At 71.8% G+C, this 202,272-nt stretch carries 180 protein-coding genes, 3 tRNA genes and 3 pseudogenes; 107 read left to right on the forward strand and 79 right to left on the reverse strand.

The window, feature by feature from the left end; translation table 11 throughout:
* Window positions 1–125: pseudogene (locus tag QUG98_RS09690) on the forward strand (IS481 family transposase); the annotation flags it as partial.
* 18 nt (window positions 126–143) lie between these two features.
* Here QUG98_RS09690 and QUG98_RS09695 read toward each other — a convergent pair.
* The 5 genes from QUG98_RS09695 to QUG98_RS09715 all read right to left on the reverse strand — a co-directional run bounded on the left by QUG98_RS09695 (window position 144) and on the right by QUG98_RS09715 (window position 5,699).
* Complete coding sequence (locus QUG98_RS09695) at window positions 144–764, reverse strand: response regulator transcription factor (protein WP_289470335.1); 621 nt, start codon at window positions 762–764, stop codon at window positions 144–146.
* Window positions 761–1,789, reverse strand: a complete 1,029-nt coding sequence (locus QUG98_RS09700) for a sensor histidine kinase (RefSeq protein ID WP_289470336.1) — start codon at window positions 1,787–1,789, stop codon at window positions 761–763. The genes QUG98_RS09695 and QUG98_RS09700 overlap by 4 nt, the downstream gene beginning before the upstream one ends.
* Window positions 1,790–2,005: 216 nt before the next feature.
* A tRNA-Pro gene (locus QUG98_RS09705) sits at window positions 2,006–2,079 on the reverse strand.
* A 105-nt stretch (window positions 2,080–2,184) separates the two neighbouring features.
* Window positions 2,185–3,141, reverse strand: a complete 957-nt coding sequence (locus tag QUG98_RS09710; protein WP_289470337.1) for a metallophosphoesterase — start codon at window positions 3,139–3,141, stop codon at window positions 2,185–2,187.
* Complete coding sequence (locus QUG98_RS09715; protein ID WP_289470338.1) at window positions 3,138–5,699, reverse strand: transglycosylase domain-containing protein; 2,562 nt, start codon at window positions 5,697–5,699, stop codon at window positions 3,138–3,140. Before QUG98_RS09715 ends, QUG98_RS09710 begins: the two co-directional genes overlap by 4 nt.
* A 50-nt stretch (window positions 5,700–5,749) precedes the next feature.
* Between QUG98_RS09715 and sp36 the strand changes: the two genes are divergently transcribed.
* Entirely contained in the window at window positions 5,750–5,908 is a 159-nt protein-coding gene (sp36, locus tag QUG98_RS09720) for a Sp36 family protein (protein ID WP_111227112.1), read from the forward strand.
* Window positions 5,905–6,366: a RidA family protein gene (locus QUG98_RS09725; protein ID WP_289470339.1), complete on the forward strand. Its 462-nt coding sequence runs from the start codon at window positions 5,905–5,907 to the stop codon at window positions 6,364–6,366. Before sp36 ends, QUG98_RS09725 begins: the two co-directional genes overlap by 4 nt.
* 74 nt (window positions 6,367–6,440) lie before the next feature.
* On the opposite strand, the gene acs is transcribed toward QUG98_RS09725, so the two are convergent.
* Window positions 6,441–8,393: an acetate--CoA ligase gene (gene acs, locus QUG98_RS09730; RefSeq protein ID WP_289470340.1), complete on the reverse strand. Its 1,953-nt coding sequence runs from the start codon at window positions 8,391–8,393 to the stop codon at window positions 6,441–6,443.
* Window positions 8,394–8,945: 552 nt separating this feature from the next.
* On the opposite strand from acs, the gene QUG98_RS09735 reads away from it, so the two are divergent.
* Window positions 8,946–9,284 carry a hypothetical protein gene (locus QUG98_RS09735; protein WP_289470342.1) on the forward strand — a complete coding sequence of 113 codons (339 nt, stop codon included), beginning with the start codon at window positions 8,946–8,948 and terminating at the stop codon, window positions 9,282–9,284.
* A gap of 54 nt (window positions 9,285–9,338) precedes the next feature.
* Here QUG98_RS09735 and QUG98_RS09740 read toward each other — a convergent pair whose 3' ends face one another.
* Window positions 9,339–10,397: a hypothetical protein gene (locus tag QUG98_RS09740; RefSeq protein WP_289470343.1), complete on the reverse strand. Its 1,059-nt coding sequence runs from the start codon at window positions 10,395–10,397 to the stop codon at window positions 9,339–9,341.
* On the reverse strand, window positions 10,394–10,846 hold the full coding sequence (locus QUG98_RS09745) for a hypothetical protein (protein ID WP_289470344.1): 453 nt from the start codon (window positions 10,844–10,846) through the stop codon (window positions 10,394–10,396). The genes QUG98_RS09740 and QUG98_RS09745 overlap by 4 nt, the downstream gene beginning before the upstream one ends.
* Before the next feature lie 577 nt (window positions 10,847–11,423).
* On the opposite strand from QUG98_RS09745, the gene QUG98_RS09750 reads away from it, so the two are divergent.
* Window positions 11,424–11,612: a hypothetical protein gene (locus QUG98_RS09750; protein ID WP_289470345.1), complete on the forward strand. Its 189-nt coding sequence runs from the start codon at window positions 11,424–11,426 to the stop codon at window positions 11,610–11,612.
* Between the two features lie 54 nt (window positions 11,613–11,666).
* Window positions 11,667–12,923 carry a hypothetical protein gene (locus tag QUG98_RS09755; RefSeq protein ID WP_289470346.1) on the forward strand — a complete coding sequence of 419 codons (1,257 nt, stop codon included), beginning with the start codon at window positions 11,667–11,669 and terminating at the stop codon, window positions 12,921–12,923.
* 94 nt (window positions 12,924–13,017) lie between these two features.
* Here QUG98_RS09755 and QUG98_RS09760 read toward each other — a convergent pair whose 3' ends face one another.
* Both QUG98_RS09760 and QUG98_RS09765 read right to left on the reverse strand, forming a co-directional pair.
* Window positions 13,018–14,316, reverse strand: coding sequence for an AAA family ATPase (locus QUG98_RS09760; RefSeq protein ID WP_289470347.1), 1,299 nt, complete (start codon window positions 14,314–14,316; stop codon window positions 13,018–13,020).
* Window positions 14,317–14,757: 441 nt separating this feature from the next.
* Window positions 14,758–15,018 carry a MerR family transcriptional regulator gene (locus tag QUG98_RS09765; protein ID WP_289470348.1) on the reverse strand — a complete coding sequence of 87 codons (261 nt, stop codon included), beginning with the start codon at window positions 15,016–15,018 and terminating at the stop codon, window positions 14,758–14,760.
* Window positions 15,019–15,481: 463 nt separating this feature from the next.
* On the opposite strand from QUG98_RS09765, the gene QUG98_RS09770 reads away from it, so the two are divergent.
* Window positions 15,482–16,237, forward strand: a complete 756-nt coding sequence (locus QUG98_RS09770) for a DUF5343 domain-containing protein (RefSeq protein ID WP_289470349.1) — start codon at window positions 15,482–15,484, stop codon at window positions 16,235–16,237.
* A 163-nt stretch (window positions 16,238–16,400) separates the two neighbouring features.
* A complete protein-coding gene (locus QUG98_RS09775) occupies window positions 16,401–17,282 on the forward strand; it encodes a DUF8370 family protein (protein WP_289470350.1) in 882 nt (293 codons plus the stop codon).
* 48 nt (window positions 17,283–17,330) lie between these two features.
* On the opposite strand, the gene QUG98_RS09780 is transcribed toward QUG98_RS09775, so the two are convergent.
* On the reverse strand, window positions 17,331–18,818 hold the full coding sequence (locus QUG98_RS09780) for a recombinase family protein (protein WP_289470351.1): 1,488 nt from the start codon (window positions 18,816–18,818) through the stop codon (window positions 17,331–17,333).
* A 35-nt stretch (window positions 18,819–18,853) separates the two neighbouring features.
* Between QUG98_RS09780 and QUG98_RS09785 the strand changes: the two are divergent.
* From QUG98_RS09785 to QUG98_RS09825, 9 genes and pseudogenes are all read left to right on the forward strand, one after another.
* Window positions 18,854–19,582 (forward strand): annotated as a pseudogene (locus QUG98_RS09785) (TadA family conjugal transfer-associated ATPase); the annotation flags it as partial.
* A gap of 29 nt (window positions 19,583–19,611) precedes the next feature.
* Window positions 19,612–20,442 carry a type II secretion system F family protein gene (locus QUG98_RS09790; protein WP_289470352.1) on the forward strand — a complete coding sequence of 277 codons (831 nt, stop codon included), beginning with the start codon at window positions 19,612–19,614 and terminating at the stop codon, window positions 20,440–20,442.
* An 82-nt stretch (window positions 20,443–20,524) separates the two neighbouring features.
* Window positions 20,525–20,812, forward strand: a complete 288-nt coding sequence (locus QUG98_RS09795) for a DUF4244 domain-containing protein (protein WP_289470353.1) — start codon at window positions 20,525–20,527, stop codon at window positions 20,810–20,812.
* On the forward strand, window positions 20,809–21,150 hold the full coding sequence (locus QUG98_RS09800; RefSeq protein WP_289470354.1) for a hypothetical protein: 342 nt from the start codon (window positions 20,809–20,811) through the stop codon (window positions 21,148–21,150). The genes QUG98_RS09795 and QUG98_RS09800 overlap by 4 nt, the downstream gene beginning before the upstream one ends.
* A 503-nt stretch (window positions 21,151–21,653) precedes the next feature.
* Window positions 21,654–24,455, forward strand: coding sequence for a type I DNA topoisomerase (gene topA / locus QUG98_RS09805; RefSeq protein WP_289470497.1), 2,802 nt, complete (start codon window positions 21,654–21,656; stop codon window positions 24,453–24,455).
* The gene (gene tmk / locus QUG98_RS09810) at window positions 24,452–25,099 is read left to right on the forward strand and encodes a dTMP kinase (protein WP_289470355.1); all 648 of its coding nucleotides are present in this window, start codon (window positions 24,452–24,454) and stop codon (window positions 25,097–25,099) included. Before topA ends, tmk begins: the two co-directional genes overlap by 4 nt.
* A 25-nt stretch (window positions 25,100–25,124) precedes the next feature.
* Window positions 25,125–26,267 carry a DNA polymerase III subunit delta' gene (locus QUG98_RS09815; RefSeq protein WP_289470356.1) on the forward strand — a complete coding sequence of 381 codons (1,143 nt, stop codon included), beginning with the start codon at window positions 25,125–25,127 and terminating at the stop codon, window positions 26,265–26,267.
* 162 nt (window positions 26,268–26,429) lie between these two features.
* Window positions 26,430–27,065 (forward strand): TetR/AcrR family transcriptional regulator, encoded by a 636-nt coding sequence (locus QUG98_RS09820; RefSeq protein ID WP_289470357.1) that lies wholly within the window; start codon window positions 26,430–26,432, stop codon window positions 27,063–27,065.
* Window positions 27,066–27,109: 44 nt separating this feature from the next.
* Window positions 27,110–27,182 (forward strand) — tRNA-Thr (locus tag QUG98_RS09825).
* A 120-nt stretch (window positions 27,183–27,302) separates the two neighbouring features.
* Here the strand turns inward: QUG98_RS09825 and QUG98_RS09830 are convergent.
* A complete protein-coding gene (locus QUG98_RS09830; RefSeq protein ID WP_289470358.1) occupies window positions 27,303–28,961 on the reverse strand; it encodes an HAD family acid phosphatase in 1,659 nt (552 codons plus the stop codon).
* Between the two features lie 170 nt (window positions 28,962–29,131).
* Here QUG98_RS09830 and QUG98_RS09835 point away from each other — a divergent pair, with 170 nt between their 5' ends.
* From QUG98_RS09835 to QUG98_RS09850, 4 genes are all read left to right on the forward strand, one after another.
* Complete coding sequence (locus QUG98_RS09835) at window positions 29,132–30,139, forward strand: Gfo/Idh/MocA family protein (protein ID WP_289470359.1); 1,008 nt, start codon at window positions 29,132–29,134, stop codon at window positions 30,137–30,139.
* 140 nt (window positions 30,140–30,279) lie between these two features.
* A complete protein-coding gene (dacB, locus tag QUG98_RS09840; RefSeq protein WP_289470360.1) occupies window positions 30,280–31,773 on the forward strand; it encodes a D-alanyl-D-alanine carboxypeptidase/D-alanyl-D-alanine endopeptidase in 1,494 nt (497 codons plus the stop codon).
* A gap of 58 nt (window positions 31,774–31,831) precedes the next feature.
* Window positions 31,832–32,452 carry an isochorismatase family protein gene (locus QUG98_RS09845; protein WP_289470361.1) on the forward strand — a complete coding sequence of 207 codons (621 nt, stop codon included), beginning with the start codon at window positions 31,832–31,834 and terminating at the stop codon, window positions 32,450–32,452.
* Between the two features lie 113 nt (window positions 32,453–32,565).
* A complete protein-coding gene (locus QUG98_RS09850) occupies window positions 32,566–33,987 on the forward strand; it encodes an NAD-dependent succinate-semialdehyde dehydrogenase (protein WP_289470498.1) in 1,422 nt (473 codons plus the stop codon).
* A 27-nt stretch (window positions 33,988–34,014) separates the two neighbouring features.
* On the opposite strand, the gene QUG98_RS09855 is transcribed toward QUG98_RS09850, so the two are convergent.
* The 9 genes and pseudogenes from QUG98_RS09855 to QUG98_RS09895 form a co-directional block, all read right to left on the reverse strand.
* Entirely contained in the window at window positions 34,015–35,886 is a 1,872-nt protein-coding gene (locus QUG98_RS09855; RefSeq protein ID WP_289470362.1) for an ABC transporter ATP-binding protein, read from the reverse strand.
* A 251-nt stretch (window positions 35,887–36,137) separates the two neighbouring features.
* Entirely contained in the window at window positions 36,138–37,559 is a 1,422-nt protein-coding gene (locus QUG98_RS09860) for an MFS transporter (RefSeq protein WP_137767721.1), read from the reverse strand.
* 249 nt (window positions 37,560–37,808) lie between these two features.
* A pseudogene (gene ribA / locus QUG98_RS09865) lies at window positions 37,809–38,450 on the reverse strand (GTP cyclohydrolase II); the annotation flags it as partial.
* Window positions 38,451–38,461: 11 nt separating this feature from the next.
* Window positions 38,462–39,565, reverse strand: a complete 1,104-nt coding sequence (ribD, locus tag QUG98_RS09870) for a bifunctional diaminohydroxyphosphoribosylaminopyrimidine deaminase/5-amino-6-(5-phosphoribosylamino)uracil reductase RibD (RefSeq protein ID WP_289470499.1) — start codon at window positions 39,563–39,565, stop codon at window positions 38,462–38,464.
* Window positions 39,566–39,622: 57 nt separating this feature from the next.
* Window positions 39,623–40,219, reverse strand: coding sequence for a GNAT family N-acetyltransferase (locus QUG98_RS09875; RefSeq protein ID WP_289470363.1), 597 nt, complete (start codon window positions 40,217–40,219; stop codon window positions 39,623–39,625).
* Between the two features lie 11 nt (window positions 40,220–40,230).
* A complete protein-coding gene (trpS, locus tag QUG98_RS09880; protein ID WP_289470364.1) occupies window positions 40,231–41,241 on the reverse strand; it encodes a tryptophan--tRNA ligase in 1,011 nt (336 codons plus the stop codon).
* Window positions 41,242–41,276: 35 nt separating this feature from the next.
* Entirely contained in the window at window positions 41,277–42,119 is an 843-nt protein-coding gene (locus QUG98_RS09885; protein WP_289470365.1) for an exodeoxyribonuclease III, read from the reverse strand.
* Window positions 42,120–42,259: 140 nt separating this feature from the next.
* Window positions 42,260–42,532 carry an HPr family phosphocarrier protein gene (locus QUG98_RS09890; protein WP_111227093.1) on the reverse strand — a complete coding sequence of 91 codons (273 nt, stop codon included), beginning with the start codon at window positions 42,530–42,532 and terminating at the stop codon, window positions 42,260–42,262.
* A 75-nt stretch (window positions 42,533–42,607) separates the two neighbouring features.
* Complete coding sequence (locus QUG98_RS09895) at window positions 42,608–43,378, reverse strand: DeoR/GlpR family DNA-binding transcription regulator (protein WP_058728882.1); 771 nt, start codon at window positions 43,376–43,378, stop codon at window positions 42,608–42,610.
* Window positions 43,379–43,640: 262 nt separating this feature from the next.
* Between QUG98_RS09895 and ptsP the strand changes: the two genes are divergently transcribed.
* The 4 genes from ptsP (at window position 43,641) to QUG98_RS09915 (ending at window position 48,608) form a co-directional block, all read left to right on the forward strand.
* Complete coding sequence (gene ptsP, locus QUG98_RS09900; protein ID WP_289470367.1) at window positions 43,641–45,296, forward strand: phosphoenolpyruvate--protein phosphotransferase; 1,656 nt, start codon at window positions 43,641–43,643, stop codon at window positions 45,294–45,296.
* A 93-nt stretch (window positions 45,297–45,389) separates the two neighbouring features.
* Window positions 45,390–46,943 (forward strand): PTS mannitol transporter subunit IIBC, encoded by a 1,554-nt coding sequence (locus QUG98_RS09905; protein WP_289470368.1) that lies wholly within the window; start codon window positions 45,390–45,392, stop codon window positions 46,941–46,943.
* A 76-nt stretch (window positions 46,944–47,019) separates the two neighbouring features.
* Complete coding sequence (locus tag QUG98_RS09910; protein WP_022907882.1) at window positions 47,020–47,457, forward strand: PTS mannitol transporter subunit IIA; 438 nt, start codon at window positions 47,020–47,022, stop codon at window positions 47,455–47,457.
* Window positions 47,454–48,608 (forward strand): mannitol-1-phosphate 5-dehydrogenase, encoded by a 1,155-nt coding sequence (locus tag QUG98_RS09915; protein ID WP_289470369.1) that lies wholly within the window; start codon window positions 47,454–47,456, stop codon window positions 48,606–48,608. The genes QUG98_RS09910 and QUG98_RS09915 overlap by 4 nt, the downstream gene beginning before the upstream one ends.
* 137 nt (window positions 48,609–48,745) lie before the next feature.
* Here the strand turns inward: QUG98_RS09915 and QUG98_RS09920 are convergent, their stop codons facing one another.
* From QUG98_RS09920 to QUG98_RS09955, 8 genes are read right to left on the reverse strand one after another with little or no spacing between them, the layout of a single operon-like run.
* Window positions 48,746–49,354 (reverse strand): hypothetical protein, encoded by a 609-nt coding sequence (locus QUG98_RS09920; RefSeq protein ID WP_289470370.1) that lies wholly within the window; start codon window positions 49,352–49,354, stop codon window positions 48,746–48,748.
* Window positions 49,351–49,698 (reverse strand): hypothetical protein, encoded by a 348-nt coding sequence (locus QUG98_RS09925; protein WP_289470371.1) that lies wholly within the window; start codon window positions 49,696–49,698, stop codon window positions 49,351–49,353. The genes QUG98_RS09920 and QUG98_RS09925 overlap by 4 nt, the downstream gene beginning before the upstream one ends.
* On the reverse strand, window positions 49,688–53,734 hold the full coding sequence (gene eccCa, locus QUG98_RS09930; protein ID WP_289470372.1) for a type VII secretion protein EccCa: 4,047 nt from the start codon (window positions 53,732–53,734) through the stop codon (window positions 49,688–49,690). Before eccCa ends, QUG98_RS09925 begins: the two co-directional genes overlap by 11 nt.
* Entirely contained in the window at window positions 53,731–54,573 is an 843-nt protein-coding gene (locus QUG98_RS09935; protein WP_289470373.1) for a hypothetical protein, read from the reverse strand. The genes eccCa and QUG98_RS09935 overlap by 4 nt, the downstream gene beginning before the upstream one ends.
* 2 nt (window positions 54,574–54,575) lie before the next feature.
* Window positions 54,576–55,949, reverse strand: coding sequence for an EsaB/YukD family protein (locus QUG98_RS09940; protein WP_289470374.1), 1,374 nt, complete (start codon window positions 55,947–55,949; stop codon window positions 54,576–54,578).
* Window positions 55,946–56,203 carry a hypothetical protein gene (locus QUG98_RS09945; protein WP_289470375.1) on the reverse strand — a complete coding sequence of 86 codons (258 nt, stop codon included), beginning with the start codon at window positions 56,201–56,203 and terminating at the stop codon, window positions 55,946–55,948. The genes QUG98_RS09940 and QUG98_RS09945 overlap by 4 nt, the downstream gene beginning before the upstream one ends.
* Window positions 56,187–57,305 (reverse strand): DUF6177 family protein, encoded by a 1,119-nt coding sequence (locus tag QUG98_RS09950; RefSeq protein WP_289470376.1) that lies wholly within the window; start codon window positions 57,303–57,305, stop codon window positions 56,187–56,189. Before QUG98_RS09950 ends, QUG98_RS09945 begins: the two co-directional genes overlap by 17 nt.
* Window positions 57,302–58,399, reverse strand: coding sequence for an FHA domain-containing protein (locus tag QUG98_RS09955; protein WP_289470377.1), 1,098 nt, complete (start codon window positions 58,397–58,399; stop codon window positions 57,302–57,304). The genes QUG98_RS09950 and QUG98_RS09955 overlap by 4 nt, the downstream gene beginning before the upstream one ends.
* A 129-nt stretch (window positions 58,400–58,528) precedes the next feature.
* On the opposite strand from QUG98_RS09955, the gene QUG98_RS09960 reads away from it, so the two are divergent.
* From QUG98_RS09960 to QUG98_RS09990, 7 genes are read left to right on the forward strand one after another with little or no spacing between them, the layout of a single operon-like run.
* Window positions 58,529–58,864: a WXG100 family type VII secretion target gene (locus QUG98_RS09960; protein WP_079236509.1), complete on the forward strand. Its 336-nt coding sequence runs from the start codon at window positions 58,529–58,531 to the stop codon at window positions 58,862–58,864.
* A gap of 29 nt (window positions 58,865–58,893) precedes the next feature.
* A complete protein-coding gene (locus tag QUG98_RS09965) occupies window positions 58,894–59,211 on the forward strand; it encodes a pore-forming ESAT-6 family protein (protein WP_111227082.1) in 318 nt (105 codons plus the stop codon).
* 1 nt (window position 59,212) lies between these two features.
* Window positions 59,213–59,596 (forward strand): DUF6507 family protein, encoded by a 384-nt coding sequence (locus tag QUG98_RS09970; protein ID WP_289470378.1) that lies wholly within the window; start codon window positions 59,213–59,215, stop codon window positions 59,594–59,596.
* Window positions 59,593–61,935, forward strand: coding sequence for a TNT domain-containing protein (locus tag QUG98_RS09975; protein WP_289470380.1), 2,343 nt, complete (start codon window positions 59,593–59,595; stop codon window positions 61,933–61,935). The genes QUG98_RS09970 and QUG98_RS09975 overlap by 4 nt, the downstream gene beginning before the upstream one ends.
* Complete coding sequence (locus QUG98_RS09980; protein WP_289470381.1) at window positions 61,932–62,399, forward strand: hypothetical protein; 468 nt, start codon at window positions 61,932–61,934, stop codon at window positions 62,397–62,399. The genes QUG98_RS09975 and QUG98_RS09980 overlap by 4 nt, the downstream gene beginning before the upstream one ends.
* Before the next feature lie 37 nt (window positions 62,400–62,436).
* On the forward strand, window positions 62,437–62,712 hold the full coding sequence (locus QUG98_RS09985; RefSeq protein WP_289470382.1) for a hypothetical protein: 276 nt from the start codon (window positions 62,437–62,439) through the stop codon (window positions 62,710–62,712).
* Between the two features lie 27 nt (window positions 62,713–62,739).
* A complete protein-coding gene (locus tag QUG98_RS09990; RefSeq protein WP_289470383.1) occupies window positions 62,740–62,979 on the forward strand; it encodes a hypothetical protein in 240 nt (79 codons plus the stop codon).
* Between the two features lie 33 nt (window positions 62,980–63,012).
* On the opposite strand, the gene QUG98_RS09995 is transcribed toward QUG98_RS09990, so the two are convergent.
* Entirely contained in the window at window positions 63,013–63,666 is a 654-nt protein-coding gene (locus tag QUG98_RS09995; RefSeq protein WP_289470500.1) for a TNT domain-containing protein, read from the reverse strand.
* Window positions 63,667–63,973: 307 nt separating this feature from the next.
* The gene (locus tag QUG98_RS10000; protein ID WP_289470384.1) at window positions 63,974–64,261 is read right to left on the reverse strand and encodes a hypothetical protein; all 288 of its coding nucleotides are present in this window, start codon (window positions 64,259–64,261) and stop codon (window positions 63,974–63,976) included.
* 413 nt (window positions 64,262–64,674) lie between these two features.
* Between QUG98_RS10000 and QUG98_RS10005 the strand changes: the two genes are divergently transcribed.
* From QUG98_RS10005 to QUG98_RS10020, 4 genes are all read left to right on the forward strand, one after another.
* Complete coding sequence (locus tag QUG98_RS10005) at window positions 64,675–65,163, forward strand: glycohydrolase toxin TNT-related protein (RefSeq protein ID WP_289470385.1); 489 nt, start codon at window positions 64,675–64,677, stop codon at window positions 65,161–65,163.
* A gap of 30 nt (window positions 65,164–65,193) precedes the next feature.
* Window positions 65,194–65,448 carry a hypothetical protein gene (locus QUG98_RS10010; RefSeq protein WP_289470386.1) on the forward strand — a complete coding sequence of 85 codons (255 nt, stop codon included), beginning with the start codon at window positions 65,194–65,196 and terminating at the stop codon, window positions 65,446–65,448.
* Window positions 65,449–65,575: 127 nt separating this feature from the next.
* Complete coding sequence (locus QUG98_RS10015) at window positions 65,576–66,022, forward strand: hypothetical protein (RefSeq protein ID WP_289470387.1); 447 nt, start codon at window positions 65,576–65,578, stop codon at window positions 66,020–66,022.
* A gap of 767 nt (window positions 66,023–66,789) precedes the next feature.
* A complete protein-coding gene (locus QUG98_RS10020; protein WP_289470389.1) occupies window positions 66,790–67,515 on the forward strand; it encodes a hypothetical protein in 726 nt (241 codons plus the stop codon).
* A 718-nt stretch (window positions 67,516–68,233) separates the two neighbouring features.
* Here QUG98_RS10020 and QUG98_RS10025 read toward each other — a convergent pair.
* A complete protein-coding gene (locus QUG98_RS10025; protein ID WP_289470390.1) occupies window positions 68,234–69,655 on the reverse strand; it encodes a hypothetical protein in 1,422 nt (473 codons plus the stop codon).
* A 57-nt stretch (window positions 69,656–69,712) separates the two neighbouring features.
* Between QUG98_RS10025 and QUG98_RS10030 the strand changes: the two genes are divergently transcribed.
* The 5 genes from QUG98_RS10030 to QUG98_RS10050 all read left to right on the forward strand — a co-directional run bounded on the left by QUG98_RS10030 (window position 69,713) and on the right by QUG98_RS10050 (window position 72,637).
* Window positions 69,713–70,039 carry a hypothetical protein gene (locus QUG98_RS10030; RefSeq protein ID WP_289470391.1) on the forward strand — a complete coding sequence of 109 codons (327 nt, stop codon included), beginning with the start codon at window positions 69,713–69,715 and terminating at the stop codon, window positions 70,037–70,039.
* 19 nt (window positions 70,040–70,058) lie between these two features.
* On the forward strand, window positions 70,059–70,991 hold the full coding sequence (locus QUG98_RS10035; protein ID WP_289470392.1) for an NADP-dependent oxidoreductase: 933 nt from the start codon (window positions 70,059–70,061) through the stop codon (window positions 70,989–70,991).
* A gap of 60 nt (window positions 70,992–71,051) precedes the next feature.
* Window positions 71,052–71,588, forward strand: a complete 537-nt coding sequence (locus QUG98_RS10040; RefSeq protein ID WP_434533433.1) for a DUF805 domain-containing protein — start codon at window positions 71,052–71,054, stop codon at window positions 71,586–71,588.
* On the forward strand, window positions 71,585–72,235 hold the full coding sequence (locus tag QUG98_RS10045) for a DUF805 domain-containing protein (protein ID WP_289470393.1): 651 nt from the start codon (window positions 71,585–71,587) through the stop codon (window positions 72,233–72,235). The genes QUG98_RS10040 and QUG98_RS10045 overlap by 4 nt, the downstream gene beginning before the upstream one ends.
* 129 nt (window positions 72,236–72,364) lie before the next feature.
* Window positions 72,365–72,637, forward strand: a complete 273-nt coding sequence (locus QUG98_RS10050; protein WP_289470394.1) for a DUF4190 domain-containing protein — start codon at window positions 72,365–72,367, stop codon at window positions 72,635–72,637.
* 99 nt (window positions 72,638–72,736) lie between these two features.
* Here QUG98_RS10050 and QUG98_RS10055 read toward each other — a convergent pair whose 3' ends face one another.
* The 6 genes from QUG98_RS10055 to QUG98_RS10080 form a co-directional block, all read right to left on the reverse strand.
* Window positions 72,737–73,381 (reverse strand): TNT domain-containing protein, encoded by a 645-nt coding sequence (locus QUG98_RS10055; protein WP_289470395.1) that lies wholly within the window; start codon window positions 73,379–73,381, stop codon window positions 72,737–72,739.
* 82 nt (window positions 73,382–73,463) lie between these two features.
* Window positions 73,464–74,237 carry a succinate dehydrogenase iron-sulfur subunit gene (locus tag QUG98_RS10060; protein ID WP_058728874.1) on the reverse strand — a complete coding sequence of 258 codons (774 nt, stop codon included), beginning with the start codon at window positions 74,235–74,237 and terminating at the stop codon, window positions 73,464–73,466.
* Complete coding sequence (sdhA, locus tag QUG98_RS10065; protein WP_289470396.1) at window positions 74,237–76,030, reverse strand: succinate dehydrogenase flavoprotein subunit; 1,794 nt, start codon at window positions 76,028–76,030, stop codon at window positions 74,237–74,239. Before sdhA ends, QUG98_RS10060 begins: the two co-directional genes overlap by 1 nt.
* A 96-nt stretch (window positions 76,031–76,126) precedes the next feature.
* Window positions 76,127–76,573: a succinate dehydrogenase, hydrophobic membrane anchor protein gene (gene sdhD / locus QUG98_RS10070; protein ID WP_137767709.1), complete on the reverse strand. Its 447-nt coding sequence runs from the start codon at window positions 76,571–76,573 to the stop codon at window positions 76,127–76,129.
* A gap of 18 nt (window positions 76,574–76,591) precedes the next feature.
* Window positions 76,592–77,041 carry a succinate dehydrogenase, cytochrome b556 subunit gene (gene sdhC, locus QUG98_RS10075; protein ID WP_289470397.1) on the reverse strand — a complete coding sequence of 150 codons (450 nt, stop codon included), beginning with the start codon at window positions 77,039–77,041 and terminating at the stop codon, window positions 76,592–76,594.
* A gap of 78 nt (window positions 77,042–77,119) precedes the next feature.
* A complete protein-coding gene (locus tag QUG98_RS10080) occupies window positions 77,120–78,358 on the reverse strand; it encodes a glycosyltransferase family 4 protein (protein ID WP_289470398.1) in 1,239 nt (412 codons plus the stop codon).
* Between the two features lie 226 nt (window positions 78,359–78,584).
* Between QUG98_RS10080 and QUG98_RS10085 the strand changes: the two genes are divergently transcribed.
* The 13 genes from QUG98_RS10085 to QUG98_RS10145 all read left to right on the forward strand — a co-directional run bounded on the left by QUG98_RS10085 (window position 78,585) and on the right by QUG98_RS10145 (window position 92,937).
* Complete coding sequence (locus QUG98_RS10085) at window positions 78,585–79,700, forward strand: mannose-1-phosphate guanylyltransferase (RefSeq protein ID WP_289470399.1); 1,116 nt, start codon at window positions 78,585–78,587, stop codon at window positions 79,698–79,700.
* A 292-nt stretch (window positions 79,701–79,992) separates the two neighbouring features.
* Window positions 79,993–81,066, forward strand: a complete 1,074-nt coding sequence (locus QUG98_RS10090; protein WP_289470400.1) for a BMP family lipoprotein — start codon at window positions 79,993–79,995, stop codon at window positions 81,064–81,066.
* 122 nt (window positions 81,067–81,188) lie between these two features.
* A complete protein-coding gene (locus QUG98_RS10095) occupies window positions 81,189–82,709 on the forward strand; it encodes an ABC transporter ATP-binding protein (RefSeq protein ID WP_289470401.1) in 1,521 nt (506 codons plus the stop codon).
* Window positions 82,706–84,046, forward strand: a complete 1,341-nt coding sequence (locus QUG98_RS10100) for an ABC transporter permease (protein ID WP_289470402.1) — start codon at window positions 82,706–82,708, stop codon at window positions 84,044–84,046. The genes QUG98_RS10095 and QUG98_RS10100 overlap by 4 nt, the downstream gene beginning before the upstream one ends.
* Window positions 84,043–85,329, forward strand: coding sequence for an ABC transporter permease (locus QUG98_RS10105; protein ID WP_289470403.1), 1,287 nt, complete (start codon window positions 84,043–84,045; stop codon window positions 85,327–85,329). Before QUG98_RS10100 ends, QUG98_RS10105 begins: the two co-directional genes overlap by 4 nt.
* 169 nt (window positions 85,330–85,498) lie before the next feature.
* Entirely contained in the window at window positions 85,499–85,897 is a 399-nt protein-coding gene (locus tag QUG98_RS10110; RefSeq protein ID WP_058728885.1) for a cytidine deaminase, read from the forward strand.
* Between the two features lie 4 nt (window positions 85,898–85,901).
* On the forward strand, window positions 85,902–87,191 hold the full coding sequence (locus QUG98_RS10115) for a thymidine phosphorylase (RefSeq protein WP_289470404.1): 1,290 nt from the start codon (window positions 85,902–85,904) through the stop codon (window positions 87,189–87,191).
* 134 nt (window positions 87,192–87,325) lie between these two features.
* Window positions 87,326–88,438 carry an adenosine deaminase gene (locus QUG98_RS10120; protein WP_289470405.1) on the forward strand — a complete coding sequence of 371 codons (1,113 nt, stop codon included), beginning with the start codon at window positions 87,326–87,328 and terminating at the stop codon, window positions 88,436–88,438.
* 2 nt (window positions 88,439–88,440) lie between these two features.
* Window positions 88,441–88,887 carry a PTS sugar transporter subunit IIA gene (locus QUG98_RS10125; RefSeq protein WP_289470406.1) on the forward strand — a complete coding sequence of 149 codons (447 nt, stop codon included), beginning with the start codon at window positions 88,441–88,443 and terminating at the stop codon, window positions 88,885–88,887.
* Window positions 88,884–89,162, forward strand: coding sequence for a PTS sugar transporter subunit IIB (locus QUG98_RS10130; protein WP_289470407.1), 279 nt, complete (start codon window positions 88,884–88,886; stop codon window positions 89,160–89,162). The genes QUG98_RS10125 and QUG98_RS10130 overlap by 4 nt, the downstream gene beginning before the upstream one ends.
* Window positions 89,163–89,194: 32 nt before the next feature.
* Window positions 89,195–90,022: a purine-nucleoside phosphorylase gene (locus QUG98_RS10135; protein ID WP_289470408.1), complete on the forward strand. Its 828-nt coding sequence runs from the start codon at window positions 89,195–89,197 to the stop codon at window positions 90,020–90,022.
* Window positions 90,023–90,087: 65 nt separating this feature from the next.
* Window positions 90,088–91,779, forward strand: coding sequence for a phospho-sugar mutase (locus tag QUG98_RS10140; RefSeq protein ID WP_434533435.1), 1,692 nt, complete (start codon window positions 90,088–90,090; stop codon window positions 91,777–91,779).
* A gap of 390 nt (window positions 91,780–92,169) precedes the next feature.
* Window positions 92,170–92,937, forward strand: a complete 768-nt coding sequence (locus QUG98_RS10145) for a hypothetical protein (protein ID WP_289470409.1) — start codon at window positions 92,170–92,172, stop codon at window positions 92,935–92,937.
* Window positions 92,938–93,030: 93 nt separating this feature from the next.
* Here the strand turns inward: QUG98_RS10145 and QUG98_RS10150 are convergent, their stop codons facing one another.
* A complete protein-coding gene (locus QUG98_RS10150) occupies window positions 93,031–94,809 on the reverse strand; it encodes an acetyl/propionyl/methylcrotonyl-CoA carboxylase subunit alpha (RefSeq protein WP_289470410.1) in 1,779 nt (592 codons plus the stop codon).
* A 79-nt stretch (window positions 94,810–94,888) separates the two neighbouring features.
* Window positions 94,889–95,698 carry a Maf family protein gene (locus QUG98_RS10155; RefSeq protein WP_289470411.1) on the reverse strand — a complete coding sequence of 270 codons (810 nt, stop codon included), beginning with the start codon at window positions 95,696–95,698 and terminating at the stop codon, window positions 94,889–94,891.
* A 14-nt stretch (window positions 95,699–95,712) separates the two neighbouring features.
* On the opposite strand from QUG98_RS10155, the gene QUG98_RS10160 reads away from it, so the two are divergent.
* The 4 genes from QUG98_RS10160 (at window position 95,713) to QUG98_RS10175 (ending at window position 100,202) form a co-directional block, all read left to right on the forward strand.
* Window positions 95,713–96,972 (forward strand): class I SAM-dependent RNA methyltransferase, encoded by a 1,260-nt coding sequence (locus tag QUG98_RS10160; protein ID WP_289470412.1) that lies wholly within the window; start codon window positions 95,713–95,715, stop codon window positions 96,970–96,972.
* Window positions 96,973–97,135: 163 nt separating this feature from the next.
* Window positions 97,136–97,852 carry a response regulator transcription factor gene (locus QUG98_RS10165; RefSeq protein ID WP_058728855.1) on the forward strand — a complete coding sequence of 239 codons (717 nt, stop codon included), beginning with the start codon at window positions 97,136–97,138 and terminating at the stop codon, window positions 97,850–97,852.
* A 5-nt stretch (window positions 97,853–97,857) separates the two neighbouring features.
* A complete protein-coding gene (locus QUG98_RS10170; protein ID WP_289470413.1) occupies window positions 97,858–99,159 on the forward strand; it encodes a sensor histidine kinase in 1,302 nt (433 codons plus the stop codon).
* Window positions 99,156–100,202, forward strand: a complete 1,047-nt coding sequence (locus tag QUG98_RS10175; RefSeq protein ID WP_289470414.1) for a DUF8320 family protein — start codon at window positions 99,156–99,158, stop codon at window positions 100,200–100,202. Before QUG98_RS10170 ends, QUG98_RS10175 begins: the two co-directional genes overlap by 4 nt.
* Window positions 100,203–100,651: 449 nt before the next feature.
* On the opposite strand, the gene QUG98_RS10180 is transcribed toward QUG98_RS10175, so the two are convergent.
* Complete coding sequence (locus QUG98_RS10180) at window positions 100,652–100,951, reverse strand: acyl-CoA carboxylase subunit epsilon (RefSeq protein WP_289470415.1); 300 nt, start codon at window positions 100,949–100,951, stop codon at window positions 100,652–100,654.
* Entirely contained in the window at window positions 100,951–102,546 is a 1,596-nt protein-coding gene (locus QUG98_RS10185; RefSeq protein WP_058750667.1) for an acyl-CoA carboxylase subunit beta, read from the reverse strand. Before QUG98_RS10185 ends, QUG98_RS10180 begins: the two co-directional genes overlap by 1 nt.
* Window positions 102,547–102,620: 74 nt before the next feature.
* Between QUG98_RS10185 and QUG98_RS10190 the strand changes: the two genes are divergently transcribed.
* From QUG98_RS10190 to QUG98_RS10200, 3 genes are all read left to right on the forward strand, one after another.
* The gene (locus tag QUG98_RS10190) at window positions 102,621–103,487 is read left to right on the forward strand and encodes a biotin--[acetyl-CoA-carboxylase] ligase (RefSeq protein ID WP_289470416.1); all 867 of its coding nucleotides are present in this window, start codon (window positions 102,621–102,623) and stop codon (window positions 103,485–103,487) included.
* 4 nt (window positions 103,488–103,491) lie between these two features.
* Window positions 103,492–104,010 (forward strand): PH domain-containing protein, encoded by a 519-nt coding sequence (locus QUG98_RS10195; RefSeq protein WP_289470417.1) that lies wholly within the window; start codon window positions 103,492–103,494, stop codon window positions 104,008–104,010.
* Window positions 104,011–104,082: 72 nt separating this feature from the next.
* The gene (locus tag QUG98_RS10200) at window positions 104,083–105,390 is read left to right on the forward strand and encodes a UDP-glucose dehydrogenase family protein (RefSeq protein WP_289470418.1); all 1,308 of its coding nucleotides are present in this window, start codon (window positions 104,083–104,085) and stop codon (window positions 105,388–105,390) included.
* A 153-nt stretch (window positions 105,391–105,543) separates the two neighbouring features.
* Here the strand turns inward: QUG98_RS10200 and QUG98_RS10205 are convergent, their stop codons facing one another.
* Together QUG98_RS10205 and QUG98_RS10210 are read right to left on the reverse strand one after the other, a co-directional pair.
* Window positions 105,544–106,797, reverse strand: a complete 1,254-nt coding sequence (locus QUG98_RS10205; RefSeq protein WP_289470419.1) for a glycosyltransferase — start codon at window positions 106,795–106,797, stop codon at window positions 105,544–105,546.
* 46 nt (window positions 106,798–106,843) lie between these two features.
* Complete coding sequence (locus QUG98_RS10210; protein ID WP_289470420.1) at window positions 106,844–107,329, reverse strand: GtrA family protein; 486 nt, start codon at window positions 107,327–107,329, stop codon at window positions 106,844–106,846.
* 133 nt (window positions 107,330–107,462) lie between these two features.
* Between QUG98_RS10210 and QUG98_RS10215 the strand changes: the two genes are divergently transcribed.
* Window positions 107,463–108,599, forward strand: coding sequence for a 5-(carboxyamino)imidazole ribonucleotide synthase (locus QUG98_RS10215; protein ID WP_289470421.1), 1,137 nt, complete (start codon window positions 107,463–107,465; stop codon window positions 108,597–108,599).
* A gap of 199 nt (window positions 108,600–108,798) precedes the next feature.
* A complete protein-coding gene (purE, locus tag QUG98_RS10220; RefSeq protein WP_289470422.1) occupies window positions 108,799–109,308 on the forward strand; it encodes a 5-(carboxyamino)imidazole ribonucleotide mutase in 510 nt (169 codons plus the stop codon).
* 57 nt (window positions 109,309–109,365) lie between these two features.
* On the opposite strand, the gene QUG98_RS10225 is transcribed toward purE, so the two are convergent.
* From QUG98_RS10225 to QUG98_RS10260, 8 genes are all read right to left on the reverse strand, one after another.
* Entirely contained in the window at window positions 109,366–110,010 is a 645-nt protein-coding gene (locus QUG98_RS10225; RefSeq protein ID WP_289470423.1) for a hypothetical protein, read from the reverse strand.
* Between the two features lie 104 nt (window positions 110,011–110,114).
* A complete protein-coding gene (locus QUG98_RS10230; protein ID WP_289470424.1) occupies window positions 110,115–111,257 on the reverse strand; it encodes a glycosyltransferase family 4 protein in 1,143 nt (380 codons plus the stop codon).
* Window positions 111,258–111,312: 55 nt separating this feature from the next.
* Entirely contained in the window at window positions 111,313–112,251 is a 939-nt protein-coding gene (locus QUG98_RS10235; protein WP_289470425.1) for a lysylphosphatidylglycerol synthase transmembrane domain-containing protein, read from the reverse strand.
* A 49-nt stretch (window positions 112,252–112,300) separates the two neighbouring features.
* Window positions 112,301–113,152 (reverse strand): dTDP-4-dehydrorhamnose reductase, encoded by an 852-nt coding sequence (gene rfbD, locus QUG98_RS10240; RefSeq protein WP_289470426.1) that lies wholly within the window; start codon window positions 113,150–113,152, stop codon window positions 112,301–112,303.
* The gene (gene rfbB, locus QUG98_RS10245; protein ID WP_289470427.1) at window positions 113,149–114,135 is read right to left on the reverse strand and encodes a dTDP-glucose 4,6-dehydratase; all 987 of its coding nucleotides are present in this window, start codon (window positions 114,133–114,135) and stop codon (window positions 113,149–113,151) included. Before rfbB ends, rfbD begins: the two co-directional genes overlap by 4 nt.
* An 11-nt stretch (window positions 114,136–114,146) precedes the next feature.
* Entirely contained in the window at window positions 114,147–115,727 is a 1,581-nt protein-coding gene (locus tag QUG98_RS10250; RefSeq protein WP_289470428.1) for a hypothetical protein, read from the reverse strand.
* The gene (locus QUG98_RS10255; protein ID WP_289470429.1) at window positions 115,724–117,253 is read right to left on the reverse strand and encodes a phospholipid carrier-dependent glycosyltransferase; all 1,530 of its coding nucleotides are present in this window, start codon (window positions 117,251–117,253) and stop codon (window positions 115,724–115,726) included. The genes QUG98_RS10250 and QUG98_RS10255 overlap by 4 nt, the downstream gene beginning before the upstream one ends.
* 4 nt (window positions 117,254–117,257) lie before the next feature.
* Window positions 117,258–118,199 (reverse strand): glycosyltransferase family 2 protein, encoded by a 942-nt coding sequence (locus QUG98_RS10260; RefSeq protein WP_289470430.1) that lies wholly within the window; start codon window positions 118,197–118,199, stop codon window positions 117,258–117,260.
* 135 nt (window positions 118,200–118,334) lie between these two features.
* Between QUG98_RS10260 and QUG98_RS10265 the strand changes: the two genes are divergently transcribed.
* Complete coding sequence (locus tag QUG98_RS10265; protein ID WP_289470431.1) at window positions 118,335–118,952, forward strand: dTDP-4-dehydrorhamnose 3,5-epimerase family protein; 618 nt, start codon at window positions 118,335–118,337, stop codon at window positions 118,950–118,952.
* Complete coding sequence (rfbA, locus tag QUG98_RS10270; RefSeq protein WP_289470432.1) at window positions 118,949–119,812, forward strand: glucose-1-phosphate thymidylyltransferase RfbA; 864 nt, start codon at window positions 118,949–118,951, stop codon at window positions 119,810–119,812. Before QUG98_RS10265 ends, rfbA begins: the two co-directional genes overlap by 4 nt.
* 169 nt (window positions 119,813–119,981) lie before the next feature.
* Here the strand turns inward: rfbA and QUG98_RS10275 are convergent, their stop codons facing one another.
* Together QUG98_RS10275 and QUG98_RS10280 are read right to left on the reverse strand one after the other, a co-directional pair.
* Window positions 119,982–120,833: a glycosyltransferase gene (locus QUG98_RS10275; protein ID WP_289470433.1), complete on the reverse strand. Its 852-nt coding sequence runs from the start codon at window positions 120,831–120,833 to the stop codon at window positions 119,982–119,984.
* On the reverse strand, window positions 120,830–121,951 hold the full coding sequence (locus QUG98_RS10280) for a glycosyltransferase family 4 protein (protein WP_289470434.1): 1,122 nt from the start codon (window positions 121,949–121,951) through the stop codon (window positions 120,830–120,832). The genes QUG98_RS10275 and QUG98_RS10280 overlap by 4 nt, the downstream gene beginning before the upstream one ends.
* A gap of 76 nt (window positions 121,952–122,027) precedes the next feature.
* On the opposite strand from QUG98_RS10280, the gene QUG98_RS10285 reads away from it, so the two are divergent.
* Window positions 122,028–123,419, forward strand: coding sequence for a glycosyltransferase family 4 protein (locus QUG98_RS10285; protein ID WP_289470435.1), 1,392 nt, complete (start codon window positions 122,028–122,030; stop codon window positions 123,417–123,419).
* A 58-nt stretch (window positions 123,420–123,477) separates the two neighbouring features.
* Here the strand turns inward: QUG98_RS10285 and QUG98_RS10290 are convergent, their stop codons facing one another.
* The 3 genes from QUG98_RS10290 to QUG98_RS10300 are packed head-to-tail and all read right to left on the reverse strand — an operon-like array spanning window position 123,478 to window position 126,554.
* Window positions 123,478–124,419, reverse strand: a complete 942-nt coding sequence (locus QUG98_RS10290; RefSeq protein WP_289470436.1) for a glycosyltransferase family 2 protein — start codon at window positions 124,417–124,419, stop codon at window positions 123,478–123,480.
* 5 nt (window positions 124,420–124,424) lie between these two features.
* Complete coding sequence (locus QUG98_RS10295; protein ID WP_289470437.1) at window positions 124,425–125,639, reverse strand: ABC transporter ATP-binding protein; 1,215 nt, start codon at window positions 125,637–125,639, stop codon at window positions 124,425–124,427.
* A gap of 3 nt (window positions 125,640–125,642) precedes the next feature.
* The gene (locus QUG98_RS10300) at window positions 125,643–126,554 is read right to left on the reverse strand and encodes an ABC transporter permease (protein ID WP_289470438.1); all 912 of its coding nucleotides are present in this window, start codon (window positions 126,552–126,554) and stop codon (window positions 125,643–125,645) included.
* 99 nt (window positions 126,555–126,653) lie between these two features.
* Between QUG98_RS10300 and QUG98_RS10305 the strand changes: the two genes are divergently transcribed.
* From QUG98_RS10305 to QUG98_RS10315, 3 genes are all read left to right on the forward strand, one after another.
* Entirely contained in the window at window positions 126,654–128,738 is a 2,085-nt protein-coding gene (locus QUG98_RS10305; RefSeq protein ID WP_289470439.1) for a glycoside hydrolase family 99-like domain-containing protein, read from the forward strand.
* 47 nt (window positions 128,739–128,785) lie between these two features.
* Window positions 128,786–131,848, forward strand: coding sequence for a rhamnosyltransferase WsaF family glycosyltransferase (locus tag QUG98_RS10310; RefSeq protein WP_289470440.1), 3,063 nt, complete (start codon window positions 128,786–128,788; stop codon window positions 131,846–131,848).
* 270 nt (window positions 131,849–132,118) lie between these two features.
* Window positions 132,119–134,857 (forward strand): hypothetical protein, encoded by a 2,739-nt coding sequence (locus QUG98_RS10315; RefSeq protein WP_289470441.1) that lies wholly within the window; start codon window positions 132,119–132,121, stop codon window positions 134,855–134,857.
* Window positions 134,858–135,264: 407 nt separating this feature from the next.
* Here QUG98_RS10315 and QUG98_RS10320 read toward each other — a convergent pair whose 3' ends face one another.
* On the reverse strand, window positions 135,265–136,911 hold the full coding sequence (locus QUG98_RS10320; RefSeq protein WP_289470442.1) for a DUF2142 domain-containing protein: 1,647 nt from the start codon (window positions 136,909–136,911) through the stop codon (window positions 135,265–135,267).
* Window positions 136,912–137,097: 186 nt separating this feature from the next.
* Between QUG98_RS10320 and QUG98_RS10325 the strand changes: the two genes are divergently transcribed.
* Window positions 137,098–138,372, forward strand: coding sequence for a lipopolysaccharide biosynthesis protein (locus tag QUG98_RS10325; RefSeq protein ID WP_289470443.1), 1,275 nt, complete (start codon window positions 137,098–137,100; stop codon window positions 138,370–138,372).
* On the opposite strand, the gene QUG98_RS10330 is transcribed toward QUG98_RS10325, so the two are convergent.
* The 4 genes from QUG98_RS10330 to QUG98_RS10345 form a co-directional block, all read right to left on the reverse strand.
* Window positions 138,342–139,361, reverse strand: coding sequence for a glycosyltransferase family 2 protein (locus tag QUG98_RS10330; RefSeq protein WP_289470444.1), 1,020 nt, complete (start codon window positions 139,359–139,361; stop codon window positions 138,342–138,344). The genes QUG98_RS10325 and QUG98_RS10330 overlap by 31 nt on opposite strands.
* The gene (locus QUG98_RS10335) at window positions 139,358–139,795 is read right to left on the reverse strand and encodes a DUF2304 domain-containing protein (RefSeq protein WP_289470445.1); all 438 of its coding nucleotides are present in this window, start codon (window positions 139,793–139,795) and stop codon (window positions 139,358–139,360) included. Before QUG98_RS10335 ends, QUG98_RS10330 begins: the two co-directional genes overlap by 4 nt.
* Window positions 139,792–140,529, reverse strand: coding sequence for a glycosyltransferase family 2 protein (locus QUG98_RS10340; RefSeq protein WP_289470446.1), 738 nt, complete (start codon window positions 140,527–140,529; stop codon window positions 139,792–139,794). The genes QUG98_RS10335 and QUG98_RS10340 overlap by 4 nt, the downstream gene beginning before the upstream one ends.
* A 107-nt stretch (window positions 140,530–140,636) precedes the next feature.
* The gene (locus QUG98_RS10345) at window positions 140,637–141,944 is read right to left on the reverse strand and encodes an exopolysaccharide production protein (protein WP_289470447.1); all 1,308 of its coding nucleotides are present in this window, start codon (window positions 141,942–141,944) and stop codon (window positions 140,637–140,639) included.
* 93 nt (window positions 141,945–142,037) lie between these two features.
* Between QUG98_RS10345 and QUG98_RS10350 the strand changes: the two genes are divergently transcribed.
* Window positions 142,038–143,495, forward strand: coding sequence for a hypothetical protein (locus QUG98_RS10350; protein WP_289470448.1), 1,458 nt, complete (start codon window positions 142,038–142,040; stop codon window positions 143,493–143,495).
* 46 nt (window positions 143,496–143,541) lie between these two features.
* On the opposite strand, the gene QUG98_RS10355 is transcribed toward QUG98_RS10350, so the two are convergent.
* Window positions 143,542–144,921, reverse strand: coding sequence for an O-antigen ligase family protein (locus QUG98_RS10355; RefSeq protein WP_289470449.1), 1,380 nt, complete (start codon window positions 144,919–144,921; stop codon window positions 143,542–143,544).
* Between the two features lie 20 nt (window positions 144,922–144,941).
* Window positions 144,942–147,035: an acyltransferase family protein gene (locus QUG98_RS10360; RefSeq protein WP_289470450.1), complete on the reverse strand. Its 2,094-nt coding sequence runs from the start codon at window positions 147,033–147,035 to the stop codon at window positions 144,942–144,944.
* A 108-nt stretch (window positions 147,036–147,143) separates the two neighbouring features.
* On the opposite strand from QUG98_RS10360, the gene manA reads away from it, so the two are divergent.
* The 5 genes from manA to QUG98_RS10385 all read left to right on the forward strand — a co-directional run bounded on the left by manA (window position 147,144) and on the right by QUG98_RS10385 (window position 154,321).
* Complete coding sequence (gene manA / locus QUG98_RS10365) at window positions 147,144–148,352, forward strand: mannose-6-phosphate isomerase, class I (protein ID WP_289470451.1); 1,209 nt, start codon at window positions 147,144–147,146, stop codon at window positions 148,350–148,352.
* Between the two features lie 54 nt (window positions 148,353–148,406).
* The gene (gene galE, locus QUG98_RS10370) at window positions 148,407–149,369 is read left to right on the forward strand and encodes a UDP-glucose 4-epimerase GalE (RefSeq protein WP_289470452.1); all 963 of its coding nucleotides are present in this window, start codon (window positions 148,407–148,409) and stop codon (window positions 149,367–149,369) included.
* A gap of 190 nt (window positions 149,370–149,559) precedes the next feature.
* Window positions 149,560–149,898 (forward strand): WhiB family transcriptional regulator, encoded by a 339-nt coding sequence (locus tag QUG98_RS10375; protein WP_434533434.1) that lies wholly within the window; start codon window positions 149,560–149,562, stop codon window positions 149,896–149,898.
* A gap of 143 nt (window positions 149,899–150,041) precedes the next feature.
* Window positions 150,042–152,921, forward strand: coding sequence for a glycosyltransferase (locus QUG98_RS10380; protein WP_289470455.1), 2,880 nt, complete (start codon window positions 150,042–150,044; stop codon window positions 152,919–152,921).
* On the forward strand, window positions 152,918–154,321 hold the full coding sequence (locus tag QUG98_RS10385; RefSeq protein ID WP_289470456.1) for a DUF5719 family protein: 1,404 nt from the start codon (window positions 152,918–152,920) through the stop codon (window positions 154,319–154,321). The genes QUG98_RS10380 and QUG98_RS10385 overlap by 4 nt, the downstream gene beginning before the upstream one ends.
* A 10-nt stretch (window positions 154,322–154,331) precedes the next feature.
* On the opposite strand, the gene QUG98_RS10390 is transcribed toward QUG98_RS10385, so the two are convergent.
* On the reverse strand, window positions 154,332–154,772 hold the full coding sequence (locus QUG98_RS10390; RefSeq protein WP_289470458.1) for a metallopeptidase family protein: 441 nt from the start codon (window positions 154,770–154,772) through the stop codon (window positions 154,332–154,334).
* Window positions 154,773–154,863: 91 nt separating this feature from the next.
* Here QUG98_RS10390 and QUG98_RS10395 point away from each other — a divergent pair, with 91 nt between their 5' ends.
* Both QUG98_RS10395 and ahcY read left to right on the forward strand, forming a co-directional pair.
* Window positions 154,864–155,088, forward strand: a complete 225-nt coding sequence (locus tag QUG98_RS10395; protein WP_058729601.1) for a DUF3499 family protein — start codon at window positions 154,864–154,866, stop codon at window positions 155,086–155,088.
* 125 nt (window positions 155,089–155,213) lie between these two features.
* A complete protein-coding gene (ahcY, locus tag QUG98_RS10400; RefSeq protein ID WP_289470459.1) occupies window positions 155,214–156,692 on the forward strand; it encodes an adenosylhomocysteinase in 1,479 nt (492 codons plus the stop codon).
* A gap of 182 nt (window positions 156,693–156,874) precedes the next feature.
* Here ahcY and QUG98_RS10405 read toward each other — a convergent pair whose 3' ends face one another.
* Window positions 156,875–157,744 carry an RDD family protein gene (locus QUG98_RS10405; protein WP_289470460.1) on the reverse strand — a complete coding sequence of 290 codons (870 nt, stop codon included), beginning with the start codon at window positions 157,742–157,744 and terminating at the stop codon, window positions 156,875–156,877.
* Window positions 157,745–157,805: 61 nt separating this feature from the next.
* On the opposite strand from QUG98_RS10405, the gene QUG98_RS10410 reads away from it, so the two are divergent.
* Window positions 157,806–158,801, forward strand: a complete 996-nt coding sequence (locus QUG98_RS10410; protein WP_289470461.1) for a stage II sporulation protein M — start codon at window positions 157,806–157,808, stop codon at window positions 158,799–158,801.
* A 15-nt stretch (window positions 158,802–158,816) separates the two neighbouring features.
* On the opposite strand, the gene QUG98_RS10415 is transcribed toward QUG98_RS10410, so the two are convergent.
* Genes QUG98_RS10415 through QUG98_RS10435 form a run of 5 tightly spaced genes read right to left on the reverse strand, consistent with a single transcriptional unit; the run spans window position 158,817 to window position 164,371 of the window.
* Window positions 158,817–160,175 carry a DUF58 domain-containing protein gene (locus QUG98_RS10415; protein ID WP_289470462.1) on the reverse strand — a complete coding sequence of 453 codons (1,359 nt, stop codon included), beginning with the start codon at window positions 160,173–160,175 and terminating at the stop codon, window positions 158,817–158,819.
* Window positions 160,175–161,227 (reverse strand): AAA family ATPase, encoded by a 1,053-nt coding sequence (locus QUG98_RS10420; RefSeq protein ID WP_289470463.1) that lies wholly within the window; start codon window positions 161,225–161,227, stop codon window positions 160,175–160,177. The genes QUG98_RS10415 and QUG98_RS10420 overlap by 1 nt, the downstream gene beginning before the upstream one ends.
* Window positions 161,224–162,480: a DUF4350 domain-containing protein gene (locus tag QUG98_RS10425; protein ID WP_289470464.1), complete on the reverse strand. Its 1,257-nt coding sequence runs from the start codon at window positions 162,478–162,480 to the stop codon at window positions 161,224–161,226. The genes QUG98_RS10420 and QUG98_RS10425 overlap by 4 nt, the downstream gene beginning before the upstream one ends.
* Window positions 162,477–163,145 (reverse strand): DUF4129 domain-containing protein, encoded by a 669-nt coding sequence (locus tag QUG98_RS10430; protein WP_289470465.1) that lies wholly within the window; start codon window positions 163,143–163,145, stop codon window positions 162,477–162,479. Before QUG98_RS10430 ends, QUG98_RS10425 begins: the two co-directional genes overlap by 4 nt.
* Entirely contained in the window at window positions 163,109–164,371 is a 1,263-nt protein-coding gene (locus QUG98_RS10435; RefSeq protein WP_289470466.1) for a glycerophosphoryl diester phosphodiesterase membrane domain-containing protein, read from the reverse strand. The genes QUG98_RS10430 and QUG98_RS10435 overlap by 37 nt, the downstream gene beginning before the upstream one ends.
* Before the next feature lie 395 nt (window positions 164,372–164,766).
* On the opposite strand from QUG98_RS10435, the gene mtrA reads away from it, so the two are divergent.
* The 6 genes from mtrA (at window position 164,767) to secA (ending at window position 173,663) form a co-directional block, all read left to right on the forward strand.
* Window positions 164,767–165,441 (forward strand): MtrAB system response regulator MtrA, encoded by a 675-nt coding sequence (mtrA, locus tag QUG98_RS10440; protein WP_058730147.1) that lies wholly within the window; start codon window positions 164,767–164,769, stop codon window positions 165,439–165,441.
* A 14-nt stretch (window positions 165,442–165,455) separates the two neighbouring features.
* Complete coding sequence (gene mtrB, locus QUG98_RS10445; RefSeq protein ID WP_289470467.1) at window positions 165,456–167,270, forward strand: MtrAB system histidine kinase MtrB; 1,815 nt, start codon at window positions 165,456–165,458, stop codon at window positions 167,268–167,270.
* On the forward strand, window positions 167,270–168,949 hold the full coding sequence (locus QUG98_RS10450) for an LpqB family beta-propeller domain-containing protein (RefSeq protein ID WP_289470468.1): 1,680 nt from the start codon (window positions 167,270–167,272) through the stop codon (window positions 168,947–168,949). Before mtrB ends, QUG98_RS10450 begins: the two co-directional genes overlap by 1 nt.
* A 96-nt stretch (window positions 168,950–169,045) precedes the next feature.
* Window positions 169,046–169,795: a ComF family protein gene (locus tag QUG98_RS10455; RefSeq protein WP_289470469.1), complete on the forward strand. Its 750-nt coding sequence runs from the start codon at window positions 169,046–169,048 to the stop codon at window positions 169,793–169,795.
* Between the two features lie 196 nt (window positions 169,796–169,991).
* On the forward strand, window positions 169,992–170,729 hold the full coding sequence (hpf, locus tag QUG98_RS10460; protein WP_289470470.1) for a ribosome hibernation-promoting factor, HPF/YfiA family: 738 nt from the start codon (window positions 169,992–169,994) through the stop codon (window positions 170,727–170,729).
* Between the two features lie 147 nt (window positions 170,730–170,876).
* Window positions 170,877–173,663 (forward strand): preprotein translocase subunit SecA, encoded by a 2,787-nt coding sequence (gene secA, locus QUG98_RS10465; RefSeq protein ID WP_289470471.1) that lies wholly within the window; start codon window positions 170,877–170,879, stop codon window positions 173,661–173,663.
* A gap of 87 nt (window positions 173,664–173,750) precedes the next feature.
* Here the strand turns inward: secA and QUG98_RS10470 are convergent, their stop codons facing one another.
* Window positions 173,751–174,248, reverse strand: coding sequence for an Rv3235 family protein (locus QUG98_RS10470; protein ID WP_289470472.1), 498 nt, complete (start codon window positions 174,246–174,248; stop codon window positions 173,751–173,753).
* Between the two features lie 109 nt (window positions 174,249–174,357).
* Here QUG98_RS10470 and QUG98_RS10475 point away from each other — a divergent pair, with 109 nt between their 5' ends.
* On the forward strand, window positions 174,358–175,863 hold the full coding sequence (locus QUG98_RS10475) for a sensor histidine kinase (protein ID WP_289470473.1): 1,506 nt from the start codon (window positions 174,358–174,360) through the stop codon (window positions 175,861–175,863).
* Window positions 175,864–176,038: 175 nt separating this feature from the next.
* On the opposite strand, the gene QUG98_RS10480 is transcribed toward QUG98_RS10475, so the two are convergent.
* Window positions 176,039–176,287 (reverse strand): WhiB family transcriptional regulator, encoded by a 249-nt coding sequence (locus QUG98_RS10480; RefSeq protein WP_022904217.1) that lies wholly within the window; start codon window positions 176,285–176,287, stop codon window positions 176,039–176,041.
* A 257-nt stretch (window positions 176,288–176,544) separates the two neighbouring features.
* Between QUG98_RS10480 and QUG98_RS10485 the strand changes: the two genes are divergently transcribed.
* Window positions 176,545–176,976, forward strand: a complete 432-nt coding sequence (locus tag QUG98_RS10485) for a hypothetical protein (protein WP_058730028.1) — start codon at window positions 176,545–176,547, stop codon at window positions 176,974–176,976.
* A gap of 73 nt (window positions 176,977–177,049) precedes the next feature.
* Here QUG98_RS10485 and bcp read toward each other — a convergent pair whose 3' ends face one another.
* Window positions 177,050–177,520 carry a thioredoxin-dependent thiol peroxidase gene (gene bcp, locus QUG98_RS10490; RefSeq protein WP_289470474.1) on the reverse strand — a complete coding sequence of 157 codons (471 nt, stop codon included), beginning with the start codon at window positions 177,518–177,520 and terminating at the stop codon, window positions 177,050–177,052.
* 113 nt (window positions 177,521–177,633) lie between these two features.
* On the opposite strand from bcp, the gene QUG98_RS10495 reads away from it, so the two are divergent.
* Window positions 177,634–177,709, forward strand: a tRNA-Lys gene (locus QUG98_RS10495).
* A gap of 163 nt (window positions 177,710–177,872) precedes the next feature.
* On the opposite strand, the gene QUG98_RS10500 is transcribed toward QUG98_RS10495, so the two are convergent.
* The gene (locus tag QUG98_RS10500) at window positions 177,873–178,523 is read right to left on the reverse strand and encodes an IMPACT family protein (protein ID WP_289470475.1); all 651 of its coding nucleotides are present in this window, start codon (window positions 178,521–178,523) and stop codon (window positions 177,873–177,875) included.
* Between the two features lie 83 nt (window positions 178,524–178,606).
* Between QUG98_RS10500 and QUG98_RS10505 the strand changes: the two genes are divergently transcribed.
* From QUG98_RS10505 to QUG98_RS10520, 4 genes are all read left to right on the forward strand, one after another.
* Entirely contained in the window at window positions 178,607–179,047 is a 441-nt protein-coding gene (locus QUG98_RS10505) for a hypothetical protein (RefSeq protein ID WP_289470476.1), read from the forward strand.
* A complete protein-coding gene (locus QUG98_RS10510; RefSeq protein WP_289470478.1) occupies window positions 179,044–179,505 on the forward strand; it encodes an ImmA/IrrE family metallo-endopeptidase in 462 nt (153 codons plus the stop codon). The genes QUG98_RS10505 and QUG98_RS10510 overlap by 4 nt, the downstream gene beginning before the upstream one ends.
* Window positions 179,502–180,452 (forward strand): hypothetical protein, encoded by a 951-nt coding sequence (locus QUG98_RS10515; protein WP_289470480.1) that lies wholly within the window; start codon window positions 179,502–179,504, stop codon window positions 180,450–180,452. The genes QUG98_RS10510 and QUG98_RS10515 overlap by 4 nt, the downstream gene beginning before the upstream one ends.
* A gap of 224 nt (window positions 180,453–180,676) precedes the next feature.
* Entirely contained in the window at window positions 180,677–180,889 is a 213-nt protein-coding gene (locus QUG98_RS10520; protein ID WP_289470481.1) for an SCO4848 family membrane protein, read from the forward strand.
* A gap of 346 nt (window positions 180,890–181,235) precedes the next feature.
* Here QUG98_RS10520 and QUG98_RS10525 read toward each other — a convergent pair whose 3' ends face one another.
* Both QUG98_RS10525 and QUG98_RS10530 read right to left on the reverse strand, forming a co-directional pair.
* Window positions 181,236–181,541 (reverse strand): hypothetical protein, encoded by a 306-nt coding sequence (locus tag QUG98_RS10525; protein ID WP_289470482.1) that lies wholly within the window; start codon window positions 181,539–181,541, stop codon window positions 181,236–181,238.
* A 47-nt stretch (window positions 181,542–181,588) separates the two neighbouring features.
* Window positions 181,589–183,136 carry an amino acid permease gene (locus tag QUG98_RS10530; RefSeq protein ID WP_289470483.1) on the reverse strand — a complete coding sequence of 516 codons (1,548 nt, stop codon included), beginning with the start codon at window positions 183,134–183,136 and terminating at the stop codon, window positions 181,589–181,591.
* A gap of 115 nt (window positions 183,137–183,251) precedes the next feature.
* Here QUG98_RS10530 and QUG98_RS10535 point away from each other — a divergent pair, with 115 nt between their 5' ends.
* The gene (locus QUG98_RS10535; protein ID WP_289470484.1) at window positions 183,252–184,430 is read left to right on the forward strand and encodes a mechanosensitive ion channel family protein; all 1,179 of its coding nucleotides are present in this window, start codon (window positions 183,252–183,254) and stop codon (window positions 184,428–184,430) included.
* A 123-nt stretch (window positions 184,431–184,553) separates the two neighbouring features.
* On the opposite strand, the gene QUG98_RS10540 is transcribed toward QUG98_RS10535, so the two are convergent.
* The gene (locus QUG98_RS10540; RefSeq protein ID WP_224441288.1) at window positions 184,554–184,745 is read right to left on the reverse strand and encodes a hypothetical protein; all 192 of its coding nucleotides are present in this window, start codon (window positions 184,743–184,745) and stop codon (window positions 184,554–184,556) included.
* A gap of 93 nt (window positions 184,746–184,838) precedes the next feature.
* Between QUG98_RS10540 and QUG98_RS10545 the strand changes: the two genes are divergently transcribed.
* Window positions 184,839–185,990, forward strand: coding sequence for an SLC13 family permease (locus QUG98_RS10545; protein ID WP_289470485.1), 1,152 nt, complete (start codon window positions 184,839–184,841; stop codon window positions 185,988–185,990).
* Between the two features lie 115 nt (window positions 185,991–186,105).
* On the opposite strand, the gene QUG98_RS10550 is transcribed toward QUG98_RS10545, so the two are convergent.
* The gene (locus tag QUG98_RS10550) at window positions 186,106–187,080 is read right to left on the reverse strand and encodes a magnesium transporter CorA family protein (protein WP_289470486.1); all 975 of its coding nucleotides are present in this window, start codon (window positions 187,078–187,080) and stop codon (window positions 186,106–186,108) included.
* A 107-nt stretch (window positions 187,081–187,187) separates the two neighbouring features.
* Between QUG98_RS10550 and otsA the strand changes: the two genes are divergently transcribed.
* The 13 genes from otsA to QUG98_RS10615 all read left to right on the forward strand — a co-directional run bounded on the left by otsA (window position 187,188) and on the right by QUG98_RS10615 (window position 202,027).
* Window positions 187,188–188,777, forward strand: a complete 1,590-nt coding sequence (gene otsA, locus QUG98_RS10555; protein WP_289470487.1) for an alpha,alpha-trehalose-phosphate synthase (UDP-forming) — start codon at window positions 187,188–187,190, stop codon at window positions 188,775–188,777.
* Complete coding sequence (gene otsB / locus QUG98_RS10560) at window positions 188,770–189,552, forward strand: trehalose-phosphatase (protein WP_289470488.1); 783 nt, start codon at window positions 188,770–188,772, stop codon at window positions 189,550–189,552. Before otsA ends, otsB begins: the two co-directional genes overlap by 8 nt.
* 143 nt (window positions 189,553–189,695) lie before the next feature.
* On the forward strand, window positions 189,696–191,390 hold the full coding sequence (ilvD, locus tag QUG98_RS10565; RefSeq protein ID WP_289470489.1) for a dihydroxy-acid dehydratase: 1,695 nt from the start codon (window positions 189,696–189,698) through the stop codon (window positions 191,388–191,390).
* 45 nt (window positions 191,391–191,435) lie between these two features.
* Window positions 191,436–193,256 (forward strand): acetolactate synthase large subunit, encoded by a 1,821-nt coding sequence (locus QUG98_RS10570; protein ID WP_289470490.1) that lies wholly within the window; start codon window positions 191,436–191,438, stop codon window positions 193,254–193,256.
* The gene (ilvN, locus tag QUG98_RS10575; RefSeq protein ID WP_058728994.1) at window positions 193,253–193,753 is read left to right on the forward strand and encodes an acetolactate synthase small subunit; all 501 of its coding nucleotides are present in this window, start codon (window positions 193,253–193,255) and stop codon (window positions 193,751–193,753) included. Before QUG98_RS10570 ends, ilvN begins: the two co-directional genes overlap by 4 nt.
* Window positions 193,754–193,849: 96 nt before the next feature.
* Window positions 193,850–194,875, forward strand: coding sequence for a ketol-acid reductoisomerase (ilvC, locus tag QUG98_RS10580; RefSeq protein WP_058728995.1), 1,026 nt, complete (start codon window positions 193,850–193,852; stop codon window positions 194,873–194,875).
* Window positions 194,876–195,124: 249 nt separating this feature from the next.
* Window positions 195,125–196,315, forward strand: coding sequence for a mannitol-1-phosphate 5-dehydrogenase (locus tag QUG98_RS10585; RefSeq protein ID WP_289470491.1), 1,191 nt, complete (start codon window positions 195,125–195,127; stop codon window positions 196,313–196,315).
* A gap of 50 nt (window positions 196,316–196,365) precedes the next feature.
* Window positions 196,366–196,809, forward strand: coding sequence for a hypothetical protein (locus QUG98_RS10590; RefSeq protein ID WP_289470492.1), 444 nt, complete (start codon window positions 196,366–196,368; stop codon window positions 196,807–196,809).
* Window positions 196,806–197,186 (forward strand): hypothetical protein, encoded by a 381-nt coding sequence (locus tag QUG98_RS10595; protein ID WP_289470493.1) that lies wholly within the window; start codon window positions 196,806–196,808, stop codon window positions 197,184–197,186. Before QUG98_RS10590 ends, QUG98_RS10595 begins: the two co-directional genes overlap by 4 nt.
* A 207-nt stretch (window positions 197,187–197,393) precedes the next feature.
* The gene (serA, locus tag QUG98_RS10600; protein ID WP_289470494.1) at window positions 197,394–198,983 is read left to right on the forward strand and encodes a phosphoglycerate dehydrogenase; all 1,590 of its coding nucleotides are present in this window, start codon (window positions 197,394–197,396) and stop codon (window positions 198,981–198,983) included.
* An 11-nt stretch (window positions 198,984–198,994) separates the two neighbouring features.
* Window positions 198,995–200,062, forward strand: coding sequence for a 3-isopropylmalate dehydrogenase (locus tag QUG98_RS10605; RefSeq protein ID WP_289470495.1), 1,068 nt, complete (start codon window positions 198,995–198,997; stop codon window positions 200,060–200,062).
* Between the two features lie 15 nt (window positions 200,063–200,077).
* Window positions 200,078–201,232, forward strand: coding sequence for a branched-chain amino acid aminotransferase (locus QUG98_RS10610; protein ID WP_289470496.1), 1,155 nt, complete (start codon window positions 200,078–200,080; stop codon window positions 201,230–201,232).
* Between the two features lie 24 nt (window positions 201,233–201,256).
* Window positions 201,257–202,027 (forward strand): fumarylacetoacetate hydrolase family protein, encoded by a 771-nt coding sequence (locus tag QUG98_RS10615; RefSeq protein WP_058729002.1) that lies wholly within the window; start codon window positions 201,257–201,259, stop codon window positions 202,025–202,027.
* Window positions 202,028–202,272 lie beyond the last annotated feature (245 nt).

Below are 202,272 nucleotides of genomic sequence, written 5' to 3' on the forward strand. Positions count from 1 at the left end.
CAGAGACCGAACGCCGACAAGCGCTCCCGGGCTGGCTCCACTTCTACAATCACCACAGGACTCACTCCGCCATCGGAGCACCACCCATCAGCAGACTCAACAACCTGCCTGAACATCACAGCTAGCGGGGGTGCCCGCTGCGGTCAGGCGAGCAGGCCGAGGCGCTTCGCGGCGGTGATCGCAGCGACGCGTGTGCCGACGTCGAGCTTGCGGTAGACGTTGTAGACGTGCCGTTTGACCGTGCCGACGGCCAGCCCGAGCTCGGCGGCGATCTCGGCGTTCGACCGTGCGGCGGCGACGAGCTGGAGCACCTCGAGCTCGCGGTCGCTGAGCGGCGACCCGGCACGCGCGTCGGTGACGAGGTCGACCGGGAAGGTCACCGGCGACGCACCCGCGCGGGCCGCGCGCACGATCCGGTCGACGAGTTCGCGGCTCGGGACGTCCTTCGTCACGAAGTCCACCGCGCCGGCGTCGAGCAGGGCACGGCGGAGGACCGCGTCGCGGTGCATCGTCAGCACCACCACGCTGATGTGCGGGTGCGTCCGGCGGACGGTCGCGATGGTCGTCCGCGCCGGCGGCCCGTCGAGCTCGACGTCGAGCAGGAGCACGTCGATCGCCGCCGCTTCGGGGGAGTCGAGCACATCGGACGGACGCTCCCCGTGCGCGACCACGCGGATCGTCGGCACGGCGGACAGGATCGTCGCGAGCCCCTCACGGAAGAGCCGGTGGTCGTCGACCAGCGCGACGTGCGTGACGGCGGTCACAGGGCGCCCCTCGGGACGGACAGGCGGACGGTGGTGCCCGCGCCGGGCGCACTCTCGACGTCGAGGCGGGCGCCGAGCACACCCGCGCGCTCCCGCATGGTCCGCTGACCGAGCCGGCCCTCCGGGACGGCGCCCGGCGTGAAACCGGGTCCGTCGTCCCGCACCGTCACGACGACCGTCGCCGGGGACCAGGCGAACTCCACCGTCGCCGCGGACCCGGGTGCGTGCTTCCGTCGGTTGGTGAGCGCTTCGAGCAGGATCGTCAACGCCTCCTCGGCCTTCCAGTTCGGCAGCGTGCCGGCGACCCCCGTCGTCGTGATCGCGAGTCGGTCGTCCCCGGGGAACAGGTCGTCGACGTGGCGGCGGAGGGCGTCGTCGAGCCGGTCGTCACCGACCCGGGCGTGCAGGGACAGGGCGAGGTCCTGCACGTCGGTCAACGCCCCGCGCAGCAGCCGCGCGGCGGCCTCGAGCTGCGCGGTCCGCTCGCCGTCGGCGGGGTCGGTCAGCAGGACCAGGTCGAGCCGCTGCAGACCGGCGAGGACCCCGTGCGCGACGCGGTCGTGCAGGTCCCTGGCGATCTGCTCGCGCGAGTCGAGGTTGGTCGTGGTCACGCGCTGCCGCAGCGCCTCGGTGTACGCGATCGCCCCGGCGGGGAAACGACTCCAGACGCCGGCGTGCAGCGCGCGCGAGGCGCGCAGGACCTCGGCGGTGGTGCGGGCGTCGACCTCGTCCACGAAGACCGGCAGGTAGGCGTCGAACAGCATCTCGGCCGCGAGCATGGCACCGGCCGGGTGCTGGGCGTGCTCGGCGTGCAGTGCGCCGGTCGCGAGGTGCGCTGGGTCCAGGTAGCGGTCGCTCACGATGCTCGCCGTGCCCCCGCCGGACGCGTAGCGCTCGTGGGCCTCGCTGATCATGGACGTCACGTTGTCGAGGAGGCTCTCCGCGAGGACCGGGTCGTCGGCGAGTTCGGGGAAGCGGGCGCCGATCTCCGCGAGGACGGCGGCGAGTGGAGCGGGGATCGTCATGACGGTTGCGAGCGTAGCGGGGGAGTCGGCCTCGACGAGCGCTCCCGTCGGCCGCTGTGTCCGAAGGCACAGGGACCAGGCGGTCCGTGCCTGCGACCGGCTCGTGGACCCGACCGGCTCGTGGACCCGACCGGGAACCGGCTCTGCCTGCATGAAGCAGCAAGGCCCTGATCCGACTGGATCAGGGCCTTGCTGTTCTACTGTCTCAACACAGTGTCGGGGTGACAGGATTTGAACCTGCGACCTCCTCGTCCCGAACGAGGCGCGCTACCAAGCTGCGCCACACCCCGCGGTGTGGTTGCTCCGAACCGGAGCGACCAGGAAAGTCTACCGGACGTTCGAGGGTGCTCACGACCATCTGCGGAACACCCGGGCGCGTCGTGGCGCTGGTCCGCTCAGGAGGTCTTCGCGGTGAGGGTCACGACGACGGCCTCGGGGCGGCAGGAGAACCGCACGGGCGCGTAGATCGACGTGCCGATGCCCGCCGAGACCTCGAGCCACGACCAGTGCCCGCGGTGCTGCCACCTGTGCAGCCCGCTCACGTACTGGCGCGGCAGGTCCGAGTTCGTCACGAGCGCGCCGACCCCCGGGACCTGCACCTGACCACCGTGGGTGTGCCCGGCGAAGACGATGTCGGCACCCTGGTCGACGAAGGCGTCGAGGACGCGACGGTACGGGGCGTGCGTGATGCCGATCGCGACGGGGGAGGGGCCGTCCTCGTCCTCGGTCCACGGCACGGCGCTGCGCATCTCGTCGACGTTCGTGGGCAGCAGGTCGAGGCGGTCCCAGTCGCGGTGCGCATCCGACGTGCCGAAGAGCTCGAACCGGGATCCCCGGAGTTCGATCGCGTGCGCCTGGTCGTTGACGTCGAGCCACCCGAGGGACTCGAAGAACGCCGTCTGCCGGTCGACGTCGAGCTCGACCGGACGCCGCCCGGTGTGGTGGCTGCTCGGACCGGTGAAGTACTTGAACGGGTTGCGTGGTGCGGGGCCGTAGAAGTCGTTCGACCCGTGTGCGAACGCCCCCGGGACACCGCGGAACGGCTCGAGCGCGTACTCGACCGCTGCGTTGGCGGTCGGGTGCCCGAGGTTGTCGCCGGTGTTCACGACGAAGTCCGGTTCGACCAGGCTGAGGTCACGCAGCCACTGCTGCTTGTCGGCCTGCCAGGGGGCCATGTGGATGTCTGAGAGGTGCAGGACGGTCACGTCCCGCGAGCCCTCCGGCAGCACCGGCACGGTCTCCCAGCGGATGCCGAAGCGGCGACGCTCGACGAGGGAACCCCACGCCGCCGTCGCCGCTCCGACGGCCGCGCCCGCTGCGATCACTCCCAGCGCGGCGCGACCGCGGCTCACCTGCAGTCCTTCGGGGCGTTGCCGTCCTTGTCGCCGAACAGCTGCACCGTGACGGTCGCGTCCTTGCCGACCGCGGTGCCCTCACCGGGGTCGACCGAGGCGACCGTGCACTGGTTGCCGCCGTCGCCCTTGGCGAAGGCGCCGGCCAGCGCGACGTTCGTGATCCCCGCTCCCTGCAGGGCGCTGCGGGCGTCACCGACGCTCTTGCCCGTGATCTGCGGGATCGTCGTCTGGCTGCCGTCGGTCGTGTACACCGTCACGCTCGACCCGGTCGACAGGAGTGAACCGGCCGCCGGGGACGTCGACGACACGGTGCCGGGGGTGCCGCCACCGGCCTGCGCGCCGCCGTCGACGTAGGTGAAGCCGGCACCGGCGAGGGTGGCGCGCGCGTCGTCGGCGGTCTTGCCGCTGACATCGGGCACGGCGACGCTGTTCCCGCGCAGGGCGGTCTGCGACGGCGTCGGGAACGGATCGGCCGGGTGCAGCTGGTTGATCGGGATCATCGCCTGCTGCCAGACGTGTGCACGCTGCATCGCGTAGGTGCCGTAGCCCGCGCCGCTGCTGTACTTCCGCAGGCTGGTCTTCGCGCCGTCGGTGTTGCCCTGCCAGTAGGCGGTCGCGACCGTCGAGCTCGCACCGACGAGCCAGATCTGCTCGGCGTTGTCCGTCGTGCCCGTCTTGGCGAACAGCTGCGTGCCGTCCGGGGTCTGCGCGCCGACGGCGGTACCGGACTGGATGGTGCCGCGCAGTGCGAAGGCAGCGGTCGCGGCGACGCTCGGGTCGAGGACCTGCTTGCACTGCTTGGGCTGGCCGCCGAGCTGCTTGCCGGCCGCGTCGGTGATCTGGTCGATCGCGATCGGGGAGCAGTACGTGCCGTTGTTCGCGATCGTCGCGTAGGCCGAGGCCATCGTGAGCGGCGCGATGTTGTTCGTGCCGAGGATCGACGACGGGTACGCGTTCAGCTCCGTCTTCTCGTCGGCGGAGTGCACGCCGAGGTCCTGGGCGGTCTGGCGGATGTCGCAGAGGTCGAGCTTCGCGGCCATCGACGCGAACGCGGCGTTCACGGAGAGCGCCGTCGCCCGGGCGACGGTGAACTGCCCGTTCTCACCCGCGGAGTCGTTCTTGGGCGCCCACGGCGACGTGATCGTCGAGCCGCACTGGGTCCACCGCGACGTGTTGTGCGGGGTGCCGTTGACGCTCTCGTTCAGACCGTGTCCGGCCTTCAGCCAGTCGAGCAGGGTGAACACCTTGTACGTCGAGCCGACCTGGAAGCCGATGGAGCCGCCGTACTCCTTGTCGACGCTGTAGTTGATGGACGTCGCGGTCGGGGGCGACTGCAGGGACTGGTCGTAGTCCTTGTTCTGCGCCATGGTGAGGATGCGCCCGGTCGAGGCCTCGACCGAGTTGAGCGCGCTGCCGAGCTGCAGGCGGGACTCGGTGTTCGGGTCGTACTTGGTCAGCAGGGCCTTCTGCTGCGCGGTCAGGTCGATGTCGAGCGTCGTCTGGATCTTGTACCCACCGTTGCGCCACGCCTGGTCACGCTCCTTCTGGGTGCCGCCGAGCTGCGACATCTTCTTGACGACCTTCACCGCGTAGTCGCAGAAGAACTGCGCGCCGTTGCCGGCCGCCGACTGGCAGCCCTGGCTGGGTTCGGTCAGGTGCACGTAGTCCGCGGGGTTCGACGCGATCGCCTGGTCGAACTCCTCCTTCGTCAGGTGCTTCTGCGCGTACATCGACTTGAGGATGACGTCACGGCGGGCCTTGTTCGCCTCGTAGTTCTCCGGCTTCGCCAGGTTGCGCGTGTTCGGCGACTGCACGATCGCCAGGATCGACGCGGCCTCGGCCGGGGTGAGGTCGGTGGCCGACTTGTTGAAGTAGTGCTGCGCAGCGGCCTGCACGCCGTACGTCTGGTCGCCGAAGTAGGCGATGTTCAGGTACCCGGTGAGGATCTCCTTGTGCGAGTACTTCTTCGCCAGGCCGATGGCGAGCTTCATCTCCTCGAGCTTGCGGGGGATGGTCTGCTCGACGGCGTCGTTGTACGCCTTCTCGCGCTCTTCCTCGGTCGGGAGCTCGAGGGCCTGCTGCATCTTGATGTTGCGCACGAGCTGCATCGTCAGGGTCGACCCACCGCCGGACTCACCGAGCCCGCCCGCGATGCTGCCGACGCCCGCACGGACGAGCGAGGTCATGTCGACGCCACCGTGGTCCCAGAAGCGCTTGTCCTCGCCGTCGATCGCGGCGTTCTTCAGCTGGTCGCTGATCTGGTCGTACTGGAGTTCCTCGCGGTTCTGGTCGTAGACCGTCGCGAGCTTGATCGGCTGCCCGTTGCTGTACGCGTAGATCTCGTTGCGCTGCGGGAGGTCACCGATCTCGATGTACTCCGGCAGGGACTCGAACACGCCGATGGTCGAGGTCGTCGTGACACCGGCGACGGCGATCGCCGGGGTGACCCCGATCGTCACCAGCAGGCCGGCGAGCGCGCTGAAGCCGACGAAACCGACGAAGGCGCCGATCGCGGAGACGGGCTTGGTCCGCGGGGCAGACTTCTGGGCAGACATAGGATGCAGCCTAAACGACGCCCACGACTGAAAGGCTGGCAAGGAACCGCATGACTCGCTGGGAGTACTTCACCACGCCGCTGATGATCCACAACACCGCCGCCATCCTCAACGCCCACGGGGACGAGGGGTGGGAGCTGGTCCAGGTCGTCACCGGTCCCGAGGGCGGGCTCGTCGCCTACCTGAAGCGCCCGAAGGCCGACGCGTGACCGTCGCCGACCGGCTCGCCGAGCTCGGGCTGACCATCCCCGCGGTCGCCGCCCCCGTCGCCGCCTACGTGCCCGCCGTCGTCACCGGGCAGTACGTGTACACGGCCGGGCAGCTGCCCTTCGTCGACGGTGCGCTGCCGGTCACGGGCAAGGTCGGGGCCGGGGTCGACGCCGAGACCGCCACCGCCGAGGCGCGCGTCGCCGCGCTGAACGCCCTCGCGGCCGTGCAGTCCGTGGCCGGTTCCCTCGACCGCGTCGCCCGGGTCGTCAAGGTGACGGTGTTCGTCGCCTCGGACCCGTCCTTCACCGGCCAGCCGGCCGTCGCCAACGGGGCGTCGACCCTGGTCGGCGAGGTCTTCGGGGAAGCCGGGGTCCACGCGCGCAGCGCGGTGGGCGTAGCCGTGCTGCCGATGGACGCGCCGGTCGAGGTCGAGCTGGTGGTGGAGCTGACCGACTGACGGACCGTCAGCGACGCACGTGACGCGAGCCGCGCCTCCCGACCGGACGGGAGGCGCGGCTCGCGTCGTTCCTGCTACATGAGGTCAGCGATGGTCGCCATGATCGTCGGGTCGGCCAGTGTGGTCGTGTCACCGATGCGACGGCCCTCGGCCGCGTCGCGGAGCAGACGGCGCATGATCTTGCCCGAGCGCGTCTTCGGCAGCTCCGGCACGACGACGACCTGCCGTGGCTTCGCGATCGCGCCGATGCGGACGCCGACCCAGTCGCGGAGCTCCTTCGAGACCGACGCGCGGTCGACGCCCTCGGCCGCCTCGGCGGTGAGGATGACGAACGCGACGACCGCCTGACCGGTCGTCTCGTCGGCGGCGCCGACGACGGCCGCTTCGGCAACGCCCTCGTGCCCGACCAGGGCGGACTCGATCTCCGCGGTGGAGAGCCGGTGGCCGGAGACGTTCATGACGTCGTCGACGCGGCCCTGCACCCAGATGTCGCCCTGCCCGTCGAGCCGCGCGCCGTCACCGGCGAAGTAGCGGCCGGGGAAGCGGCTCCAGTACGTCTCGACGAACCGCTCGGGGTCGTTCCAGATGCCGCGGGCCATCGACGGCCACGGCTCCGTGATCGTCAGGTAGCCGCTCTCGCCGGGGTCGGCGCGGTGGCCCTCCTCGTCGACGATCTCGGCGACGATGCCCGGCAGCGGGGTCTGCGCGGCGCCGGGCTTGAGCCTGGTGACCCCGGGCAGTGCCGAGATCATGATCGCGCCGGTCTCGGTCTGCCACCAGGTGTCGACGATCGGCGTCCGGTCGTGGCCGATGACCTGCCGGTACCACTGCCACGCCTCGGGGTTGATCGGCTCGCCGACGCTGCCGAGCAGGCGGAGGCTCTCGAGGCTCCGCGCCTCCGGGATCTGCCGTCCGGCCTTCATCGCCGCGCGGACGGCGGTCGGCGCGGTGTAGAGGACGGTGACGCCGTAGCGGTCGACGATGTCCCACCAGCGGCCGGGCTTCGGCTCGTCGGGGGTGCCCTCGTAGAGCACCTGGGTCACCCCGTTGGCGAGCGGGCCGTAGACGACGTACGAGTGCCCGGTGATCCACCCGATGTCGGCGGTGCACCAGTAGACGTCCTTCTCCGGGTGCATGTCGAACACGTTCCGGTGCGTGTAGGCGGCCTGCGTCAGGTACCCGCCGGACGTGTGCACGATGCCCTTCGGCTTCCCGGTCGTGCCCGAGGTGTACAGGATGAACAGGGGGGTCTCGGCGGGGAACGCCTGCGCCTCGTGCTCGGGTGCCGCCTTCGCCAGTTCGTCGTGCCACCACAGGTCGCGGTCGTTCCAGGCGATGTCGTTGCCGCCGCGCTTGACGACGAGCACGTGCTCGACGGTGTCCGTCCCCTCGCCGGTCAGGGCCTCGTCGACGGCGGGCTTGAGCGGCGAGACCGCTCCGCGTCGCCACCCGCCGTCCGCGGTGACGACGAGCTTCGCGCCGGCGTCCTCGATCCGGGCGCGGAGGCTCTCGGCGCTGAAGCCGCCGAACACGACCGAGTGCACGGCGCCGATGCGGGCGACGGCGAGCATCGTGACGACGGCCTCGGGGACGAGGGGCATGTAGACGACGACGCGGTCGCCCTGCCCCACCCCGAGGTCGGTGAGCATGTTCGCGGCACGCTGCACCTCGGCGGTGAGTTCCGCGTACGTGATCCGGCGGGTGTCACCCGGGGCGCCCTCGAAGTGGAGCGCGACCCGATCGCCGTTGCCCGCACGGACGTGCCGGTCGAGGCAGTTCTCGGCGACGTTGAGCTCACCGTCGTCGAACCACTTCGCGAACGGCGCCCCCGACCAGTCGAGCGTCCTGGTGAAGGGCGTGCGCCAGTCGAGCAGCGACCGGGCCTGGTCCGCCCAGAACGCCTCGCGGTCGGCGGTGGCGGCCTCGTGCAGGTCCTCGTGCGCGACGGCGTCCGCGACGAAGTCCGCCGGGGGAGCGAACGTCGGGCCGTCCTCGTGGCGTTCGTCGGCCTGTGTCGGTGTGGACATCGGTGTCCTCTCGCATCGTTGCGGCTGGGGTGCAGTCGGAGACTACCCCCGGAGGGCAGCGCGACGAGGCGGTGCTGCGGGGCCGCGTTGCAGATTCCGGCCAGGGGTTGCCGAGCAGGGGTCGTCATGGGGTACAGTGGTTCCTGCCGGATTCGTTTCCGGTGGCACCGGGCCGGATTCCCCCCAATCCACCGATGTCAAGGCGGCACCAGTTCCCCCCAACAGGTGCCGCCTCTTCTTTTTGTCCGACGCCTGTCGTGCAGTGCCCTCGCGACCGAGGCGTCGATCCGCATCCTGGTGCCGAAGAGTGGACAGAGCTGTCCATGCCCTCGTTGCAGGTCCGTGCCGGGCACGACCTGCCCGGTGAGCGCGGTCGAGGTCGATCGTCCGCACCGTCCCGGCTGCTTCCCCGAGGTCGAGACCGGAGACCGAACGGGGTACGGCTTTGCGTGACGGGGTACAACACAGTGCGTCCGAGGGTTGTGCAGCACGGTGTCCACAGGACATACCGATCCCTGCGCCGCGCGCTGTCCTCGGACCTAGCGTCGACGCATGCACCGCCACCGCGCCGACACCACCCGGGACGACCACGACGCCGCTGGGACGGTGGGCTCCGGTGGGCACGTCGGGTCGCCGTTCCTGCCCGGGGCCGAGCGCGCCCGGCGGCGCAGGACGTTCGACCCGGTGGTGTTCGAGGAACTCGCGGCACTCGTCTCCGACGCTGCCACGACCGACGTGCTCGTCGTCGGCGGTCAGGGCACCTGGGTCGACCGGGGACGGGGACTCGAACGCGCGCGGCCGGAACTCCCGGAGCGACGCGCCCGAGCGCTCGCCGCCGAGCTGGTCGCGCTCGGCGGGCGGCACGTGGACGAGTCGAAACCAACTTTTTGACAGATTTCTGACCTGGGAGTTTCACTTTTTCGCCTGGCGGAGAGGTGCTCCTGCCTAGCGAGCTCCGATCGCGCTCCGCAGCCCTTCGGCAAGCTCCCCTAGACCGGATACGTGCGCCCAGGGTGTCACGTTCGGAGGAGTGCCGGCAGGCAGGGCGCACCAGGCGCGGAGGTGGCTCACCTGCACCGTCGTTCGGCCGAACTCTGCGACTTTGTCCTCGGCAAGCTCCGGGGGAGTGATCTCGAGGAACGCGAAGAGCGCCTTCTCCATCCCGGTCGGTCCGATCCCCGGACCTACGGACGCGACAGCACGGGCGCACGTCGGGCAGAGGTAGCCGTAGATGTCGTGGGGGAGACGCTGGCCGCCCAGTAGCCCAGGGTCAGCCCCGCGAAGCGGCCCCCAGACGAACGACGCCTGGTTTCGCATCGCAGTGGCCGTCCCAACTCCACAGAGCAGGCAGCCGCGAAGCGCGGTGCGGAACTCGTTCCCCTCGGGCGGCGGGACCATCCGCGGGCCGTCCGTGAGGTCAGCCAACATCTCGCCGTAGGCGTCTCGGAACCGGTCGACGAGTTCTTCGGAGAGGTGCCGCCATCGGATCCGAGTGGGCTGTGTCGCGTCGTGCCGGATGACCGGCGTCACCAGCGACGACCACCGAGCCGCGCCTCCGAGGGGACGGAAGTGTGCCATCGCGACTCTGACGCTCTTCTGCCCTCCCTTCACGATCGATCGCCAGTCCATGCCGACCACGTCGGGCACGAGCAGCATGGCCTCGAAGGCGAGCGTCGCGTACCAGCGGTCACCGAGCGAGCGCGAGAGCGACGGGTACTCGTCCACCAGGTTGGCCGCCGCCCTGTTACGTGCTCGGCATCGCGAGCACTGCGACAGCTGGATCTCGAACGGCAGGATCTCCTCAGTACGGATCACGGGTTCGGATGAGCGGACAGGAAGCACTCGCTCCCGCTCCGTCGCCGTCACGGTCTCGATGGGTCCCTCTCCGGCGGCGACGAGCACGCCGCAGTCCCGGCATGGCAGTCCCGGCTCGGTGTCAGGGCTGGTCGTGCTGCCGGTGGTCAGGAATCGCTTCCACTCGTCCGGCGTGAGGCTCGGGCTCATCGGCGCTTCCGATCGATCGTCGGGCGCTGCCTCCGGCTGTCTCGTACGCGCTGAGCGAGAGCGTCGGCGCGGCGCTGGATTGCCAAGCCAGCGGCGGCGTCCGGCTTCTTGACCCGCTGCGTCGGTGCCACTTCAAACCGGGTGGGCTCGATGATCGATCCGAAAGCGTCGGGGTGCTCGGGCTTTCCGTGGCCGTGCGAATGCTTCCCGCAGTTGCACGCGAAGGTCTGCGACACGTTGCCACGCTCCTCCACACGGATCCCGTAGCGGTACCGCTTCGGAGCGGGGGCTATCGCATCGACGACGGCAAAGGTTCGCTCCCGCGCTCGCCGATTGTGCTCCCGCTCCACGTCGACCTCTCGGCTCTGCTCGGTGTCCTTCTCGGCTCGCTGCGCGGCCATCACGTCTGCGTGGGTGATCTGAACGAACCGAGGCTGCTGGGGGATCATCGGGCGCTCCGAACGGGGTGGCGGTTGGGGTGGCGGCGGTCCGGCTCGGTCCTCGTCTCGGGCAGCGCGAGAGGCGGGATCGGAACCCCGCGCGGCACCTGTGGCGGGACCGACAGGGCCAGGCCCTTCTCGTAGCGGTACCGGCAGAAGCCGTTGATGCTGGGCAAGCAGTACACGCCCGGTGCGGCAGCGCACTGCGGGCACGGAAGCGACAACGCCTTCTCGATCCGCTGTCGACCGCGGGCGAGGCTGCCTTGCGTCCTCAGCGCATCCTGATGGGCGAGCGCATCGCGAGCGGACTCGGTCTTGGTAGGGGGCATGGATCGGCCTTCGATCTCAGGCCCGGCCCTACTGCCAGCGGCGTCCTTTGGCGTCGGAGAGGTCCCGGCGCTCGATACACACCGTACTACTGTTGCAGGCACGGTTTCGACCTATAGTAGTCAGTGATTGGCGACGTTCGCTCTGGGTGCCCGACTACATGCGGAACGCGGCCGCGAGCACTGTGCAACTGGGAACGACCACGGTGCTCGGGTCGGGCTCCCTGACCGAGCGTCGACTTTCCGACGAAGGAGCAGCCATGAGCGAGCAGCAGAAGACCACCCAGGCGATGACGGCACGCACCCAGACGTTCTCGTACAAGCCGTCTCAGACGACGGAGGCGGCGCGATCCCTCGCTGAGGTGGACCGCATCAGGGATCCCGAGAGGCGCTACGAGGCATTCGCTCGTCACATGGCGCAGTTCCCGCCGACAATCGCGTCCTACTGAGACTCGCGGTGCAGTAGCGACTGGTGTGTCTGACGTTCTCGGTACAGTCAAGCCATGCCCGACGCTCCCCATCCGCGCATCCTTTTCGAGGCAGTGCCGGACGATTTGTACCGGGAGCTCGAAGTGCTCGCCGGAACAGCCTTCCGCATCACCGCCAGCACTCTTCCTTGGGAGATTCACGATTCCGATTGGGACTTGCTCGTCTCGTTCGCGGACGTTCCGTATCGTGGAAGGGCCATCCACAGCCTGACCTTCGGTGCGCTCGGGTTTCGAGCGTTCAGACAGAACGGCGTCGAGCGGAGAACGGATCGGGAGGTCCCGTCGTTTGCCCGCGAGACGAGGGTTCCCGAGGGGATCGAGGGCGAGCAGCGTCGTTTGCTGGAACGTTCGGTCGTGGCGAATGATCCAGGGCCGGGGATCAGGAAGGGGCTTCGCAACCTTCCGCCACGCTTCACCAAGCTAGTCACCGCCGGTGAGGAACACGTTGCCTGGGCAGCCCTCTTTCACTACTCGACCGACCTTATGTGGGCTTTGCCCGCAGAGACGACGCACCACGTTGAGTGGCTGGCGCTCGTCCTGCGCCTTCTGCACGATGTGGAACCCGGCCGTTTCCCGTCGGAGCCGGACTGGCGATCGCGGGACGATTGGGCGACGCCGGAGGTACTCTCCACACGTGCAGAAGTGCGCGCTCTCCGCATCGAGAAAGAGCGGGTGATCGCCGACTTTGACCAACGAGACGCGGGCTACCTGGCCAAACTCGAGGTTCAACAAGCAGATGCGGCGTCGGGCGCGCTGAGACTGCTGACCGGCCAGGGTGAAGACCTGGTTGCCGCCGTGGCGATTGCGCTCGAAAGCTTCGGTTTCGACGTGGCTGACATGGATGACCACCACGACGAGAAGACTGGAGCGAAGCTAGAAGATCTACGCGTGAGCTTCGCTACCGACGTCGGCGTGATGTGGACCGCGCTCGTGGAAGTGAAGGGATACGGCAAGGGCGCGAAGGTCAACGACGTGGGCCAAGTGGTGGCTCGACCGGCCCTCGTCTTCTTCAAGGAAACGGGTCAGGAGCCGGAGGGGCTTTGGCATATCGCTAACTCCTTCCGAGAGCAAGACCCTTCGACCCGTCCGAAGGCTCTGGCAGGGTCAGCCGATCTCACGGTCCTCGCAGCGAGCGGCGGTTGCTTCATCGACACCCGCGACCTGTTTCGTGCCTGGCGCGACGTGACGCAGGGCATTGCGACGGCGGCTGTGGTCCGAGCGAGTCTCGTCGCGGCGAAGGAGCGCTGGGAGTGGCCCGGGGCGTCTGCCTGACGTGTCCGGTGTCCCGTGTCCCTAGTGGGGGAGTGTCCTAGGACACTCACCCCCCCACTAGGACACGGGACACGGGACACTGGACACAGTGAGATCAGCGGTGATCGGACAGGAACCAGCGAGAGCCCCTGCCTTCGGTGATGGAAAAGATCAGGCCTGCCTCCACGAGCCGATCCCGCGCTTCACGCCGCAGTGCGCCCTCGCGTCCGTAGCCGGTCACCTCGGTTCCTGTCAGGCCCGTTCTTCCTGCCTCCGCCAGACGTGCGAGTACGTCTTGGTCCATCGCTTGGTTCTCGTCGCTGGTTGCGGTCGGGTTTCCGCTGGCACCGCTCGAGGTCGTCCGGTCGGCGGCCTTGGTTTCTCGCGGCACGAGTCGCATCATCCCGTCATCACCCATCGTCATGCGGTGATTGAGCACGACCGGGTCGCCCATCCGTGGCGCCGTGTAGAACTCTCGGCCTGTGGAGGCAAAGACAGGGAACGAGGATGCGCCGAAGTACCAGATTCCGTCCCACTCGCCCATCGATTCGACGCCATTCATCGGTGTCGGTGCCCGGCCGGCGCCGACAGCCGACATAGGCGAGTGCAGAACCCCAAGGCCGTTCGGGATGCCAGCCTCTTGCAGTAGGCGTCGGAAGCCGGACGTCCACACTCCGTAGCCACTGGTGTTCGAGCCCAGCATTGCCGTGACCCCGTCCGCAATAACAGTCAGCGGCGGCTGGCGCCGAGCAGCGAAACTGATCAGCCGTTCCTCCCAAAGCCGCCTCTTGGCTTTATCGGTGAGGTCGAACGAGACGGCCCCTCCGTTCCTCGGTAGATGCTCCACGATGAGGACTCCCTGTTGCTCCCACTCGACTACTGCGGGGTCGTGGTAGCAAGGCACACCATCTCGATAGCCGAAGGCCAGACCGGCGCGCAGCAGTTCCTCGTGCACCGCGCTCGGGTGGGTTTCTGAGTTGATGAGCCACACGTCTCTACCGCGTTCCTCGGCTGTGACTTCGGCGGGCTCGAAGACGCCGAGAAACTCTCTGCTGCGGATGATGAGGGCCGCGCACAGTTGGCAGACGAACGTCGTCTTACCGACACCCTTCGGTCCAGAGAGCGCCGGGATTCGGCCATGGTTCAAGAGCCCGGCGATGTAGGGCCGTGTGGGCGGTTCCTGGGTTGGATCGAAGATCGGCAGCGCCTTCTTGGAGCCGGTGACGCGTTCTCGCCACTCATCCTCGCGGTTCTTCGGCACGAGCTCGTCGCCCAGACGAAGTGGACCACGGAAGAGGGCTTCCTCCACCGATTGCGACTGCAGCGGAGTGAAGTTGTCCCGCCAGTCCGGTCCCCACGCCTCGGACGGGATCTCGGTCCAGCCGGACAGTCTCAACGCTGGGTACTCGTGCACCCAAATCGATGCTTGCTTGCGTGGGCTCATCCGTCTAACCGCTTTCTCAGGTCCCTCAGTGCAGCGCGCGCTTCGTCCTGGATGGCCTTCGATTGCTCAGGGCTGACGAGCGATTGCGGCCTCGGTTCTCGAACAGACTGCAAGCGTCGTGACCAGGACGTAGAGCGGCATTGCACGGAGCAGAACTTGCCGCCCTTGACCCAGGGGCGGAACCGGCGTCCGCACTCATCACAGTTCTTCGGGGCGCCCTTGCGGGATGGGCTGTTCGGGCTCTTGATCGGCGGCTGGCTGTCGCTCATCGGGTACCTCCCGAGGGGGCACCGAGCGTGAGCAGCGTGGCGATGCGCGCGACCTGGGCGTCGGTGAGAGGCGGGAGAGCGCGCGCACGAGCGCGGGCGGCTTCCCGCCGGTCCCGAGCGTCGAGCTCTGCGGCGAGGCCGGTCACTTCGCGTCCTCCGTGACAGCCTCGCGGACGATCGGCAGCGGAACGATCTTCGCGTCGGCTCCGTAGCGCGAGCGGCGTCCGTCGCGCATGTGCGGGTTGTCTGGCAGCACGTGCTCGACCTCGTCGAGGTCGACGAAGATCGAGCCGCTGCCGTCGGCATAGCCGTGGATGAAGCCTTTGCCGATCCAGTTGGCGATCGTCCTGGGGTGGACGTTGAAGTGCTTGGCCGCTGAGGCCTCTGTCACGTACTGGGACATGGTGGATGCGTTCCTAGAGCTGGAATCAACATCCGTTCTGTCCACTGGGCGGCCAAGGTGGTGCCAGCAGAGTCCACGCTCCCGAGCCACTGAACGGATGACCTAGCTCTCGGGGGAGGAGCGAAGCGAGCCGAGTGGGCCGTCTTTCGCTAGTTCCATTTTCCCACGCAATCCGCGTGCAGCCAAGCGGAAGTTCGACGTTTCTCGACCCGCTCAGCGCCGATCTGGCCGGATTTACGGTCGTTCCCCTACCCGGAGTTCGGATCGGCGCTGATCGACTCGCCAAACGTCGAATTTCCGCGTGCCTGCTCAGCTGCCCCGATGGAACCGAGGGCTCATCACGTACAGTAGGTCGAAAGTCGTGTACCGAACGTGTGTTCGAATAAACGTGCGAACCGTAGACATGCTGTACCGAAGGCGTTTCATCCTGTACACTCGGTACAGGCTTCGAAGGGAGGCAACAGTGATCGAACGAGGTGGGATCGCGCCGTACGCGCCGGCGTCCGCGGTCATGGCAGTGATCGATGCGAAGCGCCGTAACCCTGCCCTGGGTGGCTTCAGCGCGCAGGAGCTCGCGACCCTTGACATCCGCGAGAGCCTTGTGCCCCGCACGATGCAGGCGCTCAAGTTGCTCGAGCTCTTGGACGATGAAGACCGTACGACCGAGGTGTTCGACGAGTTGGTCTCCTCGTCCCGTCCGGACTTCTCGTCCAGGCTTGGGGCGCTGCTTCGGCGTGTCTACGCGCCGGTCTTCGAAGTCGTCGATCCCGTACTTGCGTCACAGGACGATCTTCTCGATGTCTTCCGCCAGTTCAGGCCTCCCAGCCAGCGGCCCCGCATGGTCACGCTGTTCATCCATCTCTTGCGAGTGGCCCGGATGAGCCCTTCCGAGGAGGCCCGGTCTGCAGTGCGCGAGTACGTCCTGCGTCCCGACGGGGCGGTCGAGACAACCTCGTCGCCGAAAGAGATGACCTACGCCAGTGACACTGACGTCGCTCGACGTCGTGCGCGGCAGGCGTGGGGGACCGCCGTTGCCAGTCCGCAATCCGGCGGACTTTCACGGCATCGCCTGAAGCTCGCATCTGGAGGCTCCGTCGACATTGGTCTCAACGTCGACCTCTTCAGTCTCTCGAAGGAAGACCGCGACTTCGTGATGGATCTGGTTGACCGCGTCACGAACTACAAGCCGAAGCGCATCGAGGGTGACCCAATGCACTAGGCGAAAGACTTCTGGTCCGCCGACGCTGCAACGACGGAGGACCAGGAACCGGCACGAGGGCACGGTTGGTGACTGATGAGTCTCCAGCAGTGTAGCGAATCATGATTGCGGCGCAACCGGCGTCTCACGCTTCCCCTCGGGCCACCGAACAGGAAGCGAGATCGTGAATCTCCTCAGCAACTACTACGGGATCAAGGGGCCGCTGCCCTTCATCGACGTCGACCTCGACGACGACAACCGGCTCTACGTGGACCCGCACGTCATCCGGCTCCTGGGTTCGCCGCTGCCGTTCGCGACGAACGCAGTGAACTGCCTGGACACCTTCTTCGACGCCGTCACGAATCGGATCATCCTCGGGACGCGGGCGGCGCTCGCGGAAGGTGAGGAACTCCTGCAGAAGTTCTCCGAGCCGCGGGAGACGCGCCTCGGGATGGCGAAGGTGGGGTTCCACGGGCACGGCGGTGCCGACAAGGTCGGCACGGACATCTGGAACGCGCTCCTCGGAGACGTCCGGGTGCTCATCACGGTGGGTGTCTTCAAGCAGATCGAACACATCCCCCTCTTCGTCGAAGGTGTCGACAACGACATCACGTCGGACCTCACGACGCGGATCATCTACGGCCCGCTGGCTGACTTCACGTCCGACATGATCGCGAAGTACCCGCAGTTCCGTTCGGTCGGGGAGGGCGTCCAGACGTTCACCCGGCAGGTCTGGGACCCGGCTACGTCGATGTGGGACACCGCCAACGTGGAGCTGCCCGTCGTCAACGGCGAACCCCTCCTGCTCGTTCCGAGTGGATGGGCACGTGAGCGCATCCTGATGCGCGCGCGTCGGTTCTGGAGCACCATCGTCTTGTCCTACGCCCAGTTCGAGACGATGGTGTACGCCAACGGGAAGCCGGTCAAGACGCCGAAGAAGGTCCTGAAGAAGCAGAAGGGCCTCGAACCGGGTCGCGACACCAACATCCGTGTCACGAACCGGGCTCTGAAGTCTCAGCAGGACCTCGTGGACGCATTCACCGCGTTCGTCGACGGCAAGTTCTAGTCAGGGTCAGTCAGCAGGGCGTCTCGAGTCTCGACGGCGCCCTGCTGGCTAGCTTGCACGAGTGATTTGAAGCCGTTCCGCGCTCCACTTTGACCCGCGCGAGAGAGCGGGTAGCACCTCGACGCGAAGCGTCGAGGCGAGAACAGCCCGCTGAACGTCGATCGGGGCGTCGAGGAACGCCTGGCCGGGGTCTGGGGCGCGGAGCACGGATGACGACGCTGACCGGCTCAGGCCCTTCGCGAGCCTCGCGTCCACCTTGGCGAGCTCCGCCTCGACCGTTGCCGTCGCCTTTGCGAGCTGCGGCCCGGTGATGTTTCCGAGCGCGTAGTCCGACTCAAACGCTTCGAGCCTCGCGGCCAGTGCCGAGCGCTGCTCGCGGTCGGCGGCAAGGTCGGGCGTTCCCGGGCTCATCGCGGCGACGATTCGAGGGTCACGCACGAGTTCGGCGATCATGCCGCGCACGTACTCGTCCGTCTGCTTCTGGCCGATCGTGAGGTGTGCTGACTCGCTGCACCGGTACAGGTAGCGACGTTGGTACTGCCGTGCATAGGTGCCTCCATGCGGTGTCGCACGCAGCGTGGCACCACAGGGGCGCTCTTGCCCGCTCTCGTCGACGATCGGCACCCCGCACCGGTAGATGCCTGACCCGAGCCACTTCGTCTCGTTAGAGGGCGTCGTGCGGCGCGAAGGGTCTGTCACGAGTGCCACAAGCGCGCGCCACTCGTCCTCGGAGACGATTGCGGGCCAAGAGGCGGGTCCCAGCACCTGGAACTCGTACGACTGCCCGGTCTTGCCGGGGAGACCTCGTGCCAGCAGGCCGGCGTTCCGAGGACGGATCAGCATGTCCCGCAGTGCGCCGTACTTCCACGTGGCGGAGCGTCCAGAAGTCTGAACGCCGCGCTCGTTGAGTTCACGTGTCAGCGCGGCAAGGGTTCGTCCTGCGAGCACGCCCTTCGTGGCGTCCCGGATGATCTGGGCCTCGGACTCCCGGACGGTCACCCCGTCCTTCTCGAAGCCGAACGGTCGGATGCCACCGCGGTACTTGCCGCTTGCGGCTGCTTGCTGCTTGGCGCGCTGAACTCGCTCCCGGCTGTGGTCGACCTCGTGCTGAGCCGCGGCCCCGAGCATGCGCGCCACCATGCGTCCCGCAGGGGTAGCGAGGTCGTACGAGCCCGCCTGAACGGTCTGGATCTCGAGGCTGTGCGCTTCGGCCACGGTGATGAACTCCTCGAGTTCTGCAGCCCGGCGGTGGAGCCGGTCGGGGTGCCAGGCGACGATGCCTCGGACCTTCCCAGTCCTCACCGCTTCCAGCATCGCGCGATACTCCGGGCGCACCTTGCGACGGTCGTAGGCGCTTATGTCGTTGTCCACGAAGACCGCCACCACGTCCCATCCGAGGCGTTCTGCGAGAGCCCTGCAGTCTGCCTCCTGGCGGTCCACGCCGAGTCCTGCTCCGGCCTTGTCTCGGCTGATCCGGGCGTAGATTGCGGCCGGGAGCGCTTCGTCTGCGCTCCCGACCGGCTGCGGCTTGTCCATAGTGTCAATTTTACGGTTTCGACGAGGCGACGCCGTGCGCGGACGTGCGGCTCGGCGACGGGGTCCGCGTGCACGTCGTCCTCGCGCCGGTGTCGGTCGGCGGCACTGCGCTGTCCGTCCGGCTGCCACGACCGGAGCGCCCGACGCTCGCCGGCCTCGAGCGACTCGGCACGTTCCGCTCCGTGCGCCGTGCCGTGCTCGAGGACGCGGTCGCCCGACGTCGCAACGTGCTCGTGACGGGGGCGACCGGCAGCGGGAAGACGACCGTGCTCGCGGCGATGCTCGGCGCGGTGCCCCACGACGAGCGGATCGTCACGGTCGAGGACACCGCGGAACTCCGGATCGAACACCCGCACGTCGTCGGACTCGAGGCGCGACAGGCCTCCGCCGAGGCGACCGGGGCGATCGGCCTCGACCGCCTCGTGCGTGAGGCCCTGCGGATGCGACCGGACCGCCTGGTGGTGGGAGAGTGTCGCGGCGCCGAGGTCCGCGAGCTCCTCGGAGCACTGAACACCGGGCACGACGGCGGGGCCGGCACGCTGCACGCCAACGGACTCGCCGATGTCGGAGCCCGGCTCGAGGCACTCGGCGCGCTGGCGGGGCTGGGGCCGCAGGCGCTCGCCAGACAGGTCGTCAGCGCCGTCGACCTCGTCGTGCACCTCGAGCGGCGGTCGTCGTGGCGCGGTGTCGCAGCGGTCGGGACCTGCGTGCTCGGACGGGACGGGCGGCTCGAGGTCCTGCCCGCCGACACAGCGGAGTCGTGACTCGACGCCGAGCGCCGACGAGCAGGACCGTGCCGGACGCGGCCGGAGCGGCACGGGTCCTCGACCGCGTGGCGGTGCTCGTCGCCGCCGGGGTGCCGCCGCCGCGGGCCTGGGGGCTGGTGGGCGGCGTGCCCAGGGTGGACGATCCCGCCTGGCACGACGTCCTCGTGGTCCTCCGCGTCGCAGAACGGACCGGGGCCCCCTCGGCCGGCGCGCTCCGAGCGCTCGCCGCGGCCATGCGGCGGAGCGCCGCGGCCGACCGCGCGGTCCGGGTCGCCCTCGCCGGGCCGCGCACGAGCGCGCGGGTGGTCCTGGCGCTGCCCCTCCTCGGGCTCGGCCTGGGATCGGTGTGGGGTGCCGGCGCGCTCCAGGTGCTCCTCGCCCGGCCGGTCGGGTGGGCGTGCTGTGCGACGGCCGCCCTGCTGGTGCTCGTCGGCCGGCGCTGGAGTCACCGGATGATCGCCGTCGCCACACCCGACGGGCACGTCCCGGGGATCCTGCTCGACGCCTGGGCGGTGGCCCTGGGCTCCGGTGGGTCGTGGCGGTCGGCAGAGCGGGCCGTGCAGGAGACGCTCCAGGAGCTCGACCACCGGGCGACCGCGGACGACGCGGCCCGGATCCGGCTGGACGAGGTCCTCGCCCTGAGCCGACGTGCGGGCGTGCCTGCCGCGGCGCTGCTCCGCGCCGCCGCCGAAGACCTCCGGGACGACGCAGCGGCGGCCGGGCTCGCGGCTGCGGAACGCCTGGCGGTCCGGCTCGTGCTGCCGCTGGGCGTGTGCGTCCTGCCGGCGTTCGTCCTGGTCGGGGTCGTGCCGGTCGTGGCCGGGGTCCTCTCCTCCACCGCGGGTGGTCTCCGCTGAACCGTCCACAGTCCGTCCGCTCCGGCGCCGCCGAGCGCTCCCGGTACCCGACGGTGGATGCACCACAGAGGAAGGGGAACCCATGACCGACACGACCCCACGGACGCCGACGGCGACGCCGGCGGACACGACACCCCGGGACCCACGAGGCAGCACGCGCCGCCCCGTCGGGGAACCGCTCGGTACGCACCGACCGCGGTCACGGCGTCTCCGGGACCGGCTCCGCGACGACCGCGGTTCGGCGACCGCCGAGTACGCCGTCGTCATCCTGGCCGCGGTCGCCTTCGCCGGCGTGCTCGTCGCCGTCATGCGATCGGGTGAGGTGCAGCAGATCCTGACCGACCTCGTCCGCGGAGCGCTGGTCCCGTGACCGCACGGCGAGCACCGGTCGACGAACGCGGCAGCGTCACCGTCGAGTTCGCCGTCGCACTCCCGCTCGTCGCCCTCGTCCTGGTGTCACTGGTCGCAGGGGTGGTGCTGGTCGACCGCGTCGGACGACTCCAGGCGGTCGCCGGAGCGGCGTCGCGAGCTCTCGGACGCGACGACGAGTCCGCCGCGGACGCAGCGCTCGCAGCCGCGGCCGGTGCGACCTCGCGCGTGCGGCACGAGGACGGCCTGGTGTGCGTGGAGGTGCACGGCGCGTCGACCGGTCCGTTCGCACTCGTGCCGCTCCACGCGACCGGCTGCGCGGCGGAAGGGGGACGCTGATGCGGTCGGACGGCCTCTCGGGTGACGACCTCCCGGGTGGGCGGTTGGGGGAACGATCCCCGGCGGACCGGGGTTCCGCGACCGTCGCCCTGGTCGCCGTGCTGGCGCTGGCCCTGCTCGTCGGGACCGCGGCGCTCGCCGGTGCCCGGACCCGGGTGCTCCTCGAACGGACGCACGCCGCCGCCGACGCCGCCGCCCTCGCCGCCGCTGCCGCACTCGTGCACCGCGTCCCCGGACCGCCCTGCGCCGTCGCCGCTCGCGTCGCCACGGCGAACGGGGCGGCACTGGACGCGTGCGCCACGGCCGCCGCCACCGCCCGGGTCCGGACGGTGGCGGGCTCCGGCGGGTCCGCCGCGGACGCCGTCGCCGTCGCGGGTCCCGCGTGCGGCCTGCCCGAACTGTGTGTGTATGGTGTGCACGTCGGCCCCCGGTCACCGTTGTCCCGGTCGACCCGGACACCGTTGCGGTCCTGGGCCGGCGCGCACCATCGATCAAGGAGTCACGTGCCAGGCACGAAGAAGCTCGTGATCGTCGAGAGCCCCGCGAAGGCGAAGACGATCGCGCAATACCTCGGCGACGGATACGAGGTCCAGGCGTCAGTCGGACACATCCGCGACCTCGTCGAGCCCAAGAACCTGCCGGCTGAGCTGAAGAAGGGCTCGCTCGGGAAGTTCTCGGTCGACGTCGACAACGGCTTCGAGCCCTACTACGTCGTCTCCGACGCGAAGAAGAAGACCGTGACCGAGCTCAAGCGCGCCCTGAAGGACGCCGACGAGCTCTACCTCGCAACTGATGAGGACCGCGAGGGTGAGGCCATCGCGTGGCACCTGCTCCAGGTCCTCAAGCCGAAGGTGCCGGTCAAGCGCATGGTGTTCCACGAGATCACGAAGGAGGCCATCCAGCGCGCGCAGGAGGCCACCCGTGAGCTCGACACCGCCCTGGTCGACGCGCAGGAGACCCGCCGCATCCTCGACCGCCTCTACGGGTACGAGGTCTCACCGGTGCTCTGGCGCAAGGTCGGGCCCGGGCTGTCCGCGGGTCGCGTGCAGTCGGCTGCGACGCGACTCGTCGTCGACCGGGAGCGCGAGCGCCTGGCGTTCGTGTCCGCCAACTACTGGGACCTGACGGCTCGGTTCGAGAAGGTCGGCGACACCGCCTTCACCGCCCGCCTCGCCCGGCTGCAGGGGACGCGGGTCGCCTCCGGCCGCGACTTCGACGACCGTGGTGCGCTGAAGGGCGAGGCCGTCCGCCTCGACGAGGCCTCGGCCGCCGCGCTCACCACCGTGCTCGAGGGCGCCGGCGACGCGGTCGTCCGCAGCGTCGAGTCGAAGCCGTACACACGTCGACCGGCTGCGCCGTTCACGACGTCGACGCTGCAGCAGGAGGCCGCGCGCAAGCTCCGGTTCTCCGCTCGGCAGACGATGAGCGTCGCGCAGGGGCTGTACGAGAACGGCCACATCACCTACATGCGTACGGACTCCTCGTCGCTGTCGCAGCAGGCGGTCACCGCTGCACGCAAGCAGGCGTCGGCGCTGTACGGACCGGAGACGATCCCCGACAAGCCGCGCAGCTACGCGGGGAAGAGCAAGAACGCCCAGGAAGCGCACGAGGCCATCCGCCCCGCCGGCGACACGTTCCGGACCCCTTCCGAGATGGACGGCGTGCTCCGGGGCAACGACTGGAAGCTCTACGACCTCATCTGGAAGCGCACGGTCGCCTCGCAGATGGCCGACGCCAAGGGGTCGACCGCCTCGGTCGTCCTCGGTGTCACCTCGAGCGACAGCGTCGCCGGCGTCGCCTCGACCGCGAACGGCACGGACGCCGAGTTCACCGCGTCCGGCACCGTCATCACCTTCCGCGGGTTCCTCAACGCCTACGAGGAAGGTCGCGACGAGGACCGGCACAGCGGCGGCGAGAACGGCGATGCCAAGCTCCCGCAGATGGCCGAGGGCGACCACCTCGGCGTCAGCGAGGTCGAGGCCAAGGGGCACGACACCTCGGCTCCGCCGCGCTACACCGAGGCCAGCCTGGTGAAGACGCTCGAGGAGCTCGGCATCGGTCGTCCGTCGACCTACGCCGCGATCATCTCGACGATCATGGACCGCGGCTACGTCACGCAGCGCGGGAGCGCCCTCGTGCCGAACTGGATCGCGTTCAGCGTGGTCCGACTCCTCGAGGACCACTTCGGCGACCTGGTGCAGTACGACTTCACCGCGGGCATGGAAGAGGACCTCGACCGCATCGCCAGCGGTGACGCCGACCGCATCGACTGGCTCAAGGGCTTCTACTTCGGTGGCGGCGACCACCGCGGCCTCCGCACGGTCATCGACAACCTCGGCGAGATCGACGCGCGCGACATCAACTCGGTCGAGCTCGCCCCGGGTCTGACCCTGCGCATCGGACGCTACGGCCCCTACATCGAGGTGCCGAGCGACGACCCGGAGAAGCCGCGTCGGGTGAACGTGCCCGAGGACCTGGCACCCGACGAGCTCACCGCCGAGAAGGCGCGCGAACTCGTCGAGGCCCCGGTCGTCGGCGACCGCGTCGTCGGCATCAACCCCGAGACGGGGAAGGAGGTGCTGGCGAAGGACGGCCGGTTCGGGCCGTACGTCACCGAGCGCACTCCCGAGCCGGAGCCCACCGTCGACCCGGCCACCGGCGAGGTCACGGAACCGGCCGCCGCCGGAGCGGACGCCTCCACCGCGCAGGCTGCGTCCGCGGCAGCGGAAGCGGCGACGACCACCGCGAAGGGTGCGAAGGCCCCGGCGAAGAAGACGACGAAGAAGGCCGCGGCGCCGAAGGAGCGCACCGCGTCGCTGTTCAAGTCGATGGACCCGCAGACGGTGGACCTCGAGACCGCGCTCAAGCTCCTCGACCTGCCCCGCGTCGTCGGCAAGGACCCGGAGTCCGGCGACGACATCACGGCGCAGAACGGGCGCTACGGTCCGTACATCAAGAAGGGGACGGACACGCGGACCCTGCCGAGCGAGGACGCGATCTTCGAGGTCGACCTGCCCGGCGCGTTGGAGTTGTTCGCACAGCCGAAGTACGGCGGCCGGCGTGCAGCCACCGCCGCGCTCAAGGAGTTCGAGGCGGACCCGGTGTCCGGCAAGCCGATCAAGGTGAAGGACGGGCGCTTCGGCCCCTACGTCACGGACGGCGAGACGAACGCAACCATCCCGCGCGGCGAGGACGTCGAGACCGTCGACCACGCCCGCGCCGTGCAGCTGCTCGCGGACAAGCGTGCCAAGGGACCGGTGAAGAAGAAGGCGCCGGCGCGGAAGACCGCCGCCAAGAAGAAGTGACCGGGCGGTTCATCACCCTCGAGGGTGGCGACGGCGCGGGCAAGACGACCCAGGCCGAACTCCTCACGGCATGGCTCGAGGAGCACGGTCGCACCGTCGTCCGCACGCGGGAGCCGGGTGGCACGGAGCTCGGGCAGCGCATCCGCGAGATGGTGCTGCACGAGCGGGGTCACATCGCACCGCGCGCCGAGGCACTGCTCTACGCAGCCGACCGCGCGCACCACGTCGAGACGGTCGTCCGACCCGCGCTCGCCCGGGGCGCGATCGTCCTGCAGGATCGTTACATCGACTCGTCGGTGGCGTACCAGGGCGTCGCACGCGGGCTCGGTGCCGACCGCATCCGCTCGGTCTCGGACTGGGCCGCAGACGGACTCGTGCCGGACCTGACGGTGCTGCTCGACCTCGACGTGACGGTGGGGCGCAGTCGCGTCGCAGCCGCGCGGGGCGACGTCTTCGATCGCCTCGAGTCCGAGGCGTCGACGTTCCACGAGACGGTCCGACGCGCGTTCCTCGACGCCGCCGCCGCAGAACCGGAACGCTTCCTCGTCGTGGACGCCGAGCAGCCGACACCGGCCGTGCAGCGTGCGGTCCGTTCAGCGGTCGGTGCCCTCGTCGGGATCACGGGCGAAGGCGGTCCCGCGTGACGGTGGCTGCTGGCAGGATGACCGCGTGAGCGTGTGGGACGGCCTGACCGGACAGGACGACGCGGTCGCGGCCCTGCGCAGCGCGGCCGAGTCGCCCGACGGCACGGGCGGGATGACGCACTCGTGGCTCATCACCGGGCCGCCCGGGTCCGGGCGGTCGAACGTCGCCGCAGCCTTCGCCGCCGCCCTGGTCGGCGCGGGCACGGACGACGACCACGCCCTGCAGCAGATCACCGCCCGCACCCACCCGGACGTGTCGGTGCTCACCACGCAGCGCGTCATCATCACGATCGACGAGATCCGCCAGCTGGTGACGTCGTCGTACTACTCACCGTCCGTGGGGCGGTACCGCGTCGTCATCATCGAGGACGCGGACCGCATGACGGAGCGCACCTCGAACCTGCTGCTCAAGGCGCTCGAGGAGCCGCCGGAGCGGACCGTGTGGATCCTGTGCGCTCCGAGCGAGGCGGACCTGCTGCCGACGATCCGCTCCCGCGTCCGCTCGGTGCGGCTGCGGGTGCCCGACGTCGCCGCCGTCGCCGAGCTCATCGTCGCCCGCACCGGGGTCGACCGAGCCCTCGCCACCGATGCTGCACGGCAGGCACAGAGCCACATCGGCATGGCACAGCGGCTGGCGACGAGCGAGGACGCCCGTGCTCGTCGACGTCGCACCCTCGAGACCGTGCTCGGCGTGCGCTCGGTCGGTGACGCCGTCATGGCCGCGGCCGAACTCCTGTCGGTCGCGGACGAGGACGCCAAGGCGATCACCCAGCAGCGCGACGGCGAGGAACGCGACGCCGCGCTGCGGTCCCTCGGAGTGGAACCGGGTGGGACGGTCCCGCCGGCGCTGCGGTCGCAGCTGCGTGCCCTGGAGGAGGACCAGAAGCGCCGGGCGACGCGGAGCCTCCGTGACGGCCTCGACCGGATCCTCGTCGACGTCTCGTCGCTGTACCGTGACCTCCTGCTGCTCGGCCTCGGCGCTCCCGCCGAGCCGGTGAACCTGGCGATGCGCGATCAGCTGGACCGCGCGCTCGAGGTCGTGCCGCCGGCGTCGGCGCTGGAGGTCCTCGACGCGATCGCCCTGGCACGCGAGCGGATCGCGGCGAACGTCGCGGCGCTGCTCGCGCTCGAGGCACTGCTCGTGACGATCGCCCGCGCGTCCCGCTAGCGGGAGTCGGCGGGCGCGAGCCGGTGCGGGCAGGCTGGTCCGGCATCCGCCGAGCCGGCGGGGCGGACGTGCTCCGCGCCTCCAGGCCGGGTCAGCGACCGTCCACCGGACCCTGCGCAACCCTGCAGCCGGACGCCCCGACGAGCGTGAGAAGATCGCGACATGCCCGAAGCAGCACCCGGACTGCGTGAGCGCAAGCGCCGCGCCACCCGACTCGCGATCCAGCAGGCCGCCCTGCGGATCGCACTCGACTCCGGCTGGTCAGCCGTCACGGTCGACGAGGTCGCCCGCCGCGCCGACGTGTCCCCGCGCACGTTCTTCAACTACTTCCCGAGCAAGGAGCAGGCACTCCTCGGCGACGACCCGACCCTGCCGACGGGCCCGGCGCTCGACACCTTCCGCGCCGGGGGTCCGACCGGCGAGCTGCTCGCCGACCTCGGAACCCTGCTCGTGCACACGACGAGCGAGCTGGTCGAGGAACGCGGACTGCTCGCGGAGCGGCAGCGGGTGCTCCGCGCCGCGCCCGAGTTGTTCACGCGACGGATGGCGTCGATGAAGGAGTTCCAGGCCGAGATCGAGGAGGCCGTGACCGCTCGGCTCACGACCTCCGAGCCGGACCTCGCGGCCGACCCGGACGCGCTGCGGCGGCGGGCCCGCCTCGCCTCGGTGGTGGCGCTCGCAGCGCTCCGACACGCCTGGTGGGAGTGGTCCGACAGCGCCTCCGAGACGGAGCTCTCCGAGGAGCTGCAGCGGTCGTTCGACGAGCTCGGCGCGCTCGTTTCGCGTTCGCTCGTCTGAACCTGTATAGTCATTGCTCGTGCCGCTCCGGGAACGGAGCGTCCGCCGCCTTAGCTCAGTCGGCAGAGCGATTCACTCGTAATGAATAGGTCGTCGGTTCGATTCCGACAGGCGGCTCGACACCGGAACCCCCGGTCGGACAGTGTCCGACCGGGGGTTCCGTCGTTGCCGACCGCCCGGTCCCGAGTGCAGCCCGGGCCGCCCCGTCCCGAGTGCAGCCCGGACCGTCGTCGTCGCCTAGGGCAGGTAGTACGTCGGGTTCGGCAGCTTGACGCTCCGGTCCGCCGAACCACCGATCAGGTCGCTGTACTGGTCGCCGAGGTTCGCGACGACGTCGTACCCACCACCGGCAGGGGACTCGATGTGCGCCCGGGTCTGCGCCTTGTACTCGATCGTCGTGCACTTCGCGGCGGCGCACGTGACGTACGACGGCTGCTGCGAGGTGCCGGTCCCGGTCCACTTCGTGTAGTACGTCCGGTTCCCATCGGTCGTCGCGGCGAACTCCGGGTAGCCGACCGTGTGCAGGTTCGCGATGGTCGCGTCCTGCTGCGCCTCGTTCCGACCGGTCACGCCGATGACGGTGCAGCCCGCCTGCTGTGCGGCGGCGACCAGCGTGGGCATGCCGGGCGTCGCGGGGAACCGCTGGTCCTGGACCCACGCGTCCTGCAGCGTCGGGTCGAACACGAAGTGCATGGCGGCGACCTCCATGTCGTAGGTCCAGAGCGTCGTGTCGTCGGCGTCCAGGACGATCGCCGGGTTGCGGCGCTGGCTCCGGGCGACGGCGCACTGTCGGGCGATCGCCGGTGCCTGGCGCGCGACGAGCTGCGCGGTCTCCCGGATGTAGGGGGAGTCGGTGCGGTTCGCGAGGCCGGTCCCGGGGTCGCCGTAGTAGATCGCGATGGTCTTCTTGACCGAGTCGATGTTCGGGATGCCCTCGCCGCCCTGGGTGGCGCCGGAGGAGCCGTCGGCAGCCATCGTGAACCGCGTCCGCGGGGTGAGGCGCGGCTCGCGGACCCCGGGCAGGTCTGCAGAGGGGAGGAAGTAGGTGGGGTTCGGCAGCTTCAGCGTCCGGTCGGCGTACCCGCCCTGCAGGTCGCTCCACTGGTCGCCGACGTTCAGCGCGATGTCGTAGCCGAGGTCCTGTTCGATGTGCTTCCGGGTGAGCGCCTTGTACTCGACGGTCGAGCACTTCGCGGCCGCGCAGGTGATGTACGACGGCTGCTGCGATGCGCCGGTGCCGGTCCACTTCGTGAAGAAGCGGTCCTCGGAGAAGGCGGTGTAGCCGACCTTCGCCAGGTTCTGCACGGTCGCGGTCTTCTGGTCGTCGTTGCGGCCGGTCAGCCCGAAGACGGTGAAGCCCATCGCCTGCGCGCGGTCCACGAAGTCGACCATGGACGGGGTCGCCGGGAACCGCTGGTCCTGCACCCACTCGTCCTGGCGTGCGGGGTCGAAGACGAAGTGCATGTCCGCGACCTCCATGTCGTAGGTCCAGAGCGTCGTGTCGTCGGTGTCGAGGACGATCGCCGGCCGCTGCCCGTGCCGGACCGCCCGGTCGTGGATGCCCTGCAGCTGCCGCGTTTCCCGGTCGACGATCGACCGCATCTCCCGGATGTAGGGGGAGTCGGTCCGGTTCGCGAGGCCGGTGCCCGGGTCGCCGTAGTAGGTCGCGACGGTCTTCTTGACCGAGTCGATGTTCGGGATGCCCTCGCCCCCCTCCGTGGCGCCGGAGGAGCCGTCCGCCGCCATGGTGAAGTGCGTCCTCGGCGCGAGCGACGAGTCGGGGCCGTGGGCGGGTGGTGCCCAGCCGTGTGCGTCGGCCGGCGCGGCGGTGAGGACGGTGGAGACGACGAGGAGTGCCGCGCTCGTGGCGACGGCGGTGCGGAGGGATCGGCGCATGGAGACCTGGTGACCTTCGGCTCGGAGACGCCCCCGATCGGGGGACAGCAGCACGCTAGCTGTCGGTCAGCCGAGCGGTCCATGTGGGTCCGTACAGGTGCTCGCTGCTCCGACGGACAGTTGCGCGCTGGTGGACAGGGCGCACGGCGGCCCGCTGGTAGACAGGGCGCATGACGGTTCGCTGGGGAGTCATCGGCACGGGCGGCATCGCCCACTCGTTCGTGGCGGACTGCACCGCTGCCGGCATCGACTTCGTCGCCGTCGGCAGCCGCTCCCGAACGTCCGCCGAGGCGTTCGCCGCCGAGCACGGCATCCCCCGCGCGCACGGCTCCTACGCGGAACTCGTCGGCGATCCCGACGTCGACGCGGTGTACGTCGCGACGCCCCACTCCCGCCACGCGGAGGACGCGCTGCTCGCGATCGCCGCGGGCAAGCACGTCCTGGTCGAGAAGGCCTTCACGATCACCGCGGCCGAGGCCCGCCGCGTGGTCGACGCCGCCCGACGCGCCGACGTGGCGGTGTCCGAAGCCATGTGGACACGGTTCCTGCCGCAGATGCGGATGATCCGGGAACTCGTCGCCGAGGGACGCGTCGGCCGCCCGCGCCTGGTCGAGGCCACCCACCACCAGGCCCTGCCGACCGACCCGCACCACCGGCTGAACGACCCGGCGCTCGGCGGCGGCGCGATCCTCGACCTCGGCGTCTACCCGATCTCGTTCGCCGTGGACGTGCTCGGCGTCCCCACCGCGGTCACGGCAGCGGGGACGCTGAGCGACCAGGGCGTCGACACGCAGATGGGCGTGGTGCTCACGCACGACGGCGGCACCCAGTCGACGCTCCACTTCGGCCTCGACCTGCGGAGCCCGAACACGGCGTCGATCATCGGCGAGGACGGTCGGATCGACCTCGACGACACCTGGTACACGCCGACGACCTGGCGGCTCCGCGACCGTGACGGCACGGTGGTCGAGGAGTACGACTCGCGCGAGGAGCTCACCGGGTACGCGCACGAGGCCCGTGCGTTCGAGGCGATGGTCACGTCCGGCACCCACGAGGGCGGGGTGATGGACCCCGAGGAGACGGTCGCGATCATGGCGGTGATGGACGAGGCCCGTCGCCAGGTCGGCGTCCGCTACGCGGCCGACACGGCGGAGTCGGGCACCCCCGCGGCAGACTGACCCCCGCGGCGGGCTGACCCCGGCGGCAGCCCGACCCCGGCGGCGGGCCGATCCCGGCGCAGACCGACCCCGGCGAGCGGTCACACCGATCGCGGATCCGGCCTGGAGGCTCCTCCCGCGGTTCCGTAGGATCGGTCACGATGTCCGACCAGCAGCCCTCGTCGAAGTCCGTCCCGACACGTGTCCGCGATGTGGTCGCCGCCCTGCGCCGCTCGGTGGCCCGGCGACCGGTCCCGTGGATCGCCGGCGGTCTCGTCGGTGTGCTCCTGCTCGGCTCCGGCGCCTCGGTCGCGGTCGCCGCGGCGACCATGCCCGACCGCCGGTCCGCAGGAACACCGTCGTCGGCGTCCGCTGCACCGTCGGGGACGCCGCGTGCCTCCGCGACGCCGAGTCCGACGCCGACCGTCGATGCGCGAGCCGTGCCCGATGCCCCCGCGGGGCCGTCGGCCCTGCGCACCTGCACCATCGACGCGGCGGCCTCGGCCGCCGGGCTCGGCTCGTTCGAGGGCTTCGTGATGAACGCCGCGACGGGCGAGACGCTGTTCTCGCGGAACGGCGACACGGCGGCGCAGACCGGCAGTGTGATGAAGACGCTGACGAGTGCCACGGCGCTCGCGGTCCTCGGCGGTGACCACCGCATCCCCACCACGGTGACACGGGAGGGCGACGGCACCGTCGCGCTCGTCGGGCACGGCGACGCGACGCTCTCGGCCGGCAACGGCACGGTCTACCCGGGGGCACCGACCCTCGCGCAGCTCGCGCAGCAGGTGAAGTCGGCGCTCGGCGACGCCCCGGTGACGACGATCGTCGCGGACGACAGCTACTGGTCCGACGCCGACGCGTGGGACCCGACCTGGCCGGAGAGCGAACGCACGATCGGGTACCAGCCGCGGGTCACCGCGCTCATGGTCGACGGTGACCGGGCGAACCCGGCGGCGGCGACCTCACCCCGTTCGACCGATCCGGTCGGTCGGGCCGGCGCGGCGTTCCGCACGGCACTCGCGAACGCGGGCGTCGTGGGTGCCGGGAGCGCGCAGGTGGTGGAGCGTGCGACCACGAGCACGGACCAGATCGCCTCGGTCTCCTCGCAGCCGGTGTCCACGCTGATCGGGCAGATGATCCCGAACTCCGACAACACCCTGGCCGAGATGCTCGCCCGCGTCTCGTCGAAGGAGTCCGGCGCGGGCGGCTCGGCGGCGTCGCTGACGGGCGTCTACCAGAAGGCCCTCGCCGGGTACGGCCTCGACCCCGCCGGCATCACGATCAAGGACGGCTCGGGGGAGAGCGCCTCGAACGCGGTGTCGCCGTCCTTCGTCGCCCACCTGATGGTCGCGGTCGCCGCTGGGCAGAAGGGCCTCGGGGTGCTGTCGGAGTCGCTGCCGGTCGCCGGTGTCTCCGGCACCCTGGCGAGCCGGTTCACGGGTGCGAACGCGGTCGCGCGTGGCAAGGTGCACGCGAAGACCGGGTGGATCGACAGCGCGAACACGCTCGGCGGGTACATCGACGCGGCGGACGGCACGCGCCTGACCTTCGCGTTCTACGCGATCGGGTCCTCGCGCGCGGCAGCGCTGCCGGCACTCGACGCCGTGACCGCGGCGACCTACCGGTGCGGCGGGAGCCTGACCTCGTCCTGACCGCCTGCGACCCGCCGTCCCTCACGCGGTGCGGAGCCGCCGGGTGCAGGATGGATCCATGGCCAGGGCACTGCTCGTCGTCGACGTCCAGAACGACTTCACGGAGGGCGGTGCGCTCGGTGTGACCGGGGGCGCAGCCGTCGCGGAGCGGATCAGTGCCTTCACCGGGCGGCACGGGGACGAGTACGACCTCATCGTCGGCTCCCGCGACTGGCACCACGGCGACGACGACAACGGCGGCCACTTCGCCGGACCCGAGGGGCCCGACTTCGTGGACACGTGGCCGGTGCACTGCGTCGGCGGTACCCCGGGCGCCGACTACCACCCGGACCTCGACACGAGCGTGATCGACGTGCACGTGTTCAAGGGTCGGGGTCGCCCGGACTACTCGGCGTTCCAGGCGAGCACCGAGGACGGCACCGCGCTGCCCGACCTGCTCGCGGAGCGCCGGGTGACGACGGTCGACATCGTCGGGATCGCCACCGACCACTGCGTGCGCGCCACGGCGCTCGACGCGCGGGCCGCCGGGTACGACGTCGCCGTGTACGAGGACCTCGTCGCGGGCGTCGACCCGGAGCGCAGCGAACGTGCCCTGGACGAGATCAGTGCGGTCGGCGGGCACGTCGACCGCAGCGACATGGACGAGGGGCTCGCGAACCCCGGAGGAGCAGTACTGTGACCACCACCCCCACGACCACCGGCTCGACCGCGACCGGCACGTCCTCGACCGGCCCGACCACGACCGTCGCCGACGAACACGTCTCCGTCGCCGACGTCCCCACCGGCCTCTTCATCGCCGGTGCCTGGCGTCCCGCGAGCGGTGGTGCGACCTTCCCGGTCCGCGACCCGAGCACCGGCGAGGTCCTCGCCGAGGTCGCCGACGCCACGCCCGAGGACGGCATCGCGGCACTCGACGCCGCCGTGGCCGCGCAGGAGGGCTGGGCGTCGACGCCACCGCGGACCCGCTCGGACATCCTGCGCCGTGCGTTCGACCTGGCGCACGAGCACGAGGACGACCTCGCGGCCCTGATGACGCTCGAGATGGGCAAGCCCCTCGCCGAGTCCCGCGGCGAGGTCGCGTACGGCAGCGAGTTCCTGCGGTGGTTCTCGGAGGAGGCCGTGCGCATCTCCGGCGACTACCGCACCAACCCGGAGGGCACCGGCCGGGGCATCGTGCTCCGCCGCCCGGTCGGTCCGGTCTACGCGATCACGCCGTGGAACTTCCCGCTCGCGATGGCGACCCGCAAGATCGGCCCCGCGCTCGCGGCGGGCTGCACCGTGGTGCTGAAGCCGGCCGACCTGACCCCGCTCACGACGCTCTTCCTGGTCGAGCTGTTCCGCCGCGCCGGGCTGCCGGACGGGGTGCTCAACGTGGTGCCGTCGCGCGACGCGAAGGCGCTGTCCGAGCCGATCATCGCCGACCGCCGACTCCGGAAGCTCACCTTCACGGGGTCGACGCCCGTCGGCTCGGCGCTGCTCAAGCAGGCGGCCGACAACGTCCTCAAGACGAGCATGGAGCTCGGTGGGAACGCACCGCTCCTCGTGTTCGACGACGCCGACCTCGACGAGGCCGTCGCCGCCGCGATGCAGGCCAAGTTCCGCAACGTCGGCGAGGCCTGCACCGCGGCGAACCGCTTCTTCGTGCAGGAGGGCATCGCGGACGCCTTCACCGCGGCGCTCAGCGCGAAGGTCGAGGAACTGCGCATCGGCCGTGGCACCGAGGACGGGACGACCATCGGCCCGCTCATCGACGACCGTGCCGTGGACAAGGCCGCCGGGCTCGTGGACGACGCCGTGCAGCGCGGTGCGCGTCTGGTGACGGGCGGCGAGCGGGTCGACCGTCCGGGGACCTTCTACACGCCGACGGTGCTCGACCAGGTCCAGCCGGGCTCGGACATCCTCACCACGGAGATCTTCGGACCGGTCGTGTCGATCACGCGGTTCACCACCGAGGAGGAGGGCATCCGCCTGGCGAACGACACTGAGTACGGGCTGGTGGCCTACGCGTTCACGACCGACTTCCGTCGGGGCCAGCGGCTCGCCGAGCGCCTGGAGACGGGGATGCTCGGCCTGAACACCGGCGTCGTGTCGAACGCGGCGTTCCCGTTCGGTGGCGTGAAGTCGTCGGGGCTCGGCCGCGAGGGCTCCCACGAGGGCCTCGAGGAGTACCTGGAGTCGGTCTACGTCCTGACCCCGGACCCCTTCGCCGCCTGACCCCCGCACGTTCGGCGAGCCGGCGCGTCAGACCAGCAGCTGGTGCTTCGCCAGGTCGCGGTAGAGCGGGGTGGACTGCACGAGCTCGGAGTGCGTGCCCGTGCCGACGACCCGGCCGTGCTCGAGCACGACGATGACGTCCGAGTCGACGACGGTGGACAGTCGGTGCGCGATGACGAGCAGCGTGCGGTCGGCCGCGACGGCGTCGATCGCCAGGCGCATCTTCTGCTCGTTCACGCCGTCGAGCGACGAGGTCGACTCGTCGAGCAGCAGGATCGGGGGAGCGGCGAGCAGCGCCCGGGCGATCGCGAGCCGCTGCCGCTCGCCCCCGGAGAGCATGACGCCGTCCTCACCGACCTGCGCGTCGAGGCCGCGGGGGTCGCGGTGCAGCACGTCGCCCAGGTTGACGGCCTCGAGCACCCGGACGCACGCCGCCTCGGAGGCGTCGGGGGATCCGAGCAGCAGGTTCGCCCGGATGGTGCCGGCCAGCACGGGGGCGTCCTGCTCGACGTACCCGATCTGCGCGCGGAGCTCGGCGCGGTCGAGCCCGCGGACGTCGACGCCGCCGAGCCGGATCACGCCCGACGTCGGGTCGTAGAAGCGCTCGATGAGCGCCAGCGTGGTGGACTTGCCGGCACCGGAGGGGCCGACCAGCGCGACCCGCGAGCCGCGCGGCACCCGGAACGACACGTCGTCCAGCACCACGTCGTCGGCCGGGGCTGCCTCGTCGACTGCACCCGGGCCTCCAGACCGGGCCTCGCCTGCGGACGTGGCAGCGTCGGCTGACGGAGCGGCGCCGTCCGGACCGCTCGCGTCCGCGGCACGTGCGTACCGGAACGTGACGTGCTCGAACGCGATCGCGTCGTCCGTCTCGGTCGCTGCGGCGACCCGGACGGCGCCGTCGTCCTGGTCCTCGGTCGGCAGGTGCAGGATCTCCTCGATGCGACCGAGGGCGCCGAGCGCCTGCGCGACGGCGACGGCGGCACCGAGCGCCTGACCGAGCGGCATGACCATCATGAACAGCAGCAGGATGAAGGTGATGAGCGTGGCGATGGTGATCTGCCCTCCGGCGACCTGCGCCCCGCCGACGCCGAGCACGGCGATGAACGCGACCTGCATGACGATGCTGGCGACGGGGACGACGAACGCCGACATCTTCGCGATGTCGAGGCCGCGGCGGTAGGCCTCGGTGGCGTGGCCGTCGACCTCGGCGACCTCGCGGTCGGTGGCCCCGGCGGCGCGGATCGTGCGAACGGCGCCGATGCCCCGCTCGACCGCGGCGGTCAGGTCGCCGACCTTCTCCTGCGCGCGCTTCGACGCGACGCGGATGCGGCGGCTGAGCCCGCCGACGACGACGATCGCGACGAGCACGATGACGACGGTGATGCCGAGGAGCAGGGGATCGATGACCGCCATCGCGATGATCGCGCCGACGAAGGTGAGCGCACCGCCGATCGACTCGATCAACCCCTGCGTGAGCACGGCGCGCAGGAGCGTGGTGTCGCTGCCGACGCGGGACACCAGGTCGCCCGTGCGGCGGGTGTCGAACTCGGAGATCGGCAGGTTGAGGATCCGGGCGATGAGCTTGCGGCGGGTGGAGAGCACCACGCCCTCGCCGGCGCGCTGGAGCAGGAAGTGCTGGATGCCGTTCAGCAGTCCGGACACGATGACGAGTGCCACGAGTACCCACACCAGCAGCGACAGGGTCTGGCCCCGCTGCACCGCGGTGACGACCTGGTTCACGAGCAGCGGCTGCGCGAGCGAGGCGCCGGCTCCGAGGACGCTCAGCACGATGATCACGGCCATCGCGGGCTTGTTCTCGAACAGGTAGGTCAGCAGGCGACCGAAGCTCGCGCGGGGACCCTCGGACGGCTTGCGGCGTGCGGAGAAGAGGCTCATCGTTCCTGGTTCCTGCCGCCCGTGCTGGGTGTGCTGGCGGCCGTCGTCCATCTTCGCACCGTCGCGTGGGAGCGGCGTGCGCGTGGGGCGCGGGCGTTGCGTGCGGGGCGGGACCGTTGTCGTACGACACGCCCGCTGTCGTACGACGACGCATCGGTCGTTCCGCAGCGGCGGCACACGGACGGGAGGCGCGGTGCCGGTCCGGCACCGCGCCTCCCGTCCCGTGGGGTGGTCGCGTCAGCGTGCGCGGGTCACGCCCGCACGTCCGCCGGCGCCGCGTCGGGCGAGCCGGCCGCGTCGGCCTCGTCGAGCCCGGCACCCTTCGTCTCGCGGACGAAGAACAGCGCGACGACGGTCACGACGGCGGCGAGCGTCAGGTAGAGCCCGACCCACACGATCGTGCCGTCCGGCTGCCACAGCGCCAGGGCGATCGTCGGCGCGAGCGACGCCCCGAGGATCGACGCCACGTTGTACGCGATCGCGGACCCGGTGTAGCGGACGTTCGTCGGGAAGAGCTCCGGCAGCAGCGCCCCCATCGGGCCGAACGTCAGGCCCATGAGCGACAGGCCCACGATGAGGAAGGTCACGACGGTGATCGGCCCGGTCGACGCCGCGAACCAGAACTGGAACGTCAGGCCGAACAGGGCGATGCCGATCGTGGTGGGGATGAGCGTGCGACGACGGCCGTACTTGTCGGCGAGCCACCCGGCGACCGGCGTGAAGATGCCGAAGAACACCACGCCGATCATGAGCAGCGTGAGGAACTCGCCGCGGCTGTAGCCCAGGCCGACCTTCGGCACGAGCGGTCCGGCCTCGGCGGCGGTGGTGCCGTAGGACAGCGTGAACGTCGTCATGAAGTAGAAGAGCACGTACGTGGCGACCATGCCGAAGGTGCCGATGATGAGCGCCTTCCACGAGGTGCGGAACACACGACCGAGCGGCACCTTGGCGACCGAACCGGACTCCTGCACGCCGCGGAACACGGTCGACTCGACGAGCTTGAACCGCACGTAGAGCCCGACGATCACGAGCACGGCGGAGAGCAGGAACGGGATGCGCCAGCCCCACGCCTGGAAGTCGGCGTTCGGGGTGCCGTCCGCGCCGGCGGGCATCGCGGCGTTGATCGCGATGAACAGGCCGTTCGCGAGCAGGAAGCCGATCGGGGCGCCGAGCTGCGGCATCGACCCGAACACGCCGCGCTTGCCCTTCGGGGCGTTCTCCGTTGCGAGCAGCGCCGCGCCGGACCACTCGCCGCCGAGGCCGACGCCCTGGGCGAACCGCATCACGGCGAGCAGGACCGGCGCCCAGATGCCGATCGACGCGAACGTCGGCAGGCAGCCGATCAGGAAGGTCGCCGTCCCCATCACGAGCAGCGAGGCGACGAGGGTGGCCTTCCGACCGACGCGGTCGCCGAAGTGGCCGAAGACGATCGATCCGACCGGACGGGCGAAGAACGCGAGGGCGAACGTGACGAAGGACGACAGCTGCGAGGCCGTCGGGTCCTCGTTCGGGAAGAACAGGGTCGGGAAGACGAGGACGGCGGCGGTCGCGTAGACGTAGAAGTCGTAGAACTCGATCGAGGTGCCGACGAGGCTGGCGATGATCACGCGGGAGCGTGGGTTGCCGGCGGGCTTCGTGTCGGTCGTGGCGGCGGGTGCCGGGGCGGCGGTCATGTACGGGGACTCCGAGGGGAGCGTTCACGGGGAACGCGGCGGTGTTCCGAAGCTGCGGACACCGGTCGGTCGCGCTTGGTGGCGCGGGCTCGGACCGGGTGCGTTCGGTGGGTGGTGGACCGCTCGTGACGGAACCCTCAGCTTACGACACCCGTCGCCCAGCGGGAAATCGGCGGGGAGGCACGTGGCCGCGTGCACCCGCGGCTCGGTGTCCGCCGGCTGGTCGCCGCCGGCGGCTGGTCGCCGCCGTCAGTTGGCTGCGCCGGCCTCGAGGTGCGCGGGCAGCTGGTGCCCCATGCGGTCGCGCTTCGTGTCGAGGTAGCCCGCGTTCTGCGCGACGACGCCGACCACGAGCGGCACGAGCGACGACACCGTGATGCCGTGCTCCTCGAGCTGCCGACGCTTCTCGGGGTTGTTCGACAGCAGGCGGACGCGGGAGATGCCGAGGTCGGCGAGGATGCCCGCCGCCCCGCCGTACTCGCGCGAGTCGGCCGGCAGCCCGAGTGCCAGGTTGGCGTCGAGCGTGTCGAGCCCGTCCTCCTGCAGGCGGTAGGCCTTGAGCTTGTTGATTAGCCCGATGCCACGGCCCTCCTGCCCGCGCAGGTAGACGACGACCCCGCCCTCCGCAGCGATGGTGTCGAGCGCGGCGTCGAGCTGCGGTCCGCACTCGCACTTCAGCGACCCGAACGCCTCGCCGGTCAGGCATTCGGAGTGCACCCGCACCAGGGCGTCGTCCCCGGGCATCGAGCCGTCGGGCAGGGTCGCGATGATCGCGACGTGCTCGGCGCTCGTGACGAGGTCGCGGTAGGCGCGCATCTCGAAGGTGCCGTGGGTGGTCGGGACGGTGGTCGCGACCTCGAACTGCACCGGGCTGCCCGGGGTGGGGGAGGTGAGTGCGTCGGTCATGGGGTGCTCCGGTCGTTCTGTGCCTGGTCGGCGGTGCCTGCTGCGGCCACGGTCGGCGTGGTCGCGGTCGTCGTCGTCGCCGCGTCGTCGGGACGGACGGTGCCGGTCCGGACGCGGTGGGGTCGAGCGCGGACCAGCAGGTCGGGGCCGAGGCTGGTGGTCGATGTGATGTCCAACTGTCGGCGGTCACCGATGCTTCCCACGCCGACGTCGCCGATCGCGGTGCGCGGGCCACCGAGCAGCACGGGCGCGAGGTACACGAGGACCTCGTCGACCAGGCCGGCGGCGACGAGCGCCGAGGCGACCGTGGGACCGCCCTCGACGAGGACGGAGTGCACGCCGTGGTCGCGCAGGGTGTGCAGCGAGGCGGCGAGGTCGTGCCCCGGCAGGGTCAGCAGCCCGCGCGGGTGTCGGCGGACCGCGGCGTCGTCGGGGACGGGACGGTCACCGACGACGACGGGGAGCGGTTGGTCGGCGAGCAGTTCGCCGGCGTCGCCCCGCGCGGTCAGGCTCGGGTCGTCGGCGAGCACCGTCCCGGTGCCGACCAGGATCGCGTCGTGAGCGGCCCGCTGCTCGTGCACGTGCTGGCGGGCGGCGGCGCCGGTGATCCACTTGCTCGTCCCGTCGGCCGCGGCTGCGCGCCCGTCGAGGCTGGAGGCCCACTTCACGGTCACCCACGGGCGCCCGGCCCGGACGGACAGGAGCCAGCGCTCGAGGAACGCCTCGGCCTCGTCGGCGAGGACTCCGCTGACGACGTCGACGCCGGCCGCGCGGAGCCGCTCGGCGCCGCCACTGGCCTGCTCGCCCGGATCGTCGACCGCGTACACGACCCGCCCGACACCGGCCTCGAGCAGTGCGAGGGCGCAGGGGCCGGTCCGTCCGACGTGGTTGCACGGCTCGAGCGTCACGACGGCGGTGGCGCCCCGCAGCTGTCCCACGGGGACCTTCGCCATCGCGTCGACCTCGGCGTGCGGGGTGCCGGCACCCTTGTGCCAGCCCTCGGCGAGGACGTCACCGGCGGGGGAGAGCAGCACGGCACCGACCCGGGCGTGGTCACCGACGGCCGGTCCGAGCGCCGCGAGCTCGAGCGCACGACGCATCGCCCGGAGCTCCTCCGGGCGGGCGTGCTGGTCGGGTGCGGTGGTCACGCTCCGACACTACCGACGAGAAGTCGGTGACGCGTCACCTTCTTGTCCCCTGTCAGCGAACGAGGCCGCGGGCCAGGGCAGGTCGGACGCCGGGAGGCCGTCGGCGCGACGGAGTCCGGTCCAGGCTCGGGTCGGGCCGCCGTCCCGGTCCGGGATCCGGGCGGTACCGGTCCCGGTGAACGAGAAGCCGCTGGCACGGGCGACGGACGCCGAACCGACGTTGCCCTCGTAGCACTCCCAGTACACGTCCGCGGCACCACGGGAGAACGCCCAGTCGGCCACGAGCTCGACCGCCGCGTGCATCAGCCCCTCGCCACGGGCCGTCGGTGCGAGCCAGAAGCCGAGGTCGCGGTGCTCGGTGCGGAACGACACCACGCCCTCGAGCCAGGTCGATCCCGGACGGCGGACGCCCCACGTGTACTCGCGGTCGGACGCCCAGCCCGGACCGACGAGGGCGTCGACGAACGTCTGCGCGTCCCGGTCGGTGTACGGCGTCGGGACGGTGGTCCACCGGATGACCGCCGGGTCCTGGCAGCCCTGCGTGATGGCCGCCGTGTCGGACCGGGTCGGCACCGAGAGGTGCACCCGGTCCGACGACAGCGTCACGGGGAGCATCGTCAGCCGCGCGAGCGGGGCACGAAGCCGATGCGGTCGTACACCCGGGCGAGGGTCGCCTGCGCGATGGACTCGGCGCGCTCGGCACCGACCGCGAGCAGTCGGTCGAGCTCGGCCGGGTCGTCGAGCAGTTCGAGCGTCCGGGCACGCACGGGCTCGAGCTCGGCGACGACGGCGTCGGCCACGGCGCCCTTGAGGTCGCCGTAGCCCTTGCCGACGAACTGCTGCTCGAGCGACGCGACCGGGGTCCGGGTGAACGCCGACAGGATCGCGAGCAGGTTCGTCACGCCGGGCTTCTCCTGGCGGTCCGCCCGGATCTCGCGCTCGGTGTCGGTGACGGCCGACCGGATCTTCTTCGCGGTGCGCTTCGGGTCGTCGAGCAGGCGGATGAGGCCGTTGTCCGACGCGGCGGACTTGCTCATCTTGCTCGTCGGGTCCTGCAGGTCGTAGATCCGAGCGGTCTCGGTGCCGATCTGCGCCGTCGGCACCACGAAGGTGTCGCCGAAGCGCGAGTTGAACCGGGTCGCCAGGTCACGCGTCAGCTCGACGTGCTGCCGCTGGTCGTCGCCGACCGGCACGACGGCCGTGTCGTAGAGCAGGATGTCGGCCGCCATGAGGATCGGGTAGGTGAAGAGCCCGACCGAGGCGGCCTCGGTGCCCTGCCGCGCCGACTTGTCCTTGAACTGGGTCATCCGGCTGGCCTCACCGAAGCCGGTCAGGGTGTTGAGCACCCAGGCGAGCTCGGCGTGCGCCGGCACGTGCGATTGGACGAACAGCGTCGACTTCGTCGGGTCGATGCCGGAGGCGATGTACTGCGCGGCGGTCGCCCGGGTGCTCGCGCGGAGCTCGGCCGGGTCCTGCGGGGACGTGATCGCGTGCATGTCGACGACGCAGTAGATCGCGTCGTGGTCGTCCTGCAGGTCGCGCCACTGCATGAGGGCCCCGACGTAGTTGCCGAGGTGGAGGGACCCGGCCGACGGCTGGATGCCCGAGAAGATGCGCGTCTTGGTCATGGAGGTGTTCCTGTACTGCGTGGAGGGGGAGGAGGTCAGAGTTCGTAGTCGACGACCACGGGGGCGTGGTCGGACCATCGCTGGTCGTACGCCGCAGCACGGTCGACCGTGTAGCTCGAGACCTTCGCCGCGAGGTCGGGGGTGGCCACCTGGTAGTCGATGCGCCAGCCCGAGTCGTTGTCGAAGGCCTGCCCGCGCCACGACCACCACGTGTACGGGCCGTCGACGTCGCCGGCCTGCTCGCGCCCGACGTCGACCCACCCGAGGCCGGGGCCCGTCGAACCGTCCGCGCCCTCGACCTGCTCGCCCTCGGCGCCGAAGAACCGCGAGAAGTAGGCGCGCTCACGGGGCAGGAAGCCCGCGCGCTTGACGTTGCCCTTCCAGTTCTTGATGTCGCGCTGGTCGTGCCCGACGTTGAGGTCGCCGACCACGACCGCGAGCGGGTTGTGCGCGCGCAGGGCGGGCAGCCGCTCGGTCATCGCGTCGAGGAACTTCCACTTCTCGTCCTGCTTCGGGGTGTCGACCTCGCCGGAGTGGACGTAGCAGGACACCACCGTGACCGTGGTGCCGTCGAGCTCGTAGTCGGCCTCGATCCAGCGGCCTGCGGAGTCGAAGTCCGACGGTCCGATCTCCACCCGGTGGACGTGCGCACGGTGCCGCGAGGCGATCGCGACGCCCGCGCGGCCCTTCGCCGTGGCCGGGTCGTGCACGATGTCCCACTCGTCGCCGAGCAGCCCGGCCAGGTCGTCGCTCGAGGCACGGACCTCCTGCAGGGCGAGCACGTCGACGTCGCGCGTGTCGAGCCAGTCGCCCATGCCCTTCCGGAACGCGGCGCGGACGCCGTTCACGTTGACGGATGCGAGGCGCAGGCGTGTCATGCCGACCACCCTACCGACGCGCGCCGACGGCTCCGGCGCACCCGTGGCCGTGACCGCACGCACGCAACGGACGGGAGGCACGGTGCCAGCTGGCACCGTGCCTCCCGTCCGTCGTGTGGTCGCGTGCGCGACCGGCGCGATCAGGCCGCGTCGTGGTCCGTCTGCAGGAACTCGACCAGGCTGTCGGCCGTCGCCTCGGCGTCGTCGCCGGTCACCGTGAGGGTGACCTCGTCGCCGTTCTCGATGCCCAGGCCGAGGAGCGCGAGGATGCTGCCCGCGTTGCCGGACTTGTCGCCCTTGGCGATCGTCACCTGGTGGCCGGACGCGGTCACGGTCTGGACGAAGAGGGACGCGGGGCGGGCGTGCAGGCCGGACGCGCTGGCGACGGTGACGGTGCGGGTGGCTTCGGACATCGATGGACTCCTGTCGACGGGTGGTGCGCTCATGCTAGCGAGCGCCTGGTGGGCGGTCCCGGGGACCGGCGCCGGTCAGTCGCGACCGGGCCAGAGGACCTCGGTGCCGGCGGCCTCGACCTCGCGCACGAGGTCGGCGTTCACGCCGGGGTCGGTGATGATCGTGTCGATCGCGGCGAGCGGCGCGACGCGGCCGAACTCCTCGCGGCCGAACTTCGTGTGGTCGGCGAGCAGGATGCTCCGGCGGGCCGACTTGATCATGGCGCTCTTCACGGCGGCCTCGGCCATGTTGTGCGTCGTCAGGCCGCGCTCGGGCGTGATGCCGTTGATGCTGATGAAGGCGACGTCGACGCTCACCATGCCGATGAGCTGGTGCGTCCACGTGCCGACGCCGGCGAGGGAGTCGCTGCGGATGTTGCCGCCGAGCAGGTGCAGGTCGATGCCGGACCGGTTCGCGACCGCCATCGCCACGGGCAGCGAGTGCGTGACGACGGTGAGCCCACGGTCGGTGGGGAGCATCTCGGCCAGGCAGATGGTGGAGGTGCCGGCGTCGATCATCACCGAGCCGTTCTCCGGGAGCTCGGCGAGGGCGGCCTCGGCGATCACCATCTTCTCGGCCTGGTTGATGCCGCCGCGGTCGCCGACCCCCGGGTGCAGGGTGATCCGCTCGACGGGGATCGCGCCGCCGTGTGCGCGCCGGACGAGCCCGCGTCGCTCGAGGCTCGTCAGGTCGCGGCGGATGGTCTCCGGGGTGACCTCGAGCAGCTCGGCGAGGTCCTTGACGTCCACGCGCCCCTGCGACCGGGCGCGTTCGACGATGCGCTGGTGGCGCTCTGGTGCGTACATGGACCTCGTCGTCTCGGTCGATCGGCCTGCTCGGAACAGAACGGGCATGCTCGGGCAGATCAGCGCCGGAAGTGCCCGGATCGCTTCGTCCACCAGACGCAAACGGGCATCTGTTTCTGCATTTTTATCCCCGGATGTGTTTGTTTGTCAACGCGGATCGGGGTAGTGTGCTGCCAAGCCGCACGGGCGTGGTCCGTTCGTGTCGCTGCGCACCGAACGAACCACCCCCCACCGTGAGCGCGTGGAGATGAAGGAGTCTCGAATGTCCGAACTGCTCGGCACCGGCGTCGGCCGCGGCGTCGCCCACGGCCCCGTGCTCCGCATGGCGGACCCGCTCGGGGAACCGTCGAAGGACGCGCTGACCGGTACGACGGACGACGCGGAGCACGCCGTCGCCGAGGCGCTCGCCGCGGTGGCCGAGGACCTCACCAAGCGCGGACAGCTCGCCGGCGGCGACGCCCAGGCCGTGCTCGAGGCGCAGGCGCTGATGGCGCAGGACCCGACGCTCCTCGACGACGTGCACGCCCGCATCCACGGCGGCACCAACGCCGAGCGCGCGGTGTTCGAGGCGTTCGGTCAGTTCCGCGACCTGCTCGTCGGGATGGGTGGCTACATGGGGGAGCGCGCGGCGGACCTCGACGACGTCGCCCAGCGCATCATCGCGAAGCTCCGCGGTGTCCCCGCCCCGGGCGTCCCCGAGTCGGACACCCCCTTCGTTCTCGTCGCCCGTGACCTCGCGCCGGCCGACACCGCACTGCTCGACCTCGACAAGGTGCTCGCCCTCGTCACCCGCGACGGCGGCCCGACCTCGCACACCGCGATCCTCGCCCGTGCCAAGGGCATCACCGCGATCGTCGGCGTCACCGGCGCCGACGGTCTCGCCGACGGCACGCACGTGGTCGTCGACGCCGCGGCCGGCACCGTCGTCGTCGACCCCTCGGCCGAGCTCGTGGCCGAGGTCGACCAGCGCATCGCCGATCGCCTGGCCGCCGCTGGCGCACCGCTCACCGCCGGTGCGCTCGCCGACGGGCACACCGTCCCGCTGCTCGCGAACCTCGGCAGCCCCGCCGACGCCGCGGGCGCCGTTGCTCTCGGTGCGGAGGGCGTGGGGCTCTTCCGCACCGAGTTCCTCTTCCTCGACTCGCCGAAGGCGCCGACCGTCGAGCAGCAGACCGAGTCGTACCGCCAGCTGCTCGAGGCGTTCCCCGGCAGGAAGGTCGTCGTGCGCGCCCTCGACGCCGGCGCTGACAAGCCGCTGCCGTTCCTCACCGACAAGGACGAGGAGAACCCGGCGCTCGGTCGCCGCGGTCTCCGTGCGCTGCGGAACCACGAGGAGGTCCTCCGCGACCAGCTCACCGCCCTCGCCCAGGCCGACGCCGCGACCGAGGCCGACCTCTGGGTGATGGCCCCGATGGTCGCCGACGCCGAGGAGACCGAGTACTTCGTCGGCCTCGCCCGCGAGCTCGGCATCCGCACCGCCGGCGTCATGGCCGAGGTCCCCTCGCTCGCGCTCATGGCCGAGCAGGTCTTCGCCAACGCGGACTTCGTGTCGATCGGCACGAACGACCTGACCCAGTACACGATGGCCGCCGACCGCATGCTCGGCACCGTCGCGTCCTACCAGGACCCGTGGCACCCCGCCGTCCTGCGCCTCGTCGCACAGCTCGGTGCTGCCGGCGCCGACGCGGGCAAGGCCGTGGGCATCTGCGGCGAGGCCGCGGCCGACCCGCTGCTCGCCGTCGTGCTCGTCGGCCTCGGCGCCACCACCCTGTCCATGACCCCCGCGGCCCTGGCCGACGTGCGCGCCGAGCTCGGCAAGCACACGCTCGAGCAGGCCCGCGAGATGGCGAAGGCGGCCCTCGCCGCGAGCACCGCGGCGGCTGCGAAGTCCGCAGCGGCTGCCGCGCACGCCGTCTGACCCGACCGCTCCACCCCACGCAGTACCCGCAGCACCCGCACCACCCAGCACCCCTTCACACCGCAGCAGCACCCCTCACAGAAAGCCAGGCACATGACAACGTCGTCCGTTGCAGCGCCCGACGCCCCCGCGAAGTCGCGGGGCGGCGCACGCGTCGCCGTCCAGAAGTTCGGCACGTTCCTCTCCGGCATGGTCATGCCGAACATCGCGATCTTCATCGCGTGGGGCCTCATCACCGCGTTCTTCATCGAGACCGGTTGGACGCCCGTCGGCGTCCTCGGCGGCTTCGGTGAGACGAACGGCGTGGCGAACATCGGTCTCGTCAGCCCGATCCTGACCTACCTCATCCCGCTCGCGATCGCCTTCCAGGGCGGCCGGATGATCTACGAGACCCGCGGCGCCGTCGTCGGCTCGATCATGGCGATGGGCGTGATCATCGGCGCCAACGGCACCATCATGATCCTCGGCGCGATGATCTGCGGCCCGCTCGGCGCGTGGCTCATCAAGCAGATCGACAAGATCTGGGACGGCAAGATCAAGCCCGGCTTCGAGATGCTCGTGAACAACTACGCGGCCGGCATCCTCGGCTTCGTGCTCGCGCTCATCGGCTTCTTCTGGCTCGCGCCGCTGTTCAAGCTCATCGCCGAGGGGCTCGGCGCCGCGGTGAAGTTCCTCGTCGACAGCTCACTCCTGCCGCTCGCCAGCGTCATCATCGAGCCCGCCAAGGTCTTCTTCCTCAACAACGCGATCAACCACGGCGTGCTCGACCAGCTCGGCGCGCAGCAGGTCCAGGAGTCCGGCAAGAGCATCCTGTTCCTGCTCGAGGCGAACCCCGGCCCCGGTCTCGGCATCCTGCTCGCCTTCACCTTCTTCGGTGTCGGCATCGCCCGCTCGACCGCTCCCGGCGCGATCCTGATCCAGTTCTTCGGTGGCATCCACGAGATCTACTTCCCGTACGTGCTGCAGAAGCCGGTCCTGTTCCTCGCCGTCATCCTCGGCGGTGCGACCGGTGTCGCGACGAACGTGGCGTTCCAGTCCGGCCTCGTCGCCCCGGCCTCGCCCGGTTCCATCATCGCCGTCCTCACCGCCACGGCGAAGGACAGCTACGTCGGCGTCATCCTGTCGGTCGTCCTCTCCGCAGCGGTCTCGTTCGCGGTGGCGTCCTTCTTCCTGCTCGCCAGCCGCAAGCGCGACCTGGCGAACGGCGGTGGTGACATGAGCGCCGCGATGGCGAAGCTCCAGGCCAACAAGGGCCGTGACGTGAACGCCGCGACCTCGGGCCTGCTCGGCAACAACGCGCCGCGCTCGGAGGAGGAGACCGAGGCCGCCTTCGGTGGCGTCGGCTCCGGCACCGCGACGGCGACCCGCGTCGAGAGCGTCGTGTTCGCCTGCGACGCCGGCATGGGCTCGAGTGCCATGGGTGCCAGCGTCCTGCGCAACAAGGTCAAGAAGGCGGGCATCGAGGGGGTCACGGTCGTCAACAAGGCGATCGCGAACCTCGACGGCACCGAGGACCTGATCATCACGCAGGAGGAGCTGACGGACCGCGCCAAGCAGAAGAACCCGAACGCACAGCACGTGTCGGTCGGCAACTTCATGAACGCGCCGCAGTACGACCAGGTCGTCGACCAGCTCAAGAACCAGTAACGAAGTGCAGTATCGGAGGGGACGGGTGCGAGCCCGTCCCCTCCACCACGTCCGTCGAGAACAAGGAGAACCCCCGATGCCCGTCCTGCAGGAGAGCCAGATCCGCATCCACACCGAGGACACCGCCCCGACCAAGTCGGAGGCGATGAAGGAGGCGGCCGAGATCCTCGAGGCTGCGGGCGCGGTCACGGCGGACTACTACCCGGCGATGCTCGAGCGCGAGAAGAGCGTCTCGACCTACATGGGGAACTTCCTCGCCATCCCGCACGGCACCAACGACGCCAAGGACGCCATCAAGTCGTCGGCGCTGTCGTTCATCCGCTACGCCACCCCCATCGACTGGGACGGCAACCCCGTGCGCTTCGTCGTCGGCATCGCCGGCGTCAACAACGAGCACCTCGACATCCTCTCGAAGATCGCGATCGTGTTCTCGGACGAGGACGAGGTCCAGAAGCTGACCGACGCCCCGGACACCGCGGCCATCCTGTCGATCCTCGGCGAGGTCAACGAGTGACCGGCACCGCCGTCCACTTCGGCGCCGGCAACATCGGCCGCGGCTTCGTCGGGCTCCTGCTGCACCAGGCCGGGTACGAGGTCGTCTTCGCCGACGTCGCCGCGCCGCTCATCGACGCCCTCGCCGCCGCCGACTCGTACACCGTGCACGAGGTCGGGCAGGGTGCGCAGGACCACGAGGTCACCGACTTCCGCGCCGTGAACAGCGCGCAGGACGAGGCCGGCGTCATCGACGAGGTCGCCGCCGCCGACATCGTCACCTGCGCGGTCGGCCCGACGGTCCTCAAGTTCATCGCCCCGGTCATCGCGAAGGCGCTCCAGCAGCGTGACGCCGACGCCGCCCCGCTCGCCGTGATGGCCTGCGAGAACGCGATCAACGCGACCGACCGCCTGCGGGAGTCCATCGTCGAGGCGCTTCCCGCCGAGTCGAGGGACGATGCCCTGGCCAAGGCGGTCTTCGCGAACACGGCCGTCGACCGGATCGTCCCGGCCCAGCCCGAGGGTGCCGGTCTCGACGTCACCGTCGAGACGTACTTCGAGTGGGCCATCGACCGCACCCCGTTCGGTGGGAACGAGCCGGAGATCCCCGGCGCGCACTACGTCGACGGGCTCGCCGCATCCATCGAGCGGAAGCTCTTCACGGTGAACACCGGGCACGCCACCGTGGCGTACCACGGGTTCCTCGCCGGCGCGGACAAGATCTCGGACGCCGTCGCGATCCCCGCCGTGCGCTCCGAGCTCGAGTCGGTGCTCGCCGAGACGAGCGATCTGCTGGTCCGTCGTCACGAGCTCGACCCCGAGGTGCACCGCTCCTACGTGCAGGCGATCATCGCGCGGTTCGAGAACCCGCACCTGCCCGACACGGTCACCCGCGTCGGGCGGCAGCCGCTCCGCAAGCTGTCGCGCGACGAGCGGTTCGTCTCGCCCGCCGCCGCCCTCGCCGAGGACGGCACGGAGCCGACCGCGCTGCTCGACGCGATGGGTGCAGCGCTGCGGTTCGACGTCGCCGACGACGAGCAGAGCGTGGAGCTGCAGCAGCTCCTGCGCTCGGACCGCTCGGACGCCGACGTGGCGACCGAGATCACCGGGCTCGACGCCGAGCACCCGCTGCACGCGGCGTTCGCCGAGCGGGTGCGGTCCGCGCGCGGCTGACGCGACCACACGACGCGACCACACGACGGACGGGAGGCGCGGTGCCAGCTGGCACCGCGCCTCCCGTCCGTCCGGGGGAGCGGTCTCCGGTCGGGGCGCGGCTCCCCGTCAGCGCTCGGGGACGGGGCGACCGGTCGCTACCAGCGGAGGGCGGCCAGGAGCTCCGACACCGTCCCGACGGTGGGTCGGGCGAGTCCGGTGGTGTCGATGCGTCCCGGTCGGGCGAGCGCGCGGTCCGCGCGCAGCACGAGCACCCCGGCGACCCCCGTCTCGCGCAGCGCTCCCAGGTCGATCGTCGCGGGCTTCGGGGCCCGGTCGACGAGCACCACCACCGAGCGGCCGAGCAGCGTCGGGTCCGGTTCGCCCGCGATCGCCGCGAGCGACCCCTGGACGTCCGTGACACCGTCCGGGGTGGCGCGCCCCACGACGACGAGGGAGTTCTCCGGCGTCGCCGCGAGCGCGGCGGCCGGGGCCACGTGGGGTCCGGCGTCGTGCACCGTCACACGCGAGGTGGCCGGTCGGAGCGTCGGCAAGCGGGCGGCGAGCTCGCCGCCCGAGTGGTCCGTCGCCTGCACCACGACGCCGAGCCGACCACCGACCGCATCGGCGAGCAGCGCCGCGACCGTGGTCGTCCCGGTCCCACCGGCGACCCCGGCCACGAGGACGGTCCGGGCACGCTGCGCCGCCGACCGACGCGGGCCCGGCATCGGGGGGAGGGGTGCGGAGGCCGGGGGGAGGGAGCTCACGAGCCGTCCTCGACGCGGATCGCGGCTCCGCCGGCCGAGGCCCAGGCCCGTGCGATCGCGACACCGACGTCACCCTGCTCGCCCCATGGCGCCCAGGCGTCGGTCCACCACACGGGCGCCGACAGGGACGACCACGGCGCGAGTCGTGCGACCTCGGCGGGGTTCTCGACGAGTTCGGGGACCTGGACGCTGAGGACCGCCAGGCCACGGTGGTCCACGATCTCCGTCACCGCGCCGCCGTCGAGCGTCCGCACCCGCAGGTCGGGGGCGACGTCGGCTCCGGCCCCGACGAAGACGGCGAGCTCCGGGGCGGTCCGCGAGAGGATCACCAGTTCACGGGGCATCGACGGCTCCCTTCGGATCGAGGACGGTCGTCTGGCCGGCGGGGTCCGCCTGCGCCGGAGCGGGGACCTGCGCGGCCGGGAAGTGTGCGACCTGCACGATGCGTGGCGGGCTGCCGCGGCGCACCAGTCGGCCGCGTCCGGGCGGGAACTGCTCGGCGTACACCTTCGGGAACACCTGCCCCTCGGATCGCTCACCGCTCAGCACCAGACCGGTCGCACCGGAGTCGCGGACGGACTGGATCACGGTGTCGTACATCGCCCGCCCTGCACCGGCGACGGGGCGGGTGAGGACCACGTGGAGGCCGAGGTCGCGGGCCGACGGCAGGTACGGCACGAGCGGAGCGAGCGGGTCCGTCCCCGCCGACGCGACGATGTCGTAGTCGTCCACGAGCACGACGATGCGCGGGCGGGGACCGGTCGAGGCGCCGGACGCGCGCTGCTCGAGCTCGGCCGCGATCGCCGCCGCCAGGCCGCGGGCGTCGCGGCCGTTCGTGGCGTGCCCGCCGAGGAACTCGTCCGGAGTGCCCGCCGCCGCACCGCCGCGGACGTCCATGAAGGCGAGGACGAGCTCGTCGGGCGTCGAGCGCTCCACGAACCCGGCGGCCAGTCCGCGCAGCAGGGCGGTCTTCCCGCTCGCCGTGTCACCGAAGACGAGCAGGTGCTGGTCGACGGCGGGGTCGAACACCACGAAGTCCATCGTGTCCTGGCGCAGTGCGAACGGCACGGAGGCGGGCATCGCGAGTGCGTCCGGCAGTTCGGCCGGGTCGAAGGACTCGGGCAGCAGTCGGATCGGTGCCGCGGCGGGACCGCCCCAGCTGTCCGCCACCCGCTGTGCGAGCGCGGCCAGCTCGTCGCCGACGGCACCGTCGTCCACGTCGTCGAGGACGGGCAGCGCGACCTGGCCGAACAGTTCGTCCCCCGTCAGGACCCGGCCGGGCTCCCCGGACTTGAGGGTCGCCGCGGCCGCACGGGCGATGGTCGAGTCGGCCGGGTCGTTCAGACGCAGCTCGAAGCGCTGGCCGATGAGCGGCTGGTTCGCGAGGCGGAGTTCGTTCCACCGGGTCAGCGCCACCACGACGTGGATGCCGAAGCTGCCGCCGCGCTGGAGCAGGTCGCCGAAGGCGTCCTCGAGCTCCTCGAACTCGGTGCGCATGACGCCGAGACCGTCCACGAGCAGCACGACGTCCGCCGAGCCGAGCTCCGGCACCCGTCCTGCGGCGTGGCGCGTGCGCAGCATCGCGAGCGAGTCGATGCCGTGGTCGCGGAACACCCGCTCGCGCAGCCGGATCATCGCCTGGAGCTCCTCGACGAGGCGCAGCAGGCGGTTCCGGTCGGCGCGGGTCGCGACGCCGCCGACGTGCGGGAAGCCCTCGATCCGGCCGAGCCCGCCGCCGGCGAGGTCCATGCCGTAGACGCTGACCTGCCGCGGGGTCGTCGTGAGCGCGATCGATGCGGCGACGGTGCGCAGGAACGTCGTGCGGCCGGACCCGGGGGCGCCGATGACGGCCACGTGCCCGCCGCCCTGGGTGAGGTCGAGCGACCACGGGCGCTGACGCTGGCGGGCCGGGTCGTCGAGCAGCCCGATCGGCACGGTGATGCCCGCGGGGTCCCGCGTCCGGTCGGGGTCGAGCACCGCGCCGAGCGCCAGACGGGTCGGGAGCGGCGGGAGCCAGACCGGCGTCGTCGCCCGGTCGCCGCGGCCGAGCCGTTCGACGGCCTCGTCGACGACGCTCCGTCCGACGTCCGGCGACGCGAGCTCGGCCTCGCCCGGGTCGTCGTCCTCGGTCGCGACGGTGTTGTACACCGGGAGCTCGAACGGCTCCGGCGCCGTGTCCGTGCTCGCAGCGGCTGCGACGGCCGCCGGGGTGGCGTCCTCCACCGGGCCCGACACGTAGCCGGAACGGAACCGGGTGTACACGCTCGTGTCGACCTTGAGGTACCCGTAGCCCGGGACCGCCGGCAGGTGGAACGCGTCGCCGGTGTCGAGGACGACCTGGCTCTCCGCCTCCGAGAAGGTGCGGAGCCCGAGCCGGTACGACAGGTAGGTGTCGAGGCCGCGGAGCTTGCCGGCCTCGATCCGCTGGCTGGAGAGCAGCAGGTGCACGCCGATCGACCGTCCGATGCGGCCGATCATGAGCAGCAGGTCGACGAACTCGGGTTCGGCCGTCAGGAGCTCGCCGAACTCGTCGATGACCAGCACGAGGTGGGGCATCGGCGGCAGCTCCGGCCGGTGCGTCCGCAGCTCGCGGTAGTGCGTGATCGACGGCGCGGCCCCGGCGTCGCGGAGCATCTCCTGCCGGCGCCGGACCTCGCCGGCGATGGAGGCCCGGGCACGTCGGGTCAGCTGCGGGTCGTCCGCGAGGTTGTCGATGAGCCCGGCGACGTGCGGCAGCCGTGCGAACGGCGCGAACGCCGCGCCGCCCTTGTAGTCGACGAGGATCATCGCGAGGTCCTCGGGTGGGTGCGAGACCGCGAGTCCGAGCACGAGCGTACGGAGCATCTCGCTCTTGCCGGACCCGGTCGCACCGATGCAGATGCCGTGCGGCCCCATGCCGAGCTGCGCGGACTCCTTGAGGTCGAGCAACAGGGGAGCGCCGAAGTCGTCGACCCCGATCGGCACGCGGAGGAAGTCGCGGGGCGCCCGCGGTCGCCACGTCCGGTCGGGGTCGATCGTCGTGACGTCGTCGACCCCGAGGAGGTCGGTGACGCCGATCGCGGTGGACGACTCGGTGCGCTCCTCGGCGTCCGCGGACAGCCGGAGCGGTGCGAGCGCCCTGGCGACGGCCGTGACGAGCGACGGTGGGACCGGGTCGCACACCGCCGTCTGCACGGGTGCGGGCTCGCCCTCCTCGACGTCGCGGGCGTCGACGATCTCGAGCGCGGTCCTCGGGGGCGCTCCGGGGTCGTCGGTCGTCCCGGTCCGTGCCGTGACCCGGACCCGGACGTCGGACGGTTCGTGCAGACGGTCTGCCACCAGGTGGACGACCGTGATGCGGAGGTCCTCCGGGCGGGTCTCGCCCTCGGGCAGCGCGAGCGGGATCGCGACACCGCCGTGCTCGTCGGCGAGGACGACCAGTCGGGCGAGGTCGCTCCGCTTCCCGGAGTCGCCCGAGCGTCGCCAGGTCGCCGCGGTCCGGGCGCGCTCGCCGAGCTCGGCGGCGAGGGCGCGGGCCAGCGAGGGGACGTCCTCGGCGACGCGGCGTGCCCGGAGCGGGCCGTCGAAGGTCCGGTCCATCCGCACGTGCGGGAGCAGGTCGAACCACTCCCAGTCGGCGGCACGGTCGGCGGGGAACGCCGCCGCGAGCTGCAGGTCCTCGGGAGCGTGGAGGGCGGCGAGCTGGGCGACCAGGGCCCGGGCGACCGCGAGCACGGCGTCGCGGTCACCGACGACCGAGACGTCGCCGGCGTCGTCGAGCCGGATCGCGATCGGCATGGCGTGGACCGTGCCGTAGTGCTCCGCGACCTGCTCGAGCTCGGCGAGCATCAGCGGGTCGAGTGGCTGGACCGGGTTCTGGTCCGGCGGCACGACGAGGTCGAGCCAGCGCACGTCGCCCGAGCCGACGCGCACCCGGAGGAAGTCCCCGTGCGACCGGCGGCGCTCCCAGAGCCGCGCGGGGTCGCCGACCAGCCGGGGGAGCGTGTCCGGGGACGGGTCGACGTGCTCGGCCCGCTCGCGGACCGCGGTCGTCCGGGCACGCAGGTCGCCGCGGAGCTCCTCGAGGTGGTCGAGGTACCGCTCCCGCTGGGTCCGGCGGTTGCGGACGGCGTTGCCCCGCTGGGTGAAGGCCATGCCGAGCCCGCCGACCAGGGCGACCACGAACACCAGGGCCGCGACGACCATGAGCACCGGGTTGTTCCCGCGCAGCACGACCATCATCACGACCGACGACACCGCGCCGATCACCGGCAGGAGCGACTGCAGCGGGATCCCGCCGCTCGGGCCCTCGGGGAGCTGCGGCGGCGGTGCGAGCTGTTCGGCCTCGGGCCGGACGAGCGGGGTGGAGACCCGCGCGGGACGGTGCACGATGCGGTTCACCGGGAGGCCTCCGTCGATCGTCGGCCGACGGCGGCGTCGACCAGTGCGGCGGTCAGGTGGACGAGGGCGGTGCGGGACGCGGTCGGGCGGACCCCGGGCACGGTCGTCGTCGGGTCGTGCGGCACCGGGAGGACGACGTGGTCCGGCCAGTCCGCGGCGGCCCGGGCGGCGCGCAGCCCGGCGCCGACGGTGTCGACCGGGACGACGACGACACGGGTGTCGGGCGCGTGGCGACGGAGGGCGTCGGCGTGGGCGATGCCCTCCTCCACCCCGGGCCGGTCGGCCCCGGTGACGAGGGCGACGACGTGTGCGTCCGCGGCGACGGCGCCGAGGTCGACGAAGGGGCTGCGGGAGCCCCAGTCGCCGACGACGACGTCGAAGAAGCGGGCGATCGGGTCGACCGCTGCGGTCCACTCGTCGGGCGCGGCCTGACGAGAGGGCAACCGGGGGTCCCCGATCCTGAGCACGTGCAGGCCCGACGCGGCCTCGGCCAGCCCGTCCGTGGCGTCCCACGAGGTCCGGGCGGCCTCGCGGCGGTCGGACCGTGCCGTCGGACCGCCGTGGTCGGCCCCCGCCAGCGTTGCGAACGACCGGGGACCGGCGGCACCGTCGACCCCGAGGACCCGGCCGCTCCGCCGTCTGGCGAGGACCGTGGCGACCGCGGCGGCCGTGGTCGAGCAGCCGGTCCCGCCCCGGAGCGCCGCGAAGGCGATCCGCCGGCTCGTCGGGACGCCCTGCCGGATCGCCCGGTGCGCGTCGTCGAGCTCGCGGGCACCGCTCACCACGCTGCCGAAGAACGCGCGTCCGATCGCGGGGACCACGTCGTCGAGGATCCGCATCGTCAGAACGTCTCCAGGAGCGCGGCGAAGAGGCCGAAGGTGCCGAGCAGCAGCGGGAGCATCACGACCACCGAGACGGTCTCGAGCACGTTGCCGAGCGACCGGAGCCGAGCACGCCCGTGCGCTGCCGGACGCACCCCGGCCAGCAGCGCCGCGAGGATGCCCACGCCCGCCGTCGCACCGAGTACCGGGAGCGGTGCCGTGGCGGCGTGTCCGACCAGACCGAGCACCGCGGCGACCACCACGGCCGACCAGAGCAGGACGCCCTGCACCGCCAGTGGGAAGGCGCGGGTGCGGAGTGCCGCGACCACGACCGTCGCGGCACCGAGCCCGATCGCCCAGGGATCGTCGTCGGCGACGAGGGCGGCTCCGGCGAGGGCGATCGGGGCCGCGACCGCCGCGGTCGTCCAGTCGAGTGCCCGGTACGCGTCGTCGAGGGCGGTCAGCACACGTCCGCGCGCGACGGGCGCACCACCGCTGACCTGGTCGTCCAGGCCGGTGAGGCCCGCGGTCGACATCGCGACGGACGGCAGGAGACCGCACACCGCGATCGAGGCCACCGCCACCACGCCCCACCCGGCGGCGGTCGGCGCGGGGGTGGCCCACGTCACCATGCCGAGCAGGGGCAGCACGACGCCGACGACGGCGGCCACGCCGACCGTCCGGGTCCGCCCGCCGACACCGAGCCCGAGGCCGAGTGCGATCCACGCCCAGACGAGCACCACCCCTGCGGTCATGGCGGGTGCGGGGCCGTCGGCGGCGACGTGGGGTCCGAGCGCGAGCCCGATCGGCAGGGCGAGTCCCGCCGCCGCCGCCGTGAGCGCGATCCCGGTCCACCGGGCACCGGCGCGACCGGCGACGAGCGCGGCGACGGCGAGCACGACCCCGCTGCCGACCAGCACGGCCGGCAGCAGCGCGGGAGGCACCGCCCCGTCGTCGCCCGCGAGGGCGGCGCGGACCGGGGCGACGGCGGACGCGGCCACCACGAGGGACCCCGTGACGGAAGCGCTCGCGCCGACCGCCGCGGCGGCGACGGCCTGGCGCGCGCCCGTGCCCCAGCCGTCGTGCCGCCTGCCGAGGGTGTCGGCGACGGCATCGGTCACGTCGGAGACCTCGGGCGGCGGCGGGGCGTCGGCGCGCCGGACGAGGTGCAGGACCTCGCCGTCGCCGATCTCCTGCGTCGCGGCGTCGTCCGCGAGCGAGACCTCTTCTCCGGTGACCCGCACGAGGGCGACCGGGTGCGCGGAGTCGGCGATCGGTTCGTCGAGGATGTCGACGAACCGGGGGAGGAGTCCGGCGAACGGCTCGTCGGACGCCACGACGACGTCGGCGCGGCGACCGGCACCGACGACCGTCACGCGGGTGAAGTCGGTCACTTGGTCTCCCGTTGTAGCTGCTGTTGCTGTTGCTGTTGCTGCGCGGCCTGCTGGGCGAGCGCGTTCGTGACGAAGGAGTACCCGAGGCAGCCCACCCCGACGACCGCCGCGAGCACGACGCTGCCGACGAGGCGCTTGACGTTGTCGTTCACGAGCCGCCGGTCGGCCAGGCGCCCGAGGACGAACGCCTGTCGGAGCCGTCGGCGGTGCGTCGAGACGCTCTCGAGCAGGATCGAGTCACTGTTCCGTGGCACGCCGCACCTGTTCCCTCGTCGACTCGTCCATCCCCACCGCGTCCGCCACCCGGTCCTGCCCGACGTGCTCGACCAGGTCGCGGAGCTCCTCGACCGGACTGCGGTCGCGGTGACGACCGAACGGCAGCACGAGCGCCGGGATCCGTGGCTTCCCCGCGACGACGGCGCCGAAGCGGTCGCGCATGACCGCGGGGTCGAGCCCGAGCTGCCGGACGGCGGGCGCGCCGAGGAGCACGGCCACCGGGACGGGTGGGAACGGCATGCGCGGCGCCTGCGCGAGGTCGGCGCGGCCCGGGCGACGCAGGACCAGCGCGAAGAGCGGGAGCTGGGTGGCGGCGAGCCGTCCGAGCACCTGCGGCACGGCCTCGACCCGGGCGGCGGCGGCCGCGTCACCAGGCGCCCCCACCGAGAGCAGACCCGTGGTGAGTTCCTCGACCCCCTGGTCGGTGCGCTGCGCGGTGACGGTGAACGCGACCGGAGCCGCCGCCGATCCCACGACGACGAACCGGGTCGGGTCCGGCATGCGGTCCCGCGCGGCCTCGGTCAGCGTGCGACGGTCCCACGGGCGTCCGGCGGGCTCGTGCGTGCCCCAGCCCGTGGGCGCCGCGCCGGCGAGCTCGGTCGCGAGCAGCTCGGACGTCGTGCCGAGCACGGTCTCCGCGGCGGCACGGTGTCGCACCGACACCGAGACCACGAGCTGGTCGGCGGTCGGCGCGACCGGGCGGAGGAAGCTGACCGCGACCTCGTCGACCGACCGCGGTGGCCCGGTCCGCACGGCGTCCGGGAACGCGTCGAGTCGACGGCCGTCGAGCCCGTTCCGCAGGCCGTCGTCACCGCGGACGACCCACGCGCCGCCCGCGTCCAGCAGCGCCTGCCGGAGGGCCTCGGTCACGACGGAGAGGCCGTCGGTGACGAGGATCGGCCGCGCTCCGACGTCCGCGGCGCGTCCGAGCAGGTCGGCCTGCGCCCGCCCGAGCCGCACGACGGCGGCCCGGCTCTCGATGCGCACGCTGCCGTCACCGACGGAGTCGAGGAGCGGGTGCCGCGCCGGCGGGCGGTCGTCCGTCGGGCCCGTTCGCCGGGTCGCACCGAACGGGCTCACGACGCCGCTCCGGTGCGGACGACCGAGAAGGCGTGGTCGCCGATGCGGACGATCGAGCCGCCGTCCACCACGACGTCCACGCCGGCGACGAGGACCTCGAAGGACCCGTCGGGACGCACCACGGTGGTGCCGTTCGTCGAACCGAGGTCGCGGAGCACGACCGCGCCGTCGGCCTGCACGAGCGCGACGTGGGTCTTCGACAGCGTCCGGGACAGGTCGGGTACCGCGACGGTGGCGACGCCGGGTTCCGCCTCGGGGTTGCGTCCGACGACGCAGGTCCCGTGGAACCAGTGGACGGCGCCCTGTTCGGAGCGGAGCACGACGGCGTCCGCCGGGATCGACTCGTCGAGGGCCGGAGCGGCCGGTGCAGCCGGTGCGGGCACCGCGTCGAAGCCGGCGAGGGCCGTGGACGCGCCCACCGACCGTCGCGTGGCGTCGAGGCCGACCGGCACCGGGCCTCCAGGCTGCTCGCGCGCCGGTGCGGAGCCCGGACGCACGCCCGCGGACGCGGCCGGACCGAACGCCGTCCCGAGGGGCGGCAGTGCCGGCGAGAGCGGCTCGCGGCCCAGCCGGAGCGCCGCGGTCAGCGTGCCCGTCGCGGCGGCCCAGGGGCCGGACCGGCGCTCGCGACGCGCGCCGCGACCGATGCGGGCCAGCTGCCGGAGCGGCCCGGCGGGCAGCGCGTCGTCCACGTCGACGACGCGGGTGGACAGGAGGACGCCGCCGGGACCCCGACCCGTCCTGGAGGCGCGGATCACCACGATCGCGGCCGTCGCGACGACGCCGAGCAGCGCTCCGACGACCGAGGTGCCGACCGCGTCGGACGTCGGGACCGCGGTGTGGGCGAGGAAGAGGAGCGCGGCGCCCGCGGCGCCGCCGAGCAGGCAGACGACGACGTCGACCAGTCGTGCGGCAGCGACGGCACCCGGACCGGCGACGACGACGTCACGGAGGGCGTCGTACTCCGACGCGGTCACCGTCCGACCGAGCAGGGTGCCGCAGTCCGTGCAGAACCGCTGACCCTGCGTGGAGGGCGCGCCGCAGCGGCCACAGGTCATCACGGGGACCACCGTCTCGACCACGATCGACGACATGCCTCACCTCCCATCGGCACCACCGATCATGTCAGACGGGGGACGTGACGGGTCGCGTCCGGTGGTCTAGGCTGCACTCGTTCGCTGTCACCCGTACAGGGGTGGGGGGAAGGACAGAGAGGAATCGCGATGAAGTTCGCAATGGGGGCACAGGTCCTCACCAACCTGACCAAGCAGACGTCCGGCGCTTCCGGTGACCTGGGGACCCTGGTCCGCAAGCTGGCCGACTCGGCCGAGCCGCTCCAGGGACGGTTCAACGGTGCCGGTCGTGCCGCGTTCGACCGCTTCAAGTCCGAGACGGACACCATCGCCAACGAGCTGAACGGGGCGCTCGCCAGCGTGCTCCAGGGCATCTCGGGCATGGACCGCTCGTTCCAGGAGGGCGACCAGGACATGGCGCAGTCCACGAGCTCGCTCGAGGGCAGCTCGAACTTCGACGCGGCCCGCTTCAGCGGTCGCGCCTGACGGAACTCCGGGGAGAGGGAGGACACACCATGAGTGGTGGCAACCAGGCAGATCGTCGCGACTACGACGTCGCGGCGTCGCAGAACGCGCAGGACAACTTCAACGCCGTCGCGGCGCAGCTCGAGGCACTCATCGCCCAGCGCGACTCCGACGTCAAGGCGGCGATGGCCGACTACCAGGCCGACGGCGTCTCGGACGAGTACCACGCGAAGGAACAGCGGTGGAACACCGTCGCGGGCGAGGTCAAGCAGATCATCGCCACGCTGCGCTCCTCGCTGCAGTCGAACGACGAGTCGGCGCAGGCGGCGATCAGCAAGGCGAAGTCGGCCGTCGGCAACATCGGCTGACGTGGCCGACGGCTGGCGGGTCGACCCCGCGGGGGTCGAGGCCGTGCTGCAGGACGTCGCGTCGAAGACCACGACGATGAACGACGCGCTGGGCGGATCCGAGGACGGGTCCGTCCAGGGGGTCGCCACCGTCGTGCAGGATGCGGCGACCGCGGCGCAGTCACAGGTGATCGGTGCAGCGCTCGCCGGGTTCTTCGAGCACCGGCAGGACATGCTGACGGGGATCCAGAACCGGATCCAGGCGTCGTTGTACGGCGCTGCGGGTGCGACACGCGCCATCGTCGAGGGGGATGACGAGATGGGGGCTTCGACGGCCCAGGCGAACGCGATCGTCGCGTCGGGGAACGGGGACTTCTCCGCGTTCGACGGGCTGTTCGACCGGTGAACGCCGTCGTCAAGGTCGGGGAGATCCCGTACACCGACGTCCAGCTCGAGGGCATCACCGCCGGCGCGACCTCGCTGCGGTCGGTCGCGTCCGCGGTCCGGGACGGCACCGCGGGCATCGTCACCGCGTGGAGCGCGATCTCCGGATCGTACGAGGGGCCCAGCGACCAGGAGCTCTTCGACGTCATGACGCCGATCGGGCCGCAGGGCACGAGCTTCGGCGACGACCTCGACACGGCTGCGAAGGCGCTCGACACGTTCGTCGAGGAGGCCACCCCGATCGTGGCGGCGCTCAAGGCCTACGTCACACGCGCCGAGCAGCTGCAGCGTGACGTCGCCGCCTTCCAGCCGCAGACCATCCAGACGATGGACGGCCCGGTCACGCAGACCGAGAGCTGGGACCAGGACGAGACGCTCAACGGCGAGAACAACGACATCATCAACGGCGTCGCGAACCGGGTCGTCGAGTACCAGGCCGCCGAGCGGAAGTGCGCGAACGTCATCCGCGCCCTCAGCGGCCTGCCGGCGCTGCACGCCATCACCGGGTCGGGCGACGACGCCCTCGGGTACGGCTACGACGAACTCCCGATGGGCACGCAACTGCCGTGGGGCACCGCGGAGTCGCGCAACGAGTCCTGTGCCGAGAAGACGACGTGGTTCCTGCCGCACCTGGTGAAGGGTGTCGTCTGGGACGGCGTCATCGTCGGGACCCTCGGCGGCATCGGTGAACTGATCGGCTTCCGTGACTGGAAGTGGAGCGGCGACAACTTCGTCGACACCTGGAAGAGTCTCGGCTCCTTGATCGGGTACGACGAGGAATCGAACGAGTGGTGGAACGGCGACGCCGCGAAGGCCGGTTGGGGCGGGCTGCTCAAGGGCACCCTGGCGTGGGACAAGTGGGCCGACGACCCCGGGACGGCGCTCGGTGAGAGCGGCTGGAACGTCGTGTCGATCGTCATCCCGTTCTTCGGCGTCGCGAGCAAGGTGGGTGCCGTCGGGCGGACCGGCGAGGTCGCCTCGGCGATCAGCAAGGCGGGCAAGGCCCTGGACCTCGTGGACGCCGGAGCCTGGGCGTCGAAGGGGTTGACCAAGGTCCTTCCGAGGCTCGGCGACCTCGAGGGTGTGCTGACGAAGGGCTTCGAGCACCTGCCCGACGGCTTCAGGACGAAGATCGCCGAGTTCAGGACGGATCTGAAGGAGTGGCGGCAGGGGACGCACGCTGACGCGGACAGCAAGGCGGACGGGCCTCCGCCGCGGCCCGAGGCGAATGCCGACGTGTCGGTCGATGCGAACGCGCACGCCCACGCGGACAGTGCGGAGGCGAACGCGCCGGCGCCCGAGCGCGAGCCGGCGTTTGTCGGTGGCGGGCACGGAGAGAGCGCCACGGTCCACGGCGGTGGTTTCGACTCAGGGCCGAGCGGTGGCAGTGGCGGCGGCCACGGCACCGATGCGCTGACGGACGGGTCCGGGGGATCGTCCGGCGGTGGCGGGCACGGGACGGATGCCGGTGGCGAGACCGGCGCTGGGACGCCCGATCGCGGACACCAGGTCGACCCGACCGAGTCGTTCGGGAAGGTGCCCTACGGCGACGGAGTCGCGAACCACGCAGGGCCGGGGGGCACGGCGCTCGCGGACGACCTGACGCGGCCCGGCGCTGACCTCCCCGACGGCGTGAAGGTCATCGATCACCGTGGCGACGCCGTCGATCCTGACTACGGCAAGCCGCGTTCCGACCACGGAGACTTCAACGAGCAATACGCTGCGCCGGGTGATCCGCTCTACGACCCGAAGCCAGATGCCCCCCGTCCAGTCAACCCGGCCACCGAGCAGCTCGTCACGAGTGCGGCTGGCCCCGATGGGTTCTACGGGCATCACCCGGACGGATCGCCGCTCACCCGGGCCGAGTACGTCGAGCGCTATATCAAGCCCGACAACTCGCCCCGCTACCCCGGCAACGACGGGGCCGTCGCAGGAACACGTCTCCACTTTGACGACCCGACGGTGTTCGCGCAGTACTACTCGACGACCATCGACCGCATGGGCTCGGACTGGGGGAACTACTTCGCGTTCCCCGGGACGTCCTTCGAACAACGGGGACTTCCTCCGACGAACCTCCGTGATCCGTACTCGGTGTTCCAACTCGACACGGTCGCCCTCAAGGAGCATGGCTATTCGATCGAGATCAGCCGGATCGATCCCGCCTTCGCGCAACCCGGCGGTGGCTTGCAGGTCCAGGTCTTCGGTCCGGACGGCAGTGCTGTGCGTGCCCGCCAGCTCCTGCAGGCCGATCCGGTGTCGGGGACGCCTGCGTTCATGACGAGAAAGACGTTCATCCGATGAGGACGACGCTGCACGGAAGAGCGGTCGGTGCGGCGCTCGGGAATCCACAACCCGACCCGACCACTCTTCCCGGGATCCTCCGAGGGGCGGATGTCTTGCTGCAGTTCGGGGGCCACGAGACGCAGTTCGGTATCCAGGCAGAGCCGCTCGCGGTGTTCGAACGGCAGCGGGGCTCGTCGCGCATCGTCGCGACTTTCTCGCACGAGGCAGATGCCGAGCGGTACCTCATGGTTCTCGCGCGGCCTGAGATCGTTCCCGAACCGTGGGACGCCGCTCACGTCCGGTACACCTGGCCGGACGGTGTCGACATCGACGAGGCGAAGCGCAACGTCACATGGGAGGCAGACGACGGAACGCACCGGATGAGCGTTGTCGATCTTGCCGAGCGAAAGAATCTCTGTTTGGCTGCCTGGGCACGGAACGTCCCGATCGAGGACCTGCTGGCACGAGCCGCTCGGGCGTGAACGAGAAGCTCGGTCCGCCTGCGCAGAGGGCGCTTCGGTGACCGACGGTCCGGGGACGTTCGAGAACCTGGAGTACCTCGAGGAACTCCTGCGGCGTGCCGGGAACGAGCTCGTCATCTGCGAGCCGCGGAGGGTGCAGTTCGGCGACTACGAGACACTGCAGCGGTTCACGGTGTCGGACACGTCGGTGATCGAGTGGGGTGGAGATCGAGGGTGGGGTGACGTGACCGGCACCCGGTTCGAGTTCGCGGCGGACGCTGCGTCCTGGATCGTCGAGGACGCCTGCACCGCCATACGGAGTGACAGAGGCTAGCCGCTCAGACACTTGCTCCCCGATCAGGTGCACGAACTGCCGGAGAGCTACACGCTGGAGCCCGACGGCAACGGCGTGCTCCTCACCTGGGCATCCTTGAGGGTGGAACACCGAGCTCGATTCGGCGGCGTGATCCCGTCGGCAGGTGCGGTGCGGTTCTCGATCGTGTCGCGCGTGCCCCTGGTCCAGATCGAATCGTGTGCGCTCCAGCTCGATGCACGCGCAGCGTTCGCCGCCGCGGCGTCAGCTGCTTCGCAGCTCCCGTGAGTGATGCGGGCACCGCCAGCAGCCAGCCGGAGTTCAGCCCGCGGCTGCGCGCACCGGCACGGTGATGCGTCGGAGCGAGCCCTCGACGAGGAGGTCCCGCACGGTCAGCGAGGTGTCCGCAATCGTGTACCGGATTGCACCGCCGGGCTGCCCGAACCACGGCTGCACGATCGACGCCTGGACGAGCACGGTCGCCTCGGTCACGAACTGGTGCACGCCGGACGGCTGTCGCAGCGCCGTGGGCGGCAGGGAGCGCGACTCGAACGACGAGTTGAGCTGGTTCAGCAGCCAACCGTCCACGGCGCCGACGCGATCGACGAGGATGCCGGGCGGGAGCTGAATGAGACTGACTCCACCGCGGGCCGCGATCTGACCGCGGAGCTCCGGGTAGTACGGAGCGAGCCTGGACTCGATCGCGTCCACTTCGGGCTGCGCCATGGCCATCGGGCCGGGAACGGGACGGTCCAGGAAGGTCAGGAGCGCCGAGGAGATGCTCGTTTCATCAGGCCCGGTCGCAACGATCCGAGCCTGTCCGTAGTCGATGCAGTGGACCTGGTACCCGCCGTCGATCTCGACCACACGGAGCTCGCCCTCGACGGGGGGCCCGGTGGGAGGATCTCCGGGGAGGACGACCAGTTCCGGCCCGAAGCCACGGTCGTCGAGATCGGAGCGCAGCTGCTGGAACATCACCCGACGAGCGTAGCAACGGGCAGATGAAGGTGCTCCGACCCGTTGCCGATCACCTTGGAACGGCGCAGGGAAATTGGCGAGCCAGCCGCCGACGAGATCTCTGCTCCGACATGAGCGCGGCGAAGAGCGCTCGACCGTCGGCTTGACCACTTCCTCGCTTCTCGTGTCGGTGACGGGACGCATGCGAGAGCGGGCGAGGACGTCGAGACCGAGTGAGCGACGCCGTCCGCGGAACCCTCGAGCAGCGGGCGGGGAAGGCAGGATCAACCGTCGAGTACCGAGAACTCCGGAAGAAGCTCTTCGGCTACTGAGCAGCAACACGATGAGAGCAGATGACCGGCGATACCCGGATCGAGCTGGCGTACTGGAGTGAGGCGTTCATCCGATGAAGACGACGCGACACGGCGGTTCGATCGGCGCGGCGCTCGGGAATCGCGAGCCCGACACGACGAGCCTTCCCGGCATCCTGCGGGCGACGGGTGTCCTGCTGCAGTTCGGTGACCTCGAGACGCAGTTCGGCATGCGAGCCGAGCCGCTCGCGGTGTTCGGGCGGCAGCGCAGTCGCTCGCGCATCGTGACGAACTTCACGCATGAGGCGGACAGAGCACCACGGTGCACGGGGGTGGCGCCGACGCGGGGTCGAGTGGTGGCTCCGGCGGCGGTCACGGCACCGACGCACCGACGCGTGGGGACGGATTGTCGTCTGGTGGCGGTGACAGCGGTTCGACGGGCGGATCCGGCGCTCCCGGGCGCGGCGATCCCGACCTCGGTACGGCGGTCGGTTCGTCTTCGGGTGGCGAGCACTCAGCCACCTCTCCTGGGTCCGACCTCGCCATGCCGGATGCGTACTCGCATGTCTCCGTCGATTCCGAGGGCGCTCCCGTCGGCAAGCTGATCGCAGAGAGCGGGCTGACCCCGTCGCAGCTCCACGACTACCAGAAGAACAGCTGAGGTGGGGCTCCGCGCGCGGCCGAGTTCGAACGGACAGGGGTCTGGCCGCACGAGGTGCAGATCCCGAAGGACGCATCGGTCCTGAAGGCGGACGGAACGATCAACTGGGACGAGGTTCCCCAGGGCGGGTACACGATCGAGGCGGGGAAGGCAGTCAAACAGCCCCTCGTTCCGCAGATCGGCGACGTCTTCGACCGGTACGGACCGCCGGATGGTCGGTACACGTCGCCCGTTCCCGGATCCGGGCCCTACACGTACGACCAACGGTCGCTGCCGTACCTCGAGGATCCTTCGCAGTACCATCGCTACCGTGTCATCGGAGACTTCGCGGACGTCGAGCGGTACTACAACGCCGCCTCCGACGCAGTTCGAGCTGATGTCGACAGGATCATGCGCCGCTTCAACTCGTCCTTCGAGGATCTGGGTCGCGCGTCGCAGGGCGACATCGCAGCAGGCTTCGGCGCGCGGGGTGGGGGCCGCCAGGTCGAGATGCCGATGACGGTCGAGTTGCTGAAGCGGCTCGGACTCGTTGAAGAAATCTGAGAACGGTGACGATCTCATCGAGAGGACATCATGGACCGAGCTTCAGCAAAGACGATCATCGCGAGCGAGGGTCTCGAGCGTGCAATCTGGTTCCAGCGGCCGAACGGCAAGCCCGACGCCGTAGCGATCTACGAGATCGACCAGGGGTTGCGGGTCGTCTCGACCGACGAACGGGCGGTGGAGGTCGGCGCGCGAGACTACGAAGACGAGTCCGAGGCGCTCGACATGTTCATCACGCTGCTGCGCGACCTGAAGGAGTTGATCGCCAGCGGAGTGGTGCGCTGATCAGGAGCGAGGAAGCCAGGAGTGCCGAGGAGATGCTCCATGCACCGGACGTTTGTGGACCAGTACGGGGCGCAACCGACCGGCTCGGCAGTTCCGTCACCGTCCTCGAGAGGTTCGGGATCCTGCTTTGACCGATGACGAGCCAGGCGATTTCGCCGACCTGCAGTACCTCGAGGACGTCCTGCTGCGTGCTGGGAACGATCTCGTCACGTGCGAACCGCGAAGGGTGCAGTTCGGCGATCATGAGACATTGCAGCGGTACTCGGTGTCAGACACGTCGGTCGAGGAGTGGCGTGCAGACCGGGGGCGTGTCGCCCTGACCGGCACCCTGTTCGGGTCGGGCAAGGACGCGGAAGCTTGGATCATCGCGGACGCGTGCGGGTACATCCGAGATGCTCGTGGTCTGCCGATCGCTCATTGGCTTCCCGACCAGGAGCACGAACTCCCCGAAGGGTTCACGGTGGAGCCGGACGGAGCCGGCGTCCTCCTCGCCTGGAGCGTAGCGTACGTGCGTGGGACCCAGACTCCGCCGGAGCCTTCGACCGTGCGGCTGCGCGGGCGGTGGAGGACATGAGCCGCTTCGCGCCGGTGGTCGGCCAGCGAACCTGGGTGTCGGAGCGGCTCGGAGCCGTGTCCCTGACGACTTCGGGAGTGGCCGAGTCGGCGCTGTACCGCGGAACACTGCTCGCAGCTGACGACGCGCTCGACTCGCCGACCGCAGTTACCGCGGTCCGCGAAACGCTCGAGGCAAGGGGCATCACCGCGTTGCCTCGCACGGGTCGATCCGCTTGAAGACCGCCGTGCGCAGATTGCCCGGGTCGTGCTGGCCGCGGAAGGAATCGTACGGCGGACCTCGGGGACGACGACGACGTCTCCAGAACGTCGTCGTGAAGTCGGCGGTGCAGACGCGATCCACCATCGGAGCACTGCCCGGATCCGGTCCTCGTCGTCGACCTGCACGACCGTCGAGTCGATGGCGTCGTACCAGTCCCGCATGAGCTCGAGGAGCAGCGCCCCGTCATGGCGGAACGTGAGTTCGAGAGACATGGCTCGATCGCGGCTCGTCACGCCAGCAGACCAGCGGCGTCCCGTTCAGTCCTCGCCGACGCACCGAATCACCCCCGAGTTCGGCGGCAGCGAGGTCCGCGAGCACGTTGACACCGAGGTCCGCGAGCACGTCGACACCGAGGTCCGCGAGCACGTCGACACCGAGGTGGCTGCCCCCGCACCGGCGAGGTCCTCGCCATCCGTGTGGAGGGACGCGACACCGTGCTCGTGCAAGGATTCACGGGGATGATCTGACGGTCATCGTCACGCCGATGAGAACGGAGTAGCCGGTCCATGCCCTTCCCGACTTGGTCACGGACGACGCAGGTGACGGCTCGAGCCGTGTGGGATGCGCGTGGAGAGAAGCCCGAAGCGCTGGCAGAGCGCATTGCTGTCCAGCTCGCTGCCTACGACGAACTGCTCGGAGCGGGTGCCCAGTGGGCGCTCGTCGAGGAAGACGACCGCGTCGTGTCCACCGACCCTTCGTCACTCACGCCCATCGTGTCCGCGCACGTCTTCCGGGACGCCGAGGGACTCGAGTTCCCACCGCGCGGCTACGTGCTCGGTCTCGCGCGAGAGGGGAGCGCAGGGTTCATCTCGATCCGCTTCCGGGTCGGGTCCGCGAAGATCGTCCGTCGCATGCCGGCGAACGGGGTCCAGGTCACCATCGCTGGGCCGCTGAGAGAAGCGAACCGCCTGTCGATCGACGCTGATCTGGCCGAGGGTGTCCTCCGCGGACTTGCTCGAGCTTGGAACCCTGACTCCGCAGCGGTGTACGACGATGCCGGAGCGATCGCTTCCGAAGGACGAGGCAAGTTCGCACCGGTGATCGGGCAGCGCACCTGGGTTTCGGATCGGATCGGGGCCGTCGAGACGTCGACGTCCGGGGTGCACGTCGAGCGGGCGGACGGAGGCAGCTACCTGACAGCGGACGACGCCTTGGACTCCGAGTCGGCTGTGCGTGAGGTGTGGGCGACTCTCCAGGCCAGCGAGGTCACCGAGATCGTCCGCGCTGCGTGATCGGACACGCTCGTTCGGCACCCTTGCCGGTGCGGTTCGGAGTGATCTCCGACCGTGTGACGAGCGCGCGATGGCTCTGATCACCGGCCTCGGGCCCGACTCGAGGCTCATGGGCAAGCCTGGGGCCGGTGTCTTGCCGAAGGTGCAGAGAACGGCGATCGCTCTTGACTGATCACGACGACCTCGCGCAAGAGGATGCCGACCTCCTCGGCGCATTCGTGGGCAACGAACCGCCCGACTCGTCCTCCGCTCCGGGTGTGAGACGAGGGAACTCCGTCCTCTTCGAGTATCCATCGGGCCCGGAACGGGACGGTCCAGGGGTGTTGGGATCTGCAGACCCGACCGGCGCGCGTCGTCGCCGCCCCCGCTGCGCGAACACCTGTGCAATGCTGCTGTCCCGGCGCGCAACGTCGTGATCCTCCGAGTTGTGTACTGAAGAGCACCGGAGTTAGGTCGAGTCGATGCGGTATCCGACGTGGCTCTGCGGAGAGCGCGTACTGCTTCGCGCAGAGTGGGACGGCCGACCCTCGTCCTCGGACGATCTGATCAACTCGCTGCTGGCCCAGCTGCGGGGAGTCGACGCTGTCCTCGGCGCTGGGGAGCCCTGGGAGGTGGACGGCGTCGGCACGATCCGCGAGTACGACCCCGCCGTTGTGCAGGAACTGCTCGAGCAGGGTGTCGAACGCGGGGACGACGGAAGAGCGTTGCCGGACCACGGTTACAACGTGATCATGAACCGCCGAGCGGCGCGCGGCTTCGTCTCGCTGCGCCTGAAGGTCGGAGCGTCCGTCCCGCGGCGTCGCCGACCGGCGAACGCCGTGTCGGCGAGCGTCGTCGGGCCCGTCGCGGGGGGCGAGCGGAGGGCGCCGGACGTCGAACTCGTCGAGGAGGTGCTGGCGACGACGAACTCGGGAGTGACCAGGTCGTCGCTGCATCGTGGCACGTTGCTCGCGGCGGATGACGCGCTCGATGCTTCGACCGCAGTGGCCGAGGTTCGGGCGGTCCTCGCAGGAGTCAGCGTCCCCGATCTGCCGAGCGAGGGTCGAACAGCGTGAACACCCCGGTGTCCGAGGACGGCATCTGCCCCCGCCCCGGTTTCGATCAGCGCAGCCTCGTCGTCCTTCGACGCCTTGCTGAACGCGCTGGGTACTTCGACACGACAGCACGATCCGACCGCTTCGAGTACGGGGACCTCGAGGTCCGCTTCCGGTACGACGTCTCGCCGCAGGGCGTCAGCGAACGACGGTTCTCTCGAGGTGAGGTCAGCTTCACGGGCACGACCTTCGACGATCCGGAGGACGCGGCGCGCTCGGTGGCCCTGCAGCTCGCGTTCGAGGTCCGCACCCAGGCAGGTCTCCCTCGAGTCGATGGCGCCCGGCGCTCCCTCGCCTTCGCGAGGGTGGCACGAGTCGAACTCGACGCCATCCCCTGGTGTGCACTGCAGCCAGACCCTGTGCAAGCGCTCGACCTGGCTGCAGGGGATGTCGGATCCGCGGAGGACGATGTGCCGCACGCCGTCGCGCTCGGGCGGCTCGTCGGCAACCGGCCCGATGCGCCGGCCACCCTCGACGGCATCCGCAGGGCTCACGGAACACTGTTCGAGTACGGCGACCACGAGAACGCCAGCCGGATCGTCCAGCGGGGCGACTCGTTCGATGTCATCTGCCGTCACCGCGCGTCCGAGCACCTGATCGCTTCCACATCGCACGTCGAGGATGCGGAGCGGCTCGTCGTCGTCCTCGAGCGCTCGTCCGGCATCAGGATCCCCGGGCCGCACCAGCTGTCCGCCGTCTCCCTGCCACGAGGCGTACTGGATCGCTCTCGAGGTCTCGTCACCGAGTTCGAGTGGCAGTCCGATGTGGACGGAGCCTCTCACTCCGTCCGTTCTGTCGCTCGCGCACCAGGTCGATCGTTCGACTTCTCCTCCCTCGTCCGACTCACCTGGTTGCGCGACGTCCCGGTGAACGTCCTCGCCGACACGCTTCGCGGGCGCGACGGCGCGTTCGCCGTCGGAGGTCCGGTCGGCGTGATGCTGGGCACGACGGCGTTGATCCGCGCCTTCTCTCGCGGCCGCGGAGGCTTCCGGGACGACGCCCAGAGCGCCGTCGTCTGCTCCGAGTTCCGTCGACTGGTCCGGCAAGGCGACCTGCCCGAGGCGTGCTGGCAGCCGGTCCGGGAGGCCGTGTACGGGACGCACATGGACAGCTGGTCGTCCGGACTGCGCGTCGACGACCGGTACGAGGCCCTCTGGCCGCTCTTCGAAGGGCCGGCTCCGAGACTGTCCGACGAGACGGTCGCCTCCGTCGACGTCGAGGTCGCCCTGGCCGCGGTCGAGTACGGCCTGACCGTGGTGCCCGCAGGCCCTCGCGTCGCTCGCCGCTTCCCCGTGGAGAACGACGCGGTGACGGAGGTGTGGAACGGAGCTGGCTGGGGCGTCCGCCCGGGCGCCGAGTTCGGCCACCCGATGACCCGCAGCGAGGCCGCTCGGTTCGCCGGCGTGCACTCCTGGAGCGACCTCGACTGAGCGGCGTACCGTCCACTCCATGACGAAGCACTGGGTCGCCCCCGAGTTCGGCGGCAGCGAGGTCCTCGAGTACGTCGACACCGAGGTGCCCGCCCCCGGCACCGGCGAGGTCACCATCGACGTCCGCGCGGCCGGTATGAACCCCGCCGACACGAAGCACACCCGGCAGGGGGACCCGTCCGACCTGCCGATCCCGGTCGGCTACGAGGTCTCCGGGGTGATCAGCGCGATCGGCCCGGACACCGAGATCGCGTCCGGTGGGGGAGCGGTGGGCGACGAGGTCCTCGCCTTCCGCGTCGAGGGCGGCTGGGCCGAACGCATCACCGTCCCCGCCGCCGACGTCTTCGCGAAGCCCGCGTCCCTCGACCACCCCCAGGCGGCGAACCTGCTGCTGGCCGGGACGACCGCGGCCGACATGATCCGCGTCACCCGCGCCGAGGGACGCGACACCGTGCTGGTGCACGGTGCGTCCGGCGCGGTGGGCGTGGCGGTCCTGCAGCTGCTCCGCCCGCTCGGCACCCGCGTGATCGGCACCGCCTCCGAGCGGAACGCCGACACCGTCCGTCGCTTCGGCGGCGAGTGGGTCGCGTACGGCGACGGCCTGGAGGCGCGCATCCGTGACCTCGCACCCTCCGGCATCGACGTGGCACTGGACTGCGTCGGCACGGACGAGGCGGTCGACGTCTCGCTGGCACTCGTGGCTGACCGCTCCCGCATCGTGACGATCGCGGCCTTCGGCCGCGCACAGCAGGACGGCTTCCCGGCGGTCGGCGGCAACCAGCCGGAGAGCCAGGCGTTCCGCGACTCGGTGCGACAGCGGCTGGTGGACCTCGCGGCGGCGGGGGAGCTCGAGGTACCGGTGGCCCGGACGTTCCCCTTGGCCGACGCGAAGGAGGCGGCGGAGCTGCTCGAGTCGCAGCACCCGGGCGGGAAGCTCGCGCTCGTGCCGTGACGGTCACTTCTGGTTGACTCGTGGGGTACGTCGCACGACCGACACCACGAGGGGGAACACGTGAGCGACCACATGACGTCCGACCAGCCGTACCCGAGCGCGCCGTCCGCGCAGCAGCCGTACCCGACAGCGGGCGGGGAGCCACCGCGCTGGGCACCACGGTACGGTGCCTCCTTCGGGCAGGCGCTCGGCCGGTTCTTCACGAAGTACGCAACCTTCTCCGGGCGGGCGAGCCGCAGCGAGTTCTGGTGGGCCTACCTCGTCGTCACCGTGGTGGGACTGGTGCTCGTCACCATCCCCTTCGTGTACCGCTTCGCCACGATCGAGTACACGACCGTCGACCTGAGCGGTGTCGAGTACCGGGTGTCGAACGCGCCGTCGCCGCTGTTCTGGGTGCTGCTGGTACTGCCGGCGATCTGGTGGCTCGCGACGATCGTGCCGTCGCTGGCGCTCGGATGGCGCCGCCTGCACGACGCGAACCTGTCCGGAGCGCTCTGGATCATCGCGGTGTTCGTCGGCATCGTCGGGATCGTCTTCGGGCTCCTGCCGTCGAACCCCGAAGGTGCACGGTACGACCGACCGGAGGGCGCACGATGAGCGACGACCAGCAGCCGCAGCAGCCGTACGGACAGCAGCAGCCGTACGGACAGCAGCAGCCGTACGGACAGCAGCAGCCGTACGGACAGCAGCAGCCGTACGGACAACAGCAGCCGTGGGGTCGGCCACAGGACGCACAGCCCTGGCAGCAGTACCAGCAGCAGGCACCGATCCCGACGGACGCCAGCGGTGCTCCGCCGCTCTGGGCGCCCTGGTACGGCATCGGCTTCCTCGACGCGCTGACGCGGTTCTTCAAGAAGTACGCGCGGTTCGACGGCCGGGCCAGCCGCAGTGAGTACTGGTACTGGGTCCTGGCGAACGGGATCGTGACGATCGTCCTCTACGGCGGCTTCGTCGGCAGCCTGATCGCCTGGAGTGCGTCGCACTCGGTGACGGACGAGACCGGGTACACGTACACCACCAGCGCACCGCCGGCGTGGATCTTCCTGCTGCTCGGCCTGTTCGGGCTGTGGTGGCTCGCCACGATCGTCCCGAACCTCGCACTCGCCTGGCGGCGCATGCACGACATCAACCTGCCCGGCCCGCTCTGGTTGGTCTCGGTCATCGCCTGGCCGGCGGCGATCGTCTTCGCCTGCATCGCGCCCAGCCCGGCCGGCGCCCGGTACGACCGACCCGACGGACGCTGACCGATCCCGCGACACGTCGTGACCCGACAACGCGGGGCATGCTCGACCGGCGTTCTTCGGTACGGTGATGCTGACCAGGCACCAGGACCGGTCGACTCCACCACACACAGCATCCCGAGGGGGACCCCCGTGACCAACGCCCAGCCCTACCAGCCCGCCCCGGCGACCGAGCGCTACAACGTCCTCGCCATCGTCGGCTTCATCCTCGCCTTCGTCGTGAACATCGCCGGACTCGTCGTGAGCATCATCGCGCTCTCGCAGGTCAAGCGGACCGGTGAGCGCGGTCGTGGGCTGGCCCTCGCCGGCGTCATCATCTCGGCGATCTCGCTGCTCTTCTCGATCATCTCGATCGTCGTCGTGATCGCGGCAGCGGGCAGCGCCGGGATGAACAGCGGCTACTGAGCAGGCACACGCGGCTCGGTGGACGAGCAGCGGACGACGAAGCGGGCCCCCCCCGCCGGGGGGGGGCCGCTTCGTCGTCCCAGGGGATCGGGTGACGGCTCAGACCACCCGGAGGCGGACCAGTGAACCGTCCACGACCAGGTCGCGCACCGTGACGGACTGGTCGGCCGTCGCGAACCGGAGCGCGCCTCCCGGCTGGTCGAACCAGGGCTGCACGAAGGTGACCGTCACCAGGAACGGGCGGTCGACGACGTAGCGGTGCACCTCGGGCGCCGCCGCCACGTGGGGCGGCAGCGAACGCTGGGGGAGCGGCGTGTCGAGCGGGTGCAGCAGGTAGCCGTCGGGGCCGCCCACGCGGTCCACCGGGACGCCGGCCGGGACCTGGATCGTGAGCCCCTGCGGGCCGGCCTGGTGGACCTGCTGCGCGAGCTGCGGGTAGCTCGACGCCGCGCGGTCGCGGAGCCCGTCGAGCTCGTGGCGCGGGACGTCCCGCGGCGCGGGGAAGGCGCGGTTCAGGAAGCGGCGGAGCATCTCGACCGCGTCCTCCTCGCCCCGGGCGGTGGCGAGGCGGCGTGCGGTGCCGTAGTCGACGACCTCGAGCGCGAAGTCGCCGTGCGTCTCGGTCGGGACCACACGGAGTGCGCCCTCCACCGGCGGCTCGGACAGCGTCTCGCCCGGCAGCTGCACGTACCGGATCGTGTAGCCGAGCTGGTCGAGGATGGGGCGGGTCTCCGCGAACGTCATGCGCGCGAGCCTACCGGCCGCATGCATGCCGTTCGCCGAGACACCGCCGAGCCGTGACCGCGCTCGGGCCGGACCGGTCGGCTCACGCGCCGCCGCGCATGATCGCCTGCTTGACCTCGGAGATCGCCTTCGTCACCTGGATGCCACGGGGGCAGGCGTCGGTGCAGTTGAAGGTCGTGCGGCAGCGCCACACGCCCTCCTTGTCGTTGAGGATGTCGAGGCGCACGTTCGACGCGTCGTCGCGGGAGTCGAAGATGAAGCGGTGCGCGTTGACGATCGCCGCCGGGCCGAAGTACTGACCGTCGGTCCAGAACACCGGGCACGACGAGGTGCAGGCGGCGCAGAGGATGCACTTGGTGGTGTCGTCGAAGCGGGCGCGGTCTGCGACCGACTGGACGCGCTCCTTGCCCTTCTCCGGCTTGCTCGACGCCTGCAGGAACGGCTGCACCTCGCGGTAGGACTGGAAGAACGGCTCCATGTCCACGACGAGGTCCTTCTCGAGCGGCAGGCCCTTGATCGCCTCGACGTAGATCGGCTTCGACACGTCGAGGTCCTTGATCAGGGTCTTGCAGGCGAGACGGTTGCGGCCGTTGATGCGCATCGCGTCCGAGCCACAGACGCCGTGTGCGCAGGACCGGCGGAACGTCAGCGAACCGTCCTGCTCCCACTTGATCTGGTGCAGGGCGTCGAGGATGCGGTCGGTCGGGAGCATCATCACGTCGAAGTCCTGCCAGCGCGGCTCGTCGTCGACGTCCGGGTCGAACCGGCGGACGATGATCGTGACCGGGAACGAGCCGGGAGGTGCGCTCTGCACGGTGTCGGTGCGCGGGCTGTCGGAGACCAGGGTGTCGGTCATCAGTACTTCCTCTCCATCGGCTCGTACCGCGTCACGACGACGGGCTTCCAGTCGAGCGTGATGTGGTCGTCGGCGAGTGACGAGTGCGGGTCGCCCGTCAGGTACGCCATGGTGTGCTGCATGTAGTTCTCGTCGTCGCGCTTCGGGTAGTCGTCGCGCATGTGCCCGCCCCGGCTCTCCTTGCGGTTCCGGGCGGAGAAGACGACCACCTCGGCCAGGTCGAGCAGGAAGCCGAGCTCGACGGCCTCGAGCAGGTCGGTGTTGAAGCGCTTGCCCTTGTCCTGCACGGCGATGTTCAGGTACCGCTCGCGGAGCTGGTGGATGGTCTCGGTCATCTTCGCGAGCGAGTCGTCGGTGCGGAACACCTGCGCGTTCTTGTCCATCTCCTCCTGCAGTTCCTTGCGGAGGACGGCGATGCGCTCGGTGCCGGTCGACGCGCGGAGCTGGTCGAGCATGCCGCGGACGCCGGCGGACGGGTCCTCGGGCAGGGGGAGGAACTCGGCGGTCTGCACCCACTCGGCGGCGTTGTTGCCGGAGCGCTTGCCGAAGACGTTGATGTCGAGCAGCGAGTTCGTGCCGAGGCGGTTCGAGCCGTGCACCGAGACGCAGGCGCACTCGCCGGCGGCGTACAGGCCGGGCACGACGGTCGTGTTGTCGTACAGGACCTCGGCCTTGGTGTTCGTCGGGATGCCGCCCATCGCGTAGTGCGCCGTGGGCATCACGGGCACCGGCTCGACGACCGGGTCGACACCGAGGTAGGTGCGAGCGAACTCGGTGATGTCCGGGAGCTTCGTCTCGAGGACCTCGGCACCGAGGTGCGTGCAGTCGAGGAGCACGTAGTCCTTGTTCGGGCCGGCGCCGCGACCCTCGGCGACCTCCTGCACCATGCAGCGGGCGACGATGTCGCGCGGCGCGAGGTCCTTGATGGTCGGTGCGTACCGCTCCATGAAGCGCTCGCCCGAGGCGTTGCGGAGGATCGCGCCCTCACCGCGGGCCCCCTCGGTGAGCAGGATGCCGAGGCCGGCGAGACCGGTCGGGTGGAACTGGAAGAACTCCATGTCCTCGAGCGGCAGGCGCTTCCGCCACACGATGCCGACGCCGTCGCCGGTCAGGGTGTGGGCGTTCGACGTGGTCTTGAACATCTTGCCGAAGCCGCCGGTCGCGAAGATCACGGCCTTGGCGTGGAAGACGTGCAGCTCACCGGTCGCGAGCTCGTACGCCACGACACCGGCGGGCTGCTGGCGGGTGACCCCGTCGTCGCCCGTGACGTCCACCATGACGAGGTCGAGCGCGTAGAACTCGTTGTGGAACTCGACGCCGAGCTTCACGCAGTTCTGGAACAGCGTCTGCAGGATCATGTGGCCCGTGCGGTCGGCCGCGTAGCAGGCCCGGCGGACGGGTGCCTTGCCGTGGTCGCGGGTGTGGCCGCCGAAGCGCCGCTGGTCGATCTTGCCCTCGGGCGTGCGGTTGAACGGCAGGCCCATGTTCTCGAGGTCGATGACGGCGTCGATCGCCTCCTTGGCCAGGATCTCGGCGGCGTCCTGGTCGACCAGGTAGTCACCGCCCTTGATCGTGTCGAAGGTGTGCCACTCCCAGGAGTCCTCCTCCACGTTCGCCAGGGCTGCGGCCATGCCGCCCTGGGCCGCACCGGTGTGCGAACGCGTCGGGTAGAGCTTCGAGATGACGGCCGTCTTCGCCTTCGGACCGGCTTCGATGGCGGCACGCATGCCGGCACCGCCCGCGCCGATGATGACGATGTCGTGCTGGTGGTGGTGGACGGTGGTCTCGCTCACTGGGGCCTTTCAGGGTGGGTCAGCGCGCCGGCGGGGTGGTCGCGGCGCGTGCGTGGGTCTCGTCGCGCGGTGCTCGTGGACGGTCGGGCCGTGCGGCTACTGCGCCGGGCAGAACGACGGCAGGTCGGCTGCGGCGGCACCGGCCGGGCACGGGTCGAACGTCCAGCAGACGAGCAGACCGAGGACGATCAGCGCGACGCAGGCGATGGCCACCGCGAGCAGCAGCGTCTTCCGGATGCCGGGCTTCGCGACGTAGTCGTTGATGATCGTCCGCATGCCGTTCGAGCCGTGCACGAGGGCGAGGACGAGCATCAGGGAGTCCCAGACCTGCCAGAAGGGGTTGGCCCACTTGCCGGCGACGAAGGCGAAGTCGATCTGCTTCACGCCCTCTCCGGCGACCATGTTGACGAAGAGGTGGCCGAAGATGAGCACGACGAGCAGGACGCCCGAGGCGCGCATGTAGATCCACCCCCACTTCTCCCAGTTGGTGGTGCGGCGGGCGGCGGCGGCCGAACGAGGCGGCTCGACGATCTGCGTGGTCATGTCCGTGGGTCCCTTCGCCTACTGGAAGTCCGCGACGAGGTTCATGAGCTGCCGGGGCAGGAAGCCCGCGATCAGGACGGCCCACACGACCAGGACGACCCAGAACATGGCGCGCTGGTACTTCGGCCCCTTCGACCAGAAGTCGACCAGGATGATCCGCAGCCCGTTCAGGGCGTGGAAGACGATCGCCATCACCAGGGCGATCTCCCCGAGGTTCATGATCGGCGTCTTGTAGGTGCCGATCACGGCGTTGTACGCCTCGGGCGACAGCCGCACGAGCGCGGTGTCGAGGATGTGCACGAGCAGGAAGAAGTAGATCGCGACACCGGTGATGCGGTGCAGCACCCACGACCACATGCCGGTGGAGCCGCGGTAGAGCGTCCCCTCGAGCCTGCGCGATGTGCGCGGCGCATCGATCGTCGCGCGCGGTTCGACCACTGTCGTCCCGCCTGCGGTCTGCTCGGCCATGAGCGAGTCCTCCCGTAGGACGGGCTCGCCCGATCGGCGAGCCCTTGCCGTTCGTGTTCGTGTGGAACACGTCCCATCCTATGCGCGTGCGCTGACACTCTCGTCCCACCCGACACGGAGCATGCGGGACGAGGCCGGCGGAGCGCCGATCGTCCGGGCCGTGTCGTGGTGTTCGAGGAGCTGGTCGCCGACGGCCTCCCACGTGGTGCCCTCGACGCGGAGCCGACCGGCCGAGCCCATCCGTGCGACCGCCGCCGGGTCCGTCACGAGGCCGAGGACGGCGCGACGGAGCGCCTGCGGGGCATCCGGGTCGTACAGCTCGCCGTCCAGGCCGGGCGCGACGAGGTCGATCGGACCTCCGGACGCCGGCGCGACCACCGGCAGACCGCTCGCGTGGGCCTCCTGCAGCGTCTGGCCGAAGGTCTCCGCGGGACCCGTGTGCACGAAGACGTCGAGCATCGCGTATGCGTCGGCCAGGTCGTCACCGCGCAGGGGGCCGGTGAAGGTGACGTCGAGGTGCCGCAGTCGGCGCTCGAGCACCGCCCGCGACGGACCGCCGCCGGCGACGACCACCCGGATCCCGGGCACCCCGCCGAGCTCGGCGAGCCGTTCGACCTCCTTCTCGGGAGCCAGCCGTCCGACGTAGCCGACGATGGTCTCGCCGCCCGGAGCGATCCGACGGCGGGCAGCGCGCACGTGGGCCGCACGTCGGCGGTCCGGGTGGAAGAGCGCGGTGTCGACCCCGCGACCCCACCGGACCACCCGGGGCACCCCCTCGTCCGCGAGCATCGCGGCGGTGGCGGACGAGGGGGCGAGCGTCAGCGACGCACCGGCGTGGATGCGCCCGAGGATCCTCCGCACCAGCGGGACGGTCGCGGTCAGGCCGTTGCGGCGGGCGAACCCGGCCACGTCGGTCTGGAAGACGGCGACGGAGGGGATGCCGAGCCTCCCGGCCGCCGTGATCGCACGACCGCCCAGCAGGAACGGGCTGGCCGCGTGGAGCACGTCCGCGCCGGAGGCGGCGAGGATCGTGTCGAGCACGGGGTGGGGGAGCGCGACCGGGAACCGGCGGTACGCGACGGCGGGCACCCGGTGCACGTCGAACGACCGGTACCGCTCGACCTGCGTCCGCGACCGGAACCGGGCGAGCCCCGGGGTGTCCGGCGCGATGACGACCGCGCGGTGTCCACGGCGTTCCAGGTGGTCGAGGACCGCCAGGACGCTGGTGGTCACGCCGTTCAGGGTGGGCAGGAAGCTCTCGGTCACGACGGCGACGGTCCGCTGGGACGTGCCGCGCTCCACGCTGCGTGCGCTCATGGTGCGTCCCATGCTCCGCGCGGGTCGTGACCGGTCGGGGCGCTCCGGGTGAACGGGCGGCGCGCAGGGGGTGAACAGGCGGCCGGGAGGCCCGGTGCGGCCGCCGCGGCCGGGTCCGGTCCGGCTCGGTGCGGGCGGGACCGCTGTGGCGGCTCCGGCAGATCGCGTGCGGCGACCGTCCGGGAGACGTCCAGGTCGCGTCCGGGCGCACCGGTACGGTGAGCGGGTGGCAGACGCACTCGAGGACTTCTACGCGATCATCCCGGCCGGCGGCATCGGCTCCCGGCTCTGGCCGCTCTCGCGCGCCGACGCGCCGAAGTTCCTGCACGACCTGACCGGTTCCGGCACCTCGCTCCTGCGGCAGACGTGGGACCGGCTCGCACCGCTCGCGGGGGACCAGCGGATTATGGTCGTCACCGGTCGGGCGCACCGTGCCGCCGTCGAGGCGCAGCTGCCCGGCGTCGCCGACCACAACGTCGTGCTCGAGAGCGAACCGAAGGACTCCACGGCCGCGATCGGCCTCGCCGCGGCGATCCTCCGTCGTCGCGAACCCGACGTGGTGATCGGGTCGTTCGCGGCCGACCACGTGATCGGGGACGCCCGCGGCTTCCGGCGGTCGGTGCGCGACGCCGTCGCCGCGGCACGGGCCGGGTACGTCACGACGATCGGGATCACCCCGACCGAGCCGGCGATCGGCTTCGGGTACATCCACGCCGACGCGGCACCGCTCGACGTGGAGGGGGCCTCGACCGTGCACGCGGTCAAGTCGTTCGTCGAGAAGCCCGACCTGGACACCGCCCGGGCGTACCTGGCAGACGGCTCGTACCTCTGGAACGCCGGCATGTTCATCGCCCGGGCCGACGTGCTGCTCGCCGAGATCGGGCGCACGAAGCCCGAGCTGCTGGCCGGCATCGAGGAGCTCGCCGCCGCGTGGGACACCTCGTCGCGCGGCGCGGTCGTCGACGCGATCTGGCCCGGACTCGAGAAGATCGCGATCGACTACACAGTCGCCGAACCGGCCGCAGCCGCCGGTCGCATGGCCGTCGTGCCCGGTGACTTCGACTGGGACGACGTGGGGGACTTCGCCTCGCTCGCGAAGCTGCAGTCCGGCGGGCGGGCGAACAACCTCGCCGTGCTCGGCGACGGCGCGCGCATCCTCGCGGACTCGTCGAGCGGCATCGTCGTGGCGCACAGCCAGCGGCTCATCTCGCTCATCGGGGTCGAGGACATCGTCGTCGTCGACACCCCGGACGCGCTGCTCGTGACCACGAGCGCGAACGCGCAGCGGGTCAAGGGCGTGGTGGACGCGCTGAAGGTGAGCGGGCGGGGGGACGTGCTCTGACCAGGTCCCTCCCACCCGACGGGTCGTCGCGGCGTCGAGTGGTGCTTCCGTGCACGATCGACGGCAGGTGTCGCCCGCTGTAGCGCTCCACCACGAAATCCCCGGATCGTCCCCCGGACCGGGTCCCCGGGGGACGTCGGCGTTACGGGCGCGTTTCGTCGGGGTCGCGATCGGGTAACTGATCCCAGCAGTCCCTCAGGGGCGTTCTGTACCGGCCCGACGGTCGTGTACTGTCGCCACGATCGCCCGGAACGCACGTGGTCCGGGCACCGCCCCCCGGAGGAACCAACCCGTGACATCTCGTACCCGCCAGGTCCTGCTCAGCGGCCTCGCCCTCGCCGGCACCGTTGCAGTCCTCGCCGGCTGCTCGGCCGCCCCGTCCGACACCGCGACGTCGAAGAAGAGCGACTTCCGCCCCTGCATGGTCTCCGACGCCGGTGGCTTCGACGACAAGTCGTTCAACCAGCTCGGCTTCGAGGGCATGAAGGACGCCGCGGCCGACCTCGGTGCGACCTACAAGTCGGCCGAGTCCAAGGACGCCACGGTCTACGACTCGAACATCCAGCAGCTCATCGGTCAGAACTGCAACCTCATCGTGACCGTCGGCTTCAACCTCGCCGACGCCACGAAGAAGCAGGCCGCGGCGAACCCCGACACCGACTTCGCGATCATCGACGACAACTCGATCGACGCGAAGAACGTCAAGCCGATCACGTTCGACACCTCGCAGGCGGCGTTCCTCGCCGGTTACGCTGCCGCGTCCTACTCGAAGTCCGGCGTCGTCGGCACCTTCGGTGGCATGCAGATCCCGACCGTCACCATCTTCATGGACGGCTTCGCGGACGGCGTGAAGTACTACAACGAGCAGAAGGACAAGGACGTCAAGGTCGTCGGCTGGGACGTCGACAGCCAGAAGGGCTCCTTCACCGGTGGCTTCGACGCCGGCACGCAGGCGAAGGCCGTGGCGCAGACGCTCCTCGACCAGGACGCGGACGTGATCCTGCCCGTCGGTGGCCCGATCTACCAGTCGGCTGCCGAGGCGATCAAGGACGCCAACAACGGCTCCGTCCTGATCGGCGCGGACAGCGACCTGTACGAGGCCGACCCGCGGTACAAGGACATCGCGTTCACGTCCGTCGAGAAGGGCATGCGCCCGGCGGTCAAGGACGTCGTCGAGCAGGCCGCCGACGGCAAGTACTCGAACACCCCGTACGTGGGGACGCTGAAGAACGACGGCGTGGGCATCGCGCCGTTCCACGACTACTCGTCGAAGGTCGACTCCGGCCTGCAGGGCGAGCTGGACAAGATCAAGTCGGGCATCATCGACGGCTCGATCACGGTCGAGACCAAGGCGACCGTCAAGTAGCACGACCGATGCGGGCGGGGGACCAGTCCTCCGCCCGCATCGACCGACGCGGGCGGGGGACCAGTCCTCCGCCCGCATCGACGTGTCCACAGCACCACACCGACAGGAACAGACCCCGGAACATGAAGCTCGAACTCCGTGGCATCACGAAGCGGTTCGGACCACTCGTCGCCAACGACCACATCTCGCTCACCGTCGAGCCGGGTGAGGTCCACTGCCTCCTCGGCGAGAACGGCGCGGGCAAGTCCACGCTGATGAACGTCCTCTACGGCCTGTACCAGGCCGACGAGGGTGAGATCCTCCTGGACGACGTCGTCCAGGACTTCGACGGACCCGGCGACGCGATGCGCGCCGGCATCGGCATGGTGCACCAGCACTTCATGCTCGTGCCGGTGTTCACCGTTGCCGAGAACGTCATGCTCGGCCAGGAGCAGACCTCGTTCGGCGGCAGGCTCGACCTCGCCGGTGCCCGCGAGCGGGTCCGTGCGATCAGCGAACGGTTCGGCTTCGACGTCGACCCTGACGCCCGGGTCGAGGACCTGCCCGTCGGCGTGCAGCAGCGCGTCGAGATCATCAAGGCGCTGTCGCGCGACGCGAAGGTGCTCGTGTTCGACGAGCCGACCGCGGTCCTCACCCCGCAGGAGACGGACGAGCTGATGGGGATCATGCGCCAGCTCCGCGAGGCCGGCACCGCCATCGTCTTCATCACGCACAAGCTCCGCGAGGTGCGTGAGGTCGCCGACCGCATCACCGTCATCCGCCTCGGCGCGGTCGTCGGCGAAGCATCACCGACCGCGACGAACAACGAACTCGCCGCCCTCATGGTCGGCCGGGCCGTCTCGCTCGTCGTCGACAAGGCGCCCGCGTCCGGCGGCGAGGACGCCCTCGTCGTCGAGGGCGTGACCGTCACCGATCCGTCGGGTGTCGTGCTCGTCGACGACGTGTCCTTCACGGTCCGTCGCGGCGAGGTCCTGGCGATCGCCGGCGTCCAGGGCAACGGCCAGACCGAGCTGACCGAGGCGATCATCGGCCTCGAACCCGTGCACGCCGGCCGGATCACGCTGGACGGCAAGGAGCTCACCGGTCGCACGGTGAAGCAGGTCCTCGACGCGGGCGTCGGCTTCGTGCCCGAAGACCGCAAGGAGGACGGCCTGGTCGGCGAGTTCACCATCGCCGAGAACCTCATGCTCGACCGCGCCGACCACGACGAGTTCGTCCGCGCCGGTACGATCCGTGCGGCGGAGCGTGACGCGTTCGCCGACGAGAAGATCGCCGAGTTCGACATCCGCACGCCGTCCCGCACCACCGCGGCCGGTCGTCTGTCCGGCGGCAACCAGCAGAAGATCGTCCTGGCCCGCGAGCTCAGCCGCGAGCTGCGGCTGTTCGTCGCCGCCCAGCCCACGCGCGGCATCGACGTCGGCTCGATCGAGTTCGTGCACAAGCGCATCGTCGCCACCCGCGACACCGGCGTCCCGGTCATCGTCGTCTCCACCGAGCTCGACGAGGTCGTGGCGCTCGCCGACCGGATCGCCGTCATGTACCGCGGCGGCATCGTCGGCATCGTCCCCGCGGACACCCCGCGCGACGTCCTCGGCCTCATGATGGCCGGGGAGATCCCCGAAGGAACGGAGCTGGCAGCGTGAGCACCCCCACGCCAGACAACACGCAGCCGGCCACCCCGGCCGACGCGCCCACCGACGACCGGTTGCAGGACGTCGAGGCGACGCCGCACCTGATGACCGACTCCGCGGACGACACCGAACGCCGCGCCGGCGGCGACCGCTGGCGTGCTGCGGCGCAGCAGATCGTGAACGGATCCGTGCTCGTCACGGTCCTCGCCGTCGTGCTCGCCCTGGTCGCCTGCGGCATCCTGATCGCGGTGACCGACGAGAACGTGCGTGCGGCCGCCGGCTACTTCTTCGCGCGTCCGGCCGACACCTTCCAGGCCGTCGGCACCGCGGTCGGCGGCGCCTACTCGTCGCTCTTCCAGGGCTCCGTCATCAACTTCGGAGCGCCGTCGTTCGCCGCGGCCATCGTGCCGATCACCCGGTCGGTCGACTACGCCGTCCCGCTGATCGCCGCCGGTCTCGGCATCGCGCTGTCCTTCCGAGCCGGCCTCTTCAACATCGGCGGCCAGGGGCAGATCCTGATGGGCGCTGCGGCCGCGGGCTGGGTCGGCTTCTCGTTCGACGGACCCGCCGCGCTGCACATCCCGCTCACCGTCCTCGCCGGCATCGTCGGCGGCGCGGTCTGGGGCGGCATCGTCGGTGTGCTCAAGGCCCGCACGGGCGCGAACGAGGTGGTCGTCACGATCATGCTCAACTACGTCGCGCTCTACCTCGTGAGCTTCCTGCTGCGGACCCCCGGACTGCTGCAGGCGCCGGGCAGCGCGAACCCGATCTCGCCGGCGACGAAGGACAGCGCGGTGTTCCCGTCGCTCTTCGGCGCGCGCTACGGCATCAACCTCGGGTTCATCGTGGCGATCATCGCGGTCGTCGTCGTGTGGTGGCTCGTCAACAAGTCGTCGCTCGGCTTCCGGTTCCGCACGATCGGTGAGAACCCGCGGGCGGCTCGCGTCGCCGGCATGAGCGTGCCCGCGCTCACCATCTGGGTGCTCGTCATCTCCGGTGCCCTCGTCGGCATCGCCGGTGCGTACCAGGTGCAGGGCGCCGTCACCTCGGGCTTCACCTCGGGCATCGACGCCGGCATCGGCTTCGACGCGATCACCGTGGCACTGCTGGGTCGCTCGAAGCCGTGGGGTGTCTTCTGGGCCGCCATCCTCTTCGGTGTCCTGAAGAACGGCGGCTACGCCATGCAGGCCGCGAACGGCATCCCGATCGACATCGTCGGCGTGATCCAGGCCCTCATCGTCCTCTTCATCGCAGCCCCGCCGCTGGTCCGCGCGATCTTCCGGATCCCGCAGCCCGGCGCGCGTCGCCGCGTCCGCACGAAGTCCAGCAGGAAGGCGGTCGCCGCATGAGCACCCTCAGCCCCACCGCAGCCCCGGCACTGCCCGCCGACCGGCCCGTCGAGACCACCAGGAGCTGGAAGCTCCCGATCGCGTTCGGCGTCTTCACACTGCTGGCGCTCGTGCTGTTCGGCTTCGCCCGTCGAGGCGGCACGGCGACCTTCCGCCTGTCCACGTCCGGTGACTTCTTCGCGCTGCCGAACGTCCCGCTGCCGGCCGCGGCGACCGGTGTGGTCGTCATCGTCCTCCTCGCGATCGCGACGGTGTACGCGATCGTCGAGACCCGTGGGTCCCGCCGTGTCCCGCTGTGGGTGACCGCCCTGTTCGCGCTCGTGTTCGTCGTCGGCTTCCTGAGCTGGGCCGTGGCGGGCGACTCGATCACCATCCCCGGCATGCTCGTCGGCGCCCTGAGCCTCAGCGTCCCGCTCGTGTTCGGTGCCCTCGGCGGTGTGATCTCCGAGCGAGTCGGTGTCGTGAACATCGCGATCGAGGGCCAGTTCCTCGCCGGGGCGTTCACCTCGGCGATGATCGCCTCGCTCACCGGCTCGGCGTGGGTCGGCCTGGTCGGCGCGCTGATCGCCGGTGTGCTGGTGTCGTTCGTCCTCGCGGCCTTCAGCATCAAGTACCTCGTCGACCAGGTCATCGTCGGTGTCGTCATCAACGCGTTCATCTCCGGCCTGACCGGCTTCCTGTACTCGCAGGTGCTCTCGCCGAACCAGCAGACGCTCAACGTCGGCATCCGCTTCCCGAAGTTCGACGTCCCGGTGCTGCACCAGATCCCGGTCATCGGTCCGATCTTCTTCGAGCAGACGGTCGTGGTCTACCTGGCGTACGTCGCCGTCGCGGTCGTCACGTTCGGGTTGTTCAAGACCCGCTGGGGCCTGCGCCTCCGGGCTGTCGGCGAGCACCCGCAGGCCGCGGACACCGTCGGCATCAACGTCGCCAGGACCCGGTTCTGGAACGTCTCGATCGCGGGCGCGGTCGCCGGTCTCGGCGGTGCGTACTTCACGCTCGACGCGGCGGGCGGCTTCACGAAGGACATGACCGCGGGCGCCGGCTACATCGCGCTCGCGGCGGTCATCTTCGGTCGCTGGGACCCGGTCCGCGCGACCCTCGCGGCGCTGCTGTTCGGCTTCGCCTCGAACCTGCAGAACACGCTCGCCGCGGTCGGTTCGCCGGTGCCGAGCGAGTTCCTGCTCATGCTGCCCTACGTCGTCACGATCTTCGCGGTCGCCGGCCTGGTCGGGCAGTCGCGCGGACCGGCGGCCGCCGGCAAGCCGTACACCAAGAGCTGACGGACGGGAGGCACGGCACATGACCGACACGAACCCCGCAGGTGACCACACGGTTGCCACCGACCCCGTGACCGGCGAGCCGTCCTGGACGGACCCGGCCACGAGCCTCCAGGCCGACACCGACACCGACAGCGACACGGACACCGGCGCCGTCGACGCGAGCGTCGACGTGGACTGGACCGCCCTGCGCGAGGCGGCGACCGCCGCGATGCGGCGCGCCTACGCGCCGTACTCGTCGTTCCCGGTGGGCGCCGCGGCGCTCACCGACGACGGACGGATCGTCTCGGGCTGCAACGTCGAGAACGCGTCGTACGGGGTGACCCTGTGCGCCGAGTGCTCGCTCGTGTCGCAGCTGCACATGACCGGCGGCGGCAAGCTCGTCGCGTTCACGTGCGTGGACGGCGACGGCGCGACGCTCATGCCGTGCGGCCGGTGCCGGCAGCTGCTGTTCGAGCACTCGACCGAGGGCATGCTCCTCGAGACGGTGTCGGGCATCCGCACGATCGACCAGGTGCTGCCCGACGCGTTCGGGCCGCGCACCCTCGCCACCTACCAGCAGGAGCACTGATCACATGGCCGTCGAGCCCTTCGACACCGTCGACCTCATCCGCGCCAAGCGGTCCGGCGATGCGCTGAGCACCCCCGAGATCGACTGGCTCGTCGACGCCTACACGCGCGGCTACGTCGAGGACCCGCAGATGGCGGCCCTGGCGATGGCGATCTTCCTGAACGGCATGGAGCGCCGGGAGATCAAGGACCTGACCCTCGCGATGATCGCGTCGGGGGAGCGGATGTCGTTCGGCTCGCTCGGCAAGACCACGGTGGACAAGCACTCAACGGGTGGCGTCGGGGACAAGATCACGCTGCCGCTCGCGCCGCTCGTGGCGTCGTTCGGCGTGGCGGTCCCGCAGCTGTCCGGGCGCGGGCTCGGCCACACCGGCGGCACGCTCGACAAGCTCGAGTCGATCCCGGGGTGGCAGGCGTCGATCTCGAACGACCGCATGATGCAGGTGCTGTCGGAGGTGGGCGCGGTCATCTGCGCCGCGGGCTCCGGGCTCGCCCCGGCCGACAAGAAGCTCTACGCACTCCGGGACATCACCGGCACCGTCGAGTGCATCCCGCTCATCGCGTCGAGCATCATGTCGAAGAAGATCGCTGAGGGCACGGGCGCGCTCGTGCTCGACGTCAAGTTCGGCTCGGGTGCCTTCATGCCGACGTACGAGGCGTCGAAGGAGCTCGCGCAGACGATGGTCGACCTCGGGAACGATGCCGGCGTCGCGACCTCGGCGCTGCTCACCGACATGGAGGTCCCGCTCGGGCTGACGATCGGCAACGCGCTCGAGGTCCGCGAGTCCGTCGAGGTGCTGGCCGGCGGCGGGCCGTCCGACGTGGTGGCGCTGACCGTCTCGCTGGCGGAGGAGATGCTGCGGCTCGCCGGCCTGCCGGACGCCGACCCCGCGGCCGCGCTGGCCGACGGCCGGGCGATGGACACCTGGCGCCGGATGATCGCGGCACAGGGCGGCGACCCCGCGGCCGACCTGCCGGTCGCGCGGGAGCAGCACGTCGTCACCGCCGCCGAGTCCGGGGTGCTCGTGCAGCAGGACGCCCTGCCGTTCGGGATCGCCGCGTGGCGTCTCGGTGCCGGTCGGGCCCGTGCGCAGGACCCGGTGCAGGCCGGCGCCGGCATCGAGCTGCACGTCAAGCCGGGCGACACCGTCACCGCGGGACAGCCGCTCTGGACACTCCACACGGACGAGCCGGCACGGTTCGACCGGGCGCTGGAGTCACTCGAGGGCGCCTGGGCGATCGGGTCGACCGCGCCCGAGCGCGGACCGATCGTGCGCGAGCGCATCACGGGCTGAGCGCCACGGCCGCGACCCGGCCACGTCGACGACCGGAGGCTCCTCGCACGGCTGTGGGGAGCCTCCAGTCCGTCCGGCGGTCTGTTGTGCACAGGTACGGACGCGGCGTCGGCGACCACCGATAGCCTGGGACCATGAGCGCCGACGCCCCCACCCACCGCCTGCCCGACGCCGGAGCGGTCATCGACGACCTGCCCAAGGTGTCGCTGCACGACCACCTCGACGGCGGCCTGCGCCCCGCGACGATCGTCGACCTGGCGGACCAGGCGGGCATCGAGCTGCCGGTGACGGACCCCGGTGCACTGGGGACGTGGTTCGCCGAGCAGTCGAACAGCGGTTCGCTCGTCGAGTACCTGAAGACCTTCGACGTGACCACCTCGGTGATGCAGACCGCACCGCAGCTGCACCGCGTCGCGAAGGAGTTCGTCGAGGACCTCGTCGCCGACGGCGTCGTCTACGGCGAGATCCGTTGGGCGCCGGAGCAGCACCTGCGGGGCGGGCTGTCGCTCGACCAGACCGTCGAGGCGGTGCAGGCCGGCATCGAGGAGGCCGTGGACGCCGCCGGCGGCTCGATCCGGATCGGCCAGCTCGTCACCGCGATGCGGCACGCCGACCGGTCCCTCGAGATCGCCGAGCTCGCCGTCCGGCACCGCGACCGCGGTGTGGTCGGCTTCGACATCGCAGGGGCCGAGGCCGGCTTCCCGCCGGCGAACCACCGCGCGGCGTTCGAGTACCTGGCGTCGGAGCTGTTCCCGGTGACCGTCCACGCGGGCGAGGCCGACGGGCTCGCGTCGATCCGCTCGGCGCTGGTCGACGGCCGTGCGCTCCGCCTCGGGCACGGTGTCCGGATCTTCGAGGACATCACGCTGTCCGACGCCGGTGACGGCTCCACGCTCGCGTCGCTCGGCGAGGTCGCGTCGTGGGTCCGCGACCGCGAGATCCCGCTCGAGGTCGCGCCGCAGTCGAACCTGCAGACCGGTGCGATCGCCGCGTGGGGCGACGACCTCGCCGACCACCCGTTCGACGTGCTGTACCAGCTCGGCTTCCGCGTCACCGTGAACACCGACAACCGTCTGATGAGCAACACCTCGCTGTCGAAGGAGCTCGCGCTCCTCGCCGGCACCTTCGGCTACGACCTCGACGACCTCGCCGCGTTCCAGATCAACGCCGCGCTCGGCTCGTTCCTGCCGCTCGAGGACCGCGAGGAGATCATCGCGACCATCACGGCCGGACACCAGGAGGCGTAGCGATGTCCCTCCCGCCGCTGCCGGACGACGCCGTCGTGCTCGGGGCGAGCGCGTCCTCGTGGCGCGACGCGCTCCGGCTCGCCGGTGGTGCGCTCGTGACCTCGGGCGCCGCGACGCCGCCCTACACGGACGCGATGATCGACCTGGTCGAGGAGCACGGACCGTACATCGTCATCTCGCCCGGGCTCGCGTTCGCGCACGCCCGGCCGGGCCCCTCGGTGCTGCGTGACGGGTTGGCCGTCGTGACGCTGCGGGAACCGGTGTCGTTCGGACACCCGCACAACGACCCGGTGTCGGTCGTGCTCGGGCTCGCCGTCGCCGAGGTCGGCACGCACCTCGAGTCCATCGGCGACATCGCGAACACCTTCAACGACGACACCGTGACCGCTCGGCTCGCGGCAGCGACGTCGGCGGACGAGGTCCGGACGATCATGGGGGTGTCGGCGTGAAGATCGTGACGATCTGCGGTGCGGGGATCGGGTCGAGCGGCATCCTCAAGGTGAACGCCGAGAAGGCCCTCGATGCGCTCGGACTCTCGGCGTCGGTCGTCGCGGCGGACGTCGCCTCGGTGCGCGCCGTCGCCGAGGACGCCAACGTGATCCTCACCAGCCAGGAGTTCGTCGCGGCGATCGGGGACACCTACGCCGAGGTCATCGTGATCCGGAACCACTTCGACCAGGGCGAGATCACCGCCGCGGTGGACCGGGCGCTCGGGGAGCACTGAGCGGCTCCCGACGCTGCCTCTAGAGTTGGGGCATGAGCACGGAGAACCCGCTGAACGACCCCGCCGCCGACCCGTTCGAGGTCGCCCGCGACGCCGCCGCCGTCATCGCCGATCGGTCCGGCATCGAGCGGCACGACATCGCCCTGACCCTGGGCTCCGGCTGGGGCAAGGCCGCCGACATCATCGGCGAGACGGTGTCCGAGATCCCCGCGGCCGAGGTCCCCGGCTTCAGCGCCTCGGCGGTGCCCGGCCACTCCGGCACGGTCCGCTCGATCCGCCTGCAGGACGGTCGGCACGCACTCGTCATCGGTGCGCGGACCCACTACTACGAGAACCACGGCGTCCGCCGCGTGGTGCACAGCGTCCGCACCGCTGCGGCGACGGGGGCGTCGGTCATGGTGCTCACGAACGGTGCCGGCGGCATCAAGGAGCACTGGAAGCCGGGCACCCCGGTCCTCATCAGCGACCACATCAACCTGACGGCGGACAGCCCGCTCGAGGGTGCCACCTTCGTCGACCTGACCGACCTGTACTCGGCGCGTCTGCGCGCGGTCGCGAAGTCGATCGACCCGACCCTCGACGAGGGCGTCTACACGCAGTTCCGCGGCCCGCACTACGAGACCCCGGCCGAGGTCCAGATGGCGAAGACCATCGGCGGGCACATCGTCGGCATGTCGACCGCGCTCGAGGCGATCGCCGCCCGCCAGGCCGGCATGGAGGTCCTCGGCTTCTCCCTCATCACGAACCTCGCCGCGGGCATCCAGAAGACCCCGCTCTCGCACGCCGAGGTCCTCGAGGCCGGGCGCGAGGCCGAGCCGATCATCGCCGACCTCCTCGCCCGCGTGGTGGCGGCGCTGTGACCCGGCACGAGGGCGCCTCGGACGGCGCGATCGCGGACGGCGACCTCGGTGAGGGGGCCGAGCCCGTGGCGGACGGCGCCGCTGCTGACGGTCTGGAGGCCGTGCTCACCGCCGCCAGGTCCTGGTCGGAGCAGGACCCGGACGACGAGACCCGCACCGAGTTGGAGGCGCTCGTCGCCGCCGCCACGGGCGACCCCGTGGACGCGGCCGCGGTCGCGTCGCTGCGCGAGCGCTTCTCCGGCCGGTTGGCATTCGGCACCGCGGGGCTCCGCGCCGAGCTCGGCGCCGGTCCGCAGCGGATGAACCGCGTCGTCGTGACGCAGGCCGCCGCCGGTCTCGCACGGTTCCTGATCGACACCGGGCGCGACCGCAGTGTCGTGATCGGGTACGACGGCCGGGTCAACTCGGACGTCTTCGCCCGCGACTCCGCCGAGGTCATGCGTGGCCTCGGGCTCGAGGTCACCCTGCTGCCGTCGGCGCTGCCCACCCCGGTGCTCGCGTTCGCCGTCCGCCACCTCGGTGTCGGCGCGGGTGTGATGGTGACCGCCAGCCACAACCCGCCGCGGGACAACGGCTACAAGGTCTACCTCGGCGGCGGGGACGACGGCTCCCAGATCGTCCCGCCGGTCGACGGCGAGATCGCCGCGGCGATCGACGCGGTCGCCGCCGGCGACGTCCGCGACCTCGTGCGCGCGACCGACTACACGGTGGCGGGTGACGCCCTGGTGCAGGCGTACGTGGACGCGACGGCCGCGACGGTGCCGGCCCCGCGCCTCCCGGCCGACGCGCAGCCGAAGGTCGTCTACACGGCGATGCACGGGGTCGGGTGGGAGACCGCACGCGCGGTGTTCGCCGCCGCGGGCTTCGCGGAGCCGCTCGTCGTCCCCGAGCAGATCGAGCCGGACGGGGCGTTCCCCACCGTGTCGTTCCCGAACCCGGAGGAGCCCGGCGCGATGGACCTGTCGGTCGCGCGGGGCGTCGCCGTCGGAGCCGACCTGGTCATCGCGAACGACCCCGACGCCGACCGGCTCGCGCTCGCGATCCCGGACGGTGCCGGGTCCTTCCGTCGCCTGTCCGGCAACGAGGTCGGGTGGCTGCTCGGCTGGCGTGCGGCCGCGGCCTTCGCCGCCGGATCGCCGGAGGCCTCGGGCGCGCTCGCCGCGTCGATCGTGTCGTCGCCGGCGCTGTCCCGCGTGGCCGAGCGGTACGGGCTCGAGTACCGCGACACGCTGACCGGCTTCAAGTGGGTGTCGCGCGTGCCCGGGTTGGTGTTCGGGTACGAGGAGGCCCTGGGCTACCTCGTCGACCCGGCGGTGGTCCGTGACAAGGACGGCATCTCGGCGGCCCTGGCGCTGCTCGACCTCGCCGTGTCCCTGGCGGCGGAGGGGCGGACGATCGCCGACCAGCTCGACGCGTTCGCCGCCGAGTTCGGGGCGTTCGCGTCGGGCCAGGTGTCGACCCGTGTGGACGATCTGTCGCGCATCGGGGAGGTCATGGCGGCCCTGCGGTCGTCGGCGCCCTCGTCGCTCGGTGGCCTCGACGTCACGGGCGTGACCGACTACTCGGACGGGGTCGCGGGCTTCCCGCCGTCCGACATCCTGCGCTACGACCTCGAGGGTGGTGCGCGGGTCATCGTCCGCCCGAGCGGCACCGAGCCGAAGGTGAAGGTCTACATCGACACCGTGGCGAGCACCCCTGCCCAGGCCCAGGCGCTCGTCGACGCCCTCGCCGCCGACGTGCGCCCGCGCGTGTCGTAGCGCGCGGCCTGCCGGCTCCGGCCGGCGGCGCGGAACCTGGTTCCGGACACAGCACCGCGCTTCTTCGCGGTGCTGTGTCCGTTCCGCGGTCTTCGGTACTCGGTCGACGCCCACATCGACAGCTCAGATGGTCCTGCACAGGGACGTTCCGAGCGCATCGATCCACCGGTCGCGAGCTCGACCGCTGGAACGACCGCGGGCCCTGGGCACGATGCGACCATGGAACGCCTCACACTGACACGTACGCCCGCCGACGACGCCGCAGCACGGGCACGCCGCAGACGACTCCGGACGGGTGAACACGTCCGCGTCGGCTACGGCATCACCACGTCAGCAGAGGCGTTCGAAGCCGCGTCGGAAGCCACACGGCACCGGGCTCGGATCGATGCCGTGACGGCGCGATCCCGGCCGGGCCCGATCGTCTCGCACCAGTCGGCGGTCGTGATGCACGGACTGCCGTGGTTCGGACCGTTGCCCGAGCGTGTGCTGCTCACCGATCCGACACGGGACCGGTCACAACGGCTGCGGTTCAGCGACAAGGTCCCCGCTCGGGGCCGCACAGTGGGCGCCGTCGACATCGACGGTGTCCGGACGACCGATCTCGTCGAGACCGCGGTGGACATCGCGCTGCGGTGCGATCGCGGTCACGCGATCGTCGTACTCGACGCTGTGCTCCGGCAGGGAGTGGAACGACGGACACTGGTCGCTGCGCTCGACCGTCGCCCCGTCCGTCGGGGCAAGGCCCGCGCGAGCCGCCTGATCGGCATCGCCGACGCGCGCACGGAGTCACCGGGGGAGAGCCTGACAAATCTCGTCGTCCACGACCTCGGTCTTCCCACACCGGTCCTCCAACACGAGTTCAGCCTCGGCGGTCACGTCGTCGCCCGAGTCGACTTCTGGTTCCCGGAGCAGGGCGTGGTGGTCGAGTTCGACGGCCTGGCGAAGTACCGGGACCGTGCACTCCGCGGTGGACGGTCGGCGGACCAGGTCATCGTCGATGAGAAGCTCCGCGAGGATGCTGTCCGGTCCTTCCCCGAGGTCGAGCGCGTGGCGCGGGCGACCTGGCGCGACGTCATGCCCGGAGGGCGCGCCCCGCAGATCCTGGCTCGAGCCGGGCTGCCGGTGCCTCGAGGGGTCGACCGGACGCCGTCGTGGTGAACCCCGAGCGCTCCGCACACTCTGGAACGGACACAGCACCGCGGAACTCCGCGGTGCTGTGTCCGGAACCTGATTCCGAGGGGAAGAACAGAGCTACGCGAGCTCGAGCAGCACGTGGCCGGACGAGACCGTCTGGCCGACGGGGGCGTTCAGGCCGGTCACGACACCGTCGCGCGGGGCCTGGACGGGCTGCTCCATCTTCATGGCCTCGAGGACGACGAGCAGGTCGCCCTTCACCACGGTGTCGCCCTCGGCGACCGCGAGCTTCACCACGGTGGCCTGCATCGGCGACGTCACCGAGCCCGAGGAGGCGAGCCCGCCCTTCACGCCGGACGAACGGCGCTTCGGGGGAGCGGAGGGACCGGCGGGACGACGACCGGAGGCACCGGCGGCGCCACCGCCGACGATCGAGGGCATGGTGACCTCGATGCGCTTGCCCTGGACCTCGACCACGACGCTCTCCCGCGCGGCCGGGGCGGGGAGTTCCTCGGGGGAGCCGCTCCACGCCGGGATGTCGTTCTGGAAGTCCGTCTCGATCCACTGCGTGTAGACGGAGAACGGCGTCTCGTCGTCCGTCGCGAACGCGGGGTCGGACACGACCGCACGGTGGAACGGCAGCACGGTCGGCAGACCGGTGACCTCGAACTCCGCCAGGGCTCGACGCGACCGCTCGAGCGCCTCCTCGCGCGTGGCGCCCGTGACGATCAGCTTCGCGAGCATCGAGTCGAACGAGCCGGAGACGACGTCGCCCGACACCACGCCGGAGTCGACGCGGACGCCGGGGCCCGAGGGGGCGGTGAAGGCGTGCACGGGGCCGGGTGCCGGGAAGAAGTTGCGACCCGGGTCCTCGCCGTTGATGCGGAACTCGAACGAGTGGCCGCGCGGGGCGGGGTCGTCGTAGTCGAGCGTGCCGCCCTCGGCGATGCGGAACTGCTCACGGACGAGGTCGATGCCCGTGACCTCCTCCGAGACGCAGTGCTCGACCTGCAGGCGGGTGTTCACCTCGAGGAACGACACCGTGCCGTCGGCGCCGATGAGGAACTCGCACGTGCCGGCACCGACGTACCCGACCTCGCGCAGGATCGCCTTCGACGACTCGTACAGCCGCTCGGTCTGCGACGCCGTCAGGTAGGGCGCGGGCGCCTCCTCCACCAGCTTCTGGTGGCGGCGCTGCAGCGAGCAGTCGCGGGTCGAGACGACGACGACGTTGCCGTGCTCGTCGGCCAGGCACTGCGTCTCGACGTGGCGCGGCTTGTCGAGGTACTTCTCCACGAAGCACTCGCCCCGACCGAAGGCAGCGATGGCCTCGCGCGTCGCCGACTCGAACTGTGCGGCGACCTCGTCGCGCGTCCGGGCGACCTTCAGACCACGGCCGCCGCCGCCGAAGGCCGCCTTGATGGCGACCGGCAGCCCGACCTCGTCCGCGAACGCGATGACCTCGGCGGCGTCCGCGACGGGCTCGATGGTGCCCGGCGCGAGCGGCGCGCCGACCTTCTCGGCGACGTGACGCGCGGAGACCTTGTCGCCGAGCTGCTCGATCGACTCCGGCGACGGGCCGATCCAGGTGAGCCCGGCGTCGATGACGGCACGGGCGAAGTCGGCGTTCTCGGCGAGGAAGCCGTAGCCCGGGTGCACGGCGTCCGCGCCGGAGCGACGAGCCACCGAGATGATCTTGTCGATGACGAGGTACGTGTCGGCGCTCGTGGTGCCGTTCAGCGCGTAGGCCTCGTCGGCGAGACGGGCGTGGAGGGCGTCGCGGTCCTGGTCGGCGTACACCGCGACCGAGGCCTTGCCAGCGTCGCGAGCCGCGCGGATGATGCGGACGGCGATCTCGCCGCGGTTCGCGATGAGGACCTTGCTGATACGGGGCATGGTACGTCAGCGTATTCGTGCAGCGGCGGCCGGATTTGACCGGCACGTACAAAGAAACAGGGCCGAGCAGTGTGGATGTCTACAGAGCCCACAGATCGTGCCAGGCGACACCGAAGCCGCGGAGCAGCATCGACCGCAGCACCGGCAGCGACAGCCCGACCACGGCGGACGGTGCTCCGTCGATGCGGGTGATGTAGGCGGCGGCCCGCCCGTCGATCGTGAAGGCACCCGCGACCTCGAGCGGCTCGCCCGTCGCCACGTAGGCGTCGATCTCGTCGGCGGACACGTCCTCGGCGAAGGTCAGCACCGCGCTGTCCACCGCGACGACGTGGTCACCGGCGGCGACCAGCGTGGACCCACCGGGCGCGACGTCGCCGAGGTGGCCGGCGATGCCGAGCGGCCCGCCGCCCGACGCGTCCACCCGCCGGACGGGAGGCACGGTGCCCGCCCGCCCCGCGCCTCCAGGCCGGTCGGTGGCCGCGTCGGCAGCCGTGTCGACCCCGCGGTCCAGCCGCCGGTCCACGACGCAGTGGCCGCTCCACAGGGTGCCGCCGCCCGCGGCGAGCATCTGCCGCCACCGGTCCCTGGCGACCTCGGGGTCGTGCGGTTTGCCGTGCAGCACCCCGTCGACCTCGAACGCGGAGTCGCCGCCGAACACGAAGCCGTCGACGGCGGACCCGGCGATCCGGGCGTCGGCGACCGCGTCCGCCTTGGCGACCGCGAGGAGCCCGACGAGCTCCGGACCCGTGAGCTCCCGGCCGAGCTCGGCGCGGGCGGCGTCGACCGCGGCGTCCTCGTCCACCCCCGGTGCGACGAGCACCGGCTCGATGCCGGTCTGCGCCAGGAGGGCACGGCGGGCGGGGGAGGTACTCGCGAGGTACAGGCGCATGGGAACATCGAACCATGGGTGAATCCGTCGGAACGCTGCTCGAACTCGACGTCACCGGGATCGCCCACGGCGGCATCTCGGTGGCACGGCACGAGGGGCGCGTGGTCTTCGTCTCGGACGCGGTACCGGGTGAGCGCGTCGTGGCGCGGGTCACCGAGGACCGCAAGAAGTCGTTCTGGCGCGCGGACACGGTGTCCGTCCTGACCCCGAGCGAGCACCGCGTCGACCACGTCTGGCCCGAGGCCGCCCTCGACCGCGACCCGGCCGTCCGCGCCGGCGGGGCCGAGTTCGGGCACATCGCCCTGCCGCACCAGCGGACGCTGAAGCACGACGTGCTGGTCGACGCGTTCTCGCGCTTCGCCCGCACGGACCTGACCGAGGTGCTCGGGCGCGACGTCGTGGTCGAGGCCGCCCCCGGCGACGACGAGGTGAACGGCCTCGGCTGGCGCACGCGCGTCCGGCTGCAGGTCGACGAGGACGGCACGGCCGGCCCGTTCGCCGCGCGCTCCCACACGGTGGTGCCGGTGGCCTCGCTCCCGCTCGCGACACGGGTCGTGCAGGAGAGCGCGCCGCTCGACCGCGGAGCGATGCCGGGCTCGAGCGTCGTCGACGTCCTGGCACCGAGCGGTGCCGAGGGTGCGCGACTCGTGATCGACGAGCAGAAGCCCACCGTCGTGACCGAGGTCGTGGGGGAGCGCTCGTTCACCGTCGACGACAACGGCTTCTGGCAGGTGCACCGCCAGGCTCCGGCCGTGCTGACCGCGGCGGTGCAGGACCTGGTCGACCGCGACCGGCTCGACCCGGAGGGGCAGCACCTCGACCTGTACGGCGGCGTCGGACTGCTCGCCGCGGCGCTCGGCGACGTCGTCGGCCCGAAGGCCCGGATCACGAGCGTCGAGAGCGCGCCCCGGGCCACCGAGCACGCGCAGGAGAACCTGGCGGAGTGGATCGGCGCCCGCGCCGAGACCGCTCGGGTGGACCGCTGGCTCGCCAGGACGGCCGCGGACGCGTCCCGGCCCGAGCTGCAGCGCTTCCGCGCCGGTACCGTCGTGCTCGACCCGCCGCGCTCGGGTGCCGGTCGCGAGGTCGTCGTGCAGATCGCCGCGCTGCAGCCCGCGCAGGTCGTCTACGTCGCCTGCGACCCCGTCGCCCTGGCGCGGGACGTCGCGACCTTCGCGGACCTCGGGTACCGGCTCGAGGCGCTGCGGGCGTTCGACCTGTTCCCGCACACCCACCACCTCGAGGCCGTCGCGCGCCTGGTGCCGTTCGCCTGAACCGGGCCTGGTGCCGATCGCCTGCGCCGCCCCGGTGCGGTGGTCCCCTCCACTGTGTGACACGGTGTCCCAGAACGCCGAGTCTGGGTCCGACCTGGGTATCCTTGGTCGGTGATCGCTCCCGGCGACAGGGGCCGGGCGTGCATCGGAACGAGAGGCCACCGTGGCAGCAGACACGAACACCAGCAGCGGAGCGACCGGACTGGCGACCAGGCCCGTCCGCGTCGCGATCGTCGACGACCACGAGTCCGTGCGGCTCGGCATCCAGGCAGCGTGCCAGAACGAGGGCTTCGAGGTGGTGCTCACCGCCGCGAGCGTCCCCGAGTACGTCGCGCAGCTCGGGGGACGCGAGGTCGACGTCGTCGTGCTCGACCTGTCGCTCGGCGACGGCTCGACGGTCACCGCGAACGTGAAGGGTGTGCAGGGCACCGGTTCCGCGGTGCTCGTCCACTCGATCGCCGACCGCGTCGCGAGCGTGCGCGAGGCACTGGCAGCAGGGGCAGCCGGGGTCATCCCGAAGTCGTCCGCGACGAAGACCGTGATGGCGGCCGTCGCGACCGTCGCCCGCGGGGACGTGCTCAACAACCTCGAGTGGGCGAGCGCGATCGACGCCGACCGGGACTTCGCGAAGGCGCAGCTCGGTCGTCGTGAGCGCGAGATCCTGCACCTCTACGCCTCGGGCCTGCCGCTCAAGCTCGCGGCCCAGCAGCTCGGCATCGGGTACTCGACCGCGCGCGAGTACCTCGACCGCATCCGCGTGAAGTACGTCGAGGTCGGCCGACCGGCTCCGACGAAGGTCGACCTGCTGCGCCGTGCGGTGGAGGACGGCATCCTGCCCGGGCTCGACTCGGGCATCGACCCCGACACCGACGGTCGCTGATCCCGATGGCCACCACGGCCGGACCGGCCCGTCCGTCGGGCGCGGAGCCACGGGCGACCGGTGTCGCGGGGGCCCCGACGGACGGTGCGGGAGCGGTCGACCCGGCGCCGTTCGGGGTCGACCCGCTGCGCGGTGTCCGGCCGACCATCACGCAGGCGTCCGTCGAGCGGCTCTTCGCGATCCTCATCGCGCTCGCCGCGGTCGGGTACGGCGCGGTCTACGCGCCGCTGGTCGTCGGACAGCTGCCGTACCTCGACCCGGTCTGGGGACCCGTGACGGCGGTCGCGTTCGGCGCCGCACTGGTGTTCGTGGGGGTGTCGGCGTTCGTCCAGCGCCTGGCCCAGGTCGCGCAGATCGTGTGCGCCCTGCTCTTCCTCGTCGTGCTCGTGACCTGGCCGCTCATCGTCAGCAGGCCGATCCCCGACGACCGGTACCCGTGGCCGTGGTGGTTCTGCACGGTGGCGTCGACCGCGGCGGCGATGGGTTTCGCGCCGTGGCGGGCGACGGTGTACACCGCGCTCGTCCCGGCCGTCTACGTCGTCGTGCGCCTGAGCCCGGTCGGCGGAGGTGCCGGCCAGGGCGCGTTCCTGCAGGGCGTGTACACGGCGATCCTCAGCGGCGGAGTACTGGTCATCGCGGTGCTCCTCCGCCGCGCCGCAGCTGCCGTGGACACCGCACAGGCCACCGCGGTCCGCCGCTACTCGTCCGCGATCCGTGAGCACGCCACCGAGGTCGAGCGCGTGCAGGTCGACGCGATCGTCCACGACAGTGTGCTGACGACGCTGCTCTCGGCAGCGCGCGCGCACAGCCCCGAGGCCAAGGCGCTCGCCGCCCGGATGGCGCGGAACGCGATCGACCACCTGGCCGCTGCCGCAGCGGACCTGCCCGGCGAGGCCCCGCCGGTGACGGTCCACGAGCTCCGCGGGCGGATCACCGCCGCGGTGGGCGCGCTGGCGGCCCCGGTGCACCTCCGCGACGCACCGGTCGGTGGGATGCGGGTGCCCGCGACGGTGGCCGACGCGCTGGCCTCGGCGGCACTGCAGGCGTCGGTGAACAGCGTGCAGCACGCCGGCGGACCCGAGGTCGACCGGTGGGTGCGTGTCGAGCAGCGCGGCGCTTCGGTGCACGTGGAGGTCGGGGACGACGGCGCCGGCTTCGACCTCGGGGCGGTCCCGACCGCGCGCCTCGGCGTGCGTCGGTCGATCATCGAACGTGTCCAGGCCGTGGGTGGCACGGCCGTGGTCGCGAGCAACCCCGGCGCGGGCACCCGGATCCGGCTCGAGTGGCACCCGGGGGCGCAGGCGTGAGGGTCTCGCTCCCCGCCGGCATCGCCATCGGGCTCGCCGCGCTGTTCTCCGTCTTCCACCTCGTCCTCGGCGTGGCGTCGTTGGCGACGGTCACCGAGGTCGGCCCGGTGCTCACGTGCATGGCGCTCTACGCGGCTGCGAGCGGCGTGGCGGTCTTCCTCCCCGGCCGCCCCCTGCCCGTCTGGGCCGCGTGCTTCTCGCTCGCCACCGCCCTGGTCATGCCGGTCATCGCCGCCCCGGTGGTCGACCTGACGGACAAGAACGACTCGACCACCTGGTGGGTGGCCGCCGTCGGCACGCTCATGGTCGTGCTCGTCGTGCGGGGCCGTCGGGCCTTCGCCTGGGCCGGGGTCGTGTTCGTCACCCTCTTCGTCGTGGTCTGGGCGGGCCCCGGAGCGTTCGGCGACCTGGGCCTGGTCGGCAACCTCACCTGGGTCGCGGTCGCCACCGGGTTCGCCGTGGCGATGGACCGGGCCACACGGACCACGCAGGAGTTCCTGCGCGCCGAGCAGGAGACCGCGGACTGGCAGGCCGCGCAGGACGCGCACGTGTTCGAGCGGCAGTTCCGGCTGAGCCAGACGACGAGGATGGCGCTGCCGATGCTCGAGCGGGTCATCGAACGGGACGGCGACCTGACCGACGACGAGCGGTCGGAGTGCCTGCACCTCGAACAGGCCATCCGCGACGAGATCCGCGGTCGGTCCCTGCTGTCGGACGACGTGCGCGACGAGGTGATGCGCCTGCGGCGTCGCGGCGCCACGGTGCAGCTGCACGACGACGGCGGGCTCGACGACCTCGAGGTGGACGACCTCCGCCGCGTGCACGCCGAGATCGCGGACGCCCTGCGTCGTGCCCGGGACGCGGACAACGTCATCGTCCGCACGGTGGCCGAGGGGTCGGACGCTGCGGTCACGATCGTCGGGCTGCGACTCGACACCGCCGCGAGCGAGTCCGCGGCGCTCGGTGCCGGTCTCGACGACGACGAGGACGAGGACGACTCCGTGGTGCTCTGGACCGAGATCCCGCGCCGCGCGGCGGTCTGAGGCTGCACCCGGGGTAGGGCGGGGTCCCGGAAACGGGGAACGGGCCGGTCCGAGGGACCGGCCCGTTCACGACCCGAGCCTGAGCGACAACCCGAATGTCGCCCTGGCTCGCAGCTGGTCGGAGGCGTCGTACCCTAGTCGGCCACCGACCAACGATGTTCTTCTGTGAAGGACACCGAACACGAACAATGATGCCCCCGGTGAGAGGCCGTGTCAGTCGTCATTATGGGGGACAAATTGCGCACATCCGGTGCTGCAACAGCGACGTTGTCCCCCGATCGAGGGGAGACCGACCGGGAAGTGCACCGTGCAACCGTGCGGCCCGGGCCGGGTTGCGTCGTGCGACAGGGGTACATCGTGCCTCCGGTACCCCCGGACGCACAAGACCCCCGTCGATGGACGACGGGGGTCCTGCGGATGACGTACGGGTCCCCGCAACCCAGCCGGGCTCAGCGCAGGGACCGGCTCCAGGCGCCGTACCCGTGCTCGATCGGCCGGCGGAGGCCCCGAGCGGACGCGTCCCAGCCCGAACGCGGTGACCCGGTGACCTCGGCCCGACCGAGCGCAGCGGCCTCGTCGGCCTGTCGCTGGAGGACGGCCACGACGGCCGCGAGTTCCTCGGGCGACGGGTCGCCGGCGACGACGCGGACGTCCGCGACGACCGGACCGGTGGTCCCGTCCGGCGTGGACGCTGCCGTCCCCTCGGGGACCGCGGCGTCAGCGGGGACGTGTGCTGCGTGCCTGCCCATCAGAGCGGGATGTTCCCGTGCTTCTTCGGCGGCAGCGACGCGCGCTTCCCCCGGAGTGCCCGCAGCGCCTTGATGACCGAGACGCGGGTCGCGTGCGGCTGGATGATGCCGTCGAGTTCACCGCGCTCGGCCGCGAGGTACGGCGACGCCACGTTGTACGTGTACTCGTTCGCGAGCCGGGTGCGGACCGCGGCGACGTCCTCGCCCGCTTCCTCGGCACGCTTGATCTCGGCGCGGTAGAGGATGTTGACGGCACCCTGGCCGCCCATCACCGCGATCTCGGCGGTCGGCCACGCCAGGTTGATGTCCGCGCCGAGCTGCTTCGACCCCATGACGATGTAGGCGCCGCCGTAGGCCTTGCGCGTGATGACGGTGACGAGCGGCACGGTCGCCTCGGCGTAGGCGTACAGCAGCTTCGCGCCGCGGCGGATCACACCGGTCCACTCCTGGTCGGTCCCGGGCAGGTAGCCGGGGACGTCGACGAGCGTCAGGATGGGGATGCCGAACGCGTCGCAGAACCGGACGAAGCGCGCGGCCTTCTCGCCGGCGTCGATGTTCAGCGTGCCGGCCATCGCCTGCGGCTGGTTCGCGATGATGCCGACCGTGCGGCCCTCGACGCGACCGAAGCCGACCATGATGTTCGGCGCGAAGAGCGGCTGGACCTCGAGGAACTCGCCGTCGTCGACGATGTGCTCGACGATCGTGGTGACGTCGTACGGCTGGTTCGTCGAGTCGGGGATGACGACGTCGAGCTCGTGGTCGGCGTCGGTCGTCTCGAGCTCCGGGGCGACGTCGTACGCCGGCGGGTCGGACAGGTTGTTGTCCGGCAGGAACCCGACGAGCGACCGCGCGTAGTCGAGGGCGTCGGACTCGTCCTCGGCCAGGTAGTGCGCCACACCGGAGACGGCGTTGTGGGTCTGCGCGCCGCCGAGCTCCTCGAAGCCGACGTCCTCGCCGGTGACGGTCTTGATGACGTCGGGGCCGGTGACGAACATGTGGCTCGTCTTGTCCACCATGATCACGAAGTCGGTGAGCGCGGGGGAGTACACCGCGCCGCCGGCCGCCGGGCCCATCACGATCGAGATCTGCGGGATGACCCCGGACGCCTGCGTGTTCAACCGGAAGATCTCGCCGTACTTGCCCAGGGCGACGACGCCCTCCTGGATGCGGGCGCCGCCGGAGTCGAGGATGCCGATGATCGGCACGCCGGTCTTCAGCGCGTGCTGCATCACCTTGACGATCTTCTCGCCGGCGACCTCGCCGAGCGACCCGCCGAACACGGTGAAGTCCTGCGCGTAGACCGCGACGTTGCGGCCGTGGATCGTCCCGACGCCGGTCACGACGGCGTCGCCGTACGGGCGCTTGGCGTCCATGCCGAACGACGTGGTGCGGTGGCGCACGAACTCGTCGAACTCGACGAAGGAGTTCTCGTCGAGGAGCTGCTCGATGCGCTCGCGGGCGGTGCCCTTGCCCTTCGCGTGCTGCTTCGCGATGGCGGCCTCGCCCGCGGCGGTCACGGCCTCGTGGTAGCGGTCGCGCAGGTCCGCGAGGCGACCGGCCGTGGTCGAGAGGTCGGGGGTGTCTCCTGTGGTCACCCGCTCACCCTACCGGCGGCCGGGACGGGGCCGGTTGGAGGACCCCCACGGTTCCTGCCCGTAGATTTGCGTGCATGTCCACACCCGTCCCGCCCGTCCTGCCGCGTGCCCGTGCCGCCGTCGAGACCGCGGGCGGGGTGTTCGATGCCGTCGGGCGGACCGGCTCCACGAACGCCGACCTGCTGGCCGTGGCAGGTGGACGGCCGCACGGCAGCGTCGTGGTCACGCTCGACCAGACGGCCGGGCGCGGACGCCTCGACCGCTCCTGGAGCGCGCCGGCCGGGCAGACGCTCGCGGTGAGCCTGCTCGTCCGTGCCGACCTGGACGACCGCGACCGCGGGTGGCTGCCCCTGGTGGCCGGCACCGCGATGCGCGACGCGGTGTCCACGCTGGTGCCGGACGTCGACGAGCCGGGTCGGGCCTCCCGTCCGGACGACGACGCCGAGACCGACCGCACCCCCGCGACGGAGCCGCGTGTCCTGGTGAAGTGGCCGAACGACGTGCTGGTCGACGGACGCAAGGTCTGCGGCATCCTCTGCCAGGTCGCACCCGACGGCAGCGTCGTCGTCGGTGCCGGCGTCAACCTGACCATCCCCGCGGACGCGTTGCCCACGCCGACGTCCACGTCGCTCGCGGTCGCGGGCGCGCGTGACGACGCCGTGACGCTCGCGGACGCGGTCCTGTCGGTCTGGGCCGCGGCCGTCCTGGAGGCGGTGGGCGCGCTGGTCGCCGGTGGTCCCGGAGCCGACGTGGTCCGGTCCCGCGTCCGCGCGGCCTGCGGCACGATCGGTCGCCGCGTCCGTCTGGAACTGCCCGACGGCACCGTCGACGAGGTCGACGTCACCGGCGTCGACGACGACGGTCGGATCACGATCCGGGATCGGGACGGACGATCCAGGGGCGTCGCGGTGGGGGACCTCACCCACCTGCGGTATGCATGACGGCATGACCGCCGAGCCGCCGCCCGAACGCGTCGTCGCGCGGCTCCGGCCGCACGCACGGCGGCTGGTCCGGCCGGCGGTCTTCGTCGTGCTCGTCGCGCTCGCCGGCGGGTTCGGCTTCGGCGTCTTCCGCGCGCAGCTCGCCTGGTTGAACGCGGTGGTCGCCGGGCTCACGGTGCTGCTCGTCGTCCTCGGTGGGCTCGTCCCGCTGCTGCGCTGGATGTCCGAGCGGTACGTGGTGACCACCCGGCGGCTCGTCGTGGTGCACGGCCTCGGCACGCGCACGCGTCGTGAGCTGCTGCACTCGCGGGGGTACGACGTGACGGTGCGCCGCCGTGGGCTGCAGGGGGTGTGGCGGTCCGGCGACGTGCTCGTCTTCCCGGGTGAGGAGCCGCCCGTGGTGCTCGGGGACGTGCCGCACGCGGACCTCGTGGTGGCCGTGCTGCACGACCTCGTCGAGGCGCACGAGGCCCGGCGTCGGCACCGGGAGCCGGACTGGGACGAGATCGTCGGCGGGTACTGACCGGAGCCGAGTTCACCTCATGATCGCCGTGTCCCGGCAGGGCCGGACCACGGTGTCGGGTAGCGTCGTCCCGTGCGCATCTCCGTCATCGGCTGCGGGTACCTCGGTGCCGTGCACGCCGCCTCCATGGCCACGCTCGGACACGAGGTCGTCGCGGTCGACGTCGACCCGGTGAAGATCGGACAGCTCGCCGCGGGGCAGGCGCCGTTCTTCGAGCCCGGACTGCCCGAGACCCTCGGCGAGGCGCTCGCCTCCGGTCGCATCGAGTTCACGACCGACACCGCCCGGGTCGCCGGTGCGCGCGTGCACTTCCTCGCCGTCGGCACACCCCAGGGGCCGACGGGTGCGGCGGACATGACCCACGTCGACGCCGCGGTGACGGACCTCCTGCCGCACCTCGCCCCCGGCGACCTGGTGGTCGGCAAGTCCACCGTCCCGGTCGGGACCGCTGCACGGCTCGCCGAGCGCGTGCGCGAGGTCCAGCCCGAGGCGACCCTCGTGTGGAACCCCGAGTTCCTCCGCGAGGGCTTCGCGGTGCAGGACACCGTCGCGCCCGACCGGTTCGTGTACGGCGTGCCGGCGGGCGAGGCCGGAGCGCGTGCCGTGGCCGTCCTCGACGAGGTCTACGCGCAGGCGCTCGCCGCCGGCATCCCACGGCTCGTCGTCGACCTGCCCACCAGCGAGCTCGTCAAGATCAGCGCGAACGCCTTCCTCGCGACCAAGATCTCGTTCATCAACGCGATGGCGGAGATCGCCGAGGTCGCCGGAGCGGACGTCACGGCGCTCGCCGACGCCATCGGGCACGACGACCGGATCGGCCGCAAGTTCCTCAACGCCGGACTCGGGTTCGGTGGCGGGTGCCTGCCGAAGGACATCCGGGCGTTCCAGGCGCGGGCGGACGAACTCGGCGTGGGGCAGTCCCTCGGGTTCCTCGCCGAGGTGGACGCGATCAACCTCCGGCGTCGCGCACACGTCGTGACCCTCGCCGGCGAGCTGCTCGGCGGTTCCGTCGAGGGACGGCGCGTGGCCGTGCTCGGCCTCGCGTTCAAGCCGAACTCCGACGACGTCCGCGACTCCCCGGCGCTGGACATCGCCGCGCGGCTCGTCGAGCTCGGTGCGTCGGTGCGGGCGTACGACCCCGCGGCGAACCACACCGCGGCCCGGGTGCGCCCAGAGGTCGCGACCGTCGACTCGGCCGGCGAGGCGCTGCGCGACGCCGACCTCGTGCTCGTGCTGACCGAGTGGGCCGAGTTCCGTGAGCTGGACCCGCGGGTCGTCGCCGAGCTGGTGGCCGCGCCCGTGGTGCTCGACGGCCGGAACTGCCTCGACCGCGACGCGTGGACCGCCGCCGGGTTCACGGTGCGCGGCATGGGGCGGTGACCGGCGCGACGGCACGTTGACGGTCGCGCCGGGCCTGCGCTGACGGTCGCGCCGGGCCCGCGCTGACGGTCGCGCCGGGCCCGCGCTGACGGTCGTGCTGCTGGTCGGTGCGTGCGCTGCCGCGCGACGGTGCGCGGACGGTCGTGCTGGTGGTCAGTCGGGGTGCTGCCCCGCTGCGGCCCGCAGGACCGCGCGGTAGCGCGCACCGATGCGGTCGCCCGTGTACGGCTCGGCGGCCCGTCCGGCTCCGGCCTGCCATCGCTCCCGCCCGTCCCGGTCGGTGAGGGCGCGCCGCAGCGCCGCGGCCAGCGCGTCCACGTCACCGGGGGGCACGAGCAGGCCGGAGACGTCGTGGTGGACGACGTCACGGATGCCGGGCAGGTCGCTCGCGACGACCGCGGCCCCGACGGCCGCCGCCTCGAGGAGCGTCACGGGGAGGCCCTCCTGGTCCCCGTTCGACGCGGGGACGGACGGCATCGCCACCACCGTGGCGGACGCCAGCGCGTCGAGGACCTCGTCCTTCCCGAGCTGGCCGGCGAAGGTCACCGGCAGCCCCGCTGCTCGGCGTCCCAGCCCGGCGCGGAGCGGGCCGTCGCCGACGACGACCACCTCCCACGGGACGTCGTCGATGCGTCGGAGGGCGTCCAGGAGCACCGCGAAGCCCTTCTTCTCGACGAGCCGCCCGACCGCCACGATGCGTCCCGGGACGCGAGCCGTGCGCGCCCTCGCGGCTGCGGCCGGCCCGGGTTCGACACCCATCGGCACCACGCTCGTGCCCGACTCGGGGACGCCCCACGCGGTGAGTCGCTCGCGCATCTCGCCGTTCACCGTCGTCACGTGCGCCGCCCGGCGCAGCACCCAGCGCTTCAGCTGGACCAGGGGTGCGGCGCGCAGGGCGTAGACGTCGCCGCCGTGCGTGGTGACGACCATCGGCACGCGCGGTGCGGCCAGGGTCGCGACCAGCGCCTGCGGGACGGTCCAGTGGGCGTGCACGACGTCCGGTCCCCCCGTCCGGACCGCGCGTCGGACCGCCAGGTACTGCGCCGCGAGCAGGGCCGGGACCTGCAGGACGCGGCTGCGACGGGCCCGGAGGTTGTCGAGGATCGCCCCGTCGGCGAGGTCCTCGAAGCGTCGCGGGAAGTACGGGTAGCGCACGACACGGACACCGTCGACGACCTCGTCCGCCGCGGCTCCCGGTACCCGGGGCGTGAGCACGACGGTGTCGAACTCCTCGGCCTCGTGCCGCGCGAGGTCGAGCACGAACGCGGGCACGCCGTCGTCCGGTCGGGCTGGGAACGTCGACGCGAGGACGAGGAGCCGTCGGCGCGGGCGGAGCGCCCCGGCCCGTCCTGCGGTGTCGCCCTCGGCGGTGTCCCCGTGGGGCTCGGCGGTCGGTCCGGAACGCATCGGGCCATCCTACGGACGGCGCCGTGAGGGGCGGCTCCGCGGCGGTTCAGACCTCGTGCGGGAGTCGGGCGTCCTCGGTGACGTCCGTGCGCTCGGCCTCCTGCTGCACGCGGTCGGGGTGGTAGACCCACACCTTGTAGAGCCAGAAGCGGAAGGCGGTGCCCAGCAGGAGCCCGATCACGTTGCCGGACACGTTGTCCGCGAACGCCGAGGTGAACCCGAGCACGTAGTGGGAGATCCCGAGGCAGCCGAGCGAGATCGCCATGCCGCCGAGCGAGACGACGAGGAACTCCACGCCCTCCCGCGCCGCGACCGACCGACGCTGGTGGCGGAAGGTCCAGTACCGGTTGCCCAACCAGTTCACGGCGATGGCGATGACGGTCGAGACCACCTTCGCCCAGAAGGGCCCCGAGTGCACCTCGTCGGGGGAGAGCACGGTGGCGCGCAGCAGGTTGAACACGCTGAAGTCGACGACGAAGCCCACGGCCCCGACGACTCCGAACCGGGCCAGCTGCGCGATGAGTCGCCGCACGTCGTCTCCAAGGTCCGTAGAGTTGTGGATGTCCGGGCGGTTCCCGGCGCACGCCGGTCGGCGACCGGCAGGACCTCGATTGTAGACAGCGTGCTCTCACCGACCGGTGGGAGCGGCGGAAGGAACACACAGCATGGCCTTGCGTGTCGGAGTCGTCGGTGGCGGACAGCTCGCCCGGATGATGGTCCCTGCTGCGGTCGAGCTCGGTCTCGACATCCGCGTCCTCGCCGAGGGCCCGGGCATGTCGGCGGCCATCGCGGCGACCGCCGAGGGCGATTACCACGACCTCGACACCGTCCTCGCCTTCGCCCGCGACGTCGACGCGGTCACCTTCGACCACGAGCACGTGCCGCAGGACGTCCTCCGGGGCCTCGTCGAGGCCGGGGTCGCCGTGCACCCCGGGCCGGACGCGCTCGCGGTCGCGCAGGACAAGATCGTCATGCGGCAGCGGCTGAGCGACCTCGGACTGCCGGTGCCGGACTGGGCCGCCGTGCGCGACGCCGGGGAACTCGGTGCCTTCCTCGCCGACCACGGCGGTCGGGCCGTCGTCAAGACCGCTCGTGGCGGCTACGACGGCAAGGGCGTGCGGGTGGTCTCCGACGCCTCGGACGTCGACGACTGGTTCGCTGCGGTCGCCGAGTCCGGCTCCGACCAGGCGCTGCTCGTCGAGGAGCTCGTGCCGTTCACCCGCGAACTGGCCCAGTCGGTCGCGCGCCGCCCCTCCGGCGAGATCGTCGCCTGGCCGCTCGTCGAGACGGTCCAGCGTGACGGCGTCTGCGCCGAGGTGATCGCCCCGGCCCCCGCCAGCGCCGGACGGCTCGCCGACGCGGCCGAGTCGCTCGCGGTCCGCATCGCGGAGGAACTCGGCGTCACCGGCGTGCTCGCCGTCGAGCTGTTCCAGACGGCCGACGAGCGCATCCTCGTCAACGAGCTCGCGATGCGGCCGCACAACACCGGCCACTGGACGATCGACGGGGCGACCACGAGCCAGTTCGAGCAGCACCTCCGCGCGGTGCTCGACCTGCCGCTCGGCGCGACCGGGTCGCACGACGCGGTCGCCGTGATGGTGAACGTGCTCGGCGGACCCGCTGACGGCGACCTCGCCGCCCGGTACCCGAGTGCGCTCGCAGCCTTCCCCGATGCGAAGCTGCACTTCTACGGCAAGGCGCCCCGCCCCGGACGCAAGGTCGGGCACGTGACGGTGACCGGGGAGGACGTCGACGACGTCGTCTACCGGGCGCGCGCGGCGGCCGCGCACTTCGACGACTGACGCGCGCACACCGGGGTGCCGGTGCGCTCGGGCACGGACGGGAGGCCCGGTACCGGTCCCGGGGCGGCGGACGTCGGGCGGATGGCCGGGCCGGCGGGTCGACCCGGGCGACCCGCGCGGTCCAGCCGGGCTGCGCCTCCCGTCCGGACGTGCGCGGTGCGCACCACCCGCGCCTCGTGGGCTCGGCTAGCCTCGTGTCGTGACCGACACCACCGCGCCCACCCCGCTCGTCTCGATCATCATGGGGTCGGACTCCGACTGGCCCACCATGCGGGCTGCGGCCGACACCCTCACCGAGCTCTCCGTCCCGTTCGAGGCCGACGTGGTCTCGGCGCACCGCACCCCGGACAAGATGGTGCGCTACGCCCGTGCCGCGGCCGGGCGGGGCATCCGGGTCGTCATCGCCGGCGCCGGCGGAGCCGCGCACCTGCCCGGCATGGTCGCCTCGCTGACGACGCTCCCCGTCATCGGCGTGCCCGTGCAGCTCGCGCGGCTGGACGGACTCGACTCGCTGCTCTCGATCGTGCAGATGCCGGCCGGCATCCCGGTGGCGACGATGGCGATCAACGGCGCCGCGAACGCGGGACTCCTCGCGGCGCGGATCATCGGGTCGTCGGACCCGGACGTCGCCGCACGGCTCGAGGAGTACGCCGCCGGACTCGAGCGTGTCGTCGAGCAGAAGGCCGCGGCGCTCCGCTCGCAGCTCTGACGATCCGTCCCCGGACCGGTGCGGTGACCGCGGGACCGGCGGTCGACGCGCGGTGGATCAGGCGGGGGTCGCGACGCCCGTGATGCCGTCGACCGAGACGGACCGCGCGCCGTCCGCGGTCGTGACCGTGGCCGCCCACGTCGGCGCGGAGGACGTGCCACCGAGGACGAGGGACGCGAGCTGCCCGCCTCCGACCGCCGTCATCGCTGCGGCAGCGGCGCTCGCCGCGGTGGTCTGCAGCGCAGCGGTCCGCGCGGTCGTGGTGGCCTGGGTCGCTGCGTCCACCTGCTCGGGGAACGGACCGGACGTCACGCGGTCGAGGGTCGCCGACACGACGGACTTCGTCTGGGAGCCGTCCGGTCCTGCGACGACGACCGTCCACGAGTCGCCGGAGCCGGCGATCGAGACGACGGTGCCGCCGCCGGCGGCGGCGGTGCCCTGCGCGGCGATCTTGCCGAAGTCGACGTCCTCCGGCTGGTCGACGCCACTGCCGTTGCCGGTGCCGCTCGCGGTGCCGTCGTCGGTCGGGACGGTGCCGTCGTCACCCGTGCCGCCGCTCGCGCTGCTGCTCGACGAGGGACCGGACGGGGTACGGGAGGCGTCCGGGCCGGTGTCCTCGCCGGAGCACGCAGCCAGGGTCGTCGTGAGACCGACGGCGAGGGCGATCGAGGCGATGAGGACCGGAGCGGGACGACGCGACATGGGTCGATGATGGCAGTCGTCCCGGGGCTGCGCCGCGTGCACGTCGGTGGGTCGGCGCATCGGTGCACGACCGTGACCGTCCGGGTGGCTGTTGCTCCTGTGGCTCAGAGGTCGGCGTGCAGCTGCCAGGTCTCGAGTGCCGAGTCGCGCCAGTCGAACATCCGGGCGCGGTCCGGACCGGCGACGGCGAGTTGGCCGGCGAGCAGCGGATCGGCGGTCACCTGGTAGACCGCCTGGGCGAGACGCTCGGGGTACGAGTCCCGCGGGTCCCGCGCCACGACGACACCGGCGTCCGCAGCGACCTCGCTGACCGCGGCGTCGTCCGAGTGGATCACGGGGGTGCCGAGGCTCATCGCCTCGATCACCGGCAGACCGAACCCCTCGGCGAGGCTCGGGAAGACGAACACCGTCGCTCGGTCGTACACGACCGCGAGGTCGGCGTCGTCGACGCGGCCCAGCACCTTGACCCGCTCGGCCGAGAGCCCCGCACGTTCGGCGGTCCCGAAGACGTCGACGTCGCCCCAGCCGTCCGGCCCGGCGATGACCAGCGGGACGTCCTGCGGCGCGTCGGGGTGCGCCATCGCCTCGATGAGGTGACGGAGCCCCTTCCGGGGTTCGAGCGTCCCCACGGCGAGCACGTAGCGCGGGGGGAGCCCCAGGCGCTCGGCGCGGTGGTCGGCGTCGACGGGGACCCGGAGGCGACCGGTCGGGGCGCCACCGATCACCCGCAGCCGGTCGCCGAAGCGGTGGATCTCGTCGAGCTGTCCCGCGACCGCGTGGGTCGGGACGACGACGGCGTCTGCGTGCTTCCACGCACGCTTCACCATGGCCCGGTGGAAGTGCACACCGCGCGGCGTCAGGGTCTCGGGGTGGGTCCACGGGACGGTGTCGTGCACCGTCACGACGGTCTGCCGCCCCGGCTCTTGGAACCGGTCGTGCTTGACGAGGGGTGCGAGCACGCTCGGCGCGTGCACCATGCCGCGCGATGCGCCGTGCGCGAGGCCGCCCTGCCACGCCACGGCGAGCTCACGCCGGGGCAGGGCGAGGCGGTCGATGCCGGCGAGCCCCGGGAGCAGCGTGCGCAGGTGGTCGACGTCGGCGCGCGGAGCGGCGGAGACGATGCCCTCCACGTCGCAGCCGGCGGGCGCCGTGTCGACGAGCTTCCGGGTGAGCTCCTCCGCGTAGCGGCCGATCCCACCCGGGACGGGCGCGATCACCTGGTCCACGACGACGCGGAGAGTGGTCATGCGGTCGGGCTCCTCGGGTCGGTGGTGCGGCACTGCGCGCAGTACCGGCGTGACACTACCAGGGGCGCTCGGGAGATCCCGCTGCGCCGCCGCGTCCGCCGCGACGACCGCCGCGACGACGGTGTCGGACCGCCAGGGCCGCTCCGACGGCGGCGAGGACGACGTCGCCGAGGGTCATCATCGCGCGACTGACCACCGCGAGGGCCAGGGCGCCGGGCACGCCGGCGACGGGGCCGAGGAGCAGGACGAGGACGCCCTCGCGCGCTCCGAGGCCGGCCGGGGCGACGACGACCAGGAACCCGACCAGCCAGGCGACGGCGTACGCACCGGTGGCGAGCGGGGGCACCGTCGGGCCGTCCGCACCGAACGCGCGCAGGATCGTCGTCGCCTGCAGGCCGTAGGCGAGCCACATCGCCGTCGACCACCCCACCGATGCGAGGGTCCCGCTCCAGGTGAGCGCGACGACCTGCGGTGGACGACGGAGCAGCCGCATCGCGAGCACGATCAGCCGCGTGAGCACCGGTGGTGCCAGGGTGGCGAGGCCGACCACCGCCACGATCGCGAGCCACCAGAACGTCGTGAGACCGTCGGGGGCTCCGACGAGCAACCCGACGATGCCCACCAGGGCGGCCGTGACCATGCTGACGACCATGGACGCGAGCGCAGCGACCGCGCTCGTCGCGCGGGGGAGACCGTACGCTCGGCCCAGTTCCGCCTGGGCGGCGATCGACCAGACCCCGCCGGGAAGGTACTTGCCGAGCTGCCCGACGAAGAACACCGACGACGCCGCGGTCACGGGCAGCCGTGTCCCGGTCGCCGTGGTCATCGCGCGCCAGGACGCCATGTTGGCCACCAGGGCGACGGCGGTCGCGGCGAGGGCGATCGCCACGGCCCCGACGGAGAGCCCGGCGACGGCACGGGCGACGGCGTCCCACTGTCGGACGACCCCGACGACGAGGAGCGCGACCGCGAGTGCGGCCGCGCTCCACTTCACCGCGGTGAGGATCCGGGCACGGCGTCCCGGGGTCCCACCGGCGGCCGGCTCAGGCGTCGAGGACACCGGCCTCCGCCGCCGCGTGGAGCGCTTCGCGCCAGTCGCGCATCGGTGCGATGCCGGCGCGCAGCCAGGCGTCGTGCCCGAGCACGCTGTACGCGGGTCGCGGCGCAGGACGGACGAACGCCGAGCTGTCGGTCGGCAGGACCCGCTCCGGATCGAGCCCGACCTCGGTGTAGATCGCCTTCGTGAAGTCGAGCCACGACCCCTGGCCGGCGTTCGTGCCGTGGTAGGTGCCGGCCGGTGCGTCGGCGTCGAGCATCGCGACGATCTGTCGGGCGAGGTCGCCCGTCCACGTCGGTTGCCCGACCTGGTCCGTGACCACGCTGACGGTGTCGTGCGACCCGGCGAGCCGGATCATCGTCTTCGCGAAGTTCGGGCCACCCGCGCCGTAGAGCCACGCGGTCCGCACGATGTACGACGAGTCCGGCGCGATCCGCCGGACCGCGGCCTCGCCGGCCGCCTTGGTGCGACCGTAGGCGCCGATCGGGTCGGTCGGCTCGTCCTCGGCGTACGGCGACGTCCCGTTGCCGTCGAAGACGTAGTCGGTCGACACGTGCACGAGCCGCGCGCCCGCAGCGACGGTCGCCGTGGCGAGGACCTCGGGCCCGCGGGCGTTCACCGCGTGTGCGGCCGCCTCGTCCGACTCCGCGTCGTCCACCTTGGTGTAGGCGGCGGTGTTGATGACGACGTCGTGGCCGGCGACCGCCGCGGTGACCGCCTCCGGATCGGTGATGTCCAGCTCGGCGCGGGAGAGCGCGGTGACGTCACGACCGGCGAGGGCCTGCTGGAGGTCCTGGCCGAGCATGCCGGCCGCGCCGGTGATCAGGTAGCGGATCATGCGAGGGCCGCGCGCTCCTTGAGGGGCTCCCACCAGGCGCGGTTGTCGCGGTACCACTGCACGACGTCGGCCAGACCCTGCTCGAACGGGACCTGCGGCTCGTAGCCGAGCTCGGCCTGGATCTTCGAGATGTCCACGGAGTACCGCAGGTCGTGGCCGAGGCGGTCCTGGACGCGGTCGACGTACGACCAGTCCTTGCCGGTCGCCTCGAGCAGCATGCCGGTGAGCTCCTTGTTGGTGAGCTCGGTGCCGCCACCGATGTTGTAGATCTCGCCCGCTCGGCCCTTCACGAGCACCATGGCGATGCCGCGCGTGTGGTCGTCGACGTGCAGCCAGTCGCGGATGTTGTTGCCCTCGCCGTAGAGCGGAACGTGGCGGTCGTCGATGAGGTTCGTGACGAACAGCGGGATGACCTTCTCGGGGAAGTGGTACGGCCCGTAGTTGTTCGAGCAGCGCGTGATCGAGAGGTTCAGCCCGTGCGTGCGGTGGTAGCTGCGGGCGAGCAGGTCGCTGCCCGCCTTCGACGCGGAGTACGGCGAGTTCGGCTCGAGCGGGCGGTCCTCGGCCCACGAGCCCTCGCTGATGGAGCCGTACACCTCGTCGGTGGACACGTGCACGAAGCGCTCCGTGCCGTGGCGGAGTGCGGCGTCCAGCAGGCGCTGGGTGCCGACGACGTTCGTCTCGACGAAGATGCCGGAGTCGCGGACCGAGCGGTCGACGTGGGACTCGGCGGCGAAGTGCACGATCGCGTCGACGCCGGGGACGACCTCGTCGAGCTTCGCGGCGTCGGTGATGTCGCCCTGCACGAAGGAGTAGCGGGGGGAGTCCGAGACGGGCGCGAGGTTCTCGAGGTTGCCCGAGTAGGTCAGCGCGTCGTAGACGACGACGTCGGCGCCTTCCAGGCCGGGGTAGGCGTCCTGCAGCGTACGGCGGACGAAGTTCGAGCCGATGAAGCCGGCTCCTCCGGTGACGAGGATCTTCACGCGTTGTTCCTTCAGTGATCGGTTCGACGGTCGGCGGGCAGTCTAGCGGGCACGGTCCGGACGGTGTCGTCGCGACCGAACCAGCGCCACAGGGCGACCGCGGTGGGGAGCCCCACGACGGCCAGGAGGCCCGCGAGCACCGCCAGGGCGCCACGGCCGGCCGGCAGCGAGGTCCAGAGCGCCTGTCGGCCCGCCGCGGAGACACGGAACTGGAGGCCCTCGAAGGACGCCGAGTAGAGCAGGCCGAGCGCGGCGACGGCCACGACCGGGGCGACCAGCAGGACGGCTCGGGCCAGACGGACCCGGACCGTTCGCCGGACCACCAGGCCTCGCCAGGCGATCGCCTCCACGACCAGCAGGGCGGCGACCGCCGGGAACAGGAACCGGCCCTGCGTCACGGTGATCCCGAGGTGCCCGACGTAGGTCGCCCAGTCCCGGGCGAGGACGACGACGAGGACGGTGACCGGGAACAGACCGACCACGAGCATCGTGCGTCGGTCGACGCGCCGGCTCGCTCCGGCCCACACGAGGGCGGCGAGCGCGACCACCGTGGCGGTGTCGACGATCACGGGGGAGAGCGGCCACTGGTACCGACCGAGCAGCCCCAGGAACGAGTCCGACATGCCGTTCCAGAACGCCCCAGCGAACTGCACGACGTCCGGGCCCTGGCCCGCGGGCCGCGGCTGCCGCACCGGCGGGTACGGGTCCGGCTGGGGGGAACCGGTCCGGACGAACTGCCGGGCGTACCACCACCCGGTGGTGACCGCGGGGACGAGGAGCACCACCAGGCACCGGCCGACGCGCACGAGCACGTCCCGACCGGACCGCGCCGCGGCGGGGGCGAGCTGTCCGGCGAGCACCGCGACCAGGGCGAACGGCACCGCGAGGAACCCGGCGGCCGACACGGCGGTCCCGACCGCCACCGACCCACCGAGCGCCAGCAGGGTCCACCAGGACCGGTCGCCGGTGAACACGCGCACCGCGAGCCAGGTGCTGAGTGCGCCGGCGACGATGACCGGGACCCAGACCGAGACGGAGGACCCGACCTGCGCCATCTGCGGCACGGCGAGCAGGACCGCAGCGGCGGCGACCGCGAGTCGCGGCGAGCGGGTGGCCCGACGCACCGACGCCCACACGAGCGCCGGCAGCGGGGCCATCACCAGGACGTCGACCAGGCGCATCACGAGCACCACGTGGTCCCAGCGCCGGGACCCGGCGTCGAGCGCCAGCGCGACGGCCGCCTGCACCGCGAAGAACGTCGGCGGGTGTTGCGACATCGGGTTCCGGAGCGCGTCCTCGGTGCCGTCGCCGATGATCGCCGCGATCGAGCCGCGCTCCGACACCGGCGGCAACCGGACGGCGACGTCCTGGGCCAGCAGCCCCTGGAAGAAGTGCAGGTGCCCGGTCGCCGGCCACGGCCGTCCCGCCAGCAGGTGGAGGACCGCGTCGACGTTCGCGGCCTCCTCGGGACCCTGCAGGGGCGGGTTGACGGCTGCCCACGTCGCGAGGAGCAGGACGAACGTGGCACTGACCCCGGCGAGGGCCAGGAGCTCGGAGCGGGTGGCGCGCCCCACGCGGCGCGGGCCCGTCACGCGGGGACTCCCGGGCCTGCCGACGACGGGAGTGCGGCAGTGCTGCTCGGCACACGGCGCGACAGCAGGACCGCGCCGACGCTCAGCAGGAGCGCGACGACCCACGCGGCGACGACCGCCGCCACCGGGACCGGCGTCGACGCCGCGAGCGTCTCGAGTCCGGCCGACGTGATCCGTGCTCGAGCGACCTCGGCGAACGACGTGTACGCCACCAGCGGGCCGTACAGGGCCAGCGCAGCGGCGATGCAGCTGACGACGGTGGCGAACCGGCGCCGGCCGGCGGGTGTGCCGAGGGCACGGCGCCACGCGATCGCACTCAGGGCGACGAACGCGGTGATCGCCGGGAAGGAGTACCGCCCCTGCGTCCCGCCGACGAAGGTCGTGGCGAGGTAGCTGTTCCAGTTCGTCACCGTCTGGAAGACGAACACGGTCAGGGGCAGGACGGCGAGTGTGACGGCCAGGCCCAGGCCCGGACCTCGCCGGAAGCCCCACACGAGCACGGCGCCCAGACCGAGCACGGTGGCGGTCTCGTAGACGACGGGCGAGACGACCCACTGCGCTCCACCGCCGAAGCTGCCCCAGAACGTCCGGGCGATGGTGGTCCACGAGACGTCGACGAACGCGACCGGATCCGGACCGGTCCCGGCGGGGAACGGCTGCGGCGGACGGAGCGATGCGTACCCGTCGGGCTGCAGCGTGCGGAACACGAGCAGGTTCCGGAGCCACCACCAGGCGCCGACCGCGGCAGCGACGGCCAGGACCCAGAGCGCCCGGAGCAGTCGCCGGAGCACGACCCGCCGACCCGACGCTCCGACGGACAGGGCGGCGGCGACCGCGACGAACGGGATCAGCGGCAGCGCCGTCCCCTTCCAGAGGATCGCGACACCGAGTGACAGGGCGAGGGCGAACGCGGTCCTCGTCCGGGCGTCGCCGGTCAGCACGCGGACGGCCAGCCAGACCGTGGTGGCGCCGAAGAGCATCACCGGTGGGTCGTTCGAGACCGAGGCCCCGATCGAGGCGAGCTCGGGGACCGCGAGCACGGCGAACGCACCGACCACGGCCGCCCGCGGACTCCGGGTGACCCGTCGGACCGTGGCCCACGCCAGCGCCGGCAGCGGGAGGACGAACAGCGCGCTGAACAGGCGCAGCGCGAGCACGTCCACGGCCGGGCGGTGCGCCTCGAAGTCGATCAGGTGCAGGACCCCGGCGGCCAGCACGTAGTACGTCGCCGGGTGCTGCGTCATCTGGTCGACGGTGTCGACCTCGGCAGCACCCGAGGAGTCGAGCAACGCCCCCATCGAGGCCGTCGTCCCGGCGCCGGCCCCGTCGACGGCCTGCAGCAGGTGGAGGTCACCCGGATCGGGCCAGCCGTCGCCGATCGCGACGTGCACCGCGGCGTCGAAGTGCGCCCGCTCGTCGGGAGCCTCGAACGTGGGCACGAGCGTTGCCCAGAGCACGAGGAACACCCCGAAGGTCGCGGTGACCACGAGGACGACGAGGCGTTCGCCGCGGGTGGGGGCGGCCACGGGATCAGTCACCGTACCGAGCGAGCTTCTGCAGGTCGAGCTGCTCCTCGGCGAGGGTCCGGTTCAGTCGGGTCAGGTCGGCCACGACACCGATCGTCATCGACAGGACCGCGGTGATGACGAGGACGATGCCGATGAGCAGGGACTGCAGGTGGTTGCCGCCGGAGCCGCTGGTGAGCAGGACCAGGTACCGCACGAACGGGACCAGACCGGCGACGAGCAGCACGGCGCTCACCGAGGCGAAGAGCGCCATCGGACGGTACATGAGGTACACGCGGGCGATCGCGGACCCCGAAGCGAAGACGTGCTGCCACATGTTGCGGAACAGCCGGGACTCGCGGGTCTTCGGGTTGGTCGTGATCGGGATGCTCGCGATCGCGAGGCGCTTGTAGCCGGCCTGCACGATCGTCTCCATGCAGTAGCTGAACCGCGTCACGATGTTCAGACGGATCAGCGAGTACTTCGAGTACGCACGGAACCCGCTGGCGGCGTCGGGCAGGTCGAGCCCGGCGGCTCGGCTCGCGACCCACGAACCGAGTCGCTGCATGCCCTTCTTCAGGGTCGAGAAGTGCTCGATCGTGCGCGTCTGGCGGTCACCGATGACGATCTCGGCCTCGCCGCGCAGGATGGGCTGCACCAGGTCCGCGATCCGGGCCTGCGGGTACTGGTCGTCACCGTCCGTGTTCACGACGATGTCCGCTCCGTGCAGCAGGGCGTAGTCGACGCCGTCGCGGAAGGACCGTGCGAGGCCCATGTTCGCCGTGTGCCGCACGAAGTGGGTCACTCCGTGGGCGCGGGCGACCTCCACGGTCCGGTCCGTCGAGCCGTCGTCGATGACGAGCACCTCGATCTCGTCGACACCGGGGACGACCGACGGGATCGACTCGAGGACCGCTGGCAGGGTGGTCTCCTCGTTGAGGCACGGGATCTGGACGAACAGCTTCATTCGGGCGGGGTCGCTCTCTGCTCGGACGGGCGAGGGGCACGGCTCGGGGCGTCACACAACCCTACGTGCGGGCGGCGGTGGGGCGGTCCTGCCCGTCCGACGGGCCGTCGCGGACCGCTTTGCTAGGCTTCACCGGTGCAGATCCGCGAACTCAAGATCCAAGGCGCGTGGGAGTTCACCCCCGTCCAGCACGGCGACGCACGGGGGGCCTTCCTCGAGGCGTACCGCGCCGACGTGCTCGAGGACACCGTCGGTCACCCGCTCGACCTCCGCCAGGTGAACATGTCGATCTCCTCGCGCGGCGTCGCGCGCGGGATCCACTACGCCCTCGTCGCCCCGAGCCAGGCGAAGTACGTCACCGCGGTCCGCGGGGCGTTCATCGACTACATCGTCGACATCCGCGTCGGGTCGCCGACGTTCGGGCAGTGGGACTCGGTCCGCATCGACGACGTCGACCGGCGGGCCGTGTACCTGTCCGAGGGACTCGGTCACGCGATCGTCGCCCTCGAGGACCAGAGCACGGTGAACTACCTGGTGAGCGCCCACTACGACCCCGAGCGGGAGAAGGGCATCAGCATCCTCGACCCGACCGTCGGTCTCGAGCTGCCGGACGGCATCGGTGAGCCCGTGCTGTCGGAGAAGGACACCAGCGCCCCGACGCTCGAGCAGGCGGCCGAGCTCGGCCTGCTGCCGACGTACGAGGAGTGCATCGCGTACACGGAGTCGCTGCGCACGAACGGGGGAGCGCGATGAAGGGCATCATCCTCGCCGGCGGTTCCGGCACCCGCCTCTGGCCGATCACCAAGGGCATCTCGAAGCAGCTCATGCCCATCTACGACAAGCCGATGGTGTACTACCCGCTGTCGACGCTGATGATGGCGGGCATCCGGGAGGTCCTGGTCATCACGACCCCCGAGTACAACGACCAGTTCCGGGCGCTGCTCGGCGACGGGGCGTCCCTCGGCATGGACATCCAGTACGCCGTGCAGCCGAGCCCGGACGGCCTGGCCCAGGCGTTCGTGATCGGTGAGGACTTCATCGGCGACGACAGCGTTGCGCTGGTCCTCGGCGACAACATCTTCCACGGCACCGGCCTCGGCTCGAGCCTGAAGCGGAACACCGAGGTCGACGGCGCCACGATCTTCGCGTACCAGGTCGCCGACCCCACGGCGTACGGCGTGGTCGAGTTCGACGACGAGTTCCGTGCGCTGTCGATCGAGGAGAAGCCCACGGCGCCGAAGTCGAACTACGCCGTCCCCGGGCTGTACTTCTACGACAACCGTGTCGTCGAGATCGCGAAGACCATCGAGCCGAGTGCGCGTGGTGAGCTCGAGATCTCGACCGTGAACGAGCGCTACCTCGAGGACGGCAGCCTGAGCGTGCAGGTCCTCGACCGCGGGACCGCGTGGCTCGACACCGGCACGTTCGAGTCGATGATGCAGGCGTCCGAGTACGTGAAGGTGATCGAGGACCGGCAGGGCAGCAAGATCGGCTGCATCGAGGAGATCGCCTGGCGGAACGGCTGGATCGACGACACGGCCCTCGAAGCGCTCGCTGCACCGCTGGTCAAGAGCGGCTACGGCGTCTACCTGCGGCGCCTGCTCGGCAAGTAGGCAGGACGACGACGCCCCGGTCTCGACGAGACCGGGGCGTCGTCGCGTCCAGCGTCAGGGCGTCCGCGTCCCGCGTCCCGCGTCCCGCGTCCCGCGTCCGGCGTCCGGCGTCCGGCGTCCGGCGTCCGGCGTCCGGCGTCAGCGCGTCCGGGCGTCAGTACGTCCTGCGTCAGCGCTGCGAGCGGGTGACCCACCGCGCTCGTGCGGCCAGGCCGAGGCGGAGGACCAGCCGCAGCGGCGCGAGCCACCACGCGCGGTACCGGCGGGACAGGAACCGGTAGGCGCTGCGGTGGTGCTCCCGCTCCATCCGCCGCACGTTCTGCGCGGTCGAGTGCGCACCGGTGTGGGTGACGACGGCGTCCGGCACGTAGCGGTTCGTCCATCCGGCAGCCGTCACACGGGCGCCCAGGTCGACGTCCTCGAAGTACATGAAGTAGCTCTCGTCGAACCCGCCCAGCGTGACGAACCGATCGCGGCGGACCAGCAGGCACGCCCCGGACAGCCAGCCGGCGTCGCGCTCCCGGTCCGTGTCCCGCTCGGCCTTGTACCGCAGCGACCACGGGTTGCTCGGCCACATCCTGCCGAAGGCGGCGTGCCCGATGCCCGTCCGCAGCGACGGGACGTTCCGTGCGGACGGGTAGACGTGCCCCTCGGCGTCGAGGATGCGCGGCCCGAAGACGGCGCCGTCGGGAGTACGGTCCGCGGCGGCCACCAGGGTGGCGATCGCATCGGGCCGGACCTCGACGTCGGGGTTGGACACCAGGACGTACTCGGCGTCGTCGGCGATCAGTCCGAGACCGGCCGCGACCCCGCCGCCGTACCCGCGGTTGTCCGGCAGCGGGAGGAACCGGGCGCCGTGCCGCTCGGCGACGGTCCGGGCGGCCTCCTGCCCCGACGAGGCGTTGTCGACCACGACGACGTCGGCGTCGCCGTGGTGCTCCGAGGCGCGGATGCTCCCGAGGAAGCCCTCGAGCGCCGCGGCGGAGTCGTACGCCACCGTGACGACCGCGACACGACTCACGACGCGCTCCGGAAGGCGTCGAGGTGGTGGCGGGCGGTCGCCGCCCAACTGAACGTGGCCGCCCGGTCCACGGCGGCGCGCCCGAGTCCGGCGCGGCGCTCCGGATCGTCCACGAGGGCGAGGAGCGCGGCCGCGATGCTCGACGCATCGGGCTCGGTGTAGGCGACGGCGTCTCCACCGACCTCCGGCAGGGCCGTGCGGTCCGTGGTGAGGACGCAGGCCCCGGTCGACATCGCCTCGAGCACGGGGAGGCCGAAGCCCTCGGCGGAACTCGGGTAGGCGACCACCGTGGCGCCGCCGAGCAGGCCGGGGAGCGACTCGAGCGGGACGTACCCGGCCTCGTGCACGCCGTCGGCCGGACCGACGGCGTCCAGGGCGGCGGCGGCGGCCGTGTCCCAGCCGCGCTGCCCGGCCACGACCAGGTCGGGCCCGTCCGGTCGCGAGCGTCGCAGGCGCCGGAACGCCTCGACGAGCGGCCCGACGTTCTTGCGCGGCTCGATGGTGCCGAGGAAGGTGATCCAGCCGCGATCACGGTCGAGGCCGAAGTGCGCCGCGGCGCGGTCCACCTCGGCGTCGGTCGGCTCGTGGAAGACCGTGTGGTCGACGCCGTGGTGCGCGACCACCACCTCGCTCCGGACCGCGTCGACGTGCTCGTGCAGCGCGTCGGCCGTCGCGGCGCTCGGCACGATGCAGACGCGTCGGGCGACGAGTCCGGCCCGGATCCATGCGCGGAAGAAGGTCCGTTTGAGCATGCCGTGCGCCTGCGGGTCGCTGAAGAAGGTCGCGTCGTGCAGGGTCACGACGTTGCGGTGCGCGAGCAGCGGGAACGTGTAGTGCGGCGAGTGCAGCACGTGCGCCCGGGCGCGGAGGCGGAGCCAGGGGAGTCCGACCTGTTCCCACACGAAGCGCAGGGGTCGAGAGCGGATCCAGTCCGGGGCGACGGTGATCTTCGCGGACGGGGCGAGCGCCCGGAAGTGGTCGACGTGCTCGCGTCGCAGGACGAGTGCGAACGACGCGCCGAGCTCGTCGAGCCCGGACACCAGCCCCTCGAGGTAGCGCCCCACTCCGCCCAGCCGTTCCGGGATCGCGGTCCCGTCGATGAGCAGTGGAACGGTCATGGAGCTGTGCGGTTCCTCTCGGGCGGCAGGGCAGCGTCAAGCATAACGGAACCCCGTTGCCACTACGCTCGCTGGGGTGACTGCAACCCGTGTCCCCGCCCGCGCGCGCGTGCTCCTGATCGTGGGCGAACCCATCTCGGAACGCCTCGCCGGTCCGGCCATCCGTGCGTGGGAGATCGCCAGGGCGCTGACCGCCCGCCACCACCACGTGACGATCGCATCGTCCCGCTCCGTGTCCCGGGAGGGCGAGGGCTTCCGGGTCGTCGAGTTCCGCGCGGACAACGCCGAGGCCCTCGTCGACGAGTGCGACGTCGTCGTCTTCCAGGGCGGGTTCTACAACAGCGTGCCGTGGCTCGCGGTCCGTCCGCAGGTCCAGGTGATGGACCTCTACGACCCCTTCCACCTCGAGTTCCTCGGCCGCCAGCACGGGTTCGACCGCGACCAGGAGACGCGCGTGGTCAGCGAGCTCACCAAGGAGCTCAACGCGCAGCTCGCGCGCGCTGACCTCGTGCTCTGCGCCAACGACCGGCAGCGTGACCTGTGGATCGGGCAGCTCGCCGCGCTCGGTCGTGTCCGACCGCAGAACGGCACGGACGACGGCACCATCGACGACCTCGTGCGGATCGCCCCCTTCGGCGTCACCGGCCAGCCCTTCGAGCCGACCCCCGGCGCCCTCCGCGGGAAGGTCGAGGGCATCGGTGCCGACGACTTCGTGCTCGTCTGGGGCGGCGGCATCTACGACTGGTTCGACCCGATGACCTTGATCCGCGCGGTCGACGTGGCCCGCCACGAGGTGCCCGAGCTCCGGCTCTTCTTCATGGCGAAGGTGCACCCCAACGCGATGCTCGACGGGCACGCGGTACCGGACCAGGCCGTCGCCCTCGCGCGCGAGCTGGGGATCCTCGGCACCCACGTCGTCTTCAACGAGGAGTGGGTGCCCTACGACGAGCGTGCCGGGTACCTGGCGGAGGCCGACATCGGGGTGACCACGCACCCCGCCGGGCTGGAGACCCGCTTCAGCTTCCGGACGCGCAACCTCGACTACCTGTGGGCGGGACTGCCCATCATCACGTCCGCCGGCGACGTGTTCGCAGATCTCGTCGAGCGTCGTGGCAACGGCCTGACCGTGCCGGTGGGCGACGTCGACGCCCTCGCCGCCGCCATCGTGCGCGCCGCGCGGGACACCCCAGCGCGCGAGGCGTGGGCCGCGGCCTCGCGTGAGCTCGCCGCGGAGATGACCTGGGACCGCGTGCTCGCACCGTTCCTCGAGTTCCTGGACGCACCGGTGCGGAGCGAGGTGCCGATCTGGAACATGGTCGAGGACCCGCCGCCGCTCCCCGCCCGCACCCGCCGCGACGACCTCGTGACGTTCGCCAGGCTGCTCCGCGAGGGCGGCCCGCGTCTCGTGACGGAGCGGATCCGGGACCGGGTGCGCCGGGACGCCCTGCGGGTCGTCGGGCGCCGCTGAGGGCTGCGGTTGACGGCCGTCCCGCGATCGCCTCGCGGCGGTCGCGGGTGGCGTCGGCTCAGGTGGTCGTGCGGGGCCGCACGGCCGTTTGCGTCCGGTCGATGGTGCGTCGTGCCCGCAGGGCGGCCGGGAGGCGCGTGGCGGCCTGAGCGAGCGCGCGACGCTCCCAGCGTGCGCGCCGTCGACTGCGCGGGTCACGTGCCACGGTGTCGAGCACGGTCCGGACGACCGCACGTGCCGCCGCGCGTGCGACGACCGGCCACGCCGCGTTCTTCACCGCCACGATCAGGCGGTTCCGCGTGTTCGCGACCACGAACCCCTCGGACTCGGTACCGAGCGACGAGGCGTGCCGGTGCACCGCGACGGCGTCGCCGACGAAGCGGATGTCATGGCCCAGCCGGCGGAGTCGCCAGCTGAGGTCGGTGTCCTCGTAGTACATGAAGAGTGATTCGTCGAAGCCGCCGGCGGCCCGGAACGCGGGCATCGCGATCGCGCAGGCACCGCCGCAGAAGCCGAACACCGCCGGCTCCGCTGGTGCGGGGTGGGGGACCAGCCAGTCGCGGTCGCCGCCGTTCCCGGCTCGATCGACGACGTTGCCGGTCGAGTTGGTCAGGACGGGTTCGCCCGGTTCGCTCCGGAGCAGGATCCTGGCGGTCGTCGCACCGGTCACCGAGCCGTCGAGCACCGGGGCGGTGAGCGCGGCGAGGAACCCGGGAGCGGCGACGGCGTCGTTGTTGAGCAGCACGAGGACGTCCGCAGTCGAGGCCGCCGCCGCGAGGTCCACACCGGCGCCGAACCCGCCGTTGTCCGGGCTCTCGAGCACGCGGACTCCGGGGAGCGCAGCGCGGAGCCGCTCGGCCGAGCCGTCGCCGGAGGCGTTGTCGACGACGGTGAGGACCGCACCGAGTTCCTCGGCCTGCCCTCGGAGCGACTCGACGCACTCGATCGTCAGGTCGGCGCGTCGCCAGTTGACGACGACGACCTCGATCCGGCCGGGCACCGGCGTCAGAACTGGATCGCGGCGGCGGCGCCGATCGGACCGTACGAGGTCGCGGTCGGGCGGACCGTGAAGGTCGCGCCGTCCGTGATGCGGTGCAGCTCCTGGCTGCCGCGGCCGAAGACGGCGCTCGTGACCCGGTACTCCCCACCGCCGAGGCGGACGTCCGAGAACGTGAAGCGGACCGTCTTCTTGCCGACGAAGGACGGGATCGGCGTCTTCACGAGGTCGCTGTGGGTGCCCACGACGACCTGGCCGAACGGGTTGTCGACGTGCACGCCGATGCCCCACTCGTCGAGCTGCGTCCGCGCGTCGACGGTCACGTCGATGGTGAGGGGGCGGTCGGGCTGGACGACGACCTGGCCGCTCTTGTCGTCACGGTCACCGGCGACGACGATCGACTCCACCCGGGCGATGTCGAACGCGGGGGCGGGCTCGGGCTCCGGCTCGGTGCGACGCGCGTTCTCCTCGTCGGCCGCGATCGTGGTCTGGAACCCGGATCGGAGGACGCTCACGGCGTCGGTCGGGTCGCCGTCGAAGACGACGCTGCCCCGGGCGAGCACGAGCGCGCGGGAGCAGAGGTCGGTGATCTGGTTCAGCGTGTGCGTGACGAGCACGATCGTCCGGCCCTCCTTCTGGAAGGAGGCGATCTTGTCGAGGCACTTCTTCTGGAAGGCCTCGTCACCGACGGCGAGGACCTCGTCGACCAGCAGCAAGTCCGGGTCCACGTGCACGGCGACGGCGAACGCGAGCCGCACGTACATGCCGCTCGAGTAGAACTTCACCTGCGTGTCGATGAACTCGGCGATGCCGGAGAACTCGACGATGTCGTCGAAGTAGCGGTCCGTCTGCGTCCGCGAGAGGCCGAGGATCGACGCGTTCAGGTAGACGTTCTCGCGTCCGGTGAGGTCGGCGTGGAAGCCGGCGCCGAGCTCGAGCAGCGCCGCCATCCGACCGCGGCGGACCACGGATCCGCTGGTCGGCTGGATGATGCCGCCGATGGTCTTGAGCAGCGTCGACTTGCCGGATCCGTTGGGGCCGATCAGGCCGACGGTCGACCCGGAATCGATCTCGAGGCCGATGTTCCGGAGCGCCCAGAAGTCCTCACGGAAGGCGTTGTTGCGGCCGGCGCTGAGCACGCGCTCCTTGAGGCTCTTCTCCTTGTGCAGGACGAACCGCTTGGAGACGTCCTGGACGCGGACGATGGGAGTGGCGGTGGACATCGATCAGAGCTCCTGGGCGAAGTTGCCCTGCAGGCGGGCGAAGACCCGCTGTGAGACGAACAGCAGCACGAGGCCCGCGACGAGGGCGACGAGCATGCGGGTGGCGAGGTGGTCCGGCGTCGTGCCGTGGCTGGTCGCGCCCCACATCGCCTGCTGGAAGCCGATCACCGCGAGGGTGACCGGGTTGTTGAGGTACAGCTCGGTGAGCCACCCGGGGACGCGCGTGGCGACCTGCGTCCACGAGTAGACGATCGGGGAGCCCCACATGGCGAGCATGAGGACGACCTCGACGAGGTACTGCACGTCGCGGAGGTACACGTTGAGGGCGCCGAGCAGGAGCGCCAGGGCGACGGCGTAGATGATCGTCAGCACCAGTGCGGCGATCCCGTAGAGCAGGTCCCAGCCGAACGCGATCGTCTGGAGCGCGAGCGCGGCGACGAGCAGGATGGCGAACTGGATGAGGAAGTTGAACAGCGAGGACCCGACGGACGACAGCGTGAAGATCTCGCGCGGCAGGTAGACCTTCTTGACCAGTCCGGAGTTCACCACGATCGACGCTGTGCCCGAGCCGACGATCTCCTGGAAGACCGTGAAGATCGTCAGCCCGGAGAAGATGTAGATCGCGAAGTTGTCGATCGCCTTCGCGTTGCCGAGGAACGTCCCGAGCACGACGTAGTAGATGAAGAGCTGGGTGAGGGGCCGCGCGAGGCTCCACAGGAAGCCGAGCGACGAGTCCTTGTACCGGGCCTTGAGCTCGCGCTTCGTGAGCATGCCGAGCAGCTCGCGCTGCGCCCAGATGTCACGGGCGGTGTTGGCGAACCCCGCCAAGCCGGTACCGCGGGCGCCTGCGTGCTGCCACGGTTCGGTTGCCAGCCGTTCCGCCCGTCGGGTCGCCTCTGAGCTCGCGTCTGGCATGCTGTGCGGTCTCCTCACGAAGGTTCGGTCCCGCGGATGCGCAGACCGGCGGCGACCGGGAGATCGCCGCGGAGATACTACGATAGACCGGCTGGAGCGGTGGTCGAGACCCCGCGCCGACTGACCGGAAGGGGCACCACCATCAGGATCCCGACCCTCGCCGGGGCGAAGCGACGTCTCGGTCGGTACCGCATCCGTCTCGGACGCGCCCTCATCCGCCAGGCTGCCGCCGCCGAGGTCGGGTCGCGTCCGCCGCACGACTTCCGGACATGGGTCGAACGCCGTTCCGGTGGTCGGTTCGTCGGGTTCCCCGAGCAGTGGCGTGAGCTGGTGGCCGCTGCGGACGCCGCCGTGCCGGCCACCTCCACGCCGCTGGACCGACCGCGGGTCGCCGTGGTCCTCCACGTGCACTACCCGGAGCTCGTCCCCGGTCTGGTCGAGCGTCTGCGTGCCGTCCCGGAGCCGTTCGACCTCGTCGTGACCGTGACCGACGGCGTCGCGGTCGACCTCGACACGAGCGCCCTCGAGCTCGTGCGCCGCGTGGTCGTCCTGCCGATCGAGAACCGCGGGCGCGACGTGCTGCCGCTGGTGTCGGTGGTGAACGCCGGCCTGCTCGACGGGTACGACGCGGTCCTCAAGGTGCACACCAAGCGGTCGGCCTGGCGGGCCGGCCACGCGACACTTTCCGGCAGCGGTGCCGAGTGGCGCGACGAGCTGCTGGACGCGGTGCTCGGCAGCCCGGAGCAGGTGGCCCGGGTGCTCGAGGCGCTCCGGCACTCCGACGCCGGCATGGTCACCTCCGGTGCCTCGATCGTCGGCGCCGAGCACTGGGGCGCCGACGAACCCGGCGTCCGGTCGCTGCTGCGCCGGATCGAGCTCGAGGACCTGCCGATCAACCTGCGCTTCCCGGGCGGCTCGGTGTACTGGGCGAAGGGGTTCGTGCTCCGCGGGCTGCGCGCCCTCCGGATGGACCGCGACGACTTCCCGGACGAGCGTGGCGAGATCGACGGCACGACCGCGCACGCCGTCGAGCGGCTGCTCGGGGTGCTCACGGTCGAGAGCGGTCTGACCGTCTCGGCGGTGGACGCCCTGCCCCCTCGGCGTCCGGTGCCGCCGGTACCCGCCGAGGTCGTGCCGTTCTACCTGCCGCAGTTCCACACCTTCCCGGAGAACGACGCCTGGTGGGGAACCGGCTTCACGGAGTGGACCAACGTCACCCGCGCGGTCCCCGACCACCTCGGGCATGCGCAACCGATGCTCCCGGGCGCGCTGGGCTTCTACGACCTGCACCGGGACGAGGTCCGGGCGGCACAGACCCGACTCGCACAGGACGCCGGCCTCGGGGTCTTCATGTACTACCACTACTGGTTCGCGGGCAAGCAGCTGATGAGCATGCCGCTCGAGCGCCTCGCGGCGAGCGACCTCGACCAGCGGTTCTGCGTGATGTGGGCGAACGAGGACTGGACACGGACCTGGGACGGACGCGGCGACTCCGTCCTGATCGCCCAGGACTACGACCGCGTCCCGGCCGAGGACTTCATCGAGCACCTCCTCCCGCTCATGGCGGACCCGCGCTGGTACCGGATCCGGGGAGCCGCGGTCGTCGCCGTGTACCGACCGGCACACCTGCCCGACCACCGAGCGACGATCGCCGCGTGGCGTCGACGGGCCGAGGAGGCCGGAGTCGGTCCGTTGCACGTGCTCGGCGTCGACGTCGGGGCGGTGTTCGACGGGCTCGGCGCGGACGGGCTCGCGGACTCCGGGCTCGACGGGCTGCTCGGGTTCCCGCCGCACAACCACCCCTGGCGGTGGAAGGAGCAGGGCGCCCTCGAGGTCCGACCCGCGTTCGTCGGGCGCATCCTCGAGTACCGCGCGATGGCGGACGAGACGATCGACCGGCTCCGTGCTCCCGGTGGGCTCGGCGACGTCGCTCCCGGGGTGATGGTCGGCTTCGACAACACCGCACGTCGACAGCTCGCGCCGGACCTCTGGTACGGCGCCAACCCGTTCACCTTCCGCCGCTGGTTGGCCGAGGCCGTCCGGTCCGCGGAGCGGGTCACCCCGGATGCGCCGGTCGTCTTCCTCAACGCCTGGAACGAGTGGGCCGAGGGAGCGGTGTTGGAGCCGACCGAGCGGTACGGGGCGACCTACCTCGACGCCACCGCGTCCGTCCTGGCGCGGTGAACACCCTCTAGACTGCCCGAGTCGATCGACACGACAGGGAGAGCAATTTGCTGCACAAGTTCAGGGTCTGGGCCGTCGCGAGCGCACGGAAGTCGCTCCCGATGAACTCGCGGAGCCGGGGGCTCGCGATCGCGAGCTTCCACTCCTACAAGGGCGCCCGGGTCTGGCTCGCCGACACCAAGCAGCTCTTCGCCAAGGTCCCGCAGCGCGCGGCCGGCTTCGAGTCGTACCACGACTTCCTCGCGCAGCAGCGACGCATCCCGCACGCTCCGCTGGACCGCGTCTCCCAGACCCGCTTCGCGGTGGTCGTCGAGTCGACGGACCCGCAGGCGGACCAGGTCACGCTCGAGAGCGTCCGGGCCCAGCGCGGAGACGGCGACGTCGAGGCGGTCGTCGTGCCGCGCGGCACGACGTTCGCGGCGATCTCCGAGCAGGTCGACGCCGACTTCTTCCTCTTCCTGCGCGGCGGCAGCGTCCTCCGGTCGAACGCCTTCACCGACATCGCGCGCCTGCACCGCATCGACCCGGCGCTCGGGTTGATCGTCCTCGACTCCGACCAGATCGGCCGCCGGGGCCGTCGGACCTCGCCCCGCTTCCGTCCGATGTGGTCGCCGGAGATGCTCCTCGGTGCCAACTACATCGGTCGTGCCTTCGCCGCGAGCCGCGCCGTCGTCTCCCGCGTGCCCGAGGCGGACCTGTCCGACCGCGGTGTCTGGCGGTTCCTGCTCAGCGCCCGCCTCGAGGAACGGACCGTGGGCAACGTCTCGCGCGTCCTGCTCTCCGAGCGCGTCGACGACACCGCGTGGCGCGCGACCCCCGCCGACGCGGCGATGGTGCGCGAGGTGCTCGAGGCCCAGGGGCACACGGTGACGACGCGCCCGCAGGACGGCGTCGTGCGGGTGTCCTTCGAGCCCGCGGCCTGGCCGAAGGTGTCGATCGTCATCCCGACCCGGCACAACCGGTCGAACCTCGACCGCCTGCTCCCGAGCCTGGCCCGTACCGACTACCCCGAGTTCGACGTCACGATCGTCGACAACGGCGGTGAGGACGAGGAGCGCGCCGCCTGGTACGCCTCGGGCGAGCACGGCATCGTGCCGAAGGTCATCTGGTGGACCGAGACCCCGTTCAACTACTCGCGGGTGAACAACGTCGGTGTCCGGTCGACCGACGGTGACGTGGTCGTGATGCTCAACGACGACACCGAGATCGTCGACCCGACGTGGCTGCGCGACATGGTCGGCATGCTCGAGCGGGACGGCGTCGCGACCGTGGGCATGCAGCACCGTCAGGGCGACGGCCTCATCCAGCACGGTGGCGTGATGGTGGGCCCGAACGGCTTCGCGGACAACCTGTTCACCGGGATGCAGCCCGGTGCCGAGACCCTGCTCGGCTCGACCCGCTGGTACCGCGACTCCCTCGCGGTGACGGGAGCGTGCGTCGCGATCAGCCGGGAGCACTTCGAGGAGGTGAACGGTCTCGACGAGCGCTTCATCCTGACCGGGAGCGACGTCGTGCTCGGCCTCGACCAGGTCATCGCCGGCCGTCGCAACGTCGTCATCCCCTTCGACATGGTGCGCCACTACGAGTCGATCACCCGCGGGACCTCGGTCCCGATGGAGGACTTCTACGCCAGCTACTGGCGGTACCACCCGTGGCTGCAGAACGGCGACCCCTACTCGTCGCCGAACGTGTCCCGGCTCTCCGCCGTCCCGCGCTTCGCGAGCACGCGCGACCCGAAGCCGGTCCAGCTCGCGTTCGCCGTGCTCGGGCGCGCCTACACGAAGGTCGCGCAGAGCTCCTCGATCTCGGACGAGGCGAAGTCGCTCCTCGGCGTCGCGTCGATCACGCACGAGACCGTCGAGCGCGTGCACCAGGTACACGCGGAGACGACCGGCCCGCGACCGGTGCGCACGATCAACTGGTTCATCCCGGACGTCGACATGCCCTTCTTCGGCGGGCTCAACACGGCCTTCCGCCTGGCGGACAAGCTGACCCGGGAGCACGGCGTCCACCACCGGTTCATCGCCTACGCCCAGCCGAACGAGGCGTACATCAAGTCGGCGATCGCCGCGGCGTTCCCGTCGCTGACCGAGTCGGAGGTCATGTTCTACGACGGCTCCGACGAGCAGATCGCGGCCGTCCCGAAGGCCGACGCCGCCATCGCCACGCTCTGGCTCACCGCGATGCACGTCGCGCGCTCGGACAGCGCTCCGCGCAAGTTCTACCTGATGCAGGACTACGAGCCCGCGTTCTACCCGGCGTCGAGCATGTTCGCGATGGCCGAGGAGAGCTACCGCCTCGGCCTGTACGGCATCTGCAACACCGAGAGCATGCACCGCATCTACTCGGGGGAGTACGGCGGCAAGTCCATCCCCTTCACGCCCGCCGTCGACCGGTCGATCTACCACCCGGACGGTCGCCGCGAGAAGGGCGAGGACGAGCCGGTCACGATCTTCGCGTACGCCCGTGACCACTTCCGCAACTGCTGGGAGCTCGTCTTCCAGGCCCTGACCGAGATCAAGCGGCGGCACGGGGACGGGGTCCGGATCGTCGCGGCCGGTGCCCGGTACCTGCCGCAGAGCGCCGACTTCATCGACATGGGGCTGCTCGACTACCGTGCGACCGGTCGCATGTACCGCGAGACGGACATCGGCCTCACGATGCAGATCTCCCGGCACCCGTCCTACCTGCCGCTCGAGCTCATGGCCAGCGGCGTGCCGATGGTCGCGCCGGACAGCGAGTGGTTCACGTGGCTGTTCCGTGACGACGAGAACTCGCAGCTCACGATGCGCTCGCTCGACGACATCGTCGAGAACCTCGACTCGCTGATCCGCGACGCGCAGCTGCGTCGCAAGCTGTCCACGGGCGCGCTCGCGACCATCGACGCGAACCACAGCTCGTGGGACCACGCACTCGAGCACATCTACCCCTTCCTCGTCGATCCCGAGGGCGTGCTCGCCGGACAGCAGCCCGTCGTGGCGCCGGCCGGCACGCTCGCGGCCGCCGAGGCGGCCGCTGCGGCGACCACGGTCGAGCCGAAGACTGCGGACGAGCGGGAGACCGCTGACGAGCCGGAGACCGCGGACGAGGCGGCCGGAACCGCGCACTGAGGGCACGCGCCAGCGCACGCAGCGGGGCGGACGGGAGGCGCGCCTCCCGTCCGCCCCGCGGGGGGGGGGGGGGGGGGCGCCCCCCCCCCCCCCCCCGCTGCGTGCGTCGAGTGCCGAACCGACACGCGCACCCCTCGTTCGGGGACACGGTTGGGGCTGATGTGAACTCGTGTGATCACATAACATCTGATTGTCCATGTCTGCTGATTCCCGACAGCAGGTGATCAGGCGCCGTGTGGACGCGCGGCAGATGCCCGAAGGGGAAGCACCATGGCAGCGCTGCTGCGATCCATCTGGTTCCGAGGTGCCATCGCGCTCGCGCTCGTCGCGACCGTGGTCGGCGGGCTCGTGGCCGTCCAGTCGAACTCCGCCGGCGCGGCGACGTTCCAAGCCGGCAACATCATCTCCGACGCGAACTTCTACAACGCCAACGCGATGTCCGAGGCGGAGATCCAGGCGTTCCTCAACGCGAACGAGCCGTCCTGCGGCAACGGGAACTGCCTGCGGCTGAAGCGGACGAACACCACGTCGCGGGGTGCCGACGCGATGTGCGCTGCGTACCAGGGTGCGGCGAACGAGCTGACCTCCACCATCATCTACAAGGTGCAGCGGTCGTGCAGCATCAGCGCGAAGGCGCTGCTCGTGATCCTGCAGAAGGAGCAGTCGCTCGTCACGATGTCCGCGCCGTCCGACGCGCGCCTGGACCGGGCGATGGGCTACGCCTGCCCGGACAACACGGCGAAGCCCGGCTGGTGCGACCCCGCGTACGCCGGCCTGTACAACCAGATCTACCTCGCCGCGTGGCAGCTCAAGCGCTACGGCAACCCGCCCGGCACCAGCAACTACTTCACGTGGTACCCGATCGGCGTGCCCTCGGCCGTGCGGTTCAACCCGAACGCCGCCTGTGGCTCCAGCCAGGTGACCGTGCAGAACAAGGCGACCGCGGCGCTGTACTACTACACGCCGTACCAGCCGAACGCGAACGTGCTCGCCGGGCGCAGTGACAGTGCCTGCGGTGCGTACGGCAACCTGAACTTCTTCAACTACTACCAGAACTGGTTCGGATCGCCGACCGGCGCATCGCAGCCGTTCGGCAACGTCGAGGCCGTCACCGCCGGCCTGGGCTCGGTGAACGTGTCCGGCTGGGCGATCGACCCGGATGCGCCGACGACCCCGATCCAGGTGCACGTCTACATCGACGGTGTCGGTGCGGGAGCGATCACCGCGAACCAGGGGCGGCCGGACGTCGGCGCCGCGTACCCGAGCAACGGTCCGAACCACGGCTTCAACGCGACGTTCGGCATCGCCGGCGGTCAACACCAGGTGTGCCTGTTCTTCATCGACTCGCAGGGCGGGCCGAACACCTCCGCCGGCTGCCGCACGGTGCAGGTCCCGACCGGCAACCCCTACGGCAACGTGGAGGAGGTGTCCGTGTCCGGCAACACGGCGACCATCAGCGGGTGGGCGATCGACCCGGACAAGGCCGGCCCGATCACCGTCGACGTCTACGCCAACGGCATCGGCCAGCACACCGCCGCGAACCTCGACCGTCCCGACGTCGGCCAGGCGAACCCGCTGTACGGCTCGGCGCACGGCTTCCGAGCGACGTTCACCCTGACGCCGGGGAGCTGGAACATCTGCGCCTTCGGCATCAACGAGGGTGGCGGCACCGCCAACACGGTGCTCGGGTGCAAGACCGTGACCGTGGTCGCGCCGACCGGGAACTCGCCGGTCGTGTCGTGGGAGGAGGCGACGCCGACCGCGACCGGGATCAAGGTCTCGGGATGGGCGTTCGATGCCGACTCGGCGCAGCCGGTCCAGCTGAAGTTCCGGATCGGTGGGACGACCAGCACGGTGACGACGTCACTGCAGCGCCCCGACGTCCAGGCTGCCTACCCGAAGGCGAACGCGACCGCGGGCTTCAACGTCACGCTGCCGGCCGCTGCGGGAGCGCAGACCATCTGCGGGACCGTCGTCAACATCGGGTCCGGCGCCGACCGCGACATGGGGTGCCGGTCGGTGACCGTGCCCCAGCCCGTGAAGGACACCGGAGCGGCACCGACGGGCAACCTCGAGCTGTTGGCACCCGCTGTCGGGGGCATCCGTGTCGCCGGCTGGGTCTACGACTCCGACACGCCCACGCAGCCGGTCACCGTCACGGCGACGATCGGCGGCACCACCACGAAGATCACCGCGAACGGCAACCGTCCTGACGTCGGCGTGGTGCACCCCGGTACCGGGTCCTCCCACGGCTTCGACGCCGTGGTGCCGGCTCCGACCGGAGCGTCGCAGATCTGCATCTCCGCGGTGAACACCGGCACCGGGCCGAACACCCCGATGGGGTGCGCGACCCTGACCGTGACGGACGCGGGTTCGAAGCCCGTCGGGTCCCTCGAGGGCGTGACCGGCGTCGTCGGCGGTGTCCGCGTCACCGGATGGGCGTTCGACCCGGACACGACGAGCCCGATCGCGGTCCGTGCGACCGTCGCGGGCAAGAGCACGTCGGTGGTCACCGACGTGGCACGGACGGACGTCCAGGCACGCAACGCCCAGGCCGGCGCGACCTCGGGGTTCGCAGCGACGATCCCGACGGCGGCCGGCAAGCAGGAGGTCTGCCTGACGGCGGTGAACAACGCCGCCGGTGGTGACACCGACCTGGGCTGCCGGACGGTCACCGTTCCGGTCGACCCGGGCACGGTGCCGCGTGGCGACGTCAACTCGGTCACCGGGGTCGCCGGTGGGATCGCGATCCGTGGCTGGGCGTTCGACCAGGACACCCCGAGCACCGCGATCACCGTGCAGGCGACCGTCGGCTCCACCACGGTGCCGGTCACGGCGGACGTCGATCGTCCGGACGTGGGGGCCGCCTACCCGGCGCTCGGCGCGGCACACGGGTTCGGAGCCACTGTGCCGGCGGCGTCCGGCAGCCAGCGGATCTGCCTCACCGCGGTGAACACGGGCAGCGGGGGCAACACCTCCCTCGGGTGCTTCGCAGTGACGGTGCCCTGAGCACCGGCTCAGCACGAACGGGACGGCCCCACCTCCTCCGGGAGGTGGGGCCGTCCCGTTCGTGTGTCGGCGCTGGCACGGCCGCGAGTGAAGGCGACGGCTGGTTCCTGTGCCGACACCGGACGGTCGTCCTGCGGCCGGTCTCGGTTCCGGTGCCGGTCCAGGCGCGACGGGCGAGTCGGGCAGCTCCGGCTGGATCGTCGCGCTGCCGGAGCGGCGCAGTGCGGTGGGCAAGGTCGTTCCGGTGCCGCTGGCGCGTCAGGACGGTGCACCTGACATGCGGCCGAGTCGGCGCGCCAGGCCGGCGCGAGAGGACGGTCCGCCCGACACACGGGCATGCGGACACGCGGGTTCGGCGTGTCCGGGTGGCGCCCCTGACACGCGGCTCGTCGCGCCCGGCTGGTGCGTCAGGCCGGGGGCCGGCGGCCCGCGGGGTCGTCGTCGCCGACGACGGCAGGGAACGGGTCCTGTCCGCCGTCGCCGGGTCCGTCAGCATCCTCGGTCGTCAGCACAGGGGTGAAGGCGGCGCGGAGGACGAGCGTCGTGCCGGCGATGAGGCCGACCGCCAGGATGCCCACCCACACCGGCCATCCGAGCGGGGGCTGCCACTGGGGCGTCGTCAGCATGGTCCGCCAGCCGAACCCGTCGCCGACGACGTAGCGCTTCAGCGCCCAGACCGACGCGTGCACCTGCATGATCGCGAGCGCGACGAGCAGGACGACGGCGAGCAGGCGGACACGACCGTTCGCGAGGGACCGGGGGAAGGCGTCCCCGATCGCGATGCCGGACGCGATGACCATGCACGCGACCAGGGCGAGGATGTAGCGCGCCTGCCAGATGTACCCGGCTTCGGTCACCGCGATGCCCTGGACGACCGGCGGGACGAAGACGACCGCGGCGGAGAGCACGAGGACGGCCCAACGCCGGTGGCCGCGTCCGAACACGAGGCCGGTCACGGTGAAGGCGAGCATCGCTCCGCCCCACAGGACGATCGACGTGGCGGGGAGCGGGGTGTCGATCCACCCGAAGAGCCCGATGTAGCCCTGTCCGTTCTGGAACGTGATCAGCAGCATGTGCACGAAGCCCCTGAGGTGGCTCGTGCCGGCGCCGACGTAGGGGACTCCGGCACCGAGGCTGTTGCTGCTGAGGGTCCACAGGAGTCCGGCGACCGCGGCCACCGCGATGACCGCGGCGGCGATCCACACCGAGCGGTTGCGGACGAGCCTGCGCAGGAGGGACAGGTCGACCAGGGTGGCGACCGCGACGAGCAGGAGCCACAGGAGCGCGATGCTCCGGGTGTTCGCGAGCATCGCCCCGGCCACGGCGACCGCGGCGGCGTGGCTCGGTGGCAGTCGGTCGGCCCGGCGCTCGGCGATGAGTGCGAGCCAGCAGAACAGCATGACGGTCGCGGCGATCTCGAGCGCACTCGGGTTGACCGAGCCCAGGAGGAACAGCACCATCGGGGTCGTCGCCACGGCGAACCCGGCGAGGGGCCAGCCCGGCGACCGCAGTCGGCTCAGCGCGACCACCGCGAGGGCGAGGAGCGCGCAGCACCAGATGACGCTGACGCCGCGCATCGCGTACAGCGCCGCCTTGCCCTCGAGCACCAGCGAGGGCAGCCCGACCACGGCGTAGTACATCGGGTTGTAGGTGCCGGCGCTCGTCAGTCCGCTGGTGGTCTCCGACGAGTCCGGGAGCGGCTGCTGGCAGTTCGCGCTGATGGTCGGGTTGAGCATGAAGCACGCCAGTTGCGCGCTGCTGGCAGCCCACTTGGGGACGTCGACCTCACTCGCGCCGCGCTGCTGGGTGGACGGGTCGCCGATGAGCTCACCGCGGACGACCGCGACGGCGTGGATGGTGTGCGCAGGCTCGTCGGGAGCCGACTCGAGCGGACTCGTGACCGCCCAGCTCCCCGCGAGGGCTGCGAGGACGAGGAACGCCATCACGAAGACCTGCCAGGCGGGGCGGACCTGCCGAGCGGTGCGGACCTGCCAGTCCGTGCTTCGTCCGACCTGATCGCGGTCGCGGCTGGGGGTGGTCCGGGTCTGGGACATCGGTGTGCTGGGTCTCCTCACGAGGCGGCTGCAGGGCGGCCCGCGCGCCCGGGCGAGCCCACAGAACAATAGCAGCGCGGTGCCCGCGAGGAGGGGGCGCAGCGCCGTCCCGAGGAGGGCCGCGGTGTCGCATCGTGTATCGTTCCCACGCCCCCCGCCCCCGACCACTGACGAGGCCGACGACCGATGACCACGGTGTCCCCAGCGCCCCAGAGCACCAGCACCCTGGCCCGGTCGGCCGCCTGGTCGACGAGCGGCATCGTCGCGCAGGGCGTCGCTCGCCTGGCGTACACGGTCGTGATCGGTCGGTCCCTGGGCTCGGCGGACCTGGGGCACGTCAGCGCGGTCCTGTCGTTGTCGATCTTCCTCGCGCTCGTGTGGCCGACGGCCGCCGGCAACGCCGCGAGTCGGTACATCGCGTTCGCGGTGGCCCGCGGTCAGGACGACCGTGCCGTCGTCCGACTGCTCACCCGGACCTGGGCGCTGTCGGTCGTCGTGCTCGGTGCGGCCGCCGTCCCCGTCGCCTGGGGCTGGACGCACGACGGCGTCCTCGCTGCGACCGCGGCGTGGACCGTCGCCGGCTACGGCGCCTACGCCTACGCCCGCACCGGAGCACTCGGGCGGGGTCGCGCGCGTCGGGTCGGGCTCGCCGACCTCGGGACCGGGCTGCTGTCCCTCGCCGGGCTGGTCGGGGTGCTCGCCGTCGGAGCGGACTCCTGGGTGCTCGTGCCGATCTCGGTCGGCTACACCGTGTTCGCCGTCGTCTGCTGGCCGAGGGGCGTCACCGGGCCGACCGAGCTGCCGCGTGCCGGCGTGCTGTCCTTCACGGCCTGGAACGTCCTGGCGGGCCTGGCCACCAACGGCCTGCTCCAGCTGGCCATGATCAGTGCCGAGGTCTTCGCGGCACCGGCGCAGGTCGGGGTGTACGCCGCCGCCTTCACCATCGCGACCCCTGCCTCCATGGTGGGGCAGGCGGTCAGCCAGATCATCGTGCCGGCGTTCGCACACGAGGCCGGCAACGGGTCGCTCCGCGACCGGCGACGGCTCGCCGTCTTCCTGGTCTTCACCGGAGGCTGCGTCGTGGTCTTCGGCGCGATCGCGGCCCTGGCCGGGTTCGTGATGCCGCTGTTCTACCCGGAGCAGGGCGTCGCTGCGGCGCCGGTGCTGCGCGGGCTGCTCATCGGGGTGTTCGTCTTCACCATCGCCCTCGTACCGGCCGCGTTCCTGCTCGCCGCCGGACGGTCGGGCGAGGTCGCCCTGGCGTCGCTGAGCGGTCTCGTGGTCGGCGTGGTCGTGATCCTCGTCGCGGCCCCGAGCGCGCCGCTGACCGCGGGCACGACGGGGTTCGTCGTCGGCTCGGTCGTGAGCCTCGCCGCCCTCGTCGTCGTCGGACTCGGCACCGGTCGGACGGGCCGTGGGAGGCCCGACCGTCAGACGAAGCGGCGGGCGACCGTCCAGTAGGCCCGCATCACGGCCTGCAGGACACCGGCGCCCCGAGGCAGCGGGAACACCTGCTGGTCGAGCGTCGCGGTGAGCAGGCGCGCCATGTGGCGGTCGTCGACGACCGCAGCGGCCTCGACGCGGGCACGCCGTTCTGCGATCCACGCCTGGTTGTCGCGGATCCACCGGCGGGCCTCACGGTGCTGGGGCGCCCATCCCTGGGCGCGCGCGACCAGCCCCATGGCCAGGTCGATCGCCCACGCCGGAAGCGCGGTCGCGGCCCGCAGCCGTCGGCCGTACAGGGTCGACAGGAAGATCCGGCGGTTCCGCTCGAGCAGGAACATCTTGCGGGCGTTGCGGCTGAACTCGTAGTGGTGCAGGACGACCGCGTCGGGCACGAAGACGACGCGGAGGCCGAGCTGCCACGTGCGCCAGCTGAGGTCGACGTCCTCGTGGTAGGCGAAGTACGTGTCCTCGAAGCCGCCGAGTCGCTCCCAGAGCTCACGGCGCAGGACCAGCCCGGCGCCGGAGGCCGAGGCGACGTCCTGTTCGGTCGCGTGGGCCGTTGCCGGTTCGCCGTGAGCGCCGGCCCAGCTCAGGCCGACGACGTGGACCGGGTTGCCGGCGGAGTTCATCGTGTCCGGTCGGTCGGCGAGCCGGATGCTGCCGCTGGCGATGCCGACGTCGGGTCGAGCGGCGACCTCGACGAGGGTGGCGAGGGCGTCCGGGTGGACCTCGGCGTCGGAGTTGACGAGGCCGAGGTAGGTGGTCCGGACACCGGCAGCACCGAGGTTGACACCGCCGGCGAACCCGAGGTTCTCCGCCGGGGTCACGACCCGGAGGCGCGGATCCGCGGGCAGCGTGCGCACGGCGTCCGACGTGCACCCGTTGTCGACGAGCACGACGGAGACGTCGACGTCCTCGGAGTCGAGGACCGAACGGACGGCGGCGTGCAGGACCGGCTCGTCACCGTACGCCAGCATGACGACGGTGACGTCCCGAGCGGTCATCCGCGGCGGTCCTGGTCCGGCATGCCGGCCGCGTCGACCCGGAGGTCGGGGTCACCGGTCAGGCGCGCGCCCGTCGCACTGCCACTTGGACGCTCGAGCCGGTCGATGCGCTCCTCGAGCAGGGCGCCGTGCTCGGCGAGCACGCGGGTCTTCTCCTCGAGCACGGTGAGCTCGGCGCTCTGCGACACCGAGACCATGAACAGCAGGACGATGCAGACGAAGAACCCGAGGTTCGTCGGCACCGAGAAGCCGAGCGCTGCCGCGGTGCCCTCGAGCAGGCCCGGGAAGACCGCGACGACCAGCGCGACCGCGCCGGCGACGATCCACCACAGGGCGTGGCGCTCGCGCAGCCGTCGGCGACGGAGCAGCTCGAAGACAGCGAGCAGCACGAGGCACGCGACGACGATGCCGAAGACGTACGTGACGACGTTCACGAGCCGGGGACCTCCGAGGTGCGCAGGGCGAGCCGGGGACGCCAGAGGGCGATCACGAGCGCCATCGCGGCCCGGCCCAGGTAGATCATGGCCTTGAACGGGGCGTGCGACGGGACACCGCCGGCGCGCACCCGCATGGCGACGGGTATCTGTTCGATGGAGCAGCCCGCACGGGCTGCGAGGACGAGCGACTCCACCGTGTCGCCGAGGTACTCGGCCGGGTAGTGCGCCGCGAAGAGCGTCAGTGCACGGGGGCCGGCGCCGCGGAAGCCCGACGTGGTGTCGGTCAGCTTGGTCCGGGCGATGCGGGACACGACCGACGCGAGCACCACCATCGCCCAGCGGCGGGGACCGCGGGTCTCGTAGTCGCCGACCCCGGCGAACCGGGCGCCGATCACGACGTCGTTGCGCTGCAGGGCATCGAGGATCTGCGGGACACCGGAGGGGTCGTGCTGCCCGTCCGAGTCGACCTGCACCGCGTACCGGAAGCCGTTGGCGACCGCGTACTTGAAGCCCGCGCGCATGGCACCGCCGACGCCGAGGTTGAACGGCAGGTCGAGCACGGTCGCGCCCGCGGCCCGTGCCACGGCGGCCGTGTCGTCCGCCGAACCGTCGTTCACGACGAGCACGGTGACCCCCGGGAGGGCGGTCTGGACCTCGCGCACGACGTCGCCGACCACCGCGCTCTCGTTGAACGCGGGCATGACGATGAGTGTCTGCTCGAGCATGGACATGCCGTCGATGCTACCAACGGGCGACCACTGCTCAGACTCGTCCGGCGTGCCCGGCGTGCCCGGCGTGCCCGGCATGCCCGGCGACCCGTGGCGCCGCGGGGTCGCCGTCAGGTCTGGTCGCGCGGTAGGTGCCGCCGCCACGAGCGCCGACGGGCGGCCACGACGATCACGGTGGCGAACACCATCAGACCTGCGCCGTGCAGCAGGTAGCTCTCCGCGGTGCTCGTCACCGCGAGGAGCACGAGGATCGCGGCCGGCCACACGTAGGCGACACCGGGGAAGGTCGTCGCGGTCACCCAGGCGCGGGCGAACGCCAGGCCGCCCGCGACCGCGAGCAGGAGCGCGCCCGCGAGCCCGACCTGCAGGTAGGCGTCGACGAAGGCGGAGAGGCCGGAGGTGAACCGTGCTCCCGACGGGTCGACGAGGGTGGTGAACGGGAAGACGTCCTCCGTCGGCCAGGCGCCGACCCAGCCACGCCCCTGCATCGGGTCCTGTTCGCCGAGCAGTCGGATCTGCGACCAGAGACCGAGCCGTGTCGCGGTCCCGCCGGCGGCACCGATCTCGGCGAGGACCCGGTGCCGGAACAGCACGGCCAGCACGGCCATGCCCAGCACCGCGCCGCCGAGCACGGTGTTGACGACGGGCCGGGTCGTCGGTGCGGCGTGCCGCAGCGCCCAGAGGGCCAGGGCGGTCACGGCCAGTGCGATCATCGCGATCCCGGTGATGGGGGACTGCACGAGCATGAGCGCGATCACGGCGAGGGCGGTGGAGGCGACGGCCCGCCAGGTCGTCACCGAGCGGGTGAGGAACTCGACCACGAACGTGACCAGGGCGGTCGCGGCCACGAAGCCCATGAAGTTGCGGTTGCCGCCGATCCCCTGGATGGGTCCGCCGTAGGCGATGTCGCCCCGGATGCCGAACGCGGGGATCGGGACGTCGAGCACGAGCCCGGAGAGCACCTCGAGACCGAGCGCCACGACGAGCAGGATGCGGAAGGCGTCACCGGCGGCGCGGATCACCTGCACGAGGTCGCGGCCGAGCGCCAGGTAGAGCCCGAGTCCGACGAAGCAGACCGTCTCGACCACGCCGCGCAGCGCGTACCAGGAGTACTCGCTCCACACCACGCTCAGGGCGCAGAAGCCGACGAAGGCGAGCAGCGAGAGGGGCAGGACCCCGTGCCACTCGATCCGGTAGCGCTGCCCGAGCAGACTGAGCCCGGCGAGCACCACGAGGGTGACGAGCACGGCCCAGGTGCCGGCGGCGCCGACCATCGCGTGGACGGCGGGCTCGCCGAAGGCGAAGAGCAGGATCGCCGTCGCGAGCGCCTGGCTGAAGCGACCGCCCGCCGAGAAGCCGATCCACGCCGACAGGTAGCGCCGAGCGAGCGCTCGCCTGCTCAGCCCGTGGTCCGTCACGCGTCCATCCTCTCGCACCGTGCCGGGAGACTTCGACGTATCGCGGAGCGTCGATATCGCAGACCGCGATGGTCCGGCTAGGTTCGGCCGTCGATGGAGCGCCGAGCCGACCCGCCACCGTCGTCCCGTTCGGGGCACCGGGGCGCGGCACGACGTGCCCACCGGCCCCTCGGCCCGGCGTCGGCGGAAGCGATCGTCGCGCTCGTCGTGCTCGTCGGAGCGGTCGCGACGGCGTGGTGGCGGCTCGGCGCCGTCGCGCGGGGGACCGCCTGGGCCGAGGACGGCGGGCTGTTCCTGCGCGAGCGCATCGCGCACGGCGTCGACGGGACGCTCCTGCGTCCCTACGGCGGCTACCTGCACCTCGTCCCACGTCTGGTCGTCGACCTCGCCGTGCACCGTCCGATCGAGCAGTACGCGCTGACCGTGTCGGCGGCCTCGTGCGTGGTCGTGGGCGTCGTCGCCGCGGCCGTGTTCGTGCTGTCCCGCGACGTCCTCCCGGGCCGCACGATGCGGCTGCTGCTCGCCGCCGTGCCGGTCGTCCTCCCGCTGGCCCCGGTCGAGATCGCCGGCAACGCCGCGAACCTGCACTGGTACGCGCTCGTCCTCGTCCCCTGGCTGTTCGCGTACCGAGCGCGGTCCTGGTGGAGCGCTGCGGTCGTCGCGGTGCTCGCCCTGGCGGCGACGCTCACCGAGCTGCAGGCCGTCGTCTTCCTGCCGCTCCTCGCGCTGGCGTGGTGGCCGGCGCCCCGGGGTGCGCCCGGTCGAGCGGACGGTACCGGCCGCTCGGACGGAGCGGCGGTGCGGCTCCGTGCCCTCCCGGTGACGCTCGCGGCGATCGGCGGTGGCGCGGCCCAGGTGGTGACGGCCCTGACGACCGAGCGCGCGTCGGAACGTGGGTACCCGGCCCCGTCCGACGTCGTCGCCGGCTACCTGCTGCAGCCGGTCGCCGGTCTCTGGGACCGGCGGGTTGCACCGGTGGGCGCAGCGGTCGCCGAACACGGCCCGTGGGTGCTGGTGGGGCCGGCGCTCGCGGTCCTCGCGCTGCTCGTCGTCGCCCTCGTCGTCGCGCCGTGGCGCGCCCGCGTGCTCCTCGTGGCGCTCGCCGGCGGGTCCGTGGTGGTGTGGACGGCCGCGCTGCTCGCCAACGCCCCGGCGGACGGCCGGTGGAGCACGCTCGACGCCGTCGGGCTCGCCGCCGTGGGTCCGAGCCGCTACGCAGCCGCCGCCGGCATGCTCCTGCTGTCCGCGGTGGTCCTGTCCGCCGCCCTGCTGGTCGACAGCGGCGCGGGGCGGGTGCGCCGGACCCGGACGGGAGGCGCGGCACCCGTCCTCCGGTCGGCCCTCGGCTGGTGCGTGGTCGCGCTGGTGGTCGCGACGAGCGTCACGAACGCCGCCCCGGGCGCGTCGACGCGGAGCGACGGTCCGGAGTGGGCACCGCAGGTGCGGGACGCGGAGCCGTCGTGCCGGGCCGACCCGTTGCGGGTGCTCGAGGTGCGGACGGCACCGTGGTCGGCCCAGGTGCCCTGCGCCCTGGTCCTGCGGGACCGCTGACCCGGGTGGGGCGTCCGAGCACGGTGTCCGGGCGCGGAGCCGACGGTCAGTCCGCCGTCGCGCCCCGGAACGTCCGGACGGCGACCGGGATGCGCGGTCCGTCGCCCGTCGATGCGGGCTCCTCGCCGACGAGCACCACACGCGACTTGATCGCGAGCACCGCGAAGAGGACCCAGTTGCCCTGGTAGAGCAGGCGGGACTCGGCGACCGCCTGCACGAGCAGCGCCACGACGACCAGGAGCGGGAAGAGCGAGACCGGGTCGAAGCCGCGGGGACGCAGGTCGGGGCCGTACGGCGTCCGGGTCGCGCACCACCAGGAGCGCACGAGCGTCGACACGACGTACAGGGCGAAGAGGACCAGCCCGACGATCCCGGTCTGCATGAGCACGTCGAGGGCGGCGTCGTGTGCCTGCAGGTAGGTCACGCCGTTCCGGTGGGCGATGTCCGCGAGCGCGGGGATGTTCGGCCACCAGTAGCCGATCCAGCCCCACCCGAGGACCGGGTGCTGGTCGACGAGCCCGAGCACCGCCGACCAGATGTCACCGCGGCCGGTCAGGTCGGGCGACTTGCCGAGGAGTCTCGTCAGCGTGCCGCGAGCCAGGACGCCGACGACGGCGACCACGACCGCGACGACCGCGACCGTCAGGTAGCGGGGAGCGCGCTGTCCGCTCGGCACGCGCCGGACCAGGACCGCGACCGCCGCTGCGAGGACCACCACGACAGCGGCGACGAGGACGGTCGACGACCGGGTGAGCGCGAGCACGAGGACGCCCACCGCGAGCCAGGTGACGGCGCGGCCGCGGTGCATCCGCCCCTCGGCGAGTTGTACGGCGACCGCGACGAGCGCGAGCAGGGCGACCATCGCGAGCAGGTTCGCGTTGCCCGGGAGCCCCTGGATCCGACCACCGGTGAACAGCTCTGCGCGCGAGAAGTAGAAGGCGTCCGGGATCTTCCGGTCGCCGTAGTCGGTCCAGATCGGCGCGATCGGGTGCCGGACGACGACGGCCACGACCGCCTCGAAGAGCAGCGACAGCCCGAGCACCCAGCGCATCGCGGCCGACACGGCGTCGAGCAGGCGCCGCCAGGTGAGCGTCGACGCGATCGCGAACGCGACGAGCACGCAGAGCAGCTGGGCGACCATGCTGGCCAGGGTCGCGGCACGCCAGTGCGACCAGGCGACGCTGAGCAGGCACCAGCCGAGGAACAACCAGAGCGACCGCGGCGTGCGGGTGAGCGGCGGACGGGCGCGGACCACGACCGCGATGCCCCAGCCTGCGAGGGCGGCCCACACCGCGGCGGCGCCGTACCAGGTGATCGTGTTCGGCACGGCATCGCCGGCGAACAGCACGCCGACGACCGCGGTGGCGAGGGCGAACGCCTCACGCTCGGGCACGGTCCCGCGGGCGAGCGGCCAGGTGTTCGTCACGGCGACCAGGCTACCGCCGGTCAGCGTCCGAGCGAGTCGAGCGCGCGTGCGAGGTCCGCGCCGAGGTACGGCGCGAGCGTGGTGGCGAAGGTCGCGGTCAGGTGGGTCGGGTCACGGTGGACGAGCACGCCGCCGACCACGGCCGGGCAGCTCGTCGCGGTGCAGTACCAGTCCGTCAGGTCGACGAAGCGCGCGCGGTCCCCGAGTTCCCGGACCGCCTGCTCGGAACCGTCGAAGGAGGCCAGGGCCTCGCTGCGCGGGACGTCGCACGCCGTCGTCGTCGGGCCGGACATCCGACCGAGGCAGGTCATCACGTCGTCCCGGGCGACCGGGTTGTCGCGGATCGCGATCACCGGCACACCGACGTCGGTGGCCGACCGCCACGCGCCGACGAGTCCGTCGACGGTGGCCTGCTCGACCGAGGTCCCGGCCGGCGGGACGACCGGGGACTTCGTCGTCGCGTGGGTGACGACGACGGCATCCAGGTCCGGGTGCGCCGCGATCCAGGTCGTCGCCGACTGCTTCCACGCGTTGCAGGAGTCGGTGTACGCCTGCGACGGGGCCTCCTGCACGGCGGTCGTCAGGTAGCAGCCGATGTGCCCGGCGACGTCGATGCGCCAGTTCCGTTGCTCCGCGATCGCCGCGTAGGCGCTCAGCAATGCGTTGTTGTGCGAGTCGCCGATCGCCGCGATGTGCTTCGACCACCCGGTCCGCGGCCCGACCGTGCAGACGTTGAACGCGGCGGTCGTGTTCGACCAGCACGCGTCCCGGTTGACGTCGTCCTCCGCCGCGGCGGCCGGTGTCGGCACCCGGACGTCGGCGAGCCGTGGATCCGCGCACGGGTCTGCCGAGCCGATGCGCGCGGCCGCTCCGAAGCAGGGGACGTCGCCGCGCTCGAGCGAGCGCTGGAACGCCGCTGCCTGCGCCTGCTGGACCTGCAGCGCCCCGAGCGTCGACCCACCGAGGGCGACGACCAAGAGGGTGCTGACCGCGCCCCACACGGCGACCCTGCGGGGCCGGAGCGACCGGAAGCGGGCGGAGAAGCGGAGTGGTTCCTCGACCAGCAGTGTCGTGACCGTCGCGAGGAGGGCGGTGCCGAGCAGGACGAGCAGCTCGTCGCGCGTGCCCAGGGGGTGCCCGGTCGCGATCGGCAGCAGGACGACCCCCGGCCAGTGCCAGAGGTAGACGGCGTAGGAGATCCGCCCGACGAAGGCCACCGGGGCGAGCCGACCGACGGCCTGCAGTCCGCTCCGGGCGCCGAGCAGCACGACGAGGGCCGCCCCCGCGACCGGCAGCAGCGCCGCGGTGCCGGGGAACGGGGTCGCCGGGGAGATGACGACGAGCGAGGCGACCAGCAGGGCGGCACCCAGCCACGCGCCTCCCGTCCGGATCCACCGGGTCGCGGGACGGACGCGGGACGACAGGACGACCGTCGACGCGACGCCGCCCAGGGCGAACTCCCACGCACGCGTGGCCGTGGAGAAGTAGGCGATGCCGGGCGCCGAGCGTGTCTCGACGACGCTCCAGACGAGCGAGACGACGACCACCGCGCCGAGCAGCACCCGAGCGGTCCGCACGGGCGTCCACCACCGAGCGCGCCGGAGCAGGACCGCCAGGGCGACGAGCAGCACGGGGAGCGCGATGTAGAACTGCTCCTCCACCGAGAGCGACCAGAAGTGCTGGAACGGCGACGGCTGGTTGTCCGACGCCAGGTAGTCGACCGAGTCCGACGCCAGCTGCCAGTTCTGCACGTACAGCGTCGAGGCGATGAGCTCGCGACCGTACTGTCCCCACAGGGTGCTCGGGACGAGCACGAGGACCGCGGCACCGGTCGCGAGCAGGGTGAGCGAGGCGCCGGGCAGGAGCCGCTTCGCGCGCCGCGCCCAGAAGCGGCCGAGCGCGATCCGCCCGGTCGTCGCCTGCTCGCGCAGCAGGTGCCCGGTGATGAGGAAGCCGGAGATGACGAAGAACACGTCCACCCCGACGAACCCGCCCGGCAGCCGGTTCGGCCAGAGGTGGTAGACGACGACCGCCAGGACGGCGAAGGCGCGGAGCCCCTGCACGTCCCACCGGGTGGCGTCGGACCGGCGCGGGCGCCTGGGCAGCTCGGACATCGCGACGAGTCTACGTACCGCGGATCGTGCGTCCCGCCCCTCGACGGTCGCCGCCGGTGCCGCCGCGGCCCGCACGGGACGGTCGGTGCGGGCCGGTACGCTCGGCCCATGTTCCTCGGCATCACGAACACCCCGCGCGACTACGCCTGGGGCTCGGTCACCGCGATCCCCGAACTGCTCGGCCGCACCGTCACCGGCGCGCCCCAGGCGGAGCTCTGGCTCGGTGCGCACGCGGGCAGCCCGAGCGTGGTCGTCAACCCGGCGATGGTGGGCGGCGCCGACACCCTGCGTGACTGGATCGAGGCCGAGCCGGAGGCCGCCCTCGGGCCGGACCGCTCCGGGCTGCCCTTCCTGCTCAAGCTCCTGGCGGCGGCGGCGCCCCTGTCGCTGCAGGCGCACCCGACCCCGGAGCAGGCCCGCGAGGGCTTCGAGCGCGAAGAAGCGGCGGGCATCCGGCTCGACGACCCCGCGCGGAACTACAAGGACCCGTTCCCGAAGCCCGAGCTCGTCGTCGCGCTGAGCGACCGCTTCGAGGCGCTCAGCGGCTTCCGCCCCGTCGCCGACACCGTGGCCGAGGTCGAGGCGCTCGACGCCGGGAGCGGACGGCTCGGCCCGCTCCGGGCGCACCTGGCGCAGGGGCTCGAGGACACCGTGCGCTGGCTGGAGACCGCCGACGCCTCGGCGCTCGCCGTGGTGCAGGCGGCGTCCGACCTCGCGGCCGCGGTGGCGGTGGACGACCGGACCCCCAACGTGCAGACCGTCGTCGACCTGGCCGTCGCGTACCCGGGCGACCCCGGCGTGGTCGTGTCGCTGCTCATGCACCGCGTCACGCTCCGGACCGGTGAGGCGATGTACCTGCCCGCGGGCAACGTGCACGCCTACCTCGACGGGCTCGGCATCGAGCTCATGGCGCCCTCGGACAACGTGCTCCGGGGCGGCCTGACCGCGAAGCACGTCGACGTCCCCGAACTGCTGCGGGTCCTCGACTTCACCGCGTACCCGGCCCCGGTCCTCCTGCCGGAGCACCTCGACCAGGGCGTCGACCGGTTCGCCCCGGAGGGCGTCGGCTTCGCCCTCGTCCGCGTGACCGGTGACGGCCGCCCGGTCGGTCTCGGCACGGGCGGCGTCGCCCCGCTGCACGGCCCGAGCATCGCGGTCTGCACGACGGGAGCGGTGACCCTGGTCGGTGCGCACTCCGCGACCCTGCTGCGCCAGGGGGAGTCCTGCTACGTGACGCCGGACGAGGGTGACGTGACGGTCGAGGCCGACGCCGCGACGGGGCTGACGTCGACGGTCTTCATCGCGACGGGTGCGTGAACACGCAGCTCCCTGCGCCCCGGCGCGCCGCTACGGTCCGCTAGCGTGACGAGCATGAGTTGGCTGGTCACCGGCGGTGCCGGGTACATCGGGTCCCACGTCGTCCGCGCCCTGCGCGCCGCAGGGATCGACACCGTCGCGTTCGACGACCTGTCGAGCGGGTTCCGCGGGTTCGTGCCCGAGGACGTGCCCTTCGTCGAGGGCACGATCCTGGACGGTGAGCTGCTCGCGGCGACCCTGCGCGAGCACGCGGTGACCGGCGTCGTGCACGTCGCCGGCTTCAAGTACGCCGGGGTCTCGGTCGAGCGCCCGCTGCACACGTACGAGCAGAACGTCACCGGCACCGCGACCCTGCTCCGGGCCATGGCGGAGAACGGCGTCACGAAGGCGGTCTTCTCGTCGAGCGCGGCCGTGTACGGCACGCCGGACGTCGACGTCGTGGTCGAGGACACCCCGAAGGCGCCGGAGTCGCCCTACGGCGAGTCGAAGCTCATCGGCGAGTGGCTGCTCCGCGACATGGAGGTCGCCGCCGGATTCGCCACCACCTCGCTCCGCTACTTCAACGTCGTCGGGTCGGGGGAGCCGGACCTCTACGACGCGAGCCCGCACAACCTGTTCCCGCTCGTGTTCGACGCGCTGCTGGCCGGTCGGGTGCCGCGGATCAACGGCGACGACTACGACACCCCGGACGGCACCTGCGTCCGCGACTACATCCACGTCGCCGACCTCGCGCACTCGCACGCCGTCGCGGCGCGGAAGCTCGAGGCGGGGGAGCAGCTCGACCGCGCCTACAACCTCGGCAGCGGTGACGGCGTCAGCGTCCGCCAGATCATGGACGCCATGGCGTCGGGCACGGGCATCGCGTTCGAGCCCGAGGTCGCCCCGCGTCGTCCCGGCGACCCGGCACGCATCGTCGCGACCGGCGAGGCCGCGGCGCGCGACCTCGAGTGGGCGATGCGGCACTCGCTCGACGAGATGGTCACCAGCGCGTGGGAGGCCCGTCGCCGCGTCGGCTGACGCTCCGAGCCGGCGGTCCGCGGTCGCACCGTGTCCCCCGATCGGCCGACAGACGGCCTGCGACACGCCCGTACGGGGGACATGACCCGCCGCATCGGGCAGCACCTCCTATGATCCGCGACTTGACGGAACGGAATCACACCGCTGTAATTACAGGCAGCGGCTTCGGTCGTTGCAGGCCGTCGTCGACATGTCAGGGGTGATCAGGGTGAACGGTTCCGACTTCCACGCCGGCGTGCCGGAGGACTGGCACGTCGATCCCGTGTCGCTCGGCGTCCCCGGCGTCCGTCGGCCCGACGGCGACGAGGAGAACCCGCTGTCGTGGCAGGTCGACTCGCTCTGCGCGCAGACCGACCCCGAGGCGTTCTTCCCCGAGAAGGGCGGCTCGACCCGCGAGGCCAAGAAGATCTGCGGCTCGTGCGAGGTCCGGTCGCAGTGCCTCGAGTACGCGCTCGAGAACGACGAGCGCTTCGGCATCTGGGGCGGGCTCTCCGAGCGCGAGCGCCGCAAGCTCCGCCGCCGCGCCTAGCGTCCACCGCACCACCGGGCCACCCGGTCGGGAGGCGCGCCGCGCGCCCGGTCTGCACCGCGCGTTGATCGCTCGCACAGGTTCACGGCGCGCCGCTCCCGGAGACGGGAGGCGCGCCTCCAGACCGTAGAGTGACGCGCGTCATGCAGCCCAGTCCCGCGCAGCCCCGGTCCGCCCAGCCCCGCGTCACCGCGGTCCTCGTGACCGCGAACGGCGGCGAGCACCTCGACCGGACCCTGGACGCCCTCGTCGCCCAGACCCGGCACCCCGACAACCTGGTCGTCGTCGACGTCGGGTCCACCGACGGGTCGACCGCCGAGCTCGCCCTGGGCGGGTCCGCCGGCCTCGTGCGCCTGCCCGCCGGCCGCCCCTTCGGCGAGGCCGTCGCCGCGGGCGAGCGCGAGGCGCCGACCGCCGAGGTCGGCGACGGCACCGGGGCGGCGCCCGATGAGTGGCTCTGGCTGCTCGGACACGACAACGCACCGGCGCCGACCGCGCTCGCCGAGATGCTCTCCGCGGTCGAGATCGCGCCCTCCGTCGTGGTCGCCGGGCCGAAGCTCGTGGACACGGACGACCCGTCCCGCATCCGCGCCTTCGGCGAGAGCACGACGCGCGGCGGCCGCTCGCTCGGCCTGGTGCAGGACGAGCTCGACCAGGGCCAGCACGACCGGCACACCGACGTGATGGGTGTGTCCGCGGCCGGCATGCTCGTGCGTCGGTCGGTGTGGCGCGAGCTGCGCGGCTTCGACCCGGCGCTGCCCGACGTCGACGCCGCGCTCGACCTCTGCATCCGTGCGCGCCTGGCCGGGCACCGCGTCGCCGTCGTGCCCGAGGCCCGCGTGACGAGTGCCGGCCCGATCGAGGAGTTCGGTCGCAAGCGGGTCTCCGAGGCACGCCGTGTGCGCCTGCACCGCCAGGCCGAGCTGCACCGCCGGCTCACCTACGCGCCCGCCGGACTCCTGTGGCTGCACTGGCTCCTGCTCGTGCCGACGGCCGTGGTGCGCGCCCTCGGCCACCTCGTCGCCAAGCACCCTGCAGCGGTGACGGGTGAGCTCGCCGCCGCCCTCGCCGTGGCCTTCGGCGGCGGTGTCCGCCGCGCGCGGGCGAACGCTGCACGGACGCGACGCGTCGGCTGGGCCGCGATCGAGCCGCTGCGCGTCAGCTGGCGCCGGGTGCACGAGCACCGCACCACGTCACGCGACGTCGAGCTCGCCCGAGTCGAGGACGCTCCGATCGCCAGGGCGTCGTTCCTGGGGGACGGCGGCGTGTGGGTCGTGCTGGCCGCCGCCGTGCTCAGCGTCGTCACGCTGTACCCGCTGCTCGGCAGCCCGGCGGTCACCGGCGGCGGTCTCCTGCCGCTGAGCACCTCCGTCGGGCGGCTGTGGCAGAACGTCGGCTACGGCTGGCACTCGATCGGCACCGGCTCCACCGGACCGAGCGACCCGTTCGCGGCCGTGCTCGCCGTGCTGGGGTCGATCACCGCCTGGTCGCCGTCGACGTCGGTGGTGGTCGTGCTCCTGCTCGCGTTCCCGCTGTCGGCGCTCGGCGCGTGGTTCGTGGTCCGCAAGGTCACCACCCGCACCTGGGTCCCCGTCGTCGGCGCCGCGCTGTACACGATCGCCCCGACCCTCGTCGGTGCCGTCACGACCGGCCACCTCGGCGCCGTCATCGCCCACCTGCTGCTCCCGTGGCTCGTGCTCGCGGTGCTCGAGGCGCACCGCTCGTGGGCGTGGGCGTCGGGCGCGTCGCTGCTCTTCGCGGTCGTCGCGGCCTCGGCTCCGTCGCTGCTGCCGGTGCTCCTGGTCGGGTGGTTCGTCTCCCTCGTCGTCGGCTGGCGGCGCGCGCACCGTCGGGTGTTCATCCCGGTGCCGGCCGCCGTGCTCTTCCTCCCGCTCGTCCTGGCGCAGGTCGCCCGGGGGAACCCCCTCGCCGTGTTCGCCGACCCGGGCGTCCCGTCGGCCACGCGCGCTCCGTCGGCGCTGCAGCTCGCGATCGGGCAGCCGCTGCCCGACTGGAGCGGGTGGCTCCCCGCGACCTCCCCCCTCGGACTCGCGGCGACGGTGCTGCCGGTCGCGATGGCCGTGCTCGCGCTGCCGGTCGTCCTGCTGGCGGTCGGGGCACTCCTCGGGCACCGCTGGGCCGTCGCCGGCGCGGCGCTCCTGCTGGCGCTCCTCGGCTACGCGACCGCCTTCGGCGCCACGCACCTCACCGTCACCGGGGTCGGGTCGACCTCGACGATCGCCTGGCCCGGCAGCGCGCTCTCCGCGATGGCGCTCGGCATCGTGCTCGCGGCGTCGATCGGCATCGACGTCCTCCCGCGGACCGCCCCGGTCGCCGGGCTCGTCGCCGCGGTGTTCGCCGGGGTCGCGGTCGCGCCGGCCTTCGCCGCGTCCACCCTCGGCGACACCCTCCTGCAGCCCACCACGGGCCGGGTCCTGAGCGCCTACGTGAACGCGGAGGCGCAGGCCAACCCGGACGTCGGCACGCTCGTGGTCGTGCCGCAGACCGACGGCTCGCTCGCGGCGTCGCTCGAGCGCGGGCAGGGCTCGACGCTCGACGACCAGACGACCCTCGACTCCACCGCGCTCCGCCTCAGCCGGTCGGGCGCGCAGCTGGCCACCCTGGCCGGCAACCTCGCCAGCCGCAGCGGATACGACCCCGAGCCGGCGCTGCGCGAGCTCGGCATCTCGTTCGTGCTGCTCGACGACGGCCCGAGCGCCGACGCCGCGCAGCAGGTCCACGACCGGGCCGCCGGGGCGATCGGGCAGGACGCCCGCTTCACGAGCATCGGCCAGACCACGTCCGGCCGGCTCTTCCACTACGAGGGCGACGTCGACCGGGTGTCCACCGGCTCCGCCGCGACGCAGGCGACGCACGTGCTCTACCTCGTCGTGCTCGGCGTGGTCTTCGGCGTGGCGGCCCTGCTCGCCGTGCCCACCGCACCGCGCCGACGCCGCGCGACCTCGAACGTCATCGAGGCCGAGGAACCCGCCACCACCTTCGACGAGGAGCGCGACGAATGAGCACCGAGCACCGGTCCGTCCGACGGTGGGTCGTCCGCGGGACCGCCACCGCGGTCGCCGTGGTCGTGGCCGCCGGCGCCGTGACCGCCGCACACGCCATCGGGACCGAGAGCACCCCGGTGCGCCCGGCCGGTCGGCTCGTGACACCCGTCCCCGCAGACGCAGAGCGCGTGTGCGCCGGCAGCGCGCTGCGGTTGTCCGACGAGTCCGGCAACGACGCGACGACGGCGAGCACCGTCGGGTCGTCGCAGGTCGCGACGGGCACCACCGGCAGCACCGTCGACCTGTCGACGCTCGAACCGTCCACCACCGGTGGCAGCGACCCGCAGCTCCTCACCGCGCCCGCGGGTGACCGCACGCCGCAGGTGGCCGGCAGCACGTCGCAGAGCGTCTCCTCGGGCGACCTCGTCGGCTTCGGTGCGGCGTCCTGCGACGACCCGGGCCAGTCGACGTGGCTGGTCGGCGGCTCGACCGAGACCGGACGGACGAGCCTGGTCACGCTGTCGAACCCGACCGACGTCAACGCGACGGTGGACCTCGACGTCTTCGATGCCTCCGGCACCGTGCAGGCGCCCGGGACGACGGGCATCGTGGTCGCGCCGAACACGCAGAAGGTCGTGCCGCTGTCCGGCTTCGTCTCGGACCAGGGCTCGACGGTGGTGCACGTGACCTCGTCCGGCGGGCAGATCGTCGCCCACATGCAGGAGAGCATCGTGCGGACGCTGACCCCCGGCGGGTACGACGTCGTGTCCGGCGGCGCCGCACCCTCGCGGACGCAGGTGATCCCGGCGGTCGTGCTGCGCGGTGCCGAGGAGGCGCAGCGCGGCGACGACACCGAGGACGCCGCTCCGGTGCTCCGCCTGTTCGTGCCCGGCGACCGCGCGGCGCGGGTGACCGTCGGGATCACGACCGCGGACGGCGGCGGGTCGACCGTCAACGCGACGGCCGAGCCGGGGGTCGTCACGGACGTCGCTCTCGACGACTTCCCGGACGGGCGGTACTCGTTCACGGTGACGTCGACCGAACCGCTCGTCGCCGGTGCCCGCACCACGAAGCCGACCGACGACGGCCGGAGCGACCTCGGCTGGTTCGCGTCCGCGGAACCGCTCGGCGACCGGGTCGTCACGGCGGTCGCGCCGGGCGGCGGTGCGCGGATGAACCTGGTCAACCCGACCCGGACGGACGCGACCGTCACGATCACGTCCGGGGACCGCGAGCAGGAGGTCGAGGTGGCCTCCGGCAGCACGGCGACCGTGCAGGTGCCGGTGTCGACGCAGCTCGTGCTGACGGGCGCCGAGGGACTCGTCGCGGGCGTCAGCTACGACGCGGACGACGGCATCGGCGGGTTCCCCGTCCGACCGGCGACCGAGGTGTCCACGCCGCTGCGCGTCTACCCCTGACGCTGGATCGTCACCAGTGGCGGTAGCGGTCCGGCGCCAGGTCCCAAGGATCCTTGTCGATCAACTCGCCCACCGCGCGGAACACCGCCGTCTCGACGATGACCCGACGATCGGTGTCGTCCTTCTCCGGGCTGCGCGTGACCCGCTCGACGGGGACGCGGAACAGGGTGACCCGACGACCGACGCGGTCGACCCGCCACCGGGGCAGCCGGTCCGGCAGCGCCTGGTCGGTGGGCATGTCGGCCACCTGGAACACGACCCCCGCGAGCTCGTCCGGCCACAGCCCCACGAGGTAGTGCGCGGTGTCCCCGACGATCCGGTCGAAGGTCTCGGCGCGGGTGATCACCGGCGCCAGGTCGGGTCCGGTCACGCTCGAGCGGCCACCGCGTCCGTGCCGGGAACGACCGCGGGCACGGTCGACGGGGGTCACGGTGAGGTGCTTCCGGCGCATCCCGCCATCGTACGCGGCGGGCGCGCGACGGAGCGCGGCGCCGGGCCCGTCCGACGGCCGCGTCCCTCCGACCGGTAGGGTCGGTGCCGGTATGGACGTACGGATCTGCAGCAAGGTCGCCTGTGGCGCGAGCGCGTCGGCGACCCTGACGTACGACTACGGTGACTCGATGGTGGTCGTCGGGCCCCTGTCCACGCGGGTGGAGCCGCACGGCTACGACCTCTGCGCCCGGCACGCGGCCCGCCTGCGGGTGCCGCGCGGCTGGGACGTCGTCCGTCGCGAGCCGATCCGACGGGACGCGGCACCGTCCGACTGACGCGGTGTGTGGTCGACCGACGTGCGACGGCCCCGTCGAGGCGACCACGGTGCGGTCTGGAGGCCCACCCCACGTCCGTGACGTCGGCTGACGATCCGCGCCTCCCGGCGTGCCAGACTGGCGCCATGTCGACCGAGACCAGCACCGCCGCCCCGTTCCGCGTCGCCGACCTCGCCCTCGCCGAGGCGGGTCGCCACCAGATCCGCCTGGCCGAGAACGAGATGCCGGGCCTGATGGCCCTGCGTGCGGAGTTCGGCGCGTCGCAGCCGCTCGCCGGTGCGCGCATCGCGGGTTCCCTGCACATGACGGTGCAGACCGCGGTCCTCATCGAGACCCTCGTCGCCCTCGGGGCGCAGGTCCGCTGGGCGAGCTGCAACATCTTCTCCACGCAGGACGAGGCCGCCGCGGCCGTGGCGGTGGGCCCGACGGGGACGCCGGCGTCACCCACGGGCGTGCCGGTCTTCGCCTGGAAGGGCGAGACGCTCGACGAGTACTGGTGGTGCACCGACCGCATCTTCGACTGGAGCGCCGAGGCCGCCGCCGCGGGGGAGTCGTGGACGGGCCCGAACCTGATCCTCGACGACGGCGGCGACGCGACGATGCTGCTGCACACCGGCGCCGACGCCGAGGCGGCGGGCCGCGCGCCGGAGCCCGGTGCCGACGCGAGCGCCGAGTGGCGGATCGTGCTGGGGACCGTCGCCGCGTCGCTCGAGCGGTCCTCCGACCGGTGGACCCGCATCGCCGCCGAGGTGCAGGGCGTCACCGAGGAGACGACGACCGGCGTGCACCGCCTCTACGAGCTCGCTCGGACGGGCGAGCTGCGCTTCCCGGCGATCAACGTCAACGACTCGGTGACGAAGTCGAAGTTCGACAACAAGTACGGCATCCGACACTCGCTGCCCGATGGCCTGAACCGCGCGACGGACGTGCTCATCGGCGGCAAGGTCGCGTTCGTCGTGGGGTACGGCGACGTCGGCAAGGGTGCGGCGGAGGCGCTGCGGGGGCAGGGTGCCCGGGTGATCGTCTCCGAGGTCGACCCGATCTGCGCGCTGCAGGCGGCGATGGACGGGTACCAGGTCGCGCGCCTCGCGGACGTCGCCGGCGAGGTCGACGTGGTCGTGACCTGCACCGGCAACCTGGGCGTCGTCGGGATCGACGAGGTGCTTGCGCTGAAGCACCTCGCGGTGGTCGCCAACGTCGGGCACTTCGACAACGAGATCGACATGGCGGGGCTCGAGGCGCTGCCGGGGGTCGAGAAGGTCGAGATCAAGCCGCAGGTGCACGAGTGGCGACTGCCGAACGGCCGCTCCGTCCTGGTGTTGAGCGAGGGGCGGCTGATGAACCTCGGCAACGCGACCGGGCACCCGTCGTTCGTGATGAGCACCTCGTTCACGAACCAGGTGCTGGCGCAGATCGAGCTGCACACGAAGCGCGAGGAGTACCCGACGGGCGTGTACGTGCTGCCGAAGCACCTGGACGAGAAGGTCGCGCGCCTGCACCTCGACGCGCTCGGGGTGCGGCTGACCGCGCTCCGGCCGGAGCAGGCGGCGTACATCGGCGTCCCCGTCGAGGGCCCGTACAAGCCCGACCACTACCGGTACTGACGTCGAGGGCGCGCGGCGCGCCGCTGCGCCGTAACGCCGCGCGCCGCGCCGCCGCGTCAGCTGCCGCCTGCGCACGCGCCGAACCAGGAATCCGACTTCGAACCAGGGTGCGGCCCTGGTTCGACGTCGGATTCGTGGTTCGAAAGGATCGCGGCGCCGGGGGCGCGCGGTGCGGCGGCGCGTCAGCGCGGGAAGCCGGGCGGCCGCGCGCCCGCGACCGCCGCCGCGCCGTCGAGCAGGGCCGCCCGGGCCCGCAGCGCCCGCACGTCGCGCTCCCGCCGCACGGCGACCACGCCGGCGAGGAACACCTCGGGGTGGACGTCGGGCACCGGCGACGCGTACTCCGCGGCGGCGGCAGCGAGCGTGCGCGCCGTGGCCTCGCGGGCCTCGGGACGCAGGTCGCCGACCGACCGGAAGAACGTGCCGAGCCGGTCCTCCAACCGCTGCGGGAGCGCCGACACGTCCGCCACCGCCGCCCACGGGACGAGCTCGACCGGCAGGAGCACCTGCACGTCCCGACGCCGCGCTCCGCGTTCGTGCTGCACGAAGGTCCCGGCGAGCAGGTCGCCGAGACGCCGGGGCCGTGACCCGAACAGCGCGACGACGAGCGCCACGGACCCCAGCGTGGACCAGAGCTCGAGCAGCCCGACCAGCGCGCGCGTGAAGGCGTGCCGGAAGCCGACCGCCCCGCCGTCCACCCGCACGACCCGGGTGCCGGCGGCCCAGCGCCCCACGCTCTTGCCCCGCGTGACCGCCTCGACGCCCGCGGGCACGAGCACGAGCACCGTGACGCCGGAGACGATCGCGACGGGCAGGATCCACACCGCGTCGGTGCCCGCTGGCAGCGAACGCAGGAGCCCGAAGAGCAGCATGGCGAGCAGCACCACGAGGCACGCGCCGTCGAGCAGCGCCGCCGCGAGCCGCAGCGCGATGCCGGCCGGCTGCACGTCGAGCGCGACGGCCTCGCCGACGACGAGCTCGTCGGTGGTCGCGTCGAGCGCCCCGCCGAAGCGGGCGTCGGACAGGTCGCGTGGCACGCGCGTCTTCCCCATGGGATCATTCTGTCGTGACCGGGTCCCCACGGGGCGCGGTGTGCACGATCGGGGGAGGCACGTGGACCTGGAGGCCTACAGCGCGGTGCACGGCGACCGCTGGGACGAGGTCGACCGGCTCGCCCGGAGCCGTCACGGATCGGGTGCGGACGCCGACCGGCTCGTCAGCGGCTACCAGGAGGTGGCGACCGACCTCGCGCGGATCCGCGGCGTCGCACCGGGCTCCCCGACGGGCGACCGGCTGTCCCGCACGCTGTTCCGCGCGCGCCTGCGCTTCACCGGCACACCGGTCGACCCGCTGACCGCCGTCACGACCTTCTTCGCGCGGTACCTCCCGGCGGCGCTGTACCGCATCCGCTGGGTGACGATCTGGGTGGCGGCGGCGACCGTCGCCATCAGCGCGATCGTCGGCGTCTGGATCGCCTCGACCCCGGGCGCGGTCGCCACCTTCGGCACGCCCGAAGCCCTGCGGCAGTACGCGACCGAGGACTTCCAGGCGTACTACTCGGACCACGGCCTCGGGGCGTTCACCGCGCAGGTGTGGTCGAACAACGCGTTCATCGCCGCCCGCATGGTGGCGTTCGGCATCACCGGGCTCTACGTGCCCGTGGCGGTCATCCAGAACGCGGTGAGCCTCGGGGTGTCCGCCGCGATCATGCACTCGCAGGGTCGGCTCGGCGACTTCTTCCTCTGGATCGCCCCGCACGGCCAGCTCGAGCTGTACTCGGTGTTCCTCGCCGGCGGCGCCGGCCTGATGATCTGCTGGTCGTGGATCGCCCCCGGTGCACGCACCCGGGCGCAGGCACTGGCCGAGGACGGCCGGGCGCTCCTCACGGTCGCGGTCGGCCTCGCACTCACCCTGCTGCTCTCCGGTCTGGTCGAGGGCGTGGTGACCCGCCAGGACTGGCCGTGGCCGGTGAAGATCGGCATCGGCACGGTCGCACTGGCCGCGGTGCTCTGGTACCAGTGGGTCCTCGGTGGACGCGCCTACCGCGCGGGCGAGCGGGGCGACGTCGAGGAGTTCGAGCGCGGCGCGACGGCGCTCACCGCAGGCTGAGCCCTCGCCCGCGACTCAGAGTCGCCCGCCGGCCTTCGCGCGGATGTAGGCATCGGCGACGGCCGGTGGCACTGCCGCGGGGGCACCGCGGACGACCTCGGCACCGGCCCGGCGAGCGACGTCCCCGACGCCGTCGGCGTCGAGCAGGGTGCGTTCCGCGGCCGCCCGTCGGTACACGTCGCGCTCGGCACCGGATCCGACCGGGAGGCGCGACACCCGCCCGCCCCGCCGCTCCGGTCCGTCCTGGTCCGGCTCCGGGACCCCGCTCGCCATCCGCTCGACCGCCGGGTCGGCGATGCTCGTCACCACGACGGCGTGCCGCCGCGTCAGCCGGGGGAGCACCGCGAGCAGGTCGGCGGATGCACCGACCGATTCCAGGCTCGACAGGAGCACGACGAACGCTCGCGAGGTCGTCACCCGGTCGACGACGGCCGGCACCGCGGACCAGTCCGTCGCGGCGAGCCCGGGTTCGGCGAGCGCGAGCCGTTCGCCGAAGCGCCGCACGACGTCGGTCCGGGTCGCGCCGTGCACCCGGTCGCGGACGGTGTCGTCGAGCACGACCAGGTCGACCCGGTCACCGGCGGCGGTGGCGAGGGCGCCGAGGAGCAGGGCGGACTCGATGGCGGTGTCGAGTCGCGGTTCGTCCTCGACCCGTCCGGCACCGGCACGCCCGGCGTCGACGACGATGACGACGCGCCGGTCGCGTTCGGGTCGCCAGGTCCGGACGACCAGGTCCTGGCGTCGGGCGGTCGCCCGCCAGTCGATCGATCGGACGTCGTCGCCGCGGACGTAGTCGCGCAGGGAGTCGAACTCGGTGCCGTGCCCGCGGAGCTGCAGGGTGGTCTCGCCGTCGAGCTCGCGGAGTCGGGCGAGCCGCGAGGGCAGGTGCCGCCGCGACCGGAAGGGCGGTGTGACGACCAGCTCGCCGGGCGCGACCAGGACGGCCTGCCGGGCGGCGAGGCCGAGCGGACCGGTGGAACGGACGGCGATCCCGGTACTGGCGCGACGACCGCGGCGGAAGGGCGTGAAGCGGACCCGGGCGACTCGGCGCTCACCGGCCGGGACGGTCATCCGGATCCGGACCGGCCCGTGCCCGGCGGAGGGCTCCCACATGTCCCGGACGAGGGCACGCAGCGGTCGCGGCCCGTCGTTCGCCAGGACGAGGGACCCCTCGGTGGTGCTGCCCCGACGCGCCAGGTGCGGCATCCGTCGCTCGACGCGGACCGCGGACGGATCGGCTGCGAGCAGGACGTCGAGGCCGGCGGCGAGCACCACGACGACGACCCAGGCCACACCGGCCCAGGCGCTGCCGAGCAGCACCGTGGGGACGATCGCGACGGCCAGGAGCGCGACGAACCGCCCGGAGACCGCCACTAGAACGGCACCCGGACCTGCTCGACGACCTGCTGCAGCACGCCGTCCGCCCCGACGCCCTCGAGCTCGGCGTCGGCGGCCACGCGCAGCCGGTGCCGCCAGACCGGCAGGAGCATCGCCTGCACGTGGTCGGGCGTGATCGCGTCGTAGCCGGTGAGCCACGCCCAGGCCTTCGCGGCGGCGAGGAGCGCCGTCGCACCGCGGGGGCTCACACCGACGCGGACGGACGGGGCCTGCCGGGTGGCGCGGGCGAGGTCGACCACGTAGGCCAGGACGTCGTCGCGCGCGCCGACCGCACGGACGGCCCGCTGCGCCGCGAGGACCTCGTCGACGCCGAGCACCGGACGGACGCCGGCGGACCGGACGTCCCGCGGGACGAAGCCGTCCGCGTGGCGGCGGAGCACCTGCCACTCGACGTCCCGCGGTGGCACGTCGAGCGTGAGCTTCATCAGGAAGCGGTCGAGCTGCGCCTCCGGCAGCGTGTACGTGCCCTCGAACTCGATCGGGTTCATGGTCGCGGCGACGAAGAACGGGTCGGGCAGCGGGCGTGCCGCGCCGTCCACGCTGACCTGGCGTTCCTCCATGGCCTCGAGCAGGGCGGACTGCGTCTTCGGCGGGGTGCGGTTGACCTCGTCGGCGAGCAGCACGTTCGTGAAGACGGGGCCCTCGCGGAACGGGAACGTCCCGGTGGAGGCGTCGAACACCAGCGACCCGGTGACGTCGCCGGGCATCAGGTCGGGGGTGAACTGGATGCGCTTGGTGTCGAGCGACATCGCCGCCGCCAGGCTGCGCACGAGCAGGGTCTTCGCGACGCCGGGGACGCCCTCGAGCAGCACGTGGCCGTGCGCGAGGATCCCGACGATCATGCCGGAGACGGCGCCCTCCTGACCGACGACGGCCTTGCCGACCTCGGCGCGGAGCCGGCCGAAGGCGCCCCGGAGCGCGTCCGTGCCGCCGGTCGGCTGCGCCGTGCCGGTCGGGGCCGACCCGTTCGGGGTCGTCCCGTCGGGGGTGTGTCCGGTCGGTTCCTGGGCGGGTGACGGATCGGTCACGGTCGTGCTCCTCGTCGGTTGCGGTGTGGCGTGGGGTCGGTGGCGGAGTGCGGGTCGGGGGCGCCGGTCGCGGTACGGACGGCCCGCTCCAGCTCGTCGAGGGCCGTCGCGCCGTCGCGGAGTGCCCGGTCGTCGGTCGTCGGACCGCCCACCAGGACGGCTCCGACGGCGGCGGGGGGACGGCCGGTCGCACGGGCCGCGGCGCGCACCACCTCGTCGACGTGGGTCCCGCGGGGCAGGCCGAGTCGGTGCCCGATCCGACGGAGTGCGGCGAGCCGGAGGGTGTCGAGCGCGTGGGTCCGGTCACGCGTCCTGGCGTACAGCCGTGCGCGTCCCTCGGTCGTCTCGGAGGCCCGGACGACGACGGGCATCCGCTCGACGACGAGCGGACCGAGCCGACGTCCTCGCCAGACGCCGGCCGCGACCGCGACGAGGGCGAGCAGCAGCAGGGCGCCGGGCACCCACGGCGGGGCGAGCGAGCCGATGGTGGGCGCAGCGTCGGCCGAGGTGCGTGTCGGCGTGTACCAGACGAGCCGGTCGTCGGACCCGAGCAGGTCGAGTGCGAAGGCGGCGTTGCCCGCGGTCGTGATCGTGTCGTTCCGCAGCGCGCCCGTCGTGCCGACCAGCGTCACGTCCCCGGCCGGGGTGGCGGTCCGGACGATGCCGGCGACGCGGTCGTCCCCGCTGCCGGTCCTCACGCAGAGGTCGGTGCCCGTCGGGATCGGTCCCTCCGACGTCGTCCGGTAGCCCTCGCCGGTCACGGTGAGTCGCCCCGCGGCGGCCACGGCCGGGACGGCACACCCGCTCGTCGGGACGGTGGCGTCCCCGAGGACGGGTCCGGCGGGGACGACGTCGAGGCCCAGCGCGTCGAGCGCGGCCCGGTCGGTGGTCAGCAGCACGACGTGCTCGACCGACCGACCGAGGCGTCGTGCGACCGCGGCGTCGAGGGCGCCGGCGGAGTCGTCGACCAGGACCGTCGCACCGTCCAGCTCGGACCGGTCGAGGTCGTCGACGCGGTCGACCACGTCCACGCGGGTGCCGCGCTGCTCGAGCACGCGCACGAGTGCCCGTGCGCCGCTCGCCGTCGTGGACCCGGGGTCGAGCGGCTCACGGGTCGGTCCGGTCGACGACTGCACCGCGGCCGTGAGCCCGGCGAGCAGCAGGCCCACGAGGACGATGACGGTCCAGAAGACCACGCGGCCGGTGCGCCCGGGGGAGCGGACGACGGCGGTCGGGGTCGTGGCGGCGGTCACGTCGGGACCGCGGGCTCGGTCGCGGGACGTGTGGTGCGGACCGATGCCTCGGTGTCGAGGACCGAGCGGGCGGTGGTCTCGTCGGCGACGGCTCCGAGGTAGCGGACGTCGTCGAAGGACCGTGCCGCCCGGTCGATCCGGTCCGCGTGCTCCGGGAACCACGGGCCCGCGCGTCCGGCGACGGCGCGTGCGGTGGCACCGGGGACCTCCTGGACGAGGTCGCGTTCGGCGAGTCCGCGCGCGACCGCACGGTAGCCGTCGAGCACCGCGTCGGCCCAGTCGCCGGCGCGCAGGGCGGCCCGGGCGGCGTCGCCGAGTTCGCGGGCGGATCGCAGGTCGTCGTGGTCGAAGACGCTGCCGTCGTCCGACCGGGCGGTGCGGGCGCGCCGACGGGGCAGCCCCCTGGCGACGACCACGACGACCACGACCGCGACGAGCACCACGACCGCGATCCAGAGCACGGACTGTCCGAACGCGGGGGAGTCCAGGCCGCCGCCCGGTCGGAACGACCCGAGCCACTCGAGCAGCTGACGGGACGCCCGGTCCCACCAGGTCGCCCGCGCACCGTCGTAGTCGGGGCGCTCGAGTTCGCGTTCGAGCAGCCGGCGTGCCTCGTCGGGACCGAGCGTCACGAGCCGCCCGGCCAGTGCTGCTGCCCGGGCCACTGCTGCTGCCCCGGCGTCCCCTGCTGTGGCTGCGCCGGCCACTGCTGCTGTGGCTGCGCTGGCCACTGCTGCTGTGGCTGCGCTGGCCACTGCTGCTGTGGCTGCGCTGGCCACTGCTGCTGTGGCTGCGCTGGCCACTGCTGCTGCTGCTGCTGCGCCGGCCACTCCTGTTGCGACGGCCACGGCTGACCGGGGCCCGGTCGTCCCGGCCACGGAGCGCGGGGGACCACGGGTGCCGGCGCGAACGGGTCCGTCGGCTCGCCGGTCTCCAGGTGGGACGCGATGCGCTGGTCGAGCGCCTCGGTGCGGATGCGGCGGTCGACCGCGAGGAAGGTCAGGACCGAGGCGCTGAGCACGTCGGTGACGCACTGCACGGCGATCGACAGCAGCGCGCCGAGCACGACGGCGACGACGGCCCCGGCGCCCACTCCGGCGGCGGCGCCGGTCTGCCCGAGCGGGTCGAAGGCGCCGACGGCGAGCGCGGTGCCGAACGTGAGCGGGATCGACGCGATCGAGCCCGCGATGCCGAAGGCGACCTGCACGAGCAGCACGATGCCGAACGTGCGCCAGAAGGCCCCGCGGGTGAGCCGCCACGACTGCGCGGCGGCGGAGAACACGCTCCGACCCTCGAGCGCGATGGTGGGGACGGTGAAGGCGAACCGCGTCCCCAGCCAGACGATCAGGACGAGGGCACCGAGTGCGAACAGGAAGAACGCGCCGACGTACCCGCCGACGCCGGCGCGACCCGCGGCCAGGCCGACGACCATGCCGACGGCGATCGAGACGAACACCGCCCCGAGGACCAGACCCGCGACGAGCTGCAGCAGGATCCACGCCAGGACGGGCCACCGACGACCGGCGAGGAGCGCCCAGAGGCCGCGGAAGCTCGCACGCCGTCCGAGGATGCGCTGCCCGGTGTCGGCCGCGACCGGCGCGACGAGGAACGCCCGGCCCAGGTACGCGAGGAAGGGCAGCCCGACGGAGAGGACGACGAAGAGCGTGACGGACCCGGCGACGACGTCCTCGGCACCGCTGCCGCCCGCGTCGACCGCCGACGTCAGCCGGCCCTGCAGCGCCCGCTGGCCGAAGGTGCTCGCCAGCGTCGCGAGGAGTCCGAGCACGCCGCTGAGGAGCAGACTCCAGAGGAGCAGGACGCGCGGGTTGCGGCGGAACACCGTGAAGGCGCCGGCGAGCACGTCCCCGAGACCGAGCGGTCGGAGCGGCACCACCGGACGCTGCGGACCGGCCCCGGGACGCCCCGGACCGGGCTGCTGCCACCCCTGCTGTGACCAGCCCTGCCGACCCGGACCGGCCTGCGGGCTGGGACCGGCCTGCGGACCCGGGCCGGCCTGCGCACCCGGCCACGGCTGCTGCCCCGGCCACCCACCGGGCGGCGGCGGCCCCGTGGGGTGGGACGGGCCTCCCGTCCGGTCGTCGCCCCCGCTCGAACCCGGAACCTGCCAGTCGGCCATCGCCGCCCCCTCGAACGTGCTCGGGCCGCGCAGCGGAACGCGCGACCACCCCCATCATGGCGCACGGACCCTGCTCGACGGGTGCTCGGCTATCGTGACCAGTGGGTGCCGGTCCGGCACCTCCCGCCCGCCACACGGAGTCCACGCACATGACACCGCGCATCCTCGTCGTCGACGACGACCAGGCCCTCGCCGAGATGATCGGCATCGTCCTCCGTTCCGAGGGCTACGAGCCGGAGTTCAGCGCCGACGGCAACGACGCCGTCGAGACGTTCCACAGCACGAAGCCCGACCTCGTGCTGCTCGACGTGATGCTCCCCGGGATCGACGGCATCGAGGTCTGCAAGCGGATCCGCGCGGACAGCGGCACCCCGATCATCATGCTGACGGCGAAGGGCGACACCGCCGACGTCGTGGCGGGCCTCGAGAACGGTGCCGACGACTACGTCGTGAAGCCCTTCAACCCGAAGGAGCTCGTCGCGCGCATCAAGACGCGGCTCCGCCCGACGGCCGGCGACGCCTCGGTGCTGCACGCGGGCGACCTGACCGTCGACGTCGCCGCGCACGAGGTCCGTCGCGGTGACACCGTGATCGCACTCACGCCGCTCGAGTTCGACCTGCTCCGCGCGCTCGCCGAGAAGCCGAACCAGGTGTTCACGCGGGAGATGCTGCTCGACCAGGTCTGGGGCTACCACTACAAGGCGGACACCCGGCTCGTGAACGTGCACGTGCAGCGGCTCCGCGCCAAGATCGAGCACGACCCGGACAACCCGAAGATCGTCACGACCGTGCGCGGTGTCGGCTACCGGGCCGGAGGGGCCTGAGCACCGTGCCGTCGGTGTCGTCGGACCCGGACGCCACCGGGCCGGACGTGGCGGCGACCGGGCACGACCCGGCCGCGACCAGTGGGCCGTCAGCGCAGGGTTCGTCTGCGCAGGGTTCGTCTGCGCAGTCCTCGTCTACGCAGTCCTCGTGGGCGCAGGCGCCGTCCGGCCGGCGCCGGCCATCGGGTCGTGCCGCCGGGCTCCGCCGTCGGCTCCGCCGGTGGGTCCGTCGCGGCTGGTACGCCGTCGCCTGGCTGTGGCGCCGGTCGCTCATGGTCCGGAGCGTCGCGATCACGGTCGCGACGACCGGCCTGGCGGTCGCGGTCATCGGGACCGCCGTCATGATCAGCATCTCGAACAACGTCTACGCGCAGCGCCGCGACCAGATCGAGTCGGAGTCGGCACGGGCGACCGTCGTCGCGCAGGGCATCTTCGACGCCGCGACGGCGGCCGAGGACAACAACCAGACCGAGCTCGAGACCCTGCAGAGCGAGGCGCAGCAGGCGATCCTGTCGAACACGACGAGCCCGGGCGGCACGAGCATCGCCATCGAGCGGACGCCGGGGCAGTCGACGCCCCAGACGCTGCAGAACCTGGCGAGCCAGGGCTTCCCGGACGCCGTGATCACCGACGACCTCCGGCGCGAGGTCGCGAAGGACACCGGCCGGCTCAGCCTGCAGCCGGTGCAGCTCGACGACGGGGGCCGACGCGAGCCCGGTCTGGCGGTGGGGTCGGTGCTCCAGGTGCCGAGCGCCGGCCAGTACGAGCTCTACATCGTCTACGACCTGTCCGACGCGCAGCAGACCCTCGACTTCGTGTCGCAGACGCTCTCGGTCGGCGGCGTCGCCCTCATCGTCCTCATCGCGCTCGTCACCTCGCTCGTGGTGCGGCTCGTCGTCGTGCCCATCCGCGGCGCAGCCGAGACCAGTCGCAAGATCGCGGCCGGACGGCTCGACGAACGCATCCCGGTCCGTGGCCACGACGACATCGCGATCCTGGCGCGCAGCTTCAACGACATGGCCGACGCCGTCAGTCGGCAGATCACCCAGCTCGCCGAGCTCTCGCGCGTGCAGCAGCGCTTCGTGTCCGACGTCTCCCACGAGCTCCGCACCCCGCTCACCACGATCCGGCTGGCCGGCGACATGCTCTACGACTCCCGGCACGCCTTCGAGCCGTCGGTGAGCCGGTCCGCCGAGCTCCTGCACACCCAGGTCGAACGCTTCGAGCTGCTGCTCGCCGACCTGCTCGAGATCTCCCGGTACGACGCACAGGCCGTGCAGCTCGACACCGAGCCGGTCGTGCCCGCCGCGCTCGCCGCCGACATCGTCGAGGAGTTCCGCCCGCTCGCCGAGCGCGCCGGCGTCGACCTGCAGCTCGTCACCCCCGGCGGCCACACCACGATGCGGCTCGACGCGAAGCGCATCCGGCGGATCCTCCGGAACCTGGTCGGCAACGCGATCGAGCACGGCGACGCGAAGCCCGTCCAGGTCGTCGTCGACAGCGACTCCCGCTCCGTCGCGATCGCGGTGCGCGACCAGGGCGTCGGCATGCCGCCGGAGGACGCCGCGCGGGTCTTCGACCGCTTCTGGCGTGCCGACCCCAGCCGCAAGCGCACCATCGGCGGCACCGGCCTGGGGCTCGCGATCTCGCTCGGCGACGCCAACCTGCACGGCGGCCGGATCGACGTCTGGTCCCGGCCGGGCGAGGGCTCGACCTTCGTGCTGACCCTCCCGCGCGGCGAGTCCCTCGGCACCGCGACCTCGGCGATCCCGCTGCCCGAACTCGACGAGACCTACGACGGACCGCGAGCCGTGCGGGAGGACCACTGATGCGAGCACGACTGCGGACCCTCGTCGCGACGACGCTCGCGGCCCTCACCGTCGTCGCCCTGACGGCCTGCGCGGCGATCCCCACCGGCGGTGGCGTGCGCACCGGGCAGTCGGTGAAGGACGAGGCGATCTCCGGCTTCGAGCTCCGCCCGGACCGCCCGGTCGCCGGCGCCGACCAGACCGCGATCCTGCGCGGCTTCGTCGCCGCCGGCACGGGGGCACAGGACGACTACGGCACCGCCCGGGAGTTCCTGGCGAAGGGCTTCGCGCAGAAGTGGAACCCGCGGCGCGGCGTCACCGTCCTGCAGGGGAGCGGCGCGATCGACCGCGTCGCCGACCGCGAGCTCACCTACACGCTGACCGCCAGCGCGACCGTCGACGCCGACGGCGAGTACACCCAGGCGGTCCGGCCGACGACGTCGACCCTGACCTTCCAGTTCGTCCGCGAGGACGGCGAGTGGCGCATCGCCTACGCCCCCGACGGCATCATCCTCACGCCCGTGAGCTTCGAGTCGCAGTTCCAGCAGCACGCGCTCTACTTCTTCGACCCCACGTACCGGTACCTCGTGCCGGACGAGCGCTGGTTCCTCGCCCGCTCGTCCACGAGCACCCGCATCGCGAGCGCACTGCTCGCCGGTCCGTCCGACTGGCTCAAGGGCGCCGTCGTGTCCGCCTTCCCGGAGGGCACGCAGCTCTCGCTGAACGCGGTCACGATCGAGAACGGCTCGGCGCTCGTCGACCTGTCGAGCGACGCCCTGCGCGCGAGCAACGACGACCGGGTGCGCATGCGCGAGCAGCTGACCCGCTCCCTCGCGTCGGTCGCATCGGTGTCGTCCGTCTCGATCACCATCGAGGGCGCCACGTTCTCCCTGCCGGAGCAGCAGGGCACGCAGGCGCGGCTCAACCCCGACGTCGACCCGCGGCCGCTCGTCGACCGCGACGACGAGGTCGGGTACGCGACCGCGAACGGGCGGGTCGCCGAGCTCGGTGGGGACGAGAGCGCGACGATCGCCGCGCTCGACCCGCAGTCCTTCTCGCTCGCCGCCTCGGGCACGGTCGCCGCGGTCGGCAACGCGAGCGGCGTGGTCGTCGTGCGCGGTCGGGACGCCCTGCGCATCGACGCGACCGAGGGGCTCGTCCCGCCGACCCTGGACGACCTCGGGTTCGTCTGGGTCGGTCAGGGCGGTGACACCGGCCGGGTCACCGCCTACGGACTCGGCGGAGACCCGCACCAGGTCCCCACGACGCTGCCGCGCGGTCGCCTGGTCTCGTTCCAGGTCTCCCGCGACTCCACCCGGGCACTCGCGCTCATCGACACGTCCGACGGGCCTGCCCTGTACGTGATGGCGATCGTCCGGGGTGGCGACCGCACGCCCACCGGGCTCGGTCCGCCGGTCCGCGTGCAGGCGGCCACCGGCGACGCCGTCGGCGCCGCGTGGGTCAACGACAGCGACGTGGTGTCGGTCGGGCAGACGGACACCGGTCCCGAGGTCGTCCGGTCGACGGTCGGCGGCCAGTCCGCGACGCTGCCGAAGCCCGACGGGACGGCCGCGTCCGTCACCGGCGGCAGCGGCGGATCGGTGCTGCTGCGGATGGCCGACGGCACGGTCCTGCAGTCCACCGGCGGCCGCTGGGACACCACGGGGGTCACCGCGGACGTGCTCGGCACGCAGCGCTGACCGCACGTCCCTGCACAGGCGGCCCGGCCTGGAGGCTCCTCCACCGTCCGCCAGGTCGGCCCACCCCGGACGTCGGTCGGTCCCGATGATGGACGCATGTCCCCGACGAACCCCCGCTCCCCACGTCCCGGTGCTCCGCCGCACGGGTGGGCGGACGCCCTCCTCGCCCTGCTCGGCCTCGTGCTCCCGGTCACCTGCGTCGGGTGCGGCGCCCCGGACCGCGCGGTGTGTCCGCACTGTCGTGCGGCCCTCGCCGCGGAGCCCCAGCGGCGACGGCTGGTCGCCGGGGTCCGGCTCGACGCGGCCTTCGCCTACCGCGACACGGTCCGGGCACTCGTCCTCGAGCTGAAGCTGCGGGGCCGGACCGACCTCGTACCCGTGCTCGCGCCCCGGTTCGGCGCGCTCGTCGATCGAGCCCTGGCCGACGTGCCGGGCGCGCTGCTCGTCCGGGTCCCCCCGTCGCGGACCAGTGCCCGGCGTCGCGGGTTCGACCCGGTCGTCCTGCTGCTGCGCCGGGCACAGGGGGCCGGCCCGGCAGTCCGGGCACGACGGCGGTCCTGCCGCGCACCCCGCGGTGCGCTCCGGCGGGTCCGCCCGCCGACACCGGCGACCGGACTCCCCGGGCCGACCGGTCACCGTGCCCACGGGCAGAAGGAACGGACCGCGCTCGAACGGGTCGAGGCCACGGTGGGCACCCTCCGCGCCGCACACGTCACGGGCCGTGACGTGGTGGTGGTCGACGACGTCGTGACGACCGGCGTCACGATGGCCGAGGCCGTGCGGGCCGTCCGGGCGGCCGGGGGACGCGTGGTGCGGTGCGTGGCGCTCGCCGAGGTCGAGGAGTGACACCCGCGACCGACGGGGCGCCCGGGTCCCGTGGACGCGGGGTGGACGGGCGGTGACGCCTGAGCGTCCGGTGGGTGTCCGGTGCGACCCGCCGGTCGGCCGTGACGGCAGCCCGGCCGGGGGTCTAGCCTCGCGGCAAGGCGTTCGGGATCGCCGGATGGAGGCGACGCGCCGAAGTACGGATGGGAGCCGCCACATGGACGTGACGATCACGGGCCGGAACGTCGGGGTCACCGATCGATTCCGCACCTACGTCGAACAGAAGTCCGAGAAGATCGACGTGCTCGCCGACCGCGCCCTCGCCTTCGAGGTGCGCCTCAGCCGCCACAACGAGAAGTCCGGCGGCGCCCAGGGCGAGGACCGCGTCGAGCTCACCCTGATCGGCCCCGGACCCCTGGTGCGTGCCGAGTCCGCGGCGTCGGACAAGTACGCGGCGTTCGACCTCGCCTTCGCCCGCATCACCGAGCGGCTGCGCCGGGCCCGCGACCGCCGCAAGGTGCACCGCGGACGCCACCGCCCGACGTCGGTCGCCGAGGCCGCCGGCACCGGGTTCGAGCACATGGGCGTGACGCCGGCCGACGGACGGCTCATCGAGACCGTCGCGACCGGAGCGGTCCCCGTGGTCGAGGAGGCGCACGACGACGACACCGAGGTGTACTCGCCCGTGGTCATCCGGCACAAGGTCTTCGCCGAGGCGCCGATGACCGTCGACGACGCGCTCTACCGCATGGAGCTCGTCGGTCACGACTTCTACCTGTTCGTCGACGCCGAGACGAAGCGTCCGAGCGTCGTCTACCGCCGCAAGGGCTGGGACTACGGCGTGATCGGCATCGACGAGGGCGGTGCGGACGGCAGCGACGCCGGAGCAGCAGCCGCCGTCACCGACGGAGCAGGCGCCGACGACGAGCGCAGTCGCACGGCCGCAGTGGCGTGACCTGCCCCGTGGCCTGGTGCGGGCGTGCGCGGTCCGGTGGACCGCGTACGCCCGTCGGCCTCCCAGCGCACGGCTCCGCCGGGTTGCTAGCATGACTGGCTGTTCGGATCGCGCAGGTCGCGCGCGACGACCCCGTAAGGAGCTCACGTGGCAAACGTGCTGGAGAAGGTCCTCCGCATCGGCGAAGGACGCACCCTCCGACGGCTGAAGGCGTACGCCTCGGCCATCAACGACCTCGAGGACGACTTCGCGAGCCTCACGGACGAGGAGCTCCAGGACGAGACGAAGGAACTCCGTGAGCGCTACGCCAACGGGGAGTCCCTCGACGACCTCCTGCCGGAGGCGTTCGCCGCGGTCCGCGAGGCAGCCAAGCGCACCCTCGGCATGCGGCACTTCGACGTGCAGCTGATGGGCGGCGCGGCCCTGCACCTCGGCAACATCGCCGAGATGAAGACCGGTGAGGGCAAGACCCTCGTCGCGACGACCGCCGCGTACCTCAACGCGATCCCGTCGCGTGGCGTGCACGTCATCACCGTGAACGACTTCCTCGCGTCGTACCAGTCCGAGATCATGGGCCGCGTCTTCCGTGCGCTCGGCATGACCACCGGCTGCATCATCGCGAACCAGTCGCCGGCCGAGCGCCGCGAGCAGTACGCGGCAGACATCACGTACGGCACGAACAACGAGTTCGGCTTCGACTACCTGCGCGACAACATGGCGTGGCAGGCGTCCGACATGGTGCAGCGCGGCCACTACTTCGCGATCGTCGACGAGGTCGACTCGATCCTCATCGACGAGGCTCGGACGCCGCTCATCATCTCCGGGCCGTCCTCGGGCGAGGCGAACCGCTGGTTCACCGAGTTCGCGTCGATCGCCACCCGCCTGATCCCGGGCGAGGACTACGAGGTCGACGAGAAGAAGCGCACCGTGGGCGTCCTCGAGCCCGGCATCGAGAAGGTCGAGGACTACCTCGGCATCGACAACCTGTACGAGTCGGCGAACACCCCGCTGATCTCCTTCCTGAACAACTCGATCAAGGCCGTCGCCCTGTTCAAGAAGGACAAGGACTACGTCGTGATGAACGGCGAGGTGCTCATCGTCGACGAGCACACCGGCCGCATCCTGATGGGCCGTCGCTACAACGAGGGCATCCACCAGGCGATCGAGGCGAAGGAGGGCGTCGAGGTCAAGGCCGAGAACCAGACGCTCGCGACCGTCACGCTGCAGAACTACTTCCGCCTGTACCAGAAGCTCTCCGGCATGACCGGTACCGCTGAGACCGAGGCGGCCGAGTTCATGTCGACCTACAAGCTCGGCGTCGTCCCGATCCCGACGAACAAGCCGATGCAGCGCATCGACCAGACCGACCTCGTCTACAAGAACGAGAAGGCGAAGTTCGAGCAGGTCGCGGTCGACATCGCCGAGCGCCACGAGAAGGGCCAGCCCGTCCTCGTCGGCACCACGAGCGTCGAGAAGTCCGAGTACCTGTCGAAGCTCCTCGCGAAGAAGGGCGTCAAGCACGAGGTCCTCAACGCGAAGAACCATGCGCGTGAGGCCGCGATCGTCGCGCAGGCCGGTCGACTCGGCGCGGTGACGGTCGCCACGAACATGGCCGGCCGCGGAACCGACATCATGCTCGGCGGGAACTCCGAGTTCCTCGCCGTGCAGGAGATGCACGACAAGGGCCTGTCCCCGACGGAGACCCCGGAGGAGTACGAGGCCGCGTGGGACGACGTCTTCGCCGCGGTCAAGAAGACCGTCGAGGAAGAGGGCGACAAGGTCCGTGAGGCCGGCGGGCTCTACGTCCTCGGCACCGAGCGCCACGAGTCCCGCCGCATCGACAACCAGCTCCGCGGTCGTTCCGGCCGTCAGGGCGACCCCGGCGAGAGCCGCTTCTACCTGTCGCTGACCGATGACCTCATGCGCCTGTTCAACTCGGGTGCCGCCGAGAGCCTGATGGGCCGCTCGAACGTGCCGGACGACATGGCGATCGAGAACAAGCTCGTCAGCCGCGCGATCCGTTCGGCCCAGGCGCAGGTCGAGGGCCGGAACGCCGAGATCCGCAAGAACGTCCTGAAGTACGACGACGTCCTGAACCGCCAGCGCGAAGCGATCTACAGCGACCGCCGGCACATCCTCGAGGGCGACGACATCAACGACCGCGCGCAGTCGTTCCTCAAGGCCGTGATCGACGACGTGATCGACACCCACACCGGCGAGGGCTCCCCGGACGACTGGGACCTCGACGCAATGTGGACCGAGCTCGGCACGCTGTACCCGATCTCGATCTCCATCGACGAGGTCATCACCGAGGCCGGGTCGAAGGGCAAGGCGACGCGCGAGTTCCTCGGGCGCGAGATCCTCTCCGACGCGAAGCTCGCGTACCAGAAGCGCGAGGAGGTGCTCGGTGACGAGGCCATGCGCGAGCTCGAGCGCCGTGTGGTCCTGTCGGTGATCGACCGCCGCTGGCGGGACCACCTGTACGAGATGGACTACCTGAAGGACGGCATCGGGCTCCGTGCCATGGCGCAGCGCGACCCGCTGGTCGAGTACCAGCGCGAGGGCTACGCGCTCTTCCAGAGCATGATGGGCCAGATCCGCGAGGAGTCGGTCGGCTACCTGTTCAACCTCGAGGTCCAGGTGCAGTCGGACGGCGACAACGCGGTCATCGAGGCGAAGGGCCTGGGCGAGTCCGAGGCAACCGGGCTCGAGTACTCGGCACCGTCGATCGACGGCGAGGTCGAGGTGCGCGACGAGCGTGGTCGCCTCGAGCAGGCCGCCACCGCACGGGCGCAGCGCGCCCAGGCCGAGGCCGAGGCGGAGGCCACCGGACCGGAGCAGGGCTCCGCGTTCGGCAACGCGGCGACCGCGTCCGGTCAGGCCGCCGCGGCGGGCAACCGCGCCGAGCGTCGTCAGGCCGCCAAGAAGGGCTGATCCACCGTCACGACCCGACGGGAGGCGCGGTGCCGGCTGGCACCGCGCCTCCCGTCACGTCGTCGGCCGTCCGTCCGCGTGATGCGGTCAGAGCACGCCGACCGCGGTCGCGCGCCAGCGCCCCTGCCGGAGCTCCAGGCGCAACGCGACGGCGCGCGCGTGGCTGCGGGTGTGCACCACGACCGCCGCCTCGGCGACACCGGGTGCCGGTTCGCAGATCCGGACGCTCCCGACCTGCACCAGCGGCCGGGCACGGGAGCGTCGTGCGACGGATCGTGCGCGTGCCGCCAGAGCGGCGCGCTGCAGCAGGTGCCGCTGCACGTCCTCCGTGACCCACCGCGCGATGCTGTCGACCTCGCGTCCGCCGGTCAGGATCTCGACCACGCAGAGCCCGAGCGCACGTGCCGTGTCGGCCGGGTCCGGCACGGGCGGCGTGGCGGCGTCGTCCCCGACCGCCGCCGACCCGGGCGCGCTCCCGGTGTTCGGTCCGGTGCGCGGTGCGACGCCCGCCACGGGGACGAGTGCCCTCCGGACCGGTTCGTCCTGCTCGTCGTCCGTGACCGGACGTGCTTCTCCTGCCGCCATGTCCCCTCCGACCCCGAGCGTACGGACGGATGGAACATCTGAAATGTTCATGACTCTCGGTTGTGGAGGCGCGTCGTTCTCCACAGATCGGCGCACCTAGACTGTCCGGGTGTCGACCCTCAGTGACCTCGTCCTCGCGCAAGGCCGATCCTCGGAAGCGGACGTGGAGTGGCTCCACCTGCTCGTGGGGGACTGGCAGCTCCTCGCCGACCTCTCCTTCGCGGACATGGTCCTCTGGGTGCCGACGGCCGAGGACGGCTCGTTCGTGGCCGTCGCCCACGCACGCCCGAGCTCGGCGGCGACGCTGTTCTACCGCGACATCGTCGGGCAGGAGATGCGCGAGGAGTGGCGCGACCAGGTCACCCAGTGCTTCGCGAGTGCCACGGTCGTCGACTCGGCCGAGCCGGACTGGTACGAGGACACCCCGACGCGCGTCCGCGCGATCCCGGTGCTCCGCCGGCTGAACACGAACAGCACCGAGACGACCGACCGGCCGATCGCCGTCGTCACGCGCCACTCGAACCAGGACGAGATGCGGACCCCGAGCCGCCAGGAACTCAACTTCACCGCGAGCGCGAACGACCTGTTCGGCATGATCGCGACCGGGGACTTCCCGGACCTCGGCGCACCCGCGGGCCCGCGCCGTGGAGCGCCCCGTGCCAGCGACGGTCTGCTGCGCCTGGACACCAACGGCACGGTGACCTTCGCCAGCCCGAACGGTCTCAGCGCCTTCAACCGGATGGGCTTCGAGGGGGAGCTCGAGCGGAAGTCCCTCGCCGAGGTCACGACCGAGCTCATCGGCTCGAAGCTCGACGTCGACGAGTCCCTCCCGCTCGTCGTGACCGGTCGTGCGCCGTGGCGTGCCGACGTCGAGGCGAAGGGGGTGACCGTGTCGCTCCGGTCGATCCCGCTGCGTGACCACGGTGAGCGCATCGGCGCCATCGTGCTCTGCCGCGACGTGACCGAGCTGCGCCACCAGGAGCGCGAACTCATCACCAAGGACGCGACGATCCGCGAGATCCACCACCGCGTGAAGAACAACCTGCAGACGGTCGCGTCGCTGCTGCGGATCCAGGCGCGTCGGACCCACTCCGACGAGGCCCGCACCTCGCTGCAGAACGCCATGCGCCGCGTCGCCGCGATCGCCGTCGTGCACGACACGCTGTCGACCGGGCTCAGCCAGAACGTCGACTTCGACGAGGTGTTCGACTCCGTGCTCAAGCTCGTCACCGAGGTCGCCGCGTCGCACAACACGACCGTCCGCCCGAAGAAGACCGGCGAGTTCGGCGTGCTGCCCTCCGAGGCCGCGACGCCCCTCGCGCTCGGACTCACCGAGCTCGTCACGAACGCGGTGGAGCACGGACTCGACGGCCGCGACGGCGAGGTCGAGATCGTCGCGAACCGCGGCGACGACCACCTCGACATCGAGGTCCGCGACAACGGTGTCGGCCTGCCGGAGGGCAAGGTCGGCTCCGGTCTCGGCACGCAGATCGTCCGGACGCTCATCCAGGGCGAGCTCGGCGGCACGATCGACTGGCACACGCTCACCGGCAGCGGGACCGAGGTCACGATCACGATCCCGTTCCGCTGGCTGACCGCGTCCGGCACCGCCTGACCGGACCCGGTTCCGGCGGCAGCGCCGCACCGAACCACGGATCCGACACCGAACCAGCCCATCGTGCTGGTTCGATGTCGGATCGCTGGTTCGACACCGGGCGGGCCCCGCATGCACGACGACGCCCGCCGCTCCACGGGGGAGCGACGGGCGTCGTCGTGTCAGCGGCGCTGCGTCAGGAGGCGCGGCGGGCGCGCGCGGCGCGACGCTTCAGCGCACGACGCTCGTCCTCGCTCAGGCCACCCCAGACACCGGAGTCCTGGTTGTTCTCGAGCGCGTACTGCAGGCACATCTCGGTCACGGTGCAGCGCGCGCACACCGACTTCGCCTTCTCGATCTGGTCGACGGCCGGTCCGGTGTTCCCAACGGGGAAGAAGAGCTCGGGGTCCGCGGTGAGGCAGGCTGCCTGGTCACGCCAGTCCATGTGTGGTGCTCCTTGATGTCGATGCTCGAACGGCAGGCCGGGGCCGCGGCTCGGGGATCGGAACGCTGGCATGCACAGGGCACGAGGGGAACCTGTGGGGGAGGCTTCCGCTGGGAGCGAGTCTGACGCCCGCTGGACGCTCGGGGGAGAAGCGTCGAACCGCGGGAGACGCACACCACATCGTGCCGTCCAAACGACCTCGAATATCGTTCCATACTGGGATGGCCAAATCAAGGGTCCCGATCTGGAGGCTTGCTGTGCCCGACACCACCCCGACCGCTCCGGACCGCACCCCGGACCGCCCGCCCGCCGTCACGACCCTGCTCGTCGTGGTGGGTCTCGAGGCGCTCGCGCTCGTCGTCACCACCGTCGTCCTGCTCGTGGAGTCGATCGTCGCCCCGTCGTCGAGCATCGCCTCGGCGATCGCGCTCACGCTGCTCTGCGCGGTCGCCGCGCTCTGGCTGGTCTCGCTCGTCGTCGGCCTCCGCAACCGCCGCGCGTGGGTGCGTGCCGGCATCCTCGTCTGGCAGGTGATGCAGGGCGCCCTCGCCATCGGTGCGTTCCAGGGCGTGTTCCGCGTCGCCTGGGTCGGTTGGGTGCTCCTGATCCCCGCGTTGCTGGGGCTCACCCTGGTGCTGTCCCGCGCGGTGACGGGCTGGCTCGTCCCGCGCGACGCGCGCGACGAGTAGACGCGACCCCGTGACGGACGGGAGGCGCGGTGCCAGCTGGCACCGCGCCTCCCGTGCGTCACGGGGCCGGGTCTCAGACCAGGCCGAGCTTCTTCCGCAGGCTCGCGACGTGCCCGGTCGCCTTGACGTTGTAGAGCGGCAGCTGCACGACGCCGTCCTCGTCGACCACGATCGTGGACCGGATCGTGCCGGTGACGATCTTCCCGTAGTTGTTCTTCTCGCCCCACGCGGCGTACGCACGGTGCACCGCGAGGTCGGGGTCGCTGAGCAGGGGGAAGGTGAGCGCCTGCTCGTGCTGGAAGGTCTTGAGCTTCGCGGGCTCGTCCTTCGAGATGCCGAGCACCTCGTAGCCGGCCGCCTGCAGCGACGACATGTTGTCGCGGAAGTCGCAGGCCTCCGTCGTGCAGCCCGGGGTCGACGCGGCCGGGTAGAAGTACACGATCACCTTGCGACCGCGCAGGTCGGCGAGGCTGTGCCGCACGCCGTCCTGGTCCGGGAGGGTGAAGTCGGGGGCGGTGTCGCCGGCTGCGAGACGGTCGGTCATGGTGCTCCTGTTCGATCGCGGTGCCCGAGTGGTCGTGAGCACCCGAAAGTCATGCTAATGTTGTTTCCCGTTGCAGCACGGAAGTGCGAGAGCGACAGACAACTGAACACCATGCGCCTCTAGCTCAATTGGCAGAGCAACTGACTCTTAATCAGTGGGTTCTCGGTTCAAGTCCGAGGGGGCGCACCAGCAAGGCCCGGTCGGATCGCTCCGACCGGGCCTTCGTCGTTCCCCCGCGCACGGGCCTCGACGGGTCGTTCGGGGCCTCGGAGCGGCGACACGCGCGAGGTGCGCGCGGGCTCGGGATCCGTCGGACGGATCTCGATCGCCGACCGGGACGCACGAGGAGCCGTCAGGCGGACGGCACGTCGACCACCCTCGTCCCGCCGACGACCGGTGCCAGCGCGCCACCCGACGTCGCCGCCAGCTCCGCACGCAGGAGATCGACGGCGTCCTCGGGTACCCAGAGCGTGAACCCCACCGCGCTGCCGTACTCCGGGTCGTCGAACGTCGCCCCGTGGTGCTGCACCCACTGCCGCAGCACGTTGTCGATCCGGCCGGCGTCCGCGTGCGGCGCGCTGACGTCCACGCGGGTCAGCTCGACACGGTGCACGAGGGCGGCGCGGTCGAGCGTCTCGGACACGGAGGTCGAGTACGCGCGGACGAGTCCGCCCGCGCCGAGCTTCACGCCGCCGAAGTACCGGGTCACGACGGCGACGACGTCGGTCAGGTCGCGACGACGCAGGACCTCGAGCATCGGCACCCCGGCGGTGCCGGACGGCTCCCCGTCGTCGGACGACCGCGCCTGGTCGCCGAGGACCCCCGTGACCATCGCGGAGCAGTTGTGCCGGGCGTCCCAGTACCGCCGCCGCACCTCGGCGACGACGCGCTCCGCGTCCGCGACCCCGGTCACGGGGGCGACGGTCGTGATGAAGCGGGACCGCGTGACGACCACCTCGTGCTCGACGGTGCCGGCGACGGTCGACGGGAAGTGGTGGGGCACGTCGTCGAGGGTAGCCGCGTGTCGTCGGCGGCCCGCGCTAGCATGGCGTGCACAACCGACGACTGGGGAGGAGTCCGATCGACATGACGACCGTGGATCCCAGGGGTGGCGCGCTCGACGCGGCCGAGCTCGCCCGTCGGCTCAACCTGCTGCTCGACTTCGAGGAGTCGCAGCGTGGCGCTCCCGTGTCCTTCGCGGCGATCGAGGAGTACGTCGCGGCACAGGGCGGTTCGCTCTCCCGCGCGAAGTGGACCTACATGCTGTCCGGCGACGGACGGCGCAACCGCGACTCCGACCTGTTGCGCCTGCTCGCCGGGTTCTTCGAGGTCGACGAGCGGTTCCTGCTCGAGGACAGCGCCGTGCCCGAGCGCATCGGGGCGCAGATCGAGCTCGTCCGTGCGCTCCGGTCGGCACGCGTGAGCGGGTTCGCCGCCCGGACCTTCCCGGGGGAGCTCTCGCCCGAGGCCCTGCGACGCATCGCGCGGGTGCTGGAAGAGGAGTCGGCACGAGGGGGTGTCGCGTGACGGACACCTCGGTCGAGGCCTTCTGGGCCCGCGGGGCGGCCGAGGGCTGGTCGGACATCGACCAGGCCGTCGCCGCTGCCGCCGACCACGTCGGCAAGCCGGTCGTCGTGCGCGAGGAGTCGTTCCTCAGCGTCGAACCGGTGTGCGGCTTCGTGGCGACGCTCGAGCACCAGCACCTGGTGATGATCTCGCCGACGAGCTCGGCGACGTTCCGCTCGTTCGTCATCGGTCACGAGCTCGGGCACGTGCTGCACCGGCACTCGGAGCACGCGGCACAGTCGGCGTACGTGCGCGACGTGATCCCGGACGTGCCCGAGTACAAGGTCGAGCGGGCCCTCGCCCGCGGGCTGTTCTCGAACGCCTACGAGCACGAGGCCGAGCTCTTCGCCGACCGTCTCGCCGCGCTGATCCGATCGAACCGGGCCCGTCCGAGCGCCTTCCGCGGGGTCTTCGGGTGATCGTCTCCGTCGCGATGGCGGTGGTGCTCGTCGTCGGGACGGTGGTGTTGTTCCGGCTGCAGCGCGGCCAGGACCGCACGCTCGCGGTGACGTTCCTGCTCTTCACCGCGACGATCGTCACCAACGTCGATCCCCTCTACCGCTGGCTCGATCCGCTCGTCGGCGGCCGCAACGTCGTCACGGTGGTCAGCGACTGCCTGATGGTCGCCGGGACGAGCACGCTCCTGTGGGGGGTCGCGAAGGCCGTCGGCGCCGCCCGGCCGTGGCTCCGGACGGCGATCGTCGTCGCGTTCGTGGTCGTGGTGGTGGTGGTCGTGGCGGCCTACCTCGCACTCGACCGGCCGCCGACCACCACCACGTTCATGCTCGTCGCGGGGGACCAGCCGGCAGCGGCGGTGTACTCGATCGCGCAGACCACGTACCTCGGTACCGCGGTCGGCGCCACGGGCGTGATCTGCACGATGCGCCTACGAGAAGCCCGCACCGCTGCGGACCTGGTCGGCCTCTGGGTGATCGTGCTCGGCGGCGTGCTCGGTGTCGTGCGCATGGTCGTGGTCGCCGTGATGGACGTCGCGCACGTCGTCGGCCGTCTCGACATCACCCGTGCGCTCACGCCGCCGTACGACGTCACGACGCCGGGTGCGGTGCTCTGCATGGCATCGGGGATGCTGCTGCTCGTCATCGGCCACCAGCTCGCGCGCCGGCGCCGTGCACGCCGCCTGGACGCCGCGCTCGCGTCGCTGGCGCACCTGCACGACCGGATCGGCACCGACAACGCGTACCCGGCCACCGAGGACACGGCGACACGGCTCAGTCGCACGATCGTCGAGATCAACGACGGTGCGCGGCGCTCCCGACGGCCCCTGGACGCCGACGAGCGCGCGGTGCTCGCGGAGGCGGAGTCGGCGCTCGACGACGTGCTCGACACCTCCGCGGACCGCGCCTGAGGTCTGCTCGACTGCATCGGTCCGGTCACGTTCCCGAGCAGCGCTCGACGTTCTGCCGCGGTCCCGTGTAGGGTCTGTAGCACGTGCTACACGACGGTCACCCTCGTGCTCGGCACGCCGGGGAGGTCTCGGCCGCGTTGGGGGCGGCCGAGCACCCCCGGGTCCCCCGGTGGCAGGCTCCGGCTCGGGACGGCCGGCTCCCCGCCGTTGTCTAGGATCCTGGTGTGACCGTCTTCGCCGCCATCGTCCTGTTCGTCGCCGCCGTCTTCAACATCGTCACCTGGCCGCGCTTCTTCCAGCGGGTCGCGAAGGACAGCCGGGCGCGCGACGCCGCGGGGAAGCCGACGACGTTCTACACCGTGCACCTGGTGCTGCTGCTCATCGCGCTGGTGATCGCCCTCGCGGCCGTGGTGGCGGGGATCCTGCTGCTGCTCTGACGCGGTCCACGCGCCCGCAGGACGAACGGGAGGCACTGTGCCAGCTGGCACCGCGCCTCCCGTCCGACCGTGGCCACCACGCGCCCGTCCACGCGACCGCAGGCCGCGGTACGCCCCAGGCCAGCGAGACGCCGCCGTGCCGGCAGACGTTCCTTGTCCGCGAGACGCCGCCGGATCCGGCGGCGTCTCGGCGTGGAGACGGCGTCTCGCGCGCTCCGCTCGACGCCGGAACGTCGGGGTCTCGATCGCCGGGGCGACGCCGCACTGTTCGCCGCCCACGCCCACCGCCGCGCAGATCCGGATGCTCGCCTCAGGACGCCGGTACGGCGACCGTGGCAGCTCCGCCTCAGGAAGCCGGCGGCAGCGGCGCCCCGAGCGCCCGCTCGAGCCCGAGCCGCGCGACCTGCTCGTCACCGGTGTCGAGCAGCACGCGGAAGGTCTCGTCCGCGCACACGAACTCCACGCACACGGCGTCGAAGTCGCACGGCTCGATGCGCCACCCGATGACCCGGTCCATCGGCACCTGGGTCAGCCCGTCACGCTCGAAGCTCGTCTCCGCACGGACGGTCTCGTCGTAGACCCGGATCCGCCCGAACGTGCCACGCCACGTCAGCTGGAGGTCGAGCGTGGGGGAGACAGAAGGGTCCGGCACACACCGATCGTACCGGCGCGCACCGGACCCTGTCCGTGGAGGCGCGATCAGCCGCGCGGACCGCCCGAGCCGTCCTGTCCGTCGCGGCGGACCTGGTTCGCGGGGTCGCGGACGCCGATCGGGAACGGCCCGGTCACGCCCTCGCGGAGTGCCGCGATGCGCAGGATGCGGTCACGCTGCAGGAACCAACCGACGATCAGCAGCGGGATGATCACGACGAGCGACGCGATCGTGTAGGTGCCGACGGGGTAGTCGATCGCCATGAGCACGACGACCGACGCCAGGAACGCGAGCGTCAGCCACGAGGTCACCGGGGCGCCCGGGAGCTTGAACGACGGCTCCTTCGCGAGCCCCTGCTTCGCCCACTGCCGGAGCTTCATCTGGCAGAGGATGATCGTGCCCCACGCGGTGATGATGCCGAGGCTCGCGACGTTCAGTGCGATCTCGAACGCCTGCGCCGGGACGAAGTAGTTCAGCGCGACGCCCGCGACGGTGAAGGCCGCGGTGAGCAGGATGCCGGCGTACGGCACGCCGCCCTTCGACATCTTCGTGGTCCACTTCGGCGCGGAGCCGTTCATGCCCATCGAGTGCAGCGCGCGACCGGTCGAGTAGAGGCCGGCGTTGAGCGACGAGAGTGCTGCGGTGAGCACCACGAAGTTCATGATCGACCCGGCGACGACCCCGACCTGCGGGTTGCCGAGCGACGAGAAGAAGGTCACGAAGGGGCTCTCGCCCTCCTTGTACGAGGTGTACGGCAGGAGCAGGGAGAGCAGGACGACCGAACCGACGTAGAAGACCGCGATGCGGAAGACGACGGAGTTGATGGCGCGGGGGATGACCTTCTCGGTGTCCTGGGTCTCGCCGGACGCGGTGCCGACGAGCTCGATCGCGGCGTACGCGAAGACGACGCCCTGGATCACGAGGACCGCGGGCAGCACGCCGTTCGGGATGAGCCCGCCGTTGTCCGCCCAGATCGAGAAGCCCGTCCGGACCGCCTCGCCGCCGGTCTCGACCGGGAACGCGAAGACCAGCCAGACGAGCGCGATCACGAGGAACGCGACGAGCGCGGCCACCTTGATGAGGGCGAACCAGAACTCGAGCTCGCCGAACACCTTGACGGCGACCATGTTCGCGGCGAGCACGACGACGAGCGCGATGAGCGCGAGGAGCCACTGCGGTGCCGCGGTGAAGGCCTTCCAGTACTGGAGGTAGAGCGCGACGGCCGTGGTGTCGACGATCGAGGTCATCGCCCAGTTGAGGAAGTACATCCAGCCCGCGGCGTAGGCGAACTTCTCGCCGTAGAACTCGCGGGCGTAGGAGATGAACGACCCGGAGGACGGGCGGTGCAGCACGAGCTCGCCGAGGGCACGCAGGATGAAGAACGCGAAGACGCCGGCGACCAGGTACGTGACCGCGAGCGCCGGGCCGGCGGTGTTGAGGCGTCCACCCGCGCCGAGGAAGAGCCCGGTGCCGATGGCCCCGCCGATCGCGATCATCTGCAGTTGCCGGGGCTTCAGACCGTGCTGATAGCCCTCCTGCTCGTGCGAGAAGTCGTTCGCGGGCTTCGCAACACCCGTGTCGTTCTGCGCTGTCATGCGCGCCAACCTACATGCGCTGACGCTCCGGGGTGGAACGGAACCCCACCCTGAACGAGACCACAGGAGTGTCGACGCTGAACGTCCGGACGGACGGTTCCGACAGCATGGACGGATGGACACCCTCCTCCGACTCCTCGTCGCGATCGGGATCGCCCTGCTCGTGACCGCAGCCGCAGCGCTCGTCCTGCACCTGGTGCTCCGGACGATCGCGCGCCGTGAACGCTGGGCTGCCGTGCTGTCCCGACGCACGAAGCACCCGGCCCGCACGGTGCTCCTCGTCGCCCTGCTCTGGACGGCCTTCACGACGAGCGTCCCGCACGACGCGGAAGGCTACCCGTGGCGCGACGAGGTCTCGCACGCCTTCCTCATCGCGACGATCGCGGTGGGCTGCTGGCTGGCGTGCCAGATCGCGATCTTCCTCGAGGACCTCGGCCTGCACCGGTACCGGGTCGACGTGCCGGACAACCGGGTCGCCCGGCGGATCCGCACGCAGGTCCTCATCATCCGACGCCTCACGGTCGCCGTGCTCGTCATCATCGCCGTCGGCGCGATCCTGCTCACCTTCCCCGGGGTGGAGGCCGCCGGGGCGAGCGTGCTGGCGTCCGCAGGACTCATCTCGGTGGTGGCGGGCCTCGCCGCGCAGTCCACCCTCGGCAACGTCTTCGCGGGCATGCAGCTCGCGTTCTCCGGGTCGATCCGCGTCGACGACGTCGTCGTGGTCGAGCAGCAGTGGGGCCGCATCGAGGAGATCACGCTGACGTACGTCGTCGTGCACCTCTGGGACGACCGGCGCTTCGTGCTCCCGTCGACCTACTTCACGTCCACGCCGTTCGAGAACTGGACCCGCACCGGCAGCGAGCTCCTCGGCGCCGTCGAGTTCGACCTCGACTGGCGGATCAGCCCGACCGAGATGCGCGAGGAGCTCGACCGCATCCTGTCCACCTCGACGATCTGGGACGGCCGCACCAAGGTCCTGCAGGTCACCGACGCCGTCAGCGGGCTCGTGCGGGTCCGCATCCTGGTGTCCGCGCCGGACGCCGGCGGGTTGTTCGACCTGCGCTGCTACGTGCGCGAGGAGATGGTCGAGTGGGTGCAGCGCGAGCACCCGGACGCGCTCCCGCGGCAGCGGGTCCAGGTCACGCAGGGCACCGAGCGCGTCGGCAAGCGCCGTGCGCGCACCGACGAACAGGACGCCGCGCTCTTCCGCGAGGGCGACGAGCGCGCTGCGCTCTTCACCGGCCCGATCCAGACGTCCGGCATCCGACCGGAGGAGATCCCGCCGGAGCGCTGAGCCGGCGTGACGCGACCAGACGACGGACGGGAGGCGCGGTACCAGCCGGTACCGCGCCTCCCGTCCGTCTCCGTGTCACCGCCGCGACCGCGACGTGCGCGCGAGCGCGCCGCGACGTGCGTCCTAGCGCTGACGCGCCTTCACCGCGCGGTCGTCCTCGACGACCGTGCCGATGGCGACGATCGTCGTCGCGAGCCACGCGATCCACGTGAGGGCGAGCCGCCAGTCACGCGGTCCCTGCCGGGTGGTCTGCACGACGCTGTAGCCGCTGATGATCGAACTCCACACCGCACCGCTGAACATGAACTTCCGCACGGGTTCCTCCTCCTGGTCGTCCCCGCCACGCTACCGGCCGCTACATTGGAGCGCCGCCGGTGGCCCTGCCGGTCCGCAGATCGAGGAGTCACCGTGCGTCAGGCCGTCATCGGGGGAGTGCTGCTGGTCGTCGGCGCCGTGTGCGTCGCGCTCGGGCTGCTCCCCCTGTCCGACCTCGGTGTGCTCGCCGACCGGGTCGTGCCGGTGCTCGCGTTCGTGCTCGGGCTGACGATCGTGTCCGAGCTCGCGGCCGACGCGGGCGTCTTCGACCGGCTCGCGGACCTCGCGGCGCGCATCGGCGGCGGGCGCACCATCGGGCTCTGGGCCGCGGTCGTCGTGCTCGCCGTGGTGTGCACCGTCTTCCTGAGCATCGACACCACCGCGGTGCTCCTCACCCCGATCGTCATCACGCTCGCGCGCCGGGTCGGGCTGCCCCCGATGCCATTCGCGCTCACGACCGTCTGGCTCGCGAACACGGCGTCGCTGCTGCTGCCAGTGTCGAACCTGACGAACCTGCTCGCGGTCGACAAGATCGGCCTCGACGGCCCGATCCCGTTCGCCGGCCTCATGGTGTGGGCGGCGCTCGCCGGGGTCGTCGTGCCGTGCGCGGTGCTCCTCGTGGTGTTCCGCGGCAGGCTCTTCGGCCGGTACACGCCCGTCGACGTCCGACGGCCGCGCGATCCCCTCTTCTTCTGGGCGGCGTCGGCCGTGCTCGTGCTGCTCGTGGTCGCGCTGACCGCCGGGGTGACGGTGTGGATCGCGGCGCTCGTCGCGGCGGCGCTGCTCGTCGTGGTCGCCGCCTTCCGGGCCCCGTCCGAGCTCCGGCCGTCCCGTGTGCCGTGGTCGACGCTGGTGTTCGCGGCCGGGCTCTTCGTCGTCGTCGAGACCCTGCACACGACGGGCCTGACCGACCCGATCGTGCAGGCGCTGTCCGGCGGCACCGACACCGGCTCGCTCCTGCTGCTCGGCGGGGCCGGCGGGGTCGCGGCGAACGCGATCGACAACCTGCCCGCCTACCTGGTGCTCGAACCGGCCGCCGGGCACGAGGCCCTGCGCTACGCCGCGCTCCTGGTCGGCGTGAACGCGGGCTGCCTCATCACGCCGTGGGCCTCGCTGGCGACACTGCTGTGGCACGCTCGGCTGTCGGCGGAGGGCGTGCACCTGTCGTGGGGTCGCTACATGGCGCTCGGGTGCATCGTGGCGCCGCTCACGGTCGTCGCGGGCGTGCTGGCACTGCAGCTCTGACACGCTGCTGCCCTGACCCGCTGCTGCTCTGGCGCGCTGCTGCTCTGTCGCGCAGCTGCTCCGGGGCGGCCGGGGCGCCGTCCGGCGGGCGGGCCGTCACCCGGCGAGCGAGCCGCTACAGCCAGTCCTTGCTCTTGAAGACCCGGTAGAGCACCAGCGACGTCGCGACGATCAGGGACACCGAGGCGAGCAGGCCGCTCCAGTGCCCCTCTCCCGGGAACGTCACGTTCTGCCCGAAGAACCCCGTGATGGCGGTCGGGATCGCGATGATCGCCGCCCAGCTCGTCACCTTCTTCATCACGGTGTTCTGCCGGTTCGACGCCAGGTTCAGGTTCGTGTCGAGGACGCTCGACACCGAGTCGCGGAGCTGCTCGACGGAGTCGGCGATCGTCACCAGGTGGTCCTCGACGTCGCGGAAGTACGGCCGGATGCCGTCGGCGATGGTCTCGGCGTCGCCGTGCAGCAGGGCCCCGACGCTGTCCCTGGTCGGCACGACCTGGCGGCGGAGCACCCCGAGGGCCTTCCGCAGCCGGAACGACCGGCGCTGGATCTGCTGCTCGCGCGGGTTGCCGTGCTCGAAGAGGTCGTCCTCGAGGTCGTCGATGCGTGCCTCGATGTCCTCGACGGCCGACGTCGCGTGGTCGACCACCGCGTCGAGGAGCCCCCAGACCAGCCACGGCACGCCGCGGTCGGACAGGTCGGCGTTCGCGTCGAGGCGTCGCTCGACGGAGCGCAGGTCGACGTCGGGCCCGTGGATCGTGACGAGGGCGTGCTGCGTGACGAAGGCCTTCACCTCGTGGGTCACGAGGTCGCCCTCGGCGTCGAGACCGTCGACGTCGTAGACCACCAGGAACAGGCTGTCGCGGTAGCGGTCGAGCTTCGGACGCTGCCCCTGCTCGAGGGCGTCCTCGACCGCGAGCGCGTGCACGCCGAGCTCGTCCTCGACCTGGGCCAGCTCGTCGGGCGACGGGTCCACGTGGTCGACCCACACGAAGGTCGCGTCGTGCCGGTCGAGCAGGTCCGACACCCGCTCGACGGGGAAGTCCCGCTCCACCGCGGTGCCGTCCCGCCACGCCCGTGTCATGACCATGCCGACGAGCCTAGTGACGACGGGCCGAGAGCCCGGTGGCGCTCCGCTGGTACCGTCGGCGTCGATCCCGGCGCACCAGCCGGGGGGAACGGAGACACCACCACCCCATGGCAGCAGACACCGACCCGGACCGCTACGCCTTCGTCGTCGCCTCGAACCGCCTCCCGGTGGACCGCGTCGTCGACGAGGACGGCAACGAGGGCTGGCGGCACTCGCCCGGCGGGCTGGTGACGGCGCTCGAGCCGGTCATGCGCGCCAACGACGGTGCCTGGGTCGGGTGGGTCGGCCAGCCGGACGTCGAGGTGGCTCCGTTCGACAACGAGGGCATCCACATCGTCCCGGTGCCGCTGAGCAGCGACGACGTCGAGGAGTACTACGAGGGCTTCAGCAACGACACGCTGTGGCCGCTGTACCACGACGTCATCGAGCACCCGAGCTACCACCGCGACTGGTGGAACGCCTACCGCCGTGTCAACGCCCGCTTCGCCGACCAGATCGCCGAGATCGTCGAGCATGACGGCATCGTCTGGGTGCAGGACTACCAGCTGCAGCTCCTGCCGGCGATGCTGCGCGAGCGTCGACCCGACCTGACCATCGGGTTCTTCAACCACATCCCGTTCCCGCCGGTCGGCATCTACGCGCAGCTCCCGTGGCGCGCGCAGATCCTGGACGGCCTGCTCGGCGCCGACGTCATCGGCTTCCAGCGCCAGGACGACGCGAGCGACTTCCTCCGTGCCGTCCGGCACATCAAGGGCTACACGACCAAGGGCTCGACGATCGACGTCCCCGTCGACGACCCGGCCGCGCCGCGCAGCCGCAAGGGCATCACCGTGCGCCACGTCGAGGCCCGCCACTTCCCGATCTCCATCGACGCCGAGAGCTTCGAGGCGATCGCGCACCGACCCGAGGTGCAGGAGCGCGCGCGGGAGATCCGCGAGAGCCTGGGCAACCCGACGACGGTGCTGCTCGGCGTCGACCGGCTCGACTACACGAAGGGCATCCGGCACCGCATCAAGGCGTTCGGCGAGCTCGTCGAGGACGGCCGCGTCAAGGTCGAGGACGCCACGCTCGTGCAGGTCGCCAGCCCGAGCCGCGAACGGGTCGACACCTACGCGGCGCTCCGCGACGAGATCGAGCTGACGGTCGGCCGCATCAACGGCGACCTCGGCGTGATCGGGCACCAGCCGATCGCGTACCTGCACCACGGGTACCCGCGCGAGGAGATGGTCGCGCTCTACCTCGCCGCGGACATCATGCTCGTCACCGCCCTGCGCGACGGCATGAACCTGGTGGCGAAGGAGTACGTCGCCGCCCGGTTCGACAACGACGGCGTGCTGATCCTGTCCGAGTTCGCCGGGGCCGCCGACGAGCTCAAGCAGGCCGTCATCGTCAACCCGCACGACATCGGCGCGCTCAAGGACTCGATCCAGCGCGCGATCGAGATGCCCCGGCGCGAGCGCTCGACGCGCATGCGCGCGCTCCGGAAGCGCGTCCGCGACAACGACGTGGCCCGCTGGTCGCGGTCGTTCCTCGAGGCGCTCGACCGGCACGCCCCGAACCGTGCCAAGCTCGACCCGTCGGCGTCGGACCCGGGTGACCAGCACGTCGAGGAGCTGCAGGACACGACGTCGATCTTCGACCAGGACGCGCAGACGGCGCGTGCCGCCGAGGACACCCGGGAGGCCCGTGGTGCCTGAGACCGAGACCGATCCGTCCGCCCTGTCGTCGGCCCTCGAGACGCTCGCGGCTGCGCCGCGACTGCTCGTCGCGCTCGACTTCGACGGCACCCTCGCACCCTTCGCCGACGACCCGGCACAGGTCGGGGCCCTGCCCGGCTCCTGGGCTGCGGTGCTCACCCTGCAGCGTGCCCGCGACACCGAGGTGGTCCTCGTCTCCGGGCGTCCGCTCGAGGGGCTCGCCCGGGTGTCGCACGCGCCCGAGGGCATGGCGCTCGTCGGGTCGCACGGCGTCGAGTGGCGCGTCGACGGCCACGACGAGGCCGCGCTGAGCGACGACGAGCGCGCACGGGTCGACCGTGTCGGCACCGCCCTCGACGAGGTCGGCGACCGGTTCCCCGGCGTCGTCGTCGAGCACAAGCCCGCCGGGCACGGACTGCACACCCGCCGGGTGAGCGCCGAGGTCGCGGCCGAGGCGAACGCCGCCGCGAGCCGGGCCGCGCACGACGCCGACCCCGACGTGCTCGAGCGCGGGGGCAAGGACATCGTCGAGTTCGCGGTGCGCCACGTCACGAAGGGCGACGCGATCGACCGGCTCCGCGAGCTCCGCGGCGCCGACGCCGTGTTCTTCGCCGGCGACGACGTCACCGACGAGGACGCCTTCCGGGTGCTCCGCGACGGCGACGTCGGCGTGAAGGTGGGGGAGGGTGACACGCTCGCGGCGCACCGCGTCGCCGATCCCGCGGCGCTCACCGACGTGCTGAAGCAGCTGGCGCGGGCGCGGTTTGCTCGGTGAATCGCGCCAGCGATTCGCGACGCGCCCCGAAGGAGCCTGCGACTGAGGTCGCGTGAGGCCACGCGCTGACGACCCGGCCCCGCGCCTCCCGTCCGGTGCAGGTCGTGTCCGGTTGGTATCCCAACTGGTCCTAGACTGCCTGCATGCCTGACATCGACGTGAAGCCGCGCAGCCGGGTCGTCACCGACGGGATCGAAGCGACCACCTCGCGTGGCATGCTCCGGGCCGTCGGCATGGGCGACGCAGACTGGGACAAGCCGCAGATCGGGATCGCCTCGTCCTGGAACGAGATCACCCCGTGCAACCTCTCGCTCGACCGCCTCGCGCAGGGCGCGAAGGAGGGCGTGCACTCCGGCGGCGGGTACCCGCTGCAGTTCGGCACCATCTCCGTCTCGGACGGCATCTCGATGGGCCACGAGGGCATGCACTTCTCGCTCGTCTCGCGTGAGGTCATCGCCGACAGCGTCGAGACCGTCGTGAACGCCGAGCGCCTCGACGGCACCGTGCTGCTGGCCGGCTGCGACAAGTCGCTCCCGGGCATGCTCATGGCCGCGGCGCGCCTCGACCTCGCGAGCGTCTTCCTCTACGCGGGCTCGGTCATGCCGGGCTACGTGAAGCAGGCAGACGGCTCCTTCAAGGAGGTCACGATCATCGACTCCTTCGAGGGCGTCGGCGCGTGCAAGGCCGGCACCATGAGCGAGGCCGAGCTCAAGGAGATCGAGTGCGCCATCGTCCCGGGCGAGGGCGCCTGCGGCGGCATGTACACCGCGAACACGATGGCGAGCGTGGCCGAGGCCCTCGGCATGTCGCTGCCGGGTTCCGCCGCCCCGCCGAGCGCCGACCGCCGACGTGACTACTACGCGCGTCGCTCCGGCGAGGCCGTGGTGAACATGCTGCGCCTCGGACTGACGGCGCGCCAGATCCTCACGAAGGAGGCGTTCGAGAACGCCATCGCCGTCGCGATGGCCCTCGGAGGCTCGACCAACGTCGTGCTGCACCTGCTCGCGATCGCGCACGAGGCCGAGGTCGAGCTGAGCCTCGACGACTTCAACCGCATCGGCTCGAAGGTCCCGCACCTGGCCGACATGAAGCCGTTCGGCAAGTACGTCATGGTCGACGTGGACCGCAACGGCGGCATCCCGGTGATCATGAAGGCGCTGCTCGAGGCCGGCCTGCTGCACGGCGACGTGATGACCGTCACCGGCAAGACCCTGGCGGAGAACCTCGCCGAGATCGACCCGCCGGAGCTCGACGGCGAGGTCTTCCGGAAGCTCGACAACCCGATCCACACCACCGGTGGCCTGACGATCCTCAAGGGCTCGTTCGCGCCCGAGGGTGCCGTCGTGAAGACCGCCGGCTTCGACGCCGCCGTGTTCGAGGGCCCCGCGCGGGTGTTCGACCGCGAGCGCGCCGCGATGGACGCCCTGACCGAGGGTCGGATCCAGAAGGGCGACGTGGTGGTCATCCGCTACGAGGGCCCGAAGGGGGGACCGGGCATGCGCGAGATGCTCGCCATCACCGCGGCCATCAAGGGCGCGGGCCTGGGCAAGGATGTACTACTGTTGACGGACGGACGATTCTCAGGCGGCACAACCGGCCTGTGCATCGGCCACATCGCACCGGAAGCCGTGGACGCAGGTCCAGTGGCATTCGTGCGCGATGGCGACCGCATCCGTGTCGACATCGCGGCTCGCTCGCTCGACCTACTGGTCGACGACGCCGAGCTGGAGGCCCGCCGAGCAGGCTGGGCCCCGCTGCCCCCGCGCTACACCCGCGGAGTCCTCGCGAAGTTCGCGAAGCTCGTCCAGTCCGCCGCCAAGGGCGCGGTCACGGGCTAGCGTCGACACGTTCGAACCGCCATCTCTCCAGGCAAGGACCACCTCATGCCCACGGAAGCCACTCCGCTGTCCGCTGCAGCCGGTGCACGCCGGTCGCCGGAGATCCTGACCGGCTCGGGAGCCGTCCTCCGGACGCTCGAGCACCTCGGGATCACCGACGTCTTCGGCCTGCCCGGCGGCGCCATCATCCCGTTCTACGACGAGCTCATGGCGTCCACCACCATCCGGCACGTCCTCGTCCGGCACGAGCAGGGCGCCGGCCACGCGGCCGAGGGCTACGCGTCGGCATCGGGCAGGGTCGGGGTCGCGATCGCGACGTCCGGCCCCGGTGCGACGAACCTCGTGACGGCCATCGCCGACGCCTACATGGACTCGGTGCCGTTCATCGCGATCACCGGCCAGGTGTTCTCGACCCTGATGGGGACGGACGCCTTCCAGGAGGCGGACATCGTCGGCATCACGATGCCCATCACGAAGCACTCCTTCCTGGTGACCGACCCGGCCGACATCCCGGCCACGCTGGCGGCGGCGCACCAGATCGCCACCACGGGTCGACCGGGCCCGGTGCTCGTCGACATCACGAAGGACGCCCAGCAGAAGTCGGCGCCGTACGTGTGGCCGCCGAAGATCGACCTGCCCGGCTACCGCCCGGTGACGAAGGCCCACGGCAAGCAGATCACGGCGGCCGCGCAGCTGCTCGCCGAGGCCGAGCGCCCCGTCCTGTACGTCGGCGGCGGCGTGGTGCGCTCCGGTGCGTCGGCCGAGCTCCTGCGCTTCGCCGAGGCCACCGGCGCGCCGGTCGTCACGACGCTGATGGCCCGCGGCGCGTTCCCGGACTCGCACCCGCAGCACCTCGGCATGCCCGGCATGCACGGTACGGTGCCCGCGGTGCTCGGCCTGCAGGACAGCGACCTCATCATCGCGCTCGGCGCCCGCTTCGACGACCGCGTGACCGGCAAGGCCGACGAGTTCGCGCCCGACGCCAAGGTCGTGCACGTCGACATCGACCCGGCCGAGATCTCGAAGATCCGGTACGCCGACGTGCCGATCGTGGGTGACGCCCGCGAGGTCCTCGTCGACCTGCTCGACGCCTGGGACGACGTCGCCGCGGACCGTGCGGACACGAGCGCCTGGTGGGCCAAGCTCGACCAGCTGCGCACCGACTTCCCGCTCGGGTACGTCGAACCGACCGACGGCCTGCTCGCACCGCAGGCGATCATCCGCCGCATCGGCGAGCTGACCGGACCCGAGGCCGTCTACGCGTCGGGCGTCGGCCAGCACCAGATGTGGTCCGCGCAGTTCATCAAGTACGAGCGACCGCACGCCTGGCTCAACTCCGGCGGCGCCGGAACGATGGGCTACTCGGTCCCCGCCGCGATGGGCGCGAAGGTCGCCGAGCCCGACCGCGTGGTGTGGGCGATCGACGGCGACGGCTGCTTCCAGATGACGAACCAGGAGCTCGCGACCTGCGTCATCAACGACATCCCGATCAAGGTCGCGGTCATCAACAACTCGTCGCTGGGCATGGTGCGGCAGTGGCAGACGCTGTTCTACGACGGCCGCCACTCGTTCACCGACCTCGAGACGGGGCACCAGAGCCGTCGCGTGCCGGACTTCGTGAAGCTCGCCGACGCGTACGGTGCCCTCGGCATCCGCGTCGAGCGCGCCGACCAGGTGGACGACGCGATCAAGCTGGCCCTCGAGACGAACGACCGTCCGGTCGTCATCGACTTCGTGGTGAGCCGCGACTCCATGGTGTGGCCGATGGTCCCGCAGGGCGTCGGCAACTCGTCCATCCAGTACGCCCGCGACCACGCGCCCAGCTGGGACGTCGAGGACGCCGACATGACCGGAGACCCCGCATGAGCCACGTCCTCTCCCTGCTCGTCGAGGACAAGCCGGGTCTGCTGACGCGCGTCGCCGGCCTCTTCGCCCGCCGCGGCTTCAACATCGAGTCGCTCGCCGTGGGCGGCACCGAGGTCGAGGGCCTGTCCCGCATCACGGTCGTCGTCGACGTCGAGGACCTGCCGCTGGAACAGGTCACGAAGCAGCTCAACAAGCTCGTCAACGTGATCAAGATCGTCGAGCTCGACTTCTCGCAGTCGGTGCAGCGCGAGCACATGCTCGTCAAGGTGCGGGTCGACAACCAGACCCGTTCCGCCGTGCTCGAGGCCGTGAGCCTGTTCCGCGCACAGGTCGTCGACGTGGCGACCGACTCGCTGATCGTCGAGGTGACGGGCGACCCCGGCAAGATCCAGGCGATCCTGCGGGTGCTCGAGCCCTACGGCGTCAAGGAGCTCGCCCGCGCCGGCCTGCTCGGCATGGGCCGCGGGCCGAAGAGCATCACCGACCGCGTGCGCTGAGCGCACCCCACTTCCGGACGGCAGGGTCGTGGTGGCCTCACCACGCGCCTCCCGTCCGCACACCACAAGCCACCAGAACCAAGGAGACAGACCCTCGTGACTGACATCGTGTACGACGCCGACGCCGACCTGACGCTCATCCAGGGCAAGAAGGTCGCCGTCATCGGCTACGGCTCGCAGGGCCACGCCCACGCGCTCAACCTCCGCGACTCCGGCGTCGAGGTCGTCATCGGCCTCAAGGAGGGCTCGAAGAGCCGCGACAAAGCGACCGAGGCCGGCTTCCAGGTGCTCACCCCGGCCGAGGCCACGAAGGACGCCGACGTCGTCGTGATCCTCGCACCGGACCAGGTGCAGCGCATCGTCTACGCCGAGGACATCAAGCCGAACCTGAAGGACGGCGCGACGCTCGTCTTCGGCCACGGCTTCAACATCCGCTACGGCTACATCGAGGCGCCCGAGGGCGTCGACGTCTCGCTCGTCGCCCCGAAGGGCCCGGGTCACACCGTCCGCCGCGAGTACGAGGCCGGCCGCGGTGTCCCCGTGATCGTCGCCGTCGAGGTCGATGCCTCGGGCAGCGCGTGGGACCTCGCGTGGTCGTACGCCAAGGCCATCGGCGGCCTGCGCTCCGGTGGCATCAAGACCACCTTCACCGAGGAGACCGAGACCGACCTGTTCGGCGAGCAGGCCGTCCTCTGCGGTGGCACCTCGCAGCTCATCCAGTACGGCTTCGAGACCCTGGTCGAGGCGGGCTACCAGCCGCAGATCGCCTACTTCGAGGTCCTGCACGAGCTCAAGCTGATCGTGGACCTGATCTGGGAGGGTGGCCTCACCAAGCAGCGCTGGTCGATCTCCGACACCGCCGAGTTCGGTGACTACGTCTCCGGTCCGCGCGTGATCTCGCCCGAGGTCAAGGAGAACATGAAGGCCGTGCTCTCCGACATCCAGGACGGCACCTTCGCCAAGCGCTTCATCGAGGACCAGGACGCCGGTGCGCCGGAGTTCAAGGAGCTCCGCGCGAAGGGCGAGGGCCACCCGATCGAGGCCACCGGTCGCGAGCTCCGCGCGCTGTTCGCGTGGAAGTCGAACGACGCCGACTACGTCGACGGCTCGGCCGCGCGGTAGTCTGCGCAGCGACCACTCGATGACGAGGCGGCGGTGCGTGTGCACCGCCGCCTCGCGACGTGACCCGGACCACATGCACCTGTACTCCTCCAGCTTCAGCGCACCCTGCGACCACAGCGCCAGCACCGGGCGCGTCATCGGCGTCCCCGTACCCGGGCGCTCCGCTCCCGCGACCCGTTCCGCAGCGCTGCTCGGCGGCGTCGCGAGGAGTGGTCACGACCGGGTCCTCCGACGTGGGAGGATCGTCGGATGGCGGTGACGAAGCGAGCGGTCCACATCGGCGCCGGCAAGATCGGGCGCGGGTTCGTGGGTCAGTTCCTGGTCGCGAGCGGCTACGAGCTCACCTTCGTCGACGTCGACGACCGTGTGGTCTCGGCCCTCAACGATGCCGGCCGCTTCGTGGTGCACGAGGTGGGCGAGCAACCCGTCGAGCACCTCGTCCACGGCTTCCGGGCCCTCAGCAGCAAGACCGACCGTGAGCGGGTCGTCCGGGCGATCGCCGATGCCGACGTCGTCACGACCGCGGTCGGAGCGCGCACCCTGCCGCTCGTCGCCCCGGTGATCGCCGAGGGACTCGCGGCACGCGCACCCGAACGCGGCGACGTCACCGTGGTGGCGTGCGAGAACGCCTTCAACGCGACGGACTCGCTGCACGCCAGCATCCGACGCGCCCCGATCCTCGAGGACCGCCACGTCGCGGCCGTCTTCGCCAACTGCGCCATCGACCGCATCGTGCCGGACCAGTCCGGGGTCCTCGGCCAGTCCGGCGGGCTCGACGTCGTGCTCGAACCCTTCTACGAGTGGGTCATCGAGCGCACCCCGTTCGCCGACTCGCAGGCCGAACCGCCGCAGATCGACGGCGTCACCTGGGTCGACGACCTGCAGCCGTTCGTCGAGCGGAAGCTCTACACGGTGAACACCGCGCACGCCACCGCGGCCTACCACGGCTTCGTCCGGGGCATCCGACTCATCCGCGAGGCCCTCGAGGACCGCGAGGTCCGCGCCGAGGTGGACGGCGTCCTCGCCGAGACGACCGCGCTGCTCGTCGCGAAGCACGGCTTCGACCCGGCCGAGCACGCGCGGTACGTCGCCGCGAACCTCACCCGGATCGCGAACCCGCTGCTGCCCGACACGACGGCACGGGTCGGGCGCAACCCGCTGCGCAAGCTCGGGCGGCGGGAGCGCTTCATCGGGCCGGCCGCGCAGCTCGCCGAGCGCGGCATGCCCGTCGGACACCTGCTCGGAGCGGTGCGCGTCGCCCTGGCCTTCGACGACGAGAACGACCCCGAGTCGATCGAGCTGCACGCGCTGCTCCGTTCCGGTGCCACGGCACACGCGCTCACCGAGATCCTGACCGGGCTCGTCGAGAGCCACCCGCTGTTCCCCGCGGTGCGCGGCGTCGTCGCCGAGGTGCTCGAGACCCAGCCGGCCGACGTCTGACCCACCCCTCGTGGTGCCGGCTCCGGTGACGGGCTCGTAGAATCGTCCCCATGACGACGGCAGCATCCCCGCCCGACGGCTCGGTCGACCACGACGACGAGGACGCGCTCAGCTGGGGTGACGCCAACGACACGACCCACGTGGACGCGGCGCACAACCCGGTCGCCGTGCCGGACCGCGGCGGACGCGACCCGGAGCGCCCGGAGACCTCCGGTGCACTGATCGGCTTCGGCGTCTTCGGCGGGCTCTACCTGCTCTACACGGTGGCGTGGCTGCTCACCGCGTCGACGTCGTACGTCGCGAACGTCGACACCGTGCTGACCGTCTTCGTCGAGGTGCTGCGGTTCCTGTCGATCGTCGCGCCCGCGCTCTGGTTCACCGTGGTGCTCTGGGCCGGCCGCGGTCGTCGGACCCGCACGCGCCTGCTCTGGATGCTGCTCGGCGCCGCCGTGCTCTTCCCCTGGCCGTTCCTCATGACCAGGAGCTTCGGGTGACCGCCACGACCCCGGCGGTCCGCCGGACCCCGTCCCCGCTCGTGGCCCGCGTCGTCGTCTGGGTGCTCTTCGGCGCGCTCTTCGCGTACATGACCGTGCAGAGCGTCGGGAACCTCGTCACCGTCTCGCAGTCGGTGCGCGCCTTCAACACGTTCCTCGAGACGACCTCGGGCGGGTCGTCGCTGCAGCGCAGCACGCCGTGGGGCTGGCTCGTCCTCGACATCGCGATCGCGCCCGTGGCGTTCGTCGTGGCCCTCTGGGTGACGCGCCGCTCGCGGCTGGCGGTGACCATCGGCGTCTTCCTGGTCGCGTTCGCCGCGGCGGGCGCGCTCTGGCTGGACCTGCAGCTCTTCGTGCCGCGTCTGCTCGACTTCTGACGCGCGAGTGCCGACGTCGTGACGCGCGACACAGCCGCCCGACGGCCTGTCGTGGGCCGGTCGCCGGCCTCGAGGCGCGGTGCGGGCCGCCACCGCGCCTCCAGACCCTCACGTGGTCCCGTCGGGGACCGACGGTGCGGTCGTAACCGGGTCCGCGCGTCGATACGATGGTGGGATACCGCCCGTCTCGTGTGAGGAACTGCAGCTGTGCCGAAGCCGGTCGTCCTGATCGCCGAAGAACTCTCGCCCGCCACCGTCGACGCCCTCGGGCCCGACTTCGAGATCCGGAACGTGGACGGTACCGACCGCGCCGCGCTCCTGTCCTCCCTCGCCGACGCGCACGCCGTGCTGGTGCGGTCCGCCACGAAGATCGACGCCGAGGCCATCGCCGCCGCACCGCAGCTCAAGGTCGTCGCCCGCGCCGGCGTCGGCCTCGACAACGTCGACATCAAGGCGGCGACCACCGCCGGCGTGATGGTCGTCAACGCACCGACGTCGAACATCATCTCGGCCGCCGAGCTCACCGTCGGCCACATCCTGTCGCTCGCGCGGCACATCCCGGCGGCGCACGCGTCGCTGGCGGACGGTGCATGGAAGCGCTCCTCGTACACCGGTGTCGAGCTCTACGAGAAGACCGTCGGCATCATCGGCCTCGGTCGCATCGGTGCGCTCATCACGCAGCGTCTGCAGGCGTTCGGCGTCACGGTCATCGCGTACGACCCGTACGTCACGACGGCCCGGGCGCAGCAGCTGGGCGTCGAGCTCGTCTCGCTCGAGGACCTCCTCCGCCGCGCGGACTTCACGACGATCCACATGCCGAAGACCCCGGAGACGGTGGGCATGATCTCCGACGAGCAGTTCGCGCTCATGAAGCCGAGCGCGTTCGTCGTGAACGTCGCCCGCGGCGGCCTGATCGACGAGGACGCCCTGCACCGCGCGCTCACGTCCGGCACGATCGCCGGCGCCGGTCTCGACGTGTTCGTGTCCGAGCCGCCGAAGGACTCGCCGCTCCTCGCGCTGCCGAACGTCGTCGTCACGCCGCACCTCGGGGCATCGACGGACGAGGCCCAGGAGAAGGCCGGCGTCTCCGTCGCCAAGTCGGTGCGCCTCGCCCTCGGCGGGGAGCTCGTGCCGGACGCGGTGAACGTCGCCGGCGGCGTCATCGACCCGTACGTCCGACCCGGGATCCCGCTCGTGGAGAAGCTCGGTCAGGTCTTCACCGGCCTGGCGACCTCGCCCGTGACGAGCATCGACGTCGAGGTGCACGGCGAACTCGCGCAGTACGACGTCAGCGTGCTGAAGCTCGCCGCGCTCAAGGGCGTCTTCACCGACGTCGTCAGCGACCAGGTCTCGTACGTCAACGCCCCGCTCATCGCCGAGCAGCGCGGCGTGAGCGTCCGGCTCATCACCGACGCCGACAGCCCCGAGTACCGCAACGTGCTCACGATCCGCGGCGCGCAGTCCGACGGTCCGGCGATCAGCGTCTCCGGCACGCTCACCGGTGCGAAGCAGGTCGAGAAGCTCGTCGAGATCAACGGCCACGACGTCGAGGTCGCCCTCGACGCCCACCACGTCGTGATGGTCTACACCGACCGCCCCGGCATCGTCGCGGTCTACGGCAAGGAGTTCGGCGACGCCGGCATCAACATCGCGGCGATGCAGATCTCGCGGCAGGAGGCCGGCGGCCAGGCGCTCAGCGTGCTGACGGTCGACTCGCCGGTGCCCGCGGAGATCCTCGAGCACGTGCGCTCCACCATCGACGCGACCTCGCTCCGCGAGATCGACATCACGCTCTAGGGACACCGGACATGGCACAGACGGTCAAGCTCGCGGTCGTCCGCGGCGACGGCATCGGGCCCGAGGTCGTAGACGAGGCCCTGAAGGTCCTGCACGCCGTGCTGCCCGACGACCTCGTCGTGCAGGAGACCGCCTTCTCGCTCGGTGCCACGCGGTACCTGGAGACGGGCGACATCCTGAGCGACGCGGACACGGCGGCCCTGGCCGAGCACGACGCGATCCTGCTCGGTGCCGTCGGTGGGGACCCGCGCGACCCGCGTCTGGCCGGGGGGATCATCGAGCGCGGTCTCCTGCTGAAGCTGCGCTTCGCCTTCGACCACTACGTCAACCTGCGACCCACGACCGTGTACTCCTCGGTCGCGAGTCCGCTCGCCGACCCGGGCACGGTGGACTTCGTGGTCGTGCGCGAGGGCACCGAGGGGCCGTACGTCGGCAACGGCGGCGCGATCCGCGTCGGCACGCCCCACGAGATCGCCACCGAGGTGTCCCTCAACACGGCCCACGGGGTCGAGCGCGTCGTCCGCTACGCCTTCGACCTCGCGTCCCGCCGGCCGCGGAAGCACCTGACGCTCGTGCACAAGAGCAACGTGCTCGTGCACGCGGGGGCGCTCTGGCAGCGGACGGTCGCCGCGGTCGCCGAGGAGCACCCGGACGTGACGGTCGACTACCAGCACGTCGACGCGGTGACGATCCACATGGTCCGCGAGCCCGGCCGGTTCGACGTCATCGTCACCGACAACCTGTTCGGGGACATCATCACCGACCTGGCCGGCGCGATCAGCGGCGGCATCGGGCTGGCGGCCTCGGGGAACATCAACCCGGACGGCACCTTCCCCAGCATGTTCGAGCCGGTGCACGGTTCCGCTCCGGACATCGCAGGCCAGCAGGTCGCCGACCCGACCGCCGCCGTCCTGTCCGTCGCCCTGCTGCTCGACCACCTCGGTCGAGCGGACCTGGCGTCGGCCGTGACGCAGGCGGTCGAGGCCGACCTCGCGAGCCGGGGCACCACGCCGCGCAGCACGGCCGAGGTCGGCGACGCCATCGCCGCCGCGGTCGCAGCACGCACCACCACCGCCTGACAGGAGTCACCCCCGATGAGCCACGACAGCGCGAGCACCGACAGCGCGAGCACCGACACCGCCACCACCGACGGCGACTTCGCCCTCGAGTTCGCGAGCACGCCGTCGCCCGGACGCCGAGCTGCAGCCGAGCGCGAGGAGATCCTCGCCGACCCGGGCTTCGGCAAGCACTTCACCGACCACATGGCCACCGTCGAGTGGTCGCTCGACGACGGCTGGCACAGCGCCTCGATCCACCCGTACGGGCCGCTGACCCTCGACCCCAGCGCCAGCGTGTTCCACTACGCGCAGGAGATCTTCGAGGGCATGAAGGCCTACCGCCACGCGGACGGGTCGGTGTGGTCGTTCCGCCCGGACGCCAACGGCCGTCGTTTCCAGCGCTCGGCCCGTCGGCTCGCGCTCCCGGAGCTGCCGGTCGAGGTCTTCGTCGAGTCGGTCCGGCAGCTCGTCCGCGCCGACGTCGACTGGGTGCCCTCGGCGCCGGAGACCAGCCTGTACCTGCGGCCCTTCATGATCGCGACGGAGTCGTTCCTCGGCGTCCGGGCCGCGCAGGAGGTCGCGTACCACTGCATCGCGAGCCCGGCCGGGGCGTACTTCACGTCCGGACCGAAGCCGGTGAGCATCTGGCTGTCGACGAAGTACGCGCGTGCCGCCCGCGGCGGGACGGGTGCGGCGAAGACCGGCGGCAACTACGCGGCGTCGCTGCTCCCGCAGCAGGAAGCGTACGAGCAGGGCTGCCAGCAGGTGATGTTCCTCGACTCCGAGGAGGGCAGGTACCTCGAGGAGCTCGGCGGCATGAACGTCGTGCTCGTCAAGGCGGACGGCACCCTCGTCACCCCGGACTCGGAGTCGATCCTCGAGGGCATCACGCGCGACTCGATCCTGCAGCTCGCCGAGGACCGCGGGCTCCGGGTGGAGCGACGTCGGGTCACCCTCGACGAGTGGCGCGACGGTGTCGCCGACGGTTCGATCACCGAGGCGTTCGCCTGCGGGACCGCCGCCGTGGTCACGCCGATCGCGGAACTCCGCGGCGAGGGCTTCACGATCGGCTCGCCGACCGTCGGTGCCGGCGAACTGACGATGTCGCTCCGTCAGGAGCTGACCGACATCCAGTACGGCCGTCGTCCCGACCCGCACGGGTGGATGACGCGCCTGACGGACCCGGCCTGAGCCGCGGATCGGTAGGGTCGAACGGTGAAGATCGCACGGTTCAGCAGCACGGGTGAAGACCCGCGGTACGGCATCCTCGACGAGCGCGACCTGGTCGTCCTCGCGGGGGACCCGATGTACCAGGGGTTCGAGACGACGGGGGAGCGGGTGCCGCTCGCCGACGCCAAGCTCCTCGCACCGGTGATCCCGCGGTCGAAGGTGATCGGCGTCGGGCTGAACTACGCCGAGCACGCATCGGAGATGGACGAGCGGTCCGGTGACGACCCCGTGGTCTTCCTCAAGCCGAACACCGCGGTCATCGGGCCGGACGACCCGATCCGGCTGCCGGCCGAGGTCGGTCGTGTCGACCACGAGGGCGAACTCGCCATCGTGATCGGGTCGCTGGCGAAGAACGTGCGGCGCGAGGACTTCGCCAGCGTCGTGCTCGGCTACACGATCGCCAACGACGTGACGGCTCGGGACCTGCAGGCCCGCGACGGCCAGTGGACCCGCGCGAAGGGCTTCGACACGTTCTGCCCGCTCGGTCCGGTCATCGAGACCGAGATCGACCCGTCGGACATCCGGCTCGAGACCCGCGTGGACGGCGAGCTGCGCCAGGCGGCATCGACCAGCGAGATGGTGCACGACATCCCGTCGCTGATCGAGTTCGTCTCGTCGATCTGGACCCTCCTGCCCGGGGACGTCATCCTCACCGGGACCCCGGCCGGCGTCGGTGCGATCCGCGACGGCGAGGTCGTCGAGGTGCTCATCGAGGGGATCGGGTCGCTGAAGAACCCGGTCATCGCTCGACACTGAGCCCGGCCGACCGCCGACCGAACGGCCCGTTCCCGCAGGGGCGCGGGCCGTTCGTCGTTCCCGAGCCGATCGGTGTCGGGGGACGACACGCCCGGGCGGTGGGCGGGTTGGCCGAGGCGGTGGGGCGTGTGTAGAGTAATCACTCGTTGCCGCTGAGGCGGAGAACGGAACGGCCGAGACGGTCACCGGGTTCACCTGGGGATCTTGTCCGCCGCGGTTCTTCCCCGGCAACGAACTTCCAGCCC

The organism is Curtobacterium subtropicum (assembly GCF_030362975.1).
Classification (GTDB): Bacteria; Actinomycetota; Actinomycetes; order Actinomycetales; family Microbacteriaceae; genus Curtobacterium; species Curtobacterium subtropicum.

What these genes read in the sequence shown, in the direction of transcription:
- QUG98_RS09700 (WP_289470336.1), bottom strand. Translation starts at nt 1,789, where the DNA reads ATGACGATCCCCGCTCCACTCGCCGCCGTCCTCGCGGAGATCGGCGCC.
- QUG98_RS09715 (WP_289470338.1), bottom strand. Translation starts at nt 5,699, where the DNA reads ATGTCTGCCCAGAAGTCTGCCCCGCGGACCAAGCCCGTCTCCGCGATC.
- sp36 (WP_111227112.1), top strand. Translation starts at nt 5,750, where the DNA reads ATGACTCGCTGGGAGTACTTCACCACGCCGCTGATGATCCACAACACC.
- acs (WP_289470340.1), bottom strand. Translation starts at nt 8,393, where the DNA reads ATGTCCACACCGACACAGGCCGACGAACGCCACGAGGACGGCCCGACG.
- QUG98_RS09735 (WP_289470342.1), top strand. Translation starts at nt 8,946, where the DNA reads ATGCACCGCCACCGCGCCGACACCACCCGGGACGACCACGACGCCGCT.
- QUG98_RS09740 (WP_289470343.1), bottom strand. Translation starts at nt 10,397, where the DNA reads ATGAGCCCGAGCCTCACGCCGGACGAGTGGAAGCGATTCCTGACCACC.
- QUG98_RS09745 (WP_289470344.1), bottom strand. Translation starts at nt 10,846, where the DNA reads ATGATCCCCCAGCAGCCTCGGTTCGTTCAGATCACCCACGCAGACGTG.
- QUG98_RS09750 (WP_289470345.1), top strand. Translation starts at nt 11,424, where the DNA reads ATGAGCGAGCAGCAGAAGACCACCCAGGCGATGACGGCACGCACCCAG.
- QUG98_RS09755 (WP_289470346.1), top strand. Translation starts at nt 11,667, where the DNA reads ATGCCCGACGCTCCCCATCCGCGCATCCTTTTCGAGGCAGTGCCGGAC.
- QUG98_RS09765 (WP_289470348.1), bottom strand. Translation starts at nt 15,018, where the DNA reads ATGTCCCAGTACGTGACAGAGGCCTCAGCGGCCAAGCACTTCAACGTC.
- QUG98_RS09780 (WP_289470351.1), bottom strand. Translation starts at nt 18,818, where the DNA reads ATGGACAAGCCGCAGCCGGTCGGGAGCGCAGACGAAGCGCTCCCGGCC.
- QUG98_RS09795 (WP_289470353.1), top strand. Translation starts at nt 20,525, where the DNA reads ATGACCGACACGACCCCACGGACGCCGACGGCGACGCCGGCGGACACG.
- QUG98_RS09820 (WP_289470357.1), top strand. Translation starts at nt 26,430, where the DNA reads ATGCCCGAAGCAGCACCCGGACTGCGTGAGCGCAAGCGCCGCGCCACC.
- QUG98_RS09830 (WP_289470358.1), bottom strand. Translation starts at nt 28,961, where the DNA reads ATGCGCCGATCCCTCCGCACCGCCGTCGCCACGAGCGCGGCACTCCTC.
- QUG98_RS09835 (WP_289470359.1), top strand. Translation starts at nt 29,132, where the DNA reads ATGACGGTTCGCTGGGGAGTCATCGGCACGGGCGGCATCGCCCACTCG.
- dacB (WP_289470360.1), top strand. Translation starts at nt 30,280, where the DNA reads ATGTCCGACCAGCAGCCCTCGTCGAAGTCCGTCCCGACACGTGTCCGC.
- QUG98_RS09845 (WP_289470361.1), top strand. Translation starts at nt 31,832, where the DNA reads ATGGCCAGGGCACTGCTCGTCGTCGACGTCCAGAACGACTTCACGGAG.
- QUG98_RS09855 (WP_289470362.1), bottom strand. Translation starts at nt 35,886, where the DNA reads ATGAGCCTCTTCTCCGCACGCCGCAAGCCGTCCGAGGGTCCCCGCGCG.
- QUG98_RS09860 (WP_137767721.1), bottom strand. Translation starts at nt 37,559, where the DNA reads ATGACCGCCGCCCCGGCACCCGCCGCCACGACCGACACGAAGCCCGCC.
- ribD (WP_289470499.1), bottom strand. Translation starts at nt 39,565, where the DNA reads ATGCGTCGTGCGCTCGAGCTCGCGGCGCTCGGACCGGCCGTCGGTGAC.
- trpS (WP_289470364.1), bottom strand. Translation starts at nt 41,241, where the DNA reads ATGACCAAGACGCGCATCTTCTCGGGCATCCAGCCGTCGGCCGGGTCC.
- QUG98_RS09885 (WP_289470365.1), bottom strand. Translation starts at nt 42,119, where the DNA reads ATGACACGCCTGCGCCTCGCATCCGTCAACGTGAACGGCGTCCGCGCC.
- QUG98_RS09890 (WP_111227093.1), bottom strand. Translation starts at nt 42,532, where the DNA reads ATGTCCGAAGCCACCCGCACCGTCACCGTCGCCAGCGCGTCCGGCCTG.
- QUG98_RS09895 (WP_058728882.1), bottom strand. Translation starts at nt 43,378, where the DNA reads ATGTACGCACCAGAGCGCCACCAGCGCATCGTCGAACGCGCCCGGTCG.
- ptsP (WP_289470367.1), top strand. Translation starts at nt 43,641, where the DNA reads ATGTCCGAACTGCTCGGCACCGGCGTCGGCCGCGGCGTCGCCCACGGC.
- QUG98_RS09905 (WP_289470368.1), top strand. Translation starts at nt 45,390, where the DNA reads ATGACAACGTCGTCCGTTGCAGCGCCCGACGCCCCCGCGAAGTCGCGG.
- QUG98_RS09910 (WP_022907882.1), top strand. Translation starts at nt 47,020, where the DNA reads ATGCCCGTCCTGCAGGAGAGCCAGATCCGCATCCACACCGAGGACACC.
- QUG98_RS09925 (WP_289470371.1), bottom strand. Translation starts at nt 49,698, where the DNA reads ATGCCCCGTGAACTGGTGATCCTCTCGCGGACCGCCCCGGAGCTCGCC.
- QUG98_RS09935 (WP_289470373.1), bottom strand. Translation starts at nt 54,573, where the DNA reads ATGCGGATCCTCGACGACGTGGTCCCCGCGATCGGACGCGCGTTCTTC.
- QUG98_RS09955 (WP_289470377.1), bottom strand. Translation starts at nt 58,399, where the DNA reads ATGTCGTCGATCGTGGTCGAGACGGTGGTCCCCGTGATGACCTGTGGC.
- QUG98_RS09960 (WP_079236509.1), top strand. Translation starts at nt 58,529, where the DNA reads ATGAAGTTCGCAATGGGGGCACAGGTCCTCACCAACCTGACCAAGCAG.
- QUG98_RS09965 (WP_111227082.1), top strand. Translation starts at nt 58,894, where the DNA reads ATGAGTGGTGGCAACCAGGCAGATCGTCGCGACTACGACGTCGCGGCG.
- QUG98_RS09980 (WP_289470381.1), top strand. Translation starts at nt 61,932, where the DNA reads ATGAGGACGACGCTGCACGGAAGAGCGGTCGGTGCGGCGCTCGGGAAT.
- QUG98_RS09995 (WP_289470500.1), bottom strand. Translation starts at nt 63,666, where the DNA reads ATGTTCCAGCAGCTGCGCTCCGATCTCGACGACCGTGGCTTCGGGCCG.
- QUG98_RS10000 (WP_289470384.1), bottom strand. Translation starts at nt 64,261, where the DNA reads ATGCGTGAAGTTCGTCACGATGCGCGAGCGACTGCGCTGCCGCCCGAA.
- QUG98_RS10010 (WP_289470386.1), top strand. Translation starts at nt 65,194, where the DNA reads ATGGACCGAGCTTCAGCAAAGACGATCATCGCGAGCGAGGGTCTCGAG.
- QUG98_RS10020 (WP_289470389.1), top strand. Translation starts at nt 66,790, where the DNA reads ATGCCCTTCCCGACTTGGTCACGGACGACGCAGGTGACGGCTCGAGCC.
- QUG98_RS10030 (WP_289470391.1), top strand. Translation starts at nt 69,713, where the DNA reads ATGGACAGCTGGTCGTCCGGACTGCGCGTCGACGACCGGTACGAGGCC.
- QUG98_RS10035 (WP_289470392.1), top strand. Translation starts at nt 70,059, where the DNA reads ATGACGAAGCACTGGGTCGCCCCCGAGTTCGGCGGCAGCGAGGTCCTC.
- QUG98_RS10045 (WP_289470393.1), top strand. Translation starts at nt 71,585, where the DNA reads ATGAGCGACGACCAGCAGCCGCAGCAGCCGTACGGACAGCAGCAGCCG.
- QUG98_RS10055 (WP_289470395.1), bottom strand. Translation starts at nt 73,381, where the DNA reads ATGACGTTCGCGGAGACCCGCCCCATCCTCGACCAGCTCGGCTACACG.
- QUG98_RS10060 (WP_058728874.1), bottom strand. Translation starts at nt 74,237, where the DNA reads ATGACCGACACCCTGGTCTCCGACAGCCCGCGCACCGACACCGTGCAG.
- sdhD (WP_137767709.1), bottom strand. Translation starts at nt 76,573, where the DNA reads ATGACCACGCAGATCGTCGAGCCGCCTCGTTCGGCCGCCGCCGCCCGC.
- sdhC (WP_289470397.1), bottom strand. Translation starts at nt 77,041, where the DNA reads ATGGCCGAGCAGACCGCAGGCGGGACGACAGTGGTCGAACCGCGCGCG.
- QUG98_RS10080 (WP_289470398.1), bottom strand. Translation starts at nt 78,358, where the DNA reads ATGAGCGCACGCAGCGTGGAGCGCGGCACGTCCCAGCGGACCGTCGCC.
- QUG98_RS10095 (WP_289470401.1), top strand. Translation starts at nt 81,189, where the DNA reads ATGAAGCTCGAACTCCGTGGCATCACGAAGCGGTTCGGACCACTCGTC.
- QUG98_RS10105 (WP_289470403.1), top strand. Translation starts at nt 84,043, where the DNA reads ATGAGCACCCTCAGCCCCACCGCAGCCCCGGCACTGCCCGCCGACCGG.
- QUG98_RS10115 (WP_289470404.1), top strand. Translation starts at nt 85,902, where the DNA reads ATGGCCGTCGAGCCCTTCGACACCGTCGACCTCATCCGCGCCAAGCGG.
- QUG98_RS10120 (WP_289470405.1), top strand. Translation starts at nt 87,326, where the DNA reads ATGAGCGCCGACGCCCCCACCCACCGCCTGCCCGACGCCGGAGCGGTC.
- QUG98_RS10125 (WP_289470406.1), top strand. Translation starts at nt 88,441, where the DNA reads ATGTCCCTCCCGCCGCTGCCGGACGACGCCGTCGTGCTCGGGGCGAGC.
- QUG98_RS10135 (WP_289470408.1), top strand. Translation starts at nt 89,195, where the DNA reads ATGAGCACGGAGAACCCGCTGAACGACCCCGCCGCCGACCCGTTCGAG.
- QUG98_RS10150 (WP_289470410.1), bottom strand. Translation starts at nt 94,809, where the DNA reads ATGCCCCGTATCAGCAAGGTCCTCATCGCGAACCGCGGCGAGATCGCC.
- QUG98_RS10155 (WP_289470411.1), bottom strand. Translation starts at nt 95,698, where the DNA reads ATGCGCCTGTACCTCGCGAGTACCTCCCCCGCCCGCCGTGCCCTCCTG.
- QUG98_RS10160 (WP_289470412.1), top strand. Translation starts at nt 95,713, where the DNA reads ATGGGTGAATCCGTCGGAACGCTGCTCGAACTCGACGTCACCGGGATC.
- QUG98_RS10170 (WP_289470413.1), top strand. Translation starts at nt 97,858, where the DNA reads ATGGCCACCACGGCCGGACCGGCCCGTCCGTCGGGCGCGGAGCCACGG.
- QUG98_RS10180 (WP_289470415.1), bottom strand. Translation starts at nt 100,951, where the DNA reads ATGGGCAGGCACGCAGCACACGTCCCCGCTGACGCCGCGGTCCCCGAG.
- QUG98_RS10190 (WP_289470416.1), top strand. Translation starts at nt 102,621, where the DNA reads ATGTCCACACCCGTCCCGCCCGTCCTGCCGCGTGCCCGTGCCGCCGTC.
- QUG98_RS10195 (WP_289470417.1), top strand. Translation starts at nt 103,492, where the DNA reads ATGACCGCCGAGCCGCCGCCCGAACGCGTCGTCGCGCGGCTCCGGCCG.
- QUG98_RS10205 (WP_289470419.1), bottom strand. Translation starts at nt 106,797, where the DNA reads ATGCGTTCCGGACCGACCGCCGAGCCCCACGGGGACACCGCCGAGGGC.
- QUG98_RS10215 (WP_289470421.1), top strand. Translation starts at nt 107,463, where the DNA reads ATGGCCTTGCGTGTCGGAGTCGTCGGTGGCGGACAGCTCGCCCGGATG.
- QUG98_RS10225 (WP_289470423.1), bottom strand. Translation starts at nt 110,010, where the DNA reads ATGTCGCGTCGTCCCGCTCCGGTCCTCATCGCCTCGATCGCCCTCGCC.
- QUG98_RS10230 (WP_289470424.1), bottom strand. Translation starts at nt 111,257, where the DNA reads ATGACCACTCTCCGCGTCGTCGTGGACCAGGTGATCGCGCCCGTCCCG.
- rfbD (WP_289470426.1), bottom strand. Translation starts at nt 113,152, where the DNA reads ATGATCCGCTACCTGATCACCGGCGCGGCCGGCATGCTCGGCCAGGAC.
- QUG98_RS10260 (WP_289470430.1), bottom strand. Translation starts at nt 118,199, where the DNA reads ATGAAGCTGTTCGTCCAGATCCCGTGCCTCAACGAGGAGACCACCCTG.
- rfbA (WP_289470432.1), top strand. Translation starts at nt 118,949, where the DNA reads ATGAAGGGCATCATCCTCGCCGGCGGTTCCGGCACCCGCCTCTGGCCG.
- QUG98_RS10280 (WP_289470434.1), bottom strand. Translation starts at nt 121,951, where the DNA reads ATGACCGTTCCACTGCTCATCGACGGGACCGCGATCCCGGAACGGCTG.
- QUG98_RS10295 (WP_289470437.1), bottom strand. Translation starts at nt 125,639, where the DNA reads ATGTCCACCGCCACTCCCATCGTCCGCGTCCAGGACGTCTCCAAGCGG.
- QUG98_RS10300 (WP_289470438.1), bottom strand. Translation starts at nt 126,554, where the DNA reads ATGCCAGACGCGAGCTCAGAGGCGACCCGACGGGCGGAACGGCTGGCA.
- QUG98_RS10315 (WP_289470441.1), top strand. Translation starts at nt 132,119, where the DNA reads ATGGCAGCGCTGCTGCGATCCATCTGGTTCCGAGGTGCCATCGCGCTC.
- QUG98_RS10320 (WP_289470442.1), bottom strand. Translation starts at nt 136,911, where the DNA reads ATGTCCCAGACCCGGACCACCCCCAGCCGCGACCGCGATCAGGTCGGA.
- QUG98_RS10325 (WP_289470443.1), top strand. Translation starts at nt 137,098, where the DNA reads ATGACCACGGTGTCCCCAGCGCCCCAGAGCACCAGCACCCTGGCCCGG.
- QUG98_RS10330 (WP_289470444.1), bottom strand. Translation starts at nt 139,361, where the DNA reads ATGACCGCTCGGGACGTCACCGTCGTCATGCTGGCGTACGGTGACGAG.
- QUG98_RS10340 (WP_289470446.1), bottom strand. Translation starts at nt 140,529, where the DNA reads ATGTCCATGCTCGAGCAGACACTCATCGTCATGCCCGCGTTCAACGAG.
- QUG98_RS10350 (WP_289470448.1), top strand. Translation starts at nt 142,038, where the DNA reads ATGGAGCGCCGAGCCGACCCGCCACCGTCGTCCCGTTCGGGGCACCGG.
- QUG98_RS10360 (WP_289470450.1), bottom strand. Translation starts at nt 147,035, where the DNA reads ATGTCCGAGCTGCCCAGGCGCCCGCGCCGGTCCGACGCCACCCGGTGG.
- manA (WP_289470451.1), top strand. Translation starts at nt 147,144, where the DNA reads ATGTTCCTCGGCATCACGAACACCCCGCGCGACTACGCCTGGGGCTCG.
- galE (WP_289470452.1), top strand. Translation starts at nt 148,407, where the DNA reads ATGAGTTGGCTGGTCACCGGCGGTGCCGGGTACATCGGGTCCCACGTC.
- QUG98_RS10375 (WP_434533434.1), top strand. Translation starts at nt 149,560, where the DNA reads ATGTCAGGGGTGATCAGGGTGAACGGTTCCGACTTCCACGCCGGCGTG.
- QUG98_RS10380 (WP_289470455.1), top strand. Translation starts at nt 150,042, where the DNA reads ATGCAGCCCAGTCCCGCGCAGCCCCGGTCCGCCCAGCCCCGCGTCACC.
- QUG98_RS10385 (WP_289470456.1), top strand. Translation starts at nt 152,918, where the DNA reads ATGAGCACCGAGCACCGGTCCGTCCGACGGTGGGTCGTCCGCGGGACC.
- QUG98_RS10390 (WP_289470458.1), bottom strand. Translation starts at nt 154,772, where the DNA reads ATGCGCCGGAAGCACCTCACCGTGACCCCCGTCGACCGTGCCCGCGGT.
- QUG98_RS10395 (WP_058729601.1), top strand. Translation starts at nt 154,864, where the DNA reads ATGGACGTACGGATCTGCAGCAAGGTCGCCTGTGGCGCGAGCGCGTCG.
- ahcY (WP_289470459.1), top strand. Translation starts at nt 155,214, where the DNA reads ATGTCGACCGAGACCAGCACCGCCGCCCCGTTCCGCGTCGCCGACCTC.
- QUG98_RS10405 (WP_289470460.1), bottom strand. Translation starts at nt 157,744, where the DNA reads ATGGGGAAGACGCGCGTGCCACGCGACCTGTCCGACGCCCGCTTCGGC.
- mtrA (WP_058730147.1), top strand. Translation starts at nt 164,767, where the DNA reads ATGACACCGCGCATCCTCGTCGTCGACGACGACCAGGCCCTCGCCGAG.
- QUG98_RS10450 (WP_289470468.1), top strand. Translation starts at nt 167,270, where the DNA reads ATGCGAGCACGACTGCGGACCCTCGTCGCGACGACGCTCGCGGCCCTC.
- QUG98_RS10455 (WP_289470469.1), top strand. Translation starts at nt 169,046, where the DNA reads ATGTCCCCGACGAACCCCCGCTCCCCACGTCCCGGTGCTCCGCCGCAC.
- hpf (WP_289470470.1), top strand. Translation starts at nt 169,992, where the DNA reads ATGGACGTGACGATCACGGGCCGGAACGTCGGGGTCACCGATCGATTC.
- QUG98_RS10470 (WP_289470472.1), bottom strand. Translation starts at nt 174,248, where the DNA reads ATGGCGGCAGGAGAAGCACGTCCGGTCACGGACGACGAGCAGGACGAA.
- QUG98_RS10480 (WP_022904217.1), bottom strand. Translation starts at nt 176,287, where the DNA reads ATGGACTGGCGTGACCAGGCAGCCTGCCTCACCGCGGACCCCGAGCTC.
- bcp (WP_289470474.1), bottom strand. Translation starts at nt 177,520, where the DNA reads ATGACCGACCGTCTCGCAGCCGGCGACACCGCCCCCGACTTCACCCTC.
- QUG98_RS10505 (WP_289470476.1), top strand. Translation starts at nt 178,607, where the DNA reads ATGACGACCGTGGATCCCAGGGGTGGCGCGCTCGACGCGGCCGAGCTC.
- QUG98_RS10530 (WP_289470483.1), bottom strand. Translation starts at nt 183,136, where the DNA reads ATGACAGCGCAGAACGACACGGGTGTTGCGAAGCCCGCGAACGACTTC.
- QUG98_RS10535 (WP_289470484.1), top strand. Translation starts at nt 183,252, where the DNA reads ATGGACACCCTCCTCCGACTCCTCGTCGCGATCGGGATCGCCCTGCTC.
- QUG98_RS10550 (WP_289470486.1), bottom strand. Translation starts at nt 187,080, where the DNA reads ATGGTCATGACACGGGCGTGGCGGGACGGCACCGCGGTGGAGCGGGAC.
- otsA (WP_289470487.1), top strand. Translation starts at nt 187,188, where the DNA reads ATGGCAGCAGACACCGACCCGGACCGCTACGCCTTCGTCGTCGCCTCG.
- ilvD (WP_289470489.1), top strand. Translation starts at nt 189,696, where the DNA reads ATGCCTGACATCGACGTGAAGCCGCGCAGCCGGGTCGTCACCGACGGG.
- QUG98_RS10570 (WP_289470490.1), top strand. Translation starts at nt 191,436, where the DNA reads ATGCCCACGGAAGCCACTCCGCTGTCCGCTGCAGCCGGTGCACGCCGG.
- ilvN (WP_058728994.1), top strand. Translation starts at nt 193,253, where the DNA reads ATGAGCCACGTCCTCTCCCTGCTCGTCGAGGACAAGCCGGGTCTGCTG.
- QUG98_RS10585 (WP_289470491.1), top strand. Translation starts at nt 195,125, where the DNA reads ATGGCGGTGACGAAGCGAGCGGTCCACATCGGCGCCGGCAAGATCGGG.
- QUG98_RS10590 (WP_289470492.1), top strand. Translation starts at nt 196,366, where the DNA reads ATGACGACGGCAGCATCCCCGCCCGACGGCTCGGTCGACCACGACGAC.
- QUG98_RS10605 (WP_289470495.1), top strand. Translation starts at nt 198,995, where the DNA reads ATGGCACAGACGGTCAAGCTCGCGGTCGTCCGCGGCGACGGCATCGGG.
- QUG98_RS10610 (WP_289470496.1), top strand. Translation starts at nt 200,078, where the DNA reads ATGAGCCACGACAGCGCGAGCACCGACAGCGCGAGCACCGACACCGCC.